This window comes from Micromonospora sp. NPDC092111 (assembly GCF_044755745.1).
Lineage (GTDB): Bacteria > Actinomycetota > Actinomycetes > Mycobacteriales > Micromonosporaceae > Micromonospora.
Genome location: NZ_JBIVRQ010000001.1, coordinates 114,326 through 343,585 on the forward strand (window position 1 = coordinate 114,326; position 229,260 = coordinate 343,585).

The 229,260-nt window shown below is 74.6% G+C and carries 200 protein-coding genes, 3 pseudogenes and 1 riboswitch (2 of these 204 only partly in view); of the genes and pseudogenes, 80 read left to right on the top strand and 123 right to left on the bottom strand.

Going from position 1 to position 229,260, the window contains the following annotated elements; translation table 11 throughout:
* Positions 1-442: the 3' portion of an SGNH/GDSL hydrolase family protein gene (locus tag ACIQG9_RS00495; protein WP_400396634.1), read on the top strand. The gene continues 242 nt to the left of window position 1, outside the view; only the last 442 of its 684 coding nucleotides appear in the window; the start codon falls outside the window, past its left edge; its stop codon occupies positions 440-442.
* A 90-nt stretch (positions 443-532) separates the two neighbouring features.
* On the opposite strand, the gene ACIQG9_RS00500 is transcribed toward ACIQG9_RS00495, so the two are convergent.
* The 19 genes from ACIQG9_RS00500 to accA all read right to left on the bottom strand — a co-directional run bounded on the left by ACIQG9_RS00500 (position 533) and on the right by accA (position 19,382).
* Entirely contained in the window at positions 533-1,891 is a 1,359-nt protein-coding gene (locus tag ACIQG9_RS00500) for a hypothetical protein (RefSeq protein ID WP_400396636.1), read from the bottom strand.
* Positions 1,888-2,862 carry an alpha-ketoacid dehydrogenase subunit beta gene (locus tag ACIQG9_RS00505; RefSeq protein WP_400396639.1) on the bottom strand — a complete coding sequence of 325 codons (975 nt, stop codon included), beginning with the start codon at positions 2,860-2,862 and terminating at the stop codon, positions 1,888-1,890. The genes ACIQG9_RS00500 and ACIQG9_RS00505 overlap by 4 nt, the downstream gene beginning before the upstream one ends.
* Positions 2,862-3,830, bottom strand: a complete 969-nt coding sequence (locus ACIQG9_RS00510; RefSeq protein ID WP_400396642.1) for a thiamine pyrophosphate-dependent dehydrogenase E1 component subunit alpha — start codon at positions 3,828-3,830, stop codon at positions 2,862-2,864. The genes ACIQG9_RS00505 and ACIQG9_RS00510 overlap by 1 nt, the downstream gene beginning before the upstream one ends.
* Positions 3,827-4,624 carry a DUF3050 domain-containing protein gene (locus tag ACIQG9_RS00515; protein ID WP_400396645.1) on the bottom strand — a complete coding sequence of 266 codons (798 nt, stop codon included), beginning with the start codon at positions 4,622-4,624 and terminating at the stop codon, positions 3,827-3,829. The genes ACIQG9_RS00510 and ACIQG9_RS00515 overlap by 4 nt, the downstream gene beginning before the upstream one ends.
* A 2-nt stretch (positions 4,625-4,626) precedes the next feature.
* A complete protein-coding gene (locus ACIQG9_RS00520) occupies positions 4,627-5,550 on the bottom strand; it encodes a phytanoyl-CoA dioxygenase family protein (RefSeq protein ID WP_400396647.1) in 924 nt (307 codons plus the stop codon).
* Positions 5,547-6,656, bottom strand: a complete 1,110-nt coding sequence (hppD, locus tag ACIQG9_RS00525; RefSeq protein ID WP_400396650.1) for a 4-hydroxyphenylpyruvate dioxygenase — start codon at positions 6,654-6,656, stop codon at positions 5,547-5,549. Before hppD ends, ACIQG9_RS00520 begins: the two co-directional genes overlap by 4 nt.
* Positions 6,657-6,726: 70 nt before the next feature.
* The gene (locus ACIQG9_RS00530) at positions 6,727-7,986 is read right to left on the bottom strand and encodes a beta-ketoacyl-[acyl-carrier-protein] synthase family protein (protein ID WP_400396652.1); all 1,260 of its coding nucleotides are present in this window, start codon (positions 7,984-7,986) and stop codon (positions 6,727-6,729) included.
* The gene (locus tag ACIQG9_RS00535) at positions 7,983-9,599 is read right to left on the bottom strand and encodes a class I adenylate-forming enzyme family protein (RefSeq protein ID WP_400396655.1); all 1,617 of its coding nucleotides are present in this window, start codon (positions 9,597-9,599) and stop codon (positions 7,983-7,985) included. The genes ACIQG9_RS00530 and ACIQG9_RS00535 overlap by 4 nt, the downstream gene beginning before the upstream one ends.
* On the bottom strand, positions 9,596-10,120 hold the full coding sequence (locus ACIQG9_RS00540) for a beta-ketoacyl synthase chain length factor (RefSeq protein ID WP_400398744.1): 525 nt from the start codon (positions 10,118-10,120) through the stop codon (positions 9,596-9,598). The genes ACIQG9_RS00535 and ACIQG9_RS00540 overlap by 4 nt, the downstream gene beginning before the upstream one ends.
* A gap of 26 nt (positions 10,121-10,146) precedes the next feature.
* Positions 10,147-11,349, bottom strand: coding sequence for a beta-ketoacyl-[acyl-carrier-protein] synthase family protein (locus ACIQG9_RS00545; RefSeq protein ID WP_400396658.1), 1,203 nt, complete (start codon positions 11,347-11,349; stop codon positions 10,147-10,149).
* Positions 11,342-11,587 carry an acyl carrier protein gene (locus ACIQG9_RS00550; RefSeq protein ID WP_400396661.1) on the bottom strand — a complete coding sequence of 82 codons (246 nt, stop codon included), beginning with the start codon at positions 11,585-11,587 and terminating at the stop codon, positions 11,342-11,344. Before ACIQG9_RS00550 ends, ACIQG9_RS00545 begins: the two co-directional genes overlap by 8 nt.
* Positions 11,587-11,853, bottom strand: a complete 267-nt coding sequence (locus ACIQG9_RS00555; RefSeq protein WP_400396664.1) for an acyl carrier protein — start codon at positions 11,851-11,853, stop codon at positions 11,587-11,589. Before ACIQG9_RS00555 ends, ACIQG9_RS00550 begins: the two co-directional genes overlap by 1 nt.
* 199 nt (positions 11,854-12,052) lie before the next feature.
* Positions 12,053-13,450, bottom strand: a complete 1,398-nt coding sequence (locus ACIQG9_RS00560) for a class I adenylate-forming enzyme family protein (RefSeq protein WP_400396667.1) — start codon at positions 13,448-13,450, stop codon at positions 12,053-12,055.
* Positions 13,451-13,721: 271 nt separating this feature from the next.
* Positions 13,722-13,868, bottom strand: coding sequence for a hypothetical protein (locus ACIQG9_RS00565; protein WP_400396670.1), 147 nt, complete (start codon positions 13,866-13,868; stop codon positions 13,722-13,724).
* An 82-nt stretch (positions 13,869-13,950) separates the two neighbouring features.
* A complete protein-coding gene (locus tag ACIQG9_RS00570) occupies positions 13,951-15,252 on the bottom strand; it encodes a beta-ketoacyl synthase N-terminal-like domain-containing protein (protein ID WP_400396672.1) in 1,302 nt (433 codons plus the stop codon).
* Positions 15,249-16,517, bottom strand: a complete 1,269-nt coding sequence (locus ACIQG9_RS00575; RefSeq protein ID WP_400396674.1) for a beta-ketoacyl-[acyl-carrier-protein] synthase family protein — start codon at positions 16,515-16,517, stop codon at positions 15,249-15,251. The genes ACIQG9_RS00570 and ACIQG9_RS00575 overlap by 4 nt, the downstream gene beginning before the upstream one ends.
* Positions 16,514-16,918, bottom strand: coding sequence for a cupin domain-containing protein (locus ACIQG9_RS00580; RefSeq protein WP_400396676.1), 405 nt, complete (start codon positions 16,916-16,918; stop codon positions 16,514-16,516). The genes ACIQG9_RS00575 and ACIQG9_RS00580 overlap by 4 nt, the downstream gene beginning before the upstream one ends.
* A complete protein-coding gene (locus tag ACIQG9_RS00585) occupies positions 16,911-17,621 on the bottom strand; it encodes an SRPBCC family protein (protein WP_400396679.1) in 711 nt (236 codons plus the stop codon). Before ACIQG9_RS00585 ends, ACIQG9_RS00580 begins: the two co-directional genes overlap by 8 nt.
* Positions 17,622-17,642: 21 nt before the next feature.
* Complete coding sequence (gene accA, locus ACIQG9_RS00590) at positions 17,643-19,382, bottom strand: acetyl-CoA carboxylase carboxyl transferase subunit alpha (protein ID WP_400396681.1); 1,740 nt, start codon at positions 19,380-19,382, stop codon at positions 17,643-17,645.
* A gap of 466 nt (positions 19,383-19,848) precedes the next feature.
* On the opposite strand from accA, the gene ACIQG9_RS00595 reads away from it, so the two are divergent.
* The 3 genes from ACIQG9_RS00595 (at position 19,849) to ACIQG9_RS00605 (ending at position 22,297) form a co-directional block, all read left to right on the top strand.
* Positions 19,849-20,769, top strand: a complete 921-nt coding sequence (locus tag ACIQG9_RS00595; protein ID WP_400396683.1) for a BTAD domain-containing putative transcriptional regulator — start codon at positions 19,849-19,851, stop codon at positions 20,767-20,769.
* An 88-nt stretch (positions 20,770-20,857) separates the two neighbouring features.
* The gene (locus ACIQG9_RS00600; RefSeq protein ID WP_400396686.1) at positions 20,858-21,205 is read left to right on the top strand and encodes a TcmI family type II polyketide cyclase; all 348 of its coding nucleotides are present in this window, start codon (positions 20,858-20,860) and stop codon (positions 21,203-21,205) included.
* 189 nt (positions 21,206-21,394) lie between these two features.
* Positions 21,395-22,297, top strand: coding sequence for a hypothetical protein (locus tag ACIQG9_RS00605; RefSeq protein WP_400396691.1), 903 nt, complete (start codon positions 21,395-21,397; stop codon positions 22,295-22,297).
* A gap of 309 nt (positions 22,298-22,606) precedes the next feature.
* Here ACIQG9_RS00605 and ACIQG9_RS00610 read toward each other — a convergent pair whose 3' ends face one another.
* Both ACIQG9_RS00610 and ACIQG9_RS00615 read right to left on the bottom strand, forming a co-directional pair.
* A complete protein-coding gene (locus tag ACIQG9_RS00610) occupies positions 22,607-23,284 on the bottom strand; it encodes a M23 family metallopeptidase (protein WP_400396693.1) in 678 nt (225 codons plus the stop codon).
* A gap of 43 nt (positions 23,285-23,327) precedes the next feature.
* A complete protein-coding gene (locus tag ACIQG9_RS00615; protein ID WP_400396697.1) occupies positions 23,328-24,347 on the bottom strand; it encodes an aminoglycoside phosphotransferase family protein in 1,020 nt (339 codons plus the stop codon).
* A 170-nt stretch (positions 24,348-24,517) separates the two neighbouring features.
* Here ACIQG9_RS00615 and ACIQG9_RS00620 point away from each other — a divergent pair, with 170 nt between their 5' ends.
* A complete protein-coding gene (locus tag ACIQG9_RS00620) occupies positions 24,518-24,724 on the top strand; it encodes a hypothetical protein (RefSeq protein WP_400396700.1) in 207 nt (68 codons plus the stop codon).
* A 215-nt stretch (positions 24,725-24,939) separates the two neighbouring features.
* Here ACIQG9_RS00620 and ACIQG9_RS00625 read toward each other — a convergent pair whose 3' ends face one another.
* The 4 genes from ACIQG9_RS00625 to ACIQG9_RS00640 all read right to left on the bottom strand — a co-directional run bounded on the left by ACIQG9_RS00625 (position 24,940) and on the right by ACIQG9_RS00640 (position 31,535).
* On the bottom strand, positions 24,940-27,048 hold the full coding sequence (locus ACIQG9_RS00625; RefSeq protein WP_400396703.1) for an amino acid transporter: 2,109 nt from the start codon (positions 27,046-27,048) through the stop codon (positions 24,940-24,942).
* A 117-nt stretch (positions 27,049-27,165) separates the two neighbouring features.
* Positions 27,166-27,573, bottom strand: coding sequence for a hypothetical protein (locus tag ACIQG9_RS00630; protein WP_400396706.1), 408 nt, complete (start codon positions 27,571-27,573; stop codon positions 27,166-27,168).
* Positions 27,574-27,721: 148 nt separating this feature from the next.
* Positions 27,722-28,492, bottom strand: a complete 771-nt coding sequence (locus ACIQG9_RS00635; RefSeq protein ID WP_400396709.1) for a DUF5995 family protein — start codon at positions 28,490-28,492, stop codon at positions 27,722-27,724.
* A 118-nt stretch (positions 28,493-28,610) separates the two neighbouring features.
* Entirely contained in the window at positions 28,611-31,535 is a 2,925-nt protein-coding gene (locus ACIQG9_RS00640; RefSeq protein ID WP_400396712.1) for a helix-turn-helix transcriptional regulator, read from the bottom strand.
* Positions 31,536-31,724: 189 nt separating this feature from the next.
* On the opposite strand from ACIQG9_RS00640, the gene ACIQG9_RS00645 reads away from it, so the two are divergent.
* Positions 31,725-34,145, top strand: a complete 2,421-nt coding sequence (locus ACIQG9_RS00645; RefSeq protein WP_400396715.1) for an adenylate/guanylate cyclase domain-containing protein — start codon at positions 31,725-31,727, stop codon at positions 34,143-34,145.
* Positions 34,146-34,301: 156 nt separating this feature from the next.
* Here ACIQG9_RS00645 and ACIQG9_RS00650 read toward each other — a convergent pair whose 3' ends face one another.
* On the bottom strand, positions 34,302-34,889 hold the full coding sequence (locus ACIQG9_RS00650) for a dienelactone hydrolase family protein (RefSeq protein WP_400396718.1): 588 nt from the start codon (positions 34,887-34,889) through the stop codon (positions 34,302-34,304).
* Between the two features lie 48 nt (positions 34,890-34,937).
* Positions 34,938-35,366 carry a hydroxyphenylacetyl-CoA thioesterase PaaI gene (gene paaI, locus ACIQG9_RS00655; protein ID WP_400396720.1) on the bottom strand — a complete coding sequence of 143 codons (429 nt, stop codon included), beginning with the start codon at positions 35,364-35,366 and terminating at the stop codon, positions 34,938-34,940.
* Positions 35,367-35,745: 379 nt separating this feature from the next.
* On the opposite strand from paaI, the gene ACIQG9_RS00660 reads away from it, so the two are divergent.
* Both ACIQG9_RS00660 and crcB read left to right on the top strand, forming a co-directional pair.
* Positions 35,746-36,219, top strand: coding sequence for a CrcB family protein (locus tag ACIQG9_RS00660; protein ID WP_400396723.1), 474 nt, complete (start codon positions 35,746-35,748; stop codon positions 36,217-36,219).
* Entirely contained in the window at positions 36,216-36,578 is a 363-nt protein-coding gene (crcB, locus tag ACIQG9_RS00665) for a fluoride efflux transporter CrcB (RefSeq protein ID WP_400396726.1), read from the top strand. Before ACIQG9_RS00660 ends, crcB begins: the two co-directional genes overlap by 4 nt.
* A gap of 79 nt (positions 36,579-36,657) precedes the next feature.
* Here crcB and ACIQG9_RS00670 read toward each other — a convergent pair whose 3' ends face one another.
* Positions 36,658-39,780 carry an AfsR/SARP family transcriptional regulator gene (locus ACIQG9_RS00670; protein WP_400396729.1) on the bottom strand — a complete coding sequence of 1,041 codons (3,123 nt, stop codon included), beginning with the start codon at positions 39,778-39,780 and terminating at the stop codon, positions 36,658-36,660.
* Positions 39,781-39,959: 179 nt separating this feature from the next.
* Between ACIQG9_RS00670 and ACIQG9_RS00675 the strand changes: the two genes are divergently transcribed.
* From ACIQG9_RS00675 to ACIQG9_RS00685, 3 genes are read left to right on the top strand one after another with little or no spacing between them, the layout of a single operon-like run.
* Positions 39,960-40,670, top strand: a complete 711-nt coding sequence (locus ACIQG9_RS00675) for a hypothetical protein (RefSeq protein WP_400396732.1) — start codon at positions 39,960-39,962, stop codon at positions 40,668-40,670.
* Positions 40,667-41,188, top strand: a complete 522-nt coding sequence (locus ACIQG9_RS00680) for a hypothetical protein (protein WP_400396735.1) — start codon at positions 40,667-40,669, stop codon at positions 41,186-41,188. Before ACIQG9_RS00675 ends, ACIQG9_RS00680 begins: the two co-directional genes overlap by 4 nt.
* A complete protein-coding gene (locus tag ACIQG9_RS00685) occupies positions 41,166-41,702 on the top strand; it encodes a hypothetical protein (protein ID WP_400396738.1) in 537 nt (178 codons plus the stop codon). The genes ACIQG9_RS00680 and ACIQG9_RS00685 overlap by 23 nt, the downstream gene beginning before the upstream one ends.
* Positions 41,703-41,797: 95 nt before the next feature.
* On the opposite strand, the gene cobA is transcribed toward ACIQG9_RS00685, so the two are convergent.
* From cobA to ACIQG9_RS00770, 17 genes and pseudogenes are all read right to left on the bottom strand, one after another.
* Entirely contained in the window at positions 41,798-43,498 is a 1,701-nt protein-coding gene (cobA, locus tag ACIQG9_RS00690; protein ID WP_400396741.1) for a uroporphyrinogen-III C-methyltransferase, read from the bottom strand.
* A complete protein-coding gene (locus ACIQG9_RS00695) occupies positions 43,495-44,088 on the bottom strand; it encodes a precorrin-8X methylmutase (RefSeq protein ID WP_400396744.1) in 594 nt (197 codons plus the stop codon). The genes cobA and ACIQG9_RS00695 overlap by 4 nt, the downstream gene beginning before the upstream one ends.
* Positions 44,085-45,179: a HoxN/HupN/NixA family nickel/cobalt transporter gene (locus ACIQG9_RS00700; protein WP_400396747.1), complete on the bottom strand. Its 1,095-nt coding sequence runs from the start codon at positions 45,177-45,179 to the stop codon at positions 44,085-44,087. The genes ACIQG9_RS00695 and ACIQG9_RS00700 overlap by 4 nt, the downstream gene beginning before the upstream one ends.
* On the bottom strand, positions 45,176-45,382 hold the full coding sequence (locus ACIQG9_RS00705) for a DUF362 domain-containing protein (RefSeq protein WP_400398745.1): 207 nt from the start codon (positions 45,380-45,382) through the stop codon (positions 45,176-45,178). The genes ACIQG9_RS00700 and ACIQG9_RS00705 overlap by 4 nt, the downstream gene beginning before the upstream one ends.
* Before the next feature lie 17 nt (positions 45,383-45,399).
* On the bottom strand, positions 45,400-47,118 hold the full coding sequence (gene cobJ / locus ACIQG9_RS00710; protein WP_400396750.1) for a precorrin-3B C(17)-methyltransferase: 1,719 nt from the start codon (positions 47,116-47,118) through the stop codon (positions 45,400-45,402).
* Positions 47,115-48,479: a precorrin-6y C5,15-methyltransferase (decarboxylating) subunit CbiE gene (gene cbiE / locus ACIQG9_RS00715; protein WP_400396752.1), complete on the bottom strand. Its 1,365-nt coding sequence runs from the start codon at positions 48,477-48,479 to the stop codon at positions 47,115-47,117. Before cbiE ends, cobJ begins: the two co-directional genes overlap by 4 nt.
* Positions 48,467-49,618, bottom strand: a complete 1,152-nt coding sequence (locus ACIQG9_RS00720) for a cobalt-precorrin-5B (C(1))-methyltransferase (RefSeq protein ID WP_400396755.1) — start codon at positions 49,616-49,618, stop codon at positions 48,467-48,469. The genes cbiE and ACIQG9_RS00720 overlap by 13 nt, the downstream gene beginning before the upstream one ends.
* A complete protein-coding gene (cobM, locus tag ACIQG9_RS00725) occupies positions 49,615-50,442 on the bottom strand; it encodes a precorrin-4 C(11)-methyltransferase (protein WP_400396758.1) in 828 nt (275 codons plus the stop codon). The genes ACIQG9_RS00720 and cobM overlap by 4 nt, the downstream gene beginning before the upstream one ends.
* Entirely contained in the window at positions 50,439-51,191 is a 753-nt protein-coding gene (gene cobI / locus ACIQG9_RS00730) for a precorrin-2 C(20)-methyltransferase (RefSeq protein ID WP_400396761.1), read from the bottom strand. Before cobI ends, cobM begins: the two co-directional genes overlap by 4 nt.
* Positions 51,188-52,525, bottom strand: a complete 1,338-nt coding sequence (locus ACIQG9_RS00735; RefSeq protein ID WP_400398746.1) for a cobyrinate a,c-diamide synthase — start codon at positions 52,523-52,525, stop codon at positions 51,188-51,190. Before ACIQG9_RS00735 ends, cobI begins: the two co-directional genes overlap by 4 nt.
* 119 nt (positions 52,526-52,644) lie before the next feature.
* Positions 52,645-53,256, bottom strand: coding sequence for a cob(I)yrinic acid a,c-diamide adenosyltransferase (cobO, locus tag ACIQG9_RS00740; RefSeq protein ID WP_400396764.1), 612 nt, complete (start codon positions 53,254-53,256; stop codon positions 52,645-52,647).
* Positions 53,257-53,387: 131 nt separating this feature from the next.
* Positions 53,388-55,777 (bottom strand): annotated as a pseudogene (locus tag ACIQG9_RS00745) (VWA domain-containing protein); the annotation flags it as partial.
* Between the two features lie 56 nt (positions 55,778-55,833).
* Positions 55,834-59,517: a cobaltochelatase subunit CobN gene (gene cobN / locus ACIQG9_RS00750; protein ID WP_400396766.1), complete on the bottom strand. Its 3,684-nt coding sequence runs from the start codon at positions 59,515-59,517 to the stop codon at positions 55,834-55,836.
* Positions 59,518-59,922: 405 nt separating this feature from the next.
* Positions 59,923-60,053, bottom strand: a riboswitch (cobalamin riboswitch).
* Between the two features lie 629 nt (positions 60,054-60,682).
* Entirely contained in the window at positions 60,683-61,018 is a 336-nt protein-coding gene (locus tag ACIQG9_RS00755; protein ID WP_400396768.1) for a hypothetical protein, read from the bottom strand.
* Between the two features lie 185 nt (positions 61,019-61,203).
* On the bottom strand, positions 61,204-62,100 hold the full coding sequence (locus ACIQG9_RS00760) for an aldo/keto reductase (protein WP_400396771.1): 897 nt from the start codon (positions 62,098-62,100) through the stop codon (positions 61,204-61,206).
* A 73-nt stretch (positions 62,101-62,173) separates the two neighbouring features.
* Entirely contained in the window at positions 62,174-63,412 is a 1,239-nt protein-coding gene (locus ACIQG9_RS00765) for an MFS transporter (protein ID WP_400396774.1), read from the bottom strand.
* Between the two features lie 97 nt (positions 63,413-63,509).
* Positions 63,510-64,628: an aromatic acid exporter family protein gene (locus ACIQG9_RS00770; RefSeq protein WP_400396776.1), complete on the bottom strand. Its 1,119-nt coding sequence runs from the start codon at positions 64,626-64,628 to the stop codon at positions 63,510-63,512.
* A 249-nt stretch (positions 64,629-64,877) separates the two neighbouring features.
* Here ACIQG9_RS00770 and ACIQG9_RS00775 point away from each other — a divergent pair, with 249 nt between their 5' ends.
* From ACIQG9_RS00775 to ACIQG9_RS00850, 16 genes are all read left to right on the top strand, one after another.
* Complete coding sequence (locus tag ACIQG9_RS00775) at positions 64,878-65,681, top strand: LppM family (lipo)protein (RefSeq protein ID WP_400396779.1); 804 nt, start codon at positions 64,878-64,880, stop codon at positions 65,679-65,681.
* Positions 65,682-65,797: 116 nt separating this feature from the next.
* Positions 65,798-66,142: a hypothetical protein gene (locus ACIQG9_RS00780; protein ID WP_400396782.1), complete on the top strand. Its 345-nt coding sequence runs from the start codon at positions 65,798-65,800 to the stop codon at positions 66,140-66,142.
* 14 nt (positions 66,143-66,156) lie between these two features.
* Positions 66,157-66,765: a glycine zipper family protein gene (locus ACIQG9_RS00785; RefSeq protein WP_400396785.1), complete on the top strand. Its 609-nt coding sequence runs from the start codon at positions 66,157-66,159 to the stop codon at positions 66,763-66,765.
* Positions 66,762-67,454 carry a carboxypeptidase-like regulatory domain-containing protein gene (locus ACIQG9_RS00790; protein WP_400396788.1) on the top strand — a complete coding sequence of 231 codons (693 nt, stop codon included), beginning with the start codon at positions 66,762-66,764 and terminating at the stop codon, positions 67,452-67,454. Before ACIQG9_RS00785 ends, ACIQG9_RS00790 begins: the two co-directional genes overlap by 4 nt.
* Before the next feature lie 28 nt (positions 67,455-67,482).
* Complete coding sequence (locus ACIQG9_RS00795) at positions 67,483-68,751, top strand: phage tail sheath family protein (RefSeq protein ID WP_400396791.1); 1,269 nt, start codon at positions 67,483-67,485, stop codon at positions 68,749-68,751.
* A gap of 1 nt (position 68,752) precedes the next feature.
* Positions 68,753-69,235, top strand: coding sequence for a phage tail protein (locus ACIQG9_RS00800; RefSeq protein ID WP_400396794.1), 483 nt, complete (start codon positions 68,753-68,755; stop codon positions 69,233-69,235).
* Positions 69,210-70,874 (top strand): hypothetical protein, encoded by a 1,665-nt coding sequence (locus ACIQG9_RS00805; RefSeq protein WP_400396797.1) that lies wholly within the window; start codon positions 69,210-69,212, stop codon positions 70,872-70,874. The genes ACIQG9_RS00800 and ACIQG9_RS00805 overlap by 26 nt, the downstream gene beginning before the upstream one ends.
* Positions 70,874-71,611: a hypothetical protein gene (locus ACIQG9_RS00810; protein WP_400396799.1), complete on the top strand. Its 738-nt coding sequence runs from the start codon at positions 70,874-70,876 to the stop codon at positions 71,609-71,611. The genes ACIQG9_RS00805 and ACIQG9_RS00810 overlap by 1 nt, the downstream gene beginning before the upstream one ends.
* Entirely contained in the window at positions 71,608-73,194 is a 1,587-nt protein-coding gene (locus tag ACIQG9_RS00815) for a phage baseplate assembly protein V (protein ID WP_400396802.1), read from the top strand. Before ACIQG9_RS00810 ends, ACIQG9_RS00815 begins: the two co-directional genes overlap by 4 nt.
* Entirely contained in the window at positions 73,194-73,532 is a 339-nt protein-coding gene (locus ACIQG9_RS00820; protein WP_400396805.1) for a hypothetical protein, read from the top strand. Before ACIQG9_RS00815 ends, ACIQG9_RS00820 begins: the two co-directional genes overlap by 1 nt.
* Complete coding sequence (locus ACIQG9_RS00825) at positions 73,529-74,005, top strand: GPW/gp25 family protein (protein WP_400396808.1); 477 nt, start codon at positions 73,529-73,531, stop codon at positions 74,003-74,005. The genes ACIQG9_RS00820 and ACIQG9_RS00825 overlap by 4 nt, the downstream gene beginning before the upstream one ends.
* Complete coding sequence (locus tag ACIQG9_RS00830; protein ID WP_400396811.1) at positions 74,002-76,638, top strand: putative baseplate assembly protein; 2,637 nt, start codon at positions 74,002-74,004, stop codon at positions 76,636-76,638. The genes ACIQG9_RS00825 and ACIQG9_RS00830 overlap by 4 nt, the downstream gene beginning before the upstream one ends.
* Positions 76,619-77,281 (top strand): phage tail protein, encoded by a 663-nt coding sequence (locus tag ACIQG9_RS00835; protein WP_400396814.1) that lies wholly within the window; start codon positions 76,619-76,621, stop codon positions 77,279-77,281. The genes ACIQG9_RS00830 and ACIQG9_RS00835 overlap by 20 nt, the downstream gene beginning before the upstream one ends.
* Positions 77,278-78,210 carry a hypothetical protein gene (locus tag ACIQG9_RS00840; RefSeq protein WP_400396817.1) on the top strand — a complete coding sequence of 311 codons (933 nt, stop codon included), beginning with the start codon at positions 77,278-77,280 and terminating at the stop codon, positions 78,208-78,210. The genes ACIQG9_RS00835 and ACIQG9_RS00840 overlap by 4 nt, the downstream gene beginning before the upstream one ends.
* The gene (locus ACIQG9_RS00845) at positions 78,207-78,662 is read left to right on the top strand and encodes a hypothetical protein (RefSeq protein ID WP_400396819.1); all 456 of its coding nucleotides are present in this window, start codon (positions 78,207-78,209) and stop codon (positions 78,660-78,662) included. The genes ACIQG9_RS00840 and ACIQG9_RS00845 overlap by 4 nt, the downstream gene beginning before the upstream one ends.
* Before the next feature lie 162 nt (positions 78,663-78,824).
* Positions 78,825-79,580, top strand: coding sequence for a hypothetical protein (locus ACIQG9_RS00850; RefSeq protein ID WP_400396821.1), 756 nt, complete (start codon positions 78,825-78,827; stop codon positions 79,578-79,580).
* Positions 79,581-79,777: 197 nt separating this feature from the next.
* Here the strand turns inward: ACIQG9_RS00850 and ACIQG9_RS00855 are convergent, their stop codons facing one another.
* From ACIQG9_RS00855 to ACIQG9_RS00865, 3 genes are all read right to left on the bottom strand, one after another.
* Positions 79,778-80,575 (bottom strand): sugar phosphate isomerase/epimerase family protein, encoded by a 798-nt coding sequence (locus ACIQG9_RS00855; protein ID WP_400398747.1) that lies wholly within the window; start codon positions 80,573-80,575, stop codon positions 79,778-79,780.
* A 62-nt stretch (positions 80,576-80,637) separates the two neighbouring features.
* Positions 80,638-81,789 (bottom strand): dihydrodipicolinate synthase family protein, encoded by a 1,152-nt coding sequence (locus ACIQG9_RS00860; RefSeq protein WP_400396824.1) that lies wholly within the window; start codon positions 81,787-81,789, stop codon positions 80,638-80,640.
* Positions 81,786-82,937 carry a Gfo/Idh/MocA family protein gene (locus tag ACIQG9_RS00865; RefSeq protein WP_400396827.1) on the bottom strand — a complete coding sequence of 384 codons (1,152 nt, stop codon included), beginning with the start codon at positions 82,935-82,937 and terminating at the stop codon, positions 81,786-81,788. Before ACIQG9_RS00865 ends, ACIQG9_RS00860 begins: the two co-directional genes overlap by 4 nt.
* Positions 82,938-83,092: 155 nt before the next feature.
* Between ACIQG9_RS00865 and ACIQG9_RS00870 the strand changes: the two genes are divergently transcribed.
* On the top strand, positions 83,093-84,109 hold the full coding sequence (locus ACIQG9_RS00870) for a LacI family DNA-binding transcriptional regulator (protein ID WP_400398748.1): 1,017 nt from the start codon (positions 83,093-83,095) through the stop codon (positions 84,107-84,109).
* 17 nt (positions 84,110-84,126) lie between these two features.
* Here ACIQG9_RS00870 and ACIQG9_RS00875 read toward each other — a convergent pair whose 3' ends face one another.
* The 8 genes from ACIQG9_RS00875 to ACIQG9_RS00910 are packed head-to-tail and all read right to left on the bottom strand — an operon-like array spanning position 84,127 to position 91,626.
* Complete coding sequence (locus ACIQG9_RS00875) at positions 84,127-84,735, bottom strand: bifunctional 4-hydroxy-2-oxoglutarate aldolase/2-dehydro-3-deoxy-phosphogluconate aldolase (RefSeq protein WP_400396830.1); 609 nt, start codon at positions 84,733-84,735, stop codon at positions 84,127-84,129.
* Complete coding sequence (locus ACIQG9_RS00880; protein ID WP_400396832.1) at positions 84,732-85,766, bottom strand: sugar kinase; 1,035 nt, start codon at positions 85,764-85,766, stop codon at positions 84,732-84,734. The genes ACIQG9_RS00875 and ACIQG9_RS00880 overlap by 4 nt, the downstream gene beginning before the upstream one ends.
* Positions 85,763-86,650, bottom strand: coding sequence for a PmoA family protein (locus ACIQG9_RS00885; protein WP_400396835.1), 888 nt, complete (start codon positions 86,648-86,650; stop codon positions 85,763-85,765). The genes ACIQG9_RS00880 and ACIQG9_RS00885 overlap by 4 nt, the downstream gene beginning before the upstream one ends.
* Positions 86,647-87,255: a hypothetical protein gene (locus ACIQG9_RS00890; protein WP_400396838.1), complete on the bottom strand. Its 609-nt coding sequence runs from the start codon at positions 87,253-87,255 to the stop codon at positions 86,647-86,649. The genes ACIQG9_RS00885 and ACIQG9_RS00890 overlap by 4 nt, the downstream gene beginning before the upstream one ends.
* Positions 87,252-88,133, bottom strand: a complete 882-nt coding sequence (locus ACIQG9_RS00895) for a carbohydrate ABC transporter permease (RefSeq protein ID WP_400396841.1) — start codon at positions 88,131-88,133, stop codon at positions 87,252-87,254. Before ACIQG9_RS00895 ends, ACIQG9_RS00890 begins: the two co-directional genes overlap by 4 nt.
* On the bottom strand, positions 88,133-89,110 hold the full coding sequence (locus ACIQG9_RS00900; protein WP_400396844.1) for a carbohydrate ABC transporter permease: 978 nt from the start codon (positions 89,108-89,110) through the stop codon (positions 88,133-88,135). Before ACIQG9_RS00900 ends, ACIQG9_RS00895 begins: the two co-directional genes overlap by 1 nt.
* A 34-nt stretch (positions 89,111-89,144) precedes the next feature.
* A complete protein-coding gene (locus ACIQG9_RS00905) occupies positions 89,145-90,488 on the bottom strand; it encodes an ABC transporter substrate-binding protein (protein WP_400396846.1) in 1,344 nt (447 codons plus the stop codon).
* Positions 90,489-90,507: 19 nt separating this feature from the next.
* Positions 90,508-91,626: a LacI family DNA-binding transcriptional regulator gene (locus ACIQG9_RS00910; protein ID WP_400396849.1), complete on the bottom strand. Its 1,119-nt coding sequence runs from the start codon at positions 91,624-91,626 to the stop codon at positions 90,508-90,510.
* A 241-nt stretch (positions 91,627-91,867) separates the two neighbouring features.
* Between ACIQG9_RS00910 and ACIQG9_RS00915 the strand changes: the two genes are divergently transcribed.
* The 6 genes from ACIQG9_RS00915 to ACIQG9_RS00940 all read left to right on the top strand — a co-directional run bounded on the left by ACIQG9_RS00915 (position 91,868) and on the right by ACIQG9_RS00940 (position 100,152).
* Positions 91,868-93,196 (top strand): Gfo/Idh/MocA family protein, encoded by a 1,329-nt coding sequence (locus tag ACIQG9_RS00915; protein ID WP_400396851.1) that lies wholly within the window; start codon positions 91,868-91,870, stop codon positions 93,194-93,196.
* A 38-nt stretch (positions 93,197-93,234) separates the two neighbouring features.
* On the top strand, positions 93,235-94,662 hold the full coding sequence (uxaC, locus tag ACIQG9_RS00920; RefSeq protein WP_400396854.1) for a glucuronate isomerase: 1,428 nt from the start codon (positions 93,235-93,237) through the stop codon (positions 94,660-94,662).
* 55 nt (positions 94,663-94,717) lie between these two features.
* A complete protein-coding gene (locus ACIQG9_RS00925) occupies positions 94,718-96,022 on the top strand; it encodes an enolase C-terminal domain-like protein (RefSeq protein WP_400396857.1) in 1,305 nt (434 codons plus the stop codon).
* Positions 96,013-97,503 (top strand): mannitol dehydrogenase family protein, encoded by a 1,491-nt coding sequence (locus tag ACIQG9_RS00930; protein ID WP_400396859.1) that lies wholly within the window; start codon positions 96,013-96,015, stop codon positions 97,501-97,503. Before ACIQG9_RS00925 ends, ACIQG9_RS00930 begins: the two co-directional genes overlap by 10 nt.
* Entirely contained in the window at positions 97,500-98,690 is a 1,191-nt protein-coding gene (locus ACIQG9_RS00935; protein WP_400396862.1) for a Gfo/Idh/MocA family protein, read from the top strand. The genes ACIQG9_RS00930 and ACIQG9_RS00935 overlap by 4 nt, the downstream gene beginning before the upstream one ends.
* Before the next feature lie 103 nt (positions 98,691-98,793).
* On the top strand, positions 98,794-100,152 hold the full coding sequence (locus ACIQG9_RS00940) for a polysaccharide lyase family 1 protein (protein ID WP_400396864.1): 1,359 nt from the start codon (positions 98,794-98,796) through the stop codon (positions 100,150-100,152).
* Positions 100,153-100,266: 114 nt separating this feature from the next.
* Here the strand turns inward: ACIQG9_RS00940 and ACIQG9_RS00945 are convergent, their stop codons facing one another.
* Complete coding sequence (locus ACIQG9_RS00945) at positions 100,267-100,887, bottom strand: DedA family protein (protein WP_400396867.1); 621 nt, start codon at positions 100,885-100,887, stop codon at positions 100,267-100,269.
* Positions 100,888-101,112: 225 nt separating this feature from the next.
* Here ACIQG9_RS00945 and ACIQG9_RS00950 point away from each other — a divergent pair, with 225 nt between their 5' ends.
* Positions 101,113-101,829: an HD domain-containing protein gene (locus ACIQG9_RS00950; RefSeq protein ID WP_400396870.1), complete on the top strand. Its 717-nt coding sequence runs from the start codon at positions 101,113-101,115 to the stop codon at positions 101,827-101,829.
* Between the two features lie 139 nt (positions 101,830-101,968).
* Here the strand turns inward: ACIQG9_RS00950 and ACIQG9_RS00955 are convergent, their stop codons facing one another.
* The 6 genes from ACIQG9_RS00955 to ACIQG9_RS00980 all read right to left on the bottom strand — a co-directional run bounded on the left by ACIQG9_RS00955 (position 101,969) and on the right by ACIQG9_RS00980 (position 108,228).
* Positions 101,969-102,409: a barstar family protein gene (locus ACIQG9_RS00955; protein ID WP_400396872.1), complete on the bottom strand. Its 441-nt coding sequence runs from the start codon at positions 102,407-102,409 to the stop codon at positions 101,969-101,971.
* A gap of 61 nt (positions 102,410-102,470) precedes the next feature.
* Positions 102,471-102,920: a ribonuclease domain-containing protein gene (locus ACIQG9_RS00960; RefSeq protein ID WP_400396875.1), complete on the bottom strand. Its 450-nt coding sequence runs from the start codon at positions 102,918-102,920 to the stop codon at positions 102,471-102,473.
* A gap of 257 nt (positions 102,921-103,177) precedes the next feature.
* Positions 103,178-104,419 carry a cellulose-binding domain-containing protein gene (locus tag ACIQG9_RS00965; protein WP_400396878.1) on the bottom strand — a complete coding sequence of 414 codons (1,242 nt, stop codon included), beginning with the start codon at positions 104,417-104,419 and terminating at the stop codon, positions 103,178-103,180.
* A gap of 249 nt (positions 104,420-104,668) precedes the next feature.
* Positions 104,669-105,523, bottom strand: coding sequence for a hypothetical protein (locus tag ACIQG9_RS00970; protein WP_400396881.1), 855 nt, complete (start codon positions 105,521-105,523; stop codon positions 104,669-104,671).
* 138 nt (positions 105,524-105,661) lie between these two features.
* A complete protein-coding gene (locus ACIQG9_RS00975) occupies positions 105,662-106,348 on the bottom strand; it encodes a VOC family protein (protein ID WP_400396884.1) in 687 nt (228 codons plus the stop codon).
* 77 nt (positions 106,349-106,425) lie between these two features.
* The gene (locus ACIQG9_RS00980; RefSeq protein WP_400396887.1) at positions 106,426-108,228 is read right to left on the bottom strand and encodes an ABC transporter ATP-binding protein; all 1,803 of its coding nucleotides are present in this window, start codon (positions 108,226-108,228) and stop codon (positions 106,426-106,428) included.
* An 89-nt stretch (positions 108,229-108,317) separates the two neighbouring features.
* Between ACIQG9_RS00980 and ACIQG9_RS00985 the strand changes: the two genes are divergently transcribed.
* Positions 108,318-108,764, top strand: a complete 447-nt coding sequence (locus ACIQG9_RS00985) for a MarR family winged helix-turn-helix transcriptional regulator (RefSeq protein WP_400396890.1) — start codon at positions 108,318-108,320, stop codon at positions 108,762-108,764.
* Positions 108,765-109,091: 327 nt separating this feature from the next.
* On the opposite strand, the gene ACIQG9_RS00990 is transcribed toward ACIQG9_RS00985, so the two are convergent.
* Complete coding sequence (locus tag ACIQG9_RS00990) at positions 109,092-109,859, bottom strand: DUF559 domain-containing protein (protein ID WP_400396893.1); 768 nt, start codon at positions 109,857-109,859, stop codon at positions 109,092-109,094.
* 887 nt (positions 109,860-110,746) lie between these two features.
* Between ACIQG9_RS00990 and ACIQG9_RS00995 the strand changes: the two genes are divergently transcribed.
* From ACIQG9_RS00995 to ACIQG9_RS01025, 7 genes are all read left to right on the top strand, one after another.
* Positions 110,747-111,997 (top strand): flavin monoamine oxidase family protein, encoded by a 1,251-nt coding sequence (locus ACIQG9_RS00995; protein ID WP_400396896.1) that lies wholly within the window; start codon positions 110,747-110,749, stop codon positions 111,995-111,997.
* A 253-nt stretch (positions 111,998-112,250) separates the two neighbouring features.
* A complete protein-coding gene (locus ACIQG9_RS01000) occupies positions 112,251-112,982 on the top strand; it encodes a lysozyme (RefSeq protein WP_400396898.1) in 732 nt (243 codons plus the stop codon).
* A 68-nt stretch (positions 112,983-113,050) separates the two neighbouring features.
* Complete coding sequence (locus ACIQG9_RS01005; protein ID WP_400396901.1) at positions 113,051-113,719, top strand: peptidoglycan recognition family protein; 669 nt, start codon at positions 113,051-113,053, stop codon at positions 113,717-113,719.
* A 35-nt stretch (positions 113,720-113,754) separates the two neighbouring features.
* Positions 113,755-114,126 carry an ArsR/SmtB family transcription factor gene (locus tag ACIQG9_RS01010; protein ID WP_400396903.1) on the top strand — a complete coding sequence of 124 codons (372 nt, stop codon included), beginning with the start codon at positions 113,755-113,757 and terminating at the stop codon, positions 114,124-114,126.
* Positions 114,123-114,764 carry an SRPBCC family protein gene (locus tag ACIQG9_RS01015; protein WP_400396906.1) on the top strand — a complete coding sequence of 214 codons (642 nt, stop codon included), beginning with the start codon at positions 114,123-114,125 and terminating at the stop codon, positions 114,762-114,764. Before ACIQG9_RS01010 ends, ACIQG9_RS01015 begins: the two co-directional genes overlap by 4 nt.
* Positions 114,765-115,022: 258 nt before the next feature.
* On the top strand, positions 115,023-115,532 hold the full coding sequence (locus ACIQG9_RS01020; RefSeq protein WP_400396908.1) for an NUDIX domain-containing protein: 510 nt from the start codon (positions 115,023-115,025) through the stop codon (positions 115,530-115,532).
* A 147-nt stretch (positions 115,533-115,679) separates the two neighbouring features.
* Positions 115,680-116,957 (top strand): sulfite oxidase, encoded by a 1,278-nt coding sequence (locus tag ACIQG9_RS01025; protein ID WP_400396911.1) that lies wholly within the window; start codon positions 115,680-115,682, stop codon positions 116,955-116,957.
* 181 nt (positions 116,958-117,138) lie between these two features.
* Here the strand turns inward: ACIQG9_RS01025 and ACIQG9_RS01030 are convergent, their stop codons facing one another.
* Positions 117,139-118,587 (bottom strand): endo-1,4-beta-xylanase, encoded by a 1,449-nt coding sequence (locus tag ACIQG9_RS01030; protein WP_400396914.1) that lies wholly within the window; start codon positions 118,585-118,587, stop codon positions 117,139-117,141.
* 456 nt (positions 118,588-119,043) lie between these two features.
* A complete protein-coding gene (locus ACIQG9_RS01035; RefSeq protein ID WP_400396917.1) occupies positions 119,044-121,005 on the bottom strand; it encodes an ABC transporter ATP-binding protein in 1,962 nt (653 codons plus the stop codon).
* A 236-nt stretch (positions 121,006-121,241) separates the two neighbouring features.
* Here ACIQG9_RS01035 and pgi point away from each other — a divergent pair, with 236 nt between their 5' ends.
* Complete coding sequence (pgi, locus tag ACIQG9_RS01040; RefSeq protein ID WP_400396920.1) at positions 121,242-122,879, top strand: glucose-6-phosphate isomerase; 1,638 nt, start codon at positions 121,242-121,244, stop codon at positions 122,877-122,879.
* Positions 122,880-122,914: 35 nt separating this feature from the next.
* On the opposite strand, the gene ACIQG9_RS01045 is transcribed toward pgi, so the two are convergent.
* On the bottom strand, positions 122,915-123,754 hold the full coding sequence (locus ACIQG9_RS01045; RefSeq protein ID WP_400396922.1) for an ATP-grasp domain-containing protein: 840 nt from the start codon (positions 123,752-123,754) through the stop codon (positions 122,915-122,917).
* A gap of 108 nt (positions 123,755-123,862) precedes the next feature.
* On the opposite strand from ACIQG9_RS01045, the gene ACIQG9_RS01050 reads away from it, so the two are divergent.
* Positions 123,863-124,171 carry a hypothetical protein gene (locus ACIQG9_RS01050; RefSeq protein WP_400396925.1) on the top strand — a complete coding sequence of 103 codons (309 nt, stop codon included), beginning with the start codon at positions 123,863-123,865 and terminating at the stop codon, positions 124,169-124,171.
* A gap of 240 nt (positions 124,172-124,411) precedes the next feature.
* Here the strand turns inward: ACIQG9_RS01050 and ACIQG9_RS01055 are convergent, their stop codons facing one another.
* Positions 124,412-125,446, bottom strand: coding sequence for an ABC transporter substrate-binding protein (locus ACIQG9_RS01055; RefSeq protein WP_400396928.1), 1,035 nt, complete (start codon positions 125,444-125,446; stop codon positions 124,412-124,414).
* A 72-nt stretch (positions 125,447-125,518) separates the two neighbouring features.
* Between ACIQG9_RS01055 and ACIQG9_RS01060 the strand changes: the two genes are divergently transcribed.
* From ACIQG9_RS01060 to ACIQG9_RS01070, 3 genes are read left to right on the top strand one after another with little or no spacing between them, the layout of a single operon-like run.
* A complete protein-coding gene (locus ACIQG9_RS01060) occupies positions 125,519-126,592 on the top strand; it encodes a FecCD family ABC transporter permease (RefSeq protein ID WP_400398749.1) in 1,074 nt (357 codons plus the stop codon).
* Positions 126,589-127,611 (top strand): FecCD family ABC transporter permease, encoded by a 1,023-nt coding sequence (locus ACIQG9_RS01065; protein ID WP_400396931.1) that lies wholly within the window; start codon positions 126,589-126,591, stop codon positions 127,609-127,611. The genes ACIQG9_RS01060 and ACIQG9_RS01065 overlap by 4 nt, the downstream gene beginning before the upstream one ends.
* Before the next feature lie 42 nt (positions 127,612-127,653).
* Positions 127,654-128,442, top strand: a complete 789-nt coding sequence (locus tag ACIQG9_RS01070) for an ABC transporter ATP-binding protein (protein ID WP_400398750.1) — start codon at positions 127,654-127,656, stop codon at positions 128,440-128,442.
* On the opposite strand, the gene ACIQG9_RS01075 is transcribed toward ACIQG9_RS01070, so the two are convergent.
* From ACIQG9_RS01075 to ACIQG9_RS01085, 3 genes are read right to left on the bottom strand one after another with little or no spacing between them, the layout of a single operon-like run.
* Complete coding sequence (locus tag ACIQG9_RS01075; RefSeq protein WP_400398751.1) at positions 128,415-128,984, bottom strand: GerMN domain-containing protein; 570 nt, start codon at positions 128,982-128,984, stop codon at positions 128,415-128,417. The genes ACIQG9_RS01070 and ACIQG9_RS01075 overlap by 28 nt on opposite strands.
* 23 nt (positions 128,985-129,007) lie before the next feature.
* Complete coding sequence (locus ACIQG9_RS01080) at positions 129,008-130,363, bottom strand: sensor histidine kinase (RefSeq protein ID WP_400396934.1); 1,356 nt, start codon at positions 130,361-130,363, stop codon at positions 129,008-129,010.
* Positions 130,360-131,034 (bottom strand): response regulator transcription factor, encoded by a 675-nt coding sequence (locus ACIQG9_RS01085; RefSeq protein WP_400396936.1) that lies wholly within the window; start codon positions 131,032-131,034, stop codon positions 130,360-130,362. Before ACIQG9_RS01085 ends, ACIQG9_RS01080 begins: the two co-directional genes overlap by 4 nt.
* Before the next feature lie 149 nt (positions 131,035-131,183).
* Between ACIQG9_RS01085 and ACIQG9_RS01090 the strand changes: the two genes are divergently transcribed.
* From ACIQG9_RS01090 to ACIQG9_RS01105, 4 genes are all read left to right on the top strand, one after another.
* Complete coding sequence (locus ACIQG9_RS01090) at positions 131,184-131,582, top strand: STAS domain-containing protein (RefSeq protein WP_400396939.1); 399 nt, start codon at positions 131,184-131,186, stop codon at positions 131,580-131,582.
* Positions 131,579-131,848, top strand: coding sequence for a GlsB/YeaQ/YmgE family stress response membrane protein (locus tag ACIQG9_RS01095; RefSeq protein ID WP_400396942.1), 270 nt, complete (start codon positions 131,579-131,581; stop codon positions 131,846-131,848). Before ACIQG9_RS01090 ends, ACIQG9_RS01095 begins: the two co-directional genes overlap by 4 nt.
* A 100-nt stretch (positions 131,849-131,948) precedes the next feature.
* Positions 131,949-132,557: an STAS domain-containing protein gene (locus ACIQG9_RS01100; protein ID WP_400396945.1), complete on the top strand. Its 609-nt coding sequence runs from the start codon at positions 131,949-131,951 to the stop codon at positions 132,555-132,557.
* The gene (locus ACIQG9_RS01105; protein ID WP_400398752.1) at positions 132,557-132,838 is read left to right on the top strand and encodes a BON domain-containing protein; all 282 of its coding nucleotides are present in this window, start codon (positions 132,557-132,559) and stop codon (positions 132,836-132,838) included. The genes ACIQG9_RS01100 and ACIQG9_RS01105 overlap by 1 nt, the downstream gene beginning before the upstream one ends.
* Before the next feature lie 56 nt (positions 132,839-132,894).
* On the opposite strand, the pseudogene ACIQG9_RS01110 reads toward ACIQG9_RS01105, so the two are convergent.
* Positions 132,895-134,652, bottom strand: a pseudogene (locus ACIQG9_RS01110) (sulfatase-like hydrolase/transferase); the annotation flags it as partial.
* 109 nt (positions 134,653-134,761) lie between these two features.
* On the bottom strand, positions 134,762-135,550 hold the full coding sequence (locus tag ACIQG9_RS01115) for a CDP-alcohol phosphatidyltransferase family protein (RefSeq protein WP_400396948.1): 789 nt from the start codon (positions 135,548-135,550) through the stop codon (positions 134,762-134,764).
* 93 nt (positions 135,551-135,643) lie between these two features.
* Here ACIQG9_RS01115 and ACIQG9_RS01120 point away from each other — a divergent pair, with 93 nt between their 5' ends.
* The 9 genes from ACIQG9_RS01120 to ACIQG9_RS01160 all read left to right on the top strand — a co-directional run bounded on the left by ACIQG9_RS01120 (position 135,644) and on the right by ACIQG9_RS01160 (position 142,805).
* Entirely contained in the window at positions 135,644-136,624 is a 981-nt protein-coding gene (locus tag ACIQG9_RS01120) for a zinc-binding alcohol dehydrogenase (protein ID WP_400396950.1), read from the top strand.
* Positions 136,625-136,628: 4 nt separating this feature from the next.
* Positions 136,629-137,027, top strand: a complete 399-nt coding sequence (locus ACIQG9_RS01125; protein ID WP_400396953.1) for a 6-pyruvoyl trahydropterin synthase family protein — start codon at positions 136,629-136,631, stop codon at positions 137,025-137,027.
* A gap of 3 nt (positions 137,028-137,030) precedes the next feature.
* On the top strand, positions 137,031-138,065 hold the full coding sequence (locus tag ACIQG9_RS01130; RefSeq protein WP_400396956.1) for a glycosyltransferase family 4 protein: 1,035 nt from the start codon (positions 137,031-137,033) through the stop codon (positions 138,063-138,065).
* Positions 138,062-138,883 carry a class I SAM-dependent methyltransferase gene (locus ACIQG9_RS01135; RefSeq protein WP_400396959.1) on the top strand — a complete coding sequence of 274 codons (822 nt, stop codon included), beginning with the start codon at positions 138,062-138,064 and terminating at the stop codon, positions 138,881-138,883. The genes ACIQG9_RS01130 and ACIQG9_RS01135 overlap by 4 nt, the downstream gene beginning before the upstream one ends.
* Before the next feature lie 56 nt (positions 138,884-138,939).
* A complete protein-coding gene (locus tag ACIQG9_RS01140; RefSeq protein WP_400396962.1) occupies positions 138,940-139,959 on the top strand; it encodes a lysylphosphatidylglycerol synthase domain-containing protein in 1,020 nt (339 codons plus the stop codon).
* A 12-nt stretch (positions 139,960-139,971) separates the two neighbouring features.
* Complete coding sequence (ribA, locus tag ACIQG9_RS01145) at positions 139,972-140,628, top strand: GTP cyclohydrolase II (protein ID WP_400396964.1); 657 nt, start codon at positions 139,972-139,974, stop codon at positions 140,626-140,628.
* A gap of 1 nt (position 140,629) precedes the next feature.
* Complete coding sequence (locus tag ACIQG9_RS01150; protein ID WP_400396967.1) at positions 140,630-141,367, top strand: RibD family protein; 738 nt, start codon at positions 140,630-140,632, stop codon at positions 141,365-141,367.
* A 107-nt stretch (positions 141,368-141,474) separates the two neighbouring features.
* Complete coding sequence (locus ACIQG9_RS01155; RefSeq protein ID WP_400396970.1) at positions 141,475-142,053, top strand: sigma-70 family RNA polymerase sigma factor; 579 nt, start codon at positions 141,475-141,477, stop codon at positions 142,051-142,053.
* The gene (locus tag ACIQG9_RS01160; protein WP_400396972.1) at positions 142,050-142,805 is read left to right on the top strand and encodes a zf-HC2 domain-containing protein; all 756 of its coding nucleotides are present in this window, start codon (positions 142,050-142,052) and stop codon (positions 142,803-142,805) included. The genes ACIQG9_RS01155 and ACIQG9_RS01160 overlap by 4 nt, the downstream gene beginning before the upstream one ends.
* 30 nt (positions 142,806-142,835) lie before the next feature.
* Here the strand turns inward: ACIQG9_RS01160 and ACIQG9_RS01165 are convergent, their stop codons facing one another.
* The 3 genes from ACIQG9_RS01165 to ACIQG9_RS01175 are packed head-to-tail and all read right to left on the bottom strand — an operon-like array spanning position 142,836 to position 144,822.
* On the bottom strand, positions 142,836-143,474 hold the full coding sequence (locus ACIQG9_RS01165; protein ID WP_400396975.1) for a class I SAM-dependent methyltransferase: 639 nt from the start codon (positions 143,472-143,474) through the stop codon (positions 142,836-142,838).
* Positions 143,471-144,151, bottom strand: coding sequence for a DUF2064 domain-containing protein (locus tag ACIQG9_RS01170; protein ID WP_400396977.1), 681 nt, complete (start codon positions 144,149-144,151; stop codon positions 143,471-143,473). Before ACIQG9_RS01170 ends, ACIQG9_RS01165 begins: the two co-directional genes overlap by 4 nt.
* Positions 144,148-144,822 carry a glycosyltransferase family 2 protein gene (locus ACIQG9_RS01175; protein ID WP_400396980.1) on the bottom strand — a complete coding sequence of 225 codons (675 nt, stop codon included), beginning with the start codon at positions 144,820-144,822 and terminating at the stop codon, positions 144,148-144,150. The genes ACIQG9_RS01170 and ACIQG9_RS01175 overlap by 4 nt, the downstream gene beginning before the upstream one ends.
* A gap of 144 nt (positions 144,823-144,966) precedes the next feature.
* Between ACIQG9_RS01175 and ACIQG9_RS01180 the strand changes: the two genes are divergently transcribed.
* Positions 144,967-146,376, top strand: coding sequence for a hypothetical protein (locus tag ACIQG9_RS01180; RefSeq protein WP_400396983.1), 1,410 nt, complete (start codon positions 144,967-144,969; stop codon positions 146,374-146,376).
* Between the two features lie 34 nt (positions 146,377-146,410).
* Here ACIQG9_RS01180 and ACIQG9_RS01185 read toward each other — a convergent pair whose 3' ends face one another.
* Positions 146,411-147,472, bottom strand: a complete 1,062-nt coding sequence (locus tag ACIQG9_RS01185; protein WP_400396986.1) for an NAD-dependent epimerase/dehydratase family protein — start codon at positions 147,470-147,472, stop codon at positions 146,411-146,413.
* A gap of 316 nt (positions 147,473-147,788) precedes the next feature.
* Here ACIQG9_RS01185 and ACIQG9_RS01190 point away from each other — a divergent pair, with 316 nt between their 5' ends.
* Together ACIQG9_RS01190 and ACIQG9_RS01195 are read left to right on the top strand one after the other, a co-directional pair.
* Complete coding sequence (locus ACIQG9_RS01190; protein WP_400398753.1) at positions 147,789-149,054, top strand: molybdopterin-dependent oxidoreductase; 1,266 nt, start codon at positions 147,789-147,791, stop codon at positions 149,052-149,054.
* A complete protein-coding gene (locus ACIQG9_RS01195) occupies positions 149,047-149,547 on the top strand; it encodes a hypothetical protein (protein ID WP_400396989.1) in 501 nt (166 codons plus the stop codon). Before ACIQG9_RS01190 ends, ACIQG9_RS01195 begins: the two co-directional genes overlap by 8 nt.
* Before the next feature lie 45 nt (positions 149,548-149,592).
* Here the strand turns inward: ACIQG9_RS01195 and ACIQG9_RS01200 are convergent, their stop codons facing one another.
* On the bottom strand, positions 149,593-151,005 hold the full coding sequence (locus ACIQG9_RS01200; protein ID WP_400396992.1) for a cation:dicarboxylate symporter family transporter: 1,413 nt from the start codon (positions 151,003-151,005) through the stop codon (positions 149,593-149,595).
* A gap of 100 nt (positions 151,006-151,105) precedes the next feature.
* Between ACIQG9_RS01200 and ACIQG9_RS01205 the strand changes: the two genes are divergently transcribed.
* Both ACIQG9_RS01205 and ACIQG9_RS01210 read left to right on the top strand, forming a co-directional pair.
* Positions 151,106-152,695 carry an ATP-binding protein gene (locus tag ACIQG9_RS01205; protein WP_400396995.1) on the top strand — a complete coding sequence of 530 codons (1,590 nt, stop codon included), beginning with the start codon at positions 151,106-151,108 and terminating at the stop codon, positions 152,693-152,695.
* On the top strand, positions 152,692-153,417 hold the full coding sequence (locus ACIQG9_RS01210; RefSeq protein ID WP_400396998.1) for a response regulator: 726 nt from the start codon (positions 152,692-152,694) through the stop codon (positions 153,415-153,417). Before ACIQG9_RS01205 ends, ACIQG9_RS01210 begins: the two co-directional genes overlap by 4 nt.
* Positions 153,418-153,432: 15 nt before the next feature.
* Here ACIQG9_RS01210 and ACIQG9_RS01215 read toward each other — a convergent pair whose 3' ends face one another.
* Positions 153,433-154,434 (bottom strand): LacI family DNA-binding transcriptional regulator, encoded by a 1,002-nt coding sequence (locus ACIQG9_RS01215; RefSeq protein WP_400397001.1) that lies wholly within the window; start codon positions 154,432-154,434, stop codon positions 153,433-153,435.
* A gap of 47 nt (positions 154,435-154,481) precedes the next feature.
* Positions 154,482-154,733: a hypothetical protein gene (locus ACIQG9_RS01220; protein WP_400397003.1), complete on the bottom strand. Its 252-nt coding sequence runs from the start codon at positions 154,731-154,733 to the stop codon at positions 154,482-154,484.
* Between the two features lie 210 nt (positions 154,734-154,943).
* Here ACIQG9_RS01220 and ACIQG9_RS01225 point away from each other — a divergent pair, with 210 nt between their 5' ends.
* Entirely contained in the window at positions 154,944-155,633 is a 690-nt protein-coding gene (locus ACIQG9_RS01225; RefSeq protein ID WP_400397006.1) for a GntR family transcriptional regulator, read from the top strand.
* Positions 155,634-155,703: 70 nt separating this feature from the next.
* Here ACIQG9_RS01225 and ACIQG9_RS01230 read toward each other — a convergent pair whose 3' ends face one another.
* Complete coding sequence (locus ACIQG9_RS01230) at positions 155,704-156,630, bottom strand: DMT family transporter (protein WP_400397009.1); 927 nt, start codon at positions 156,628-156,630, stop codon at positions 155,704-155,706.
* Between the two features lie 317 nt (positions 156,631-156,947).
* Here ACIQG9_RS01230 and ACIQG9_RS01235 point away from each other — a divergent pair, with 317 nt between their 5' ends.
* The 3 genes from ACIQG9_RS01235 to ACIQG9_RS01245 all read left to right on the top strand — a co-directional run bounded on the left by ACIQG9_RS01235 (position 156,948) and on the right by ACIQG9_RS01245 (position 162,283).
* Positions 156,948-158,297, top strand: a complete 1,350-nt coding sequence (locus ACIQG9_RS01235) for a PHB depolymerase family esterase (protein WP_400397011.1) — start codon at positions 156,948-156,950, stop codon at positions 158,295-158,297.
* 543 nt (positions 158,298-158,840) lie between these two features.
* Positions 158,841-159,824, top strand: a complete 984-nt coding sequence (locus tag ACIQG9_RS01240) for a hypothetical protein (RefSeq protein ID WP_400397014.1) — start codon at positions 158,841-158,843, stop codon at positions 159,822-159,824.
* Positions 159,825-160,183: 359 nt separating this feature from the next.
* A complete protein-coding gene (locus ACIQG9_RS01245; protein WP_400397016.1) occupies positions 160,184-162,283 on the top strand; it encodes a cellulose binding domain-containing protein in 2,100 nt (699 codons plus the stop codon).
* Positions 162,284-162,359: 76 nt separating this feature from the next.
* On the opposite strand, the gene ACIQG9_RS01250 is transcribed toward ACIQG9_RS01245, so the two are convergent.
* From ACIQG9_RS01250 to ACIQG9_RS01265, 4 genes are all read right to left on the bottom strand, one after another.
* Positions 162,360-164,255, bottom strand: coding sequence for a CocE/NonD family hydrolase (locus ACIQG9_RS01250; protein ID WP_400397019.1), 1,896 nt, complete (start codon positions 164,253-164,255; stop codon positions 162,360-162,362).
* Positions 164,256-164,374: 119 nt separating this feature from the next.
* Entirely contained in the window at positions 164,375-165,286 is a 912-nt protein-coding gene (locus ACIQG9_RS01255) for a sulfotransferase family protein (RefSeq protein ID WP_400397022.1), read from the bottom strand.
* A gap of 3 nt (positions 165,287-165,289) precedes the next feature.
* Positions 165,290-166,264, bottom strand: coding sequence for a sulfotransferase family protein (locus tag ACIQG9_RS01260; protein ID WP_400397028.1), 975 nt, complete (start codon positions 166,262-166,264; stop codon positions 165,290-165,292).
* Positions 166,261-167,505: a glycosyltransferase gene (locus ACIQG9_RS01265; protein ID WP_400397036.1), complete on the bottom strand. Its 1,245-nt coding sequence runs from the start codon at positions 167,503-167,505 to the stop codon at positions 166,261-166,263. The genes ACIQG9_RS01260 and ACIQG9_RS01265 overlap by 4 nt, the downstream gene beginning before the upstream one ends.
* A gap of 242 nt (positions 167,506-167,747) precedes the next feature.
* Here ACIQG9_RS01265 and ACIQG9_RS01270 point away from each other — a divergent pair, with 242 nt between their 5' ends.
* The 3 genes from ACIQG9_RS01270 to ACIQG9_RS01280 are packed head-to-tail and all read left to right on the top strand — an operon-like array spanning position 167,748 to position 171,065.
* The gene (locus ACIQG9_RS01270) at positions 167,748-168,683 is read left to right on the top strand and encodes a hypothetical protein (RefSeq protein WP_400397039.1); all 936 of its coding nucleotides are present in this window, start codon (positions 167,748-167,750) and stop codon (positions 168,681-168,683) included.
* Positions 168,676-169,608, top strand: coding sequence for a sulfotransferase (locus ACIQG9_RS01275; protein WP_400397042.1), 933 nt, complete (start codon positions 168,676-168,678; stop codon positions 169,606-169,608). Before ACIQG9_RS01270 ends, ACIQG9_RS01275 begins: the two co-directional genes overlap by 8 nt.
* Positions 169,605-171,065, top strand: a complete 1,461-nt coding sequence (locus tag ACIQG9_RS01280) for a hypothetical protein (RefSeq protein ID WP_400397044.1) — start codon at positions 169,605-169,607, stop codon at positions 171,063-171,065. Before ACIQG9_RS01275 ends, ACIQG9_RS01280 begins: the two co-directional genes overlap by 4 nt.
* Before the next feature lie 16 nt (positions 171,066-171,081).
* On the opposite strand, the gene ACIQG9_RS01285 is transcribed toward ACIQG9_RS01280, so the two are convergent.
* The 11 genes from ACIQG9_RS01285 to ACIQG9_RS01335 form a co-directional block, all read right to left on the bottom strand.
* Positions 171,082-171,927, bottom strand: coding sequence for a sulfotransferase family protein (locus ACIQG9_RS01285; RefSeq protein WP_400397046.1), 846 nt, complete (start codon positions 171,925-171,927; stop codon positions 171,082-171,084).
* The gene (locus tag ACIQG9_RS01290) at positions 171,924-173,504 is read right to left on the bottom strand and encodes an oligosaccharide flippase family protein (protein WP_400397049.1); all 1,581 of its coding nucleotides are present in this window, start codon (positions 173,502-173,504) and stop codon (positions 171,924-171,926) included. The genes ACIQG9_RS01285 and ACIQG9_RS01290 overlap by 4 nt, the downstream gene beginning before the upstream one ends.
* Before the next feature lie 6 nt (positions 173,505-173,510).
* Positions 173,511-174,647 carry a Wzz/FepE/Etk N-terminal domain-containing protein gene (locus ACIQG9_RS01295; protein WP_400397051.1) on the bottom strand — a complete coding sequence of 379 codons (1,137 nt, stop codon included), beginning with the start codon at positions 174,645-174,647 and terminating at the stop codon, positions 173,511-173,513.
* Entirely contained in the window at positions 174,644-176,119 is a 1,476-nt protein-coding gene (locus ACIQG9_RS01300; protein ID WP_400397054.1) for an O-antigen ligase family protein, read from the bottom strand. Before ACIQG9_RS01300 ends, ACIQG9_RS01295 begins: the two co-directional genes overlap by 4 nt.
* 88 nt (positions 176,120-176,207) lie before the next feature.
* Positions 176,208-177,503, bottom strand: coding sequence for a glycosyltransferase family 4 protein (locus ACIQG9_RS01305; protein WP_400397057.1), 1,296 nt, complete (start codon positions 177,501-177,503; stop codon positions 176,208-176,210).
* 188 nt (positions 177,504-177,691) lie between these two features.
* Complete coding sequence (locus ACIQG9_RS01310) at positions 177,692-180,910, bottom strand: ThuA domain-containing protein (protein ID WP_400397060.1); 3,219 nt, start codon at positions 180,908-180,910, stop codon at positions 177,692-177,694.
* A gap of 479 nt (positions 180,911-181,389) precedes the next feature.
* Positions 181,390-182,502 carry a sugar phosphate isomerase/epimerase family protein gene (locus tag ACIQG9_RS01315; RefSeq protein ID WP_400397062.1) on the bottom strand — a complete coding sequence of 371 codons (1,113 nt, stop codon included), beginning with the start codon at positions 182,500-182,502 and terminating at the stop codon, positions 181,390-181,392.
* A gap of 454 nt (positions 182,503-182,956) precedes the next feature.
* Positions 182,957-183,529 carry a TlpA family protein disulfide reductase gene (locus ACIQG9_RS01320; protein WP_400398754.1) on the bottom strand — a complete coding sequence of 191 codons (573 nt, stop codon included), beginning with the start codon at positions 183,527-183,529 and terminating at the stop codon, positions 182,957-182,959.
* A gap of 5 nt (positions 183,530-183,534) precedes the next feature.
* A complete protein-coding gene (locus ACIQG9_RS01325; RefSeq protein ID WP_400397065.1) occupies positions 183,535-183,987 on the bottom strand; it encodes a hypothetical protein in 453 nt (150 codons plus the stop codon).
* Between the two features lie 85 nt (positions 183,988-184,072).
* The gene (locus tag ACIQG9_RS01330) at positions 184,073-186,076 is read right to left on the bottom strand and encodes a M6 family metalloprotease domain-containing protein (protein WP_400397068.1); all 2,004 of its coding nucleotides are present in this window, start codon (positions 186,074-186,076) and stop codon (positions 184,073-184,075) included.
* A gap of 230 nt (positions 186,077-186,306) precedes the next feature.
* Complete coding sequence (locus ACIQG9_RS01335; RefSeq protein ID WP_400397071.1) at positions 186,307-187,224, bottom strand: dihydrodipicolinate synthase family protein; 918 nt, start codon at positions 187,222-187,224, stop codon at positions 186,307-186,309.
* A 244-nt stretch (positions 187,225-187,468) separates the two neighbouring features.
* On the opposite strand from ACIQG9_RS01335, the gene ACIQG9_RS01340 reads away from it, so the two are divergent.
* Both ACIQG9_RS01340 and ACIQG9_RS01345 read left to right on the top strand, forming a co-directional pair.
* Complete coding sequence (locus ACIQG9_RS01340; protein ID WP_400397074.1) at positions 187,469-188,701, top strand: PucR family transcriptional regulator; 1,233 nt, start codon at positions 187,469-187,471, stop codon at positions 188,699-188,701.
* Positions 188,702-189,103: 402 nt separating this feature from the next.
* Positions 189,104-191,542, top strand: a complete 2,439-nt coding sequence (locus ACIQG9_RS01345) for a M14 family metallopeptidase (RefSeq protein ID WP_400397077.1) — start codon at positions 189,104-189,106, stop codon at positions 191,540-191,542.
* Positions 191,543-191,594: 52 nt separating this feature from the next.
* On the opposite strand, the gene ACIQG9_RS01350 is transcribed toward ACIQG9_RS01345, so the two are convergent.
* The 22 genes from ACIQG9_RS01350 to ACIQG9_RS01455 all read right to left on the bottom strand — a co-directional run bounded on the left by ACIQG9_RS01350 (position 191,595) and on the right by ACIQG9_RS01455 (position 220,165).
* On the bottom strand, positions 191,595-192,275 hold the full coding sequence (locus ACIQG9_RS01350; protein ID WP_400397080.1) for a TcmI family type II polyketide cyclase: 681 nt from the start codon (positions 192,273-192,275) through the stop codon (positions 191,595-191,597).
* A gap of 101 nt (positions 192,276-192,376) precedes the next feature.
* The gene (locus tag ACIQG9_RS01355) at positions 192,377-193,603 is read right to left on the bottom strand and encodes a cytochrome P450 (RefSeq protein WP_400397083.1); all 1,227 of its coding nucleotides are present in this window, start codon (positions 193,601-193,603) and stop codon (positions 192,377-192,379) included.
* Entirely contained in the window at positions 193,600-193,920 is a 321-nt protein-coding gene (locus tag ACIQG9_RS01360; RefSeq protein WP_400397086.1) for a putative quinol monooxygenase, read from the bottom strand. The genes ACIQG9_RS01355 and ACIQG9_RS01360 overlap by 4 nt, the downstream gene beginning before the upstream one ends.
* Positions 193,917-196,193, bottom strand: coding sequence for an FAD-dependent oxidoreductase (locus ACIQG9_RS01365; protein WP_400397089.1), 2,277 nt, complete (start codon positions 196,191-196,193; stop codon positions 193,917-193,919). Before ACIQG9_RS01365 ends, ACIQG9_RS01360 begins: the two co-directional genes overlap by 4 nt.
* A gap of 151 nt (positions 196,194-196,344) precedes the next feature.
* Entirely contained in the window at positions 196,345-197,334 is a 990-nt protein-coding gene (locus ACIQG9_RS01370; protein WP_400397091.1) for a LacI family DNA-binding transcriptional regulator, read from the bottom strand.
* Between the two features lie 239 nt (positions 197,335-197,573).
* Positions 197,574-199,079, bottom strand: a complete 1,506-nt coding sequence (araA, locus tag ACIQG9_RS01375) for an L-arabinose isomerase (RefSeq protein ID WP_400397094.1) — start codon at positions 199,077-199,079, stop codon at positions 197,574-197,576.
* Positions 199,080-199,114: 35 nt separating this feature from the next.
* Positions 199,115-200,107 (bottom strand): galactofuranose ABC transporter, permease protein YjfF, encoded by a 993-nt coding sequence (gene yjfF, locus ACIQG9_RS01380; protein ID WP_400397096.1) that lies wholly within the window; start codon positions 200,105-200,107, stop codon positions 199,115-199,117.
* Positions 200,104-201,159: an ABC transporter permease gene (locus ACIQG9_RS01385; RefSeq protein ID WP_400397099.1), complete on the bottom strand. Its 1,056-nt coding sequence runs from the start codon at positions 201,157-201,159 to the stop codon at positions 200,104-200,106. Before ACIQG9_RS01385 ends, yjfF begins: the two co-directional genes overlap by 4 nt.
* Positions 201,156-202,700 carry a sugar ABC transporter ATP-binding protein gene (locus ACIQG9_RS01390; RefSeq protein ID WP_400397102.1) on the bottom strand — a complete coding sequence of 515 codons (1,545 nt, stop codon included), beginning with the start codon at positions 202,698-202,700 and terminating at the stop codon, positions 201,156-201,158. The genes ACIQG9_RS01385 and ACIQG9_RS01390 overlap by 4 nt, the downstream gene beginning before the upstream one ends.
* A 64-nt stretch (positions 202,701-202,764) precedes the next feature.
* Entirely contained in the window at positions 202,765-203,763 is a 999-nt protein-coding gene (locus ACIQG9_RS01395) for an ABC transporter substrate-binding protein (RefSeq protein WP_400397105.1), read from the bottom strand.
* A gap of 157 nt (positions 203,764-203,920) precedes the next feature.
* Positions 203,921-204,598, bottom strand: coding sequence for an L-ribulose-5-phosphate 4-epimerase (locus ACIQG9_RS01400; protein WP_400397108.1), 678 nt, complete (start codon positions 204,596-204,598; stop codon positions 203,921-203,923).
* Positions 204,595-206,292: a ribulokinase gene (gene araB / locus ACIQG9_RS01405; RefSeq protein WP_400397110.1), complete on the bottom strand. Its 1,698-nt coding sequence runs from the start codon at positions 206,290-206,292 to the stop codon at positions 204,595-204,597. The genes ACIQG9_RS01400 and araB overlap by 4 nt, the downstream gene beginning before the upstream one ends.
* 269 nt (positions 206,293-206,561) lie before the next feature.
* Positions 206,562-206,786: a hypothetical protein gene (locus ACIQG9_RS01410; RefSeq protein WP_400397113.1), complete on the bottom strand. Its 225-nt coding sequence runs from the start codon at positions 206,784-206,786 to the stop codon at positions 206,562-206,564.
* A 208-nt stretch (positions 206,787-206,994) separates the two neighbouring features.
* Positions 206,995-207,405 carry a VOC family protein gene (locus tag ACIQG9_RS01415; protein WP_400397116.1) on the bottom strand — a complete coding sequence of 137 codons (411 nt, stop codon included), beginning with the start codon at positions 207,403-207,405 and terminating at the stop codon, positions 206,995-206,997.
* 141 nt (positions 207,406-207,546) lie between these two features.
* Positions 207,547-209,679, bottom strand: coding sequence for an alpha-glucuronidase (locus ACIQG9_RS01420; protein ID WP_400397119.1), 2,133 nt, complete (start codon positions 209,677-209,679; stop codon positions 207,547-207,549).
* On the bottom strand, positions 209,676-211,709 hold the full coding sequence (locus tag ACIQG9_RS01425; protein WP_400397122.1) for a beta-galactosidase: 2,034 nt from the start codon (positions 211,707-211,709) through the stop codon (positions 209,676-209,678). The genes ACIQG9_RS01420 and ACIQG9_RS01425 overlap by 4 nt, the downstream gene beginning before the upstream one ends.
* Entirely contained in the window at positions 211,706-212,389 is a 684-nt protein-coding gene (locus tag ACIQG9_RS01430) for a hypothetical protein (protein WP_400397125.1), read from the bottom strand. The genes ACIQG9_RS01425 and ACIQG9_RS01430 overlap by 4 nt, the downstream gene beginning before the upstream one ends.
* The gene (locus tag ACIQG9_RS01435) at positions 212,386-214,080 is read right to left on the bottom strand and encodes a xylan 1,4-beta-xylosidase (protein WP_400397128.1); all 1,695 of its coding nucleotides are present in this window, start codon (positions 214,078-214,080) and stop codon (positions 212,386-212,388) included. The genes ACIQG9_RS01430 and ACIQG9_RS01435 overlap by 4 nt, the downstream gene beginning before the upstream one ends.
* An 88-nt stretch (positions 214,081-214,168) precedes the next feature.
* Positions 214,169-215,782: an extracellular solute-binding protein gene (locus ACIQG9_RS01440; protein WP_400397130.1), complete on the bottom strand. Its 1,614-nt coding sequence runs from the start codon at positions 215,780-215,782 to the stop codon at positions 214,169-214,171.
* 78 nt (positions 215,783-215,860) lie between these two features.
* Positions 215,861-216,784: a carbohydrate ABC transporter permease gene (locus tag ACIQG9_RS01445; protein WP_400397133.1), complete on the bottom strand. Its 924-nt coding sequence runs from the start codon at positions 216,782-216,784 to the stop codon at positions 215,861-215,863.
* Positions 216,781-217,755 (bottom strand): ABC transporter permease, encoded by a 975-nt coding sequence (locus ACIQG9_RS01450; RefSeq protein WP_400397136.1) that lies wholly within the window; start codon positions 217,753-217,755, stop codon positions 216,781-216,783. The genes ACIQG9_RS01445 and ACIQG9_RS01450 overlap by 4 nt, the downstream gene beginning before the upstream one ends.
* Before the next feature lie 10 nt (positions 217,756-217,765).
* Positions 217,766-220,165: a beta-glucosidase gene (locus ACIQG9_RS01455; RefSeq protein WP_400397138.1), complete on the bottom strand. Its 2,400-nt coding sequence runs from the start codon at positions 220,163-220,165 to the stop codon at positions 217,766-217,768.
* A 274-nt stretch (positions 220,166-220,439) separates the two neighbouring features.
* Between ACIQG9_RS01455 and ACIQG9_RS01460 the strand changes: the two genes are divergently transcribed.
* The 5 genes from ACIQG9_RS01460 (at position 220,440) to ACIQG9_RS01480 (ending at position 226,357) form a co-directional block, all read left to right on the top strand.
* Positions 220,440-221,477, top strand: a complete 1,038-nt coding sequence (locus ACIQG9_RS01460) for a LacI family DNA-binding transcriptional regulator (RefSeq protein ID WP_400397141.1) — start codon at positions 220,440-220,442, stop codon at positions 221,475-221,477.
* Between the two features lie 19 nt (positions 221,478-221,496).
* Entirely contained in the window at positions 221,497-222,492 is a 996-nt protein-coding gene (locus tag ACIQG9_RS01465) for an acetylxylan esterase (RefSeq protein WP_400397144.1), read from the top strand.
* Positions 222,493-223,057: 565 nt separating this feature from the next.
* Complete coding sequence (locus tag ACIQG9_RS01470; protein ID WP_400397152.1) at positions 223,058-224,533, top strand: non-reducing end alpha-L-arabinofuranosidase family hydrolase; 1,476 nt, start codon at positions 223,058-223,060, stop codon at positions 224,531-224,533.
* Positions 224,534-224,794: 261 nt separating this feature from the next.
* Positions 224,795-225,628 (top strand): family 43 glycosylhydrolase, encoded by an 834-nt coding sequence (locus ACIQG9_RS01475; protein WP_400398755.1) that lies wholly within the window; start codon positions 224,795-224,797, stop codon positions 225,626-225,628.
* A 126-nt stretch (positions 225,629-225,754) separates the two neighbouring features.
* Positions 225,755-226,357 (top strand): DUF1349 domain-containing protein, encoded by a 603-nt coding sequence (locus ACIQG9_RS01480; protein WP_400397158.1) that lies wholly within the window; start codon positions 225,755-225,757, stop codon positions 226,355-226,357.
* 244 nt (positions 226,358-226,601) lie between these two features.
* On the opposite strand, the gene ACIQG9_RS01485 is transcribed toward ACIQG9_RS01480, so the two are convergent.
* From ACIQG9_RS01485 to ACIQG9_RS01505, 5 genes and pseudogenes are all read right to left on the bottom strand, one after another.
* Positions 226,602-227,690 (bottom strand): branched-chain amino acid aminotransferase, encoded by a 1,089-nt coding sequence (locus tag ACIQG9_RS01485; RefSeq protein WP_400397165.1) that lies wholly within the window; start codon positions 227,688-227,690, stop codon positions 226,602-226,604.
* Complete coding sequence (locus tag ACIQG9_RS01490) at positions 227,687-228,154, bottom strand: hypothetical protein (protein ID WP_400398806.1); 468 nt, start codon at positions 228,152-228,154, stop codon at positions 227,687-227,689. The genes ACIQG9_RS01485 and ACIQG9_RS01490 overlap by 4 nt, the downstream gene beginning before the upstream one ends.
* Positions 228,155-228,240: 86 nt before the next feature.
* Positions 228,241-228,312 (bottom strand): annotated as a pseudogene (locus ACIQG9_RS01495) (hypothetical protein); the annotation flags it as partial.
* A 253-nt stretch (positions 228,313-228,565) separates the two neighbouring features.
* Complete coding sequence (locus ACIQG9_RS01500; protein ID WP_400397167.1) at positions 228,566-228,817, bottom strand: hypothetical protein; 252 nt, start codon at positions 228,815-228,817, stop codon at positions 228,566-228,568.
* On the bottom strand, positions 228,814-229,260 hold the final stretch of the coding sequence (locus ACIQG9_RS01505; protein WP_400397170.1) for an acyl-CoA dehydrogenase family protein. Its footprint extends 726 nt past the window's final position; the window shows 447 of its 1,173 coding nt (coding positions 727-1,173); its start codon lies beyond the right edge, outside the window — the gene reads right to left on this strand; it ends in the stop codon at positions 228,814-228,816. The genes ACIQG9_RS01500 and ACIQG9_RS01505 overlap by 4 nt, the downstream gene beginning before the upstream one ends.

The window sequence follows — 229,260 nt, forward strand, 5'->3', positions numbered from 1 at the left end:
CCAGCAGGTCCGCGCGGGGCAACTGGACCGGGCGCTGGCCTTCTCCCCCGACCTGGCGCTGGTGGTCTGCGGCGGCAACGACGCCTTCCGGACGGCGTTCGACCCGGACGCGGTGGACGCCGAGCTGACCGCGATCGTCACCGCGCTACGCGACGCCGGCGCGGACGTGATCACGGTCGGCATGTTCGACGTCTCGCACAGCCCGGCGGTGCCGGCGTCGCTGCGTCCGGGGCTCGGTGCGCGGATGCGACTGCTCTCCTCCCGTACCGGCCGGCTGGCCGACCGGTACGGGACGCTGCACGTGCACCTCACCGACCATCCGGCCGGCACTGACCCGTCGCTCTACAGCAGCGACGGCCGGCACGGCAGCGCGCGCAGTGACGCCATCGCCGCGGCGGAGACGATCCGCCGGCTCGGCGCGCACCTGGCCGCCCGCCGGTGACCGGACGCCGCCCGGGGAGGTCGGGACGGTGCGCTATGGACGGTCCCAGCGGCGGGCCGGTGCCGCCGGGACACGGGCGGACGCGGCCGGTCAGTCGGTGAGCAGGATGCCGGTGAGCAGGACGCCCCGGGCGAGGTTGAGGACCTCGTCGCAGCCGGGGTAGCCGACCCGGGCCAGGGCACCCGAGCCGGTCCGCCCGAACAGGTACGGGGCGATGCTGTACGGCACCTCGGCGGTGACCGTCTCGCCGGTCTCCATCCGCACGAAGTCCATCGCCACCCGGTCGGCGGGCATGTACTGCTGGAGGATGTCGCCGCCCCGGTCGATGGCGGCGCGCAGCCCGGCGGCCCACTCCTCGGCGCTCAGGGCCGGGCCGATCAGCACCCCGTGGCCCGCCGAGCCGTCGGCCGGCTTGGCGACCAGGTTGGCCTGGTCGGCGAGGGCCCGGTCCAGCTCGGCGGCGGTCAGCGCCACGGTGTGCGGCACGTACCGACGGACCAGGGCCTGGTCGGCGGCGGCGAGCTGGTCCAGGTCCTCGTAGAGCCAGGCGTAGTTGAGCTTGTTGCCGAGCAGCCAGGCGGCGGCGCTGACGAACATCGGCAGGGTGCCGGCGTCGAGGGCCCCGGCGACCGCCTCCAGGCCGGCGCTCGGGGTGACCCGGTTGGGCACGAAGAGCCGGAACAGCGCGTCCACCGGTGCGCCACCGATCACCAGCCGCCGCTGGGCGTCCAGGGTGGCGGTGCCGACCGGGGCGATGACCAGGTCGATGCCGAAGTTCCGGGCCTGGTCGACGAGCGGAGAGAGGATCTTGATGAAGTCGTCCGGCGTCTCCAGGCCCGGGTAGTCGGCGTCGAAGTCCAGCAGCAGCGCCACCCGGGCCCCGTCGGCCAGGGACAGCCCGTCCCGGATCGCCACGAACCGCTGGTCCAGCAGGGACGGGGCGGGCCGCACCGGCAGCCCGTCGAGGATGCCCTGCTCCTGGTAGAGCGTCGCGTACCGGCGGACCACCGTGTCGGCGTCGAAGCCGCCACCCAGGCTGCTGTCGATGTTGTACTCGACGATCTTCGGCACCCCGCCGGAGATCAGCACGTCGGGCCGGTACGCGGCGAGCAGCGCCTCGGACAGCTCCTCGGACTCGTCGAGCAGCCTCGTCCCGCCCTCGGGCACCCCGAGCAGCCGGCGCAGCTCCCCGGCGGTGCGGGCCCGCCGCTGGCAGGCATCCAGGATGAGCTGGGCGAGCCGGTCGCAGACCTCGTTCAACTCGCGGAACGCGTCCGCCGGCATGACCGGGGGCCGGGCCAGCCGCCACGTCGTGTTGTACGTCGCGCAGCCGTAGAAGATCTCCTTCCAGGCGGCGGCCCCGGCGGCCACCATCGCCGTACGGGCCGGCTCCGGCAGGTCGCGCCAGGCCTGGCTGGCCTCGGGCCAGGGGTAGTTCGGGTCGATCATCGTCCGTCCTTCATGGTGAGTTGGATGGCGGCGGTGAGTTGCTCGCGGCCCGGCTGCACGGCCCGGTCCAGCGCCGGGGCGAAGGGCAGCACCGCGCCGTCCGGGCGGGTGACCCGGCGCGGCGGCGCGGCCAGCGGCACCCGCTCCACGACGCTGGCGATGATCTCGGCGGCGATGCCACAGGACCGGTTGGAGTCGTCGACCACCACCAGCCGGCCGGTACGGGACACCGAGTCGACCAACCCGTCCAGGTCGAACGGGTAGAGCGTGCGCGGATCGAACACCTCCACCGACACCTGGTCGGCCAGCGCGTCGGCGACGGCCAGCGCGTCGTGCACCAGATGCCCGACGGCGACCACGGTGACGTCGTCCCCGGCCCGGCGGACCAGCCCCCGGCCCAGCGGCACCGGGGCGAGGGTGGCGAAGTCGACGTCCGCCCGGACGTCCAGCGCGCCGGCCGGGGCGAACACCACCACCGGATCGTCGTGCCGGATCGCCGAGACCAGCAGCCCGTACGCGTCGGCCGGGGTGGCCGGCACCGCGGTGACGATGCCGACATGGGCGAAGAGCGAGTACGGATGGTCGGAGTGCTGCCCCGCCCAGCCGGTCCGGGAGCCGGAGCCGGGCACCAGGTAGGTGACCGGGACCGCGCACTGCCCACCGGTCATCAGCGGGAACTTGTGGGCGTGGTTGACGATCTGCTCGAAGACCAGGAACAGCAGGGACGGGATCTGGAACTCCACCACCGGCCGCAGCCCGGCCAGGGCCGCCCCGGTGGCGAAGCTGGTGAACGCCTGCTCCGACAGCGGGGTGTCCAGGACCCGTTCCGGCCCGAACCGCTTCAGCAGGCCGGCGGTGACGTTCGACGCGCCCACCCGGATGTCCTCGCCGAGCAGGAACACCGACTCGTCGCGGGCCAGTTCGTCGGCGAGCGCCCGGGTCAGCGCCTTGCGGTACGAAAGCCGTGGCATCACGAACCTCCCCGGGCGGTCAGCCCGCTGGCGTACAGGTGGTCCTGCGCGCCGGCCGGGTCCGGCTCGGCGCTGGCCAGGGCGAACTCCACCGCCGCGGTGAGCGTGCGCTCGACCTCGGCGTCGACCGCCGCCCGGTCGGCCGGGGACAGCCGGGTGCCCTGGATCAGCACCGGGTCCCGGGCCCGACCGGCGGCCACCTCCTCCGGCGGGCGGTAGTCGAGGCGTACCGAATGTTCGAAGGTGTGGTGGGCGTCGAACCGGTAGGTGCGGGCCTCGACCAGCTCCGGCCCGCCGCCGTCGCGCATCCGCGCGACGGCGGCGGCGGTCGCCGCGCGCACCTGCTCCGGGTCCTGGCCGTCGACGACGACGGCCGGGATGCCGAACGCCTCGGCCCGGCCGGTGATGGTGCCGGCGACCGCGCCGGCCACCGGCATGGTGGTGGCGTAGCCGTTGTTCTCGCAGACCAGCAGCACCGGCACCCGCCAGAGCGCGGCCAGGTTGAACGCCTCCAGCAGCATCCCCTCGTTGACCGCGCCGTCGCCGAAGAAGCTCGCCCCCACCACGTCGTCGCCGCGCTGCCGGCGGGCCCAGACCGCGCCGGCGAGGATCGCCGGCGCGGCCCCGACGATGGCGTTCGCGCCGAGCACTCCGATCGAGAGGTCGGCGGCGTGCATCGAGCCGCCCCGGCCCCGGTTCAGCCCGGTCTCCCGGCCGCACAGCTCGGCCATCATCCGGGCCGGGTCGGCACCCTTCGCGAGCACGTGCCCGTGCCCGCGATGGGTGCCGGTGACCAGGTCCCCGTCGCGCAGTGCGGCGCACACGCCGGCGGCGATCCCCTCCTGACCGAGGTAGGGGTGGATGCCGCCGACGACGTGCCCGGAGCGGACCAGCTCGATGGCCCGCTCCTCGAACCGGCGGATCAGCCGCACCGTGCGGTACAACCGGACCGGGTCGGCGTCGGTCACCTGTCGCGACCCTCCTTGACGGCGGCGAGGATGTCGTCCCAGAGCTGGGCGCGGGCGGCCAGCGCCAGGTTGACCGTGTCGGCGCACTCCTGCCACTTGACGTCGTCGTCGCCGCACAGGTCGGCGAGCATCTGCATCGCCATCGGGGTGTGCTGCTCCCCGTCGACCTCGATGTGCCGCTCCAGGTAGTCGACGAAGGTGTGCAGCCGGTTGCTGCGCTCGTTGACGGCGACGACCTGGGTGAACATGTCGGGGATCAGGTCCTCCCGGCCGAACGCGAACGCGGCGGCCTGGCAGTGCACCGGGGTCGACTCGATGATCTTCCAGGTGGTGGCGGCGAAGGCCCGCGACGCCTCGGGCACGCCGGCCGCGACCAGCGCGTCGGTGACCGACGAACCGGCCCGCAACAACTCGATCAGCCGGTCGACGGCGGCGGTGTCCGCCCCGGCCTCGCCCATCCCCCGCACGTAGAGCTCGAAGTGGCTGATGTAGCCCTCGCCCAGCTCGTCGCTCTCCTCCACCATCACGATGTCGTTGATCAGCCGCCGGCTGCCCGTCGGGCCGGTCGGGATCCACGGCACGTTCACGCAGGTGAGCTGCCGCTGCAACGACTTCAACAGGGACATGAAGTCCCAGACCGCGAAGACGTGGTGCTCCATGAAGGTGACCAGCGCCTCGTGGGTGTCCAGGTTGGCGTACAGCGGGTGCTTGACCACCACGTCCCGGCGGTCGGTCACCGCCTTCTCCAGCCGCTCGATGCCCGGGTGCGTCTTACCCCAGTCGTACCGTGACATGTTCAGCCTCCCTGTTGGGCGCGATCGCGCCAGATGACCGGGCAGTAGTCCGGGTCCGCGTAGTCCGGCCGGCCCTCGTGGGTGCGGCGGACCAGCACGTCGTGGTTGTACGCGGCGAGGGTGCCGTCCGACAGCGGGAACTCCCGCCAGGCGTTCTCGCCGTCCTGCAGGTGCAGCGAGATCGCCCGGCGCGGGCGTCCGCTGACATTGGCGCCGCTGCCGTGGTAGGTGCGGCAGTGGTGGAAACTCAGGTGGCCCTTGGGGATCACCATCGGGATCTTGCGGATCTGCGCGCCGTTGTGCGCCGCGTTCTCGGCCAGCATCTCCTCGAGCTGGCTGCGGTCCCGCTCGGCGAAGTGCCGGACCACGGTGTCGTCCGCCCCGATCTCGGACCACCGGTGCGAGCCGTCGACCATGGTGATGGTGCCCATCTCCTCCCCGCAGTCGTGGAAGGGGATGAACGCGGTGAGCATCTTCTCCGACGACGAGGACGCCCAGTAGTGCTTGTCGAAGTGCCAGGGCACGATGTTGGACGGCTCACCGGAGATCGGCGGCTTGTAGATCAGCGTGGACTGGAAGATCCGGATCTCGTCGGCCTGCGCCAGCCGGGCGGCCACCGCGCCGATCAGCGGCTTGCGCAGGATCGCGGCGATCCCGTCGTGCTCGTGGTGGACGTAGTCGTTGTGCCGCTGCACCGGCCCCTTGGACGGGTCCCAGTAGGCCAGCTTCGGCGGACGCGCCGGCAGGGTGCGGTCCCGCTCACCGTCGTAGTAGCGGTCGGTGGCCGCGGTGAGGGCGTCCACCTCGTCGTCGGTGAACAGCTTCTTCGACAGGTACCAGCCGTGCTCGGCGTAGTGGCGCACGTCCTCGTCGGACGGGAGCAGCGCCTCCTCCTCCGCGGTCAGCGCCGGATGTGTGGTGGTCATGCCCCAACCCCTCGTGCCGTGCCGGCCACGGCGCCGGGGGTCGCCCCCGCCGCGGCCAGCTCCCGTTCCTTGGCCTCGTAGAGCGCCTTGATGTTGCCGCTGCCGAAGGTGCGCGCACCGCGCCGCTCGATCAGTTCGAGGAAGAGGGTGCGGCGCACGTGCATCGACTCGGTGAAGATCTGCAGGAGCTGGCCGCCGTGGTCGGAGTCGACCAGGATGCTCAGGTCCCGCAGCCGGTCCAGCGGCGCGTCGATCTTGCCGACCCGCTGCTCCAGGTTGTCGTAGTAGGCGGCCGGGGTGCCGGCGAAGCGCACCCCGCGCTCGCCGAGCGCGCCGACCGCGGTGACGATGTCGTCGGTGCGCAGCCCCAGGTGCTGCACCCCGGCGCCGTGGTGCTCGGTGAGGAACGCGTCGATCTGGCCGGGCCGCCGGCCGGCGTCCGGTTCCAGCAGCACCAGGGTGACCCGCCCGGAGCGGTCCTGCACCACCTTGGAGTTCATCGCCTGGCCGGCGACCTCGACGTGCTCCTCGAAGATCTGGGTGAAGCCGAAGACCCGCTCGTAGTGCGCGACGGTCTCGTCGAGCTGGCCGGTCGGCACGCAGACCGCCAGGTGGTCGATCTCGGCGAGCAGCTTCTGGTCGGCCCCGCCGGGCGGGGTCATCTCGATCGCGCCGGGCAGGAACTCGCCCCGGTCGCCGCGCCGCTCGACGAGCCGGTGCAGCACGTCGCCGAAGCCGCCCACCTCGGCGGTCACCACCTCGGCGTCCGCGCCGGTCCAGGTGCGCGGCGGCGTCACCGGCGTCGCACCCCGGGCCACCAGCTCCGCGTACGCCCCGGCGGCGTCGCCGACCTCCAGCGCCACCACCGCGATCCCGTCGCCGTGCCGCTGCACGTACGTCGAGGCCGGATGCTCGGCGCTGAGCCCGGAGGTCAGCACCATCCGGATGTCGGCCTGGCCGAGCAGCAGGGAACGCTGCCCCGCCAGCCCGGTCTCCGGTCCGCCGTGCCCGCGCAGCGCGAAGCCGACCGCGGTGTCGAAGTAGAAGGCAGCCTGTCTGGCGTCTCCCACGTACAGTTCGATGTGGTCTATCCCACGGATGTCCATCTCTCCAGCCCTTCCCCATGTCCTCCCGTGACTGCCGTCCGGGCGTGTGCCGCCCGGGTCGGAGCGCCGATCACCTCCCCGGCCCGGCGGCCCGGGAGTCGGTCCCGGTGGTACGCCGCAGCAGCAGGCTCACGTTCTGCCCGCCGAATCCGAAGGAGTTCGTGAGCGCGAACTCGGTCCCGGTGGCCCGGGGCTCGCCCCGGACGTGGTCCGCCGGGCAGTCCGGGTCCGGGTCGTCCAGGTGGTACGTCGGCGGCAGCCGGCCGGCGCGCAGCGCCAGCGCGCAGGCCGCCGCCTCCACCACCCCGGACGCGCCGAGCAAATGCCCGGTGAGCGCCTTGGTGGAGCTGACCGGCACCCCGCCGGTGCCGAAGACCGCCGCCAGCGCGGTGGTCTCGGCGATGTCGCCGAGCTTGGTGCCGGTGCCGTGCGCGTTGACGTAGCCCACGTCGCCGGGGGCCACTCCCCCACCGGCCAGCGCCCGGCGCATGCAGTCGGCGGCCCCCGCGCCGTCGGGGCGGGGCGCGGTCGGGTGGTACGCGTCGGTGGTCGTCCCGTAACCGGCCAGCTCCGCGTACGTCCGGGCACCCCGGGCGGCGGCGTGCTCGGCGCGCTCCAGCACCAGCAGCGCGGCCCCCTCGGCGAGGACGAAGCCGTTGCGCCGCCGGTCGAACGGCCGGCTGGCCTCGGTCGGGTCGGCCCAGCCCCGGGCGAGGGCGCGGGCGTTGCCGAAGGTGTCGGCGAAGGTCGGGAAGAGCGGCGCCTCGCTGGCCCCGCAGAGCACCACGTCGGCCTCCCCGGCCCGGATCAGCCGGGCCGCGTCGGCGACCGACTGGGCGCCGGAGGCGCACGCCGTGCCGACGGCGGAGCTGTAACCGCGGATGCCGTGGCTGATGGCGATCCGCGCCGAGGCCATGTTCGGCAGGATCCCGGTCAGCAGGTACGGGCTGACCGCGGCCCGGCCCCGGGCGGCGCGGGCGATCACCTGGCTCTCCAGGGTGGACATCCCGCCCACCCCGCCGACGATCACGCCGATCCGCGTCGGGTCGACGTCCCGACCCACCTCGATCCCCGCGTCGGCGAGCGCGTCGGCGGCGGTGAGCAGGGCCAGCACCACGATCCGGTCGAGCACCTTCGTCTCCGGGCCGGTGGCGACGGTGCGCGGGTCGATCGGCGGCAGCACCCCGGCGGCCTCCAGCGAATCCCGGGCAGGGTGCCCCTCGGGCGGCCGGGTCAACCCGGACTTCCCGCCGGTCAACGCGTCGAAGGTGGCCTCCACCCCCCGCCCGACGGGGCTGAACAGCCCCATCCCGGTGATCACGACGGTCATGACGAGGACTCGGTGAGATAACGCTCGCGCAGCGCCACCTTGCGGACCTTGCCGGTCACGGTGACCGGGATGTCGTCGGAGCGCACCGGCACCACCCGGCGCAGGGTCGCGCCGACGTCCGGCCCGAGCGCGGCGCGGATCGCCCCGGTGCGGTCGGCCGCCGAGTCGGCCCCGGCGGCCAACTCCAGCAGCACGTCGGTGGTGACCTGGTCGCCGTCGGCGACGATCACCACGGTGCAGTCGGTGACGTCGGGGCAGGCGGCCAGGATCCGCTCCTCGGACAGGGCGGTGAAGAAGCGCCGGCCGTCGGGCAGCGCGACCGAGTCCACCGCCCGGTCCAGGTGGTAGTAGCGGCCCTCGTCGTCGGCGTACACCAGGTCGCCGGTGAGGTACCAGCCGCGCAGCCGGAACCGGTAGCTGGTGACCGAGTCGTTCCAGTAGCCCCGGAACAGCGACGGCGAGTCGATGCCGAGGAAGCCGACCTGGCCCGGCGGCAGTTCGTGGCCCTCGGCGTCGAGCACCGCCACGGTGGCGAACCGGTACGGGCGACCGACGCAGCGGCCGTACCGGTCGGTGTCGACGGTGTGCGTGATGTGGAACATCGAGTGTCCCATCTCGCTGGAGCCGAGCCCGTCGATGAAGACCGAGCCGGCGACCCGGGTGATCCCCTGCCGGGTCACCACGTCCCGGGAGCCGACCGCGACGAGGCGGCGTACGTGCGGCTCGTGCGAGCAGTCCCCGGTGTTGAACCACAGCCGCACCGACTCCAGGTCGTACCCGGTCAGGTCGAACCGGGCCAGCTCCGCCCAGGTCACCGAGAACCCGAAGACGCCGTCCGGCCGCCACCGCTGGATGGCGTCGAGCACCCGCTCGCCGCCCTGCTCGGACAGGAGGAACATCGCCGCCCGGTTGCCCAGCGCCTGGTTGACCATGAGCACGGTCGCGGTGTGCGGGGCGGGCAGCGCGTTGAGGATCCGCCTGGTGCCCTGCGCCTGCGGCATGGACAGCAGGTGCCGGGTGGCGGCGAAGAGGCTGGCGTGCGAGTGCAGCACCGCCTTCGGCACCCCGGTGGTGCCGGAGGTGTGGGTGATCACGATCGGGTCTTCCGGATGGTGCCGGTAGTGGGCGGGGGCGTCGGCCGGGTCGCCCGCGCCGGCCTGCTCGGGGGTGCCCAGCAGCGGCGCGCCCAGGTCGTGGCCGGCCAGCAGCTCGGTGTGCGCGGCGTCGGCGAGCACCCCGGCGCCGCGCAGCCGGCGGATGTACTCGGCGGCGATCTCCGGACGCAGCTTGCCGTTCATCAGCGCGGGGATCGCGCCGAGCCGGGTCAACGCCAGGAAGCTGAGCACCATGTCGGCGGCGGCGGTGGCCCAGACGGCGACCGGGTCGCGGGGCTTGACGCCGCGTGCGTGCAGCCAGGCCGCCCGGGCGGCGACCCGCTCGTCGAGCTGCCCCAGGGTGAGCGGGTGCTCGGCCGGGTGCCCGTCGACCGGGGTGTCGAAGGTCAGGCCCGGTCCCTGCGGGTCCGCCCCGTGCGCCAGCACCCGGGCGAGCACGTTCCCGGCACCGAGGTCCGGGTCGGCGGCCAGCGCGCCCCGCAGTCCCTTCGTCCTCATTGACTGTCTCCTCCCCCCAGCAGCACCGCGACCGCCCCGGTGGGCGTACCGTCGGGTGCCTCTTCGATCAGGACCAGCAACGCCTCGTCGGCGTCGCCGTCGTGCAGCAGCAGTTCCGCCTCGGCGGTGGCGTCGGCGCGCGGGTCGCCGGTCGGGCTCAGGCACACCACCGGGCCGTCCAGCCCCCAGCGCGCGGCGACGTGCCCGGCGACGCTGTTCGGCACCGACTGGAAGAAGAACAGCGGCCCGATCCGGCCACCGGCGGCGACGGCGGCCCGGACGTGGTCGGCGCTGGGCCGGTCACCGGCGGCGCTGACCAGCAGCACCGCGCACCGGGTGCCGGCCGGGGCCGGCCGCTCCCGCCGCTCCAGGCAGCGCCCGGCGACCGCCGCCACCAGGGGTGCGAACGGCGAGTGCACGAACCCGGGCAGCGGCGGCGGCGCCGAGTCCCCGGTCTCCGGCCAGCGCGCCTGCGCCAGCACCCGGATCGCGCCGTGGCCGGCCGGGCGGCCCGGGACGATCCCGTGCCCCGGGCCGCGCGTGCCGGTCACGGCGCACCCACCAGCAGTGCGGTGTTCGCGCCGCCGAAGGCGGCGTTGAGGCTGAGCGCGTACCGGCCGGACACCGGCCGGGGCGCGTCGGTCACCACGTCCAGCGGGCAGGCCGCGTCGGGGCCGAGCCAGCCGGCGTTGACCGGCAGTTTCCCGTGCCGCAGGGCCGCCACGGTGAGCACCAGTTCGAGCAGCCCGGAGGCTTCCAGCGCGTGCCCGTGCAGCGCCTTGGTGGAGCTGACCGGCACCTGCCCGGCCCGCTCGCCGAGGGCCAGCCGCAACGCCGCCGCCTCGGAGGCGTCGCTGAACCCGGTGCCGGTGGCGTTGGCGTTGACGTAGCCGACCGCCCCGGCGGGCAGCCCGGCCCGGCGTAGCGCGGCACCGACCGCGCGGGCCAGCCCCCGGCCCTGCGGGTCGGGCTGGCACGGGTGGTACGCGTCGCCCGCCCGGCCCCAGCCGGGCAGGGTCGCCACCGGCGTGCCGCCCCGGCGGCGGAGCGCCCCGGCGGACTCCAGCACCACCGCGGCCACCCCGTCGCCGAGCAGCAGGCCCTGCCGCCCGGTGCTGAACGGGCGGACCGCACCGTCGGCGGCGAGCGCCCGGCCGGCGTCGAAGAGCGCGAACTGGTCCGGCTCCACCAGGTATCCGGCGGCCACCACGACCCGTTCCCGGTCGCCGCGCAGGATCGTCGCGGCGGCGTCGGCCACCGCGCTGCTCGCCGAGACGCAGGCGGTGGTGTAGACCCGGGTCGGGCCGTCGAGGCCGCACCGTCGGGCCAGCCGCCCAGCCAACGCCGGCAGCTCCGGCCAGGCCGGGCCGCCGTCGGCCCCGGCCCGCTCGCCGGCGGCCCACCACGGGTCGTCGACACCGGGTGCCGGCCGGTCGTCGGTGAACCGGCCGGGCAGCGTGGCCGGACCGCCGTGGGTGGCGAGGAACAGGGCGGACTCCGCCCGCCCGGCCCGGTCCAGCCCGGCCGCCCGGCAGGCGGCGTCGACGGCGTCGGCCAGCTCGTCCGGCAGGGTCGCCACGTCGGGCAGGGTCGCCGCGACGGTCACCCGGCGGCCGGCGGTGTCGAAGCGGCGGACCGGCCGGAACGCCGGGACGCCGGCCAGGACCCCGGCCAGCAGCGCGTCCGCGCCCCTGCCGAAGGCGCTGACCGCGTACGTGCCGGAGATCGCTACGGGTTCCCGCTCAACCATCGGCGGAGGAGGTCAGGGAGGTCTGGAACACCGTCAGGGCGTCGTCGACGGTGCGGATGCCGGCGAGCTGGTCGTCGGTGAGGTCCATCCGGGCGCCGAAGCGTTGTTCGACGAGGTGCACCAGCCAGGCGAGTTCCATCGAGCCGACCCGGTGCGGCACCTGGTCGACGGGTTTCGCGGTCAGTTCGGCGAGCATGCTCACCAGGTCAGCTCGCCCCAGGTCGGGCTGACCGGACATCAGCGGTGGTCGCTGGTCGCCCCGGCGACCCGGTCGGCGACCATGGTGGTGAACTCCCCCACCGTCATCAGCGCCAGCTTCTCCGACTCGTCGTCGGCGAACCTCAGGCCGTACCGGTCCTCCACGCGGACGGACAGGTCGGACAGGGCGAGGGACTCCAGGTCCACCCCGGAGGGGCCGAGGGTGGTCTCGTCGTCGATCCCCTCGACGTCGTAGTTCATGTCCTGGAGTTGCTCGATGACGAAGGTGCGGACCTCGTCTCGCATGGCGGTAACCTCTCTCGGTGGGCGAGCTAGCGGTGCCCGGTCGGGACACCGTGCACGTGCGGTTCGGGCGGACCACCGGCGGTCGGCCGGCGGTGACGCGAGGGCTGCGGCGGGTGGGGAGCACGCTGCTCGGCCGGCCGGAGCGGGAGGTCGGGGTGGTCGTCGCGGACCGACCGGGGGGCGGGGCCGAGCGGACCGGTCACGGCGCCGCCGTCCGCAACGCGGCCACCGAACGGACCAGCTTGCCGGTGGTGGTGCGGGGCAACTGCGCGACCAGGTGCAGGACGCGGGGGCGCTTGAAGCCGGCCAGCCGTTCGGCGAGCAGCTTGTCCAGCAGCTCCTCGGACAGCGGGCCGTCGGGCTGCACGTACGCGGTGATGCCGTCGTCGTAGACCACCACCGCCGCACCCACCCCGGGCAGCGCGGCGAGGGTGGCCTCGACCTCGGTGAGGTCGACCTTCAGGCCGCCGACGGAGACCTGGGAGTCGAGCCGGCCCCGGATGGTGACCAGGCCCGTGGCCGGATCGACGAGGCCGGCGTCGCGGGTGTGCAGCCAGCCGTCCGACCACCGGGTGGGGTCGCTGAGCCCGACGTACGGGGAGGCCGGGCAGCCGATCAGGAGTTCGCCGGCGGACTCGCGGACCTCGATGCCGGGGGCCGGCGTGATGGACGGTCGGTGCCGGCCGTGCAGGTCGGTGCCGATCACCCCGACCTCGGTCATCCCGTACATGTTGCCCAGCGGGACGCCGAACCGGTCGGCGAACGCCTGGGCGACGGCCGGCGGGACCAGCTCCCCGCCGGTGGTCATCCGCCTGAACTGGGGCAGTGGGCCGTCGGACCGGGTGGAGGCGAGCAGTCCGATGTGGAAGGGCACGCCGAGCACGGTGGCCGGGGTGTCCTGGGCGGCGATCGCGGCCAGCACCGCGTCGCCACCGAGGCGCTCCGGCGGGACCAGCTCGACTCCGGCGTGCAGGCCGTAGAGCAGCCCGCCGACCAGGCCGAGCACGTGCACCATGGACGGCAGCAGGATGAGCCGCTCGCCGGGCAGCGCCACCCCGTCGATCCGGGTGTAGCGGTGCACCTCGGCGACCAGGTCGGCGGCGGTGCGTCCGATCACCTTGGACGGTCCGGTGGAGCCCGAGCTGAGCTGGATCACGGCGTGCCCGCTGACCGCCGGGCGGTCGGCGTACGGGGTGATGCCCTCGGTGACGTCGACGAAGACCCGCAGCGCGCCGCCGCCGGTGCGGACCGGGGCGACGACCACCTGTGGGGTGAGCCGTTCCAGTGCCCGGTCGACCTCGTGGTCGGTGAGCCGGTGGTCGAGCAGGATCGCCTGGGCGCCGCTGCGCCAGGTGGCGAGCAGGTTCACCACGTACGCCAGCGAGGGTGGCAGCCGGAGCGCGGCAGCCCCGCCGGGGCGCAGCCCGGCAGCCGTCAGCCGGGTCTGCGCCTCGGTGACCAGCCGGTGCAGGGTGTCCCGTCGCACCGGCTCGGGCAGCCGGAGACACACGTCGGTCGGGTGGCCGGCGAACAACACGTCGTCCACCCAACCAGGGTCTTGCGCCACAGGATCTTCCGTCGGACGATTCAAGGTCATCGCCGTCCACCGTCCAGCATCAAATAGGGCGGAAACCGCCCATAAGTCGCGTCTTTTGGGGTGCTGACGGAACCCTACGACGCCCGGAAGACCATAGCTAGATGCAAATGGCTAGATCATAAAGAGCGGCTGGCCGGATTGCCGCCGCTCGATCGGCCGGGCAGGATCGGGCGCGTACGCCGGCTCCGCGACATCGCCGGCCGTTCCACTGTGCCCTGACGTCCGATATGGATCACCCCATCTGGGGGCCGGGTCGGAACGGACCGGCTGGTCAGGTCAGGTGGCCGGGCAGGTGCCTCCGGGCGACGTCGGGGTCGCCGGGCGACACGTCGGCGGCGCCGTCGCCGGGCGACACGTCGTCGGCGGCGCCGCCGCCGGTGAGCGGCCACCGGTCCCGCTCCGGCGGGGTCGGCCGCACCGGGACCCCGGCGACCGGGCGCAGGCCCGCCGGGGTGGGGATCAGGTTGCCGGGATGTGGCTCGTCGTGGGGGCGGTGCCGCTCAGTCCGCCGCGCCCCGCGGCGCCGGTGGCGCCCCGCGCAGCACCAGCGCGCTGTTGAACCCGTCGAAGCCGCGCGCGCAGACCAGCGCCACCCGACTGCGCGGCTGCCGGGGAGCACGCAGGAAATCCAGCTCACAGCCGGGGGCCGGGTCCGCCGGACCGGCCGAGGCGGGCAGCGTGTCGTGGTGGAAGGCGAGCAGCGCGGTGGCCACGTCCAGCGCCGACCCGCCCTGGTGGGCCCGGCCGGTCAGCGACTTGTGGGTGCTCACCGGCGGCGGCCGGTCGCCGAAGACCGTCCGCAGCGCCGCCGCCTCGCTGCGGTCGTAGCGGGGCACACCGAGCGCGTCGGGGACCACCAGGTCCACCTCGTCGGAGGTGACCCCGGACCGCCGCAGCGCCAGCCGCATCGCCCGGGCGTACGTCACCGGGTCGCCGGCGGTGTCCGGGCCGGTGTGCACGGCGTCGTGGGTGGCCCCCCAACCGGTCACCTCCCCGTAGACCCGGGCACCCCGGGCCAGCGCGTGGCCCAACTCCTCCACCACGAAGACCGCGCCGCCCTCGGCCGGCACGTACCCCCCGGCGGCCCGGTCGAACGGCCGGTACGCCGCCGCCGGGTCGGCGACGTCGCTGAGCAGCCCGGAGCGGAGCTGGCAGGCCAGCGCGTACGGGCTCAGCGGGCACTCGGTCGCCCCGGCGATCACCACCGGCGTGCCCCGGCGTACGGTGCGCACCGCGTGCGCCAGGCTGTCCAGCCCACCGGCGGCCTCGGCGACCAGCACCCCGGACGGCCCCTTGAACTGGTGGTGGATGGAGAGCTGCCCGACGCTGGCCGCGTAGAACCAGGCGATCGACTGGTACGCCCCGACGCTGCGGGTCGGCCCGCCCCAGAGCCGTTGCAGCTCCCGCTGCCCGAACAGGTTCCCCCCGGACGAACTGGCCAGGGTGACCGCCCAGCCGTACGGGTCGGGGGCCCGTTCGGGCAGCCCGGCGTCGGCCAGCGCCAGCCGGGTGGCGGCGAAGCCGAGGTGGGTCCACCGGTCGGTCTGTACGAGTTGCCGGGCGTCGGCGTACCCGGTCGGGTCGAAGCCGGTGACCTCACCGGCGACCCGGGTGGGGTAGCCGGCCGGGTCGAACAGGGTGATCGGCCCGGTGCGCCGGGTGCCGTCGGCGACGGTGCGCCAGTGCGCGTCGACACCGATGCCGCTGGGGGCGACCACCCCGATCCCGGTGACCACCGCCCGCACGGTCGGCGGTTCACCGGCCGGGTCGCCGGCCCCGGAAGCCCCGTCCCGGGCGGTCACCCGGCCACCGCCAGCCGGCGGAACAGCATCGCGGACTGGAAGCCGCCGAAGCCGCTGCCCACCGAGAGCGCCACGTCCACCGGGGTGTCCCGGGCGGTGTTCGGCACGTAGTCCAGGTCGCACTCCGGGTCCCGGGTGGTCCAGTTGGCCGTCGGCGGGACCACCCCGTACTCGATGGCCAGGGCGCAGGCGGCCATCTCGATCGAGCCGATCGCGCCCAGCGAGTGCCCGACCATCGACTTGATCGAGCTGACCGGCACCCGGTACGCCGCCTCGCCCAGCGCCCGCTTGAACGCCGCCGTCTCGTGCCGGTCGTTCTGCCGGGTGCCGGAGCCGTGCGCGCTGATGTAGGAGACGTCCGAGGCGTTGAGCCGGGCCTGCCGCAGGGCGGCGCCGATGGCCAGCCCCATCTCCACCCCGTCGGGCCGCAGCCCGGTCATGTGGAAGCCGTTGCTGCGGCTGGCGTACCCGGCCACCTCGCAGTAGACGTGCGCGCCGCGCCGCCGGGCGTGCTCCCACTCCTCCAGCACCAGCACCGCGGCCCCCTCGGCGAGCACGAAGCCCTGCCGGTCGGCGTCGAAGGGCCGGGAGGCGTGCGCCGGGTCGTCGTTGTCCGGGCTGGTCGCCCGGATCGCGTCGAAGGAGGCGACGGTGACCGGGGAGATCGGCGAGTCGGCGGCGCCGGCCAGCACGACGTCGGCCTCACCGTCGGCGACGAGCTGGTGGGCGTACCCGATGGCGTCGATGCCGGAGGTGCAACCGGTGGAGATCACCTGCGCCGGGCCACGCAGCCCGTGCCGGCAGGCCACGTCGGCGGCGAGGCTGCTCGGCACCAGGGCCTGGTAGAGGTACGGCCCGCCGAGGGAGTGGTCCACCAGCCAGTGCCGGCCGGAGTCGCTGACCCGGACGTACTCCTGCTCCAGCGCCATCGTGCCGCCGACCGCGGTGCCCAGCACCACGCCGGTGACGTCGCGGTCGGCGTCGGTCAGGTCGAGCCCGCTGTCGGCGAGCGCCTCGGCGGCGCAGGCCAGGGCGAACTGCACGTACCGGTCGGAGCGCTGCCGGTCGGCCGGGGTGAGGCCGGCGGCGTCCGGGTCGAAGTCGCACTCGGCGGCGATCTGCGAACGGAACGGGGACGGGTCGAAGAAGCTGATCCGCCGGGTGGCCGTCCGCCCCTCGGTGATGGTCTTCCAGAACCGGTCCCGGGTGGCGCCGCCCGGAGCGACCACCCCGACCCCGGTCACCACCGTGCGGCGCCCGGTCACGACGCGCCCCGCTGCTCGACCAGTTCGGTGTCGACGTGGCCGAGTTCCGGGCGGGGGGCGAGCGGGCCCAGGTGGAAGACCACCTCGGCGGCGGCGTCGCCGGTGTTGCGCAGCCGGTGCCGGACGTTGCGGGGCACGAAGAGCGCCTCCCCGGCGGCCAGCGGCACCGGCTCGTCGTCCAGGTCGACGGTGATGGTGCCCCGGGCGAGGTAGAGGAACTCCTCACTGTACGGGTGGTAGTGCTCGGCGATCCGCTCGCCGGGGGCCAGCGTCACGACGCCCATGAACCCGGACGTGCTGCCGACCGTACGCGGGCCCAGCAGCACCCGCAGCTCCCCGCCGCGCCGCCGGTCGGCCGGTACGTCCCGGGCGGCCACCAGGCCGGTGGTGAACTCACTCATCGCGGCCTCCCTCGTACGCCCGCTCGATCCGTTCCTTGATGACGGCGAGCTGCACCCTGCTGTTGGCGTTGATCCGCTCGGTCATGCCGGCGTTGTCCACCGGGGCGGTGGGCTTCATCGCGAAGTCCTGCACCCAGGTCATCCGGGTGCCCTCCGGTTCGGTGTCGTAGTACCAGTGGATCCGCATGTACTCGAACGGGCCGGTCTCCACCCGCCGGGCCCGCACCTGCCGGGTCTGCGGGTCGACGGTGCGTTCGCTGACCCAGCTCCACGAGGTCCCGTTCTCGTCGGGGTGCATGGTGAGCCGGAAGCGCACCGTGTCGCCGTCGCGGTGCAGGATCTCCACCACGGCGTACTCGGTGAACAGGTCGGTCCACCGGGCCACGTCGTTGGTCGTCGACCAGACCAGCGGCAGCGGCGCGGCGATGACGATGCTGTTCTCGGTGTGTCCGGGCGGGTCGGCGCGGCGGGCCACCAGGTCGGCGACGTCGGCGATGCTGAGCTGCCCGGCCTGTTCGGGGAGGCGGACCTGCCAGCGGTCGGCCACCACGGCGGAGAGTTCCAGCAGGGCCAACGAGTCCATGCCCAACTCCTCCAGGGTGGCGGCGGGCGCGCGGGCCGCGGCGGCGGCGTCCAGGCCGCAGTGCGTCACCAGGATGTCGGTGATCTCGGTGGTGAGCGGCTGGCCGTGGGTGACGGTCATCTCGGGTCTCCTCGGTTGCGGTCAGGACGGGTCGGTGCCGTCGGCGCGGCGGTGGTGGGGCGCGGCGGGCCCGGAGCCGGTACGGGCCGCGCCGAAGCGGCGGAACCGGGCCCGACGCCGGCGGACCAGGGTGACCGGCGGCACGTCCAGCAGCGGGGTCAGGTTCGCCACCAGCGCCCGGCGCAGCAGCAGCGCCTGCGCCGGCGGGTCGGCCTGCGCGCCGCCGGACGGTTCGTCGACGATCTCGTCGGCCACGCCGAGGCGGCACAGGTCCGGCGCGGTCAGCCGCAACGCGCGGGCGGCCCGTGGCGCGGACGCGCTGTCCGGCCAGAGGAAGGCGGCGCAGCCCTCCGGGCTGATCACCGAGTAGACCGCCTGGCGCAGCATCAGCACCCGGTCGGCGACGGCCAGCGCCAGCGCCCCGCCACTGCCGCCCTCGCCGGTGACCACCGCGACCACCGGGGTGGGCAGCACGCTGAACGCGAGGATGTTCTCCGCGATGGCCGCCGCCTGCCCCTGTTCCTCCGCACCGACGCCGGGGTCGGCGCCCGGGGTGTCCACCAGGGTCACCACCGGCAGGCCGAGCCGGGCGGCCAGCCGGACCAGCCGCAGCGCCTTGCGGTGACCGGCCGGGCTGGCCATGCCGAAGTTGCGGGCGACCAGCTCGGCGGTGGTGTGTCCCTTCTGGTGACCGACCACCATCACCGGCCGGCCGTCCAGCCGGGCCAGCCCACCGACCACCGCCGGGCAGTCCGCGCCGAGCCGGTCGCCGTGCAGCTCGACGAAGCCGTCGAAGGCGCCGTCGAGATAGTCCAGGGTGGTGGGCCGGCCGGGGTGCCGGGCGGCCCGCACGGTGTCCCACGGGTCGGCGGCCAGCGCCGCCGGTTCCGGCCCGGCCGCCGGTCGGGGCCCGGCCCGCACCGGCTCCCGCCGGGCCACCCGGGTCCGGGCGAGCCGGGCCCGCCCGCCGGCCGCCGCGGCGAGCAGCGCCGCCAGCCGGCCGCGCAGCGCCCGCCGGGGCACCACCATGTCCACCTGCCCGTGGCGGAGCAGGAACTCCGCGGTCTGGAAGCCCTCGGGCAGGTGCCGGCCGGTGACCTGCCGGATCACCCGGGGGCCGGCGAAGCCCATCCGGGCCCCGCTCTCGGCGAGCACCAGGTCGGTGTTGGTGGCGAAGGAGGCGGCCACCCCGCCGTACGTGGGGTCGGTGACGACGCTGACCGTGAGCAGACCCGCCTCGCGCAGCCCGGCGACGGCCTGGCTGACCGTGGCGAGCTGCATCAGCGACAGCGTCCCCTCCGGTATCCGGGCGCCGCCGGAGGCGGTGACCACCAGCAGCGGGGTCCCGTCGGCGAGGGCCCGTTCCGCGGTCCGGGTGACCAGCTCGCCGACCACACAGCCCAGGCTGCCGCCGAGGAACCGGAAGTCCATCACCGCCAGCGCCAGCCGGTGGCCGCCGATCCGGCCGGTGCCGCAGAGCACCGCCTCGTCGAGGCCGCTGCCGGTCCGGGCGGCGCTGAGCCGGTGCGGGTACGGCAGGGTGTCCACGAAACCGATCGGATCCACCTCCGCCACCCCGCCGGGCAGTGCGGTGAAGCTGTCCGGGTCGACCAGTTGGCGCAGCCGTTCCGGGGCGGTGAGCCGGGAGTGCGTCCCGCACTCCGGGCAGACGTCCAGGTTGCGGCGCAGCCGCTTGCGGTAGAGCAGCGAGGCGCAGCCGGGGCAGCGGAACCAGAGCTGCTCGTCGGCGGCGGTGGTCATGCCACCCGCCGCCCGACGGTCGGGACGACCCTCGCGACGATGAGCGAACGGTCCATGTGTGCGGCCTCCCCACGGCGTGTCCCCGCCGGGCGGCTCACCCCGGTCGGTTGCCGCCACCATCCGGCCGGACACGTCACCGGGGCGTCACTCACAGCCGCCCACAGCCCCCGGCAGGCGGTGACGGTGCGTTGACGCAGGCTGTGTATCAGCTATGTACCGGCTGTCCGTTGCGATGACTGTTCGCAGTTCAGGGTCGATGTGCTCAAAGCACAGGCCGATCACGATACCCACACATCCGTTGACCGAGAGTAATCACGTTGGTAGTGTTCGTGCCGGCCAGTCCGACGGGGCGCGGCGATCAGACGCCGACGCCGTGGCGGGAGCGACTCCGACAGTGGCGTCCCGGGGCGACCGCGCCGGGACACCGGCGGATCTGGACCAGGTTTCCCGTGCAGGGGGTACGCCCGTGACCGGTCATGCCAGCACGCCGACCAGCGACGCGCCGGACGGCCCCCCGGTCCGCCTGCACCTGCTCGGCGGCTTCCGGCTGCTGCACGGCGACCGGCCGGTGGTGGTCCCGCGCGGGCTGCAACGGGTGATCGCCCTGATCGGGCTGCGCCCCGGCGCCACCCGCAGCAACCTGGCCGGGCTGCTCTGGCCGGACGTCCCCGAGGAACGGGCGCTGTCCTCGCTGCGCACCGCCCTGTGGCGGCTGCGCCAGGACCCCTGCTGCCCGCTGCTGGCCAGCGGCGACACCGTACGGCTCGACCCGACGGTCCGGCTCGACGTGGACGACCTGGTCGCCACCGCCGGACGGGTCCGCGACGGCGGCGACCCGCGCACTGCCGCCGAGGCGCTCGCCGCCGGCAGCCGGGACCTGCTCCCCGGCTGGTACGACGACTGGGTGCTGCTGGACCGGGAACGGCTGCGCCAACTCCGGCTGCACATGCTGGAACAGCTCGCCGTCGACCACCTCGACGCCGGCCGGCACGGCGAGGCGTTGCAGGCCGCCCTGGAGGCGATGGCCGCCGAGCCGCTGCGCGAGACGCCGCACCGGCTGGTGGTACGCATCCACCTCGCCGAGGGCAACGCCTTCGAGGCGGTGCACGCCTTCTACGTCTACCGCGACCTGCTCATGCGGGAACTGCGGCTGGAGCCGTCCCCGGCGATGTGCGCCCTGGTCGCCGAGACCCTCGGCCCGATCCGCCGGGCCACCCGGCGACCGGCCCCGCCACCGCGCAACGGCGGCCCGCCGGTGCCCGCCCGGGGCGACGGAGCGCCCGCGCCCACCCGCGACCGGCAGCCCCGGACCGCACCCCGGCCGGCGGCCCGACCCGATCCGGGTCCGACGGGCGGGTCGCCGTCACGGCCCGGGTGGACCGCGTGACGGTGAGGTGACAGCGCCGCCGCCAGGGTGGACACACACGGTGGCCCCTCGACCGGATCGGGGAGCACCACCCGGCGAGAGGGGTCCGATGAGCCGTCTAGTGATCGTCAGCAGGATCATGCCCGGCGCGGAGGGGCGGGTCGCCCAGATCTTCGCCGAGTCCGACGCGACCGAACTACCCGGCCTGACCGGGCTCCGCCACCGGTCCCTGTACCGCCTGCACGACCTGTGCGTCCACCTGATGGAGACCACCGACGTGGACGCCGACGCCCTGGCCGACGCCCGCAACCACCCGCAGTACCGCCAGGTCAACGAGCGGCTGTCGGCGCACACCACGCCGTACCTGCCGACCTGGCGATCGCCGCGCGACGCGATAACCGGCTGCTTCTACAGCTGGGACGCCTCCGACGCGCCGGCACCGGGGGCGCTGCGCTGACCTGGCCGGGCCGGTCGCGCTGGCGGTGCGGTGCGGCGTACCGTCGGTCATCCCGCCACCACCGCCCGACACCGGGCATTCCACCTGCGCAACGAGGGGCGGTCCTCCCTGTCGCCCGACAATCGCGTGTGCGAAGCTGCGGCGGGTTTTCTTCGCGACTTCAACGACGTACGCATGAGGGAGGTTGCCATGCCGTCGACATTCGGGCAATGGCTGATCGTGATCCTGGCGCTGCTGGTGGGCCTGGCCGGAGGCTGGCTGCTGCGCGGGCGGCGGACGCCGGACGCCGCGCCGTCCATCGTGGCGGGCGACCCGGTCGTCGGGCTCTCCACCGAGGAGCAGGCCGCCGCCACCGTCGACACCCCGCGACCGGCCGCCACCGTCGACGCCACCCCGGTCCCCGTCGCCGTCGTGGACGAGCCGACCGCGCACGACCTGGAGACCCCGCCGGCCGCCGCGTCGCTGGCCGCCAGCCACACCGCCCTGCCCACCGGGGACGCCCCGGCCGACGGCCCCACCACGCCGGACGACGCCGACCGGTCCACGCCGGCCGACGAGGCCACCGTGGCCCCGGTCGCCGAGCCGGTCGCCGCCGACGAGCTCACCTCCCCGGTCCCCGCCCCCCGCCCGGCCGTCGAGGAGGACACCCCCACGGTCGACGCGGAACTGCCGCCGACCGAGGCCGTCCCGACCGAGGCCACCCCCGACGCCGCTCCGGCCGAAGTCGCTCCGACCGAGGCCGCCCCCGCCGAGGCCGCTCCGGCCGCCGCCGCCCCGGTGGTCCCGACGCAGCGCGCCTCGGTCGAGGACGCCGCGCCCACGGCCGGACCGGACGAGACGGCGGACGACTTCCGCCGGATCCAGGGCGTCGGCCCGAAGATGGCCGCCGCGCTCCAGGCCGCCGGCATCCGCACCTACCGGCAGCTCGCCGACCTGGACGAGGCGGGCCTGCGGGAGACCATCCGGGCCGCCGGGCTGCGCGCCACCCCGAGCCTGGCCACCTGGCCGCAGCAGGCGAAGGTGCTGGCCGGCGCGGGTGCCGAGGCCGAGCAGGTGCTGCCGACGTCGACCGGCAGCGACAGCCAGGGCTGACCCGGCCACGAGGGCCGGTGGGCGTGCCAGCAGGCGCACCCACCGGCCCTCGCGCATGTCGTGGCGGTACCGGACGACGGCACGGCCGCCTGCCCGTGGACAACATTGCCCGGCACCGGTATGCCACTGCGGCATAAACATGACACCGTGGCATACCGCTTCGCAGGTGGCCGCCGCCCGCGTGGGCTGACGCCGACGCCAGGATCCACCGACGGCGGCCACGGCATCCCGCCAGCCGCTGCCACCCGCCCGACCGGCCAGCGGCATCAGACCGTCTGGAACGGCCCGACGCTTCGCCCGTCGCTGGCGTCACGCCGGTTCCACGACCTCCGACTCGCCCGGGACGCCCCGCGCGACCGCGACCGGCGGCCCGCCGGATCGAGGCCACACCCGGTAGTCCCGGAAGGACATCGGTACGCCCCGCGCGGTGAACGGGTCCGCGGCATCCATGACCTGGAGGTGCAGGTGCGGCTGGGTGGAGTTGCCCGAGTTGCCGCAGGCGGCCAACTCCCGGCCGGCCGGCACCGACTCGCCCACGTCCACCCGGATCGAACCGGCGCGCAGGTGGGCGAGCACGACGAACCCGCCACGATCCGCCAGTTCGAGGATCACGTGGTTGCCCGCGATGGCGCCCGCGCCCCGGCGGACCCGGGCCGCCTGGGTCAGCGCGTAGGGCAGCAGCGCGAGCGGCGACCGCCGCGCCAGGTGGTCCACCTCGCCGTCGTGGACCGACAGGACCCGGCCGGCGGCGGGCGCGAGGATCGGCTGACCGAACGCGAAGAACCGCTCCGCCGGCTCGGTGGACACCAGCGTGCGCCAGTCCCGCGTGGTCGCCGTACGTCGCCCCCGGACGGCGACGAAGTCCATCGCGTACGTCGTGGCGAACAGGTGGGTGCCGTGACTCGGCACCCGCCGCGCGGGGCTGTTGCGCGCCCGCCAGGTGCCACGGAACGGCAGGTCGAGTACGACGTGGTCGAGGGTGGACATCGCGCGCCTCCCCGGGTTGCCCGCTCGTGGCCCGCCCCGAACTCTACCGCCGGGAACCGGATGGCCCGGACCATCCTTTCTCCAGCGACCGGCCCGTGCGGTCCCGGCGGCCGAGGTGGTTCGGTGCCGGGTCAACCGGGCACGGTGGCGGCCCGGGGGCGGTCGTCGTACTCGGCCAGGATCGCGGTGAGGGTGTGGTGGCTTCCGCCGCACGCGCCGGGTCGGGGTTGTCGAGGGTGATCAGCGCCTTCCACAGCGCCCAGCCCCGCGCCCGGGCCCACGTCCCGGCGTCGACGCCGAGCGCGGCCCGGAACGCCGTCCGGGCCGGGGTGTCGAGCAGCGTCCAGGCGATCGTCAGGTCGCAGGCCGGGTCGCCCACCCCGCAGACGCCGAAGTCGATCACGGCGGCCAGCCGGCCGTCCCGGACCAGCAGGTTGCCGAAGGCGACGTCCCCGTGGAACCAGACCGGTGGACCGGACCAGGTGCTGGTCAGCGCCGCCGCCCAGATCCGGGTGACCGGGTCGACCGGAAACCGGCCGGCCGACCGGGCGATCACCGCCCGGATCTCCCCGTCGTACGTCCGCAGCGGCCCGCCCCGCCAGCAGGTGTGCGGCCCGGCGGCCGGACCACCGGCGGGGTCGACCCGGTGCAGGGCGGTCAGGAACCCGGCCAGGTCGGTGGCGAAGACGGTGAGGTCGGCGATCCGCTCCGGGGTGGCCTGCCGGCCGTCGATCCAGCGGTAGACCGACCACTCGAACGGGTAGCCCTCGGCCGGCCGGCCCCAACCCAGCGGGACGGGCACCGGCAGCGGCAGCCGGGGCGCCAGGTACGGCAGCCACCGCTGCTCCTTCGCGACCTGGGCGGCGTAGCCGGGCGCGCTGGGCAGCCGGACGGTCATCGCGTCGCCGAGGTGGAAGGTGCGGTTGTCCCAGCCGCCGGCGGCCAGCGGACGGACCGGGAGATCGGCCCAGGCGGGAAACTGGCCGGCGACCAGGCGGCGTACCAGCGTGCTGTCGAGGTGCGGCCGGTCGTCCGGCTCCGGGGTGTCGGGGTGTGCGTTCATCGGCTCCACCGTGGCGGGCCGACGGTGGTCGGGACAAGGCATTTTCGGCGGCGGTACGCCGGCCGGGTCCCGGTCGCCGTACTGACCGTTCCGGGACACTGTTTATCCGCTCCGGGCGGCTGGGTACATGGGCGTCACCTCGAACACACCACAAGCCGGGAGGCACCCCCATGCGCGGCACCTCGATACTCGGAGTCATCGTCGTCATCTGGTTGGTCATCGGCGCCATCGCCGCTGGTCAGCGCGGCTACTACGGGAACGATGAGACCAACTGCGCCGAGGCCGGCACCATCCTGGTGACCATCGTCGCCGGCCCGCTGAACTACCTCGGCGCCAACCCGAAGGTGGACTGCAAGCTCCCCGAGCCGTCGAAGTAGACCGCACCGCCCCGGCCCGCGCCCACCCTCGGGGCGCGGGCCGCGTCGTGTCCGCCTCCGATCACCACGGTCACCACCCGTAGAGCGTCCTAGGAGACTGGGCAACGGTGGTGGTTCGTCGCGGCCCGGTCCCGCCAGCGACGGGCGCGGCCCGCCGGGCGGCCCGGTGCGCGTACCCCCGGACCGGCCGGACCGGCGCGGCGCCGACGGCCGGGTCAGCCGCCGACGTGGATGCCGGGGCGGCGGGACGGGTCCGGCTCGCTCTTGCGGATGATCTCCCGGACCACCGGCGGGGTGTCGCCCCGGCCGAGGATCAGGTAGCGCAGCAGGTGCGCGATCGGGTTCCCCTCGGACCACTCGAAGTGGGCGTGCGGGCGGACCCCGGTGGCGTCCCGCAGCGCCAGCAGGATCGCGGCGATGGCGTTCGGCACGGCCGGGCTGCCGGCCCGCAGCACCCGGTAGCCGCCCACCTCGACCCCGTGCACCCGCAGCACCTGGCTGAACTCCGACGGATCCACCACCTCGATCTCCAGGAAGAGCACGTCGGCGGCGCCCGGCACCGGGTTCATGCCGCGCTGCGCCCGCTCCTTGACCCGGTACTCCTTCAGCGAGCCGCTGTCGCGCTTGTTGGCGATCAGGTGCAGCCGCCCGTCGTGGGCCAACGACTCGGCGACGAACCGCCGGGCCGGCTCGTCGAACTCGATCCGCTCGGCCCGCAGCTCGGTGGTGCGGGTGACCCGGGAGATCAGCGAGACGGCGACGATGCCGGCGATGAACAGGCCGGAGATGGCGATCCCGTCCGGCTTCTCGACCACGTTCGCCACCAGGGCGTAGAGCAGCACCGCGGTGAGCACCGCGAAGCCGGTCGCGGCGAACCGGTGGTGGGCCCGGACCGTCGCGATGGTCACCGCCACCGCCCCGGAGACCATCATCGCCAGGATCCCGGTGGCGTACGCGCCGGCCTGGGCGTTGACGTCGGCCCCGAAGGCGACCGTGATCGCGATGCTGATCAGCGTGTAGACCAGCACCACCGGGCGGACCGCCCGACCCCACTCCGGCGCCATCCCGTACGAGGGCAGGTAGCGCGGCACGATGTTGATCAGGCCGGCCATGGCGGACGCCCCGGCGAACCAGAGGATCAGCACGCTGCTGATGTCGTAGACCGTGCCGAACCCCTCGCCGAGGTGCTCGTGGGCCAGCCAGGCCAGCGCCCGGCCGTTGGCCTGCCCACCCGGCTGGAACTCCCGAGGCGGGATCAGCACGGTGGTGACGAAGGTGGTGGCGATCAGGTACACCGACATGATCAGCGCGGCGGCGGTGAGCAGCCGGCGGGTGTTGCGGATCCGGGCGGCCAGCCGCTGCTCCCGGTCCGCGCCCCCGCCGCGCACCAGCGGCATCATGCTCACCCCCGTCTCGAACCCGGAGAGGCCGAGGACCAGCAGCGGGAAGGCCAGCACCGCCGGGCCGAGCAGGTCGCCGACGCCGGAGCCACGGGCGGTCAACGCGGCCCGCCAGTCCCCCACCGCGCCCGGGTCGGCGGCGATCCCGGCCAGCGCCGCCAGCACGATCACCGCGTTCAACGCGAGGAAGACCGCGACCAGCGGGACGGCCACGCTCACCGCCTCGCTGAACCCCATCAGGAACACCCCGCCGAGGACGAGCAGCAGCAGCACCGTCACCACCACCGCGGCGCCCGTGCCGTGCGGGAACGACGACGGCAGGTACGGGTTCTCCAGCAGGTGCACCGTGGCGTCGGCCGCCGACAGGGTGATCGTGATGATCCACGAGGTGGCGACGAAGCCGAGCAGCACCAGCACGAACAGCTTGCCCCGCCAGAACGGCAACAGCCGCTCCAGCATGGCCACCGACCCCTGCCCGTGCGGGCTCTCCTCGGCCACCCGCCGGTACATCGGCAGCATCCCGAACAGGGTGAGCGCCACGATCAGCAGGGTGGCCAGCGGAGAGAGCGCGCCGGCGGCCAGCGCCGCGATGCCCGGCAGGTAGGACAGGGTGGAGAAGTAGTCGACCCCGGTCAGGCACATCACCTGCCACCAGGGGTGCCGCTGCTGGCTGCCCTCCTCGGCCTCCGGACCGGGCGGTGACACCCGGTGCGCGAACAGCCACCGGCGCAGCGCGCCGCCGGGCGGGGCGGCCGGGCCGGGGGTCTCCACGCAGTCCGGCAGCGCCACCGGCCCCCGCCGGGTCCGCTCGCCCTGGGACGCGTCGCGGGCCTCCCGCAACGCGCGCCCGTGACCGGGGGGCGGGGTGCTGCCCCGCCGCTCCCTGGTACGCCGTGGTCGTGCCCCGTCCCGCCCGTCCGACATCCCCGTCCCGCCCTCGTAGCCCCTGCACCCGACGGTAGGCGGTCGCCACGGCACCGCCCCCCGGAACCGGGAAGCCGACCGCCCCGCGCTTGGTCGGCCGGGTCGCGCGGCCGGCGGTCAGGCCGGCGGTCGACCGGACGGCGGGCCACGCAGCGCCGCCAGCAGGGCCTCCGGGTCGGCCACGGTCACCGTGGCCGCCGGATGGCGCAGCCACCGGCCGGGGGCCAGCCCCGGCACCGCCGTGGCGAACCGGATGCAGACCCCGGCCGTGGTGCCGGTGCCGAAGGTCACCCCCCGATCGGCCAGCGACAGGTGCGGCCCGACCGCGCGCCACCAGCGGTACGGCCCACCCCGCCGCGCCCCGGCCACGTTCGCCCGCGCGGTGCGCAGCCGCCACGGGCCGTACCGGATCGCCACCGTCTCGTCGTCGACCACCACCACGCAGGTCTCCGGCCGGACGCCGAGCAGCGCCAACGGCACCCGGAACGCCGGGTCGAAACGGAACGCGGAACGGTGCACGGGCATGACCGGCGGGTACCCGGTCCGCAGCGTCCGACACCCGGCCGGGCGGCCCTCACTCCAGTGCCCGGGTCCAGTCGTCGCCCCATCCTGGTCCCCCGGGTGCGTCCCCGCGCACCGGTCTTCTCCGGCGCGCGGGGACCCCCCGTCCCGGCTACTGTAGGAACGCCCCGAGGGGCGAGAGCAGCAACCGGCCGAGCGCCGCGGCGTTGTCGTCCAGCCGGGTGCGCTCGCAGTCGCGGGCCTGCGGGTCGTGCCGGCAGCGCCAGATCTTCTGCGCGTTGCGCCAGGCCACGTCCCGGGTGTACTCGACCAGTTCGCCCTGGTACCAGTCGTCGATGTCACCGTTGAGCATGTCGATGAGGAGCTGCCACCGCTCCAGGTAGCCGCGCCGCAACGACGGGATTTTGTCGGCGAAGATGTCGTTGATCTTCAGGTAGTCGCGGTGCTGGTCGGTGCCGTCCACCGGCTCCGACTCCAGGTGGTCGAACGTGGTCACCAGCGCGAACGGCAGGTCGAAGTTGATGTGCGCGTTGACCCCCGCCGCCGCCGACGGCAACGGCCGGGCGTCCGGACCCCGCATCCGCTTGAACAGGCAGGACCAGGCGCGCGGGGTGGTCGGGCTCGACTCGGTCCACAGCCGCATCGCGTCGAAGTAGCGGGCGGCGAACTCCACGTCCAGCCGGGACAGGAAGACCGGGTCGGCGAAGTAGTCGTCGTAGAGCCCTTCCAGCACGCTGCTGGTGATGGTGAGGTAGAGCCGGTTGAAGTCGGCCAGCGGGCAGCTCTGCTCCAGCGGCGGGAGCCGGACCAGCAGGTCCTGGAGCTTGGTGAGGTGGTCGACCACCGCCGGCACGTCCTCCGGGTGGTCGGCGAGCAGGCCGACGATGTCCGCGTGGACGGGGCCCCAGACCGGTTCCGTCATGTCTCCTCCACAGTGGTCGGGGCAGCGTCGCGCCGGCTGCGTTCCGGTGGACAGCCTGTCACCGTCCGTCAACGCCGCCATCAGTAGATCGACGTATTCGGCCGTGACGTACGTATGGTCACTCGCCCCGGTTGCGCAGGTGGATCGCGCTGGCCTGCACCCGGGTCCGCACCTGCAACTTGTCGAAGATGTGCGAGACGTGGACGCCGATGGTCCGCTCGCTGATGAACAGCCGCTGCCCGATCTCCTTGTTGGTCAGCCCCTCGGCGACCGCGGCGAGCACCTCGAGTTCCCGGGCGGTCAGCCCCGACAACTCGTCGCTGGCCGGCTCCGCCGGGACCGCCCGCCGGGACCGCGCCGGCTGGGCGCGCTCGGCCAGCGCCACCCGGGCCCGGCCGGCCAGCATCCTGATCTCGCTGGTCAGCGGCACGGCACCCAGCCCCAACGCCATCTCGTGGGCCTCACGCAGCAGCTTTCCGGCGGCCGCGCTGCGGCTGCGCCGGACCAGCAGCGCCTCGGCCTGCCGCAGCCGCGAGTAGGCCGCCGGGTAGGGATGGTGGCGGCGGTCCCACTCGGCCGCCGACCGGGCCCAGGCGTCCGGGTCGCCCCGACCGTCGAGCCGGGTCAGCTCGGCGGTGCACAACGCCAGGAAGCCGTCGGCGTTGAGCCGGACCGGACCGGCCGCCGTCACGCTCTTGCGGGCCACCCGGTCGACCGCGTCGCGCAGCCGCCGCACCGCCGTGTGGTCCACCGCGACGGTACGGCTGGCGTGCGCCTCCGCCTCCGCGCGCAGCCCGTGCCAGGCCAGGGTGCCCAGCAACACCACGTCGTCGGAGCGGGTCTCGGTCAGGCCGCGCTGCACCGCCTGCCGGGCCACGTCGTGCCGGCCCTGCCACATCGCCAACCCGGCGCGCAGGATCAGCATCGGCAGCACGTGCCGGGGCGCACCGCCACCGGCCAGCATGGTGGCCACCGCCTCCAGGTCCCGGTCGGACGCCTCGACATCGCCGTACCCGACCGACAGCCGGCACCGGGCCAGCAGCAGCTCGACCGCGTCGGCGCCGGACGGGCGGTGCCGCAGCGCCGCCGCGACCACCTTCTCCGCCTCCGCCCACTGTCCCACCCGGAACAACCCGTTGGTGGCGATGGCCAGCAGCCGGGTCTCGAAGGTGCGGCCCAGGCCCAGCTCGGCGACCCGCTCGGCGCCCCGGCGGGCCACCACCACCCCCTCCTCCAGGATGTTCAGCGGCCCGGTCAGCAACTCCGCCAGGTGCAGGTACGCGCAGGCCACGTCCTCCGGGCCGCCGGCGCGCTCGGCGGTCCGCAGGGCCTGCCGGACCACCGCCAGCCCGGCGTCCGGGTCCTCCAGGAACGCCTCGCTGAAGCCCAGCGCGGAGCTGGCCAGCACCACCTCGCTGGTGCTGCCGTCGACCGCCGCCGCCAACTCCAGCGCCTCCCGGGCGCGCTGCCCGGCGTCGGCGTACCGACCCAGGTGCAGCAGCAGCTCGGCCAGCCGGGCGGCGGCGGTGGCCCGCTCCTGGGCGGTGCAGTCGGCCGACTCCAGCACCCCCCGGTACTCCGCCTCGGCCGGGGCGGAGCGGCCGGCGGCGGCGAGGTAGCGGGCCCGGCGGATGCGCAGCCCGCAGGACTGGCCCGGCTCCTCGCCCCCGGTCAGCTCGGCCAGCAGGGAGAGCGCGCGGGCGTGCTCACCGCTCTGGTGGGCCGTCTCGGCGGCCTGCTCCAGCAGCACCGCCCGGTCGACCTGCGGCGGGGCGTCCACCGGCCCGGTGACCGGGGTCGAGGCGAGCTGCAACGCCGCCGACCAGTGCCGGTGCGCCTCGGCGAAGCCGTGCAGCCGTTCCGCCTCCCGGGCGGCGGCGATCGCCGCCGGCAGGGCCCGGCCCGGCTCGCCGGCCAGCCGCCAGTGGTGCGCCAGCCGGGCCTGGTGCAGCTCCGCCGGGGCCCGGGTGAGCGCCTCGGCGTAGCGGCGGTGCAGGCCGGCGCGCTCCGCCGGGAGCAGTTCGTGGGCCAGCACCTCGGCGACGAGCCGGTGCCGCAACCGGTAGCCGTCGTCCGCGCCGACGAGCAGCCGGTGGGCGACCGCCGCCCGCAGCGCCTCGATCAGCGCCGGCTCCGGCAGGCCCAGCACCTCGGCCAGCAGCCAGTGCTCCACCGGCTCGACACCGGCGGCCACCGCGTGCACCGCCGCGTGCGCGTGCCGGGGCAGCACGTCCACCCGGGACAGGAAGATCTCACGCAGCGTGTCGGACAGCCCGTCGCGGCCGTCGCGCAGGTCCCGGGCGAGTTCCTCGACCACGAACGGGTTGCCGCCGCTGCGCTGCCAGACCTGGTCGGCGGCCTCGGGGGCCAGCGGCGCGCCGACGATCTCGGCGGCCAGCCGGTCGGTGTCGGCCCGGTCGAGCGGGGCCAGGTCGAGGACCCGCACCGACCGCAGCCGGCGCAGCTCGGTGAGCACCCGGCGCAGCGGGTGGGCGCCCTGCAACGACTCGGCCCGCACCGCCGCCAGCACCGACAACTGGAGCTCGCCCAGCCCGGCGAGGAGGTAGAGCAGCAACTGCCGGGTGGTGCGGTCCACCCACTGCAGGTCGTCCAGGACGAGCACCAGTGGGCGTCCCTCGGCGATCAGGCTCAGCCCACGGGAGACCCGTTCCAGCAGCGCGCCGGCGCTGTCCGCGTCACCGGTCTCCTCGACGAACGTGCGCAGCAGGCCGCGTACCGCCGAGGAGGTGCGGGCCTGGCCGGCGTCGAGGTCGGCGTCGAAGCGGCGCAGCGCCTGCAACACCGGGTGCAGCGGGGAGGCGTCGCCGATGTCCAGGCAGGAACCGGTGAGCACCACCGCTCCCGCGTCCCGCAGCCGCGCCGCCGCCTCGGCGAGCAGCCGGGTCTTGCCCACCCCGCTCTCCCCGTTGACGAAGACGGCGGCGGTCTGCCCGGGGCCGATCTGGTCGAGGAGCGCGGCGCGCAGCGCCGCCAGCTGGTCGGCTCGGCCGACGAGCGGTGCGGTGTCCACATCGCTGGCCATGACCGCAGCCTAGTCACAGGCCCCCGCGCCCTTCTACGGGCCAGATCCCTCTGTGGTACCTCTCGCGTCGACATTGCGACTAAAGGTTGCGAGTCGCCGACATACGTCGTTCGGCAGATCCCCCGTCAGCCCGGTGGTGACAGTCTCCGGAGGTCGTCAGGCACCACTGCAGGCGGAAGGGTGGGTGGGATGCCACTGTCCACGGTCGGTACCGGTCGGGAAGACGTCACCACGACGCCCTGGCCGGTGCCCGAGGAACGGCGCACGGTGACCGTGCTCTTCGCCGACATCGTCGGCTCGACCGGGCTGACCGAACGGCTCGACCCGGAGGACGTCCGGGCGGTGCAGCGCGCCTACTTCGACACCGTCGCCGGGGTGCTGCACCGCTGGCAGGGCGCGGTGGAGAAGTACGTCGGCGACGCGGTGATGGCGCTGTTCGGGGCGCGTACCTCCGACGGGCTCGACGCGTACCGGGCGGTCCGGGCCGGGCTGGAGATCCAGGCCGCGCTGGACCGGCGGGCGTTGCCGGGTGGCGTCGCGCTGCGGGTCCGGGTCGGCGTCGCCACCGGCGAGGCGGTGGTCGACCTGGCCGCCGCCCGCGACGGCGGTCACGGCATGGCCAGCGGAGCGGTACTCACCACCGCCGCCCGCATCCAGGAGTACGCCCCGCCCGGCGGCGTGGTCGTCTGCTCCGCCACCCACCGGGCCACCGCCGGCCTGGTCGACCAGCACGCCCTCGCCCCGGCCTCGCTCACCGGCAAGGCGCTGCCGGTCGACGTGTGGCGGGTCACCGGGGCGACCCGGCCGCGGCCGGCCCGGCACCACGGTCCGCTGGTCGGCCGGCGTCGGGAGACGGCCACCGCGCGGGAGCAGCTCACCCGGGCGGCCCGCGAGCACCGTCCACGGTGGGTGGCCCTGGTCGGCCCGGACGGCATCGGCCGCAGCCGGCTGCTGCACGAACTGCGCCACGGCCTGCCGGACGTCGACGGGACACCGGTGCGCTGGGCGGTGGCACACTGCCCGCCGTACCCGGAGGCGGCCCTCGGTCCGGTGGCCGAACTGCTGCGTGACCTGGCGGGGCTACCCGTCGACGGCCCGGCGACGGCCGTCCGGCCCCGACTGACCGCCCTGGTCGACGGCCTGGTCCCGGCGGGCCGGACGGCGGCGACGGTGGACGCGCTGGCCGCGCTGCTGGCCGCCCCGGCCCGCACGACGGCCGGCACGGTGGCGGCCGGCGAAGTGATGGCCGACGGGGCAGCGGCCGGCGCGATGGCCGCCGGGGCGGTGGCGGTACGCCAGGTGCTGCTGGGCATGGCCGGCCGCCAGCCGGTGGTGGTGGCGGTGGACGACCTGGACCGGGCGGCACCGGAGTTGAGCCGCTTCCTGCACACCCTGTTCGCCGCCGCGACCGCCCGAGGGCTGCCGCTCGCGGTGCTCGCCACCCACCGGCCACACCGCGCCGACCCGCTGCCCCTGCCGTCCGACCGGCAGCACCGGGTGGAGTTGGCACCGCTGGCGGCCGTCGACGCCGGTCGGCTGCTGCGCCGGCTGCTCTCCCGCGCCGGCCACCCGGCCGCGCTGGCCACCCGGCTGGTCCCGCTGGTCGCCGGCCGTCCCGGCTACGCCGTCGCCTACGTCGACGCGCTGGACCAGGCCACCGGTCCGGCGACGACCACCGCGCCCGGCGCACCGGCGCACCCGGTGACCGGCCGACCGGGCGAGAATCACCCGGTCAGCGGCCGGGGCGAGGGACACCCGGTCAGCGGCCGGCCGGGCGAACCGGCGCTGCCCGAGTCGGTACGACGCAGCGCCGCCGCCCGACTGGACCGGTTCGACGGCACGCACCGTGCGGTGCTGATGGCCGCCGCGACGCTCGACGCCGAGTTCACCGGGCAGGCCGTCGACGAACTGCTCGGCTGGCCGCCCGGCCGGGCGACCGCCGCGCTGCGCCGGCTCGCCACCGAGGGGCTGCTGCGGTCCGGCCGGCGCGGCGGGTACGTCATCGCCGACCCGGCCCTGCGGCGCTGCGCGTACGACCGGTTGCCCCGAGCGGTGCGGGCCGAGTTCGCCCGCCGGGCCAACCCACCCCGGCCGACGCCGAACACCGCCCCGCGCCGACACCCGCCACGCCAACACCTCCCACGACCGGCACGGCCGCAGCAGTCGCCCGCAACGACCACCGCCCACCCGACGACCGTCGCCGCCGATCGGTGCCTGCCAGGATCCTGGAGGGAAACGGCCCCTGGCGGGGCCATCCGCCACCAAGATCTCAGCAGTCCCGAAGGCGTCACCGGGATCTCCGAGCTGACCCGTACCCGGGTGCTGGCCAGGGGGCCAGGTGGGGGTTACCGGGGGGCGGGGTCGGCCGGCGGGGCGGACCGGGACCGGGCCGACGCCGGGCCGGGCGGTCGGCACCGGTGGGTGGCGACCGGACACGGTCCACCATCCGTCGACGCCGGACCCCACCACGCGGGATCCGCCGTCGTGGTGCCGCTGCTACCCCGCCGGGCCGGCGTACGACCCGGTCACGAGGCGGCGGACGACGGCCGACGACGACGCGGCGAAGGGATGCCACGCCCCGCCGTGCCGTTACGGACCCGGGCGGCCTGACCCACCAACAGCCGGGCCGACGAGCGGCCAGCCGGCAGCAGGGGGCGACAGGCCCGCCCAACCGGCGACCCGGTCAACGGGCCAGCCCGCCCCACCAACAGCCGGTTCTGCGAACCAGCCCGCCCGACCGGCGACCCGATCCACGAACCAGGCCGCTCAGCCGGCGGCCGGGTCGGCGGGCAGGTCGCGCAGGAACGTCAAGGACCGTTCCCAGGTCAGCGCGGCGGCGGCCGGGTCGTGGTCGGCCACGTCGGGGTCGGTGAAGAGGTGACCCGGCCCCGGATAGCGGAACACCTCCAACCGCGCCCCGGCCGCCGTCATCGCCGCCTGCCACTGGTCGACCTCGTCCGGTGGCTCGTACTCGTCGGGGTCGGCGAGGTGTAGCTGGACCGGCAGGCCCGGACGCACCGCCGCCGGGTCGCCGCCGGTGCCGTGCAGCAGGAGCAGCCCGGCGGCGGCGGGCCGCTCGCCGAGCAGCGCGCCGGCCACCCCGGCCCCCATCGACCAGCCGGCGAGCACCGTGGTCGGCGGCAGCGGGTCGAGGGCCACCCGGGCCCGGCGCAGCACCTCGTCCCGGCCGACCTTGTCGAGCAGGACGAAACCCGCCTCGACGGTGTCGGCCGGCGGCTCGCCGTACAGGTCGGGAACGACGACCCGGTGCCCGGCGGCGCGGAGCCGGGCGGCGGCGGCCGCCACGGCGGGCCGGAGCCCGTACACGGAGTGCAGCAGCGCGATGTGTGCCATCGGCCCATCGTGCGCCCGACTCCCGACGGCGCGGCGGCGGCGCGCGGGTCAGTCGACGGTCGGCCGCTCGACGGTACGGCTGCGCCCCCGGAACTCGGCGACCACCTCGTCGTCGCGCCGGACGGAGACGTCGTAGATGCCGCTGCGGCCGTAACGGGTGCGCTCGGTGGCGTACGCGGTCAGCACGTCCCCCTCCCGGACCGGGCGGAGGAAGCTGATCTCGCCGCCGGCCGCCACGGTCGCCGGGCCGTGACTGTTGCAGGCCAGCGCGAAGGCGGTGTCGGCGAGCAGGAAGACGAACCCGCCGTGCCCGATCCGGTGGCCGTTGAGCATCACGGCGGTCACCCGCATCCGGGCCACCGCCGCGCCGTCCCCGGCGCGGACCAGCTCGATGCCCAGCCCCCGGGACGCCACGTCGACGTCGAACATCTCGTGGGCCGCGGTCCGGCCCGGCGGGCTCCCGCCGTTCTCCGCCATCTCAGCCGGCCCGCCGCTGGTCGACGATCCGCCGCGTCCGGCCCATCGACCCGGGATGGGCGGCGACGGCGGCGACAGCGGCGCGGTGGTGCGGCACGGGTTCCTCCTGGCGGTCGGTGCGCGACGACCGGAACCCACGCCGGCCGCCGGGGGAGACCGTACGCCGCCGCGTCCCGGCCCACCACGCGGACGTCCGGGCCAGTGATCTTCCCGGGCCGGGCAGCGGATCGTCGTGCCGGGTGCGGCACGGTCCGCCGCCGGCCGGACTATGCTCGCGGACGTGTCGGCGGTGGGCCCGCCGTCCCGGCCCGACCGGGAGAACCGCGCCGGACGCGCCACCGGTCCCTGCCAGTGGTCCAGTTACTGGTAGGAGGGATGCGTGTCCGGACAGCAGCCCCGCCGCGTCGACCCCGACGTCGACCTGCACGTCCCCGCCGACCGGGGTGAGCTGGCCGGGCACCCGGTCACGGTGCTCGGCGCGATCGCCGCCGGCGGGGTGCTCGGGGCGCTCGCCCGGGCCGCGGTCCAGGCCGCCGTGCCGCACTCCCCGACCGGTTTCCCGTGGTCGACGTTCGCCGTGAACGTCGCCGGCTGCCTGCTGATCGGGGTGCTGATGGCGGTGATCGGCCGCCGCCGGGTCGCCCCGCTGGTCCGTCCGTTCCTCGGTGTCGGCGTGCTCGGCGGCTTCACCACCTTCTCCGCGTACGTGGTGGACGTGCACCGGGCGCTGGCCGCCGGGGCCGCCGGGACCGCGCTCGGCTACCTGGCCGCCACCCTGGTCGGCGGGCTGCTGGCGGTCGCCGCCGGTGACGCCGTGGCCGCCCGGCTGCTGGACCGGGAGGGCGCCCGGTGACCGTCCTGCTGATCGCGCTCGGCGCGGCGCTCGGCGCACCGCTGCGCTACCTCACCGACCGGGCCGTGCAGGCCCGGCACCACTCGCGCTTCCCGTGGGGGACGCTGACCGTCAACGTCACCGGCTCGCTGCTGCTGGGCGCGCTGGTCGGGGTGCCCGCCGGGCCGGCGGTGACCGCGCTGGTCGGCACCGGGTTCTGCGGCGCGCTGACCACGTGGTCCACCTTCGGCTACGAGACGGTGCGGCTGGTCCGCGACGGCGCGCGGCGGGCCGCCCTGGCCAACGCCGTGGTCAGTGTCGTCGCCGGGCTGGGCGCGGCGGCGCTCGGCTTCGCCGTGGCCCGGACGCTGGCCGGCTGACCCCCGCGCCGGCCAGGGTGCCGGCAGACCCGGGGCGATCGGGCCGGACCACCCCCGGGGCGGTGCCGGGGCAGCGCCGCTACCGGTGCGGTGCGGGCGGCGTGTGGTCCGGCAACGCGTACCCGGTCTCCCGGGCCAGCAGCGCCGCCCGGTCGGCCAGCCGGACCGCTTCGGCCGGGTCGCCGCCGCGCTCGGCGGCCCTGGCGAGGGTGCGCGACACCCGGATCTCGATCGGCCGGTAGCCGGCCCGCCCGGCCAGCGTCAACGCCGCCCGGCCGTGCTCCCCGGCGGCCACCGGGTCACCGGCGGCCAGCCGGGCCGCGGCGAGCCCGGCCAACCCGGTGGCCTCGCCCCAGCGGAACCCGGTACGCCGGGCCAGGTCCACCGCCCGGCCGTGCTGCTCGGCGGCCTCGTCGGGGCGGCCCAGCGCCAGCAGCACCCGCCCCAGCGCGTCCACCGCCCACGCCTCGGTGCCCTCGTCGCCGAGTTCCCGGGTCAGCGCCACCGCCCGCTCGGCGTCCGGCCGGGCCGGCTCCGCCCGGCCCGTCCCGCACCAGAGCACCGCCCGGCCGGCCAGGGCGGTCGCCTCGCCGTAGCGGTAGCCGAGGTCCCGGTTGGCGGTCAACGCCCGGGCGTACAGCTCCTCGGCGCCGGGGTGGTCGCCCCGGTCCCGGCGTACGCTCGCCAGGTCGACCAGGAGCACCGCCACGTTGTAGTGCGCCCCCGCCCGCTCGCCCCGTTCCAGCGCCGCCCGGAAGTGCGCGTCCGCCTCCGCCAGCGCGCCGAGCTGCCAGTGCGAGAACCCGAGGTTCGCCAGGGACATCGCCTCCCCGCCGTCGTTGCCCGACCGGCGGTTGAGCTCCAGCGAGAGCCGGGCGCAGGTGAGCGCCGCCTGCGGGTCACCGAGCCGCTGGTGCACCGCGCTGAGGTTGTTGAGGATCCCGGTCCGCCCGTCCGGCCAGCGGTCCGCCTCGGTGCACCGCAGCCCGTCGAGGAGGTGCCGGCGGGCCTCCTCGTACCGCCCGCTGTTGACCTGCACCAGCGCGATGCTCTGGTGCATCGCGGCCTGGGCCCGGGCGTCCCCCTCGGCCCGGGCCGCGGCCAGCGCGACCGTCGCCGCGGCCAGCCACTCCTCCCGCCGGCCCCGCTGGTGGAAGTACGCCCGCAGCGCGTCGGTGAGGTGCCAGGCGTAGCGGCGGGGACCCAGCCGGGCGGCCTGCTCCACCACCGCGGTGAGGTTCGCCGACTCCGCGTCCAGCCAGGCCAGGGCCGCGTCGGTGTCGGGGAAGGGGTCGGTGGCCACCGGACGGGGCAGCCGCACGAAGTGCGGGATGACCCGCCGGCCCGCGACGTCGGCGGTGTCCAGGTAGTGGTCGAACAGCCGTTGCCGGGCCTCCTCCCGGCCCGCCTCGTCCTCCTCCCCGGTGACCCGGTCCACCGCGTACCGGCGCAGCAGGTCGTGGAAGCGGTACCGGTCCCCGGCGTGCCGTTCCAGCAGGTGCGCCGCGGCCAGCGCCCGGAGCAGACGGTGGGCGGTGGCCGCCGGCACGCCCGCGACCGCGCCCGCCGGCCCGGCGGTGACGCTCTGCCCGGGTACCAGCCCGAGCCGGCGGAACAGCCGTCGCTGCGGCACCGGCAACGCCCGGTACGACAGGGCGAACGCCTTCGTCACCGCGCCCTCCTCGGCGCCGTCGACGGTGAGCCCGGCCAGCGGGTCCCCGGCGGCGAGTTCCCGGACCAGGCCGGCGATCTCCGGCTCCCCGGCCGCCTGGATGTTGGCCGCGGCGATGCGCAGCGCCAGCGGCAGGTGACCGCAGAGCCGGGCCAGTTCGGCCGCCGCCGTCGGCTCGGCCCGCACGGCCGCCTCACCCAGCAGGGTCGCCAGCAGGCGCACCGACTCCACCGGGGTGAGCACGTCCAGCGGGAGCGTCCGGGCGCCGGCCCGGACCACCAGCTCGCCGAGGCGGTGCCGGCTGGTGACCACCACGGTGCCCGAGGACGGGATCAGCGGCAGCACCTGGCCGGCGTCGCGGGCGTTGTCCAGCACCAGCAGGACGTCCTGGCCGGCCAGCAGGGAGCGGAACAGCGCCGCCCGGCCGTCCGGTTCGTCCGGCATGGCCCGGCAGTCGACTCCAAGCGCGGTCAGTAGCTGGGCGAGCGCGGCGCCCGGCGGCACCGGCTCCCGGTCGGGGTCGAAGCCGCGCAGGTCGAGATGGAGCTGCCCGTCCGGGAACGCCGCACGGACCCGGTGCGCCCAGTGCACCGCCAGGGCGGTCTTGCCGACCCCGGCGGTGCCGCTGACCACCCAGATTCGGGTGCCGGTGGCGGGTTCGGCCAACCCGGCGTCGAGCCGGGCCAGCTCGGCGTCCCGGCCGGCGAAGCCGGGGATGCCGTGCGGCAGCGCGGCCGGGCGGGCCGGCACGGTGACCGCCTCCCCGCCCGGGTCGACCTCGTCGGCGGGCCGGTCCAGGGCCGGGTCGGCGCGCAGGATGCCCTCCTCCAGCCGGCGCAGCGCCGGGGCCGGATCGAGGCCGAGCTCGTCGGCGAGGCGGTCGCGTACCTGCCGGTAGGTGGCCAGCGCCCGGTCGGCGCGGCCCTCCCGGTGCAGGGCGAGCATGAGCTGGCCGACGAGTCGCTGGCGGTCGGGGTGCCGGGCCACCGGGTCGGCCAGCTCGCCGGCCACCTGCCGGGACCGCCCCTGGCGCAGCAGCACGTCGGCCCGGTCCTCCACCGCCGCCCAGCGGGCCTCGCGCAGCCCCGCGCAGAGCCGGTGCCGCACCTGCTCGTCGGCCACGTCGGCGAGCGGCTCCCCCCGCCACAGGGCCAACGCCTGGTCGAACAGGTCCACGGCGGTGTCGTCGCCGGCCGCGCGGGCCTGCGCGGTCAGCGCGGTGAACCGGTGCGCGTCGACCGCCAGCGGGTCGACCCGCAGCAGGTAGCCGGGGTCCTGGCCGACCAGCTCCACCGGCAGGCCGGCCCGGCGCAACGCGGCGCGCAGCCGGGAGACCAGCGCCTGCACGGTGCCCCGGGCGCTGCGCGGGGGCGTCTGCCCCCAGACCAGGTCGATCAGCCGGTCCACCGGCACCACCCGGTCGGGCTCCAGCAGCAGCACCGCGAGGACGAGCCGGGGCTGGCGCCCACCCAGGTCCACCCGGACGCCCTGCGCCCACGCCTCGACCGCGCCCAGCACCCGGAACTCCATCGACCGACCTCCCCCGTCCCGGAGTATGCCGGTCGGTGGTGGACGGTCTGCAAGCCGGTTGCAAGGTGCCTGCATGCCGAGCTGTGGATCATCGTGCCGTCCGCACCGGTGGTCCTTCTGCCGCCGGTGGGACGCGCGGCCGGCACGGCCGCGCCCACCTCGGACTGGGGGAACGACGAGTGGAGAAACTCAGACGGCCCGGCGTACGCCGGCTGGGCCTGGCGGCGGCGGGCGCGGTCGCGGTGACCGCGCTCGTGGCGGCCGTGGGGGTCGGTCGGGCCGACTCCGGCGTGCGGTACGACTCGCGCCCCGAGGCGCTGGCCTTCGGCAAGGAGGTCTACCACTTCGACACCGTCGGGCAGATGACCGCCACGTCGCACCTGGTGGTCCTCGGCACGGTCAGCTCGGCGGTGCCCGGCCGGCTCGGCAGCGTCGACGAGGACCCGGCGGCGGTGGGCGGGGACATCCGGCTGCGCGCGGTGACCATCGACGTGAGCGACGTGCTGCACAACCCGAAGAATCTGATCATCCCGGCGAGGATCACCCTGGAGGAGGAGGGCTGGGACGAGGAGGGCCGCGGCTACGTCTCCAACAACGTGGCGTGGAGCGAGGTGGGCGACACCGGCTACTTCTTCCTGCGGCGCAGCGGCGGCGTCAGCGACCCGTACACCTACCAGCTCGCCAGCTCGGACGGGCGGGCGCTGGTGGTCGACGGCGCGTTGCGGCCCAGCAACGCCGACAACGACCTCGCCACGTCGATCACCACGATGGGGCCCACCTTCCTGAACAACACGGTCGTCGCGGCGAGCGGGCAGGTCGCCGCGGGCACGCTGACCGAGTCGATGCCGACCGCGGAGCTGCCGCAGCCGCCGGAGGGGGACGGGGAATGAAGCGTACGACGATGGTCCTGGGTGCCACGCTGACCGCCGTGGTGGCGTTCGCGCCACCGGCCGTGGCCGGGCACGGCGGCAAGGCCAACAGCGGCAAGCCGGACAACAAGGAACAGGCGGTGGAGTCGAACTCGTTGACCGCGAACGGCAAGGCGGCCGTCTCGTACGGCCGGGCGCAGCTCGACCGGTCGCAGATCACCACGTCGACCGGGGACTCGGACATCCACGTCTACGACAAGTCGTACTCCAGCTCCTGGTACGGGCAGACGAGCTGCACCGACACCAACTGGTGGAACGGCCTGTGCGACCACTACGACGTCAAGTTCAACACCCGGACGATGAGCGGGAAGTCCACCGGCTACTGGCAGAGCCTCGGCTGCCACGAACTGGGGCACACCGGCTCGCTGGGGCACCGGTCGCACGGCAGCGACTCCAACGACAACTCGTGCATGCGCAGCGACATCTGGCCGAAGAACCTCGACACCCACGACATCGATGCGATCAACGACAACGTCTGAGCGCCGGCTGCTGTTCGCCGGTGGGGCGGTCGCGGCGGTGGCCGCCGTCGCCCTGGGCGGCTGGTGGGCGTCCCGGCCGGACCTGCCGGCGGACTGGGCGGGCCGGGACCGGTTCTGCGCCGAGGCGCAGACCTTCGCGCTGACCAACCAGGCCGGGCTCACCGGTGAGCAGCGGGTCGCGGCGATGGCCGCGCTGATCCGCACCGCACCACGTGAGCTGACCCCGGACCTGGAGCGGCTCGCCGGCTCGCTGGCGGACTCCGCCGAGCCCACCGGCGCGCACGAGCACGGTACGACCGCACCGGGCGCGGCCGGAGCGGGTCCCGGCGGCGGCCCGGCCGCCGTCGAGCACGACCCGGCCGGGCACGCCCACGGGCCGGGCCCGGACGAGCACTCCGGCGCGGTGGACAAGGGCGCGCCGGAACCACCCGAGGCGGTACGGGCGAGCGGTCGTCGGGCGGGTGAGTTCATCGAACGCACCTGCGGGGTCAATCTGCCCAACGTCCGCACCTGACCGTCGGGCACCGCGGGTGGGTCGTCGCACCTCGACCCACCCGCGTCGGGGGCGGCCGGCCCGGACTACGGAAACCGGGCCGGCCGGCCCGTCGGTCAGCCGCGCAGCCCGACCACCGCTCCCACCACGAACAGCGCCGGCGGGCGGACCTCCTCCCGGACGGTCAGCGCCCCCACCTCGTCCAGCCGGGTGGGCAGCGCCCGCTGCCGCGGGTGCCCGGCGTCCTGTACCACCAGCACCGGGGTGTCCGGGGCCCGGCCGTGCCCGATCAGCGCCTTGGCGATCCGGTCGACGGTGTCCACCGCCATCAGCAGCACCAGGGTGCCCCGGGCGTGCCCCAGCGCCGCCCAGTCCACCAGGGAGTCCGGGTGGTCCGGCGGCAGGTGCCCGGAGACGATCGTGACGTCGTGCGCCACCCCCCGGTGGGTGACCGGGACGCCGGCCAGGGCGGGACCGGCGACGGCGCTGCTCACCCCGGGCACCAGGACCGTCTCGATCCCGGCGGCGGCGCAGGCCAGCACCTCCTCGTGGCCCCGACCGAAGAGGTACGGGTCGCCGCCCTTGAGCCGGACCACCCGCCGGCCGGCGCGGGCGTGGCCGACCAGGGCCTCGTTGATGGTGTCCTGTCCGACGGACGGGCCCCTCGGCACCTTGCCGGCGTCGACCACCAGCACCTCGGGACGCAGGCCGGCGAGCAGTCCGCGCGGGGCGAGCCGGTCGGCCACCACCACGTCCGCCGCGTCGAGCAGCGCCCGGCCCCGTACCGTGATCAGGTCGTCGGGGCCCGGTCCGCCACCGACGACGGCCACCTGCCCCGGCCCCAGCTCGACCCCCCGGCCATCGGGCCCACGACGGCCGTGCCCGTGCCCGCCGTGCCCCTGATGCCCGTGCCCGTGTCCGTGCCCGCCGTGCCCCTGATGGTCGTGGCCGTGGTGGTCGTGCCCGTCGACCGGGTCGTCGGGGTGGTCGTGCGGGGTCTGCGGCCGACCCACCTTGTCGGCGAAGCCCGGCAGCGACACCCGGTACGCGCAGGTGTCGCAGTTCATCCGGATGTCCCCGCGCAGCGCCTCGGCGTGCCGCTCCAGGACCAGGTCGGCCAGCGCGTCGCAGTCGCCGATCGGGTCGGCCACCCGGACGTCCAGCTCCGGGTGGGCGGCGGCGTACGCCCGCGCCTGGGCGACGATCCGGTCCGGCAGCACCCCGGCGAACAGGAAGTACGGGGCGACCACGATCCGCCGGCCGCCGAGCCGGCGCAGCCGCTCCAGCACCGCCGGCACGGACGGCTCGGCGAGGGAGACGAACCCCGGTTCGACCCCGGCGTAGCCGCGCCCCTCCCAGAGCAGCCGGGCCACCTTGGCCACCTCGGCGTTGCCGTCCGGGTCGGTGGAGCCCCGGCCGATCAGCGCCACCCAGGTGCCGGCCCGGTCGGCGCCGGCCAACGCGGTGTCGATCCGCTCCGCCAGGGCGGTGTGCAGCAGCGGGTGGGGGCCGAGCGGACGGCCGTACCGGTAGCTCAGGCCGGGATGCCGGTGCTGTTCGCGGGCCAGCGCGGCGGGGATGTCGCCCTTGCCGTGGCCGGCGGCGGTGAGCACCAGCGGCAACGCGACCAGCGCCCGGTGGCCGCGGCCGACCAGCGTGGCCACCGCGTCGGTCAGCGGCGGGCGGGACAGTTCGATGAAGCCGCCCTCGACCTCGCCGACGGCGTTCCGGCGGCGGACCCGGTCGACGAGCCCGGCGAACTGGTCGACCCCGGCCGCGCTGCGCGTACCGTGCCCGACGATGACCAGCGCGGTCATGTTTCCTCCTGGTAGAGCAGGGCGTTGAGGGCGGCGGCGGCGACCGCCGAGCCACCCTTCTCGCCGACGTTGGAGACGGCCGGCAGGCCGCTGGCCCGCAGCGCCGCCTTGGACTCGGCGGCGCCGACGAAGCCGACCGGCAGGCCGACCACCAGGGCCGGCGCCGCGTCCAGGGTGAGCAGTTCGCGCAGCGCGGTCGGCGCGCAGCCGACCACCCAGACCGCGCCCGGCCCGACCCGGTCCAGGGCGATCCGGACGGCCGCCGCCGAGCGGGTCAGCCCGCTGCGGCGGGCCAGGTCGCCGGCGACCGGTTCGGCGACCGGGCAGACGATCTCCCGTCCCGCGCGGGTGATCCCGGCGGCCACCATCCACACGTCGGTGACGATCGGCGCGCCGGTCCGCAGCGCGGCCAGCCCGCCGGCCAGCGCGGCCTCGTCGCAGACCAGGTCGGTGACGTAGTCGAGGTCGGCGCTGGCGTGCACCACCCGCTCGACGACCGCGCGGGTCAGGGCCGGCAGGTGCGCCAGGTCGGCCCGGTCCCGCAGGATGCGGTACGACTCCCGCTCGATCGGGTGGACGACCCGGGTCACCGCCCGCCCCCGGCGGCGGGCGCGCCCGACCCGTACCGGCGGTCGTGGCCGCGCAGCTTCCACAGCGCCATCGCACCCACCCAGGCCAGCACGAACAGCGCCACCACCAGGTAGCCGAGCTGTTCGAAGTGGTCGGCGAGGGCGGCGTACCCGGACAGCGCGGTCAGACCCAGGTGCGAGACCAGCAGGTCGGCCAGGTAGACGCTGGCGACCAGGCCGCCGACCAGCACGGTCATCGCGGTGGTGGCCAGGTTGTACCAGAGCCGCCGGGCCGGCTGCCGGTACGCCCACGAGTAGGCGCGGGCCATCAGCAGGCTGTCCGCGGTGTCCATCGCGGACATCCCGGCGGCGAACAGCAGCGGCAGGGTGAGCAGGGCGAGCACCGGCAGCCCACCGACGGCGGCGGTGCTGGCCGACAGCGACAGCAGGGTCACCTCGCTGGCGGTCTCCAGGCCGAGGCCGAAGAGGAAACCGACCGGGGCCATGTGCCACGACGAGCGGACCAGCGAGCGGGCCCGGGACCCGAGGATGCGCTGCACCAGCCCCCGGTTGAGCAGCAGCAGGTCCAGTTCGGCCTCGTCCAGCGTACCGGCCCGCAGGCCCCGCCAGAGCTTGGCCAGCCCCACCAGCACGGCCGCGTTGAGCGCCGCCACCAGGGCCAGGAACGCGGTGGCGGTGACCACCGCGACGGTGGCCCCGACCTCCCGCGCCCCGGCCAGCTCGGGTCCGGTCAGCCGGGCCGAGGCGAGCCCGACCACCAGGGCGAGCAGCAGCACCACCGCGCTGTGGCCGAGGGCGAAGAAGAAGCCGACGCCGACCGCGCGCCGACCGCGCAGCAGCATCAGCCGGGTGGTGTCGTCGATGGCGGCGATGTGGTCGGCGTCGAAGGCGTGCCGCACCCCGAGCAGGTACGCCAGGGTGCCCGCTCCGGCCAGCCCGCCGGCCGCCGCCGGTCGGCCGTTCCAGTACAGGTAGAGGCTCCAGCCGGCGACGTGCAGGGCGGCGACGGCGAGTACGACGCCGCCGAGGCGGAACCGCTCGGCGCGGCTCCACCGGCCCACCGGTGGGGCGTCGGTCGGGGTGGTGGTCATCGTTCTCCTCGGGGTTCGGCGGTGGTACGGATGGCGTCCACCGGGCAGATCTCCAGGCATTCCAGGCAGCCGGTGCAGCGGTCGGCGCGGACGGTCAACCCGCCGGGGACAGGCCGGATCGCGTGGCTGGGGCAGGTCCGCAGGCAGGCGCCGCAGCCCTGACAGGCGTCGATCACCACCGGCGCGACGACGTCGACGTCCACCGGCCCGGCGCAGGGGTTCACCGACGCCACCGGTAGCCCCGGGGGGTGACCATCCGGCCGCCGACCATCCGGGTCCGCGAGCTGCCGACCACCACCAGGCCGTACATGTCGACCACGGTCGGGTCGACGGTGGCCAGGGTGGCCAGGTGCACCCACTCGTCGGGCCGGCTGGCGTTGCGCACCACGCCGACCGGGGTGTCCGGCGGCCGGTGCGCGGCGAAGGTCCCCAGGGCCGCGCCGAGCTGCCAGTCGCGGGCCCGGCTGCGCGGGTTGTAGAGCAGCGCCACCAGGTCCGCCTCGGCGGCGGCGGCGACCCGCCGGGCGATCACCCCCCACGGGGTGTGCAGGTCGGACAGGCTCAGGTAGACGTGGTCGTGCCCGAGCGGCGCGCCGAGCAGGGCGGACGCGGCCAGCCCGGCGGTCACCCCGGGCACCCCGACCACGTCGATCCGCTCGTCGGCGTACTCCAGGGCGGGGCTGGCCATCGCGTACACCCCGGCGTCGCCGGAACCGACCAGCGCGACGGCGTACCCGGCGGTGGCCTCGGCGACGGCGGCGCGGGCCCGCTCCTCCTCCGCGCCGAGCCCGCTGACCAGCAGCCGGGTGCCCGGCCGGAGCACGTCGCGGACCTGGTCGACGTACTGGTCGAGGCCGACGACCACGGCGGCCCGGCGCAGCTCGGCGACCGCGCGCGGGGTGCGCAGGTCGGCCGCGCCGGGACCCAGGCCGACGACGGCCAGCCGGCCGCGCGGGGCGTGCCGGGCGACCGCGACGGTGGCCATCGCCGACGCGGTCTTCGGCACCAGCAGGGTCCCGCCACCGCGCAGCGCGGCGGCCTCCGCCACGCTGGGCGTGCCGACGGCGGCGCGGACCACCTCGCTGGGGTGCGGCACGTCGACCGCCGCCAGCTCCGCCGCCGGCCAGGTCGCCAGGGGTACGCCGAGCGCGTCGGCGGTCGCCCGGATGCCCGCCTCGTCGGCCTTGACGTCGACGCTGGCCAGGCAGCGCAGGCTGGCCGGGCTCAGGCCGGCGTCGGCGAGCGCCCGGCGCAGCAGCGCGGCGACCTCGGCGGCGGGCACCCCCCGGCTGGACCCGACGCCGGCGACCAGGGACGGCGGCCGGAGCACCGCGGTCCGGTCGTCCGAGGCGACGATCCGGTCGGTGACCAGCAGCCGGTACCCGTCGTCCGGCTCCCGACCGGCACCGGCCGGCGGTCCGGGGTGGACGTTCGGGGGCAGCGCGGGCAGCGGCCAGACCGCGTCGGCGACCAGCCGGACCGGCTCGCCGTCGAGGATCGCCCGGGACACCGCCGCCACCGCCCCCTCCACCGGCCAGCCGAGGGTGTCCAGCCCGGGCAGGCCGGCGGCGTCGGTGGCGGTGGTGACCACCGGCCGGGCGTCGAGCAGCGCGGCCACCTCGACGGCGAGCCGGTTCGCGCCCCCGGCGTGGCCACCGAGCAGGGCGACGGCGTGCCGGGCGGCCTCGTCGACCACCACCACCGCCGGGTCGGTGCGCTTGTCACCGAGCAGCGGGGCGAGGATCCGGACCACCGCCCCGGTGGCCAGGAACGCCACCACCGCGTCGCACTCCGCCCAGGCGGTACGCAGCGCGTCGGCGACGCCGCCGGCCTCGACGAGCCGGGCGTGCGGCCAGGCGGCGGCGAGGACATGGGCATGCCGCCGACCGGCGGCGGTGGCCGCGACGAGTCCGACGCGGTGCGGTGCGGGGCTGGTCACGGGCGCTCCCCGGTGAGGACGACCACCGGGTTGGTGGCCGCGAGTCGGATGGAACCGCCGGGCAGGTCGGCGAGGCGGGCGGCGGCGAGCTGGCTGCCCGCCACCCGGTAGCCGGCGTCGCGCAGCAGGTGGACGGCCGGGGCGACCCGGTCCAGGGCGGCCAGGGTGACCACCACCCGCTCGGGGTGGCGGCCGGCCACGGCGGCGAGCACGTCCGTCCCGCCGCCGCCGACGAAGACGGCGTCCGGGTCGGGCAGCCCGCGCAGCGCGGCCGGCGCGACGCCGGTCACCACCCGGACGTCGACCCGGTGCCGGGCGGCGTTGCCGGCGATCGGGGCCGCCGGGTCCCGGTCCACCGCGATCACGGCCGCGCCGAGCAGCGCGCACTCGATGCCCACCGAGCCGCTGCCCGCGCCGACGTCCCAGACCAGGCGACCGAGCCGGGGCCGGAGCCGGGCGACGGCGAGGGCGCGCACCTCCGCCTTGGTGATCATCGAGTCCCGGTGCCGGTACGCGGACTCGGGCAGCGCCCAGCCGGTCGCGGGCGCGGCGGCCGGCTGGTTGTCGGCCCGTACCGGACCGACCTCGCCGGGGCGGCCCGGCAGTCCGGCACCGGGGCCGGCGGGGGCGGCCGGTGCCCCGGGCGCGGTGCCGACGGCCGGGGGGAGGCTGAGCACCACGTGCGGGTCGTCCCACCGGCGGGCGGCGGCCCCTTCCGGGGTGGTCCAGGTGACCCGTTCGGTGGCGGTGCCGAGGTGCTCGGCGACCACCAGGCGGCGGGACCAGCCGGCCAGCCCGGCGCCGATCTCGGCGGCTCCGGCGCCCGGCGCGGTGAGCACGGCGACGGTGGGCAGCGCCCGGCAGGCGTTCAGCGCGGGGCGCAGGTCCCGCCCGTGCGCGGTGACCACGGCCGCGCCGTCCCAGTCCACCCCGGCGCGGGCGAACGCGGCGGCCACGCTGGACACCGCCGGCAGCACCCGCACCGGCAGCCCCGCCGCCCGCAGCCGCCGTACGACGCCGAAGAGCCCGGGGTCGCCGCTGGCCAGCACGACGGCCGGGGCACCGGCGCGGTGCGCGGCGGCGAGCCGGTCCAGCGCCGGGGCGAGCGGGCCGAGCACGACGGTCTCCGCACCGTCCGGCACCGGCGCGGCGGCCAGGTGCCGGGCCGCCCCGACGACCAGCCGGGCCGCGGCGAGGGCGGCCCGCGCCTCGGCCGGCTCCGGCCGGCCGGCCGCGTCCACCCCCACCACGGTCACCACCGCCGCGTCCGCCCGCCGGCCCGGTGCGCAGGCCGGCGCTCCGGATGGACCCGGCGGGTGGCCGGCCGGGCCGGGCTGCCCCGGGCCGGTCACGCCGGCCACCGCCCCGAGGAGGCGACCAGCCGGGACCCGGCGAAGTCCACCATGGCCACGTCGACGGTGGGCACCGGCCCGGCGAAGCGGCGCAGCACCCGGCGGACCCGGCCGCAGAGCAGGTCACCGGCCGGGCCGAGCAGCCCGGCGGCCTCCCACAGCTCGTACGCGTGCCGTCCGGTGTTCGCCGCCGTCACCGCCGCGACCAGGTCGGCGTCCCCGCCGGCCTCGGCGGTGACCGTGCCGAGCAGCGACAGGTCCACCCGGGACCGGGTGTAGTGGGTCATCAGGATCCCGGCGGCGAGCTTGGCCAGCTTGCCGGCCATCCCGACGAACACCACCCCGGTCATCCCGTCGCCGACGGCGGCGGTGACCGCCGCGCCGGTGAAGTCGCCGACCTCGACGAAACACACCTCGGGCAGCTCCGGCAGCAGCTCCCGGGCGGCCCGCTCGGTACGCCCGCCGGTGCACAGCACCACGGTCCGCTCCCCCTGGGCGGCCATCACGTGCACCGCCTGCACCACGCTGGCCCGCCAGGAGGCGGTGGAGAACGGCCGGACGATGCCGGTGGTGCCGAGGATGGAGATGCCGCCGAGGATGCCGAGCCGCCGGTTGGTGGTCCGGCGGGCCATCACCTCGCCGCCCGGCACGCTGATCACCACCCGGACGCCCACCTCGGTCAGGTCGACCACCTCGGCGACGGCCTGGCCGATCATCCGCCGGGGGGTGTCGTTGATGGCCGGGCCGCCGACGGCGAGGCCGAGCCCGGGTCGGGTGACGGTGCCGACGCCGGGGCCGCCGGCGAGGTCGAGGCCGGGCCGGGTACGCCAGCCGACGGTGGCGGTGAGGTGCGCGCCGTGGGTGACGTCCGGGTCGTCCCCGGCGTCCTTGACCACGACCGCCGCCACCTGCGGCTCGGGCAGCGGGGTGAGGTCGCAACGCTCGACCGGGAAGGTCACCCGTTGCCCGGCGGGCAGCCCGATCTCCACCGCCCGCTGGGGCACACCGGTGACCAGGGCGGTCACCGCCGCCTTCGCCGCCGCCGTCGCGCAGGCGCCGGTGGTCCAGCCGGTACGCAGCGCGACCGGCCGGACCTTCGCGGTCCGTGGCAGGTCCGGCTCACGCAACGGCGGCTCGGCGTACGTCACCTCGGCCCGTCCCCCGGTGTGGCACGGGACCGGCGCAGTTCGGCGCGGGCGGTCGGCTCGGCCCGGCGGAAGGTGTGGAAGTGCCCGGGGTGGTAGAGATGCGAGCGGGTGCCGGCGGCGGCCAGCGCCGGGCCGACCAGGAACAGGGTGTGCTTCCACAACCTGTGCTCCTTGACGGTGGCCGCCAGGTCGCCGAGGGCGCAGCGCACCACCAGCTCGTCGGGCCAGGTCGCCTGGTAGGCCACCACGACGGGGGTGTCCGCCGGGTAGCCGCCGGCGAGCAGTTCCGCCTGCGCCTGCCCGGAGCGGGCGGCGGAGAGGAACAGCGCCATGGTGGTGCCGTGCCGGGCGAAGTCGCGGACCCGCTCCCCCGCCGGCATCGGCGTCCGGCCGCCCTCCAGGCGGGTGAGGATCACCGACTGGGCCACCTCGGGGACGGTCAGTTCCCGGCCGACGATGGCGGCCACGGCGGTGAACGAGGAGACTCCGGGGACGATCTCCACGGCCAGGTCGAGGGCCCGGCACAGGTCGAGCTGTTCCTGCACGGCACCCCAGAGCGCCGGGTCGCCGGAGTGGATCCGGGCCACGGTGAGCCCGTCGGCGGCGGCCCGCCGGTACAGCGGCAGCACGCCCTCGATGGGCAGCCGTGACGAGTCGACGATCTCGGCGTCGGGCCGGGCGTGGGCCAGCACGTCGGCGTGGACCAGGCTGGCCGCCCAGACCACCACGTCGGCCGCGCCGATCACCCGGGCGGCCCGCAGGGTCAGCAGGTCGGCGGCGCCGGGCCCGGCCCCCACGAACCAGACCTTTCCGGTGGTGGTCACAGTTTTCCTCCCCGGCGGTCCCGGCGGGCCGGGACCAGCAGCGTCGACAGATACGGCGGGTCGTCGGCGGCGGCCCCGACCGGCCCGATCCGCTCGTCGGGCAGGCCGAGGCCCCGACCGAGCACGGCGTCGGCCAGCCGGTCCTGCCGGCGCAGTTCGTCGACCAGTTCCCGGTGGCGACGCCAGCCCTTGTAGACCACGACGGTGCCGGGGCCGGCCAGGGCGTCGGCGACCAGCGCCAGGCCGGCGGTGGCCGGCAGCAGGGTCAGCGGTTCCCGCCCCTCGCAGAGCGGGACGCCGCTGCGGGCGGCCAGCTCCTGCATCGCGGTGACGCCGGGGACCGTGCGCACCCGCACCGCCGGCCGCAGCGCCCGCACGCCGTGGGCGAGGTAGCCGAAGGTGGAGTAGACGTTCGGGTCGCCGATGGTGGCGAAGGCGATCGACCGGGCACCCCGGTCGACGGCGTCGACCACGGCCCGGGCGGCGGCGTCCCAGGCCCGCTCCCGCCGGGCGGTCACCCCGCCCCGGTCGTCCAGGGCGAACGGCAGCCGGCGCAGCCGGTCCGCCGGCACGTGCGCGCGTACCGTGGTCTCGGCCCGGCCGGCCGGCGCCGACGGGTCCGCGGCCAGCCGGTCCAGCACCGGTACGACCACCAGGTCGGCTTCCCGCAGCACCCGGACCGCCTTGAGGGTGAGCAGTTCCGGGTCCCCTGGTCCGACCCCGACCCCGGTCAACGTGGTGGCGGTCACCGGCTCGCCGCCTCGACCAGGCGACGGGCGGCCAGCGGCTGACCGGCCCAGTGGGTGTGCAGGTAGGAGGCGTGCACCCGGTCGGTGACGAAGCCGTGGGCGGTGCCGTCCCAGCGCCAGGCGGGCCGGTCGCCGTGCCCGGGGTCGGTGCCGGTGCGGTGGAACTCGTGGCCGCGTACCGGGTCGCCGGCGGCGTGGACCGGCGAGTCGGTGACGGCGACCGCGTCGCGGTAGCCGAGGGTCAGCCGGTCGGTCATCCGGGCGGTGTGGTCGAGCCGCCCGCACATCGGCACCCCGTCGAGTGCCCGGCCGAGGTAGAGCAGCCCGGCGCACTCGGCGACCACCGGCCCGTCGAAGCCGGCCAGTTCGTCGCGGAGCGCGGCGTTGGCGCCCAACGCCTCGACGTGCACCTCGGGGAAGCCGCCGCCGATCAGCACGGCGCGGGCACCGGCGGGCAGTGCGGGATCGCGCAGCGGGTCGAACGGGGCCACGGTCGCGCCGGCCGCCGCGAGCAGTTCGGCCGTCTCGGCGTACGAGAAGGTGAAGGCGGCCCCGGCGGCGACCGCGACGACCGGGTTGCCCCCGCCGGCCGGGCCGCCGACGGCGGCGGCCGGGTCCCAGGCTCCAACGGTCAGCGGCGGCGCGCTGCGGGCCAGGTCGAGCACGGCGGCCAGGTCGACGGTGGACTCGACGAGCCCGGCGAGGGCGTCGACCACCGCCAGCGACTCCGGTGCGCGTTCGGCGACCGGCACCAGCCCCAGGTGGCGCGCCGGCGCGGCCACCTCGACGGCCCGGGTGACCGCCCCGAGCACCGGTACGCCCACCTCGGCGAGCGCGGCGCGGAGCAGGCTCTCGTGCCGGGGCGAGCCGACCCGGTTCAGGATCACCCCGCCGATCCGTACCGCCGGGTCGAAGGCGCGCATGCCGAGCACCAGCGCGGCGGCCGAGCGGCCCTGGGCGGTGGTGTCGAGGACCAGCAGCACGGGTGCGCCGATCAGCCGGGCGACGTGCGCGGTGGAGGCGTAGCCGGCCCGGCCGACCGCCCCGTCGTGCAGCCCCATCACCCCCTCCACCACGGCGACGTCGGCCGGGGTGGGGACGCTCGCGCCGTGCCGCAGCAGCGGGGCGATCAGGTCCTCGCCGACCAGCCAGGGGTCGAGGTTGCGGCCGGGCCGGCCGGCGGCGAGCGCGTGGTAGCCGGGGTCGATGTAGTCGGGGCCGACCTTGTGCGGGCTGACGGTCAGGCCCCGGCGGCGCAGCGCGGCGAGCAGCCCGGTGGCCACGGTGGTCTTGCCGTGCCCGCTGGCCGGGGCGGCGACCACCAGCCGGGGCAGCGCCCAGGGCCCGACCGGTACGGCCGGCGGTCGCTCCGCCGCCGGCCCGTCGGCGCTCGGGTGGCCCGCCGGCGTGCTGCCGTACGGGCGGCGCTGGTCGGTACGACGCGTCGGTCCGGTCACCACTCGATGCCCCTCTGGCCCTTCTGGCCGACGTCCATCGGGTGCTTGACCTTGGTCAGCTCGGCGACCAGATCGGCCGCCGCCACCAGGCGGGGGTCGGCGTCCCGGCCGGTGATCACCACGTGCTGGAAGCCGGGCCGGCGGGCCAGCGTGTCGACCACCTCGTCGACGTCCACCCAGCCCCACCTCATCGGGTAGGTGAACTCGTCGAGCACGTAGAGGCCGTACCGTTCGGCGGCCAGGTCGCGCTGGATCTGCCGCCAGCCCTCCAGGGCGTCGGCGGCGTGGTCGGCCTCGCCGCCACGCTGGATCCAGGACCAGCCCTCACCCATCTTGTGCCAGGCGACCGGTGCGCCCTGGCCGGTGTCGGCGTGCACCCGGCCCAGGGCGCGGAAGGCGTTCTCCTCCCCCACCCGCCACTTGGCGCTCTTGACGAACTGGAACACCCCGATCGGCAGCCCGGCGGTCCAGGCCCGCAGCGCCAGCCCGAACGCGGCCGTCGACTTCCCCTTCATCTGCCCGGTGTGGACGATGGTCAGCGGTCGGTGCCGCCGCTGCCGGGTGGTCAACCCGTCAGCGGGCACGTGGTCCGGCTTGCCCTGCGGCATCAGCGCACGCTCCTGTTCGACTCGACGGCGACCGCGATCGTGGAGTGCGCCGGCCCCCGCGGGGGACGTCTCCCGTCACGTTCCGCGGTGGACCGCGCCGTCGCCCCGGTGCCGGGGGACGGGGTGGGGCGCGACGCGGCGAGGCCGACCAACGGGTCGACGGCCACCGTGTCGAGGCGGTGGTGGGCCGCGCCGAGCTGGCCGGCCAGCCGGCGGGCCAGGCCGAGGCGGACCGGGCCGGACTCGCAGTCGACCACGACGCACGGCGCGCCGGTTCCGGCGAGGACGGCCGCCGCCCGGGCCGCCCGGGCCAGCGGGCGCGGGCCGGCGGTGGCCCGGCCGTCGGTGACGACCAGGACCAGCGGACGCCGCTTCGGATCGCGCAGCCGCTGCACCCGCAGCAGGTCGGCGGCGGCGAGCAGCCCCTCGGCCAGCGGGGTACGTCCGCCGGTGGGCAGCTCGGTCAGCCGCGCCGAGGCGGCCAGCACGGAGGAGGTGGCCGGCAGCAGGACCTGCCCGCCGGTGCCCCGGAAGGCGACCACCGCGACCCGGTCCCGCCGCTGGTAGGCGTCGGTGAGCAGGGCGAGCACCGCACCCTTGACGGCGGACATCCGTTGCCGGGCGCCCATCGACCCGCTGGCGTCGACCACGAACAGCACCAGGTTGCCCTCGCGTCCCTCCCGGACCGCCTCGCGCAGGTCGTCGCCGCGCAGCAGCAGCGGACCGCCGCGCCGGCCCCGGCCGACCTGGTGCGGGGCGGCGGCCCGCAGGGTGGCCGGCAGGTGCAGCGCGTCGGGCCGGCCGGCGGGCATCCGCGCGCCGGTGGTCCGGCCCCGCCCGGTCCGGGCCCGGGACCGCCGGCCGGGCACCCCGTCGCCGACCCCGGGCGCGGTGAACAACCGGGCCGTCAACCCACTGCCGGGTACGGCCACCGACGGCGTCCCGGCCGCCGGGTCCCCGCCCGGCCCGCCGGGGCGTCCGGTGCTGCCGGGCCGACCGCCGGGTCCCCCCGGGCCGTCCCCCGGTCGGCCGGCCGACCCGTCGTCGGGACGGTCCGACCCCCCGTCGGCCCGGTGGTCGTCGGGCCGGTGGTCGCCGGGCCAGCGGTCGTCGGGCCGGTCCGGCCAACGGTCGTCGGGCTGGTGGGCGGAGGTCGGGCCGGTGCGGGGGGCGCGGCCGTCGGCGCGGTTCGTCGGCCCGCCGGCGCGGTGGCCGGCGGCGTCCGGGCCGGTGGCGTCGTGGTGCGGCCGGTCGGCGGCGTCGGGGCCGCCCGGGTCGGGACCGCCGTCGGCACGGCCGGCCGGCCCACCGCCCGAGGGCCCACCGGGCCCACCGGGGCCACCGGGGCCACCGGGGCCACCGGGGCCACCGGGGCCACCGGGGCCACCGTCCGGGCCACCGTCGGGGCCGCCGTCCGGGCCGGTTTCGGGCGGGTCGTCGTCGGGGTGCTCGTCGCGGGCCCGCCGCAGCGCCTCGTCGAGGCGCTGCTCGTCCAGCCCGGGGGTGTCGAACGGGTCGCGGCGACGCCGGTGCGGCAGGGCGAGCCGGGCGGCCACCCGGACGTCGTCGGCGGTGACCCGGTCCCGGCCCTGCCAGGCGGCGTGCGCCACGGCGGTACGGGCGGTGACGATGTCGGCGCGCATGCCGTCCACGTCGAACGCGGCGCAGACCTCGGCGATCTGCCGCAGCGCGGCGTCGGGCAGTCGTACCCGGTCGAGCCGGTCCCGGGCGGCGGCGACCCGGCCGGCCACCGCCGTGTCGGCGGCGGCCCAGCGGGTGGCGAAGCCGGCCGGGTCGGCGTCGGCGGCGAGCCGGCGGCGCACCACCTCCACCCGGACGGCCGGGTCCCGGCTGGCGGCCACCTCGACGGTGAGCCCGAACCGGTCGAGTAGCTGCGGACGCAGCTCCCCCTCCTCCGGGTTCATCGTGCCGACCAGCAGGAACCGGGCGGCGTGGCTGACCGAGACGCCCTCCCGTTCGACGTGACAGCGGCCCATCGCGGCGGCGTCCAGCAGCAGGTCGACCAGGTGGTCGTGGAGCAGGTTCACCTCGTCGACGTAGAGCACGCCACGGTGGGCGGCGGCGAGCAGGCCCGGCTCGAAGGCGCGGACCCCCTCGGCGAGGGCCTTCTCCAGGTCGAGCGAGCCGACCACCCGATCCTCGGCAGCGCCGACCGGCAGCTCCACCAGCCGGGCCGGACGACGCTCGGCCGTTGCCCCGGCCGGATGCGGCCCGTCCGGACAGGCCAGGTCGGGGTCGGCCGGGCCACAGCCGAACCGGCAGCCGGCGACCCGGTCCACCGGCGGCAGCAGGCCGGCGAGAGCCCGGACGGCGGTGGACTTGGCGGTGCCCTTCTCGCCCCGCACGAGCACCCCGCCGATGGCCGGGCTGACCGCGTTGAGCAGCAGGGCGAGACGCATGTCGTCCATGCCGAGGACGGCGGAGAACGGGTAGCCGGTCACTGGACCTCCCCCGTTCGCGACTGCGGGGCTCGCAAACCCGGCTCACTCCTCGCGCTCACCGAGCCACCACCTGCTCGCGACTGCGGGGCTCGCAAACCCGGCTCACTCCTCGCGCTCACTGTCGGTCCTCCAGATCGCCCTCGCTGGCCAGGTACGTCTCGCGGAGCCGGTCCAGGGTGGCCGGCTCGGGGGCGGCCCAGAGCCCCCGGTCGGCGGCCTCCAGGAGCCGTTCGGTGATGCCGCGCAGCGCCCACGGGTTGGACCGCTCCAGGAACTCCCGGGTCTGCGGGTCGAACAGGTACGCCTCGGCCAGGTGCTCGTACATCCAGTCGTCGACGACCCCGGCGGTGGCGTCGTAGCCGAACAGGTAGTCCACGGTGGCGGCCAACTCGAACGCGCCCTTGTAGCCGTGCCGGCGCATCGCGGCGATCCACTTCGGATTCACCACCCGGGCCCGGAACACCCGCCGGGTCTCCTCGCCGAGGGTGCGGGTGCGCACGTCGTGCGGCATCGCCGAGTCGCCCACGTAGGCGGCCGGGGCGGTGCCGGTCAGGTGGCGGACCATCGCCACCATCCCGCCGTGGTACTGGAAGTAGTCGTCGGAGTCGACGATGTCGTGCTCGCGGGTGTCCTGGTTCTTCGCCGCCACGGCGATCCGGGCGAAGGAGCGTTCCATGTCGGCCCGCGCCTCCCGGCCGTCCAGCCCCCGGCCGTAGGCGTAGCCGCCCCAGACGGCGTACACCTCGGCGAGGTCGGCGTCGGTGCGCCAGTTCCGGGCGTCGATCAGCGGCAGCAGCCCCGCCCCGTACGCCCCGGGCTTGGAGCCGAAGATCCGGGCGGTGGCCCGGCGCTCGTCGCCGTGCGTGGCGACGTCGGCCGTGACGTGCGCCCGCACGTAGTTGTCGGCGTCCGGCTCGGCGAGGGCGGCGACCTGCCGGACGGCGTCGTCGAGGAGGGCGACGACGTGCGGGAAGGCGTCCCGGAAGAAGCCGGAGATGCGGACGGTGACGTCGATCCGGGGCCGGCCCAGCTCGGCCGGCGGCACCACCTCGACGCCGGTGACCCGGCGGGACCGGTCGTCCCAGACCGGCCGGCAGCCGAGCAGCGCCAGCACCTCGGCGATGTCGTCGCCCTGGGTCCGCATCGCGCTGGTGCCCCAGACGGTCAACCCGACCGAACGCGGGTACGCCCCGGTGTCGGCGAGGTGCCGGGCCAGCAGCGAGTCGGCCAGGGCCACCCCGACGTCCCAGGCGTTGCGCGACGGGATCGCCTTCGGGTCGACGGAGTAGAAGTTGCGACCGGTGGGGAGCACGTTGACCAGCCCCCGGGTGGGCGAGCCGGACGGCCCGGGCGGCACGAACCGGCCGTCGAGCGCGCCGAGGGTGTGGGTCAGCTCGTCGGTGGTGCGGGCCAGCCGGGGCACCACCTCGGCGGCGGCGAAGCGCAGCACCTCGGCGGCGGCGACGACGGGCCGGCCGACCACCTCCTCGACCACCGCGTCGACCTTCGCGCCGTCCCAACCCAGGGTCTCCATCCCGACGACGAGCCGGCGGGCCAGCCCCTCCACCAGGTCGACGGCGTCGGCGGCGGTGGCGGCGGGGCCGTCCACCAGGTCGGTGAGGGCGGCCGGGACGGCGAGGCGTCGCCCCGGCGCGGCCAGCAGTTCCTGCTCGTCCAGGCCGACGCTGGCGGCGATCGCCTGGCGCAGGCCGGGCAGGGCGCGGGCGTTGCCCCAGACCTGCGGGGCGCGCAGCACGGCGAGCACGAGGTTGACCCGGGCCTCACCGGTGGGCGCCTCGGCGAGGACGTGCAGCCCGTCCCGGATCTGCACGTCCTTGACCTCGCAGAGGTAGCCGTCGAGGTGCAGCACGAAGTCGTCGAAGTCGTCGGCGGCCGGCATCGCCTCGGTGTGCAGGTCGTGGTGCAGTTCGGCGGCGCGCACCAGGTCCCAGATCTGGTTCCGGACGGTGGGCACCTTGGTCGGGTCGAGGGCCTGCACGGTGGCGTACTCGTCGAGGAGCTGTTCCAGTCTCGCCAGGTCGCCATAGGTCTCGGCGCGGGCCATCGGCGGCACCAGGTGGTCGACGACCACGGCGTGTGCCCGGCGTTTGGCCTGGGTGCCCTCACCGGGGTCGTTGACGATGAACGGGTAGACCAGCGGCAGGTCGCCGAGGACGGCGTCGGGGGCGCAGTCGGCGGCGAGGCCGAGCCCCTTGCCGGGCAGCCACTCCAGGGTGCCGTGCTTGCCCAGGTGCACCACCGCGTCGGCGCCGAAGCCGCCGTCGGCGACCGACGCCGCCAGCCACCGGTACGCGGCCAGGTAGTGGTGGCTCGGCGGCAGGTCGGGATCGTGGTAGATGGCGATCGGGTTCTCGCCGAAGCCGCGCGGCGGCTGGATCAGCAGCGTCACGTTGCCGAGCCGCAGCCCGGCCAGGACGAGGTCGCCGTCGTCGGTGTAGAGCCGGCCGGGCGGGTCACCCCAGTGCTCGCGGATCCGGTCCCGCAGCCCGGCCGGCACGGCGTCGAACCAGCGCCGGTAGGTCGCCCCGGGCACCCGCGCCTCGGCGGCGGCGAGTTGTTCCGGGGTGAGCCACTCGACGTCGTGCCCGCCGGCGGCGATCAGGGCGTGGATCAGCGCGTCCCCGTCGGTGGGCGGCGGCGCGTCGCCGAGGTGGTAGCCGGCGTCGGCGAGGGCGGCGAGCAGCCGGACCGCCGAGGCCGGGGTGTCCAGCCCGACGGCGTTGCCAACCCGGGAGTGTTTCGTCGGGTACGAGCTGAGCACGATCGCCAGCCGCTTGTCGGCGTTGTCCAGGTGCCGCAGCCGGGCCTGCCGGACGGCGATGCCGGCCACCCGGGCGGCCCGTTCCGGGTCGGCGACGTAGACCGACAGGCCGTCGGCGTCGATCCGCTTGAAGGAGAACGGCACGGTGACGATCCGGCCGTCGAACTCGGGGATGGCGACCTGCATCGCCGCGTCCAGCGGGGAGAGCCCGGCGTCGCTGCCGGCCCACTGGTCCCGGGTGCTGGTCAGGCAGAGCGCCTGGATCACCGGCACGTCCAGGGCGGCGAGCGCGCCGACATCCCAGGCGTCCTCGTCGCCCCCGCCGGAGGCGTCGGCGGCGACCGTCCCGCCGGCCGCGAGGACGGTGACGACGAGGGCGTCGCAGCGGGCGAACAGGTCGAGCAGCCCGTCGCCGGGGGCCAGGCCGCGCAGCGAGCCGCAGAAGATCGGCAGCGGGTGTCCACCGGCCGCGCCGACCGCGCCGGCCAGGGTCTCGACGAAGCCGGTGTTCCCGACCAGCGCGTGCGCCCGGTAGAAGACGATCCCGACCGTCGGCCGCCCCCCGTCGTCCCCCACGCCGGCCACCGGCGGGTCGCCGAGGATCCCGTACGCCGGGGTGGGCTCGGGCGGGTCGAAGCCCTCGCCGGTGAGCAGCACCGTGTCGGAGAGGAACCGGGCTAGCTGGGCCAGGTTTCGCGGACCGCCTTCGACCAGGTAGGACAGCGCCTCGGTGGCCACTCCGGCGGCCACCGTGGAGGCCGCCGTCAGCTCCGCGTCGGGCACCGACTCGCCGCCGAGGACGACCGTCGGCACCCCGGAGTCGAGCACCGCCGCCAAGCCGTCCGGCCACGCCTGCCGGCCACCGAGCAGGCGTACGACGGCAAGGTCGACGCCGTCGAGCAGCGCCGGCACGGCGTCCACGCCGACCCGGGCGGGGTTGGCCAGTCGGTAGCCGGCGGCACTGGCGCGGGCGGCGAGCAGGTCGGTGTCGGCGGTGGACAACAACAGGATGCGCACGGACAGCTCCGGAGAGTGACACCCGAGCCGCCGCGAGGGTGGTCGGGTGAGGCGAGGGTGGGCACCGGTCAGCGGTGGCGGCAGGAGTACCGGCTCATCCGCGTCGACCGACGCGGAGGGTCGGCGCGGTCGTCAGCGGTGCGCGGTGGGGCGACCGGCGCAGCGGCCACCGGCCGACGCGGCCGTACCGCTGAACCCCGGGGCGGCGGTGCCGCTGAACCCCAAGACGGCGGCACGACTGAAGTCCGGGGCGGCGGCACGACTGAGCGCCGGAGCGGCGGTGCGGCCGATCGCGGCCCCGGCGGCACGCCGGAGCGGGAGACGACGGTCGTCGTCGACAATGGGGACGCTGCGCGTCATCGGGTCCTCCTCGGGTGTCCACGCCCTGGGGCTCTCCGACGGCCGAAGTATCCTGGCTTCCCGGATCGACGCTCACCCCCGGCCTTCCAACCGCAGACACACGGCCGTGACTCACGAGGGGGGATCGCTCCCCGGTGACAGTGGCGGGACCGCGCCGGAATCACACCGGCTTCCTTCACTGCCGTCAGGCCGCGAATGCTGCCACACCCGTCGCCCCGAGGTCAACGGCCATCGCCCGGCCACCCCGGAGCAGACAGCCAATCGACGCACGGCGATCGTTCACCCTTTCCACCATTCACCAGCGACGATGTGTCACCGACGCGGGGAAGGCACGGTCGCCATTGCGGCCGGCGGGACCCTCGCCGGCACGGGGCAGCCCAGGGCCGGTGCCAGGGCGACACCAAGGCGACACCGAGGCGGCCAGAGCGATCCGGCCGGACGGGTTCCCGACCCGTTCCCCGACCATTCCGCAGACTCCGTACGCTCCCCGCACCCGGCCCACCCAGCCGGGTGGACGGCGGGCCGCCCGCCGCCCGCCCCAGCGGACACCGGTCGGCCCGACGTGGCGGTGATCACTGGACGGGCGGGTTCTCCGGTGCGCGAGGCAGGGAGAACACACCGGCCGCACCCACACCCTCTCAGGCCACAGCCGCGCGGCCTTCCCACCGGCACACCCCGGCCGTCGAGGTCGCCCGACCGGGAACGGGCCATCGCCCGGCAGGGCCAGACGCAGCGTAGGGCCGCCGTCGACGGGGCGGACGGGAGCGGCGACCGACGGGGCCAGCAGACCGGTGAGAACGGAAAGTCAGCGGATCCGACGCTCCGGGTGGGCCCGGTTCCAGGCCCGCATCCGCTCCGGGTAGCCGGTCCTGGCCGCCTCGTAGAGCGGCACGGCATGCCGGTGCGCCAGCTTGGCCGCCGTCCGTGGCGAGCCGGTCCGGCGGCGGATCCACTCGCCGTCGTGGGCGATCGCCACCACGGTGGTGTCGGTCGCGGTGGTCTCGGGTTCGAGGTAGAACTCCACCCCCCGGTGACCGGCGACGAACTCCTCCAGCGCGGCCAGGTCCTCCCGGGTGGCCTCCCGGTCGAGCTTCGTCGGGGTTCCCTCGGCGATCCGGGGCCGCCGGCTGAACCAGCCCATCTGCCCGCTCCTCTCCTCGGCGTCCCTTCAGTGGACCACCCCTACCTGGCAGGCGGCTGCGAGCCGGGTGACAGCCGGCTGAGCAGGTGACACCCGGCCGTCGGCCAGCGGCACCCCCACCCGGCCGACGCCGGCCAACCGTCACCCGCCAGCACCCCGCCGGCACCCGCCGGGCCGGCGCGGGCTCAGCCGAGGGCGGCCAGTTCGTCGGCGGAGAGCCGGAGCGCGCCGGCCGCCACGTTCTCCGCCACGTGGTCCGGGTCGCCGGTGCCGGGGATGGCCAGCACGTGCGCGCCCTGGTGCAGGGTCCAGGCGAGGCGTACCTGTTGGGCGGTGGCACCGTGGGCGCGGGCGACGGCGTGCACGGCCGCGCCGTGGTCGGTACGCGCCCCGCCCTCCCGGTTGGCGCCGGCGAGGGCGAAGAAGGGCACGTAGGCGATCCCACGCGCGCCGCACTCGCGCAGCAGGGCGTCCTGGTCGCCACGGTTGTCCAGGGCGTAGCTGTTCTGCACGCAGACCACCGGGGCGACGGTCTGGGCCTCGTCGAGGTGGTCGAGGCGGACGTTGGAGAGGCCGAGGTGCCGGATCAGCCCGGCCTCGCGCATCGCGGCGAGCGCGCCGAAGCGCTCCGCCACGGAGTCCGGCGCGGGCCGCTTGACGATCCGCAGGTTGACCAGGTCGAGGTGGTCACGGCCGAGTCGGCGCAGATTCTCCTCCACCTGGGTACGCAGCGCGGCCGGGCCGGCGTCCTCGCCGAGCCCGGTCGCCGGGTCGTACCGGAAGCCGACCTTGGTGGCGATCACCAGGTCGTCCGGATACGGCGCGAGTGCGGCGCGGATCAGGTCGGTGGCGTACCGGGTGGGGCCGGTGCCGACGTTCAGCGTGCCGCCCGGCGAGACGTAGAAGGCGGCGGTGTCGACGTGGTCGACCCCCAGCTCGACGGCCCGGCGCAGGACGCGGACCGCGCGGTCCCGGTCGGGGTGGGCGGTGATCCGCATCGAGCCGAAGCCCATCCGGCGTACGGTGCGGTCGCCCAGGGTCCAGTCACCCGCGGCCCCCGCGGTGATCTTCTCAGTAGGCATCCGGCGACCCTAGCCAGCGCCGGTGGCCGGCGCAGTCAGCCGCGCACCCGATACCGGCGACGCCCGGTGACTGCTAGTTTTTCGGTACTGGAGCGATGGGTCCGGGGGCGATCGGCGGACGGGTCACCGGCACCAGGGCCAGCGCCGGGACCAGCAGCAGGGGCACCACCAGCAGGGCGTGCAGCGTGCCGACGTGGTCGCCGAGCAGGCCCAGCAACGGTGGGCCGGCCAGGAACGACGTGTAGCCGATCATCGCGACCACGCTGACCCGGGCCGGCGCCCGGTCCTCGTCGTCGGCGGCGGCGCTCATCCCGACCGGGAAGCCGAGCGACGCGCCGAGCCCCCAGAGCACCACCCCGGCGACGGCGAGTGGGCCGGACCCGGCGAGCACCGCCAGGAGGGCGCCCGCGGCGGCCAGCCCGATCGTGCCGAGCAGCACGGGGACCCGGCCCCAGCGGTCGATGGCGACGGTGCCCCCGGTCCGGCCGATCGTCATGCCGACGACGAACACCCCGAAGACGGCGGCCCCGGCGGCCTCGCTCATCCCGTAGCCGTCGACGAACGCGACGGCCAGCCAGTCGTTCGCGCTGCCCTCGGTGAACGCCATGATCAGCACCAACGCGCCGATCAGCAGGGTGCGCGGCTCCCGCCAGGCCGCCAGCAGGCCACTCCGGCCGGTCGACGCGGCCCCGTCGACGGTCGACGCGGCCGGCGCGGACAGGAACCGCCGGGCACCGAGCAGGGTGCCGCCGAGCACCACCACGGCCAGCACCGCCAGGTGGACGGCGATCGGCACGCCGACCCGGGCGGCCCCGGCGCCGAGACCCGCGCCGGCCACCGAGCCCAGGCTCCACGCCGCGTGGAAGCGGGGCAGGATGGTCCGGCCCAGCCGTTTCTCCACCGTCACGCCCTCGACGTTCATCGCGACGTCGCAGGTGCTGGAGCCGTAGCCGACGGCGAACAGGCCGACCGCGACGCCGGGCAGCGAGCCGACCGCCCCGGTGGCGACTCCCACCCCGGCCAGCCCGACCGCCACCAGCACGGTGGAGAGGGCCACGGTGCGGGCCGGGCCGAGGCGCTGGGTCACCAGGCCGGCGGAGGACAGCGCCAGCAGCGCACCACCGGACATGGCCAGCAGCAGCAGGCCGAGCCGGCCGGCGCTGAGCCCGAGCGCCTCGCGCACCGCGGGGACCCGGGAGAACCAGGTGGCCACGGCGAGGCCGTTGAGGGCGAAGACCACCGCGACGCCGGTGCGGGCGGCCAGCACCGTCCGGAGTACGGCGCTGCGGGGCGGGGTGGCGGTGGCGCTCACGGCACGGCGGTCCTTCCGGGGGTACGGCGTCCTCGCCGTCGATCTCACACCCGATCCGTCACGACCACAAGCAGTATGCGCCCCTTACCACATAAGGTCAGAGCGCGGGCAGCCCGAGCGCCTCGTCCACCCGGGCCAGCACGGCGGCGTCGTCGTCGGTGCGTACCCCGCGCAGCAGGTCGATGGCGGTGGCCCGGATCTGGCCGACGATCATGGCCAGCGGCAGGGTCTGGCCGGGGGTGAAGAGCTGCCCGGCGATCCGGACCGCCGCCAGGGCGGCCCGGTCGGCGTCCTCGGCGTGCCGGTCGCCGGCCTGCTCCGCCCCGTCGAGGTCGGCGGCGAGCGCCCGGCCGGCGGCCTCGACGGCGTCGGCGAGGAAGCGCAGCGCCCCACCCAGGTCGGGCGGGACGGGGCTGGCCAGCCGGCTGAGGGTGACCCCGGCCCGGGCCAGCACCCGGACGTTGCGCACCGCGTAGTCGAGTTGGCCGATCGAGGCGTCCACCGTGCGGAGCCGGCCGAGGTGCCGACGTCGGCGGACGTGCAGCCGGACCGCCTCCCCGGCGGCGAGGACGGCGTCGCGCAGCCGCTCGACGTCGAGCCGCCGGGCCCGTTCCAGGGCGGCCACGGCGGCCGGCTCGTCGTGCCGGTCGAGCCCGGCGGCCACCTCCCGCAGCACGTCGGCGAGGTCGTCGAAGGTACGCCGGAACTCGGCGACCAGCGGGGCGAGCGGCCGACGGGCGTCGATGAGCTGGCTGGCCACCACCGCCACCCCGCCGCCGATCAGCGCGTCGACGAACCGGAACGGCACCAGCGACTCGGTCGGCGGGGCGACCACCACCAGGTAGAGGGCGGAGACCGCGGCCTGCACCACGGAGACGGTGCTCGCGCCGATCGCCACGGCGAGGGCGACGGTCAGCAGGATGACGGTGAAGACGGTCCAGGTGGTGCGCGGTCCGAGGGCCTGGACCACCAGGTCGGCGAGGAGCACCCCGGCGGCCACCCCGAGCACCACCTCGACCGCCCGGCGCACCCGCTGACCCCGGGCCTGACCGAGGACGATCAGCGCGGCGGCGGGGGCGAAGAAGGGCTGCGGGTGGCCGACCAGCCGGGTGGCGAGCATCCAGGCCACGGTCGCCGCCAGAGTGGTCTCGACGACCGGCAGCCAGCCCTGCCGCAGCCGGCCGGCGGCCCCCCGGAACCAGCTCCACCGGACCATGCCGCCTCCTCCACCCGCTCGGGTCGGCCCTCACGGTAGTCCCGGCCGCCGGGCCGGGCCGCCGCGCCCCGGGCGGGCACAGCGCGGGCTCCGCCGCGCCGCCGAGCGGGCGGGAATAACCCTCCAGAATATCGGCCCCGCCCATTTCCCGGACTCGGCCGAATGGGAGCGACGCTCAGTAAGATCGGGGACACGGTTGTGACTGATCGCTGACTGCTGATAGTGAAGTCGATCACACACACTGTGGCCATGAATACGGGACTCATGCGCGGCAGGGCATTGCGGGTCGCGGTGTGTCTCGCGCTGGTGACGCTGCTCGCCGGCTGCATGCAGCTCAACCTCGGCCTGACCGTCAACGCCGACGACACCATCGACGGGCAACTGCTCCTCACCGCCGAGAAATCCCTGCTCAGCTCCAGGAACACGAATGTCGCGGCGGCCTTCGCCGAGCTGCGGGAGAACATCCCCACCCTGCCACCGGGTGAGGAGACCAGCTACGAGGACGCGCGTTACTACGGCGCCCAGATCACCTACCACCACACTCCGCTGAAGGATTTCACCAGCGAGAGTGTGAATCTTGTCCGAGACGGTGATCTCTACCGGTTCAGCCTGCCGCTCGACCCCGAGAAATACGGCGGAAAAGTAGCCCAACAGAATCCGCAGAACCAGCAGTACTTCATGCGGTTGATGTCGTTCGAGATTTCCGTGACCTTTCCCGGCCGGGTGATCGACACCAACGGCACGGTCAGCGGACGCTCGGTCACCTGGAAGGTCGTCGCCAACCAGGCCAAGCCGACCGAGTTGCGGGCGATCGCCGAAGCCCCGCCGAAGCCCACCTCGCCGGCCACCTCGGCCGCCGCCGCCGGCAGCGACCAGGGCTCCTTCCCCTGGCTGCTGGTGGCCGGCGCCGTGCTGGTCCTGCTGCTGGCCGGCGTGGTCGTCGCCGTCCTGGTCCGCCGCCGGGGCCGCACCGCCGGCCCGCCGGCCGCCCCGGGAGGCCCGCCCGGCGGCACCGGACCCACGCCACCGGCCGACCATCCGGGGCCGGCCTGACCCGCGAGCGCACCACCGACACCCGGGCGGCCCGCCCGGCGGAACTCCCGCCCCGCCCGGCCGTCGCACCTCACCACCACCACACCCCCTTCCGCACCATCCGAAGGGAGATCGCCGTGAACGATCTCTTCACCTGGGCCGCCCTCGGCAGCGTGGCCGGGGCCAGCGCCGCCACCCTGCTCACCGCCAACGTCATCGGCGGCCTGCTCGGACCGGACAGCGACAAGGCACGCAAATGGATCGCGCTGGGCGTCGCCCTGGCCCTGTCGTACGCCACCGCGGCGTTCGCCACCGAAGCCGGCGCCCAAAAGTGGATCATCGCGTTCTTCAACGGGCTGGTCATCTTCTCCGCCGCGCTCGGCATCAACCAGCTACCGCCCGGCAACCGGCAGCCGACCCAGGCGTCGCCGTCCCGGCTCGCGCAGGGGCGTGAGCCCCGCTTCGTCCGCTCCTGGGTCTGAGAGAGGTGACCGTCATGGTCTACGGCATCATCAGCGCCGCCGTGCACGTCCTCTTCGGCGCGGCGCTCGGCGGGCAGGCCGGCGGGTCCGTCGGGCTGCTGGTCGGCGCGGTCGTCGGGCTGCTGGTCGGCGCCCCGTTCGGCTGGGCGGTCAGCTCCGCCCAGGTGTACGGCCCGGACGTCCGGGGCGTCCTGCTCTTCATCGTGGACCACACCTGGAGCCTGCCGAACACCGCCGCCGGGGCGCTCTACCTGGCCGCGCACCTGGTCTTCGGCCACTCGCTGGACCGGCCCACCGCACAGCACCACTGCCGGGTCAACGTGGTCGAGGGGGTCTCCCCGCGCTACGCCACCACCATCGGCACGGTCTGCGCCGGCGCCAACTCCGGCATCCAACGACACGAGGACGTGCACATCTTCCAGGCCCGGCTGCTCGGGCCGCTCTACCTGCCGCTGGTCGCCCTGAACTACGTCCTGTTCACCATCGCCCCGGTCTGGCTGCTCTGGCACGACCACACCAACGCGCCGATCAACCGGTTCACCCGGTACTTCGAGATCGGCGTCTACCCGCACGTGTGGAACGAGGCCATCGCGTACCGGATCCAGGGGACGCCGCCGCGATGACCGACGCCGGGCGGGGACCGATCGAGGCGGCCACCGCCGACCTGGCGGCCTGGCTGGCCGGGGCGGCCGGCGAGGACGTCCCGGTCGGCCCGCCCACCGACGGCGACGCCGGGCTGACCATGTGGCCGCTGGCCCTGCGGCCGGCCCGGCAGACCCGGGGCACCGGGGCCCGCGAGCCGTACCGCTTCACGATCCGTTACCTGGTCAGCGCCGCCGGACCGGCGGCGCTGGCCGGGCTGGACCGGGTCCTCGCCGCCGCCGCCGAGGCGGGCGAGCCGGAGCTGGTGCTGGAGGCCGGCGACCCGGCGTTGTGGGTGACGCTGGGGGCGACCCCCCGCCCCGCGCTGCTGGTCGACGTGCCGGCCCAGCTCGCCCGCCCGCTGCCGGCGGCCCCACCGGTGCTGCACCCGCTGCGGCTGCGCCAGCTCGGCATCCGGGACCTGACCGGTCGGGTCGTCGGCCCGCAGGAGCAGCCGCTGGCCGCGATGCGGGTGGAGCTGGTCGGCACCCCGTACGCCACGCACACCGACACCGCCGGCCGGTTCCGGATCACCGGCGTCCCGCACGACCCGGAGCAGCCCGGCCAGCCGGTCCGGCTACGCCTGGTCGGCCGGGGCGGCACCCTCACCGCCGAGGTCGACCCGGCCGACGCGGACATCGTCATCGTCTGCGAACCGCCGGCCCGCTGACCCGGACCGCCCGCGTACAGGAGGACCGATGCCCCACTACTTCTCCCCCGGCATCTACGTCGAGGAGGTGCCCAGCGGCGCCCGGCCGATCGGACCGGTCGGCCTGAGCACCGCCGCCTTCGTCGGGGTCGCCCCGGACCGCACCGCGCACGTCGACCGGGCGCTGGCGGTGAACAGCTGGTCGGAGTTCCTGCGGCTCTACGCCGACGGGGAGCACCTGGAGAGCACCCCGCTGGCCCGGGCGGTCTTCGGCTTCCTGGACAACGGCGGCACCCGCTGCTGGGTGGTCAACGTCGGCGAGGGCGGCCAGATCACCGGCTCCGGCCAGCGCCGTACCGGCCTGCAACTGCTGGAGGCGGTGGACGAGGTGGCCATCCTCGCCGCCCCCGGCTTCCACGACCCGGTGTCGCACGAGGCGCTGCTGAGCATGGCCGAGCGGCTGCGCACCATGGTGGCGATCTGCGACCCGGCGCCCGGCATCGAGGACGTGTCGACGCTGACCCGGGTGGCCACCCCGGGCCCCGCCCGCCCCACCGGCGGCAGGCCGGCCGACGGCGGACCGAAGCCGGCCGACGGCAAGCCGGCCGACCCGGCGGCGAGACCGGCCGACGACGACGGTGCCACGGCCACCGCGTACCGGCCCCGGCAGTCGGACTTCGGCGCCTTCTACTTCCCCTGGCTGCGGGTACGCGACCCGCTCAGCGGCGAGCTGGTGCTCACCCCGCCGAGCGGGCACATGGCCGGCATCTGGGCCCGCACGGACGCGCTGCGCGGCGTGCACAAGGCCCCCGCCAACGAGCCGGTACGCGGCGCCGTCGACCTGGAGTACCTGGTCACCCGGCCGGAACACGACGTGCTGAACCCCAAGGGGGTCAACGTGATCCGGTACTTCGCTGGCGAGGGCATCCGGGTCTGGGGCGCCCGCACCCTGGCCGCCGAGGCCAGCGAGTGGCGCTACCTCAACGTACGGCGGCTGTCGATCTCCATCGAGCAGGCGATCGCCAACGGCACCCGGTGGATGGTGTTCGAGCCGAACGACTACTCGCTGTGGCGGTCGATCCGTCGGGACATCGGCGCCTTCCTGACCCGGGTGTGGCGCGACGGGGCGCTGCTGGGGCGCACGCCCGAGGAGGCGTTCTTCGTCAAGTGCGACGAGGAGACCAACCCGGCCGACGTCCGCGACGCCGGGATGGTGGTCGCGCACATCGGCATAGCCGTGGTGAAGCCCGCGGAGTTCGTGGTGTTCAAGCTGAGCCAGTGGGCCGGCGGCACCGAGACCGAGACGATTGGAGGCTGACATGCCGACCACGGCCACGCCGCAGCCGGGCGCCCCGGTCGACCCGTACCGGGCGTACAACTTCAAGCTGCTCATCAACGGCATCACCAACGGACACTTCACCGAGGTCAGCGGCCTGGAGATGACCATCGCCCGGCTGGCGTACCGGGAGGCCGGCAACGACCGGGTCCGGGCGGTGCCGGGGCAGGTCGACTACGCGCCGGTGACCCTGCACTTCGGGCTGACCCCGTCCCGGGAGCTGTGGGACTGGGTGCACACCGCCGCGACGGGGACGGTGAGCCGGCGCAACGTGTCGGTGGTGCTGCTGGACGCCGCCGGCACCACCGAGGTACTGCGCTGGAACCTGATCAACGCGTGGCCGATGCGGTGGCACGGCGCGCACCTGCACACCCTCTCCCAGGAGATCGCCATCGTGGCGCTGACGCTGGCGTACGAGGGGCTGGAGCTGGAGGCCGGCAGTGCCGCAGCACCCACGACCGCGTAGCTGGCTGGCCGCGCGGCTGCGGGCCGCCGCCGACGCGGTGGCCCGGACCGATCCGGAGCCCCCGGACGCCACCCCGGCCGGTCCGACGCGCCGGGCGGGGCAGCCGCCGGAGCACTGGCTGCGGCTGGTCGCCGCGCACGCCCCCGGCCTGCTACGCGACCTGGACCCCGCCCCCGACGACCCGGACCGCCCGGCCGCCGCCGACGGGTGGGCCGCGACCACCGAGGGGGTACCCGGACAGTCCTCCCCCGCGCCCGCCGGCTTCCCGGCGGAGCCGACCCGCTCCGGGCAGCCGGCCACCGACCGGTCCCCGGGTGACCGGGCGGCCGCCGCGTGGCCCGCCTCCCCCGGGTACCCGCCGCAGGTGGCCCGGCCCGGCCGGCCGGCCCAGGCGCGGCCCGGATCCCCGACGGAGCCGGCGTGGCCCGGACACCCCCGGCCGGCGGACCGCACCGCAGCTCCGTGGCCGGACCCGGCCACGGCCGCCTGGCCGGAAGCGCCCACCGGGGCGGCCCGGCCGGTCCACCCGACCGGGGCGGCCCGGCCGGCGGGCGCGGACTGGCCGGCGCACCCCGCCGGGACGGCCTGGTCGGCCGGCCCGGCCGGTCCCGGTCGGCCGGCCGGCCCACTCGGGGCGGCGGGGCCACTCGGGGCGGCGGGGCCGGTCGGGGCAGCGGGGCCGGAGGACCTCGACCGCCGGCCGGGCGGACGGGACGACGCCGGTCCACGCCGGACCGGGTCCGGCGACGGCGGGCGGCTCGGCGACCCACCACCCGGGCCGCCGGGCACCCGGGCCGCCGGCCGGACACCGGCCGGCGTCGGGGATCACCCGGCCCGGTGGAGGATCCGCCCGGCGGTGCCGGGCGGCGTCGGCCGCGCCGACGGCGACGGGCGGGACGGCGACCGGTCGGACACCGGACGCGACACCGGCCGACAGCCGTCCTCCCACGGCCCGGTCCATCCCGAGGGCCGGCCCGGGGACGGCTGGGCACCCCCTCGACAGCGGGCGGGGGTCGACGGTCGACGGACCGGATGGCCGGTCGCCGGACCGGACCCGGAGGCCGCAGCCACCTCCCGGTCGGCCGGCGCACCCGGGCCAGCCGGGGGCCCGGCGACCCGGCGGCGCGACCCGGCCGGCACCGGCCGCCCGACCTTCCCCGCCAGCCAGCCCTTCCCCGCCAGCCCCGCCTTCCACACCGGCCTGGCCGTCCCCGCCGGCCCGACCGCACCCGCCGGCCACACCCCACGAGCCGGGTTGGCCCGCCTCGGGAACGGCGCCACCGGACGGATCGCCGGCTGGCCCGGCACCGGCCCGCCGGGCGACGGCGGGGCGGGCCCGGGGACGTCCACCCCGGTCGACCCCGACCCCGACGGCCGCCGGCCCCGCCACCTGGGCACCGCCGGGTGGGCCCGTTCCGGGTCCGGGTGGACGGTCGACGCGCCCGTGCCGGCCGGTGACCCGTGGCCGGCGTTGCCCGACGAGCCGGCCGCCCGGGTGGGCGTACCGGAGACGACCGCAGGCCCGGCCGGTGACCGGTGGCCGGCGTTGCCGGACGACCCGGCCGGACGGCTGCCGACGGCGGCGGCGCTCGACGGGGCCCCGCTCAGCCGGCTCGACGCCGAACAGCGGGGGTCCTGATGGAACGGGTGGCCTTCCTCGTCGACGAGTCCGGAGCCCGGGTCGACTGCCTGCTCAACCCGGAGACCGTGCGGGTCACCCGGGTCGCCGGGGTACGACCCCGGGGCGTCGGCGACGGACAGCTCACCGGGGCCGGCCTGGCCGACGACCCGCTGGTGTTCACCGGCGGCGGACGCACCGAACTGGTGCTGGACCTGCTCTTCGACACCGACCTGGTGGAGGCGCAGACCCGGCCGGAGGACGTCCGGACGCTGACCCGACCACTGTGGATGCTGGCGGAGAACTCGGCCGTCGCGCACGGCTGGCAGCGTCCGCCGCTGGTCCGGCTGGTCTGGGGCAAGACCTGGAACGTGCCCGGGGTGGTGGTCGCCATCGCCGAACGGTTCGACGCGTTCACCCTCACCGGCTCACCCCGCCGATCCTGGCTGCGGCTGAAGCTGCTGCGGGTGACCGAGTCGGCCGACGAGGCGCAGGACGGCTTCGAGGAGGAACTGGCCGCCGCGGCGACCCCCGCCGCGACCCCCGGTTCGGCGGTGGTGGCCGCCGGGGACGGCTCCGCCACGCCCGGCTACTCCGGGGTCCGCTTCGACCTGCTCAGCCACGACGCGCTCGGTTCGCCGCTGCGCTGGCGGCTGCTCGCCGAACACAACCGGATCACCGACCCGTTCACGGTGCCGGTCGGCACCGCCCTGGCCGTGCCCCCGGTGACCAGCACGACCGGAGGTGACGTCCGGTGACCGCCCGACCGTCCGTGCTCCTCGACGGGGCGCCGCTCGACGGGGCGCCCGCCGGCCGGCTCCGGTCGGTGCGGGTGGCCGCCCGGCTGGACCAGCCCACCCAGTGCGAGGTGGTCTACGCGGCCGGGCCGGGACCGGCCGCGCTGGACCTCGGCCCCGGCCCCGCGGTGCCGACCGGCGCGACCCTGGACGTCCGGCTCGACGATCGACCGCTGTTCACCGGCGAGGTCACCTGCGTCGAGGTGGAGTACGCCGCCGACAGCGCGGCCCTGCTCCGGCTGCGCGGGTACGACCTGCTGCACCGGCTGCGCAAGCGGCAGCGGCTGCGGGTCTTCGAGTCGGTCACCGCCGTCGAGCTGGCCCGCGACCTGTGTGCCGAGGTGGGCCTCGACGTCGACGCCGACGCCGACGGGCCTCGGCTGGAACGGCTGCTCCAGCACCGGCACAGCGACCTTGAGCTGCTGCTGGAGGTGGCCGGCCGGGCCGGGCTGCACCTGGCCGGCGACGGCGACCGGCTGCGGCTGGTCACCCTCGACGGCCACGGCGAGCCGGTGCCGCTGGCCCTGGGCCGCACGCTGCACTCGCTGCGGGTGGCGGCCAACCTGGACCGGGCCGCCGGGGGCAGCGCCGCCCTGGGTTGGCACCCGCAGCGGGCCGAGCCGCTCGGCCAGCGGGTCGACACCGCCCGTACCGGCCGGCGGGTCCCGCTCGACCCGGACCCGGCGGCGGTCGGCGCGGACGGCGTCCGCACCGCCGTGGACCAGCCCGGCCGCAGCGACGACGAGCTGGCCGCGCTCGCCCAGGCCGGCCTGGACACCCGGGTGGCCGCGCTGGTCACCGCCGAGGGGGTCGCCGAGGGCGACCCGGCGCTGCGGCCCGGCCGCCGGATCGACGTGTCCGGGGTGGCCGACGACCTGGCCGGGGTCTACGTGCTCACCGAGGTGGTGCACACGATCGACGGCAACGGTCACCTGACCCGGTTCTCCACCGTCCCGCCGGCCGCCCCGACCGGCGGGACGACCGGCGGGGCGGTGGTCACCCTCGGCACCGTCACCGGGGTGGACGACCCGGACCGGCTCGGCCGGGTCCGGGTGACCCTGCCAGCGTACGGGGACCTGGACGCCGGCTGGCTCGCCGTGCTCTGCCCCGGCGCGGGGCGGGACAAGGGCATCGTGGCGCTGCCCGACCCGGACGACACCGTGCTGGTGGCGCTCCCCGGCGGGGAGCCCGCCTCCGGCGTGGTGCTCGGCTCGCTGTTCGGCACCGTCCCGCCGTACGACGCGGGGATCGCCGACGGCCGCTCCGGCCGGTGGTCGGTGCGCACCGGCAGCGGCCAGACCATCGTGGTGGACGACGCCGCGCGGACGGTGCGGCTGGCCACCGACGGCGGCAGCTTCCTGGAGCTGTCCCCCGAGCTGACCACCCTGCACGCCGCGACCGACCTGGTGCTCTCCGCGCCGGGCAGGGCCATGGTGGTGCGGGCCCGCAGCGTCGACTTCCTGCACGCCGACGCGACCGAGGACGCGGCGACCGCCCGGCAACAGGCCGGCGCGCTCGCCCGCGCCCACTCCGGAGGTGGCTGATGCGCTGGATCCACCTGAACTCCGTGCTCGCCTGCGACCACGACGGCCGGGTCACCAACCGGGCGGCGCAGCGCTGGCTGACCGTCACCGGCGTGCCGGTGCTGGTCGACAGCGACCCCGAGGGACGGGACATCGTGGCCTGCCCCAACTACGGGCCGACGATCAAACCGTGCGCGAAGACCCTGCCGGTCCGGGTCGGCTACAGCGACTGGCTGCGGGTCGACGGGCACCGGATCGTGCTGTCGCACCTGGACGGGCTCACCGACGGCACCCCGCCGGGCCTGGTCCACCACCGGGTCCGCGACCCCCGGCAGCACCTGGTGGAGGCCGACCGATGAGGGCGTTCCGGTTCGTCGGGGCCGGCTTCGACGCCGGCCGCGCCGGTGGCCTGGCGTTGACCGCCGCCGGCGGCCTGGCCATGACCGACGGCGACGAGACGGTACGCCAGGCGCTCTACCTGCTGCTGTCCACCACGCCGGGCGAGCGGCTGATGCGCCCGGGGTACGGGTCACGGCTGCACCGGCTGGTGTTCGCCCCCACCGACGACACCACCGCCGGGCTGGCCATCCACTACGTGCGGCAGGCGATCCGGCGCTGGGAACCCCGGGTCGAGGTGATCGACGTGGACGCCGGCCCGGACCCGGACGACCCGTGGCGACTGGTGATCCGGCTGGACTACCGGGTGCGGGCCAGCCTCTCCCCCGGGCAACTGGTCTTCTCCGTCGACCTGCTCCCCGACGACGCCGACCCGGTCGCCGGGGACCCGGCCGCCGCCGGGCACCGTGACCACGCCGAGGGGGACCCGTCATGACGCTGCCCGTGCCGCACCTCGACGACCGTGCCTTCCTCGACCTGGTCAGCGAGGCCCGGGAACGGATCCGGCAGTCCTGCCCCGGCTGGACCGACCTGTCCGCGCACGACCCGGGCATCGCCCTGGTGGAGGCGTTCGCCCACCTCACCGAGGTGATGATCTTCCGGCTGAACCAGTTGCCGGAGAAGGCGTACGTGCAGTTCCTCAACCTGCTCGGGGTCACCCGGCACGCCCCCACGGCGGCCTGGGCGGACGTCCGCCTCACCCGGACCGGCGGGGACCGGGGCGCGGTGCGCATCCCGGCCGGCACCCGGATCGCGGCGGCCCGGGGCGCCGACCCGAAGCCGGTCGTCTTCGTCACCACCGAGCCGGCGCTGCTGCCGGCCGGCGCGGACGAGGTGACCGTCCGCACGCACCACTGCGAGCCGGTCGAGGCCGAGCTGCTGGGCACCGGCACCGGCCAGCCGGGACAGGTGCTACGGGCCGCGCGGGCGCCGCTGGCGCGCACCGCCGAACCGCTGGACCTGCTGCTCGGGGTGGAGGTGCCGGCCGGCTCGGTGGAACTGGGCGCGGCGGCCCGCGAGCACGACGGACGCACCTACGAGATCTGGCGGCCGGTGGACAGCTTCGCCGGCGTCGGCGCGCAGGCCAAGGTCTACCTGGTGGACCGCTGCTCCGGGGTGGTCACCTTCGCCCCGGCGCTGGACCTGCGGCCGGCCGACGGCGACCCGCACGCCGCCGCGCCGGCCGGCGACCCGGCCCGGGTCCCGACCTCCGGCGGGCTGGTCACCGTGGCGGCGGTGCCGCCGGCCGGGGCCCGGGTCCGGCTCTGGTACCGGGCCGGCGGCGGGCGGGCCGGCAACGTCGCCGCCGGAACGCTGACCAGCCTGCGCGACCCGCTGCCCGGGGTACGCGCGGAGAACCCGGAGCCGGCCGGCGGCGGGCGGGACATGGAGACGCTGGACTCGGCGCTGGTCCGTGGGCCGTACGAGTTCTTCGCCCAGCAGCGCGCGGTCACCGCCCGGGACTTCGAGATCCTGGCGGCCGGTTCCGGCGGGGTCTCCCGGGCCCGGGCGTTCACCCGCTCGGCGGTGTACAGCTTCGCCCGGCCCGGCGAGGTCGAGGTGGTGCTGGTGCCGTACGTGCCGGCCGAGGCCCGGCCGGGCGGCCGGCTGCCGGTGTCGGTGCTGCGCGCGCACGAGGTGGAGGAGGCCCGCCGCCGGGTCGAGGCGGACCTGGACCGGCGGCGGGCGCTGGGCACCTGCTGCCGGGCCGGCTGGGCCCGCTACAAGGCGGTCTCGATCCGGGCCCGGGTGGTGGTGCGCCGGGAGGAGGACGTCGAGGCGGTACGGCGGCGCATCCACGACCGGCTGCACCAGACGCTCAGCCCGCTGCCCACCGGGCTGAACCCGGCCGGCTGGGCGTTCGGCGAGCCGCTGCGCGCCTCCAACGTGTACCGGATGCTGGAGCACGCCGAGCCGGGGGTGCGCTACGTCGAGTCGGTCCGGTTCGTGGTGGACGAGGCGCCCGACGCGCAGGTCCGGGCCCTCGCCGTCGACCAGTACCAGGCCCGCACCTGGTACGCCGGGCGCGGCCCGGTGCTGTTCCGCTCCACCGACGCCGGGGCGGGCTGGGAACCCGCCGGCCGGTTCGACGACGAGACGGTGGTCCGGGTCGCCCCGGCCCCCGCCCCGGTACGCCCCGGCGTCGTGCCCCGGCCCGGCTCGGTGGCGGTGGTGACCAGCAGGGCCGCCGGCGGCTCCGGGGTGTACCTGAGCACCGACCTCGGGGAGACCTGGTCGCCGCTGACCGGGTTGGACTCGCGGATCACCGATCTGGCCTGGATCGACCGGGACGGCGCGGGCGCGCTGCTGCTGACCACCGACACCGGCCTGTACGAGGTCTCGCTGCTGCCCGGGTCGGTGCCGTTGCAGATCCTGGTCGACCCGGCCGACGCCGACCGGGGCTTCTACGCCGTCCGGTCGTTCGTCTCCGAGCGGGGCGCGCCGGGGGTGGCGGTCGCCGCGCAGGCGAGCTTCGGGGTGTACCTGTCCACCGCCGGGGGCCGCCCCGGCAGCTTCGCCCACGTCGGCCTGGCCAACGTGGACAACCGGGTCCTGGCCGTGCAGTACGACGGCCCGGCCACCCTGCTCTGGGCCGGTGCCGGCGAACCGGACCCGAAGAAGCCGGGGCAGGGCTGCCACCGCACCCGGCTGTTCGAGTCCGACGTGAAGTGGCAGCAGGTGCAGGCCGGCTGGATCGGCGGCACCTGCCGGGACCTCGCCTTCGTCGGCACCCAGGCGGTGGCCGCCACGCAGAGCGGCGGGGTGGTCCGGCTGGACACCCTGGCCGCCCAGCCGCAGTGGCAGCCGGTGATGGTCAACTGCGGCCTGCCGCTGCGCGACCGGACCCGGTTCGTGCCGGTGGACGCGATCGCCGGCACCGGCGGCGCCGACCGGCTGATCCTCGCCGGCGGCGAGCGCGGGGTGTACCGCAGCGGCGACGCCGCCGACTGGACGGCCAGCGCCAACCAGGCCACCGCCGACGTGGTGACCGTTCCCGACACCTGGCTGCTCTGCTCCGGCGAGCACGACATCGAGGTGGTGCGGCAGGATGCGCCGAACGGCGATTGAGCGGCTGCTGCCCGCGGCGTACCAACGGGCCGCCGGCCCGGGCAGCGTGCTGGGCGCGCTGCTGGACGTGATGGAGGCGCTGCACGCGCCGGACGAGGCGCTGCTCGCCGACGTGGACGCGCTGTTCGCCGCGTACCGCACGCCCGACGGGTTCGCCGGCTACCTGACCCGCTGGGTGGCGATGGACCACGTGCTCGGCCCGCCCCGGCCGGACGCCCCGCCGCCGCTGCCGGTCGGCCGGTTGCGGGACCTGGTCGCGCACGGCGCGCTGCTGGCCCGCTGGCGGGGCACCCCGTACGGGATGCGTACCGCGCTGGAGCTGGCCACCGGGATCACCGGTTTCGTCCTGGACGAACCGGCCGATTGCCCGTTCCACCTGGTGGTCCGGGTGCCGCCGGCCGCCGCCGGCCTGCTCACCGTCATCCGGCGGATCGTCGAGGCGGAGAAGCCGGCCGCGGTGACCGCCGAGGTGGTCCTCGCCGACCCCCCACCCCCGGACACCACGACCGGCCCCCCGCCGCCGGCCGACCCGCCCGGCCCGGACGCCGGTGCCGTGCCGTACGGGCCGGCGATCGGCCGGGCCCACGTGCCAGACCCGGGATCCGTCCACCCGCCCGGGCCGTCGCCAGAGGAGCTGCCATGACCACCGAATGGGCCGTCGTCGCCGCCGCCGAACAGTTCACCCTCGACCCGGCGAACCGGGGCGAGCTCACCTTCACCGTCTCCAACCCCGGTGCGGCCCCGGACACCGTGGTCTTCGACGTGGCCCCCGGGGAGGGCAGCCAGCGCGCGTGGTTCACGGTGGCCGAGCCGCAGCGGGTGGTGCCGGGGCAGAACTCGGTGTCGTTCCTGGTCCGCCTCGCCGTACCGGCCGGCACCGCGCCCCGCCGCTACGACATGACCGGCTTCGCGTACTCGGCGAACACCGCGCCGGAGGAGAGTTCCCGGTCCAGCGGCCGGGTGACGTACGAGGTGCGGGCCGTCGCCCCGCCCAAGCCGGCGCCGTGGCCGTGGATCGCCGCGGCGGTGGTGCTGGTGGTACTGGTCGGCGCGGTGGTCGGCTACCTGGTGACCCGCCCGGACGGCGCGACGCCGCCGGCCGCCCCACGGGTCGTCACGCTGGAGGCGGAGAGCCTGGTCTCCGGGGCGAAGGTGGAATCCCCGGCGGGCGCCGCCGCGAAGGTGGTGGAGCAGCCGAACTGCTGCGGGTTCCCCTGGTCCGGCGACAAGCAGCTCTTCTTCCAGGGCCTGGCGGTCGGCGACCGGGTGAGCCTCACCGTCGACCTGCCGGTCGACGCCACCTGGCGGTTCGCCGTGTCCCGCACCACCTCGTTCGACTACGCCAACACCATCTGGCAGGTCGACGGGGCCCAGGTGGGCGGGACCTTCCTCGGCTTCTCCCGGGCGCCGCTGCTGCGCGACGTCGAGGACGTCGGCACGGTGCGGCTCGGTCGGGGGCCGCACACCCTCACCCTGGTCGCGGTGGGCAAGACCCAGGGCACCGACCGGTACTTCGCCGGGGTGGACCGGATCCGGTTCACCGAGCTGCCCGAGGCGACGGACCGGCCGTGAGCGGCCGACGCAAGCTGCTGCTGGCGGCGGTCGCGGTGCTGCTGGTGGTCTTCTTCGTGGTCGCGGTCGGGGTGGGGCGTGCCGACCGGGGCGACCCGGCCGACGGCGGCGCGGTGCGCTGGTTGGGCCGGCTGGCCGGCGGCAGCGGCACGGTGGACCCGGCGACGGTGCGGGCCGACTGCGACCGTACCGGTGACGTGCTGACCGTCGTCGGCGGCTGCGTGCTGCGGGTGGACGACCCCGGCTCGCTGCGCACCCTGGTGCTGCGCAGCCCGGCCGCCTTCACGGTGGCGGCCCCCGCGCCGGGGGACGCCGAGCTGACCGTCCGCGACGAGGTCACGCCCGCCGACGGGGACGGGGCCGTCGCGCGGATCACCGTCGACCGGGCCGCCGAGGTCGGCCTGGGCTGCCCGGGAGGTGTCACGTGCACGGTCACCATCGCCACCAACTGAGCCGCCCGCCAGCCCGCCGGCCCCCGCCAGCCCACCGGCCCCCGCCGACCCGCCAGCCCCCGCCAGCCCGCCACCCGACCCGGCCCCCCATCCGACCCGGGCCCACCGCCGGGCACGGGGTCACCGGCCCGACGGCCACGCTGGATCGGAAGGAGGCCCGTCGTGGGTGAGCTGCGCAAACCGTTCCTGCTGCTGGCGTTGCTCGCGGTGGCGCTGGTGGTCGGCCTGGAGCTGGGGTCGTCGCTGCTCACCGGGGGCGGCGACGCGGGCGGGGCGCTGCTGACCAGCGCCCAGGACCTGGGCGTGGACGTCGGCGACGTCGGCCGGATCAGCGAGCCCTCCGGCCGGGGCACCGGCTACCTGGCGCTGGTCGACGTGGTGGCGCTCTGGACCACCGGCCTGTTCTGCCTGAGCCTGGTGCTGCCGGACCGGGTGCAGGGACGGGTGCAGGGGGTGGCCACGCTGATCTTCTCGATCCTGCTGATCCTGGGCTCGCTGGTGCTGCTGGTGATCGCCTTCGTGGAGCTGTCGGTGATGGTCTCGCTCTTCCTGGCCGTGCCCTTCGGCACGCTGGCGTACCTGGCGCTGTGGGGGTTCTTCCCGGTTGGCGAGGCCAGCCTGCTGCTCGGCCTGGTGCTGCTGCTGAAGCTGCTCTGGGGCGGGCTGCTGCTGCTCGCCCAGCCCCGCTTCCTACAGAACAAGGGCCTGGTCCTGTTGGTGCTGACCACCCTGCTCTGCACGGTCGTGCTGGAGTTCCTGCACCGGCTGGTGCCGGTCATCGTGGTCAGCATCCTCGACGACGTGGGCGCGCTGGTCTTCGCCGTCGTGGCCATCATCTGGGGCCTGGTCCTGCTGATCGGCTCCATCCCCGCCATCGTCAAGGCCCTCCGCGTCACCACCACCCTGTCCACCCACTGACGCCACCGACCACGAGCTGGTTCCGCACCGGCCCGACCGGCCTGACCCGGCCCGACCCGGCCCGACCGGCTTGACCCGGCCCGACCGGCCTGGCCACCGGACCAGGCCGGCCACCGGACCACCAGCCCCAGACACCGGGCCAGACCGGCCACACCGGGCCAGGCCGGGTCGGTGGGTCAGCGGCGGGGCCGGGTGGGTCAGGGGACGTGGGCCAGGTAGGAGGCGATGGTGGCGGCGAGGACGTCGGGGCCGGGGCGGGACCACAGGTCGGCCTGGAAGACCTCGACCTCGACGGGGCCGGTGTAGCCGGCGGCGTCGACCGCCTCGCGCAGTCGGCGTACCTCCACGCAACCCTCGCCGGGCAGCGCCCGGCCGAGCAGCACCCCCTCGGGCAGCGGCGTCACCCAGTCCGCCACCTGGAACGCGGCGATCCGGTCACCGGCCCGGGCGATCTGGGCGTACACCGTGTCGTCCCACCAGACGTGGTACGTGTCGACCACCACCCCGACCACCGCCGGGTCGAACTGTTCGGCGATGTCGAGCGCCTGGCCGAGGGTGGTGACCACGCACCGGTCGGCGCAGAACATCGGGTGCAGCGGCTCGATGGCCAGCCGTACCCCGGCCGCCCGCGCCTCCGGAGCGAGCGCGGCGATGGCGTCGGCGACCTGCCGGCGGGCCCCGTCGACGTCCCGGCTGCCGGGCGGCAGCCCGCCGGAGACCAGCACCAGTTCCCGGGTGCCGAGGGTGGCGGCCTCCTCGATCGCCCGCCGGTTCTCGTCCCGCCAGCCGGGTGCGGTGAAGAAACCGCCCCGGCAGAGCGAGGTGACGGCGAGTCCGGCGTCGCGCACCAGCCGGGCGGCCCGGTCCAGGCCGTACTCCTGGACCGGCTCCCGCCACAGGCCGATGCCGGGCACCCCGGCCGCCGCGCAGCCGGCCACCACGTCGGCCAGCGGCCAGTGCTTCGCGGTGGCCTGGTTGAACGAGAACCGGGCCAGCCCGTCGGCCGGCACGACCCGGCCGGCCGCCCCGCCTCCGCCGGTCGGCACCGCGGGGGCGGTCACTGGGTCACCCCCGCCACGGTCAGGTACGCGCGGGCCCGCCCGGCGGCCAACTCGGCGTCCGGCAGCAAGCCGGCCTGGTCGGCCAGCACCAGCAGCCGGGCCAGGTGGGCCGGGGAGCGGCCGGACTGCTGCCCGGCCAGCATGGTGAAGTGCTCCTGGTGCCCGGCCAGCCAGGCCAGGAACACGATGCCGGTCTTGTAGAACCAGGTGGGCGCGGCGAACAGGTGCCGGGCCAGCGGCAGGGTCGGGGCGAACACCGCGTCGTAGCGGGCCAGGTCACCGGCGTCGAGGGCGGCGAGCGCGGTGGCGGCGGCCGGCGCGATGGCCGCGAAGACGCCGAGCAGCGCGTCGGAGTGGCCCTGTTCGTCGCCCCGGATCAGCTCCGGGTAGTGGAAGTCGTCGCCGGTGTAGAGGCGTACCCCGGCGGGCAGCCGGCGGCGCAGCGCGACCTCCCGCCCGGCGTCGAGCAGGGACACCTTGATCCCGTCGATGCTCCGCTGGTGGTCCTTGATCAGGTGCAGCACCGTCTCGGTGGCCTCGTCCAGGTCGGTCGAGCCCCAGTAGCCGGCCAACGCCGGGTCGAACATGTCGCCGAGCCAGTGCAGCACCACCGGCTGGTCGGCGGCGGTGAGCAGCTCGTCGTAGACCCGCAGGTAGTCGTCGGGGCCGGTGGCGGCGGCGGCCAGGTGTCGGCTGCACATCAGCACCGGCCGGGCGCCGGCGGCGGCGACGTCGGCGAGTTGCTCGTCGTACGCCCGGGTCACCTCGGCCAGCGTCGCCGGGCCGGGCGGGAGCTGGTCGGTGGCGACCCCGGCGACGATCCGTCCGCCCGCCGTGCGGGCCTCGGCGGCGCTGCGCCGGATCAGCTCCCGGGTGGCCGGGTAGTCCAGGCCCGCGCCGCGCTGCGCGGTGTCCATCGCCTCGGCCACCCCCAGCCCGTACGACCAGAGGTGACGCCGGAAGGCCAGGGTGCGCTCCCAGTCGACGGCCGCCGGGGCGCCCGGGGTGTTCTCCGCCCCGGGGTCGGCCACCACGTGCGCGGCGGCGTACGCCACCCGGCTGGTCGGCGGGGTGGCGGGACGGTCGAGGCCGCCGTCCCCGCGCAGCCGGTGCACCGCGCCCCCGGGCAGCCGGACGGTGGCGGTCACCGGGACAGCTCCGGCACCTCGACGCGGCGGCCTTCCCGCGCGGAGCGCAGCCCCAGCTCGGCGAGCTGCACGCCGCGCGCGCCGGCCAGGAAGTCCCAGGCGAACGGCGCGCCGGTGACGACGTGCCGCAAAAACGCCTCCCACTGCACCTTGAAGCCGTTGTCGAACTCCTCGTTGTCGGGCACCTCGGTCCACTGTGCCCGGAAGTCCTCGGTGGCCGGCAGGTCCGGGTTCCAGACCGGCTTCGGGGTGACCGCCCGGTGCTGCGCCCGGCAGCGACGCAGCCCGGCGACGGCGCTGCCCTCGGTGCCGTCGACGTGGAACTCGACCAGTTCGTCGCGGTGCACCCGGGTGCACCAGGAGGAGTTGAGCGCGGCGACGACCCCGCCGTCGAGTTCGAAGATGCCGTACGCGGCGTCGTCGGCGGTGGCCGGGTACGGCCGGCCGGCCTCGTCGACCCGCTGCGGGACGTGGGTGGCGGCGACGCAGGTGACCGCCCGCACCGGGGCGAACAGCTCCTCCAGCACGTACTGCCAGTGCGGGAACATGTCCATCACGATGCCGCCGCCGTCCTCGGACCGGTAGTTCCAGGACGGACGTTGGGCGGGCTGCCAGTCGCCCTCGAAGACCCAGTAGCCGAACTCGCCGCGTACGGAGAGGATCCGGCCGAAGAAGCCGCCGTCGATCAGCCGCTTGAGCTTGCGCAGCCCGGGCAGGAAGAGCTTGTCCTGTACCACGCCGGTGCGGATGCCGGCGGCGTCGGCGGCCCGGGCCAGTTCCAGCGCGGCGGCACTGGACTCGGCGAGCGGCTTCTCGGTGTAGATGTGCTTGCCGGCCTCGATCGCCTGCCGGATCGCCTTCTCCCGCTGCTGGGTCACCTGGGCGTCGAAGTAGATCTCCGCGTCGTCGCGGGCCAGCGCGGCGGTGAGGTCGGTGGTCCAGTCGGTGAGCCCGTGCCGCTCGGCGACCGCCCGTAGCCGGGTCTCGTCCCGACCGACCAGGATCGGCTCGGGCCAGATCCGGGTGCCGTCGGGCAGCGCGAGACCGCCCTGCTCGCGGAGCGCGAGCAGGGACCGGACCAGGTGCTGGCGGTACCCCATCCGACCGGTGACGCCGTTGACGATGATGCCGATCGACCTTCGGGTCATGGTCGTCCTTCCGTTCCTGACACTATAGGTAAGCGCTTTCCTGGCAGCCTAGGCGGCGGCTCGACCGCACGGCAAGAGGGCTGCGCCCGACCGTTGCGGTAACCTGTCCGCTACCGCGCGGCCCGCACCGGGCCGGACACTTTTCGGGGGTGCCCATGGCGACGCTGGCCGATGTCGCCCGCCGCGCCGGGGTCTCCCCCGCCACCGCGTCCCGGGTGATCAACGGCAGCAGCAAGCCGGTCGCCGACGAGCTGCGCGAACGGGTGCTGCGGGCGGTCGCCGACCTGCGCTACGTACCGAACGCGCACGCCCAGCTCCTGGCCCGGCCGCAGCGCAGCGTGGTCGGCGTGGTGGTGCACGACGTCTCCGACCCGTACTTCGCCGAGCTGACCCGGGGGCTGCAACGGGTGGCCACCGACCACGGCCGGCTGGTCATCATCTGCAACAGCTACCGCGACCCGGAGCGTGAGCTGGAGTACGTGGAACTGCTCCGCGCCCAGCAGGTCGCCGCGATCGTGCTGGCCGGCTCCGGCTACCACGACGCCACCTTCACCGGCCGCCTCGCCGAGAAGCTGGCCGCCTACGAGGCGACCGGCGGCCGGGTGGCGGTGGTCGGCCGGCACGAGCACCCCGGCGACGCGGTGATGCCGGCCAACGCCGACGGCGCCCGGCTGCTCGGCGAGGAGTTGCTGCGCCAGGGCCACACCCGGATCGGGGTGGTCGCCGGCCCACGGGTGCTGACCACCATCACCGACCGGCTCGACGGGCTGCGCGCCGCCCTCGCCGCCGGCGGCCACCCGCTGCCCGAGGAGCGGATCCGGTACGCCGACTTCGACCGCGACGGCGGCGCGCGGGCAGCCGGCGAGCTGCTGGACACCGCGCCGGGGCTGACCGCGCTGGTGGCCCTGAACGACTCGATGGCCGTCGGCGCGCTCACCCTGCTGCGGGCCCGCGACGTCCGGGTCCCCGAGCAGGTCTCCGTAGTGGGCTTCGACGACATGCCGGTCGCCGCCGACGTCACCCCGGCGCTGACCACCGTCCGGCTGCCCCTGGTGGAGTTGGGCGCCCGGGCGATGACCCTGGCCCTCGGCCCGGCCGCCGACCTTCCCCGGGTCGAGGTGCTGCCGGCCACCCTGGTCGTCCGGGACAGCCTCGGGCCCGCCCCGGCCTGACCGCCCGGACATCCGGTTCAGGCCGGCGTCGTGGCCAGTTCGGCGAGCCGGTCGATCTGCCGGGGGTCGGACAGCGCCGAACCCACCGCCACCACCCGCACCCCGGCGGCGAGGAAGTCACCGGCGTTGCCCGCGTCGATCCCGCCGGTCGCCACGAAGCGCAGCTCCGGCAGCGGACCGGCCACCGCCCTGAACCACTGCGGACCGAGGCTGACCGCCGGGAACGCCTTCAGCCAGACCAGCCCGTGGTCGAGGGCGTGCTGCGCCTCGGTGGGGGTGGCCACCCCGGGCAGGTGCGGGATGCCGTAGCTGACCGCCGCGTCGGCCACCGCCAGATCCAGCCCGGGGGCGACGGTGAAGGCCGCCCCGGCGCTGGCGGCCTGTCGTACCTGGGCCGGGGTGCGGACCGTGCCGGCGCCGACCAGCCGGCCCCGCTCCGCGCCGGCCTGCACCGTGGCCCGCAGGGCGAGCACGGCGTCCGGGGTGCGGATCGGCACCTCGACCACGTCGATGCCGAGGTCCCAGGCCCGTTCGGCCAGCCGGACGGTCTCCGCCGGGGGCAGGTCGCGCAGGATCACCATCACCCGCGCGGTGTCGAAGATCGGTGCGAAGTCGTGCGCGGTCATCGATCGTTCCTTCCGGGGAGGGGGCCGGCGAGCAGGCCGGCGTCGGCGAGATCCAGGCGGGCCCACTCGTCGCCGGGCAGCGCTGCCAGCCGGTCGGCGAGCGCCCGTCCCGGCGGCGGGGCGGTGTCCCCGGGCACGGTCAGGGTGGGCGCCGCGCAGAGGTGGCCGAGCCGCAGGCAGCGCTGCGGGTCGAGCCCGCGCAGCAGCCCCGACAGGTACCCGGCGGCGAAGGCGTCGCCCGCCCCGACCGGCTCGCGCACCGGCACCCGCAGCGCGGGCACGAAGACGGCCGGGCCGGTCCGGGGCAACGCGGTGGCGCCGACCTCGGCGTCCTTGACCACCACGAGTTCCGGTCCGGGCAGCAGGTCGCGGACCGCGCCCGGGTCGGCGACGCCCCACAGGGCGCGTGCCTCGTCCAACCCGACCAGGACCACGTCGGCCCGGTCGGCGAGCCGGCGCAGCACCGGCGCGGCGACGTCGGCCGGCCAGAGCCGGGCCCGGTGGTTGACGTCGAAGCTGACCCGGGCGGCGGGCAGCGGCCGGTCGGTGACCGCCCGTCGCACCAGCGCCGCGCAGGACGGCGAGAGCGCGGCGGTCACCCCGGACAGGTGCAGCAGCCGGACCCCGGCCAACCCCGGGTCGTCCAGCACCTGCGGGCCGAGCCGGGAGGCCGCCGATCCGGCCCGGTAGTAGTGCACGGCGGTGCCCCCCGGGGACGGGTCCTTCAGGTAGACGCCCGTCGGCGCGTCCGGGTCGACGCTGACCAGGGAGGTGTCCACCCCGGCGGCGGCGACGTGCCGCAGCACCCGCCGCCCGAACGGGTCGTCGCCGACCCGGCTCACCCAGCCGGCCCGGTGGCCGAGCCCGGCGAGCCCGGTGGCCACGTTGGACTCGGCGCCGCCGACCGAGACGCCGAGCCGGTCGGCCCGCTCCAGCGACCCCGCCGGGTCCGGGCTCAGCACCACCATCGACTCACCGACGGTGACCACCTCCGGACCGGCGGGCGTGGCGGCCGGCCGGTCGCCGGTCACGCCGGCTCCACGGCGGCGAGCAGGGCGGTCACGCCGGCCCGGTCCCGTACCCCGTCGGCCACCAGCACCCGGTGCCGGCCGACCCGCTGCCCGCCGGCCGGCACCACGGCCGGCCGGTCGAAGGCGAAGGCCACACAGACGCCCGGGTACATCGCGGTCCGCACGAACCACCGGTCGTCGGGGCCGAGCCCGGTGAAGACCAGGGTGTACGCCCCACCGCCCGGCGCGACGGCGGTCAGCGCGACCCACCGGCCGGCGCTGCCGTTGGCCGCCTCCTCGCCGTCGCCGTCGGCGGTGAACGTCGCCGGCTCACCGTCGGCCACCGCCCGCCAGAAGAACCCGCCGTAGCCGGCCCCGCCGGGGCGGCCGTTGGTGGCCGGGCTGCCCAGGTGGACGTCCCGCCCCGCCGGGGCGGTGAGGGTGTAGTCGACGGCCAAACTCCAGGCGTCCGGTGTCACCGGGGTCGCGGCGAGCCGGCGGCGCTCGGTGAGCAGCACCCGGGCGTCGCGGTCCCGCCACTGCAGCGCGTGTTCCAGCCGGTCCGGGGCCCGGTCGAGCCAGTCGGTGTGGGCGATCACGCCGTGGTCGTCGCGCCAGGTGTAGCCGGTGCCCCGGACGTACGTCCGGCCACCCCAGAGGTTGGTGCCGTCGACGTCCTGCACGGCCAGGGACGCCCCGAGGTGCCAGACGTGGTCGGCGGGCAGGGCGTCGGTGACCGGGGTGCCGGCCAGGGTGCGCACCGGGTGCAGGTAGGGCCGGGGCCCGTGCCGGGGTGCCAGTTCGGGACGCAGCACGTACCGGGCGACCTCGACGTCGCCGACGGTCAGCCGAGGGTCGTCCCCGCCGGCGTCGACCACTCCGGGCCGGGCCGGGTCGCCGGTCACGACAGCTCCGCCCGGACGACGGGCCGGCGGGCGGTCACCGCGTGCAGGGCGGCCACCGTGTAGCCGGCGAGGATCGGCACCGCCACGGGGGTGACCAGCACCCCGAGCAGGCCGGCGACGGCGCACACCCCGCTGGCCGCCGCCCAGGTGCCCGGCCGGTCCAGGCCGGTGCGGGCGGCGGCGCGGGCCGCGTCCCGCCAGCCCCGCCCACCGGTGGCGCCGACCGCGACCACGGTCAGCCCGGCGTACCCGAGCAGGGCGGCGGTGACCGCGACGGTGCCGGCCAGCGCGGCACCGCCGCCGGGCACCCGCCCGGTGGCCAGCGCGACCAGGTCGACGCTGAGCGCGACCGCGACGGCCAACGCGACGGCGCTGACCGCCAGGCCGGCAGGCAGTGCCCGGCCGAACCGGGCCAGCGAGGTACGCAGGTCCGGCCAGCCGCCGAGGGTGGTCCGGTCGTGCAGGGCGGCGCTGGCGGTGGCCAGGGCCGGGGCGACGGTGAGCACCGGCAGCGCGGCCAGCGCCACCACGAAACCGAGCAGCGCCAGGTCGGTGGCGTCGCGCAGGGTGTCCCGCCAGTCCCGGCGGGGGCGCTCGGCGGTCATCCCTTCAACCCGCTGGTGTTGATGCCCTCGACCAGCATCCGCTGGAAGGCCAGGAAGAACAGGAACACCGGCAGCAGCGACAGCACCGACATGGCGAACATCGGGCCGACCGCGCTCTGGCTGGTCGAGTCGATGAACAGGGTCAGCGCCACCGGCACCGTGTAGTCGTCCAGGCTGGACAGGAAGACCAGTTGGCGGAAGAAGTCGTTCCAGGTCCAGATGAACGAGAAGATCGCGGTGGTGACCAGCGCCGGGCGGCTCAGCGGCAGGATGACGTGCCGGAAGATGCCGTACGGGCTGGCCCCGTCGATCTTGGCGGCCTCGTCCAGCTCGCGCGGGATGCCCCGCATGAACTGCACCATGAGGAACACGAAGAACGCCTCGGTGGCCAGGAACTGCGGGATGAGCAGCGGCAGGTAGGGCCAGTCCCCGCCGACCAGGCCCAGGCTGCGGAACAGGATGTACTGCGGCACGATCAGCACGTGGCCGGGCAGCAGCAGGGTGCCGATCATGACGGCGAACCAGACCCCGCGCAGCCGGAACCGCAGCCGGGCGAGGGCGTACGCGGCGAGCAGGCAGGAGACCGCGTTGCCGACCACGGTCAGCAGGCTGACCATCGCGCTGTTGAGGAAGAACGTGCCGAAGCTGATGTCGAAGTTGCGCCAGCCGTCGGTGAAGTTGCCCGGGGTGAACGTGTCGGGCAGCAGGCCGATGTTGTTGACGATCTCTTCCTGCGACTTGACCGAGGTGCCCAGCATCCACAGCAGCGGATACAGCACCACCGCCACGATCACGATCAGGACGAGCAGGCGCAGCGCCTGCCGGCCGCCCGGCCGGCGGGCTCCGGCTCGACGCGCCGTCGAGGTCACCGCCACCATCACTTCTCCCCGTCGGAGTAGTGCACCCAGAACCGCCCGGTGCTGAAGAAGACCGCGGTGATCAGACCGATCGCGATCAGGAACACCCAGGCCATCGCGGAGGCGTAGCCCATCTCCAGGTCGGTGAAGCCGGAGATGTACAGCTTCAGCGTGTACATCAGGGTGGAGTCGACCGGGCCGCCGGTGCCGTTGCTGAGCACGAAGGCCGCGGTGAAGCCCTGGAAACCGTTGATGGTCTCCAGCACCAGGTTGAAGAAGATGACCGGGGAGAGCATCGGCAGGGTGACGTGCCAGAACTGGGACCAGCGGCTGGCCCCGTCGACGGAGGCGGCCTCGTACAGCTCGGTGGGTACCTGCTTCAGCCCGGCCAGGAAGATCACCATCGGGGCGCCGAACTGCCAGATGGCCAGCACCATCAGGGTCTGCAGGGCCCAGTCCGGGTCGCTGACCCAGGGCAGCCCCTCGATGCCGAACAGCGCCAGGAACGAGTTGAACGCGCCGTCCCGGTTGAACATGTTGACCCAGACGATGGCCAGCGCGACGCTGCCGCCGAGCAGCGACGGCAGGTAGAACAGCGCCCGGAACAGGCCCACGCCCCGCCACGCCTTGTTGAGCAGCAGCGCCACGCCGAGCGCGGCGGCCAGCTTCAGCGGCACCGCCACCAGGGCGAAGGTCAGCGTCACCCGGACCGCGTGCCAGTACGACGGGTCGGCGGTGAACATCCGCTCGTAGTTGGCCAGCCCGACCCACTCCACCTCGGACAGCGGGGTGAGGATGTCGTAGTTGGTGAAGCTCAGCCAGAGCGAGAGCAGCATGGGGATCGCCGTGACGCCCATCAGTCCGATGAGCCAGGGCGACAGGAATACGTAACCCGCCAGACCTTCGGCGTGCCGGTCCCGCCCGGCCCGACGCCGGTTGGCGTGGGGCCGGGCGGAACCGGTGCGTCCGGTCTGGCCGGGCGCCGTGGTGAGGGCCACGGGGCCGGCTCCTTTCGTCGACCGCGAGGGTCGGTCAGGCGATCGCGGACTTGCAGGCCGCGACGAACTGTTCGGCCGCCGCAGCCGGCGTGGCCCGCTTGTACTGGACGTTCTCGGCGGCCTTGACCAGCTCGGACTTGACCTTGCTGTGTCCCTTGATCGGCACCTGCGGCGACTGGCCGAACTTCTGCGCCAGCTCGGACTCGACCTGGATGGACTGCTTCATCGCCGGGTCGGTCACCGTCTCGCTGACCTTGGCCCGCAGGTCCATGTTGGACGGCAGGCCCCGGTCGGTGCCGAGCAGCGCCACCGCCTCCGGGTCGTTGAGCAGGAAGTTGATCACGTCGACCGCCGTGTCGCGGTGCTTGCTGCTCTTGAACACCGACCAGTACATCGAGGCCCGGGCCCACTGGGCGCTCGGGTCACCCGGGTAGGCCACCACACCCAGCTCGTCCTTGGTGTTCTTCTTCAGGTCCGGCATCTGGTTGACCCAGACCCAGGAGGTGGCGGCCTTGCCGGTGACCACGAGCTGCTTGGTGATGTCGGTGGCGTTGCCCTCGTGGATCACGTCGGCGGTGGGGGTGGCGCCCCGGTCCCGGGCGCCCTTCCACAGCTCGAACCACTTCGTCACGTCCTCGACGGTGAAGCCGAGTTCGTTGCCCTTGTAGAGGTCCTTGCCCTGCTGCCGCAGCCACACCCAGAAGGCCTTGTCCACGGCGCTGGCGTCCATGGTGCCCGGGACCTTGGTCTTCCTGGTCACCTGCTCGGCCCAGGCGATGTGCTCCTCCCAGCTCTGGCCGGTGGTCGGCTCGGGCAGGCCGTTCTTGGTCAGCAGGGTCTTGTTGTAGACCAGGCCCTGGGTGTTCTCCCCGGCGGCCACCCCGGCGAGCTTGCCGTCGACGACGCCGTACTCCAGCAGGCTCTTCGGGAACTTCGACACGTCGAGCTTGCCGGAGTCCTGGTAGCTCTTGAGGTCGAGCACGGTGCTGCGGCCGGCGTACTCGGACAGGTAGTTGTCGTCGATCTGGAACAGGTCCGGCGGGTTGCCGCCGGCGGTGAGGGTGGCCAGCTTGTCGAAGTAGCCCTGGTTGGCCTGCCAGGTCTTCTCGAACGTCACGTTCGGGTGCTTCTTGGTGTAGAGGGCGAGGGCGTCCTCGGTGAGCTTGGCCCGCGCCTCACCGCCCCACCAGAAGACGGAGAGCTTGACCTTGCCGTCGGCACCGGCGGAGTCGTCGTCACCGCAGGCCGCCGCGCCGAAGATCAGCGGTACGGCGACGGCGGCGGCGACCAGGCCGCGCAGGAATCGACGGCGGGGGGCGGGGGTACGGTGGTGCGGTTCGGCCGGCGTGCCGGCGGTGGGGGACGTAGCGGGGTGCATCTGCGCTCACTCCTCGGCGTTAGGAGGCGACGACGCCACCGGTGGTCGCGGTCGGGCCGCCCGGGTCCGCAAGGCGATGCGGGCCCGGGCCATCCGTTGCGGAGCCGGGACGGGGTCGACCGGGCACGGGTCCGGTCGAGTCGCGAATGACCAGTTCGGTCTGGAGCATTACCTGTGCGGTGGTACGACGGTCGCCGACGGCCGCTGCCCGTCCCCCGCCGCGCGGGCGGGGTTCGGAGTCGTACTGCAGCAGCATGTCGACGGCCGTCCGGCCGGCGGCCGCGGTCGGCGTGGCCACCGTCGTCAACTTGGGGCGGGTGAGCCGGCTCAGCGAGATGTCGTCGACCCCGACGACGCTGACGTCCTGCGGCACCCGGATGCCGAGCTGGTCGAGCCCCTCGATCAGCCCGATCGCCATCAGGTCGTTGTAGGCGAGCACGGCGGTGACGCCGCTGCGGCGCACCTGCTCGGCCAGCGCGCTGCCGCCGGTCTCGGTGGGCGGGTTCGGCCCGAGCACGGTCAGCTCGGCCCCGCCGGCCCGGGCGGCGGCCCCGGCCACCCGGCGCATCTCACGATTGGTCCAGGAGCCGCGTGGTCCGCCGAGCAGGGCGAGCTGCCGGTGACCGAGACCGAGCAGGTGCTCGATCGCGGCCCGGGCTCCCTGGCCGACGTCCATCATCACGCAGGGCAGGCCGGTCACCTGGCGGTTTATCACCACCACCGGGACCTCCCGGCTGACCTGCTCGATCAGGCTGTTGCTCATCCGGGGGCTGCACAGCAGCACCCCGTCCACCTGCTTGGCCAGCGCGTGGACCAGCTCCTCCTCGGCGGCCGGGTCCTCGTTGGTGTCGGCCACGAAGACGTGGTAGTCGCGGTGCCGGGCCTGCCCCTCGGCCGCCTTGATCAGCGGCGGGAAGAACGGGTTGGCGATGTCGGCGATGATCAGGCCGATGTTGTGCGTCCGCCCGGTGATCAGGGCGCGGGCGGCCCGGTTGGGCCGGTAGCCGAGGTCCTCGGCGCAGGCCAGCACCCGGACCCGGGTCTCCGGGTTGACCAGGTGCGGTGCCGAGAAGGTGCGGGACACCGTGGAGATGTGCACGCCCGAGGCCCGCGCGACGTCGCGGATGGTGGCTGGCACGAGCGGGCCCCCTCGTCGATGGTGTGGTTGAGGTCACGTGGGTGCCGCCAATTAATGCAAACGGTTGCTCCACTGTCAACGGGAGTCTGTTACGGCTCTATTGCGGGTGCGCTCCCATCATGCCCTCGTAAGCGCACGGAACGGGATCTATGCCACGGGATTGCCATCGATCGTTGACGTCTTCTTCATCGACATGGTTTCTTCACTGCAAACCTTTGCAGCGAGCGGGAGGTCCACCGCCATGTCACCACCAGCCGGCCGCCGCCGGCGGCACGCCCTGGTCGGCACCGGGGCCCGGGCCGAGATGTTCGTCCGGTCCCTGGTCACCGAGCACGCCGACACCGCCGAGCTGGTCGCCTTCGCCGACGTCAACCAGGCCCGGATGGACGCGCACAACCGGTGGCTGGCCGAGCTGGGCCACCCGGCCGTGCCGACGTACCGGGCCGGCGACTTCGCCGCCATGCTCGACAAGGAACGGGTCGACGTGGTGCTGGTGACCAGCGTGGACGTCACCCACGACGAGTACATCGTGGCCGCCCTGCGGGCCGGCTGCGACGTGGTCACCGAGAAGCCGATGACCGTCGACGCGGCCCGGTGCCAGCGCATCCTGGACGCGGTCACCGAGACCGGCCGGCAGGTCACCGTCGCCTTCAACTACCGCTACAACCCGTTGCACGAGCAGGTCCGACGGCTGCTCGCCGACGGCGCGGTCGGCGAGATCGGCTCGGTGCACTTCGAGTGGCTGCTCGACGTGCGGCACGGGGCCGACTACTTCCGCCGCTGGCACCGGGACAAGTCCTCCTCCGGCGGGCTGATGGTGCACAAGGCCAGCCACCACTTCGACCTGGTCAACTGGTGGCTCGACGCCACCCCGGTCGAGGTGTACGCGGCCGGCCGGCTCTTCTTCTACGGCGCCGACGGCCGCCGGCACGGGTACGCCCGCGACTACGACCGGGCGCACGACGCCCCGGCCGCCGCCGACGACCCGTTCGCCCTGCGGATGGCCGAGCACCCCCGGCTGCGCGAGCTGTACCTCGACGCCGAGGGCGAGGACGGCTACCACCGGGACCGCAACGTCTTCGCCCCCGGGGTGACCATCGAGGACGACATGGCCGTGCTGGCCCGCTACTCCACCGGCGCGACGATGAGCTACCACCTCACCGCGTACGCGCCCTGGGAGGGCTACCGGGTGATGGTCAACGGCAGCCGGGGCCGGCTCGAACTGGAGGTCACCGAGAGCGACTTCGTCAGCCCGGCCGCCGCCGGGGCGCTCAAGGGCGCCGCCCTGCACGGCGACGAGGCCGCCGCCGAGCAGGGCGAGGCCACCCTCACCCTGCGCCCGTTCTGGGAACCGCCCCGCCGGATCCCGGTCGAGGGCTACACCCGGCAGGGCCACGGCGGCGCGGACGCCCGGATGACCCGGGTGCTCTTCGGCGGCGAGCCGGACCCGCTGGGCCGGGCCGCCACCGCCCGCGACGGCGCGCTCGCCCTGCTCACCGGCCTGGCCGCCAACCGTTCCTTCGACACCGGCGAGCCGGTCCGCGTCGCCGACCTGCTCACCCTGCCCTGACCCGCCGACCGTCGCCCGCACCCGAGGAGTCCCCCGACGTGCCGACCACTCCTGACCTGCTCCTACCGACCGACCCGGGCGTCCGGGCCCTGGCCCGCGGGCTGTACGCCCTGGCCGGGCCGCAGCCGATCATCTCGCCGCACGGCCACGTCGACCCGGCGCTGCTGGCCGAGGACCGACCGTTCCCCGACCCGGCCCGGCTGCTCATCGTGCCCGACCACTACCTCACCCGGATGCTGCTCAGCCAGGGCGTCCCCCCGGCCGACCTGGGCGTACCCAGCGTGGACGGCAGCCCGGTGGAGACCGACGGGCGGACGATCTGGCGCCGCTTCGCCGACCACTGGTACCTGTTCCGGGGCACCCCGTCCCGGCTGTGGCTGGAGCGCACCTTCAGCGAGGTGTTCGGGGTGACCACCCCGCTCTCCCCGGCCACCGCCGACGCCGTCTACGACGAGCTGGCCGCCCGGCTGGCCGAGCCGGAGTTCCGGCCCCGGGCGCTGTTCGAGCGGTTCCACATCGAGGTGCTGGCCACCACCGAGTCGCCCCTGGACGACCTGGGCCAGCACGCCAAGCTCGCCGCCGACGGGTGGGGCGGCCCGGGCGGTCGGGTGGTCACCACCTTCCGGCCGGACAACGTGGTCGACATGGAGTTCGACGGCTGGCGGGACAACGTCGACCGGCTCGCCGAGGTGGCCGGCGAGGACACCGGGACGTACGCCGGTTACCTGGCGGCGCTGCGGCGGCGGCGGGCGGCGTTCATCGCGGCCGGCGCGACCTCCTCCGACCACGGCCACCCCACCGCGCGGACCCTGGTGCTGCCCCCCGGGGAGGCGGCGGCGCTCTACGACAGGGGCCGGCGCGGGCTGGCCGACGCGACCGACGCCGAGGCGTTCCGGGCGCACATGCTGGTCGAGTTCGCCCGGATGTCGCTCGACGACGGCCTGGTGCTGCAACTGCACCCCGGCGCGGTGCGCAACCACAACCGCCGGCTGTACGCCAGCCACGGCCGCGACGTCGGCGGGGACGTCCCGCAGGCCACCGAGTACGTGCACGCGCTGGCCCCGCTGCTCGACGCGCACGGCAACGACCCCCGGCTGCGGGTGGTGCTCTACACCCTCGACGAGTACACCTTCACCCGGGAGCTGGCCCCGCTCGCCGGCGGTTACGCCGCGCTCTACCTCGGCGCGCCCTGGTGGTTCCTGGACTCCCCCGAGGTGCTGCGCCGGTTCCGGGAGGCGGTCACCGAGTCCGCCGGCTTCTACAACACCGCCGGGTTCGTCGACGACACCCGCGCGTTCTGCTCCATCCCGGTACGCCACGACGTGGCCCGCCGGATCGACGCCGGTTTCCTGGCCCGCCTGGTCGCCGAGCACCGGCTGACCGAGGACGAGGCCGCCGAGACGGTGGTCGACCTGGCGTACCGGCTGCCGAAGAAGGTCTTCCGATTCGGTGCGGTCTCCCGGTGAGCGGGCGCAGCGCAGCGCAGCGGAACACCGCGGTCGCGAACGAAGGGACAGCGCAGTGAGCGTCACCATCACCGACGTCGAGGTGCACGACGTCCGGTTCCCCACCGCGGCGGCCGGCGACGGCTCCGACGCGATCAACCGGGGCGACTACTCGGCTACCTACGTGGAGCTGCGCACCGACGCCGGTCCGACCGGCGCCGGGTTCACCTTCACCAACGGCCGGGGCAACGAGCTGACCTGCGCGGCGGTCCGCGCGCTGGAGCACCACGTCCGGGGCCGGACGGTGGCCGGGATCGCCGCCGAACCGGTGGCGTTCTGGCGCTCACTGGTGGCCGACGTGCAGCTCCGCTGGCTGGGCCCGGAGAAGGGGGTCATCCACATGGCCACCGGGGCGCTGGTCAACGCGGTCTGGGACCTGCGGGCCAAGCTCGCCGGCAAGCCGATGTGGCGGTTCCTCGCCGAGCTGCCCACCGACGAACTGGTCGCCAGCGTCGACTTCCACCACATCACCGACGCGATCACCCCGGACGAGGCGGCCACCATCCTCGACAAGGGACTGGTCGGCGGGGCGGAACGGCTCGCGGAGCTTGAGCAGAGTGGCTTTCCGTCGTACACCACGTCGGTCGGGTGGTTGGGGTATCCGGACGAGAAGGTCCGGGCGCTGACCCGCGAGGCGTACGCCCAGGGGTGGCGGGCGATGAAGATGAAGGTCGGCGGCCCGCCCGCCGACGACCTGCGCCGGGCCCGGATCATCCGGGCCGAGATCGGCCCGGACGCGCTGCTGATGATGGACGCCAACCAGGTCTGGGACGTCGACGAGGCGATCACCAACATGGCCGCGCTGGCCGAGGTGGACCCGTACTGGATCGAGGAGCCGACGCACGCCGACGACATCCTCGGCCACGCCCGGATCGCCCGCGCGGTGACCGCGCAGACCGGCGGCCGGTGCCGGGTCGCCACCGGTGAGGTGGCCGCCAACCGGGTGATCTTCAAGCAGCTCCTCCAGGCCGAGGCGATCGGCGTGATGCAGATCGACGCCTGCCGGGTCGGCGGGGTCAACGAGGTGCTGGCGGAGATCCTGCTGGCGGCGAAGTTCGGGGTGCCGATCTGCCCGCACGCCGGGGGCGTGGGCCTCTGCGAGTACGTGCAGCACCTGGCGGTCTTCGACTTCCTGCGGGTCGGCACCAGCCTGGACGGGCGGATGGTCGAGTACGTTGACCACCTGCACGAGCACTTCGTCGATCCGGTCCGTACCCGGGGTGGCCGCTACCTGCTGCCCACCGCCGCCGGCTACAGCGCCACCATGCGGCCGGAGTCCATCGCGCGGTTCCGCTTCCCGGACGGCCCGGCGTGGCGGTGAGCGTGGGCACCGACCGGCTGGGCCTGGCCACCCTGCGCCGGCTGCCCGAGCAGTGCCGGCCGCTGGTCCGCCCGGGAACGGTGCCGGCCGGCATCGTCCACCTGGGGCTGGGCGCGTTCCACCGGGCCCACCAGGCGGTCTACACCGAGGTGGCGATGGGCGCGGCCGGCGGCGACTGGGGCATCGTCGGGGTCGCCCCGCGCAGCACCACGCTGGTCGAGGCCCTCGCGGCGCAGGACGGGCTGTTCAGCGTCACCACGCTGGCCGCCGACCGGTCCGAGACCCGGGTGGTCGGGTCGCTGGCCGGGGTGCGGCACGCGGCCAGCGATCCGGCGGCGGTGGTCGGGCTGCTCGCCGACCCGGCGATCCGGGTGGTGACGCTGACGGTCACCGAGAAGGCGTACCAGCTCGACCCGGTCAGCGGTGTGCTGCGGGCCGAGGAGGAGCTGACCCTCGACCTGACCACCGACCGGCCCCCGGTGACCGTGCCCGGCCTGCTGGTCCGCGGGCTGCTCGCCCGGGCCGCCGCGCAGGCCGGGCCGATCGCCCTGGTGAGCTGCGACAACCTGCCCGCCAACGGACGCCGGCTGCGCGGGCTGGTGCAGCAGTCGCTGGCCCTGGCCGGGGCGTCGGACAGCACCCTGGGCCGGCTGGCCGCCGAGGTGAGCTACCCGGGGACGATGGTGGACCGGATCGTCCCGGCCAGCACCGCCGAGACGCTGGCCACCGCCCGCACCGCGCTGGGCGTGGACGACCTGGCGGCGGTGGCCGCCGAGCCGTACCGCCAGTGGGTGGTGGAGGACGACTTCCCCGCCGGACGGCCGCAGTGGGAGCGGGCGGGCGCGGTGCTCACCGCCGACGCCGGCCCGTGGGAGCGGCTGAAGCTGCGCGGCCTCAACGGCGTGCACTCGGCGGTGGCGTACCTGGGGGCGGTGGCCGGCCGGGAGACGATCGCGGACGCGCTGGCGCTGCCCGGCCTGGCCGGGGTGCTGCGCCGGTTCGTCGCCGACGACGTGGCGGCCAGCTTCACCCCGCCGGACGGCGTCCGGGTCACCGACTACGGTGACCAGGTGCTGACCCGGTTCGCCAACCCGGCGATCCGGCACCGGACCCTCCAGGTGGCGATGGACGGCTCGCAGAAACTGCCGCAGCGGGTCCTGCACACCGCCGCCGACCTGCGCGCGCAGGGCCGGTCGGCGCACTGGACGGCGCTGGTCGTGGCGGCCTGGCTGCGGTTCCTCGACGGGCGGGCCGACGACGGCGGGTCACTGCCGCTGGACGACCCGCTGGCCGAACGGATCGGGGCCGCGCTCGCCGTCGCCCCGGGCACCCCGGCCGGGACGGTGCAGGCGCTGTTCGCCCTGCCCGAGGTGTTCCCGGCCGCGCTGGCCGCCGACGAGGAGTTCCGCGACGAGGTCGCCGGCTGGCTCGGCGCGCTACGTACGCACGGGGTGGCGGCGACCCTGGCGGGTGCGGCGTGACCGGCCGGGTCGCCGCGCCCCGGGTGGCGATCGTCGGCGCGAACGGGCACGGCCGCTGGCACCGCCGGACGGTCGCCCCGCTGCACGCGGCGGGGCGACTGCGGCTGGTGGCGCTGGTCGACGTCCGGCCGATCGAGGACGAGCCGGCCGCGCCGGTCCCGCCCGGGGTCGGCGTGTACACCGATCACCGGGAGATGCTGGCCGTCGCCCGGCCGGACGTGGTGATCGTGTGCACCCCGCCGCACACCCACCTGCCGATCGCGCTGGACGCCCTCGCCGCCGGCGCGGATCTGCTGCTGGAGAAGCCGCCGGTGCTCTCGATGGCCGAGCACCGGACGCTGGCCGGGGCACTGGCCGCCGGCGGCCGGGCCTGCCAGGTGGGCTTCCAGGCGCTCGGCTCGGCGGCGCTGGCCGAGCTGTCGGCCGCCGTCGGGCAGGGCCGGCTCGGCACGGTCACCGGCATCGCCACGGTCGCCGCCTGGCAGCGGCCGGACGGCTACTACGCCCGGTCGCCCTGGGCCGGCCGGCGCACCCTGGACGGTCGCCCGGTGCTGGACGGCGCGCTGGCCAACCCGCTCGCCCACGCGGTGATGCAGTGCCTGGCGGTGGCCGAGACGGTGGCCGGCGCGCCGGTCCGCCCGACCGGGATCGAGCTGGAGCGGTACCGGGTCCGGCCGATCGAGGTCGACGACACCGCCACCGTGCGGATCGTCACCCCCGGTGGGCCGCCGATCGTGGCGGCGGTGACCCTGGCCGGCGAGGACTTCGTCGCCGGTGAGGTGATCGTGACCGGCACCGCCGGCCGGGCGGTGCTGGAGTACCCGACCGACCGGCTGTCGCTGCCGGGGGACCCGGAGCCCCGGGTGGTGCCGGGGCGGCGCGGCCTGCTGGAGAACCTGCTGGCGCACCGGGCCGACCCGGCCGGGGTGCCGCTGATCGCCCCGCTGGCCCGGACCGCGCCGTTCACCGCCGTGCTGGAGGCGGTGCGGCGGGCGCCCGAGCCGACCCTGCTCGACGGTGACCTGGTGTCGATGACCGGCAACGGCCCGGAGCGGGTGGTCAGCGTACCCGGGGTGAACGCGGCCCTGCGTCGGGCGGCCGAGCAGGGGGCGGTGCTGTCGGAGTTGGCGGTGCCGTGGGCGGTGCCGCCGGTACGCGCGGAGCTGGCGACGGAGGAGGACGGCTGACCCGGGCGAGCCGGCCACGGGCCACGGAAAACCCACTGCACACGACGGGCGACCGTACTGGTCACCGAGTCCGCCGTACCGACGGAACACTTCGGAGAGTCATATGCGTCCACGAGTTCTCGGGGCGGCCCTGGCCGCCCTCCCCCTCCTGCTGGTGCCGGGCGCGGGGGCGGCGTCCGCCGCGCCCGGCGCCGCCGGCGACGGGCTCACCCGGGCCGCCGCGTCGCTGGCCCGGGAGACCCTGCCCGCCGGTGACGGCTGGGCCGCCGAGGGGACCGGCACCACCGGCGGGGCGACGGCCACCGACGACCAGGTCCACCTGGTCCGCAGCCGGGCCGACCTGGTCCGCGCACTGGGTGGCGACAACGCCACCAACCGGGGCAACGCCACCCCCAAGGTGATCGTCGTCGACGGCACCGTCGACGGCTTCGAGGCCGCCGACGGCAGCCTGCGGGCCTGCACCGACCTGGCCGACCCGGAGTACTCGCTGCCGGCCTACCTGGCCGGGTACGACCCGGCGGTGTGGGGCATGGTGCCGCCGACCGGGCCGCTGGAGGCCGCCCGGGTCCGCTCGGTGGCCAACCAGACGAAGCAGACCCAGATCAACGTCGGCCCCAACACCACCATCGTCGGCCTGCGCGGGGCCACCCTCACCGGGCTGACCCTGATGCTCGACGGAGCCAGCAACGTCATCGTCCGGAACCTCACCTTCGACGACGCCCGGGACTGCTTCCCGGCCTGGTCGCCCACCGACGGCGCGACCGGCAACTGGAACTCCCAGTACGACCAGCTCTCGGTACGCCGCAGCGAGCACGTCTGGGTCGACCACAACACCTTCACCGACGGCGACAACCCGGACAGCGGGCAGCCGGTGTACTTCGGCCGGCCGTACCAGGTGCACGACGGGTCGCTGGACGTCACCCACACCGCCAGCCTGGTCACCGCCTCGTACAACCGGTTCGTCGGGCGGGACAAGCTGATGCTGATCGGCTCGTCCAACACCGTCGGGCCGGACGTCGACCGGCTCAAGGTCACGCTGCACCACAACCTCTTCGACAGGGTGCTCCAGCGGCTGCCCCGGGTCCGCTTCGGCCAGGTCGACGTCTACAACAACTGGTACCGGCTGGCCGGCGACGACTTCGAGTACGCGATCGGCGTCGGGGTGCAGTCCGCCGCGTACGTGGAGAACAACTACTTCACCCTCGGCGCCGGGATCACCGCCGACGACCTGCTGTACGACTGGGGCGGCACCGCCCTCACCGCTCGCGGCAACTGGGTGCGTGCCGACGGCGACCGGCCCCGCCCGGTGGACCTGGTGGCCGCCTACAACACGACCCACGATCCCGACCTGGGCGCCGACGCCGGCTGGACGCCGACGTGGCGCGCCCACCGGGCGCTGCCCGCGCCGCTGGTCCCGATCGTGGTCGGGGCGCTCGCCGGCGCCAACCGGCTGCCGCTGTAGAGCCCCGGGCGGGCCGGGCCGTCCCCCGGCCCGCCCGGGAGGTGGGTCGTCGCGTCCGCGCTCCGCGCGGCGGCCCACCCACCCCGTTCTCCACCCCAAAAGGTCCCGCGCCGCTCAACCGGCCCGGTCCCGGCGGGTGGCCTGCCGGCCCCGCCACACCCGTACCAGCACGACCACGACCACCACCGCCAGCACCACCTCGCCACCCAGGCCGAGCCGGTGCTCCAGCACCCGGTACGACGCGCCGGCCAGGTAGCCCAGCAGGCTGACGGCCACCGCCCAGAACGACCCGCCGGTCAGGTTCGCCACCGTGAAGGTGCGGTGCGGGACGCCGGTCATCCCGGCCAGGCCGGGCACCAGCACCCGCAGCGCCGTCACCCAGCGGCCGAACACCACCACCGCCGCGCCCCGGCGGCGGAGCAGGTCCAGCGCCCGCCGTACCTCCCCGGCGCGGACGAACCGGCGCGGTGCCCGGGCCAGCAGCCGGCGGCCGAACCGGCGACCCACCAGGTACCCGGTCTGGTCGCCCAGCACCGCCCCGGCCAGCGCGGCGACCATGACCGCCCAGAGCGGCAGCCGCCCCTCCTGCGCCAGCACCCCGCCCACCAGCACGGCCAGCTCGCCCGGGAAGAGCAGCCCGAGGAAGGTCGACGCCTCCAGCGCGGGCAGCACGAAGACCAGGGTCAGCACCAGGACGGGCGGCAGCGCCACCAGCACCCCGAGCACCCGGTCCACCCGCTGATTGTCACCCGCGACGCCCCCGGCCACCCGCCAACCGGCCCGGCCGGCACCCCGCCGCCGGGCCGGCATTCCGCGGCGGATGGTGGCCGAGGCCAACTCGTCGGCACCCCGCCGCGGACGACGGTTCGGCTGGTCAACGGCCTCTCCGGCACGAGCCGACCCGGTCGCATGCCCGACGGCGGGGCCCGGACGCAGTGAAGATCCGCTATAAGGTAAGCCATGGAGTTCCCGCCGTACCTCGCCTCCATGCCGATGCACGCGATCACCGAGATCCACGGTGAGCCCGGCCTGCTGGCCCGGTTCCGGCTGGAGCTGCGGGCTTTCGCGCCGGCCGACCGGGACCGGCTCACCGCCGCCCTCGACCTGGCCGCCGAGCTGCACCGCGACGACCGCCGGTCGCGCGAGCCGTACCTCAACCACCTGCTCCGGGTGGCGATCCGGATGATGCACCACTATCAGGTGCGCGACGTCGACGTGGTCGTCGCCGGCCTGCTGCACGACGCGGTGGAGGACCATCCGGGCGAGCTGGCCGACGCCGGGGCCGCCGACCCCACGGCGGCGGCGCTGGCCACCCTGGCCACCCGGTTCGGGCCGCGGGTCGCCCGCCTGGTCGCCGCGGTCACCAACCCGGTGTACGCCCCGGACCGGGACCCGCACGTGCAGTACCGCGAGCACGTGGCCGCCAGCCTGGACCGGGAGCCGTGGGCCCGGGTCATCAAGATTTCCGACTTCACCGACAACGGGGTCGGGGTGGTCTACGCCGTCGGCCCGAAGGTGGCCCGGTCGGCCGCCAAGTACCGCCCGCTGGTGCCGATCTTCCGCGACCTGATCGCCCGGCCGGACACCCCGCTGTCGGCACCGGTGAAGCGGCACATCTTCGCCCAACTCGACCTGGCCGAGGAGCGGTTCAGCGCCATCCTCGACCAGCCCAACTGAGCCGCCGGGCGAGACGTCCGGCCAGCCACCGGCTGACCGTGGGTGCCCGGCGCCCACCGGGCACGGCTCACCCGACGAGCCGACGCGAGACGCGAGACGGCGCGGGCCGCGCCCCGAGGCCGGCGGCCCGCGCCGCCGGTCAGCGGGCCGCGCCGCCGGGTGGGACGGCCACGCCGCCACCGCCGAGCACGGCGGCGAGCCGGTGCCGCAGGGCGGGCAGCCGCTCCGGGGTGTCCCGCAGCACCAGGCGCACCGGCTCCCGGGCACCGGCGGCCACCCCGCCGACCACGTCGAGCAGGGTGCCGAGCTGTCCCGGCGGCTCGTCGGCCAGCAGCAGCCCGGCGTCGGTCACCTCCAGGGTGAGCGGGCCGGCGTCGAGCCGGTCGGCCAACACGTCGGCGAGCGCGTCCCAGTTGCGGCCGAAGTGACCGGGCAGGTCGAGGGCGTCGCCGAGCGTGTCGAACAACGCGGGACGGGTCCGGGCCGCCGCCCCGGCGACGGTGACCGGCGGCGTCGGGGGCCCCGACGGCTCCGCCTCGTCGGTCACCCGCAGCCACGCCGGTTGACGCTGTCCGGTCATCGTCCATCCTCCTGGTCGGGTGGGGCGGGCCGGTGGACCGGCCCGCCCCGGTATGCCTCGGTCAGATCCGGTAGAAGTTCGCGTAGTGGTCGGGCGAGAACCAGGTCGCCCCGGTGCTCTTGTTCACCACGATGCGGTACGCGTCCCGCGCCGCCCCGGAGACCCGAGGGTAGACGTCGTACTCGTAGTAGGTGGCGTTGGTGGGAAGCTGGCCCTCGTAGTTGTAGAACCGGCCGCCGGCGAAGTTCGACAGCCCGCCGCTCCAGCTGTACCAGCCGCGGCTGGTCGGGAAGCTCTTGGCGGACCAGCCGGAACGGGCGCTGCGGGCGTCCGCGCAGCGGGTCATCGTGCAGGAGCTGTAGACCGCCGCGGAGGCGGAGTCGGTCAGCTTCGGGGTCACCACGGACGGCCCGACCAGCGCTGCGGCGACCATGGCGGTCAGCAGCGCGAACGTGCCGAGCAGGCGGCGCAGTCGGTGGGCGGGGGTGGCGGGGGGCGCGAGAGTGCTCAACGAGTCCTCCGGGTCGCGGGGGCCAACATGACATCGATCCGGATCGTTTCCGGATCAGCCACATTCTGGCGGGAACGGGACCCGCCGACCAGAGCCCAGCCTGGCAACCGTGGATGAACGCGCCATGATCGGGACGCCACCGCCACCTGAATGGTCAGGTGGCGCGGCTGTCCCGCCGGCACCGATCCGCCCCGCCGTCGGGGCCGGCCCGGCGTCCCGGGACCGGGCGACCCGCGGGCCACCCGGTCCCGGGGTGATCAGCAGCCGATCCGGCTGGTGCCCAGTGCGACGTCGTCGAACCACAGGGTGTCCGCGCCGTCGCCGTAGCTCTCCCAGCCCAGCTTCAGGTCGGTCAGCCGGGGACGCCAGGTGCGGTTGTACCACTGTCCGTCGATGTCGTGGGTGGCCACGCCGTCGGCGGTCAGTCCGGTGACGGCGGCACCGTCGAGCCAGGTGCGCAACTGCCCCTGCGCGCCGTCGACCATGAACTCCAGGCACGACCAGCGACCGGTGGGCAGCGGCACGCTCAGCGCCACCCCGGCCGGGCTCTGCTCGGGCAGCGTCGCGTCGTCGGAGGCGCGGTTCCACTGCAACGCGCCGTTCTGGCCGCCCATCCGCAGGTCACGGTTGCCGTCGGCGGTGTCGGTCATGGCCAGTAGGGTGACGTGCGCCGCCGGCAGGGCGGTGGTGTGACGTACCCAGAGCCGGCCGTACCGGAGGGTGCCCACGCCGCTGAGGTCCCGGTTGGACCGGACGAACACGTGGTTGCAGTACCCGGCCGCGCCGTCGATCCGGATCGACCGGCTCCCGCCGTGCGTGGTCGCCGTGTCCACCGCCGCGCGGCCCGCGCCGGAGCAGTCCGGGTTGACCACGCTCCAGTCGCCGGCCGGGGCTCCGCCGGCCTGGTTCTCGAACCCGTCGCAGAGCACCGCGCCCGCACACCCGGCCGGCGGGTTCGTCGTGGGCGGCGGCGTGGTGGGCGGTGGGGTCGTCGGCGGTGGGGTGGTCGGCGGCGCCGTGGTGGGTGGAGGCGTCGTCGGCGGGGGCGTCGTCGGCGGGGCGGTGGTCGGGGGTGGCGTGACGCCGTTGCACGGTACGCCGTTGAGGGCGAAGCCGGTCGGGGCGGCGGCACCGGAGGTGCTGGTGCCCTGGACGCCGAACTCGGTGGAGCCACCGGCCGGCACGCTGCCGTTCCAGGCGGCGTTGCGGGCGGTGACGGCGGTGCCGGCCTGGCTGACCTGGGCGTTCCAGCCGCCCGTGATCCGCTGGCCGCCCGGGTAGGACCAGGTGACGGTCCAGCTCGTGAGCGCGGTGTCGCCCGGGGAGACCCGGACGTTGGCGGTGAAGCCGCCGGACCACTCGTTGGGCAGGTAGTCGATCCGGCAGCCCTGGGCAGCCGAGGCGGTGCCGGCGGCCAGGGTCGCGCCGACCACCGTCACGGCGGCGACCAGGGTCGCCGCCGCCACGACGGCAGCGGTGGGACGGGTACGGAGAAGCATGGTGTGCGGGTCCTTCCGGCGAGCCGCCGAACGCCGTCGGCGGCGCGGACATGCGCTGACGCCCGCGGGTCGTCACGCGCGACGACGCGGACGACGACCACAGCCCGGCTCGGGCGGACCTACCGCCGCCGACGGCGACCTTGTGGGATCGCGGCACGACGGCACCCGGCACCAATGTAGTGATGTACGCCGATGTCTACAAGCCTCGACGGACCCCCGTCATTCGGCCCTGAAGCCTCGCCGTCCGGCTCAGCGACCGACCGCGAGGTTCGCGCAGTCGGTCTCGTCGGGCAGCAGCGGCCGCAGGGTGACCACCCAGCGCTTCCCGCCGGAGGTCCACGGGGTTGCCGCGTTGGCCTTGGCGGCGGCGGCCATCACCTGCGGCACGGCGGCACCGGTGACCGTCACACAGCCCAGGTCGAGGTTCTGGCCGAGGCTGGTGCCGGGCAGCGCGGGGCCGGGCCAGGCCGCCTCGGGCTGCTTCGCAGCATCGCCGGTGGCGACCCAGGGCCGGGCCACCGCCGCGATGACGGTCGGCTGGTAGGGCTGCGTCTCGGCGTTCGCCGGGTCGGTCAGCTTCTCGGCGAAGGCGCGCAGCTTGTCGCGGGCCGCGCGCTGCTGGTCGGTCAGCCCGGCCTCGGGGCCGGTCGCCTCGGCGAGGGCGTAGACCTCCAACTCCTCGGTGCCGACCGGGCCGCGAACGGTGAACCGGGTGGTGGTCACGTCCGTGATCGACGGGGTGCCCACGTCGACCGTGCTGCCCACCCCGGCGGCGCGGGCCTGCTCGACCAGCTTCGCCACCTCGTCGGCACCGATGGTCCTGACCTGGATGTTGGGCAGGGCGGGGCCGGGATAGCTGAGTGGGACCGGCCCCTGGGTGATCACCCGGCCGTCACCGTAGACACTGACGCCGGGGAGCCGGGTGGCCACCGTCTCCGGCGTCACGAAACCGCCGGTGTAGTCGATCCGCAGCACCGCCACGTCGTCAGGATAGGAAGGTGCGGCGGCATCGGGCGCACCGGTCGGGTCACCCTGCTGGGCGCAGGCAGCCGTGAGCAGGAGCAGCGGTACGACCGCCACCCACATCCCTCGGAGATTCGTCATACCGTTCTGACGCAGCCGGAAACCGGACGGCTCCCACCAATTTCCACCCCCACCACGCCACCCTGAGTAAAAAACGCCGACACGTTGATCAAGAGGTTTACGTCAGGACCACGCCTTCGGATGACCCGAATCTCTTGATCACCGGGCAGCCGCCGCGCTGGAACCTCCCTGCCGGGCCCGCAGGAACTGTCCCAACCCCATGCCGTCCTCGTTGGCCAGGAACGCCCCGCGCGCATTGAGCAGCGTCTCGTCGGCGTGCGCCATGCAGCCCCACACCGTGTCGCCCCACGAGTCGGCGAGCTTGACCTCGGCCGGCTCGGGGCAGGACTCGCCGCGCGGGCCGCCGATCTGGCAGCGGGTGGGCGCGCCACCGCGCCGCCCGACCGCCTCGGCCGCCTCCCGGATCAGCGAGAACCGGGCCTCGCTGCCGGACTCCGGCACCCGCGCCTGCTCCGGTACGGCCCGGCGCTGCCCGAAGAGCACCACGTTGCCGTCGGGGTCGGTGACCCGGCACTCGCCGCCGGGGGCGTGCTCGGGGTAGCCGGCCCGCTCGACGGCGTGCCCGGCGGCGGTGAGCCGCTCGGTCGTCGCCGCCAGGTCCTCCACGTACAGGTAGATCAGCAGGGGTAGTTCGACGGTGACCAGGCGCGGGGTGACCGCGGCGAGCAGCAGGGTCAACTCCCCGCACTGCAGGTACGACCAGCGCGACCCGTGGTCACCCCCGCCGCGCGTCTCGGTGTAGCCGAAGGTCTCGTAGAACCGTCGCGCGGTGTCGGCGTCCGCGACGTACAGCACCGGCACCTGGGCCTGCACTCCACTCTGCACGGGGCCACTCTAGCCACGAATGATCAGCGACTCACGTTTTCCAGATCAGGTTTTTCCGTCCACCTCGTCGACCCTGGTCAGGCCGCCAGCGTGGCGTACCGGCCGGCGCGGGCCAGCAGGGTCTCGTGGGTGCCGTACTCGACGATCCGGCCGTGGTCGACCACCGCGATCTGGTCGGCGTGGCGGACCGTGGAGAGCCGGTGCGCGATGGTGATCACCGTACGGCCCTCGGCGAGCGCGTCGAAGGCCCGCTGGACGGCCCGCTCGGTCTCGGTGTCCAACGCGCTGGTGGCCTCGTCGAGCACCAGGATGCGCGGGTCGCGCAGCAGCGTACGGGCGATGGCCAGGCGCTGCTTCTCGCCGCCGGAGAAGCGGTGGCCCCGGGAGCCGACCACGGTGTCGTACCCGTCGGGGAGGGCGGCGATGAGGTCGTGGATCCGGGCGGCCCGGGCCGCGTCCTCGAGCTGGGCGTCGGTGGCGTCGGGGCGGGCGTACCGGAGGTTCTCCCGCACGGTGGTGTGCAGCAGGTAGGTCTCCTGGCTGACCACGCCCACGACGGCGGCCAGGTCGGTCAGCCGCAGGTCACGCAGGTCGACGCCGTCCACGGTGAGCCGTCCGCTGTCCGGGTCGTGCAGCCGGCTGACCAGGGCGGCGAGGGTGCTCTTGCCGGAGCCGGTCTCCCCGACCAGGGCGAGACTGGTGCCGGCCGGGACGTCCAGGGTGACGCCGGCGACGGCGGCGGTGTCGCTGCCCGGGTAGCTGAAGGTGACATCCTCGACGCGCAGGTGGCCGCGGACCCGGGTCGGGTCGATCACGACCGGCCGGGCCGGGTCGTCCACCTCCACCGGGAGGTCCAGGTACTCGAAGATGCGGGCGAACAGCGCCAGCGAGGCGGTCAGCGTGACGCCGACGTTGAGCAGCCCCATCAGCGGCCGGAACAGCCCGCCCTGGAGGGCGGTGAAGGCGACCAGGGTGCCGATGCTGAGCGTGCCGGCGGTGCCGGGCAGGCCGGCGCCGAGGTAGATGACGGCCGGGATGGCGGCGAAGATGACGGTCATCGTGGCCATCCGCCAACGACCGGCCAGCTCGGAGCGCAGCTCCAGGTCGACCAGCCGGGCCGACGAGGCGGTGAACCGGTCGGTGAGCGCGCCGCCCGCGCCGAGGGTCTTGCTGAGCTGTACGCCGCTGATCGACAGCCCCTCCTCGATGGTGACGTTGAGGTCGGCCAGCTCGCGTTGGCGCTGGGCGGTGATCTCGCGGCGCATGGCGGCGACCCGGCGGGTGAGCCAGATGGCCGGGGGCAGCACCACCAGCGAGACCAGGGTGAGCCGCCAGGAGAGCGCCACCATGGCGACCAGGGTGGCCACCACCGTGGTCAGGTTGGACGCGATCGAGGTGGCGGTGGAGGTGACGACGGTCTGCATGCCGCCGATGTCGTTGGTGATCCTCGACTGCACCTCGCCGGTGCGGGTCCGGGTGAAGAACGCGATCGACTGCCGGTGCAGGTGGGCGAAGACGTCGGTGCGCAGCCGGTGCATGACCAACTGCCCGACCCGGGTGGAGATCCAGGTCTGCACCACGCCGAGCACGGCGGTCACGGCGGCCACCGCGACCATGCCGACGACCAGCCAGACCAGCAGGGTCAGGTCGCGCTCCGGCAGGGCGCGGTCGATCACGGCGCGGAGCAGGAACGGCGAGGCCATCGCGAGCACCGAGGAGACCACGATGATCGCGGTGACCGCGGTGAGCTGCCCACGGTACGCGGTGAAGAGCCGGCCGATGCGGCGCAGCGAGACCTCCCGGGCCTGGGCCTTCTCGGCGGCACTGGCACGCCGGGGGGCGCCGCCGCGGCCCTCCCGGTGGGTGGGGGTGGTGTCCAAGGGGTTCCTCTTCCGTCGGGGGACGATGGACCATTGCTGAGGTTACCTCATCGTGAGGTAGCAACAGGGAGTTCTGCTACCGTATTCCCGTGACCGGCGAGATTCCCGTGCCCGGCGAGGAACCCGGCGCGTCCGAGGAGAGCCTGGCGGAGCTGTTCTGGGCGGTGGCCCGCCGGCTGCGCCACCAGTCCCGGCGCACCCTCGAACCGTGGGAGGTCAACCCCGGACACGCCCGCGCCCTCGCGGTGCTCACCCGGCACGGCCCGATGCGGCTCAGCGCGCTCGCCGACCACCTGCACATCGCGCCCCGCTCCACCACCGAGGTGGTTGACGGCCTGGAGGAACGCGGGCTCGTCGCGCGCCGGCCCGACCCGGCCGACCGGCGCGCGACCCTGGTCGGGCCGACCGACGAGGGCACCCGGGTCGGCGAGGCCATCCGGGCGGCCCGCAACGCCGAGGCGATTCGCTTCTTCGGACACCTCTCCCCCACCGACCACGCCGACCTCACCCGCATCCTGCGTACCCTGCGCGACTGACCCACCGCCGCCCAGCCGAACTCACCGCATCGTGCGTAGCCTGCGCGACTGACCCCCTCCGCTCAGCCGACCTCACCCGCACCTTGAGTACCCTGCGCGGCTGACCCCGCCACTCAGCCGACCTCCAGCCCGACGCACCGCCCCGACGTCCGACCCCACACGCCACTGAGCCCGACGAACCCCTCACTCAGCCCGACGAACCGCCCTCACTCAGCACGGCACACCGCTCGCTCCTCAGCCCGTTGCACCGCCCGCCCCTCAGCCCGTTGCACCGCCCGCCCCTCAGCCCGTTGCACCGCTTATCGGGCCCGGCGCGGGCTCCCCCGCTCAGCCTGGCGCGCGGCGGCTGGCCAGGATCGCCCGGACCTCGTGCCGGACCGCGTCGGTCTCGTACACCAGCCGGTGGTGGGCGAAGCGGACCACGAGGATGCCGGCGGTGGCGAGCAACGCGTCCCGGCGCAGATCGATCTCGCGCTGGCGGCGGTCGCCGTGGCTCGTCGTACCGTCCAGCTCGAAGTCGACCCGCTCCCGCTCGGCGTACACGTCGAGATACATGGTGCGACGGCCGACGACGATCCGGACCTGTCGGTGGAACGGAGGCAGACCCGGGCCGGTGAAGACGTGATCGTGTCCCCAGATCTCCAGCGGGCTCCGGCAGCCGTCGGCGAGCCGGTCGAGCAGGGTACGCAGTTGCGCCCGGCCGCCGAGCTTCGGCGCGGCGGCGAGGGCGGCCTCGACCCGCCCCGGTGTGGTGAACCGGTCGTTGACGGCCCTGATCACGGGCGCGGAACGGTCGGCGGGCGGCAGCAGCGGCCAGGCGTCGACCAACGCCCGCTCCAACCGCACCACGGGCACACCCGACCGGACGACCGCCTCCGGCGGCCCCGCCGTGAAGCCGTGGCGGTGGTGCACGACAAGGTACGGCCGGGAGCGGAGCGCCGAGTCGCGCGGCACGTCCAGGTGCACGGGCTCGTTGTCGGGCTGCCGGCGCAGCCCCCACACGTCGAGCGCGCTGACGCTGCCCAGCGCCGCCCTCCCGTCGGCCCAGGCCAGCGCGGCGCGCCGACGCACCCCCAACCCGAGCCGCCCCAACACCCCCGCCCCCACCCCGAAAGCTGAACCCGCCCCCAATGCCCCTGCTGAACCCGCCTCCGAAGCCACCTCCAAAGCCACTCCCGAAGCCACCCCCGAAGCCACCTCCAAAGCCACTCCCGAAGCCGAACCCAGACCCGGACCCACCCCCGAAACCGGACCCGCTCCCACCCCCGAACCCGCCCCGACGCCTCCCGATGCTTCCCGCTCCGCGCCGCCCCTGAGCAGCGCGACGTCGACGTAGACCCCGGGCAACACCCGACGCAGCTCTCCCGCCCGGCACGCGTCCCACCACACCCACCTCGGCACGACCTGAGCCGCCACCGCACGGGTCACCAACCCGCCACCCCGACTCACCAGTTCCCCCAACACCGCATGCACACCCGCCACCCAACCTCCCACCCCGCCCCGCCGCCCATCCCCTGTGGACAACCCCACCCCCTGTGGACAACCCACCCATCCCCACCTCGTCTGCTATGGCGGCAGCCATGATCGAGTGGGCAATCCCGAGTCAACACGCCGGGAACAGGCCCAGGAAATCGTCACCCGATCACTGGAGGACGGCGGCTCAAAATAAGCGCAGAGCAGAGCGGAGCAGCGCAGCACAGCACGGAGCAGCGCAGCACAGCACGGAGCAGCGCAGCGCGGAGCAGGACGGAGCAGCAGGGCGCAGCACGGAGCAGCGCGGCTGGTGGCCACCTTCGAGTCCAGGTCATCGGTGGCGGCCCACTCGTCGTAACGGCGGTGGAGATCGGCACGCCGCCGGGGCGGGTCCCGTCGGCAGAGGCAGGGTTGGGGGTGGCGGGGTCGGCAGAGGCGGGTCGGGGGTGGCGGGGTCGGGCGCGGCCGGCCCGCGCGAGGGTGGACGCGTAGCCGGACCGGGTCGGGGTATGCGCGGCGGCGTGCGGGTGGTGGTGGTCGGCGGCGGGTTCTCCGGGCTCGCCGCCGCGTCGGCGCTGCACCGGGACGGGGCCCGGGTGCGGGTGCTGGAGGCGCGGGGCCGGGTCGGCGGGCGGGTGCTCACCCGACGGTTGGCCGACGGCACCCCGCTGGACCTGGGCGCGCAGTGGATCGGCCCGACCCAGGACCGGATGGCCGCGCTGGTGGCCGCGCACGGCCTGGCGACCTTCCCGTCGGCCGCGTACGGCGCACCGGTGGTGCGCTGGGACGGCCGGCTGCGGGACGCCCCGCCGGAGTCGGCGCAACGCCTGGTCGCCCTGCTGGACGCGTTCGCCGTCGAGGTGGATCCGGCGGCCCCGTGGCGGGCGGCGCGGGCGGCCGAGTGGGACCGGCTCACCCTCGGCGGGTGGCTGGCCACCGCCGCGCCCGACCCGGTGACCGCCCGGTACGTCGGGCGGCTGCTCGCCGGTGGGCTGCTCGCGGCGGACCCGGACGGGGTGTCGCTGTTGCAGATGCTGTTCTACCTGCGCAGCGGCGGTGGCAGCGGGTTGCTGCTGGGGATGGCCGGCGGGGCGCAGCAGGACCGGATCGTCGGCGGCCCGGCCGCGTTGGCCGACCGGATGGCGGCGGCGCTGCCACCGGGGACGGTGGTGTGCGGGGCGCCGGTGCGGTCGATCCACCAGGACGGCCTCGGTGCGGTGGCGTACACCGATGGCGGCGGGTACCGGGCCGTGGTGGTGGCGGTGGCGCCGGCGCTGGCCGGCCGGATCGGGTACGCCCCGGCGCTGCCCCCGCTGCGCGACGGGTTGACCCAGCGGATGCCGATGGGGTCGGCGCTGAAGCTGCACGCGGTCTACCCGGAGCCGTTCTGGCGGGCCGGCGGCCGGTCCGGGGTGACCACCGCGGCCGAGGGGCCGGTCACCGAGACGGTGGACAACTCCACGCCGGACTCGCCGCGCGGGGTGCTCACCGCGTTCAGCTACGGCGGGCCGGCCCGCGAGCTGCGCCGGCTGTCCCCGGAGGCGCGCCGTGCGACGGTGCTGGCCGCGCTGGCGGACCTGGTCGGCCCGGCCGCCGCCGAGCCCGACGACCTGGTCGAGTACGACTGGTCGGCCGACGAGTGGACCAGGGGTTGCTTCTGCGGGATGCTGATCCCGGGTTCGTGGGTGGACCACGGGCCGGAGCTGCGCCGCCCGGTGGGGCGGGTGCACTGGGCCGGGACCGAGACGGCGACCCGGTGAGCCGGCTACCTGGAGGGTGCGGTGCTGGCCGGCGAACGGGCGGCAGCCGAGGTGCTGGCCGGCGAGCGGAGGGCAGCCGAGGTGCTGGCCGGGCCGGCCGGCTGAGCAGTCGAGTCGACCCGCACCGCACCCACCTGGTTCTATAGATAATTTTGCCTGTATCTATTGAAAAGTTTCTCCACCCGTGACCTAATACCTGACAGTTCCTTTCGCCGCTCCCGCCGCCCCCGCGGCAACCCCTCAGGGAGGAAAGATGAACCGTCTCCGCGCGGCAGCAGCCGCACTGCTGGCGACCGCCACACTGGTCGCCAGCGCCACCCTCGGCGCGGCTCCGGCCGCCGCCGCCCCGGCCGGCCTGGCCGGCATGGACGTCTCCAGCTACCAGGGCAACGTCAACTGGTCCGCCGCCTGGAACAACGGCGCCCGGTTCGCCTACGTCAAGGCCACCGAGGGCACGTACTACACCAACGCGTACTTCGCCCAGCAGTACAACGGCTCCTACAACGTCGGGATGATCCGGGGCGCGTACCACTTCGCCCGCCCGGACACCACGACCGGCGCCACCCAGGCCAACTACTTCGTCGACCACGGCGGCGGCTGGTCCAAGGACGGCAAGACCCTGCCCGGCGCGCTGGACATCGAGTACAACCCGTACGGCGCGACCTGTTACGGGCTGAGCCAGAGCGCGATGCGTAGCTGGATCGCGTCGTTCGTCAACCAGTACCACGCCCGCACCGGGCGCTGGGCGACGATCTACACCACCACCGACTGGTGGACCACCTGCACCGGCAACTACAGCGGGTTCGCCGCGAACAACCCGCTCTGGATCGCCCGGTACGCCGGCACGGTGGGCACCCTGCCGGCCGGCTGGTCGACGTACTCGTTCTGGCAGTGGGCGTCGTCGGGCACCTTCCCGGGTGACCAGAACGTCTGGAACGGCACCCTCGACCGACTGAAGGTGCTGGCCTGTAACGGCACCTGCTGACCGTCCCGACCGGCGGCGGGCCGCTCCCGGCCCGCCGCCGGCACGTCCCCTCCCCCGAGGAGTCCGCCATGTCCGTACCCGTGTCCCGCCGGAGCGTGCTGCGCGGCGCGGTCCTGCTCGGCGCCGCCGCCGGCGCCACCGCCCTCGCCCCGGGCGGCGACCTCCCGGCCCGGGCCGTCGCCGCCCAGATCGACCAGCCGGTCATCGCCAACTGCGCCACCTGGGGCGCGCGGCCACCCTCGTCGCCGGTCAGCCTGGTGCAGAGCCGCCCCAACAAAATCATCATTCACCACACGGCGTTCCCGAACTCGACCGACTACAGCCTGGCCCAGGCATACGCCAACTCCCGGGAGATCCAGGACCTGCACATGGACGGCAACGGCTGGCTGGACTCCGGGCAGCACTTCACCAACAGCCGGGGCGGGTACCTCACCGAGGGCCGGCACGGCAGCCTCTACGCGCTGCTGCACGGGCAGACCATGGTGCAGGGCGCGCACTGCGTGGGGCAGAACAGCCAGGCGATCGGCATCGAGAACGACGGCATCTACCTCGACGTACAGCCGCCGCAGGCGCTCTGGAACAGCCTGATCACCTTCTGCGCGTTCACCTGCCAGCAGTACGGCATCCCGGCCACCCAGATCTACGGCCACAAGGACTTCAACGACACCCAGTGCCCCGGCCTGCTGCACGACCGACTGCCCGAGCTGCGCTCCGCCGTCGCCGCCCGCCTGGGCTGATTGCTTATATAAGCCCGTCCTGATACAAAGGGTCCGTGCACGCCTTCGACGTCCTCGGCGACCCGGTGCGCCGGCGCATCCTCGAACTGCTCGCGCAGGGCGAGCGGAGCGCCGGCGGGGTCTGCGCGGTCATCCAGGACGAGTTCGGCATCTCCCAGCCCGCCGTCTCCCAGCACCTCAGGGTGCTGCGGGACAGCGGCTTCGCCACCGTGCGCCCGCAGGGCTCCCGGCGGCTCTACACGGTCGACCCGGCCCCGCTGCGGGAGGTCGACCAGTGGCTGGAGGGGTTCCGCCGGTTCTGGACACCGGCGCTGGACGCCCTCGCCACCGAACTGGCCCGAGGTCGGCGCGAACGGCGGACGCACCGCACGACGGACGACCCGACCCAGGACAGGAGCACACCATGATCGAGACCACCCACCAGATCAACGCCGTACGACGGACCATCGGCACCCGCATTCTGGAGGCCGGCGAGGCACGCGTACTGACCATCAGCCAGACGTACGACACGACGCTGGACGACCTCTGGGACGCCTGCACCAGTGCCGAACGCATCCCGCGCTGGTTCCTGCCCGTCTCCGGCGACCTGCGACTGCACGGCCGATACCAGTTCGAGGGCAACGCGGGCGGCACGGTCGAGCGCTGCGATCCGCCGAAGAGCTTCGCCGCCACCTGGGAGATGGGCGACGAGATCAGCTGGGTCGAGGTGCGGCTGAGCCCCGAGGACGACGGGCGGACCCGGTTCACCCTGGAACACATCGCGCACGTCGACGACGCGCGCTGGACCGAGTACGGGCCGGGCGCCGTCGGCGTCGGCTGGGACATGGGGCTGGTCGGCCTCGCCATCCACCTGTCCACCGGTGGCGCTCCCGTCGACCGGGCGGCGGCCGCCGAGTGGATGGGCTCCGACGAGGGCCGGCGCTTCGTGACGCTGAGCGGCCAGCACTGGGCCGAGGCCGACATCGCCAGCGGCACCGACCCGGAGGTCGCGCGGGCCGCCGCCGGCCGGACCATCGCCGCCTACACCGGCGCACCGGCCGACTGACCCAGGTGCCCGCTCGCCGCGCACCGGAAGGCCGCCCGGCTGCTCACCACCGCCGAGTACGACGTCGCCCCGACCAGGTGGCCGGCTTCCCGCGCCGGGCCGACCGGGCGGAGCCACGCGCGGACGAACCGGGGCTGCTCGCCGCGCGTGCGGGCGGTCCGGAGTTCACCGCCAGCCCGTACCTCACCCCGGACGGCACGCGCCGCCGGCCGGCCTGCCCGGAGCGCACCGCCACCCGGGGCGGTAACGTGCGGCGGCATGACCGGCTCTCCGTACTCGCACTGCTCCTCCTGCGGCGCGGCCTACCCGGCGGGCGCCGGCTGGCCCCGGGTCTGCGCGGTCTGCGGGGAGCTGGTGTGGCGCAACCCGACGCCGGTCGCGGTGGCGCTGCTGCCGGTACGCACCGACGCCGGCCTCGGCCTGGTGGTGGTCCGCCGGAACATCGAGCCGGCGCGGGGGCTGCTCGCGCTCCCCGGCGGCTTCGTCGAGTACGGCGAGGAGTGGTCCGAGGCACTGGTACGGGAGCTGCGCGAGGAGACCGGGCTGGTCGACGAGGCGGAGCGGGCGCGGCTGTTCGCGGTGCACGGGTCCCCGCACGGCGGCACCATGATGATCTTCGGTGAGCTGCCGGAGCGGCCGGCGGCGGGGCTGCCGCCGTCGGCGCCCACCGAGGAGGCCACCGAGTGGCTGGTCCTCACCGAGCCGGTCGAGCTGGCCTTCTCCACCCACACCCGGGCGATGGCCGACTTCTTCGCCCGCCACCCCTGACCAGCAGCCGGGCCTGGTCGCCGCCGGGGTGGTGACGCAGGCCACCGCTATCTGACCGAACGGCCGGCCCGTCCCGACCGGCGGCTCTGCCCGGCGACAACTCCTACTGATTCAATAGGAGTTACCCGCCGAGCCGAAGGAGTCCCGGTGCCCTCCACCCTCTCGTACGACGAGGCCGACCACGACGCCCGCCGGGCCCGGCAGTGGCTGTCCGGCCGGGCCCGGGGCACCGGGGTGTCCCGTACCGACCTGGTCGAGTTGGGCGCGGCGATGAGCGCCCTCGCCGCCGCCGCCGACGAACGCGGGCCGGTCGCGCTCGCCGCCGACCCGGTCGGGGTCGACCCGGGCATCGTCAAGCCGCTCGCCGCCGAGATGCTCACCCCACTCGACGGCAACGCCGAGATGCGCTGGGAGTCGATGGCCGGGCAGGGGTACGTGGTGCCCACCGACCGCTTCTTCGTCCGCAACCACACCCGCACGCCCCGGCTCGACGCCGCCACCTGGCGGCTGCGCCTGCACGGCGACGGGCTGCGCGGCGCGCCGACCCGGGACGCGCCGGTCGAGTTCGGCTACGACGACCTGCGGGCGCTGCCCGCCGTGGAGATCCCCGCGCTGGTCGAGTGCGCCGGCAACGGGCGGCACTTCTTCGCCGCCCAGCAGGGTACGCCGACCCCGGGGGTCGACTGGCGGCTCGGCGGGGTCGGGGTGGCCCGCTGGCGCGGTGTCCGGCTGGCCACCGTGCTGCGGCAGGCCGGGCTGACCGCCGACGTGGTGGACGTGATGCCGGAGGGCCTGGACCCGGAGTACGTCACCGGCGGCGTGAACCTCGGCCGGGTACGCCGGCCGCTGCCGATCCGCAAGGCCCTCGACGACGTGCTGCTGGCGTACGAGATGAACGGCGCACCGCTGCCGCCGGACCACGGCTTCCCGGTGCGGGTGGTGGTGCCCGGCTGGATCGGGATCTCCTCGGTCAAGTGGGTCGGTGCGGTGGAGGTCTCCACCACCCCGCTGTTCTCGCCGTGGAACACCCGCTTCTACCGGATGTTCGGCCCCGGTCGACCGGTCGGTGGCGGCCCGGTCGAGGCCCAGCCGGTCAAGAGCGCGTTCGAGCTGCCCTGGGCCGCCCGGCTGCCGTCCGGGACCGAGGTCACCCTGACCGGTCGGTCCTGGTCCGGTGCCGGCCCGATCGACCGGGTCGAGGTCTGCACCGGCGACGGCTGGCGCCCCGCCGAACTGGTCGAGGCGGACCGGGGCGGGCCGTGGCAGCGCTGGCGGGCGCGTTGGCGTCCACCGACGCCGGGCCGGTGGACGCTGCGCGCCCGGGCGGTGGACGTCACCGGCGCGGGCCAGCCCGAGCGGGCCCGGCACAACGACCTCGGCTACCTCTTCGACGGTGTGGTCCGGCACCCGGTGACGGCGGTCTGACCCCGTCCGGCTGGCGGGCCGGCTCCCGGCGCGGAGGGGTCGCCGGGAGCCGGCCCGCCAGCCGTCACCCGCCGCCCTCCTGATTCCCGGAGCACACCGGCCCGGCATTCAGGCGGCGGAGCGGTCGGCCGGTGGGGCCCCGGCGCGGCGGTCGGACCGCCGCGCCGGGGGTCGGACAGGGTCAGGCCGGGGAGCAGGTCGGCGTGCCGGTGGGACCGTTGCCGGTGCCCTGGAAGCCGAACTCGGTGCTGCCGCCCGCACCGACGGTGCCGTTGTAGCTGACGTTACGGAAGGTGACGCTGCCGGACGTCCCGCTGCTCTGCGCGCTCCAGGTGTTGGTGATCAGGGTGCCCGAGGGCAGCGTCAGGCCGACGACCCAGCCGCTGAGCCCGGCGGACCCGGCGGTGATCCGCACCGTGGCCACGAAACCGCCGGTCCAGGAGTTGAGCGAGACCGACGCCGTGCAGCCGCCGTTGCCGGGCGGCGGGGTCGTCGGCGGGGCGGTCGTCGGCGGCGGGGTGGTGGGCGGGGTGGTGGTGGGCGGGGTGGTGGTCGGCGGCGTCGTGGTCGGCGGGGTGGTGGTGCCGCCCTCGTTGAGGGCGCTCAGGGTCGAGGTGTACGCCGCCTTCTTGTTGCCGCTATTGTCGAAGAGCAGCGGCGTGCCGCTGGCCCGCCACGAGTCGGAGTCCCGGATGCCCCAGACGGTGATGCCGGTGCAGCGGGCGATGGCCAGGCAGGCCCGCACCACGCGGGAGTAGTTGTCGGCCTGGGTGGAGCCGGAGCCCTCGATGTCCAGCTCGGTGATCTGCACGTCGAGGCCGAGGTTGACGAAGCGCTGGAGGTTGGCCTGGTAGTCCGACGGCACCGGCGAGGCGCTGTTGAAGTGCGACTGGAAGCCGACGCAGTCGATCGGCACGCCACGGGACTTGAAGTCCTGCACCATGGCGTACACCGCGTTGCTCTTGGCGTTCTGCCCGTCGGTGTTGTAGTCGTTGTAGCAGAGCTTCGCGCCCGGGTCGGCGGCCCGCGCGGCACGGAACGCCGCCTCGATCCAGTCGTTGCCGGTGCGCTGGAGGTTGGAGTCACGCCGGGCGCCGGTGCCGCCGTCGGCGAACGCCTCGTTCACCACGTCCCAGGCGTAGATCTTGCCCTTGTAGTGGGTCGCCACCTGGGTGACGTGGTTGAGCATCGCGGAGCGCAGGGTGCTGCCGCTGAGGTTCTGCGCCCAGCCGGGCTGCTGGGAGTGCCAGGCCAGGGCGTGCCCCCGGACCCGCATGCCGTTGGCCTGGGCGTGGCTGACCAGCCGGTCGCCGTTGGTGTAGTTGAACTGGCCCTGGTTCGGTTCGGTGGCGTCCCACTTCATCTCGTTCTCGGCGGTCACCATGTTGAACTCGCGGTTCAGGATGCCCACGTAGACGGAGTCGGAGAGCTTGTTCACCGCCACGGCGGTGCCGAAGTAGCGTCCCTTCTCGGCGGCCGAGGCCCCGAGTGTCGTCCCGGCGCTGGCGCTGGAGGCGATGGCGACGGTGGTGCCGACGGCGACGACGCCCGCGGCGATCGAGACCAGTGCGGCGCGCAGCCGCGGTGCTGTCGTCCGACGCCCGCTGCCGCGGGCGGACACGTGGTTCATGGCAGACGCCTTTCGAAGAACGGGTGGATGGGTGCCCCGCCCCGACCGTCGCCCGATGCGGTGGCCGGCCCGGGGAGGCGGCGTGGTCGCCCGGAGGCCACGCCGCCCTGTGCCGTCGCTCGGCCGCCACCGCAGAGGTCGAGGGGTTACGGGCGTGACGCTATCGAAACATCTCCGAAAGTTCAACGAATGTCGATGCCCGGAGTTCGCCGGGAAGCGGACGCCGGACGGCGGCGACCGTCCGACCCACCGCCGGAAGCTCGACGGAAGCCTGCTGGGCAGTACGGATTCCGGGCCGATCCCACCGGTGGGCGGGAATGCCGCCGTCTCATCCTGCGGGAGGCGCGGCCGACCCGTCGGCACCCCGGCCGCCGTCGGCCGCCCCAGCCCGGGGCCGGGCGGGGCAGCACCGTCGAAAGTTTCGAGAGCGCTCCGGGAAGCAGCCCGCCGGCGCGGTCACCCCCGGGCCACCCCGCCCGCCCCGTCCGCCGGCTGCGCCAGGTAGCCGCTGGCCTGGAGTTCGAACAGCTCCCGGTACGGCCCGTCGGCCACCATCAACTCGTCGTGGTTGCCCTGCTGCACCAGCCGGCCGTGGTCCATCACGAAGATCTGGTCGGCGTGCCGGACGTTGGCCAGCCGGTGGGTGATCAGCACGACCGTCCGGTCGGGACGGCGGCGCAAGTGCTGGAAGAGCGCGTGCTCGGCGCGGGCGTCCAGGGCGGCCGACGGCTCGTCGCAGATCAGCAGCCGGGCGTCCCGGTAGAGGCCCCGGGCGGCGACGAGCCGCTGCCACTGCCCGCCGGAGAGGTCGTGGCCGTTCTTGAACTCCCGGTCGAGCAGGGTGTCGTAGCCGAACGGCAGCCCGTCGATCATGTCGTGCGCGGCGGCGGCCCGGGCGGCGTCCTCGACGGTCGGCCCGGCCGCGCCCGGGGGTCGGTCGTGCCGGCCGATCCGGATGTTCTGCCCGGCGGTGAAGGGGAACTTCCACCAGTCCTGGGTCATCACCGCCACCTGGGCGGCGGTCTGCGCCGGGTCCAACTCGGCGACGTCGACGTCGTCCCAGCGGATCACCCCGCCGGTGGGCCGGTAGAGGCCGGCGATCAGCTTGGCCAGGGTGGTCTTGCCGGAGCCGTTCTCGCCGACCAGCGCGACCACCTCGCCCCGGCGGACGGTGAGGCTGACCTCGTCCACGGCCGGGGTGTCGGTGTCCGGGTAGCGGAGGGTGACCCGGTCCAGCTCGATGGTCTCGAACCCGGCGGCGGTCCGCCCCCGGCCGGCGGTGATGCGGTCCCGGGCCCGGTCGAGAAAGTCCTGGTAGTCCTGGTAGTAGAGGGCGTCCTCATAGAGGTTGTTGGTGGCGTAGACGGCGACGCCGAGGCTGGACCGGGCCGACTGGAGGGCGAGCAGGGCGGTCGCGGCGGCGGCCAGCGCGACCACGCCGGTGAGCAGCAACCCGCCGAGCACCGCGTAGACCGCGAAGGCGGCGACCCCGCCGACGGACATGCCGACCGCCCGGGTGGTGCTCTGCGCGCGGGCCAACCGGAGCAGGGCGGCGGTCTCGACGGTCATCATCCGGCGGAACTCGGCGAGCAGGAAGTCCCGCATCTGGTACGCCCGGACCTCGGCGGCGGTGTGCCGGTTGGCCATCAGATGGGCCAGCATCCACATCCGGCGACGGCGGGTGATCCGGGCCAGCATGGCGAGGTACTGCCGGCGGGCCATCTTCACTGCGGTGACCGCCTCGGGCACGGCGGCGAGCAGCAGGCAGGGCAGCAGCACCGGCTGGATGACGGTCACCGCCGCGGCGGTGGCCAGCACGCCGACCACGCCGGTGAGCAGGGTGACGGTGTGGTCGACGATGGACGCCGCCTCGGCCATCCCCCGGTCGCGTACCCGGTCCATCTCCTCGGCGAAACCGGCGTCGTCGAAGGCGGCCAACTCGACCGCCGTGGTGGTCTCGAACAGGCGCAGCTCCACCGCGTAGTTGATCTGCGGGAGCAGCCGGGCCTGCGCCCACCCGGCGGTGACGGTCAGCGCGCCCTTCGCGGTCACCGCCGCCGCGGCCAGGCCCAGCGCGGGCAGCGCGGCGCGCACCCGGTCCGGCGTCGGACCGGCGGCGAACAACTCGCGCAGCACACCGGTGGTGGCGAGCAGCCCGAGGGTGGTCATCACCCCGGCGGCGAGGTTGAGGCCGATCGCGGCGAGGGTGTCGCGGCGGTTGGTCGCCCAGGCCAGGGCGACCGCCTCGCGCACCAGGTGGGGCAGTCGGCGGGCCACCGCGCGGAAGCTGGTGTGCGCGAACTCGGTGGCATGGTGCATCCAGCCGCCGTCCTCCAGCTCCGGCAGGTCCAGCTCGTCGGCGTCGGCGGGCGCGCCGTCCGCCGGGGCCGAGCGGCGCGGGCCGATCACCGTCGCCATGGGGCCTCCCGGGTCCAGGGGCAGGGCACGGGCGAGCCTACTGTCGGCGACGATGCCGTGTCTCCCCGTGACGGGCGTGTCGTACGCCTGTCGCAACGGCGTGTCGCCGACCACCCTGCGGGACGGCTCCGCCGCGTCGCGTCGCACGGCCGGGCGCCGGGTGGCAGGCTGGACGCGAGCCGCCGGCGCGCCGCGCGGGGCGCCGACGAACCGTCGTGAAGGAGAAGATCGACCCGATGGCTGCGAGTGTGACCACCACCGACGAATGGCAGGCGCTGTGCAAGCACGCCGAGACGATGCGCGGCACCCACCTGCGGGACCTGTTCGCGGCCGACCGGCAACGGGGTGAGCGGCTCACCGGCGACCTCGCCGACCTGCACGTCGACTACAGCAAGAACCTCGTCACCGACGAGACGCTGGGCCTGCTCACCGCGCTCGCCGAGCGGGTCGGCCTGACCGGCCGGATCGCCGCCATGTTCGCCGGGGAGCACATCAACTCCACCGAGGACCGGGCGGTGCTGCACACCGCGCTGCGGCTGCCCCGCGACGCCACGCTGACCGTGGACGGCCAGGACGTGGTGGCCGACGTGCACCGGGTGCTGGACCGGATGGCCGGGTTCAGCCAACGGGTCCGCTCCGGGCAGTGGCGCGGGCACACCGGCGAGCGGATCACCACCGTGGTCAACATCGGCATCGGCGGCTCGGACCTCGGGCCGGTGATGGCGTACGAGGCGCTCAAGGCGTACCGGGACGCCGGGATCACCTGCCGGTTCGTGTCCAACATCGACCCGACCGACGTCCACGACAAGACCCACGACCTGGACCCGGCGACCACGCTGTTCGTGGTGGTCTCGAAGACCTTTTCCACCCAGGAGACGCTGGCCAACGCCGAGCAGGCGAAGACCTGGCTGCTGTCGGGGCTGGACGCCGACGACGACGCGGCGATCGCGAAGCACTTCGTCGCGGTGAGCACCAACGCCCACCGGGTCGCCGACTTCGGCATCGACCCGGAGAACATGTTCGGCTTCTGGGACTGGGTGGGCGGCCGGTACTCGCTGCCGTCGGCGGTCGGGCTGTCGGTGATGCTGGCGATCGGGCCGGACCGGTTCCGGGAGCTGCTGGCCGGCTACCACGCCGTCGACGAGCACTTCCGCACCACGCCGGTGGCGCGCAACGTGCCGGCGCTGCTGGGGTTGCTCAACGTCTGGTACACCGACTTCCTCGGCGCGCAGACCCACGCCGTGCTGCCGTACTCGCAGTACCTGCACCGGTTCCCGGCCTACCTGCAGCAGCTCACCATGGAGAGCAACGGCAAGTCGGTGACGCTGGACGGCACCCCGGTCGACTACCAGACCGGTGAGATCTTCTGGGGCGAGCCGGGCACCAACGGCCAGCACGCCTTCTACCAGCTCATCCACCAGGGCACCCGGCTGGTCCCGGCGGACTTCATCGGGTTCAGCCAGCCCAACCACGACCTGGGCCAGATGCACGACCTGTTCATGTCGAACTTCTTCGCGCAGACCGCCGCGCTGGCGTTCGGCCGGACGAGGGAGCAGGTCGAGGCGGAGGGCACGAAGGCCGACGTGGTGGCGCACCGGGTGATGCCGGGCAACCACCCGACCACCTCGATCATCGCGCCGAAGCTGACCCCGTCCACGCTGGGCCAGTTGATCGCCCTGTACGAGCACGTCGTCTTCACCGAGGGCGCGGTCTGGGACATCAACTCGTTCGACCAGTGGGGCGTGGAGCTGGGCAAGGTGATGGCGAACCAGCTCGCGCCGAAGCTCACCGGCGACGCGCCGGACCTGTCCGACGTGGACTCGTCCACCTCCGCGCTGATCCGCCGCTACCGGCAGGAGCGCGGCCGGGCCTGAGGGATCCGCGCGGCCGGCCGCCGGGCCCGGCCGGCTCAGGCGAGAGCGGTGACCAGGGCCGAGGCGTCCAGGGTGGACGGACGGTCACTGACCTGCCCGTCGCCGATCTCGACCAGCCGCCACACCCCGTCGGCCCGGCGGGCCAGGTCGGCGGTGACGAAGGGTAGGCCCAGCGCCGCGACCACGGCCGCGGGCAGGTCGGCGTCGACGGGGGCGGCGGGCAGCGCGTCCGGGGTGTCCGGGTGTGCACCGGTCAGCACGCACCGGCCGTCCACCCACCAGGTGCGTACCTCGGCGGCGTCGAGGCGTTCGAAGCGGCGCAGCACGAAGCCGCCGGTGAAGTCGTCGTCGCGCAGCTCCCGCAGCCGGGTCGCCACCCGCCAGGCGGCGTCGGCGTCGGCCAGGTCAGGCACGAAGCACGCCTCGGCCCAGTGGTGCTTGGCGGACTTCGTCCAGTCCCGCAGCACCGCCGGGCCGGTGCCCAGCTCCGCCCTGGCCCGGTCGAAGTCGGCGCGGGCGGCCCCGACCGTCCAGCGGGACTCGGGGGTGATCGCCGCCGCGGCGTCGTACCAGCCGGGCAGCTCGTGGGCGCGGCGGTACTGCGCGACGCCGGTACGCAGGACCACGTCCCGGGCGCGCAGCGCCTCGGCGAAGCCGGCGTACGCGGCGGCGGAGAGCATCCAGCCCCGGTAGACGGCGTCGGCGGCGGCCGGCACGGCGGCGACCGCCCGGGCGAGGTCCCCTGCGCCGGCGAGGGCATCGTGGTCGACGACGGCGACCGGGTGCCCGGCCTCCCGGGCGGCCCGCGCCTCCGGGGCGAAGTGCGGGTCCGGACGACGGGGCCGCAGCGGATCGGCCGGGACGATCAACAACATCCCCGCATCCTGCCCCACCGCCGTGACGTGGTGATCTGCACCTCGGCCCAGGGTTTCGCCGGGCCGACTGATGGAGACTTTCCCCTGGTACCGACAAAGGGGGAGACCGTGTCCGACACCGACCGCCCGCAGCAACGCACCCGGGCCGCCGTGCCCGCCGGGGTGACCGATCCGCTCCTGTGGCGGCTCGCCCTGGACGTCATCGAGGCGCACCACCCGGACCGGACCGGGCACTGCGACAGCCTGCTCTGCGACCGCCAGGAATGGCCGTGCGACGCCACGCGCAACGCCCACCGGGCACTGACCCTGGCCGGCGACGCGACGGAGCAGGACGGCGACGACCGACGGGCCGGGCCGGACGAGACGCTGCCGGGCCTGCCGCAACGCCGGTCCCGGACCGCCGCCGAGGCGGCCTGACCCCGCCCCCGCGCCGACCCGCACGCCGGGCGGCCGACGCATCATGCCGACGGGCCGACGCGGCCACGCGGGACACAACCACACCGAGACCCGCACGCCCGGCGGCCGACGCACCGGGCCGACGCGGCGATACGGCCACCCCGACCCGCACGCCCGGCGGCCGACGCGCCGGGGCGGCCGGGGGGCATGTCACGAGGAACCGACGCGGGTCCCCCGCGACATGCGCGGCCGTCACATCGGTCAGCCCAGCCGCTTGGCGGAGCGGATGGCGGCGGCCAGGTTCTCCAGCAGCGGGGCCGCGCCGGCGTACGAGAAGCGCGGCACCGCGTCCCACGGGGTGACCTGGTTGGCCTTCACCGCCGGCAACTGCGCCCAGGTGGGCTTGGCCGCGAGGTCCTTGGGCTGCAACGCGGTGGAGCGGTTGTCCAGCAGGATCAGGTCGGCCGGGAACTTGCCGGCGTTCTCCCAGCTCAGCGCCTCGAAGTAGTCGCCCGCTTCGAGCTTGGTCGGCACCACGATGTCGACGCCGAGCTCGGCGAAGTACATCAGGTCGGTGCTGACCTTCGGGTTGGAGACGTAGAACAGGTCGGGGCTGCCGGAGGAGGCCATCACCCGGATGCCCGGGTTCGCCCTGACCGCCGCCCGGACCTGCTCGGCGGCGGCCTCGAAGCGGGCCTTGGCGTCGGTGACCCGCTTCGCGGTCAGGTCCGCGCCGAGGGAGCGGGCCAGTTCGGCGTAGCGCTCGATCGGGCGGGTCATCGGCACCCGGGCGGTGGTGACCGCGACGCTCGGCGCCAACTGGAGGATCTTGTCGCGGCTCTCGTCCGGGACGTACCAGAGGGCGTCGGGGTCGTACATGTGGGTGACCAGCAGCTCGGGGCGCAACGCGGCGTACTTCTCCACGTTGAACTCGCCCCACACGTTGCCGAGCACGGTCACCCGGTCGACGTCGAGGTCACCGGCCTGCGGGTCGCGGGAGCCGTCGGCGCGGGTGGTCTCCCCGAAGACGCCGACGATCTGCGAGTCGAGTCCGAAATCGATCAGGGCGGCGGCCACCCCGGTGAAGGCGACCACCCGGGTCGGCGGGGTGGCCGCGTCGATCTTTCGGGGGCGGTCGTCGGTGAAGCTCCAGGGGCCGGAGGAGCCCTTGCCGGTGGGCTTCGACGGGTCGTCCCCGCCACCGCAGGCGGCGAGGAGGGCGGTCAGGGCGGCACCGCCACCGGCGGCGAGCAGGCCCCGGCGGGAGAGTCGGGGTGAGGACGAGGAAGGCAGCATGTGACGTCTTTCGATCAGGCCCGGACCGCGATGATCCGCGACGGCTGGGTTAGGTTAACCTAACCTAATTACCTGTCAACAGGCCGTGCGCCGTTTCTCGCCATCCTGGAGCCGACACTGTCCGTCACCATCTCCCCACCCGCCGCCCGGTCGGTCGCGACGGCGTCCCGCCGCCGCAACGGCGTCCGGGCCGCCGGGCTCGGCACCGGCCTGCTGCTGCTCGCCGGGGTCGCGGTGCTCAGCATCGCGGTGGGCGCGAAGCAGCTCTCCCCCGTCGAGGTCTGGCAGGGCCTGGTCTCCGCCGCCTCCCCCGACCACGCCGTGGTACGGCAGATGCGGCTGCCCCGTACCCTGCTCGGCCTGCTCGCCGGTGCCGCCCTCGGCCTGGCCGGGGCGCTCATGCAGGCGCTCACCCGCAACCCGCTGGCCGACCCGGGCCTACTCGGCATCAACGCCGGCGCGTCCGCCGCCGTCGCCACCGCCACCGCGCTGCTCGGCGTCGCCACCGTCCAGGGCTGGATCTGGTTCGCCCTGCTCGGGGCGGTCGTCGTCACCGTGGCGGTGCACGCCGTCGGCGGCGGTCGGCAGGCCACCCCGGAACGGCTCGCCCTGGCCGGGGCCGCGCTCAACGCGGTGCTCTACTCGTACGTCAGCGCGATGATGCTGCTCGACGCCGCCTCGCTGGACCGGCTGCGGTTCTGGACCGTCGGCTCACTGGCCACCGCCGACTTCGGCACCGTCCGTACCGTCGCGCCGTTCATCCTGGCCGGCCTGCTGGTCGGCCTGGCCACCGCCCGCCCACTCAACGCGCTGGGCCTCGGCGACGACGCGGCGCGGGCACTCGGCGCCCGGCCCGCCCTGATCCGTGCCGCCACCGTCACCGGGATCACCCTGCTCTGCGGCGCGGCCACCGCCGCCTGCGGCCCGATCGTCTTCGTCGGCCTGCTGGTGCCGCACCTAGTCCGCGCCCTCACCGGACCGGACCTGCGCTGGCTGCTGCCGTACTCGGCGGTGCTCGCGCCGGTGCTGCTGCTCGGTGCCGACGTGCTCGGCCGGGTGCTGGGCCGACCCGGCGAACTCCAGGTCGGACTGGTCACCGCGGTGCTCGGCGGCCCGCTCTTCCTGCGTCTGGTGGCCCGGCGATGAGCGTCCTGCGGCTGGGTGGCCGTTCGCTGCGCTGGCGGGGCCGATCGCTGGCGGTCGGCGGGCTGGTCACCGCCGTCGGGCTCGCCCTGGGCGTGCTCGCGATCGGCGGCGGCGACTACCCGATGAGCCCCGCCGACGTGCTGCGCACCCTCACCGGCGGCGGCAGCCCCGCCGAGGATTTCATCGTCGGCGAGCTACGCCTGCCCCGGCTGGTCACCGCGCTCGGCGTGGGGGCCGCCCTGGCGCTGTCCGGCGCGGTCCTGCAGTCGCTGCTCCGCAACCCGTTGGGCAGCCCGGACGTGCTCGGCATCACCCAGGGCGCGGCCACCGGCGCGCTGGTCGTGGTGGTGGTCGGCGGCGGCAGCCTGCTGCTGTCCGGCGCGGCGCTGGCCGGCGGGCTCGCCACCGGCCTGCTGCTGTGGGCGGTGGCCGGACGGCACGGCCTGCACGGGTACCGGCTGGTGCTGGTCGGCATCGGCACCACCGCGATCCTCACCGGCGTCAACGGCTGGCTGCTCACCCGGGCACCCCTGATGGACGCCGCCCGGGCCGTGCTCTGGCTCACCGGCAGCCTGGACGGACGCGGCTGGGCGCAGGCCGTTCCGCTGCTCGCCGTGCTGGCGGTGCTGGCCCCGGTGGTGCTCGGCTGCGGCCGGGCGCTGGCGATGGTCGAACTGGGCGACGACACCGCCACCGCGCTCGGCGTGCCGGTGAGCCGGGTCCGGCAGGTGCTGCTCGGCGCGACGGTGCTGCTCGCCGCCGTCGGCGCGGCCGCCGCCGGGCCGGTCTCCTTCGTCGCCCTGGTCGCCCCGCACCTGGCCCGCCGGCTCACCCGGGCACCCGGCCCGAACCTGGCCGCCGCCACCGTCGTCGGGGCGGTGCTGCTGCTCGCCGCCGACCTGGTGGCGCAGCGGGCGGTCACCGGCCACCAACTGCCGGTCGGCGTGGTCACCGGGCTGATCGGCGGGGCGTACCTGGTGTGGCTGCTCACCGCGCGGCGACGTGCGGGACGGATCTGAGGAGGACGCGTGACGGAGGAAAGTCGGCTGGGCGGGGTCGGGCTGACCCTGGCCTACGAGCGGCGGATCGTGGCACAGCAACTGACGGTCGCGGTGCCGGACCGGTCGTTCACCGTGGTCATCGGCCCGAACGCCTGCGGCAAGTCGACCCTGCTGCGGGCCCTGGCCCGGACCCTGCGTCCGGCGGCCGGCACGGTGCTGCTGGACGGCCGGGACATCCACGCCCTGCCGTCCCGGGCGGTGGCCCGCACCCTCGGCCTGCTGCCGCAGTCGTCGGTCGCGCCGGACGGCATCACCGTGTCCGACCTGGTCGCCCGGGGCCGCTACCCGCACCAGGGACTGCTGCGCCAGTGGTCGCCCGAGGACGAACGGGTGGTGGCGGAGTCGATGGCCGCCACCGGCGTCGGCGAGCTGGCCGACCGGGCGGTCGACGAACTCTCCGGCGGGCAGCGGCAGCGGGTCTGGATCGCGATGGCGCTGGCCCAGCAGACGTCCCTGCTGTTGCTCGACGAGCCCACCACCTATCTGGACATCGCCCACCAGATCGAGGTCCTCGACCTGTGCGCCCGGCTGCACGAGGAGCAGGGCCGCACCCTGGTCGCGGTGCTGCACGACCTGCACCACGCGGCCCGCTACGCCACCCACCTGATCGCCATGCGCGACGGCCGGGTGGTGGCCGAGGGCGACCCGCGCGAGGTGGTCACCGCCGCGCTCGTCGAGGAGGTCTTCGGGCTGCCCTGCCGGATCGTGGCGGACCCGGAGACCGGCACCCCGCTGGTCGTCCCCCGGTCCCGCCGCGGCCGTCAGTTCGGGGAGGTGAGCGCGGTGTAGTCGGCCGCGGTCAACGGGCCGGACGACAGCGAGCCGTCGGCCCGGGGCACGCCCAGCGGCCGGCCGCGCAGCAGGAACGACACCCCGGCCACGTCGGAACGGCCGTCCAGGGTGCAGACGATCTGCCCGTACGCCAGCACCTCGTCGCTGCGGCCGGAGTCCACCTCCGACGGGGCCACGTCCACCTCGGCCCGCCCGTCGACCAGCCGGGCCCCGGTCGCGCTCAGCGCCCCCGGCAGGGCGGTGCCGAGGCCGGCGTGCCGTTCCGCCGCCGTGGGACCCGCCAGCAGCCGGCGGAGCTGCACGTCCACCCCGCCGGGATCGTCGACCTGCCGGACCACCCGGACCAGCCGGTCGCCACGGACCAGGCAGAACTCCTGCGCCACCCGGCCCGCCGGGGTGCTCACCGTCGGAGCGGCGGGCGGGCCGAACGGCGGCTCGACGGCCCGGGGCTGCTCGTCGACGGGCACCCCGCACCCGGCGAGCAGCAGCACCGCCAGCAGGACCGCCCGCGTCCCGCCCCCGGTGCGCGGCCGGCGGATCCCGTCCCCCCGGCGGGGCCGGGTCACGGCCGGCTCCCCGGCAGCTCCACCCGGAACCGGGCGCCGCCGCCGGGCCGGTCGCCGACCGAGGCCCGGCCACCGTGCGCGGCGGCGTGCTGGGCGACCAGCGCCAGCCCCAACCCGGTGCCGTCGCCGGCGGCCCGGTCGTGCGCGGCCCGCCCCCGGACGAACCGGTCGAAGACCACCTCACGGTCGGCCACCGGCACCCCGGGGCCCGCGTCGTCGACCTCCACCACCCCGACACCGTCCGACACCCACAGGCGTACCTCGACCGGTCCGCCGCCGTAGCGCACCGCGTTGTCCAACAGGTTGACCAGCAGTTGCTCGAAGCGGCGGGGATCCACCGACCAGCCGCCCGGCGCGGGCGGCCCGGACCGTACCAGCGACTCGGGCAGCTCCCGCCCCCGACACACCCCACGGGCCGCCGCCGCCACGTCGACCTCCTGCCGCTGCGCGGGCCGGTCGCTGCGGGCCAGCTCGATCAGGTCGTTGACCAACTGCTGGAACCGGATGATCTCCTCGCTGACCAGGCCGGCGGCGGTCGCGGTCCGGTCGTCCAGCCGGTCCCGGCGGCGGGTCAGCACGCTCGCCGCCGCGGCAAGGGTCTGCAACGGCGAGCGCAGCTCGTGGGCGACGTCGGCGGCGAACCGGCGATCCCGCTCGATCCGCTCCGCCACCTGGTCGACCATCCGGTTGAAGGAGGTGGAGAGGCGGGCCAAGTCCGGGTCGGTGCCCGGGGCCAGCCGGGCGGTGACGTCCCCCGCCGCGATCTTCTCGGCCGCGTCGGCCACCGCCGTCAACGGGCGCAGCCCGTGCCGGGTGGCGTACCAGCCCAGGGCCGCCCCGGAGCCGGCCACGGTGACCGCCACCACGGTCAGCGCGAGCGCCAGCACCTGGAAGGTCTGTTCCAGCTCCCGCAGCGAGGTGATCTCGTAGTAGCCGGTCGATGCCGACAGCGGCACCCCCACCAGCAGCACCGGCTGCCCGTCGAGCCGGACCCGCTGCACCCCCGGGTCACCGGCGGCCACCATCGCCATCAGCCCGGCCGGCACCCCGCCGGTCGGCCCCTCGTCGGCGGTCCGCGCGTACCACCTCCCGTCGCGGTGGACCAGCGCCCGGCGACTGCCGCCGGTGTCCAGCGTGCGCAGCACCTCGTAGACGTCCGGGACCTCGGTGTCCAGGCCGGTCCGCACCACCGCCGCGTCGAAGTACGCCGCCCGCAGCGCGGTCCGTTCCCGCTCGTCCAGCAGCGACCGGCGCACCAGCTCGTACGAGATCAGCGCCATCAGGGCCGACAGCAGCAGCGCCCCGACCGCGAACGCGGCGGTGACCCGGGCCCGCAGGCCGAGCCGCCTCATCGCTGGAGCTTGTAGCCGAGGCCGCGCAGGGTGACCAGGTGCCGGGGGCTGGCCGGGTCGGCCTCGATCTTCTGCCGCAGCCGTCCCACGTGCACGTCGACCAGCCGTTCGTCGCCGGTCTGGTAGCCCCACACCCGGCTGAGCAACTGCTGCCGGGACAGCACCCGGCCGGCGTGCTCGGCCAGCTCGCACAGCAGCCGGAACTCGGTCCGGGTCACCGGCACCCGCCGGCCGTCCCGGCGGACCTCGCCGGCCTCCGGACTGATCTCCAGGCCGCCGAAGGTCAGCACCGGCACCGGCACGGACGCCGTCCGACCCCGGCGGCGCAGGGCCCGCAGCCGGGCCGAGAGTTCCTTGATGGCGACCGGCTTCACCAGGTAGTCGTCCGCCCCGGCCTCCAGGGCGGCGACGATATCGTGGGTGTCGTCGCGGGCGCTGACCACCACGATCGGCACGTCGTCGTCGCGGCGCAACTGCCGGATGCACTCGAACCCGTCGAGGCCGGGCAGCATCAGGTCCACCAGGACGTAGTCCGCGCAGTCCTGCCGCTGCGCCCGCAACCCCTCCTCCGCGGTGGCCGCCCCGCGCGCCAGGTAGCCCTCGTCCTCCAGGGCCAGCAGCAGCGCCAGACGGATCCGGTCGTCGTCCTCGATCACCAGTACGCCGGCCATCGGCAAATCGTGCCCGGCGCAGGGCGCGCCTGACCAACCACCTCCGCCGTACGCGGGATTTGTCACGCAACTGTCATCCGTCCGCACGACGGCCGCCAACCGGGCCTCGCAGGCTGGGGACCGGCCAGCGAACCGGAAGGAGGCCGATCGTGGGAGCGTCCCGCCCGCAGTGCACCGTTCCGCTGGTGGAGGTGTGCATCACCGACGACCTGCACCTGGCCTCGCTGCCCCGGTCCCGGCAGGTCTTCGAGCAGCTCCTCGGCCTGCGCCCGGCGCACGTGGTGGTGGACCTCTCCGACTGCCGGCACCTCGACGCCGCCGCCGTGGGGCTGCTGCTCGACGTGCACCGGCAACTGGTCCGCCACGGTGGCGTGCTGACCCTGCGCGACCCCAGCGTCCCGGCCCTGCGGGTGCTGCGCGCCGCCCGGGTGTCCCGGGTGCTGCCCATGGTCACCACACCCCGCGCCCTGCCGGCGGGCGGCGGGCAGGTCCCGTCCGCCGCCCGCCGGTGGGCCGCCCCCACGGAGATCAGGGAGCACGTCCGGTGAGCGCCACCGGCATCGCCGCCGCCGTCGTCGTCGGGCTGGTCGTCGGCACGCTGGGCCGGCTCGCCGGTCCCGGCCGGCAGCGGGTGCCGGTCTGGCTCACCCTGGCCGTCGGCCTGACGGCCGCGCTGCTCGGCGCCATCGTCAGCCGGCTGGTCGGCATCGACAGCGACGGCTACACCCTGCGCCAGTTGATCGTGCAGGTCGGTCTCGCCGGCGTCGGCGTGGCCCTGGTGGTCGGCACCGCCGGCCACCGTTCCGAGCCCTGACCACCCGATCGTCGTGGTTCGGCGCGCGGTGTGTCCGGTCAACCACCGCGCGCCGGGCCGCGACCCGGACCCGGCCCGCCGCGCCACGAGGAGGAGAGCGATGACCGTCGTACCGGACGATCCGCTGATGACGCTGATCTGCGACTGCTGCGGCACGGTGACCAGCGGCCCGGCCTGCGTGCTGCCCGACGCCGAGGTGGTCTGGACGTTCGTCGCCGAGCAGGGCTGGACCGGCTCCCCCTTCGCCACCGGCCCGCATCGCTGCCCACGCTGCGAACTGGCCCCCGAGCCGCCACCGGTGACCGGCCGCGCGCCGCGCCGCACCGACACCCTCGGCGTGCTCGGGGTCGAGCACCTCGACGAGGTGGTGGTCGTCACCGCCACCGGTGACCTGGACATCGCCACCGGGGGCGACCTGCACGGCGCGCTGACCCGGGCGGTGCACGCCGACCGGCACGTGGTGGTCGACCTGGCCCGGGTGCACCTGATCGACTCCACCGCGCTCGGGGTGCTGGTCCGGGCCCGGCAGGAGGCCCGACAGCGCGGCCGGCGGCTCAGCCTCGCCGGACCGTCCCGGTTCGTCCGCACCGTGCTGCACACCATGCGGCTGGACCGGGTCTTCCCGGTCTTCGACAACCGCCGGGACGCGGTGAGCTGGTCCCGGTCCACCGCCGTCGAGCGGCCCCGAGAGAGGAGCACGGCACCGTGATGCACTGGCCGATGCCCGACGACAACTGGTTCCGCCCGGAGCCCGACCCGCCCGCGCCGCCCGGCGACGACGTCGGCCTCGCCGCCGAGGTGGCGTACCGGATCGTCGGGGGCGTCGGGCCCCGGGCCCGGCAGATCTCGGTCCGGGTGCAGAACCGGGTGGTCATCCTCGGCGGCACCGTGCCCGACGTGGACACCCGCAAGCTGGCCGGGAGGGTCGCCTGGGAGGTGCCCGGCGTGGCCGACGTCTGCAACGCGCTGCGACTGTCCGCACCGCGCTGAACCCTGGCCGGGTCCCGCCCGAGCGGGGCGGCGGCGCGGCCCGACCGGGCGGCGGCTCAGCCGTGACCGGGCGGCGGGACGGCGGCCTGGGCGGGCGGCTGCGGACCGAACGCGGTGAGGAACCGGTCCCGGAAGGTGTCCATCCGCCACACCGGCGCGTCCGGTCCGGGGCGCAGCCCCTCCTGCCAGCCCCAGCCGGCGGTCCGGGCCAGCACCGCCGGGTCGCGGGCGACGACGGTGACCGGCACGTCCCGGCTGGCGTCCTCCCCGGTGACCACCGGCGAGGGCTGGTGGTCACCGAGGAAGACCAGCACCAGATCGTCGTCGCCGTACCTCTCCAGGTAGGAGATCAGGCTGTTCAGCGAGTACTCGACGGCCCGGCGGTAGCCGGTGCGCACCTCGGTGGTGCTCCGCCCCACCACGTCCTTCGGGTTGGCCGCCACCGAGGTGGGCCGGCGGTAGATCGAGCCGTCACCGACGTGGTCCCAGTCGAGCATCCGGGGAATCGCCGCCCACGGGGAGTGGCTGGAGATCAGCGGGATCTCCGCCATGATCGGGGCGTGGCCGGGGGTGGCCCGTTCCCGGCGCTGGAAGGTGGACAGGGTGTACTGGTCGGGCATCGGGGCGTAGCTGAACCGCGGGCCACGGTAGTCCAGCCCCGCCGCGTCGTGGTAACGGTCGTAGCCGAAGAACGCCCCCTCCGGCCAGGGCGCGGTGGCCGCCGGCATCACCCCGACCGTCTGCCAGCCGGCCCGGCGGAACGCCCCGTTGAGGGTGAGCCGGTCGCTGGCCAGCAGGCTGTCGTGCCGCTGCTGGTTGTCGATCCAGACCCCGGAGAGCAGGGTGTCGTGGGCCAGCCAGCTCCCGCCGCCGGCGGTGGGCGAGGTGAGGAAGCCGCTGCGGGCGGTGAACCCGGCGGCGGCCAGCCGTCGGGTGCCCCCGTCCAGCACCGCGCCGACCTGGGGGGCGAACTCCGGATCCTCGACCGCGTCCCGGCCGTAGCTCTCCACGAAGGCCAGCACCACGTCCTTGCCGCGCAGCGCGGTGAGCAACTGGTCGCCGGGGGTGTCCCGGAAGGCGTCCTCGGCGACCTCGGCGGCGAACGTGGCCCGGTCCCGCAGCCCCGCACCGACCTGGCCCACGTGCCGCCCGACCAGGGCGGACGTCCCCGAGTCGGCGGCCGGCACGCCGATCGACGCGGCGGCGACCCAGAGCGCGGTGAGCCCCGCGACCACCCGGACGGCGACCCGCTCCCGCCGGGCCGCCACCCGGGTCAGCCGCAGCACCGCCCGGGTGGTCAGCACCAGCAGCGCGACCACCAGGGCGACCAGCGCCACGGCGGCGGCCACCGCGCCGGCCCGGCCCACCGCGTCGGTGACGAAGGCGTACCCGTCGTCCAGCAGCACCCAGTCGAGCACCAGGTCGAACGGGCGGGCCAGGCTGGCGGACATGCCCATGTCGAGCACCTTGACGATGGCGACCAGCCCCAGCGCCACCCCGACGGTCACCGCCGCCAGCCGCCGTACCCGGCCACGCAGGGCCAGCAGCACCGCGGCGGCCACCAGCCCCTCGACCGGGACCCGCAGGAACGCGGCGGGGGTGAGCCGGTCGAGCCGGTCCGGCGCGGTCAGCGCCGCCAGGACCACCAGCCCGGCCAGCACGGTGGCCACCCGGGCCGGAACGGCGCGTGGCCGCCGCCCGTTCGCCAGCCAGGAGATGCCGGCCCACCTGGCCCGGGGGGCGGACCCGGGGGCGGCGGCACCGGCCGGATCGGGCCCGCCGGGCGGCGGGGTCACCGGAGGCGGGGCGGTCCGGTCTCCGGCCGCCGTGGCCCGGCGGCGCAGGCGCGACAGCAACGACACTCCGAGGTCCCTTCCTGGAAGGTTCCCGGGCGGCAGCACCGCCCGGCGTGGACGGTACGACTCAGACCGGCTGGTGCACGGCGAACGGCCGCTCGGCGACCACCTCGGCCCGGGGCCGGGCCGGCGGGACGGGCACCGGGACCGGGGGCTGGGCGGCCCGGGTCGGCCGGTGCCACCAGAGCCAGCCCACGTCGTGGCCGAACGACTCGACCAGCAGCGCCAGCGACACCGCCGCCACGACGGCCGCCACCGGGCGGGGCAGCGCCTCGGCGGCGGCCGTCAGCAGCAGCACACCCTGCGCGGCGGCGACCACCTTGCGCCAGTAGCGCGGCGGCAGCGTCCCCCGCATCCAGGGCAGCAGCCAGCCCGCCGCGACGAAGGCGTACCGCAGGCCGCCGATGGCCAGCACCCACGGCCCGACGGCCGGTGCCACGTGGACGCTGAGCACCAGGATGAGGAAGGCGTCCACCTCCATGTCGAAGCGGGCGCCGAGGGTGCTGACCGTGCCGGTGCGCCGGGCCACCCAGCCGTCCACCGCGTCCAGGGCCAGCGCCACCGCGGTTAGCGGGACCAGCACGGCCAGCGGGGCCGCCCCGCCGAGACCGGCCACCACCAGCGCGGTCACCCCACCGACCAGCACCGCCCGGGCCAGGGTCACCCGGTCCGCCGGCCCCAGCCGGGTGGCGCCGCGCCGACGCAGGCCGCGGTCGAGCGCGGCGCAGGTGACGATTCCGTACCCGATGCCGGCCAGCAGGCCGGCGACGTCGAGCCCGACGGTCGCGGCCAGCCCGGCCAGCAGCACGGTCTGGGCGGTCAGGCCGACCACCGGACCGGTTCGAACCCTGGACACCCTGCCTCCGTGATTATGATCGATGACCTCGGCAGTGGTTACGCAGCGCGCGGCCGTTCGGTTCGGTCCGCCGGCAGATGAGGAGAAAACCGCGTGATCCGCGACGCCCGCGCCTTCTGGCTTCGCTCCCCCGGAGTCGGCGAGCTACGGTCAGTGACCGTACCCGCGCCCGGCCCCGACGAGGTGCTGGTACGCAGCGTGTTCTCCGGGGTGAGCCGGGGCACCGAGACGCTGGTCTTCACCGGCAACGTGCCGCAGAGCCAGTTCGCGGCGATGCGCGCCCCGTTCCAGGAGGGCGACTTCCCCGCCCCGGTCAAGTACGGCTACCTCAACGTCGGCGTGGTCGAGGCCGGTCCGCCGGCCCTGCGCGGACGGACGGTGTTCTGCCTCTATCCACACCAGAGCGCGTACGTCGTGCCGGCGGCGGCGGTGACCCCGGTGCCGGACGGCGTGCCGGCGGCCCGCGCGGTGCTGGCTGGCACGGTGGAGACGGCGGTCAACGCGCTCTGGGACGCCGCGCCGCTGGTCGGTGACCGGGTCAGCGTGGTCGGCGGCGGCATGGTCGGGTGCAGCGTCGCGGCGCTGCTGGCCCGCTTCCCCGGCGTCCGGGTCGAACTGGTCGACGCCGATCCGGCTCGGGCGGTGGTCGCCGCCGCGCTCGGCGTCGACTTCGCCGTGCCGGCGGCGGCGACCGGCGGGCGGGACCTGGTGGTGCACGCCAGCGCCACCGGCGCCGGGTTGCAGCGCAGCCTGGACCTGCTCGCCCCGGAGGGCACCGTAGTGGAGCTGAGCTGGTACGGCGACCGGCCGGTCCAGGTGAGTCTGGGCGGGGCGTTCCACTCGGGCCGGCTGACCGTGCGCAGCAGCCAGGTCGGCACGGTCTCCCCGGCGCGGGCCTCCCGGCGGAGCTTCGCCGACCGGCTGGCGCTGGCCCTGGAACTGCTCGCCGACCCGGCGTTCGACGCGCTGCTGACCGGGCGTTCGCGCTTCGCGGAGCTGCCCGACGTGTTCGACCGACTGGCCGCGGGGAGCCTCCCCGCGCTGTGCCATCTGATCACCTACGACGGGGAGTGACGCCGTGTTCAGCGTGACGGTACGGGACCACATCATGATCGCCCACAGCTTCCGGGGGGAGGTCTTCGGCCCGGCGCAGAAGCTGCACGGGGCGACCTTCGTCGTCGACGCCACCTTCCGCCGTCCCGACCTGGACGCCGACGGCATCGTGGTGGACATCGGCCGGGCCACCGAGGAGCTGAAGGCGGTGCTGGCCGACCTGACCTACCGGAACCTGGACGACGAGCCGGCGTTCGCCGGGCAGAACACCACCACCGAGGTGCTGTGCCGGGCGATCGCCGACCGGCTCGCCGAGCGGGCGCACGCCGGCGGGCTGGGCGCGGGGGCCCGGGAGTTGACCGGGATCACGGTGACCCTGCACGAGTCACACATCGCCTGGGCCAGCTACGAGCGGTCACTGTAGACCGTGCGGGCGGTGCACGTCGTCCTGCCGGGCGACATCGACGACCCGGCCGCCCCGAGCGGCGGCAACACGTACGACCGGCGGGTCTGCGCCGGGCTCACGGCGGCCGGCTGGACGGTGCGCGAGCACGGCGTACCCGGACAGTGGCCGCACCCCGACGAGCCGGCGCGGGCCCACCTGGCCGGGGTGCTCGCGGCCCTGCCGGACGGCGCGGTGGTGCTGCTCGACGGGCTGGTCGCCTCAGCCGTGCCGGAGCTGCTGGCCGGGCAGGCCGGCCGGCTGCGGCAGGTGGTGCTGGTGCACATGCCGCTCGACGACGACGCCGAGGCGGCTGCCCTGGCCCACGCCGACGCGGTCGTCACCACCAGCGGCTGGACCCGGGACCGGCTGCTGGCCCGGTACCGGCTCGACCCGGCCCGGGTCCGGGTGGCCACCCCCGGTGTCGACCCGGCCGACCCGGCCCCGGGCACGGCGGCCGGCACCGGGCTGCTCTGCGTCGCGGCGGCCACCCCGCCCAAGGGGCACGACGTGCTGCTCGACGCCCTCACCGGGCTCGCCGACCGGCCCTGGACGCTGGACTTCGTGGGGTCACTCGACCGGGACCCGGCGTTCGTGGCCGGGCTGCGCCGGCGGGTCGAACGGAACGGGCTGGCCGGGCGGGTGCGCTGGCACGGGCCGCTGACCGGGCCGGCGCTGGACGCCGCGTACGCGGGGGCGGACCTGCTGGTGCTGGCCTCCCACGCCGAGACCTACGGGATGGTGGTCACCGAGGCCCTGGCCCGGGGCGTCCCGGTGCTGGCCAGCACGGTCGGCGGACTGCCCGAGGCGCTGGGCCGGTGCGCCGACGGCACGGCCCCCGGCGTGCTGGTGCCGCCGGGTGACCCGGTGGCCCTGGCCGGCGCGCTGCGCCGCTGGCTGCACTCGGCCGACCTGCGCGACCGGCTGCGCCGGGCGGCCCGGGACCGGCGCGCCGACCTGGCCGGCTGGCCGGAAACCACGACCGTGATCTCCCAGGTGCTGGACGGAGTGCGCCCATGACCAGGTACCCGACCGGTCCGTTCGCCGACTGGCTGCGGCTGCGGGAACCCGCCGACGCCGACGCCCGCTGCGGCGAACTGGTCGACCGGCTGCGCGACCGGCTCACCGGCGACCGGCCGCTGGTCGTGCACGACCTGGGCAGCGGCACCGGCTCGATGCTGCGCTGGCTGGCCCCACGGTTGCCCGGCCCGCAGCGCTGGGTGCTGCACGACCGGGACCCGGGCCTGCTGGCCCGGGCCGGCGCGGCGGTGCCGGTCGCCGCCGACGGCAGCCCGGTGGAGGTGACCACCCGGGAGGGCGACATCACCCGGCTGACCGCCGCCGACCTGGCCGGTGCCGGACTGGTCACCGCGTCGGCGCTGCTGGACATGCTCGGCGCCGCCGAGATCGCGCGGATCGTGGCCGCCTGCGCGGGCGCCGGCTGCCCGAGCCTGTTCGTGCTCTCGGTGGTCGGCCGGGTGACGCTCACGCCGGCCGACCCGCTCGACGCCGAGGTCGCCGCCGCCTTCGACGACCACCAGCGGCGGACCGTCGACGGCCGCCGGCTGCTCGGCCCGGACGCCGCCGGGGCGGCCGTCGCCGAGTTCCGCCGGCACGGGAGGCCGGTCACCGTCCGGCCGAGCCCGTGGCGGCTCGGGCCGGACCGGGCGGCGCTGACCGTCGAGTGGTTCGACGGCTGGCTCGACGCGGCCGTCGCGCAGCGCCCCGACCTGGCCGACCGGACGGCCGGGTACGCCCGGCGCCGGCGGGCCGACGCGGCGGCCGGTCAGCTCACCGTCACCGTCGGCCACGAGGACCTGCTGGCCGGGGCGGAATGAACCGTGCCGCCGGCCGGTACGTGGAGTAGGGGGGAGATCTTCCGAGGAGGAACCACGTGCCACAGGATGCCGGCGACACCCGCGCCCGGTCGGCCTGGCCCTGGGTGCGCAACCTGGGCGGGGTGGCCCTGGTCGCGGTCCTGCTGTGGTGGCTGGGCACCGGCCCGGCCCTGGACGGGCTGCGCCGCATCGACACCCCGGCGGTGCTGGCCGCGCTGGCGCTGGGCGCGCTGGCCACGGTCTGCTGCGCGTGGCGGTGGCGGCTGGTCGCCGAGGGGCTCGGCGTCCGGCTGCCGCTGGGCCCGGCGGTGGCGCACTGCTACCGGGCGGTCTTCCTCAACGCGACCCTGCCCGGTGGGGTGGTCGGCGACGTGCACCGGGCGGTACGGCACGGGCGGGACGCCGGTGACCTGGGCCGGGCCGTCCGGGCGGTGGTCTGGGAGCGGACCGCCGGCCAGCTCGTCCAGGTGGCGCTCGCGGCGGTGCTGCTGCTGGCCCTGCCGTCGCCGGTGCGGCCGTACCTGCCGGTGGCGACGGCGGTGACCGTGGCGGTGGTGGTCGCGGCGCTGGTGGCGGTGCGGACGCTGCCCCGGTCGGGGCCGTCCCGGCGGGCCCGGGCGCTGCGCGCCGCCGCCGCCGACCTGCGGGCCGGGCTGCTGGGCCGGCGCACCGGGCCGGGCGTGCTGGTGGCCTCGGTGGTGGTGGTCGGCTGCCACCTGGCCACCTTCGTGGTGGCGGCCCGGGTCGCCGGGGCCACCGCGCCGCTGACCGTGCTGGTGCCGCTGACCCTGCTGGCGTTGCTGGCGATGGGGCTGCCCGCCAACGTGGCGGGTTTCGGCCCGCGCGAGGGGGCCGCCGCGTGGGCGTTCGGGGCCGCCGGCCTGGGCGCCGCCCAGGGGGTGTCCACCGCCCTGGTGTACGGGGCCCTGGTGCTGGTCGCCGCCCTACCGGGCGCGGCCGTGCTGGTCGTGCGGGGTCGCCCGGCCCCGCTGCGGGCGCGACCCGGGAACCGTACGGTGAGGAACCAGGGGGGTTCCTCACCGACACCCGCTGCCGGGCTGGCCGGCAGCGCCTGACGGAGGAGACACATGTACGAGGCACTGCCGGTCGCGACGGTCCGCACGCAGGTCACGGTCCCGCTCCAGTTCCCCGACGGGTACGCCACGACAGCCCGAGTCTTCTCGTTCGACGGGCTGGTGGACGGCCGGGAGCACCTGGCGTTCGGGCTGGGCGACTGGACGGGCGCGCTGCGCCGGCACGCGGCGGGCGGGGAGGCCCCGCTGGTCCGCCCGCACAGCGAGTGCCTGACCGGGGACGTCTTCGGCAGCCAGCGCTGCGACTGCGGCCCGCAACTGCGGGAGGCGGTCCAGCGGATCACCGAGGCGGGCGGGTTCCTGCTCTACCTGCGGCAGGAGGGACGCGGTATCGGCCTCTACCCGAAGCTGGACGCGTACGCGCTGCAGGACGCCGGGCTGGACACCTACCAGGCGAACGTGGCCCTCGGGCACGGTGAGGACGAGCGGGACTACCGGGCCGCCGCGCAGATGCTGGCGGTGCTGGGCGTGCCGGCGCTGGTGCTGCTCAGCAGCAACCCGGACAAGGCCGAGCAGTTGGGCCGGCTCGGCGTGACGGTGGCCGAGGTGGTGCCGACCGGGGTGTTCCTGTCCCCCGCCAACGCCGACTACCTGGCGGCGAAGGCGAGCCGGGCCGCGGTCCGGGCCGTCGACCTGCCGTCGCTGAACTGAGATGGCTGTCGTACCGGCCGGGACGGCCGGCACCTCGGTCCCGACGCCGACCGGGCGGCCGTACGTGCTGCTGAGCTGTGCCACGTCCATCGACGGGTACATCGACGACGCGACCGAGCAGCGGCTGCTGCTGTCCAACGCCGAGGACATGGACCGGATCGACGCGGTCCGGGCCGGCTGCGACGCGATCCTGGTCGGCGCGGGCACCATCCGGGCGGACGACCCACGGCTGGTGGTCCGCTCGGAGCGGCTTCGGGCCGCCCGGCAGGCCGCCGGGTTGCCGCCGTCGCCGGTGAAGGTGACGCTGACCGCCCGGGGGCTGCTGGACCCGGCGTCCCGGTTCTTCACCGTCGGCGACGCCGAGAAGATCGTCTACTGCGCCGGCCCGGCGGTGGCGAAGACCGCCGAACTGCTCGCCGGGGTGGCCACCGTGGTCGACGCGGGCGACCCGCTGGACCCGGCCCGCGCCCTGGCCGACCTCGCCGGCCGGGGGGTGCGGCGGCTGATGGTGGAGGGCGGCGCGACGGTGCACGCCCAGTTCCTCACCGCCGGGCACGCCGACGAGCTGCACCTGGTGGTCGCCCCGTTCTTCGTCGGTGACCGGCGGGCTCCCCGGTTCGTCGGCGACGGCGCGTTCCCGTGGCATCCGGGCCGGCGCGCCCGGGTGGCCGAGGTACGCCAGATCGGCGACGTGGTGCTGGTGCGCTACGCCCTCTCGGAGCGCTGCGTCGACGGCTGAGGGTGCACCGGCCGGCGGGTCCGTGCGTACCATCCGACCGAGACGCCGGCCCGGTTCACTACGCTGTGTCGTAGCGGGCCGGACGGCACGGACGAGGGGTGGGCGTGGTGGATTCGGACGACGCACAGGTCACCCGGTGGGCGCTGGCCGCCGGCCGGGGCGATCCGCAGGCGCTGGCCGCGTTCGTCCGGGGCACCCAGGAGCAGACCTGGCGGTTCCTGCACCACCTGCTCGCCGACGCGGAGACCGACGACCTGGTGCAGGAGACCTACCTGCGGGCGATGCGGGCGATGCCCCGGTTCGCCGGCCGCTCCTCGGCCCGCACCTGGCTGTTCAGCATCGCCCGGCGGGTCGCCGCCGACCACCTGCGGGCCCGCCGGGCCCGCCCGACGGCCACGGTGCCGCCGGGCTGGGACCCGCCGGCCGCCGGACGGTTCGAGAACGGGGTGGCACTGGACCTGCTGCTGCGGGACCTGCCCGCCGAGCGTCGGGAGGCGTTCGTCGCCACCCAGGTGCTCGGCCTGTCGTACGCCGAGGCGGCCGAGGTCTGCGACTGCCCGGTCGGCACCATCCGCTCCCGGGTGGCCCGGGCCAGGGACGAGCTGGTGGCCGCGCTGGCGGACCGGCCCGACGGGCCGGCCGAGGTGCCCGGCCGACCGGCGGCGGGCATCGGGCCGGGCCGATGAGCGACCATCCGGCCGGCCGGTGCGAACGGTGGCGCGAGGTCCTGTCCGCCCAGCTCGACGGCGAGGAGACCGGCGCGGAACGGCTCGCGGTCCAGGCCCATCTCGACCGCTGCGGCGAGTGCCGCGCCTGGCAGGACGCCGCCGCCGTGGTGACCCGGCGGGCCCGTACCCGGGTGGTGTCGGCGCTGCCCGACCTGACCGAGTCGATCCTCGCCGCCGTGCCGTCGCCGCGGCCACGGCACGTCGACCGGTGGCGGGGCCGGCTGACCGCCGGCCTGCGGGTGGCGCTGGGCCTGCTCGGCGCGGTCCAGCTCGCCCTCGGGCTGGCCCAGGTCGGCCGGGGCGTCGGCGCGGAGCACCTGCACCAGGCCGGGCAGCACCTGTGGCACGAGTCGGCGGCGTGGAACGTGGCGGTGGGCGCCGGTTTCCTGTTCGTGGCGGTCCGCCGCACGCCGCCCGCCGGGCTGCTGCCGATGCTCAGCGCCTTCGTCGCCACCCTGCTGCTGCTGTCGGTCAACGACCTGGTCACCGCGCAGGTGGCGGTGCCCCGGCTGGTCAGCCACGGGTTCCTGGTCGGCGGTTGGCTGATCACCGTGCTGCTCTCCCGGCTCGGCCCGCGCCCGGACGGCCCCGGGCAGGGGCGGCACACCGGCCGGTCCCGCTGGCGGCTGCGCCTCGACGAGGTCGACGAACCCCGCCGGGCACCGGCGCAGCCGTACGGCGCGCACGCCCACGACCGCCGGGCGGCCTGAGCCGACGGCCGTCGCGCCGAACGGGTCAGGTCAGCGCCGGCCCAGTTCGGCGAACCAGCGCCGGCCCACCCGGAACACCTCCCGGACGGCACACCCGGCCGCCTCGGCGACGCCGTACGCCGCCCGGGTGTCCAGCCGCGCCCAGCGGAAGCCGGGCCCCCGCCGCCGCCCGGAGACCACGTACGCCTGCCCCTGCCAGGCACCGGTGCCGGGCGGGTCCAGCTCGACCAGCGCGCTGCCGGCCGGGTGCAGCAGGGCCCGGCACCGGCGCAGCAGGGCGACCGGGTCACCGCCGATGCCGATGTTGCCGTCGAGCAGCACCACGTGCGCCCAGCGGCCCTCGGCCGGCAGCGGGTCGAACAGGTCGGCCCGGACGGCGACCGCGCCGCGCGCGCGGGTCAGCGCGACCGCCCGCGCGCAGACGTCGACGCCGAGGGCGGTCGTCCCGGCCCGGGTGAGCGCCAGGGTGAACCGGCCCGGCCCGCAGCCCAGGTCGAGGGTGGGGCCGGCACACCGGCCGACCACCGTGGTGGTGGCCGGCTCCGCCGGCCCGTGCCACCGCCCCACCGGCAGCCGGCTGCGGGTCCCGTCGGCGTATACCAGCCAGTGCGGCCCGGCCTCGCGGTCCGCCAGCGCCGCCGCGAAGGCATCCACCGCGGGCACGGTCACCGCCGCACCCCGGCGAGCAAGGTACGCCGCACCGCGGCCACCTCCCGGGCGAACCGGCCGCCCGGCACGGTCTCCGCCACGGCGAGCGCGTCGGCCCAGCCGTCCACGTCCCGCAGCACCGGCAGCGGCGCGGCGCGCAGCCCCCGCCCGGCCAGCGCCGCCCAGGTCAGCCGGGCGGTGTCCGGGGTGGACATGGGCACCGCGCGCAGGACGTCCGCGTGCCGGGGGTCACGCAGCCCCAGCGCCCACCAGCCGCCGTCGGCGGCCCACCCCAGCACCGCGTCGACGGCGCCCGTCCGGCGGGCGGCGGCGGCGAGCCGGGTCGGGGTGAGCTGCGGGGTGTCCATGCCGATCTGGAGCACCGGCCGGCCGGGATACCTGTCAGCCACGTCGGCGTGCGCGTGCGCGAGCCGTTCGGCGAGGCCGGTGCCGCGCTGCGGCAGGACGGGCCAGCCGGCGGTGGCGGCGGCCAGGGCGACGCCGTCCTCGGCGTCGGCGAACCGCCCGGCCAGCGCCAGCACCGGGGTGACGTCCGGGGTGGCCCGGACGGCGTCGAGGGTGTCCCGCAGCGCGGCGGCGGCGATCCGGGCGGCCTGCGCGGGCGTGGCGGGCGGGCAGAGCCGGGTCTTCACCGCGCCGGGCACCGGCGCCTTGGCCACCACCAGCAGCACGGTCACCGCCGGCCGTCCACGGTACGCAGCACGGTGGCGAAGTCCCGGGTGGCGCGCAGCGTGCCGCGTACCGAGCCGGAGACCTTGGACCGGGTGCCGGCGGTGCGCGGGGCGTACGCGACGTCCCGTTCGTGAATCCGCCAGCCGGCGGCGGCGGCACGGATCAGCAGCTCCAGCGGGTAGCCGAAGGCCCGGTCGGTGACGCCCAGGCCGAGCAGCGCCTCCCGGCGGGCCACCCGGATCGGGCTGAGGTCCCACAGCGGCACGCCCCGCTGGCGCAGCAGCGCGGCGACCAGCGCGGTACCGGCCCGGGCGTGCCACGGCCACACCCCGGCGGCGACCGGCCGGCGGCGACCCACCGCCAGGTCGGCCCGGCCGGCGGCCACCGGGGCGACCAGGGCGGGCAGGTCCCGGGGGTCGAACGAGCCGTCGGCGTCGAGCACGCAGACCAGCTCCGCCTCGGCGGCCTCCAGCCCGGTGTGCACGGCCGCGCCGTACCCCCGGCGGGGTTCGTGGATCACCCGGGCGCCGTGCCGGGCGGCAACCTCCGGCGAACCGTCCCGGGACCCGTTGTCCACCACGACGGCCCGGTAACCGGCCGGCAGCGCGGCCAGCACACCGGGCAGGGCGGCGGCCTCGTCCAGGCAGGGCAGCACCACGTCGATCTGTGTCGGCATACCACCGACGCTAGGTCCGGCGGTCGGCCGGCAGGCCCCGATCGGCCCTACGGAAGCCCTACCGACCAGGTGATTCTTACCGTCCGGTGACGGATCGGCGAACCGGCTGACGGCGGGGGCGGGCAGGCGTACCGTCCGGTCGTCATGAGACCCGCCGGCACCCTGCCCCGTTCCCCCGCCTCCTCGGCGGGCGCCACCCACGACCGGGGTTACCTGGTCGTGCTCGCCGTCGAGGGGGTGCTGCTCGGGCTGGCGGTGGCGGTCGGGGCGGTGCTCAACGCCCGGGGCGCCGGGCTGCACGCGGACGCCGCGCCGGTCTACGCGACCTGGGGACCGCACGCCGGCTGGGGCACCCCGCTGGCGCTGCTGGTCGCGGCCCTGGTGGTCGGGGTGGGTCCGGGCTGGGCGCGGACCGCCCGGTGGGGCGTGCTGCTGACCGTCGGCTGGCTGGCGGCGGTCGCCTGGACGCTGGCCCTGGCCCTGGTGGACGGCTGGTCGGCGGGGCTGACCCGGCGGCTCACCGTGCAGGCGGAGTACCTGCACGAGGTGCCCGGGGTGACCGACATCCCCCGGATGCTGGCCGGCTTCACCGACCGGATCCTCGACTTCGGGCCGGACTCGTGGTCCACCCACACCGCCGGGCACCCACCGGGCGCGCTGCTGGTCTTCGTCGGGCTGGACCGGGTCGGCCTGGGTGGCGGCACCGCCGCGGCGCTGGCCTGCGTACTGGTCGGCGCGACGGTGGCGGTCACCGTGCCGGCGACGCTGCGGGCGCTGGGGTCCGCCGACGCGGCCCGCGCGGTGCTGCCGTTCCTGGTGCTGCTGCCCGGCGCGGTGTGGGTGGGCGCCTCCGGCGACGGGCTCTTCGCCGGGGTGGTCGCCGCCGGCCTGGCCCTGCTCGCCCGGCGCGGGCCGGTGGTCGCCTTCGCCGGTGGCCTGTTGCTCGGCTTCGCGCTGTACCTGTCGTACGGCTTCGTGCTGGTCGCGCCGCTGGCACTGGTGGTGCTGGCGCTGCGGCCGGGCCGCCGGCGGGCCGCCCTGCTGGCCGGGGCGGTCGGGGCGGTGGCGGTGACCGTCGTCTTCGTCGCGGTGGGGTTCCACTGGTGGGTGGGGTACGACCGGGTCGTCGCGCGGTACCACCAGGGCTGGGCGGCGGACCGCCCGTACGGCTACTGGGTCTGGGCGAACCTGGCCGCGCTGCTGCTGTGCGCCGGGCCGGTGCTCGGTCCGGCGCTGCGCCGCGGTCTGCTGGCGGCCCGCGCCGGCCGGCGGGCGGACGCCCGACCCGTCGGCCGGTCGTGGGCGGGCGCGCTGCCGGACCGGGTCCGGGTCGCCGGTCCGACGGTGCTGCTGCCGGCGGCGGCGATGCTGGCAGTGGCCGCCGCCGACCTGTCCGGCATGAGCAAGGCCGAGGTGGAGCGGATCTGGCTGCCGTTCGCGGTGTGGGCGCTGGTCGCCACGGCGCACCTGCCCGCGCCGGCCCACCGCTGGTGGCTGGCCGGTCAGGCGCTCACCGCCCTGGCCGTCAACCACCTGCTCCGCACGGTCTCCTGACCACCGGACGGCGGGGCGGAACGGCGCGGGCCGTTCACACGGGCAGGGCGGCGGGCTCGCGGAGGGGGTCGGTGGCGAACGCGGTCACCCCGTCGAGGAAGCCGACCCGGGCGGTGTAGCCGAGCAGGTCCCGGGCCCGGCGGGGGTCGGCGGTGACGTGCCGGACGTCGGCGGCGCGGGCCCCGCCGAGCACCTCGGGGGTGGGGCCACCCATCGCGGTGGCCAGCGCGCCGGCCAGCTCACCCACGGTGTGCGGCTCCCCGGAACAGACGTTGACCGGGACCAGCCCGTCCGGGGCGGGCGCGGTGAGCGCCAGCAGGTTCGCCCGCGCCACGTCGGTGACGTGCACGAAGTCGCGGCGCTGCCGGCCGTCCTCGTAGACCCGGGGCGACCGCCCGTCGGCCAGCGCGGACCGGAAGATCGAGGCCACCCCGGCGTACGGGGTGTCGCGGGGCATCCGGGGGCCGTAGACGTTGTGGTAACGCAGCGCCCACCCCCCGCCGCCGGTCTGCCGGGCCCACGCGGCGGCCAGGTGCTCCTGGGCGAGCTTGCTGGCCGCGTACGTGCTGCGCGGCTCCACCGGGGCGTCCTCGGGGACGAGGGCGGCGGCCAGCGGGCCGGCGCAGTCCGGGCAGGTGGGATCGTACCGGCCGGCGGCCAGGTCGGCGGGGCGGCGCGGGGCCGGACGGACCACGCCGTGCCGGGCGCACTCGTAGCGGCCCTCACCGTAAACCACCATCGAGCTGGCCAGCACCAGTCGGGACACCCCGGCCCGGTGCATCGCGGCGAGCAGCACCGCGGTGCCGTAGTCGTTGTGGCTGGCGTAGTCGGGGGCGTCCGACGGGTCGAGCCCGTGCCCCACCATGGCGGCCTGGTGGCAGACCGCGTCCACCCCGGACAGCAGCCGGTCGAGCAGCGCCGGGTCGCGGACGTCCCCGATCACCGGCTGGTGCCGGCGGGACCAGTGCGGCAGCCCGCCGCCGTGCGCCTGGGGCAGCAGCGCGTCCAGGCAGACGACCTGGTGCCCCTCGGCGACCAGCAGGTCGGCGACCTGCGATCCGATGAAACCGGCCGCGCCGGTGACCAGTACCCGCATCCCGTCACGCTAGGACACCGGTGGCGGCCAGCGGGCCGGTTCCGGGCGGACGTCAGCACTCGGTAGGGGCGGGTCCGGTAATCCGCAAAGGCCGCCGACCGGCCAGGTGACCGGCTAGCGTCGCTGGACGGGGGCCCACGCGTCCGGGGGCGTCGGGCCACCACGACCGTCAGGAGGACGCGTGCCCGCCAGCCCGCACCCGGCCGGTCCGGCCGACCCGCCGGACCGGTCCGGCGACCACGTCGACCGGCCCGGTCGCGCCGGCCGGCCACCCGCCGCCACCACGGACGGTCCGGCGTACCCGTTCCCGGCGGCGCTGTGGCGCGGCCTGGACCGGCACCGGCCACCGGGCGTGGACGCGGCGGCGGGGGCCTGGCGCAGCCCGGTGCGTGGCCCGTGGCTGACCTCGGTGCTGGGTGCGGTGCTGCTGGTGACGCTGCCGCTGGTGATGGTGACCGGGCTGCTCGACTGGATCGCCTACGGCCCCCGCCTCGGCCAGGCGTTGCCCCGGGACGTGGGCTGGCTGCACCCGCCGGTGTTCGACTGGCCGACCCACCCGGCCTGGCTGTTCCGGCTCACCCAGGGGTTGCACGTCACGCTGGGGATCGTGCTGGTCCCGGTGGTGCTGGCCAAGCTCTGGTCGGTGGTGCCGAAGCTGTTCGCCTGGCCACCGGCCCGGTCCGTGGCCCAGGTGCTGGAGCGGCTGTCGCTGCTGCTGCTGGTCGGCGGGATCCTCTTCCAGTTCGCGACCGGCCTGCTCGACATCCAGTACAGCTACCTGTTCGGCTTCGACTTCTACACCGCGCACTGGTACGGCGCGTGGGTCTTCACCGCCGCGCTGGTGACCCACGTGGCGGTGAAACTGCCCCGGCTGGTCTCCGCGCTGCGCGGGCCGGGCTTCACGGGGACGTCGGTGGCCCGGACTCGACCGGAGCCGCCCGACCCGGACGGCCTGGTGCCGCCGCGACCGGGTGCGGCCACCATGAGCCGGCGCGGGGTGCTCGCGCTGACCGGGGGCGGGGCGCTGCTGCTGGCGGCGCTGACCGTCGGGCAGAGCGTCGACCCGCTGCGGGGCACCGCGCTGCTGCTGCCCCGGGGCCGGCGGCCGGGCGACGGGCCGACCGGTTTCCCGGTCAACCGCACCGTCGCCGCGGCCGGCATCACCCCCGCCGAGACGGGGTCCGGCTGGCGGCTGACCGTACGCGGCGCCGGCCGCACCGCCGACCTGGACCGGGCGGCGCTGCTGGCGATGCCGCAGCACACCGCCCGGCTGCCGATCGCCTGCGTGGAGGGCTGGTCCACCACGCAGACCTGGACCGGGGTGCGCCTGCGCGACCTGGCCGCCCTGGTCGGGGCGGCGCGGCCGGCGTCGGCGCGGGTCCGGTCGCTGGAGCGGTCCGGCCTGTTCAACCAGGCCCGCCTCGCGGCCCACCAGGTGGCCGACTCCGACGCGCTGCTGGCCCTGCGGGTCAACGGCGTCGACCTCACCCCGGACCACGGCTGGCCGGCCCGGGTGATCGTGCCGGCCCTGCCCGGGGTGCACTGCACCAAGTGGGTTCGGGAGATCACCTTCGATGGCTGAGTTCCGCCGCCGCTACGGGGCCGCCCCCTGGCACCTGCTGCTCCTGCTCGGCTGTTTCGCGGTCGTCGGGTGGATCGCGCTGCGGCTGGCCGACGCACCGGCCGCCGGCCGGATGCTGCTCTGGTTCCTGGGCGCGGTGATCGCCCACGACCTGGTGCTCTTCCCGGTGTACGCCTCGGTCGACCGGGCGCTGCGCGCCGCCCTGCCGGCCGGCCGTACGCCGTCGGCGCTGAACCACGTCCGGGTGCCGGCGCTCGCCTCGGGCCTGCTTTTGCTGGTGTACCTCCCCGGCGTCCTGGGGCTGGGCGACGGTACGTACACCGCCGCGAGCGGGTTGACGCCCCGGCCGTTGCTGGGTCGCTGGCTGGCGGTGACCGGGGTGCTTTTCGCGGCCAGCGCGCTGGGGTACGCGCTGCGCCGGCTCCGGGCCGGGACCGCCGCTCCCGCACCGGCGGGTGGCGGGCGGCGACCCGGTCCGGATCGTCGCGGGTGACGGTGGTGAGGCAGCGGCGGCCGCCGTCGCGGCCGCCGCTGCGGGTCAGGAGCCGACCCGGGCCGGGGCCGCGCCGACCGGCACCTCGGCAGCACGGGACCCGCGCTCGTCGGCGGTCGGGGCGTCGTCCGGGTCGTGGTCCTCGTCGACCATGGTGGTCTCGTCGAAGGGGCGCTCACCGGCGAGCACCGCGCGGGCCTGCTCCCGGTCGAACTCCCCGGTCCAGGTACCGACCAGGACGGTGGCGACGGCGTTGCCGGCGAAGTTGGTCAGCGCCCGCGCCTCGGACATGAACCGGTCGATGCCCACGATCAGCCCGACCCCGTCGACCAGGTCCGGCCGGTGCGACTGGAGGCCCCCGGCGAGCGTCGCCAGGCCCGCGCCGGTGATCCCGGCGGCCCCCTTGGACGCGATGACCATGAAGACCAGCAGCGACACCTGCTCGCCCACCGACAGCGGGTCGCCCATCGCGGAGGCGATGAAGAGCGAGGCCATGGTCAGGTAGATCGCCGTGCCGTCCAGGTTGAACGAGTACCCGGTCGGCACCGTGATCCCGACCACCGGCCGGCTCACCCCGACGTGCTCCATCTTGGCGATCAGCCTCGGCAGCGCCGACTCCGACGACGAGGTCGAGACGATCAGCAGGAACTCCCGGCCCAGGTAACGCAGCAGGGCGAAGATCGAGATCTTGGCGACCAGCCGGAGCAGCAGGCCGAGCACGACCACCACGAAGATCAGGCAGGTGGCGTAGAAGCCGAGCATGATCTGGGCCAGGCTCTTCAGCGCGTCCACGCCGGTCGCGCCGACCACCGCCGCCATCGCGCCGAACGCGCCGACCGGGGCCAGCCACATGATCATCGAGAGGACCTTGAAGACCAGCCGCTGGATCACGCCGACCGCCCGCAGCACCGGTTCGCCCCGGCGGCCCATGCCCTGCACCGCGAAGCCGACCAGCAGGGCGACCAGCAGGGTCTGGAGCACCTCGCCGCCGGTGAGCGCGGAGAGCAGCGAGGTCGGGATGACGCCGAGCAGGAAGTCGACGGTGCCCTCACTCCCGCCGCCGGCCGCCTGCTGCCCCGCGCCGGCCAGTTCGGCGTCGAGCTGGAGCCCGGAGCCGGGGTGGATCAGGTTGCCGACGACCAGGCCGATGGCCAGCGCGACGGTGGACATCACCAGGAAGTAGCCGAGCGCCAGGCCGCCGACCTTGCCGACCTTGGCCGCCTGCCGCACCGAGCCCACGCCGAGCACGATGGTGCAGAAGATGATCGGGCTGATCATCATCTTGATCAGCGCGACGAATCCGGTACCGAGGGGCTTGAGCTCCTTCGCCGCCTCCGGGGCGGCCAGGCCGAGGGCGATGCCCGCGACGACGGCGACGATCACCGCGAGGTACAGGTAGTGGGTGCGGTCCCGGCGGGTCCGCACGGCAGGTGTGCTGCTGGTGGTGGGGGTCTCCATGGGTGAGACTGTGGTCCAGGTCTCAACCGGAAGCAGCCTTGCGTTCATTCTGTTCACCAGCGTGACGTGCCGACGTAACGACGACCTGATCCGAGGGGACATGACCGCACGGAAGTGGAGCATTGCCGGGCAGCTCTTCGCGCTCCAGGCGCTGGTGGTCACCCTGCTCGTCACCGCCGGCGCGGTGGGCGCCGCGCTGCTCGCCCGGGCCGACGCCCGGGAGGCCGCCACCGACGAGGTGCTCGCCGTGGCCGAGGCGGTGGCCCGCGCACCGCAGGTCGCCGCCGCGTTGCGCACCCCCGACCCGTCGGCCGCGCTCCAGCCGTACGCCGAATCGGTGCGGATCGGGACGGAAACGGACTTCGTGGTGGTGATGGCCCCGGACCGGACCCGGTACACCCACCCCGACCCGACCCGGATCGGCCAGCCGTTCATCGGCGAGATCGGCCCGGCGCTCGCCGGCCACCCGTGGACCGTGGTCAACACCGGCACCCTGGGCGAGTCGGTCCGCGCCGTGGTCCCGGTACGCGGCCCGGACGGCACGGTGACCGGGCTGGTGTCGGTCGGCATCACCACCAACTCGATCAACCGGAAGCTGCTCTCCCGTGCCCCCGTCCTGCTTGCCGTCACCGGCGCGGTGCTGGCCCTGGCCGGGCTGGGCTCGTGGCTGCTCAGCCGCCGGCTGCGGCGGCAGACCCACGGGCTCGGGCCGGCCCAGATGACCCGGATGTACGAGTACTACGACGCCGTCCTGCACTCCGTCGGCGAGGGCCTGGTGGTGGTGGACGCCGGGCGGCGGATCGCCCTGATCAACGACGAGGGACGCCGGCTGCTCGGGCTGCCCCCCGACGCCCCGCTGGTGGACCGCCCGGTGACCGGGCTGAGCCTGCCCCCGGCCCTGGTCGAGCTGGTCACCGCCGGCCGCGCCGCGCACGACGAGCTGATCCTGACCGCCGACCGGTCGCTGGTGGCCAACCAGCGCCCCACCGCCCTCGACGGCCGGGCCCACGGCAGCGTGCTGACCCTGCGCGACCACACCGAACTGCGGGCGCTCAGCAGCGAGCTGGACTCGGTGCGCGGCCTCACCGAGGCGCTGCGGTCCCAGGCACACGAGGCCGCCAACCGGCTGCACACCGTGCTCACCCTGGTCGAGTTGGGCCGCGCCGACGAGGCGGTCCGGCTGGCCACCGAGGAGTTGGCGCTGGCCCAGCAGCTCACCGACCAGGTGGTGGGGGCGATCGCCGAACCGGCGCTGGCCGCCCTGCTGCTCGGCAAGTCGGCCCAGGCGGCCGAGCGGGGTGTCGAGCTGACCGTCGACCCGGACTCCCGCCTCGACGTGGGTACGCTGCCCCCGGCCGACCTGCTGACCGTGCTGGGCAACCTGGTCGACAACGCCCTGGAGGCGGTGGCCACCGCGCCTCCACCCCGGCGGGTGCGGGTCCGGGTGACCGAGGGGGCCGGTGAGGTGGTGGTCGAGGTGACCGACAGCGGGCCCGGCCTGCCGCCGGAACAGGTGGCCGACGCGTTCCGCCGGGGCTGGTCCACCAAGCGGGACGGCCGGGGCATCGGGCTGGCCCTGGTCGGTCAGGTGGTCACCCGGCACGGCGGCCGGTACGAGGTGGGCGCCGCCCCGCAGGGCGGAACCACCTTCCGGATCCGGCTGCCGGTCGGCGCGGGCAGCCCCACGTGAGCGACGACTTCCGGCTGCCGGTCGGCACGGAAGGGCCGGGCGTGAGCGACGACATCCGGGTGCTGGTGGTCGAGGACGAGGAGCTGATCGCCGAGGCGCACCGGGCGTACACCGAGCGGGTGCCCGGCTTCCGGGTGGTCGGGGTGGCGCGGACCGCGCGGGCGGCGCTGGGGGCGCTGCGCTCCGGCGGCGCGGTGGACCTGGTGCTGCTGGACTTCAACCTGCCTGACCTGCACGGCCTGGAGGTGTGCCGGGCGCTGCGGGCGGCGGGCAGCTCCGCCGACGTGCTGGCGGTCACCTCCGCCCGGGACCTGGCGATGGTACGCGCGGCGGTCGCCCTCGGGGTGACCCACTACCTGCTCAAGCCGTTCACCTTCGCCGCGTTCCGCGACAAGCTGGAACGCTACGCCGCGTACCGGGCACAGGCGTCGGCCGGCGGCGCGGTGGCCGCGCAGCACGAGGTGGACCGGATGTTCGCCACCCTGCGCGGCACCGCGGCGGACACCCTGCCCAAGGGGCTCGGCGCGGAGACCCTGGACGGGGTGCTGGAGGCGCTGCGCAGCCGCCCCGGCCAGTCCGCCTCGGAGGTCGCCGAGCGCACCGGGACGTCCCGGGTGACCGCCCGGCGCTACCTGGAGCACCTGGCCGACACCGGGCGGGTCACCCGCAGCCCCCGCTACGGCACCCCCGGCCGGCCCGAGGTCGAGTACCGCCCGATCTGACCGGGCCGGCGCGGGTCAGGTCGGTGGCGCGGCCACGCTCGCGCGGCATACCAGGGTCGGTGCGATGGTGTGCCGCTCCACCGCCCCCGGCCCGGCTCCGATCTGTCGCAGCAGCAGGTCCAGGCTGGCCCGGGCCACCGCGTCGAAGTCCGGCCGGACGGTGGTCAGCGGCGGGATGAAGTAGGCCGCCTCCGGCACGTCGTCGAAGCCGACCACGCTGATCTCCTCCGGCACCCGGCGACCCCGCTCGCTCAACGCCCGCAGCACCCCGAGCGCGAGGTGGTCGTTCGCGGCGAAGACGGCGGTGACCTCCGGCATCCGGGCCAGCATCTGACCGCAGCGGTAGCCCGAGGCGGCGCTCCAGTCGGCGGAGAGCACCGGCGGGACCTCCGCGCCGGCCGCGCGCAGCGCCGCCCGCCAGCCCTCGATCCGCCCCGCGCTGTCGAACCAGTCGGATGGGCCCGAGACGTGCCAGACGGTGCGGTGGCCGGCGTCCAGGAGGTGTCGGGTGGCCAGCCCCGCGCCCACCGCCTGGTCGACGGTGACCAGCGCCGCCTCCCGGGCCGGGTCGCCGTCCACGGTGACCAGCGGCACCCCGTGCGGCAGGTGGTCGAGCGCCTCGTCGGCGGAGGCCACCGGGGCGATCACCACGATGCCGGCCACCCGGTGGTCGAGGTGACGCTCCACGGCGGCGGAGATCGACCGGCGGTCGAGCGTGCTGACGCTGCCCACGCTGACCGCGAAGCCGGCCGACGCGGCGGCCTGCTCCAGGGCCGCCAGCAACGACGCCGGCCCGTACAGGGTGCTGTTCTGGGCGACCACCCCGATCAACTGGGAGCGGCCGGTCACCAGGGCCCGCGCCGCCCGGTTCGGCCGGTAGCCGAGTTCGGCGATCGCCGCGCGGACCCGTACCCGGGTCTGCTCGCGGACGTTCGGGTGGTCGTTGAGCACCCGGGAGACCGTCTGGTGGGAGACTCCCGCCAGGCGGGCGACGTCCGTCATTGCGGGACCACGCATGCGGCCATTATCCACCGGGCCACCCACGCCGGTCGTCGCCGGCCCGGTCAACCGGTGGGTCGACCGACCGGGTAGGGCGTCGCCCGGCGCGGCCGGCACGGCCGGCGTCCGGCGCGGGCTGCCCGGCCCCTCCCGGGCTGCCCGGCCGCGGCGCGGGCGGCGGCGGGCAACTGGTCGGCCCGGACGACCAGGTCGAAGACGAGGCCGGCGTCGGCCACGGCGGCCAGGCCACGGCGTACCTCCGGACGGTCCAGGTAGTCCGGGTCGGCCTCCCCCTGCACCTGGGAGCGGACGCCCACCAGCAACTCCCCGCCGCGCAGCCGCCGGTAGCCGGCCGGGCGGGTCAGGACGGCAGCGGCGCGTCCGCCCGGAGCCTTTCGGAGGTCAGGACCGGTGCCGGTGCGGCGGCCGGCAAGGTGTGCGCCGGCCCGCCGGGACGGCGATCGTGGATCATATATGATCCTGGCCAGCGGAGCCGGTCCGAAACCGACGAACCAGGGGGGTGCGCGATGGCCACACCGCCACTGCCCGCCGGGATCCGACCGGCGCGGCGGCTCACCCTGACCGACGACGTCTACGAGTCGGTGAAGGCCCTGATCATGGAGCACGCCCTCGCCCCCGGCGACCGGATCAGCATCGACGGGCTGGCCCGCTCCCTCCAGGTCTCCCCCACCCCGGTCCGCGAGGCGTTGGCCCGGCTGGAGTCCGACGGCCTGGTACGCAAGCGGGCGATGTCCGGCTACACCACCACCGCGCTGCTCACCCGGGCGGAGTTCGAGGAACTGTTCGAACTGCGGCTGCTGCTCGAACCGGCGGCGGCCCGGCGGGCGGCGACCCACGCCGGGCCCGAGGCACGTCGGCGACTCACCGGCCAGGCCGCCGCCACGGTCCCCGACCCGCGCCACGAGTCCCACCGGCACCACGTCACCGCGCTCGACGCCCGCTTCCACGACCTGGTCGCCGAGGTGTCCGGCAGCACGCTGTTACGCGAGTCGATCACCCGCCTGCACGCCCACCTGCACCTGCACCGCCGCTACTTCCCGGCCACCGACCCGGGGGTGACGGTGGCCGAGCACGGCCGGATCGCCGCCGCCGTCGCCGCCGGAGACCCGGACGCCGCCGCCAGGGCGATGCGCCGGCACCTCGTCTCGGCGCAGGCGCGGCACCTGCCCGCCTTCGCCGGGGACCGCACCGGCTGAGCCGACCGGCCCAGGGCCTCGCCGCCCGTCGCGGGGGATGCGCCCGGTCCCGGCGGCGAGGCCGGGCCGGTCACGTCGCGGTGGCCGCGGCGTCCGGGCGTCGGGGCACCGGCCGGGACAGCAGGGTGACCGCCGTGAGCAGCAGGGCCGCGCCGGCCGCGACGTACCCGGTCGGCCGCTCGCCGAACAGCACCACCGCCAGCACCGCCGCGGTGACCGGTTCCAGCAGGACCAGCACCGCGGCGGTCGCGGCCGGGACGGTGGCCAGCCCGGCGAAGTACCACCGGTAGGCCAGCAGGGTCGGCACCACACCGAGGAAGAGCAGCCAGCCGAGCACCGGCAGCGGATCGCCGGTGCGCGGCCAGACCCCCTCGGCGACGGCGAGGGGCAGCAGCGCGACGGTGCCGGCCACGAACGAGACCATGGTCGCTCCTCCCCCGCCGGCGGACCGGCCGTACAGGGTGACCGCGCTGTAGCCGAGCGCGGAGAGCAGCGCCGCGCCGACCCCCGAGGCCACCCCCGGCCCCGCCGACACGCTGCCGCCGACGAGCAGGACCAGGCCGACGAGGGCGACGGCGAGGGCGGCCACGCCCCGCCGGCCGGGCCGCTCGCCGAGCAGCAGCCGGCCGCCCAACGCGACCAGGAGCGGGCCGGCGCCGAGGGTGACCAGGGTGCCGAGGGCCAGGCCGGCCCGGTCGACCGAGGCGAAGTACGCGCTCTGGTAGCCGGCCAGGCCGACACCGAGCAGCACGGCGGTGCGTACCGGGGTCCCGGGCCGGGGACGGTCGTCCCGGCCGACCAGGGCGACCGCGAGGGCGAGGGCGAGGGCGAGCACGAGCGTGGCGACGGCCGTCCGCCAGAACGAGACGGCCAGCGGGCCCAGGCCGCTGAGCCGGAACAGCACGGCCGCGGCGGCGCCACCGGCGCCCCAGGCGACGGCGGCACCGGAGATGAGCAGGAGGTCGCGCCGGCGCGGCGCGAGACGTGCGGGGTCCATGGAGTACTCCGTGACGGAAGCCGGGATGGGAGGTCCGCGGGGTCGCGGGCGGCATCCGTCGACCGGTCCGGCGCTGCCGGACCGGGAGGGCGTGGGGTACGCGCCGCCCGCTAGCGGACGGGCGGCGGCAGGATCACGGACCACATGTCGCGCCACCCTAGCCGCCGACGGGGACGGACGGGGGGACGCCCACGGCTTGCCAGCGACCCGCCGATTATCCATACTCATGGATGTTCCTGAGCCGGAATTGATCGAGCGCCGGGCAGCCTCGATCGGAGCACCCGCAGCACACGCGATCCTCCGGAGGAACCTGTCCCATGAGAGCGAGAATCAGACTGCTCGGCACCGCCCTGGTGGCCGCCGCGCTCACCGCGCTGGCCGCGGTCGTCGTGCCCACCCCGGCCTCGGCGGCGGCACTGACCGAGGTGACCGGCTTCGGCAACAACCCGAGCAACCTGCAGATGTACCTGTACGTGCCGAACAACGTCGCGCCGCGACCGGGCCTGCTGGTGGCGGTGCACTACTGCACCGGCAGCGGTCCCGCGTTCTACTCCGGCACCCAGTACGCCGCCCTGGCCGACCGGTACGGCTACATCGTCGTCTACCCCTCGGTGACCCGCAGCAGCAAGTGCTTCGACGTCGCCTCGCCCCAGGCCCTGCGCCGCGACGGCGGCAGCGACCCGGTGGGCATCAAGTCGATGGTCGACTACGTCCGGCAGCGCTACGCCGTCGACCCGGACCGGATCTTCGCCACCGGCGTCTCGTCCGGGGCGATGATGACCAACGTGCTGCTCGGGGACTACCCGGACGTGTTCAGCGCGGGCGCGGCCTTCGCCGGCGTACCGTTCGGCTGCTTCGCCACCACCGACGGGTCGGAGTGGAACAGCCAGTGCGCCAACGGACAGCTCACCAAGACCCCGCAGCAGTGGGGCGACCTGGTCCGCAACGCCTACCCCGGGTACACCGGCCGGCGGCCCCGGATGCAGCTCTGGCACGGCACCAACGACGAGACCCTGCGCTACCCGAACTTCGGCGAAGAGGTCAAGCAGTGGACCAACGTGCACGGGCTGAGCCAGACGCCGACCTACACCGACACCCCGCAGTCCGGCTACACCCGCACCCGGTACGGCGGTAGCGGCGGCACGGCGCAGGTCGAGGCGATCAGCATGCAGGGCGTGTCGCACAACCTGCCGGTCGACGCGGCCCAGGCGATCCGCTTCTTCGGTCTCGACACCCCGCCCACCACGACCCCGCCCACGACGCCGCCGCCCACCACGGCCCCGCCCACGACGCCGCCGCCCACCACGGCCCCGCCGACGACGCCGCCGCCGACCAGCCCGCCGCCGGGGACCGGCTGCCGGGTCGAGTACACCGTGAGCGCCTGGAACACCGGCCTGACCACCGCCGTCACCATCACCAACACCGGCGGTACGACGGTCAACGGCTGGGCGCTGGCGTTCACCCTGCCGGCCGGCCAGACCATCACCAGCGGCTGGAACGCGACGTACTCGCCGACCAGCGGTGCGGTGACCGCCCGCAACCTCTCCTACAACGCGACCATCGCGCCCGGCACGTCGGTCGGCATCGGCTTCCAGGCCACCCACACCGGCAACACCGGCCGCCCGGCCACCTTCACCCTCAACGGCGCACCCTGCACCATCTCCTGACCCGCGGCGCGGGCACCGGCCCACCCCCGGTGCTCGCCCCCGCACACACCACCAGCCGGCGTAACCGCCGGCGCCCCTTCACCTCCGGCAGTGATCAAGAGCTTTACGTCACCCGCCCCGTCCCCCATGACACAAACCTCTTGATCACCCGCAAAAAACCGCCCCGACCCCAGCCCAGCCCCACGCACCCACGCACCCACGTCGCGCGCCGCCGAGGGTGCGGTGCCGGCGGTGATCAAGAGGTTTGTGTCATGGGAACTGTCCACGGTGACAGAAAGCTCTTGATCACCGCTCGGGAACTCGGGGTGGCGCGGCGGGTGGGTGGGCGGATCGGCGGGTGGGTCGGTTTCGCTGAGTGGCTTCGGCCTCTTCGGTGGGTGTGTCCGGTAGGGGCCGATCGATACCCTTGGCCGTAACGGGGTTCACCAGGGCCGTGCGCCCGCCATCGCCGGCCGCCCAGGACGGGTGGGGTGGTACGGCTGTCGGACCGATCACGAGCTGGCCCGAACCGCGCCGCCACCGAGCGTCCACGAGGGAGCCGCCATGCAGCCAGACCGACCGACGAGATCACTGAAACGCCGCCTGCTCGCACTCACGCTCGCCCTGGGCACCGTCGCGTTCGTCGCGGCCCCGGCCGCCGCCGCCCCGGGGAGCACCGGCCGGCCGTCGGCTGCGCGGTCCACCGTCTGGACGCCCGTGCCGGGTGAGGCGCAGGCCCGGTCCGCGCCGGGGACCGCCACCTACGGCGGGGACCTGCACGTGTTCGTCCGGGGCGCCGGCGGACAGGTCCGGGTGAGCCGGTACACCCTGACGACGGACACCTGGTCCGGCTGGGCCACCGTTCCGGGCGACGCGGCGGCGACGTCGGCGCCGGTGGCGGCCGTCTACGGCGGCGAGTTGCAGCTGTTCGTCCAGAGTGCCGCCAAGGTGCGCACCAGCCGGTACTCGCTGGCCACCGGCACCTGGTCGAGCTGGGCCACGGTCCCCGGCACCACCGGCGCCACGTCGGCCCCGGCCACCGCCGTCTACGGCGGTGAGCTACACCTGTTCGTACGCGGTGCGAACGGCAAGGTACGGGTCAACCGGTACTCGCTGAACACCGGCACCTGGTCGGGCTGGGCGACGATCGCCGGCCCGACCGGCGCCAACTCGGCCCCGACGACCGGTATCTACGGCGGCGACCTGCACGTCTTCGTCCGGGGCACCAACGGCAACCTGCGGACCAACCGGTACTCACTGCCCGGCACCTGGTCGGGTTGGAGCACCGTGCCCGGCAGTGCGGGCGCGACCTCGACCCCGGCGACCGTCGTCGACGGCGGTGACCTGCACGTGTTCGTCCGAGGCGGCAACGGCGACCTGCGGACCAACCGGTACTCGCAGACCACCGGCGGCTGGTCGGGTTGGGCCACGGTCGACGGCCCCGGCGGCGCGGTCTCCGCACCGGCGGCGACCGGCTACGGCGGGCCGTTGCGGCTCTTCGTCCGAGGTGCCGGTGACGAGGTCTACCAGGCGCAACCCGCCCAGTAGCCCCGGCTCTCCCGCACACTGCCCCGTCCGCCGGGTCGACTCGGCGGACGGGGCAGTGCCGCGTACCGGCAGGATGCTGGCGACGTGGTCGACCGGCTCGGGGCGGCGACGGAACCGCCTTGAGTACGACAGGGTCGCCATGAGATTCTTGTACGTCGATGACTTGCCGCGCGCGGGGCTGACAGTCGTCCACAGGGCAACCGGGAGCCGGTACGGACTTCCGGGGGACGGCGACAAGTGCGACGGAACGATGCCAGCAGTCCGTCCATCACTCCCGCCCGCCGTCTGGACGCCCCCGTGGCGCGACCCCACCCCGACCGGCCGGGCGGTTCACTGTGGTGACCAACGAAGGAACCCGCATGAACAGAGATTCCGCCCCACCGTCACGTCCCGCCCGGACCGGCCGGGGGCGCTGGACGGCGCTCACGGCGAGCCTGCTGCTCGCCACGGGGGTGCTCACCGCCACCGGTCCGTCGAGCGCCGGCGCGGCGACCGACACGGTGGCGGTGACCGTCAACGCCCGCGCCGGGCTGGCCACCGTGCCCGACACCGCGCTCGGCGTCAACCACGCCATCTGGGACTCCCAGCTCGGCACCGCCGGGACGTCGGACCTGCTGAAGGCGGCCGGCGTCCGGATGATGCGCTACCCGGGCGGCTCGTACGCCGACATCTACCACTGGCGCGACCACACCGCCCCCGGCGGGTACGTCGCCCCGAACACCGACTTCGACACCTTCATGGCGGCGGCCCGGCGGGTCGGCGCCCAGCCGATGATCATCGCGAACTACGGCACCGGCACCCCGGCCGAGGCCGCCGACTGGGTGCGGTACGCCAACGTCACCAAGGGCTACGGCGCGAAGTACTGGACGGTCGGCAACGAGAACTACGGCAACGGCCTGTACGGGTCGGCCTGGGAGGCCGACGACCACCCCGACAAGAGCGCCAGCCAGTACGCGCGGCTGGTCGTCGAGTACGCCGACGCGATGAAGGCGGTCGACCCGACCGTCAAGGTCGGCGCGGTGCTGACCATGCCGGGGAACTGGCCGGACGGGATCACCGCCGGCACCGACCCGGGGCCGTGGAACCGGACCGTGCTCTCGCTGGCCGGTCCGAAGATCGACTTCGTGGACGTGCACTGGTACCCGGGCGGCACCGCCGCCGAGTCGCTGGAGCGGACCAGCCACATCGACGACGCGGCCTACCTGCTGCGCCAGCAGCTCACCCGGTACGCCGGGCCGAACGCCGCCCGCATCGGCATCAGCTTCACCGAGCTGAACGTCGGGACCGGCCAGAACACCCAGCCCGGCGCGCTGTTCCTCGCCGACGCCTACAGCGACCTGCTGGAGAACGGGGTGTTCACGGTCCAGTGGTGGAACGTGCACAACGGCATCGGCACGGTGTCCGAGGTGGCCGGTCAGACCGACTACGGCGACTTCGGGCTGCTCTCCAGCGGCGGCTGCACCGCCGACGGGTCGGTCTGCGAACCGCCACTGAACACGCCGTTCGCGCCGTACCACGGGCTGTCCCTGATGAACCTGTTCGTCCGGCCGGGTGACCAGTTCGTCCGCGCCGGCACCGACCAGCCGCTGGTCACCGCGCACGCCGCCCGACGGCCCAACGGGGACCTCGCGCTGCTGCTGGTGAACAAGGACCCGGACGCCGCGCACCCGGTCACCGTCGACTACGCCGGCTTCACTCCGTCGGGTGCCGCGCCGACGACGCACACCCTGACCAACGGGGCCACCGGCATCGCCACCAGCCAGGCCGGCAGCGCGACCAGCCGCACCCTGCCGCCGTACTCGCTGACCACGCTGGTGCTGCGGCCCTCCGCTCCGGTCACCGCCCACCCCGCGCCGCCGGGACAGCCCACCGCGAGCGGGGTCACCGACCGGGCCGCGACCATCTCCTGGCCGCCGGCCCCGCCGAAGGGCGCCCCGATCGCCAAGTACGAGGTCTACCGGCAGAACGGGACGATCAGCGAGCAGCTCGGCGAGACGAGCGGCACCACGTTCACCGTCGGCAACCTCAACCCGGGCACCCGGTACACCGTCAACGTGCTGACCCGGGACACCGCCGGCAAGGTCTCCTGGGCCTCGCCGCCGCTGACCTTCACCACCGGCGGGCCGGCCGACAGCACCTGCGTCGTACGGCTGAGCAGCACCACCGACTGGGGCAACGGCTGGGTCGGCAACGTCGAGATCGTCAACAACGGGGCGAACCCCGTCGACGGCTGGACGCTGACCTGGAGCTGGCCCACCACCTGGCAGCGGGTGAGCAGCGGCTGGAGCGGCAACTGGACGCAGACCGGCAGCACCGTGACGGTCACCAGCACCGACGACAACCGGCGGATCGCCGGCGGCGGTGGCAGCACCACCGCCGGATTCGTCGGCGCCTACAGCGGCCCCAACGTCCCGCCCACCATGTTCACCCTCAACGGCACCCCCTGCGCCACCGGCTGAAACGCCGACCGGTACGACGGTGGCCGCCGGCGGAGGAGCACTCCGCCGGCGGCCACGCCGGGTGGTACGGGATAGATCAGAGGCCGGCCGCGTGCGCGGCGGTGGTGCCGCCGACCACGGGCAGGACCACCTTGCTGCTCTTCAGCGCGACCTGGATGTTCGCCGCGGTGGTGTCCGCCTGACTGGAGTACTGCGGGTAGCTGGCCACGATGATCACGCCGATCCGGTGGCCCGGCTTGAACACGTAGTCCTCCGGCAGCAGCGGGAAGGAGAAGTTGTACGACTCCCCCGGCACCAGCGGCACGGCGACCCGGATCGACTGCCGGTTCTGGGCGTCCATGATGCCCTTGGTGACCAGCTCGTAGTCGGCCGTGGCCAACCGCTTGGCGGTCTGCTTGTAGCAACCGTCGTCGGTCGGGCTGCTCTCCCCCCAGCAGTCCTCCGTGGTCAGCGTGATGATGCCCTCGCCGGAGGCGCGGTGCGCCACCCGCTCGTCGGTGCCGTAGTCGACCAGGATCGCCCCGAAGTTGGTGTCGGTCTGGTCGGCCGACGCCCGGAGCTGCACGGTCGGGGTGCCCGAGATGTGCAGCGGCGCGGTGAGCGGCGCGGACAGGAACGCCAGCCGGTTGGGCTGCACCACGTCCGGGTTGAGGACCATGGTGTTCTGGCTCTGGGTACGGCTGTCCTGGAACGCGCCGGTCGCCGGCTTCGCGGTCGGCACCAGCTTGAGGCCGCCCGCGCCCGTGGTGCCGGGCTGGAGGAACACCTCGGTGTCGGCCTTACCGGGAACCGGCCAGTCGGCTTGGGTCTCCCACACGTCGGCGGACCGCTCCAGGTCCACCCTCGGCTCGTCCATGATGCCGTTGGCGACGCCGTGCAGCCAGAAGTCGAACCACCGGTGCAGGGTGGACACCCACACCGCGCGACGCGAGTCGAACGGGTCGACGTGTCCCTCCTGGGAGAGCCACAGCTTGCGCGGGACGTTGTTCTCGGCCAGCGCGTACCAGAACTTGCTGAAGTGGTCCGGACGCACGTTGTCGTCGTTGAGACCGTGGTACAGCAGCACGCTGGCGGTCATGTTGGGGACCTTCTTGACGTAGCTGCGCTCGTTCCAGAAGGCGGTGTAGTCGCCGTGCTCGTCGCCGTCGGCGGCGCCCATCGCGTCCCGCACCGGCTTGCAGTAGTCCCGCCGGTTCGGGTTGGTGACCGTGTTGGCCAGCGACGCCACGTAGCTGTTGCCCCGGGTGACCACGCCGTTGCTGCGTACGTAGTCGTAGTACTCGGTGGGGCCGCTGATCGGCACCACGGTGGTCAGGCCCTTCACGCCGGTCACCGCGGTGGCCATCGCCAGCGAGCCGTCGTACGACTTGCCGATCATGCCGGTCTTGCCGTTGTGCCAGCCCGCCGTGACCACCTGGCCGGCGGCGTTGCGGGCGGTGGCCCGGCCGTTGAGCCAGTTGATCGCCTGCTTGGCGCTGAGGTTGTCCTGGTTGGCGTTGGTGGTGGGGCAGCCGGTGGAGTTGTTGGTGCCCACCATGTCCAGCAGGATCACCGCGTAACCGCGCGGCACGAAGTAGTTGTCGTAGAACAGCGGCCACTTGTCGAGCAGGCCGTCGCCGTCCAGGTCGGCCTTGCACTCGGACTCGTTGCCCCGGCAGACCGTCGAGTAGTACGGGCTGGCGTCCATCACGACCGGGACCTTGAGCCCGTTCGCGGTGGCCGCCGGCCGCATCAGGTCGAACGCGATGATGTCGCGCAGACCGTCGTTGTCACTGTCGAAGGTGGAGTCGATGAAGAGGCGTTCCCGAATGGCGTCGGCGTAGCCGAACACCGGCTGGGTGACGCCGTCCTGGACGACGATCGCCGGTGCGTCCTGCGCCGCCAGCGCCTGCGGTGCCGCGCCCAGGGCGGCGAGCACCACCGCGGACAGTACGGCCACACCTCTGCGCCAGGACGTTCCCAATCCAGCCATGCAGTCTCCTTCAGGTTCCGAGGCTGCGAACGCTATGGCTCCCCGGCCCGACGCCACCACCTGCACCTGTAGGAACTTTGCCCGCGCCGGGTCCGACGGGCCGGGCGCGGGGCCGCCGGTCAGCCCCGGTAGCCCCACTCCCGCAACGGCTTGTCCAGCACCCGCTCGACGGCCGCGAGCTGGTCGGCGCTCAACTCGTCGTGGTACGCGGCCCGCCGCCCGGCGTGGAACCGGTACCGCCCGAAGCCCTTCTCGAACGCCGGCGACCAGTCCAGGTCGAGGAAGCCGAGCATCCGGGCCACCTCACCGCGTGGGTCGGCGAGCAGGTCCTCGTAGCGCACGTCCAGCCACCGCCCCTCGGGGTGCTCGGCCCGGGCCTCGGCGAACCGGTCCATCAGCATCTTCCAGCCCAGGGCGGCGAGCACCGGGAACGACCGGTCGTACTCCTCCCACTCCTGGCGCAGGTCGGTCGGCAGCGGCCCGAGGAACCAGTTCTCCGGGCCACGCCAGCCGTCCCACCAGCCCATCTGGAGCCAGGAGTTGGTCACCGCCCGCCCGTCGCGCACCACGTTGACCACCCGTAGCCCCGGATAGCCGGCCCGGAGGAAACCGGTGCGCGGCCAGCCGGTCACGTGGTGCAGCAGCAGCCGGCAGCGCTGCCGTTCGATCCGGGCGTCGAAGAACGCGCGCAGCCGCCGCCCCACGTACGGGGTGAGGTCGTCGGCGGTCAGGTCCCGGCACGGGCGGGAGAAACCGGCCAGCACGTGCCGGTCCAGCAGGTGGTACGCCTCCGACGGGGCGACCCGCAGCCGGCCCCGTTCCAGCAGCCGGCGGCTGTGCCGCAGCGAGGTCATGCCGGCCGGGCGGGGCGCCGACCGCCGGTAGAGCGACCCGTTGAGCCCGCCGGCCAGGTTGAGCCGGGACAGCTTGTCGTCGACGCCGGAGACGAACCCCACGCCGGGGTGCCGGGACAACAGCTCCTGCACCAGGGTCGATCCGCACCGCCCGGTGCCCACCACCACCGCCAACATCCCTCAGCCCTCCTCTTGCCCGGACACCGCCGGTTGTCTGGACACCGCCGGCCCGCCCCGGCGCCACCGGTAGCCGAACCGGCGCAGCCCCGGCCCGGTCAGCCCGGTGACCACCGCGTACGACCACCCGGACAGCCCCCGCCGCCACTCGACGTCGGCGGTGATCGGCACTGGGCCGGTCCGGTGCCGGGACGGGTTGCCGGCCACCGAGTGGGTCGGCGCCAGCCGTACCGTCGCCGGACCGGTGAACGGGGTGGTCCCGGCGTCGACGCCGGCGAACACGGCGATCCGGCGCAGCGTCGCCTCCGGGTCGGCGGTCAACTCCTCGTACCGGACCCGCAGGTAGCCGCCCGGCGTACCGCCCCACAGCCGGACGGTCACGGCGTTCCAGACCAGCCACAGCAGGGCCGCCTTCCACACCGGCGGCCGGCTCATCAACCGGGAGTCGGTGTCACCGTCGAGGCCCCGGCGGCGACGCCAGGAGAAGGCGGTGGCCCGGGGGTCCCGCACCACGTGCAGCACCCGCAGGTCGATCCCGGGCAGCGCGCCGAGCAACGCGCCGTAGGGCGGCAGCTTCGACGAGTCGACCACCACCCGTGCCCCGGTGTGCCGGGCCACGGCGGCGTACAGGTCGGCCAGCGCGGCGTCGTCCGGGTGGGCGGGCACCGGCCGGCGGCCCCGCCGGTGCCGGCGCAGCAGCCCGGGCAGCCCGCGCAGCCGCAGCCGGCCACGCAGGCCGGCGGCGATCCCGGCGGCCCGCTCCACCGGCAGCTCCCGGCGCACCTCGCGCCACAGCGGGCAGTCGCGGAACGGCAGGCCGCAGCCGCACGGCCGGTTCTCCACCTCGCCGCGCTGCCACAGGTAGCGCAGTTCACCGGCGGCGAACACCCCGTCGTACTGGCCGAGGACGGTGGTCACCAGGGTGCTGCCGCTGCGTCCGCTGCCGGCCAGGTAGAGCACCCGCACCGGCCGGTTCACGCCGGCTCCCGCAGCGCCCGCGCGGCGGTCGCGTAGACCTCCCGCAGCCGGGCCAGGTGCGCCTGCGGGGAGAAGTCCCGCGCCACCCGCTCCCGCCCGGCCAGCCCCATCCGGTACGCCCGCGCCGGGTCGGCCAGCACCCGGCGCAGCCCGGCCGCCAGCGCGGCCGGATCGTCGGCGGCGACCACCTCGCCGTCCCGCCCGGTGGTGACCAGCTCGGGCAGCCCACCCAGATCGGAGGCGACCACGGGCACCCCGCAGGCGAACGCCTCCAGCACGGCCATCGGCTGGTTCTCGTTCCACCGCGACGGGACGGCCACCACCGCCGCCGACCGGACCAGCGCGTGCAGCGCCGCCTTGTCCAGCCGCCCGTGGAACCGGACCCGGCCGGGTGCCCGCCGGTGCGCCAGCTCGGTCAGCCCGTCCCGGGCCGGACCGTCGCCGGCCACCTCCAGGACGACCTCGGACGGCAGCTCGGCGAGCGCCTCGATCAGCACGTCGACGCCCTTCTCCGGGGCCAGCCGGCCGGCGAAGACCACCGCCCCGCCCGGGGTCTGCTTCACGGTGGTCGCCGCGAGGTCGACGAAGTGCGGCACCACGTGCATCCGGTCCGGGAAGACGCCGGCCCGGCGCATCACCTCCGCCAGGAACCGGCTGGGGCTGACGAACGCCTGCACCGGCGCGTACGCCCGGGTGGAGCGGTGCAGCCAGGACTCGACGGCGAGCAGCGAACTGGCCCCGAGCGAGCCGTCCTTGCACCGGCGCCGGGCCGCCCGCAGCGGACCGCCGGTCACGCAGGCGTCGCACACCGTCCCCCGGTCCAGCATCTGGTAGCTGGGGCAGGCCAGTTTGTAGTCGTGCAGCGTCATCACCGCCGGCACCCCGGCCGCCCGCACCGCGGCCAGCACCGACGGGGAGAGCTGGTGGTAGATGTTGTGCAGGTGGACCACGTCGGGCCGGAAGTCGTCGAGCACCCGGGCCAGGCCCCGCCGGCTGGCCGGCGACCAGATCATCCGGGCCGCCGCGGCCGCCCGCGGACCGGCCCCCCGGGGCGCCGGGTCCAGCTCCACCAGGGGCGGGAAGTGCCGGGCGTACGGCGTCGGGGCGTCGTTGTCGGGGTGGGTCATGCCGAAGTACGCCACCTCGTCGCCGGCACCCCGTTGCAGCTCGGCGACGTCGAGCAGGTAGCCCTCGGCGCCGCCGCGCCGGTAGAGGAACTTGTTGACATGGAGGACACGCATCGGCCTGCTCCGGGTGGTGGCCTGCTGAGGCCCGCTGGGGGTGGGGTGAGGGCGAGGGGTGCACCGGGCAGCAGCGGTGACCAGGGGCCCCACGGTATGCAAACCGGACGGAGGAGTCCAGATCATGATCCTCAAGTAGCCACACGGCCGATCATCGGCTGACCACACGGCCACGTGGTCAGCCGTGCTGATCTGCCGGTACCGTGTCCCCCACCCCGCCCGACGTGCCCGAGGAGGCTCCGGTGACCCACCAGGACGAACCCTCGGCGCTGGCGTACACCGCCCGACGGGTCCGGCGGCACCTGCGCTGGGCCCGTACCGAGGGGGTGCGGCGGCTGGTCGAGGAAGACCGGCTCGACCCGGTCGAGCGGGTCGGCACCGCGCTGGCCAAGTGGCGCTGGCGTCGGGCCCACCCGGGGCCGCCCGGCCGGGCCGTCCCGGTGTACCTGGTCGGCCTGCAACGCTCCGGCACCAACATGCTGACCCGGGGCCTGGACGCGGACCCGTCGGTCGAGGTGCGCAACGAGAACGACCGGCGGGTGTTCCACCGCTTCCGGTTACGCCCCGACCCGGTGCTCACCGCCGTCGTCCGGCACAGCCGGCACCGGTACGTCCTGGTCAAGCCGCTGTGCGACACGCACCGGGTGGACGAGCTGCTCGGCCTGGCCGGGGTCGCGCCGGGCCGGGCGTTGTGGGCCTACCGGGACGTCGACGACCGGGCCCGTTCCGAGGTGGCGAAGTTCGGCGACGCCAACCTGCGGGCGTTGCGGGCGATCGCCGACGGCACGATCGGCGACCGGTGGCAGGGCCAGCGGCTGGACCCACCGACCCGCGAGCTGGTCGCCGGCTTCGACTACGACCGGATGACCCCGCACACCGCCGCCGCCCTGTTCTGGTACGTCCGGAACTCGTTGTACTTCTCCCTCGGCCTGGCCGACCGCGCGGACACCCTGCTCTGCTCGTACGACGCGCTGGTCGCCGACCCGCCCGGGTACACCCGGCGGCTGTGCGCGTTCCTCGACCTGCCGTACGACCCGGCGCTGCACGCCCATGTCGGCGCGCGCACGCCGGCGCGACCCCGGCTGGAGATCGACGCCCGGGTCCGGGCGCTCTGCACCGAGCTGGCCGGCCGGCTGGACGCGGTGGCCGGACGGAACGCGGTGGTGGACCATGGCTGACCCGCACGCCCCGACGCCGCCGACCCCGACCGGCTCGGCGGTGCCGCCGACCCCGACCGGTTCGGCGGTGCCGACGGCTCCGGCCGGCTCGGCGGTGCCGACGGCCCCGGCCGGCTCGGACGCCCGGCCGGTCCCGGCGGCTCCGGAGGCCCGGCCCGGTGGGACTCCCGGGCCGATCTTCCTGGTCGGCTGCCAGCGGTCCGGGACGACGATGCTGCGTCTGGTGCTCGACTCGCACTCCCGGGTCAGTTGCGGCCCGGAGACCCGGTTCCTGACCGACATGCAGCGCATCGTCGGGCGGGACTGGGAGCGGCTGGCCCGGTTCGGGTTCCCCCGCGAGTTCTGGCTGGGTCGCATCGCCGACTTCTTCGGCGGCGTCCAGGCCGACTACGCCCGGTCCCGGGGCAAGACCCGCTGGGCGGACAAGACGCCGCTGTACGCGCTCTCCATCGACTTCCTGGCCGAGGTCTTCCCGGACGCGCAGTTCGTGCACGTCATCCGGGACGGCCGGGACGTGGTCGTCTCGCACCGCAAGCGGTTCGGCTACTGGTCGGCGGTCAAGTGCGTGGTGAAGTGGCCGCGCTACATCCGGATCGCCCGCGCGTCCGGCGCCCGGTTGCCGGCCGACCGCTACCACGAGCTGCGCTACGAGGACACGGTCACCGACCCGGAGAAGGCCATGCGGGGCCTGTTCGAGTTCCTCGGCGAACCCTGGGAGGCCGGCGTGCTCGACTACGACGGCAAGCAGCACGACGTGGCGGGTAAGTACACCGTCGAGGCGGACCGCCGGCGGGCCGCCGCGGGCACCGACGCCCCGATCTACGGCTCGCGGGTCGGCACGTACCGCCGCGAGCTGGACCCCTTCCTGCGGGTGCTGGTCCGGGTCTGCTCCGGCGCCACGCTGCGCGAGCTGGGTTACCGGTGAGGAGCCGGCCCGCGCTGCTGACCGGCGCGCTGGTGCTCACGCTGCTCGCCGGCTCGGCCTGCTCGGACGACCCCGCGCCCGGCCCCCGGCCGGCGCAGTCGGCGACCTCCGCGCCGGCCCCGTCGGGTCCGCCGGCCGGGCCGGTGGCCGGCAACCCGTTCGGCGCGCACTGGGACTGGTCCCGCTACGAGCAGTTCGTGCCCTACCTGGAGAAGCTCTCCGGCTCGGCGACCTACCACGAGCTGAGCTGGTGCGACATCGAGAAGACCCAGGGCAGCCCGGACTTCTCGGCGGTGGACCAGATCGCCGAGCACAGTCGGCAGCTCGGCATCACCCTGCATCTGAAGATCCGCACCGGGGTCTGCTGGGCGACCGGCGGCACCGCGAGGTTCACCCGGGGTCAGGCCAACAAGACCGAGTCGGCGATGCCGGTGGACCTGGCCGCCTACCAGGGGTTCGTCCGGGACCTGGTGAAGCGGTACGCGCCCTACGGGGTGCGCGAGTACGCGATCGAGAACGAGGTCAACGCACCGCAGTACTGGGCCGGCAGCCCGGCCGACTACAAGCGGCTGGTCACCGCCGCCGCCGAGGCGATCCGGTCGGCCGACCCGCAGGCGAAGGTGGTCGACTCCGGGATCAGCAGCGTGGCGTACGGGATGGGGGTCGCCGACCGGCTGCTGCGGGCCGGCCAGCCGGACCCGGCCGTCGCCGCGTACCAGGCGTACTTCCAGCGCCGGATCGGCACCCGGGGCCGGCTGATCCCGGCGGTGGCCGACCCGGCGGGCCTGCGTACCGCGCTCGGCAACGAACCGAACAGCCGTAACCTGGCCTTCCTCGCGGTCACCGAGGAACTGCTCGACGAACGGCTGGTCGACGTCCGGCAACTGCACTTCTACGAGCACTTCTCCGCCGTGCCCGCGCTGCTGGACTACCTGCGGGCGCAGACCCCGGCCGGCGTCCCCGTGCAGGCGTGGGAGGTCGGCCAGTTCTGGAAGGACGGCGACGGCGACGCCGCCGCCCGGGGCGACGAGATGGTCAAGGTGGTCAGCCAGCTCGTGGCCGGCGGCATCGGCGAGGTGCTCTGGCTGCCGCTGGCGTACAACCCGAACAACCGGGCGGGCGCCGAGGTCCGCTACGGTCTGCTCGACCCGGACGGCACGCAGCGGCAGGCCGGCGCGATGATGGCCGCGCTGGCGACCGCGGCCCGGGACTCGACCGTCGAACCGGTGACCGGCAAGGGGTTGACCGGGGTGGCCTTCCGGCGCGGTGAGCAGACCACCCTGGTGGTCTGGTCGACCTCCGGCGACACCGTGTCCCTGCCGGCCGTACCCGGCCTGACCAGTGGCGCGGTCGGCACCGAACCGGCCGCCCGCAGCGGCGCGGTGCCGATCGGGGCCAGCCCGGTGCTGCTGCGGACGACCGGCGATCCGGCCGCCCTCCTGGCCCCGGTCCGCTGACCGGAACCGCGCCCGCTCACCAGGTACGGGACCAACCGAGCAGGTCGGCCAGGCGGGCGTTGTGCGGGGCGAACCCGGCCGCCAGCTCGGCCCGCAGCTCGGCGGTGAGCTGGGAGGGGCCGGTGTCCGCCCGGCGGGTGTGCCGGGCGAACGCGTCCGGGGTGAACGGTGCCAGCCCGAGGAACCGCAGCACCCCGGCGTACACGGTCGCCGGGTCGGCGTACAGGTCCTCGCTGCGTACCACGTGCAGCCGCTCCCGGGGCAGCGCGGCGAACCAGCGGTCGAGCTGTTCGGCGTAGCGGCCCCGGGCGGTGTAGGAGAAGTTGCGCAGCGCGTGGTGGGCCGCCGGGGTGTCCGGTCCGTCCCGCAGCGCGTCGGCCAGCCGCTGCGGTTCGGCGGTGAGCGCCGCGGCGAAGCCGAGCGGCTCCACCCCGTACGAGCGGGTGTGCAGGTAGTGCGAGTAGGCCCGCTCGACGGGGTCGCGCAGCAGCGCCACGAAGCGGGCCTCGGGCAGCAGCCCGGCCACTCGCGCCGGCACGCTGGGATGGAACAGGTAGTAGGGGCTGGCCTCGAAGCTGCGCCGGCCGGCGGCCGCCGGCGGGAAGTGGGCCCGGTACCACCGCTGCCCGCGCCCGAAGTGCAGGCTGAAGAACTGGAGCTCCTTGCCGGTGGCGGCACGCACGTCCGGGTGCGCGGCGAGGTAGTGGTGCAGCGAGGTGGTGCCGCAGCGCTGCCCGCCGATGACCAGGAAGTCGGGCAGCGCGCCGACCCGGCCGGGCCACGCCGCCCGGCCCCAGGCGCGGGTGCCGCGTACCGCCCGGCGCAGCCGGTCCACCGCGACCCGGCGCGGTCCGGCGCTCACCGACCCACCGCCGTGCCGGCCGTGGGCCGGCCGTCGCCCGCGCCCGGAGCCGGACCGTCGGACGACGGCGGCGGGCCGCCGCGTCCGCGCCGACGCAGCAGTGTCCGCAGCACCATGAGATCCTCCCGGCTGAGCCCCAGCGCCAGCACGGCCGCCAGGTAGGTCGCCACGATCGCCGTCAGGCCGACGCCCAGCCGCCACGGCCAGCCCGGCACCAGCCACCGCACCAGCAGGCCGGCGAGCAGCGCGACCGCACCGGCGGCGATCCCCTTGAACATGCCCACGGTGAACGGCACCGCGCCCACCAGGAAGCGGACCTGCACCACCCGGGCGACGTTGACCACGATCAGCGAGACGCTCCACGCCGCCGCCGCGCCGACGATCCCGTACGCCGGGATGAGCCACAGGTTGAGCAGCACGTTGAGCACCAGCGCGGCGACATTGTCGGCCATGTTGACCGCCACCCGGCCGGACATGTTGAGCACCGTGCCGCACGGGCCGGTCGCCGCGTTGACGAGCTGGCCGAGGGCGAGCACCACGGTCACCGCCGCCCCGGTGGCGACCTCGCCGCCGAAGAGCCGCAGCAGGTCGCCGGGGAGCACCAGCAACGCCACGAACGCGGGCAGCGACAGCCGGACCACCCAGCCGGTGGCCACCGCGTACACCCGGCGGACGTCGTCGAGTTCCGCCCGGTGGTAGAGGTGCGCGATGTACGGGCCGAACGCGGCGTTCACCGGCGCGAGCACGAAGATGGCGACGGTGACCAGCCGGGTGGCGACGTTGTAGACGCCGATCTCCGGGTTGGCGAAGAACCCGAGCAGCAGGGTGTCGACCCAGATCAGCCCGGTCGACGACAGCGAGGACACCCAGCTCACCGTGGAGAAGCCGAACAACTGCCGGGGGTGGTACACCGGGCGGGCCGGCGGCACCCGGCGGACCAGCCGGACCAGGGCGACCAGGGCGAGCAGCGCGGCGGACCAGCCGGCGGCCACCAGCGCCCAGAAGGCTCCGGTCAGGCCCGCGCCGGTGGCCAGCGCGAGCCCGGTCAGCAGCAGCCGGGTGCCCGGTTCGTAGAGCTGGCCGATGAAGGTGTACGGCCGCTGGGTGCGCCAGCCCCGGGTCGCCGCCAACGCGGCCTCGCAGATCGTCGAGGCGGGCAGGGTCAGCGCGACCAGCCGCAGGCCGGTGACGAGCCCGGGGTCGTGCAACCGGGCGGCGAGCCACGGCGCGCCCCACGCCAGCCCGACGGCGAGGACGCCCGACGAGACGGCGGAGACGGCCAGCCCCAACCGGACGGTGCCGCGCAGCGCGGGCGCGTCGGAGTCGGCCAGGTGCACCGCCACGAACCGGGTCAGCCCGGCCCGGAACCCGGAGAGCGAGAGCAGCCCGGCCAGCGACAGCACGGCGTAGCACTGGGCGTACCGGCCGACCTCGCGGATGCCCAGCACCCGGGCCAGCGCCAGCATGATGAGGAAGACCGCCGCCTGGCTGAGCAGGGCACCGACCAGGTTGAGACCGCCGCCCCGGGCCATTCCCCGGATGTGCTGGTCGCCCCGCTCGGCGGGTTCGCCGGGCACCCCGGCCTACCGGCGCCGGGAGTTCTGCTCGGGTACCGTCGCCGGGACGGCCGGCAGCACCACGGTGTCGTCATTGGCCGCGCCCCCGGCCCGGCGACCGGCGATCGCCCCGGCCGGGACGGCTGCCGCCCGCCCGGTCGCCACCACCCGCCCGGTCATGCCGGCCCGCCCGGTCACTGCCGTCCGATGCCGCGCGAGCCACTCCAGGACGGCCACCAGCAGCACGGCCAGCAGCAGGCCGGCGCCGACCACCGGAAGCACGAGACCGACCAGCGCCCGCCCCCGGGAGACCGGCTGCACCTCGCCGAGGCTGGTCACCTTCTCCGGATCGGCCGCCTGGGACTGGGCCCGGGCCTGTTGCAGGCCCTGCCGGGCGGAGGCCAGCGCGCTGGTGGCGCTGTCCCGCTGCGCGAGCAACGCCTGGTAGCCGGGCAGCTTCGGGCCGAGCTCGTCCAGCCGCTTCTGACCGGCGTCGATCGACTCCGCGGCGGCGGCGGCACCCCGGCCGTTGCCGACCGCCTGCATCTGTAGCTGCTGCTGCCGCAGGCTGGCGATCTCCTGCAGGGTCGACTGGTAGAGCTTGTCCGGCTGGCTGACCTTGTTGGCCTTCTCCCAGTCGTTGATCGCCCGGGTGGCGGTGGTCAGCTCGTCGGTGGCCGCCTTCACCTCGTCGGTGGCGATGTTGACCTGACTGGTGAACAGGAACGCCAGGGCGCGTTTCCCGGTGGCCGCCAGCACCGGGGCCACCGTGGCCCGGCTGGTCGCCGTGTAGGTCACCGTCAGCTGGCTGCTCGCGCCGACCTGCTTGACCGCCAGCCCGCCGCGCAGCTCGTCGGCGGGGACCCCGGTGTCGGCCGCCACCTGGTCGACCACCTGGGGGGAGGTCACCGCCGCGGCGAACGCCGCCGCGAACTGGTTGGCCGCCTGGGTGCCGGTGTACTGCTGGGCCGCGTTGCCGCCGACCAGCGCGGGCGCCGCGACGTACGAGGTGGCCGCGTACTGCTGCGGACCGAGCAGGACGACCAGCCCGGCCGCCGCCCCGGCGACCAGCGGAATGCCCACCAGAACCCAGAGTCGACGCCGCGCGGCCCGCAGATAGTCGACGATCTCCACCCTTGTGCTCCCCACTGTCCGGTAGTTCATCCGATGCTCCGCCCGGCCGGCGCGGGCACGGCAGGTGCCGGCGCCCCGGGCGGGCCTGCCGGCAGCCCCCGGGCGACCGCGCTGGCCGCGGCGGCGAAGGCCGCGAAGTACCACAAGGTGACCACGTTCGAGATCACGTTGGAGGCCGCGCTGACCCCGACGAAGGCGACCGCGCAGCCGAGGAAACCCACCGCGATGCCCCGGCCGAGCGTGCCCGGCGGGGCCCGCCGCAACGCGGTCAGCCCGGTGTGCAGGCACAGCGCCATCATCGCCAGGTACGCGAGCAGCCCGAGCAGGCCGGTCTCGACGTACGCGCGCAGGAAGTCGTTGTGCGGCTTCTTCGCCTCGTCGGCCTCGAACTTCGTCATGTTGGGACCGATCCCGGTGACCGGGTTACGGTTGGCCAGGGACACGATCTCCGACCAGTAGCCGACCCGCCAGGCGAGCGTGTTGCCGGTCGGGCCGCCACCGACGGCGGTGCTGTCGGCGAGCTGCCCGAACCGCTGCGCCACGCTCGGCAGCAGGGCCACCCCGGCCACCGCGACCAGGCAGAGCGCCACCAGCATCCGCCGGCTGCGGTGCAGCACCGCGACCACGACCAGGCCGAGGGCCGCCCCGAGGATGGCGCTGCGGGTGTTGGTGAGCAGCAGGAACAGCAGCGACGCGGCGAGCAGCGCGCCGAGACCGACCCGGAACCGGCGGTCCAGGTAGCGGTACACCCCGAACCCGAAGATCACCATGAACATCAGGTAGCGGCCGAACGTGGTGGACTGGCTGAACGGCCCGCTGATCCGGGTGAAATCCCCCTTGACCTCGGCCGGCGGGTGGCCGAACAGCGAGAGCACCACGGTGTAGCCGATCGCCAGCACCAGCGAGGCGTACGCGGCGAGCAGGATCCGGCGGACCGCCGGCAGATCCGGCATCAACTGCTCCAGGACGACGAACATCACCACCACGGTGCCGATCCGCAGCGCCTCCAGGGCGCTGGGCGCGGGCTGGGCGGCACCCAGCGCGCTGACCAGCGAGGTGGCACCGACCAGCAGCAGGGCCACGCCGAGCGGGGAGCCGCGCAGCCGGCCCCGCTGCCGGAGCTGGGCGGCCAGCCAGAGGCCGGCGGCGAGCAGGAACAGCACGGCGAGGATCGTCGACGGGTCCATCGTCCGGGTGGCCGCCGCGCCGTCGGCCCGACCGGCGGTCGGGCCGCTGAGCTTGAACAGGTCGACGCAGGAGCGCACCGCCAGCATCAGCATCACGTACGCCGAGAAGCGGGTCAGCGCGAGCAGCCCGACGAGCAGCCCGGCCACCACCACCAGGGGCAGCACCATGCCGACCCGGCCGCCACCGCTCGCGGCCAGCCCGGCGCCGACCGCCACCACGGCGCAGAGCAGGGCCGCGGCACCGGTCAGCAGGCGTCCGGGCGCGTCGCCGGTGGACCGCCGCCGCCCTCCGCCGGGCAGGGTGGGATCACCCACCGTGCCGTGTCGCTGTCCGTCCACTCGCTCGCCGACCGCTCGTTTCCACAGGTTGGTGCCGGACGCCAGCGACGGCCGGGTGAACGGCCTAATCTAACGGCCGGCGAGGGGTCGGGACATGGGCCGTTACGCCGACCGTGGGCGACGTAACGTCCTGTTCCCGGCGGCGACGGGGCGACCGGACGGCCAGCTCGAAGTACAGCCGTTCCAGGTCGCGGGCCGCCGCGTCCCAGCTGTACTCGGCGAGCACCCGGTCGCGCAGCAGCACCGCGCCGGCCCGTTCGGCCGGCACGTCGGCGGTCACCGTGGTCAGCGCGCGGAGCAGGTCGTCGCCGTCGCCGTCGCGGAACAGCCGCCGGCCGGGGCCGTCGTGCTCCAGCACCTCGACGTGCGGTTCGATGTCGCTGGCCACCACGGGCAGCCCGTACGAGGCGGCCTCCAGCAGGGTCAGCGGCAGCCCCTCCAGCCGGGACGGCTGCACGAAGGCCGCCGCGTGCGAGTACAGCTCGGCGAGCAGGTCGCCGTAGACGAAGCCGGTGAACACGACGCGCGGGTCGTCGCCGGCCGCCCGCCGGAGCCGGGCGACGTACTCGTCGGTGAAGGCCGAGCCGCCGACGACGGCCAGCCGCAGGTCGGTCGGCAGCCGGCGGAACGCCTTGATCAGCAGGTCGGCGGCCTTCTCCGGTACGAGCCGGCCGACCAGCAGCAGGTAGCCCCCGGGCCGGAGGCCGAACCGGGGCAGTTCCCGGGGCGGCAGGTGGGTCGGCACGGCCACCCCGTTGGGGATGTAGCGGGCGGGCCGCCCGAACCGGCTGGCGTAGTGTGCCGCCAGGCCCTGCGACACGGTCACCCGGGCGTCCGGCAGGTGCCCGCTGAGCCGGTACGCGGTGCCGAGCACCGTACGCGCCGCCCGGCCCCACTTGCCCCGCTGGTTGTCCAGCCCGTGCACGGTCAGCACCACCTTCGCCCGGGAGGCGTAGCGCGCCAGCGGCGCCGTCAGCACCGGACCGAGGCCGTGGTAGTGCACGATGTCGGGCCGTTCGGCCAGCGCCGCCACCGTGGAGGTGGCCGAGTGCACGATCGCGTCGAGGTGTTTGCTGCCGACGGTGCGGGCCCGGCGCAGGCGGATGCCGCGGTGCCGGTCGGTGACCACGCCGCCGTAGCTGTCCCGGCAGTAGACGGTCACCTCGTGCCCGAGCGCGGCGAGCCGGCTGGCCATCTCCTCCACGTGCCGCTCGATCCCCCCGTAGGTGGCCGGCACGCCCTTCTGGCCGATCATCGCCACCCGCAACGGGCGCCACCCCGGCACCCGGGCCAGGGCCGGGCCCGGCCCGTCGGGGCGGAACTGGTCGGTCAGCTCGACGGCATCATCACGGAACGGCACTGTCCCCCCTAGGTTTCGCGGCGCCGGACGGTGAAGCAGGCACCCGGCGCACCGGACGCTAGATCATCGACGTTCTCCTGGCCAGAGGCCGGACAGCCAGACCTGACCAGGCATTTTGCGGCCACCCCCGAGCCGGTACGGCGCCGGGAGGACGGAGTCTCCGTCCTCCCGGCGACCGGTGGGTTACGTCAGGCGGTCGGGCCGCCGAACTCCACCCAGTTGAGGTTGAACAGGCTGGTCGTCGGCCCGCCGCTGACGGGCTTGAAGACCAGGTAGAGCTTGTGCGTGCCGGCCGCCTGGCTGACCGGGAAGGTCTGGCTCGCCCAGACGCTGGTGCCGCTGGTCGCGTTGACCGTCGCGCTGGTCACCAGCTCCCCGGTCGGCGAGTCGAGCCGCAGCTCGACGATGCCGCGCGGGGTCCCGGCGGTGGCCGTGGAGCCACCGGCGTACCGGAAGGTGACCTTGTCGATCCCGCCGAGGTTCACCGGGTCGAACGCGATGTGGTCACCGTTGTCGATGCCGGCCACGTGCTGGCCGCCACCGACGTCGGTGGTGTTGGCCAGCGTGACGCCCTGCTGCACCTGCGCGAACTCGGCCTGCTGCCGGCGGGTCTGCAGGACCACCTGGTCGAGGGCGGACAGCGCCGGCTGGCCGTTGGCCCCCTTGTCGGTGTAGGTGGCGCTGATCGCGCCGTACAGGTAGCCACCGGCGTGGTCGGCGCCGTCCTCCGGGCTCTCGAAGGAGCCGGAGCAGCCGTTGGCGTCGCTCATGCCGTGCCCGTGCGTGTCGTGGCCGAGGACGAAGGAGACCGTCACCCGGCCGCAGTCGATCGGGCCGTCCTCGGGGTCGGTCACGGTGACCGTCCACGGCACGGTGTCACCCCAGTTGAAGAAGGTGCCGGAGAGCGGCGAGGTGACCTCCACCGTGGGCGCGGTGTTGCCCACGGTGATCTCCCGGGTGAGCACCGCCGTCTTGCCGCTGGAGTCGGTGACCGTCAGCTTGGCGGTGTAGACCCCGTTAACGGTGTACGTGTACGACGCGTCGAGCTGGGTCGAGTCGGTCGTGCCGTCGCCGTTGAAGTCCCAGGCGTACGAGATGGTCTCGCCCGGGTCGGCGTCGTAGGAGCCCTCGGCGGAGAACTGCACGGTCAGCGGCGCCTGGCCCGAGGTCGGGCTGGCCTCCAGCTTCGCCACCGGGGCGCGGGTGCCCTTGGCGTACCGGATCACCGACAGCGCGGCGTCCGGGTTGGCCCGGAAGAACCCGTCACCGTACTCCAGCAGGTAGAGGTTGCCGTTCGGGCCGAACTCCATGTCCATCGGGTTGTCGAAGACGAAGCCCGGCAGGAGCTGTTCGACGCCGAGCAGGTTCCCGCTGCCGTTGGTGCGCATCATGTAGATCTTGTCCCGGGTGAACTCCCCGAAGACCACCGCGTCGTGGTAGTACTCCGGGAACTTGGTCTCGGAGTTCAGCGCGGCGTCGTACTTGTAGATCGGGCCGCCCATCGGGCCGACGCCGCCGGTGCCGAGCACCGGCCACTTGAACTCGCAGGTGCCGGGCGGCGTGCTGAGGTACGCCTCGGCGCAGGTGGTGGTGGCCCGGAAGGTGTAGTTGAGCTGCGGCTCCTGCACCGGCGGGAGGACCCGACGGCCGGTGTTGCGCGGCGAGTCGTTCACCGGCGCGGCGCAGTTGAAGGCGCCCTTCGACTGCTTGGTGACGAAGTCGTAGTCGATGTAGGGCAGGCTCGGCGAGTAGCAGTACGGCCAGCCGTAGTTGCCGGCCTTGTTGGTGGCGATCCAGCGGCCGGTGCCCTCCGGCCCCCGGGCCGGGTTCGGCGTCTGCGAGTCCGGCGAGTAGTCGCCGATGTAGACGAAGCCACGGGAGTCGACGTCGAAGCGGAACGGGTTGCGCAGACCCATCAGGAAGATTTCCGGGCGGGTCTTGTCGTCGCGGTCCTCCGACTCGGGGAACAGGTTGCCGGCCGGGATGCTGTACGACCCGTCCGCCTTCACCTTGATCCGCAGCAGCTTGCCCCGCAGGTCGTTGGTGTTGGCCGCGGAGCGCTGGGCGTCGTAGCCCGGACCCTGGGTCGGCGACTCGTTGATCGGGGTGAAGCCGTCCGAGCCACCGGCGTTGGTGTCGTCGCCGGTGACCAGGTAGAGCAGCCCCTTGCCGTCGAACTTGACCTCACCGGCGACGTGGCAGCAGATGCCCCGGTCGGTGTCGACCTTCATGATCTTCTGCTCGCTGGCCAGGTCCAGGTGCGGGGTCGGCTCCTCGACGAACTTGAACCGGGAGAGCTGGTTGTGGCCCTTGTAGACGTCCCACGCGCTCGGGTCGGTGCTGGTCGCCGGCGCGTCCGTGATCGGGGTGTCCAGCTTGGGCGCGTAGTAGGCGTAGACCCACTTGTCGGTCGCGAAGTCCGGGCCGACGGTGATCGACTGGAGGCCGTCCTCGTCGTGCTGGTAGACCGGGATGGTGGTGATGACCGGGCTGGCCCCGGTCTCCGGGTCGTACAGCCGGATCTCGCCGCTGCGGGTGTTGTGCAGCACCCGGCCGTCCGGCAGCACCGACAGGGTCATCGGCTCGCCGGGCTCGTCGTTGAGGATGACCTTCTCGTAGTTGGCCTTGACCGTCGCGCCGCAGTCCCCCTCGACCAGGCCGGCCGACCACTGGATCGCGCCGAGCAGGTGCTTGCGGAACGCGCCGTTGGCGTACGAGTCGGCGGAGTGGCCGAGGCCGGTGTAGAACGACCGGCCGCCCTGGAAGTCCTTGCACCAGGAGATCGGGTGGTCGTAGCCCATCGTGCCGCCGGTGAACGACTTCTCGTCCACGGTGGCCAGCACGTGCGCGGTGCCCCGGACGTTGGTGGTGTAGTTGTACCACTCCTCGTTCAGGCTGAGCTGCCGGGCGAGCGGCTTGCTGGCCGGGTGCGCCCGGTCGGCCACGTCGATGGTCGCGGCGCCGGTCGACGCCTTACCGGCCACGGTGGTGCCGACGATGTCGCGGTAGAAGGTCCAGGACGGCTCGGTCTCGGCCGCGGCGTGCACGCCGAGGTAGCCGCCGCCCTTGCGGATGTACCGCTCGAAGGCCGCCTCCTGACCACCGTCGAGCACGTCACCGGTGGTGTTCAGGAAGATCACCGCGCCGTAGCTGGCGAGGTTGTCGTCGGAGAAGGCGGTGGAGTTCTGGGTGACGTCGACGGTGAACCCGTTCGTGCTGCCCAGGGTGCGGATCGCGTTGACGCCCTTGTCGATGGACGCGCGCCGCTCACCGTCGGTCTTGGTGAAGACCAGGACGCTCTTGTGGTCGTGGCCCGGATGGGCTGCCGCCGGGGCGATCGCGGCGAGCGGGGTGACGATCCCGATCCCTGCGACCACGGCGAGCCATCGGTGTACCGATCTTGGCATCTGATTCCTCCGGTGGGGGGACGATGTGCTGCCTGCTCCGGGCGGGTGCCGGGGCCACCCGAAGTGGTTCTGGTGCGCCGCGTTCTCGGGGTGCCCGGGACGACGCCGTCCCGGCCCCGCCACGGTCCCCGGCCCGGGGACCGCCCGTACGGCCGGCGGGCCGGACGGCCACCCGGCCCCGTCGTCCGGGCACGCTGCGGCGGCGGCCCGGGTACGGGTCGAGGAGGTGGTGCGGTGGGCGCGGGCCGATGGCCCGCCGAGAGGGGGTCCGCCTGCTCACGACCCGCTGACGGGCGGGTCGGCCGGCGGTAACCGGCCGCCGGCAATCCGGCGGGTGTGACCGGTGCGGCGGCGGCGCGACGCCCCGGGGGTGGGCGTGGTCGGGTCTCGCGACGCGACCACGCCCCCCGATCGGGTGCCGCCGGCGGTGGTGCGACCGCCGGTCGGCGCCCTGCGACCGGAGTCCGGTCGCCGGTAGGTCAGTCCTTGTTGTAGACGGTCAGCTCGGCCATGTTGGCGTAGCTGAGCCGGGCGAAGTCCAGCGACTGGCCGGGCGCGGTGGAGCCGCCGGGGGCGGTGTCCATCTCCCAGTTGGCGTGGTGGAAGTCGGACTCGCCGATGGTCTGGAAGAACTGCTGGAAGTTGATGTCGCCCTCGCCGAGCGGGATCATCTCGTAGCCGTTGGGCAGCGTGGTGTTCCGGTTGCCGTCCTTGGCGTGGAAGAGCGGGAACCGCTTGGTGCGCCGCGCCACGTTCAGGATCGGGTCGAACAGCGAGGTCTTCTCCTTGCCGGCCGAGTTGATGTATTTGGTGTGCTTGTAGCGCGCCACGTACGCCCAGTAGATGTCCAGCTCGAAGAAGACGTACTTCGGGTCGGTCTTGGCGAAGAAGTACTCCAGCCGCCGCACTCCGGAGGAGCGGGTCGGCTTGTTGTTGGCGTCCAGCGGGCCGCTGTCCAGCAGGAACGAGTAGGCCACGTCGTGGTTGTGGGTGTAGAGCCGCATGCCGCGTTCCTTGGCCTGCCGGCCCAGCTCGTTCCAGGTGTCCGCCGCGGCGTCCCAGTCGGACTGGTAGGCGCTGTTGGTCGGGTCGCTGCCGGTGCCGATGTTCTTCATGCCGAGTTCCTCGGCGATGTCGAGCTGCTGCTGGAAGGTCGCCGCGTTGATCGACGTGTGGGTGCCGTTGGCGACCAGGCCGTTGTCGTCCAGGATCTTGCGGATCTCGGTCGGGGTGATCTGCCGGCCCAGGATCGAGGTGTGCTGGTTGTAACCGGCGAACTCGATCTCCTTGTAGCCCATCTCGGCCAGGCTGGCGAGCACCCGCTCGAAGCCGTAGGGCACGCCGCTGGTGTCGGGGGCCGCGGAGATCCGGTCCCGGACGCTGTAGAGGATGATGCCGCGGTTGCGCTCGGGGATGAGCGGGTCGACCCGCCACTTGCCGTCCGCGCGGACCGGGGTGTCGGTCTGGAGCACCGGCAGTCCGGCCGCGCCGAGGGCGGCGGCGGCACCGGCCGACGCGGCGAGCAGCCGGCGACGGGTGAGCTGGGCACGTTGCTGGGGGTCGGCGGCCGTACGGCGCTGCGCCTCGTTCACAATTTCCACCTTTCGAGGGCGGCCCTGAGGGCCACGAAGTCGAACGAATCCTGCTTGGAGGGTCTGAAGGACCTGCGCCGCCGATACGCGTTGGCCCGGATGGTGACTGGCCGATCAAGGGGGGATGTCAACCGTGTTACGTCCGTGAACCGGACACTAACGCTGGCTGACGGTGAAAGATAGACCTCAAACGGAGAAACTTTTGTTCGTACGAACAAAAGTTCCCGCCGGCTGGAACGAATGCTCCGACGGCTGCCCGCGCCGGCCTCCCGCCGCCGACCAACCGCCCGCCACCAGGCCGGATGTCGACGCCGACCGGAGCCGGGACCGGGCGCGCGTGGGCACCCCGGCCCGGTCCCGACCCCACCGACGGGTCGACTTTGGGCCGAGGTGCCGGCAACGGCGGGCCTCGGCCGGGCCCGCCGGTCGTTTCGGGCCGGGCCGCCGGGCGGGGCTACGCGGGGCCGGCCAACACCAGTTCCCCGAGCCGCTGGTCCAGCGCGGCGGCGTCCAGGCCGCCCGGCCAACCGCGCAGCAGCGCGCCGCCCTTGGCGACCACCACGACGGCCGGTGGCTCCCGCACCGCGTACGACCGCCAGATCGTCTGCTGCTCGTCGACGACCACGGGGTACTCCACCCGATGGGCGCGCAGGTAGTCCTGTAGCTCGTCGGCCTGGTCCGCGCCGGCCACCCCGACGAAGACCACCCGGTCCCGGTAGCGGCGGGCGAGATCGCTCAGCGCGTCCTGCCGGGCGACGCAGGTCGTACACCAGGAACTGAAGAAGGTGAACACGACCGGACGGTCCGTCCACAGGTCGGCGGCGGCGAGCGGGGTCCCGTCGGTGAGCGTCCCGGTGAACGCCGGGGCCCCCGGGGCCGCGCCGGGCGCCGGGCGCAACGCCAGGTCGGCGGGGACCGGTCCGGGCAGCGCCGAGGCGCCCCCGGCGAGCGCCGGTGCGGGCGGCCCGGCCGGTGCCGTGGTGCAGCCGGCCAGCAACGCCACCACCAGCAGCAGCGGCGCGAGCATCCGTCTCACGAGGGCACCACCGCCACCAGGGCCGGGCCCTCGCTGCTGTCCGGGGTCAGGTCGAGCGCCGGCCGACCGGCCACCTCCAGCCGGTACCCGGCGCGCTGCGGCACCTGGACCGGGACGGCGAACTCGCAGTAGGTCGGCACCCGGTCGACCTCCAGGTCCTCGGCGAAGGCGGCCACCGCGGTACCCGCCGGCAGCGTCCCGGTGGCCAGCGCCGCGCCGTCCGGGTCGAGCACCCGGAACGGCGCCCGGTGGTGGAAGTACAGGTACGGTCCGGTGCCGGCGCAGTCCACGCCCTCGGCCCGGATGTTGATGTCGCGGACCAGCACCCGGACGGTCGTCGGGGAGACCGCCTCCTGCGCGGCGCCGGTGGCGCCGCACCCGGTCGCACCGGCCAGCAGCAGGGTCAGCAGCGCCCCGGTGCCGTACCGGGTACTCGTGGGTAGCCGCACGTCGTCCTCCTCTCGCCGGCCTTCCGGGTCCGTGGCGACACCCGCCGCCACGGACCCGGAAGGAACGGTCAACCCCGGGTACCGGTCAGGACTTCTCCACCCGGCACTGCTTGGTCACCGTCTTCGTCGGGTCGCTCTCCGAGGTCGCGGTGAGCTTCACGAAGCCGGTGTCCGCGGCGGCGGCGGTGGCACCCACCGACACCCGGACCGTGGTGGACTTCCCGAACTGTGCGGTGGCGAGCTGGTTGGGCAGCCAGGTCCGCCAGCCCTTGCCGGCCACCTCCGCCGAGAGGCGGTACACGTCGGACTTCAGGTACGCGGTGGCGTTCTCCGGGTGCTGCTGGCCGCCGGCCGAGTAGGCACCGGTGTTGGTCAGCTCGAACGAGCAGGTCACGCCCCGGTTCGTCGGCTTACCGGTGCTGGTCACCTCACCCTTGGCCAGCGCCACGCCGTGGCTGCTCGGCCCGCCGGTGCCGTCCAGCGACCGCACCGCCACGGTGTACGACAGCGACCCGGCGGAGTCCCGCTTGAGGTCGATGATGTAGAAGTGCAGCCGGTTGGCCTCGTCGACGTACTCGTACTGGCTGCCGGTGTCCGCGCCGGCGTGGAACAGCGCGTCCGAGAGCTGCCGGTAGTCACCCATGGTGATCTTCTGCGGGCTGCCGTCCGGCCGGTAGAAGTCGATCATGTCGATGTCCTGCGGGTTGGCGTCCACCACCCACTGGAACGGCGCGCTGTCGGCGTTCTTCGTCTTGCTCACCAGCACGCCGCTGTCCGGGGTGAACGAGTCCGCGCCCATCCGGTCGACGACCTCGACGGTGTAGTTGTTGAAGCTCCCACCGTCGCACAACGGGTCGGCGCTGACCGTGCAGGCCGGCGACAGGTCCTTGTTCAGCGCGATGTTCACGCCGGTCAGACCCTTCGGGCCGGCGTCGACCGCGCGGGCGGTCACCTGGGCGACGACCAGGCCCGAGGAGGCCAGCGACTCCCGGGACAGCCGCAGCACGTGCTCCTCGCCGAGCAGGCCGATCTTGAGCTTGTCCCGCACGGTGTGCAGCGAGCCCATCGAGCCGCCGTTGGTCGGCGGGATCTGCCAGCGGGTGTGCGGTCCGCCCGGGCCGTTGAACGACCCGCGCGACATCATGCTCCAGATACCGGTGTACGCCCGGCGCAGCGGCTCGCCGTACGGGTTGTTGTAGTTGTCGCCGATGCCCAGCAGGTGGGTCAGCTCGTGGGCGTAGACGCCCATCCCGGAGCTCTCACCCTGGGTGGACGAGCCACCACCGGCGTTCGGCCAGAGCGTCGCCGCCGCCTTCCACGACGTCCACTCCACGTACCGGGTCTTCGCCCAGTTCGGCAGGTTGGGGTCCGGCGGGCCCCAGGCGTCCGGCACGTCCTCCTTGTTCTGGAAGATCATCTGCCCGAACTCCTGCCAGGTCGACGACTCGTCCTGGCCGGCGCTGAGGATGAAGACCAGCTCGTACTGGTTGGCGACCTCGTCACCGACCGCCGCCCGCCAGGCGCCCAGCCCGTCGGTGCGGATGTTCTTGTTGCAGACGTCCCCGCTCGGGCAGGCCCCGGGGTTGAAGCTGTTGTCCAGCCCGTACTGGTGGGACTTCGACGGCATCTGGTACGGCCCGAACCCGGCGAGGTCGACGCCGTACCGCCCGTTGGAGTCCTGCATCCAGTACTCGTGCAGGGTGTGCCCCTTGTTCAGGGTGTTCGGGGTGTTGAGGAAGTCCTGGTAGAACTTCGGCACGTCGGCGCGCGGGATGTTGGCCGCGACCGACTGGGGGTTGCCGAAGACCGTCGAACGCGCCCGCTGGGAAACCGCGAACGTCTGGTCCGGGTAGTCGAGCGCGACCAGGGCGATCTTGAAGTTGCGGATCGCACCGCGCACGCTCGGGTCGGCCCAGTTCTTGCCGGGCACAGCCTTGAAATCGTTCCAGGTCATCGTGTCCGGGTTCTGCCAGGCCTGCGGGTCGAGCACCTGGAAGGGCGCGGTGCCGCCGGCCGGGTTGGCCGGGGCCGCCGCGGCTTGCGCCGCGCCGGTCACCACGAGCGTGGTCGCCACGACCGCGGCCAGCACGGAACGCCTCAGTCTTGATCGGTTACGGGTAGCACGGTGCACAAAATCACCTCTCGTCGGGAGGGACGCGGCGCCAGGTGTCCGGGGGTTGGCTGGATGAAACACCTGTTACCAGGCCGCGCAGCGAATCTAGGAGGGCGGGCCGGGGCCGGTCACCGTGCAGATGTCGGCAGGTGAACCGGCGGCTTCCGACACCTGAAGGACCGCCCCCGGGCGCGGACGAGCGCAGGTCAGCCGAGGGAGCCGTCCACGGACGGGTCGACGGTGGCCGCCAAGGCCCGCACCATGTCCCGGCGGACCTGCGCCGCGGCGGGCCCGGACAGCGGCCCGCGCGGCGGACGGCACCGCCCGCCGAACCGCCCGGCGCAGTCCATCGCGAGCTTGATGGCCTGCACCGACTCGGGCCGGGAGTGCCAGCCGAAGACCGGGTGCAGCTCGGCGTAGAGCGACAGCGCCCGGCCCAGGTCGCGGGCGGCACACAGGTCGTACAGCCGCAGCGCCTGGCGCGGCAGCGCGTTGGACAGCCCGGCGACCCAGCCGGTGGCGCCGCTCAGCACGAGTTCCAGCAGCACGTCGTCCGCACCGGCCAGCACGTCGACGTGCGGGCAGAGGTCCCTGATCCGGTGCAGCCGCCGGACGTCCCCGGAGAACTCCTTGACCGCGACGATCCCGTCGATCTCGGCGATCGTGGCGAGCAGGTCCGGGGTGAGGTCCACCCGGGTGCCGAACGGGTCGTTGTGCGCGACCACCGGCAGGCCGACGGCGGCCACCTCCCGGTAGTGGGCCACCACGTCGGCGTCCCGGGCGGCGTAGTCGTCGGGTGGCAGCGCGAGTACCCCGTCGGCCCCGGCCGCGGCGGCCTGCTCCGCCCAGCGGCGGGACTGCCGGCTGCCGTAGCCGCCGACCCCGGGCAGCACCGCGCAGCCGGGCGGCGCGGCCTGCACCGTCGCCCGCACCACGTCGGCCCGTTCGTCGTCGGACAGCGCCCGGTACTCCCCCACCGACCCACACGGGGCCACGCCGTGACAGCCCGCCGCGGCGAGCCACCGGACGTGTTCCTGCAACCGGTCGAGGTCGACCGAGAGATCGTCGCGGAACGGCGTGGTGAGGGCGACCAGCACACCCCGCCAGGGCCTACCAGGTGTCACTCGGCGGTCCTTCCTCAGCGCCACCGGCCCCGCGCCCACGGTACGACTACCGGCGCACTGCCGTACCGGACCCTACGATCGTCGATCGCCACCGGTCTTCAAACAATTGCCGGAACAGTTGCGGTGGGGGCCGTCCTTTTGTCGGGAGATCGCCGGTGGACCTTGCGCGGAGGCCCACCGGCCCCACAGGGTAAGGACTGGCGGTCGCGCGCCCCCTGTCGAGCGGCGCAACCAGGGGAGATCCATGCACGGTGAGCTTCAGCGAATAGTCGACGCCGTCGCCGCTCGGGTGGGACGCCCCGCCCTCATCGAGGACCGGCGCCAACGGGTCGTCGTCTACAGCGAGCACGACGGCCCGATGGACGACGTCCGGCGGATGTCCATCCTGCGCCGGCAGACCACCCCGGAGGTGATCGCCTGGTTCCGCCGGATGGGCGTGCTCACCGCGCGTGAGCCGGTGCGTACTCCGGCGGACGCCGACCTCGACCTGCTGCCCCGGGTCTGCGTACCGATCTGGCACGACGACCTGCTGCTCGGGTTCGTCTGGTTCATCGACGCCGACGGGGCGATGACCGACGCCGACATCGCCACCGCGACCAGCGCCTTCACCGATCTGTCGTTGGCGCTCTACCGGGAGAACCTGCTCGGTGAGCTGGCCTCGCAGCGGGAGGCCGAGGCCACCCGGACGCTGCTCGTGGAGAGCCGCGAGGCGCGCGACCACGCGGCGCGGGCCCTGCTGGAGGAGGGCACCGTCGCCGGTGACGGGGCCACCACCGCGGTGGTGGCCCAGCTCGTCCCCGCCACCGGGCAGCATCCCGACGGGGTGGCCCGGATCGCGCTGGAGCAGGCGCTGGTGGCGACCCGCCGGTGGATCGGCGTCCGGGAGTCGCTGCACATGGTGTGGCACGACCACGGTGTGTTGCTGATCTGCGGCGGCCGGATCGCGGGGCGTCCCTCACCGGAGACCGCCGCCCGGCACCTGGACGAGGCGCTGTGCAACGCCACCCGGGGGCTGTCCTCGGTGGACCGGGCGGTGACCGGGATCGGCCAGTCCCGCCCGGAGCTGGCCGACGCGGTGCAGTCATACCAGGAGGCCGTGCAGGCGGCCCGGGTCGGGGTGCAGCTACCCGCGCTCGGTCGGGTGGTCTCCTGGGCCGGCCTGGGCATCTACCGGGTGCTGTCCCAGTTGGACAGCCGGCACCTCGACGTCGCCGGGGTGCACCCCGGGCTGGAACGGCTCCTGCACGACGACGCGTACCAGGTGCTGCTGGAGACCCTGGAGGCGTACCTCGACCTGGCCGGGAACGCGCACGCCACCGCCGAGAAGCTGCGGCTGCACCGGACCACCCTCTACTACCGGCTGCAACGGGTGGAGCAGCTCGCCGGCACCGACCTCAAGGACGGCAACGAGCGGTTGTGCCTGCACCTGGCCATGAAGTTGGGTCGGCTCACCGGCCACTACCGGACCCCGCCGTGACGGCCGCCCGGCCCGCTCGGCGGAGCGGCCGGCGCGGGGTACCGCCCGGCTGACCACGCCGGGACCGGGCCGATGTGACAGGTGGACGGTCGGCCGGACAGATCATTGACAGATCCGAGCGGGTGCCGCCAGGATGGGCCAACCGATCGGCAACGCCCCCCGACCGACCCTCACCCTCACCCACGGCTTTCGCCTCGTCACCGGACCGGATCGGCGCCGGTTCACCGCCCGCGTACGGGGAGACACCCAGTGTCCCCGTCGCCCGGCAGGCCAATGTCGCGATCGGACGTCCCCGTCTGAACGGCTGTCGGTGACCCGTACCCATATCTGCACGCCGGTCGACGGCGCGCGCTTCCGCGCGCCGCCGGCCCGACCCGCCCCCGTCAGGAAAGGTGGCCCGAGATGTCCCGTTCCACACTCCCCCGCAGGTGGCGGCGGTTACCCGCCGCGACCGCCGCGGGCATCGCCCTGATTCTGCTCGCCGGCCCGGCGACCGCCGTCACCGCCGCCCCGCCCACCGAGGAGTCGGGCGCGGCGCCCGCCGTCCTCGAACGGTCCGCCGACGAGCAGGCCGACGTCGTGGAGGTGGTGGTCGACGGCACCGCCCGGCTGGACGAACTGGTCGCCACCGGCGTCGACCTGGACCACGACGTCACCCACACCGAGCAGGGCATCGTGGTGCACGCCGTGGTCACCCCCACCGAGGTCGCCGCGCTCAAGCGGATGGGCTTCCGGATCGGCGCCGTCGTGCACGACTCGGCGGACTCCGCCGACCGGGTCGCCGAGCGGGCGGCGACCATCGCCGCGCACCAGGCCGAGAACCGGGCGTTCACCGCGACGCTGGAGCGCAGCACCACCACCTCCGACGTGAAGATCATCCGGGCCGACTACTACACCTCCGGCACCAACCAGGTGCTGTCGGTCGAGGCGAAGTGGGCCGAGGGGCAGACCTCCACCAGCACCCTCACGGTGGCCCGGGACAGCGGCCCCGGCACCGAGATCGGCTCCGGCGGCACCCAGACCATCTCCCGGTTCGTCGACGCGGGCGTCTACCTGTACCACCGGGGGGCCTCCGCCGTCACCGCCCGGCCGCAGCGGATCCAGATCACCAGCCCGAGCGGTGACGTCGCGGTCGCCGAGGTCAAGGAGTGGCTGCCGATCCCGGCCGACGACCCGGAGGGCCCCGGCTACCAGAAGGACTTCGTCACCAGCTACCTCACCCCGACCGACCTGTACGACCGGATCAAGCGGCTCGCCGCCGAGTACCCGCAGCTCGCCGAGGTGGTCGAGCTGCCGTACAAGACCAACGGCTACCGCCGCAAGGCCCAGGTGGTGCTCGGCACCGCCAACGGCAACCGGGTCGCGGTCGACTCGCTCGCCTGGGGACACGAGGGTGGCAACGACATCTCCGTCGAGCTGGCCAACCCGGGTGCCCCCGGTCAGCCGCTGTCGGTCGCGGTGACCGGCAAGGCCATCCGGGTCGGCCTGGCCACCGACGCCGCCGGCGCGGTCACCAGCACCGCCGCCCAGGTCGCCGCGGCATTGACCGCCGAGGCGGGCACGCTGGTCAAGGCGTACACCTACCGGGGTGACGCCGGTGCCGGCGTGGTCGCGCCGGTCGCGTCGACCCCGCTGACGGACAACCTCAAGGCTCCGGCCGGCGTCTCCCGCGACCCGCACCCGGTGTACGCCATCCGGATCGGCAAGTACCGGGACGGTTCCCGCACCGGGGTGCTCGCCTACGCCCAGGAGCACGCCCGGGAGTGGGTCCCGCCGCTGGTGACCATCGAGACCGCCGAGCGGCTGCTGCGCAACCACGCCACCGACGAGAACACCAAGCAGCTCCTGCGCACCCTGGACATCTGGATCGTGCCGTCGATCAACCCGGACGGCGGGCACTACTCGTTCTACGACTACGCCTCGCAGCGCCGCAACATGACCAACCACTGTGCGCCGGGGGGTGCCACCGACGCGCTGGCCCGCAACTCGTGGGGCGTGGACAACAACCGCAACTACAGCGAGTACAGCCTGTTCGACGGGTACTCGGGGGCGTCGGCGAGCTGCACCAGCGACACCTACGCCGGGCCGAGTGAGCTGTCCGAGCCGGAGAACAAGAACGTCGACTGGCTGGCCCAGCGGGGCAACATCAAGTTCTCGATGAACCTGCACTCCTCCGGCAACTACTTCATGTGGTCGCCGGGCGCCTACGCCACCCCCGGGCGCATCTCCGCGCCGCGGCCGTCGCTGGCCCAGGAGGCGTACTTCTGGGGCGCGTCGTCGCGGATCCTCACCGCCATCAAGCGGCACCGCAACATGGCCGTCACCCCGGCCCGGACCGGCCCGATCTCCGACGTGCTGTACTCGGCGGCCGGCAACTCCGGTGACCTGCTCTGGTACAAGTACGGCATCTACGCCTGGAACTTCGAGGTCGGCACCAGCTTCCAGCCCACCTGGGACGAGGCGCACCAGGAGACCATGGAGTTCAGCAACGGCCTGGTGGAGCTGATGCGGGTGGCCCGGGACTTCGACAAGGACAAGAAGCGGCCGACGAGCACCCTGTCGGTCGAGCCGAGCACGACCGAGGGCATGGTGAGCGTCCGGTTCGACGTCAGCGAGCCGGCGGCGGTGTTCTACACCCTCGACGGTGGCCGGCCGACCTTCGCCTCCACCCTGTACGCCTCGGCGGGCATCCGGGAGGGGGCGGAGACGCTGACCATCCCGGTGGGCACCAAGATCCACTGGTTCTCGGTGGACACGGCCGGCAACATCGAGCGGAACTACCAGCCGGACGACACCAACAAGACCTTCAACCGGGGCTTTGCGGTGCTGCCCACCGGCTGAGGCCGCACCACACCGGGGGCCCGTCGGCATCCGCCGACGGGCCCCCGGCCGTTCAGTCCTCGGCCCGCCAGCGGTAGAACTCCTTGGCCACCGCGTCCAGCGGGCTTTCCCAGGTCTCCGGGTCGTACGCGCTGATGTACGGGCTGAGATCGTTCATGATCTTGGCGAACGCCGGCTGGTCGTGGCCCTCCTCCACCGCACCGGCGAACGACTCGTCGGTGCGCTCCAGCACGTGCAGGTAGACGTCGTCGATCGAGTACAGCCACCGTCCGGTGACCCCCATCCGGGCCGGCAGTGGGCCGGCGTCCGACTCGCCGAAGATCTGCGCCACGGTGGGCTCGGCACCCGGTTTGATCCGGGCGACGATGACGGTCCGGTTCGGGCTGCCCGGGTCGGCCGCCGGCTCCTCCCCCGCCGCCGGCGCCCAGTGGTAGAACTCCTTGGCCACCGAGTCGGACGGGTTCTTCCAGTACCTCGGGTAGGGCGTCACGTACGGGCCGATCGCCTCGGCGATCTTCTGGAAGGCGGGCAGGCCCCGGGTCTGGCCCGTCACCTTCGGGTCCGCGTCCCGCTCGATCACGTGGATGTAGAGGTCGTGGAAGGACAGCAGGGTCCGCCCGACCACGCCGAGGTCCTGCGGTCGGGTGGTCCGGTCGTAGTACCCGAACACGTCGGCGACGGTGCGCTCACTGCCCGGCACCATGCGGCAGACGATCACGTTCCGGAAGGTCATGGCTGCTCCTCAGCTCTCTGGGGTATCTGCGGGGCCCGCATCGGGACGGGAAGGACGGCCGGCCACGGGTGCCCGGCCGGCGGCGGGAACGCCGGTGCCGCTCAGGCGGCGAACCGGACCGGAAGCTCCAGCAGGCCACGGAACGGCGACGCCGCCGGCAGCCGGCGCAGCTCGGCGACCGGCACCCCGAGCCGCAGCCCCGGCAGCCGGCGCAGCAACGCCCCGAGGCCGATCTGCGCCTCCATCCGGGCCAGCGAGACCCCGAGGCAGTAGTGCACGCCGTGGCCGAAGCCGAGGTGCGGGCCGCGCGCCCGGCGCAGGTCCAGCCGGTCCGGGTCGACGAAGTGCGCCGGGTCGTGGTTCGCCGCGTTGAGCACCACCCCGACGATCGACCCGCACGGGATCCGGACGCCCTGGTACTCGACGTCCTCGGTGGCGATCCGCGGGCTGGCCACCGGCAGCGGGCCGTCGAACCGCAGCAGCTCCTCGATCGCCGAGGGCAGCAGCTCCGGCCTGGCGCGCAGCAGGTCGAGCTGGTCGGGGTGGGTCAGCAGGGCCGCCGTCGCGTTGCCGAGGAAGTCCGCCGTGGTCTGGTGCCCGGCGAACAGCAACAGGAACGTGGTGGTGACGAGTTCCGGTTCGGACAGCCCGCCGTCGTGGTCGCAGGCGGCGATCAGCGCGCTGACCATGTCGTCGGCCGGCCGGGCGCGCTTGGCCCGCACCAGGTCCGCGAGATAGTGGTGCAGCCGCACCTGGGCCTGCGCCACGGCGGCCCGTTCCTCCTGCGGGCTGCGCCGGGACGACCCGGACGTCCGGATCACCTGGGTCCAGTCGAGCACCTGGTCCTGGTCGGCCCTCGGAACCCCGAGCAGCTCGCAGATCACCACCATCGGCAGCGGGATCGCGAAGTCGTGCATCAGCTCGGCCTGACCCTGCGGGACGACCTTGTCCAGCAGGTCGTCGACGATCTGCGCCACCCGGGGTCGCAGCGCCTCGATCCGGCGTGGCGCGAACGCCTGCGACACCATCCGGCGCAGCCTGGTGTGCTCCGGCGGATCCGAGTTGAGCATGTTCTTGTTCAACGCCTCCGAGTTCGGGCCGAAGATCTGGAGGTAGTGCCGGCCGGGCCCGTAGAGGTCCTTGGACAGCCGGGGATCGGTCAACGCCGCCCGGGCGTCGTCGAACCGGGTGATCAGGTACGAGTCGAACCGGGGCGAGCTGACCGGGCACACCGGCGCGTCCGTACGCAGCCGGGCGAACGCGGGATAGGGATCGGCGGCGAACTGGTCGGTGTAGAGCTGGGACGCGGGTAGGGCGTGCTCGGTCATCGCGACTCCTCGGGCTCGCTGCGCATGCTGTGCAGGACCTGGTAGGTGTGCCGTTGGGCGGACTCGCGCAGCTCACGGACCACCCGCAGCAGCCGGTCACGGTGTTCGCTGCGGCCGAAGGCGTCCAGCCGTTCGCGGTCCGCCCAGTCGCTGATGATCAGATAGCTGCGCGGGTCGTCGGCGTCGCGGACCAGGTCCTGGCGCAGGCACCCGTCCAGCCTGCGGATCTTCTCCGCCGCCGAGAGCCACTCCGCCTCGAACCGGTCCTCGCAGCCCTCCCGGGTACGCATCGCCAGCACGGTGCGCACCTTCGTCATCGCGCACCGCCGAACACCAGGTGCAGGTTCTTGCGCAGCGCGTCGGCGTCGACCGGCTGGCTGCGGAACCCGACGTGCCCGTCCGGGCGGACCAGGTACAGGGCGCTGCCGGTGACCCCGTACCCGGCACGGAACTCGCCCGCGGCGTCCCGCACCACCGGCGGGGCGAGCTGCCGTGGCGCGGGCGCGTCCGGGCTGAGCAGCAGGTACGCGTCGACCTCGCCGGACGCCTGCCGGCGGACGTCGGCGCAGAGTCCCGCCACCGCGGCCACCGTCGCCGCACCGGCCGAGGCGTCGGCGTAGACCAGCAGGGTGTGCCGGGTGCCCCGGGTCAGGTCCCGCAACCGCAGCGGGTGCCCGACACCCGGCCGGCGCAGCCCACCGACGTCCGGGGCGCGGTCGCCCGGTCGCGGGCCGGCGCGCAGCGCGTCGGGATCGGCGACGCACTCGCCGACCAGCGGGCTGTCCGAGTAGCTGAGCAGCAGGGACATCTCCTGCAGGAACTGCCGCTTCAGGTCCTCGTGGTCCAGTTCGTCGGTGAACGCCATCCGCACCGCGCGGCCGACGATCTCCTCGCCCTCCGGGCGCCGCTCGCTCTCGTAGCTGTCCAGCAGGCCGGGCGCGGCGACACCCCGCACCGCAAGCGCCACCTTCCAGGCCAGGTTCCAGGCGTCCTGGATCCCGGTGTTCATGCCCTGGCCGCCGGCGGGCGGGTGCAGGTGCGCCGCGTCGCCGGCCACGAAGACCCGCCGGTCGCGGTACCGGTCGACGATCCCGTGGCTGATCCGGAACACCGACGACCAGCGCAGGTTCGACGCGCGGGTGCCGGGCGGGGCCAGGTGGTCCAGCGCGGCCTGGACGTCGTCGAGGGTCGGCTCGGCGAGTTCCTCGCTGAACCCGGGCGGGGCGTCCCGGCCGCCGGTCTGGGCGAAGAACCGGGGCGGCGCCAGCGTGGCGATCCGGTAGCGGGACTCGCCGCGCAGCGGGACGCAGACCAGCATGCCGTCCATCTGCCCGTCGGTGGTGTGCAGGAACCGCAGCAGGTGGCCCGCCGGCATGTCCCAGTCCACGTCGACGTCGACGAGCATGAAGAGCTGCGGGAACCGCCCCAGCCCGCCGGTGAACGTCAACCCGAGCAGTTCCCGGACCCGGCTGTGCGCGCCGTCGCAGCCGATCAGGTACCTGGCCCGTACCGCCTCCTCGCCCCCGTCGGCGCGGGCGAGGGTGGCGAGCACGCCGTCGTCGTCCTGGGTGAACCCGGTCAGCTCGACCCCGCGCCGCGGCCGTACGCCGAGGGTGGCCAGCCGGTCGGTGAGGATGCGCTCGGTCTCGTACTGGGGCAGACCGAGGTGCGCGTACGGCAACTCCGGCAGCTCCCAGCTCATCCGGTGGGTCTGCGTGCCGTTGACGAACACCACGTTGCCGGTGAGCCAGATCCCGGCGTCCATCGCCTCCCGCACGACGCCCTGCTCCGCCCAGATCTCCATCGTGCGGCAGTGCACGCCGATCGCCTTGTCGGCCTGGCCGGGCGGGGTGGCCCGCTTCTCGACCACCTGGCAGCCGATGCCCCGCCGGGCCAGCTCGACGGCGGCGGTCAGCCCGGTGGGCCCCGCCCCGACGATGAGTACGTCCGTTGTCTGCACGTCGATCTCCTTGCCCGTCCTGGGTTCCCGGTCGGTCCCGGGGTGAGCCGCGAGGTGGAAGAGGCGGCGCCGGAAGTCGAGAAGGAACGGCGCGATGGGCCCGGCCTCCTCCACCGCGTGCGCCGGGTTGGCGATCCAGCGGTGGAACTCCGCCGTTCCGCGCCACTCGGCGAAGATGTGGAAGACGTCGGAGTCGGGCTCGCGCAGCAGGTCCTCCCGCAGGTACCCCGGCACCCCGGCCATCCGGGCGGTGACCTCGGCGTACCCGCGTTCGAACTCGGCGAGCCGGGCGACCGGGACGGTCACCTCGACGTCCACGAAGATCGTCGACCGGTCGCCCGCGCGGTCGCGCATCACCCGCCGGCTGCCCATCCCGGGCGGCTCGCAGTGCGCACCGACCAGCGCGGCCACGCTGGCGGCCACCGGCCCGTTCTCGTAGCCGAGCAGCGCGTCGTCGTCGGCCCACTCGGTGGCGACGACGAACGTACGCGGGTCGTTGGCGTCGAGGAACAGGTCCCGCCGGAGGTTGCCGGCCAGCGCGCCGATCTGCCCGGCGACCTGCCGCCAGGCGGACCGGACGGCCGCCTCGGACCCCGGACGCGCACGTATCCGGAGCATTGTCCTGATCATGGAGTCTCCCTTGACGGCCAGCGCGTGGCGAGAGTCCGACCGCCGGCACCGCACCCGGCACGTCGCCGTTCGACCCTGTCGCAGCGCGCGTCACGCCGCCGTCACCGACGGCCCGCGCCGGATCGCCGTCCGTTGACGCCGTGGGGACGGGTCAGCCCCGCCGACCGCCGCTGCTCGCGCGGACGACGAGCGCCGGCTCGACCTGCGGACCCGGCACACCCGCGCCGGCCCCGTCGAACAGCTCCAGCAGGGCGGCCACGCAGCGGCGGCCCACCTCGTCGAAGTCCTGCCGGACGGTGGTCAGCGGCGGCGAGAAGTACTCGGCCTCCGGGATGTCGTCGAAGCCGACCACGCTGACGTCCCCGGGGACCCGCACGCCGCGCTGGTGCAGGGCGCGCAGCAGGCCGAGCGCCTGGTGGTCGTTGGCGCAGAACACCGCCGTGACGTCGGGCCGCTCGGCCAGCGACTGGCCCAGCTCGTAGCCGGCCCGGGGGCTCCAGTCGCCGACGATGACCGGGGGGACCGGGCGGCCCGCCCGCTCCAGGGTCTGCCGCCACCCGTCGACCCGGTCGCGGGCCTCCAGCCAGTCCCGTGGGCCGGCGAGGTGCCACACCGTGTCGTGCCCGAGGTCGAGCAGGTGCCGGACGGCCAGCCGGGCGCCGGTCACCTGGTCGACGGAGATGCTGGGCAGTTCGCCGCCCGCCCCGCTGGCCTCGACGGCCACCGCGGGCACGCCGGTGGGCAGGCCGTGCACGGCGAGGGCCGCCGTCATCATCGGGGCGATCACCACCACGCCGGCCACCGACTGCGCGGTCAGCGCGTCGATGGCGGACGTCATCCCGCCGCGGTCCAGCCGTTCCAGGGTGACGATGCTGATGCCGTACCCGGCGGCGCGGGCGGCCCGCTCGATGCCCAGCAGGGTGGCCGCCGGCCCGTACAGGATGGTGTCGAAGCTGACCACGCCGAGCACCCGGGAGCGCCGGCCGGCCAGCCCCCGGGCCAGGGCGTTGGGCCGGTAGTTGAGCTGGCGCACGGCGCGCAGCACCCGTTCGCGGGTTTCCGGACGGACGCTCGGGTGGTTGTTGAGCACCCGGGACACGGTCTGGTGCGAGACCCCGGCGAGCCGCGCGACGTCGCTCATCACCGCGGCACGTTCGGCCCGCTGCCGGCCCATGGCAAGCCCCCTCGTGGCCGTCGTGGTCATCCGGATGGCGGCGCCCCGGCACGCGGCGGAACCGGCCGGCGCGGCACCGGTCCCGCCCGGGTGTGCCGACCGTACGGCCGGACCGACGCGGTTCGACGGCCCGGCCCGGCGCGGCACGGCAGCCCCGGCGCGGCACGGCAGCCCCGCGCGGCACGGCGGCCCCCGGGCCGGCGGGCTCAGAAGCCCCGGGCCAGCCGATAGTAGGCCTGGTTCCAGCGCAGCTCGTGGGCCAGCCGGCGGGGGGTCGTCCCGGCGTCGATGACGACCAGTTCGGTGCCGACCATCTCGGCCAGGTCGTGCAGCTCCTCGACCCCCACGGCCTGGGACAGCACCGTGTGGTGCGGTGCGCCCGCGGTGAGCCAGGCCTCCGCCGAGGCGGGCAGGTCCGGGCGGGGTCGCCACACCGCCCGGGCCACCGGCAGCTTCGGCAACGGCTGCGGCGGGGCGACCACGTCGATCTCGTTGGCCACCAGCCGGAACCGCTCCCCCAGGTCGGCCAGGCCGAGCACCACCGCCGGACCGGGACGGGCGTCGAAGACCATCCGCACCGGGTCCTCCCGCCCGCCGATGCCGAGCGGGTGGATCTCCACGCTCGGGGTCGCCGCCGCGATGCTGGGGCAGACCTCCAGCATGTGCGCGCCGAGCACCAACTCCCGGCCCGGGGTGAGGTCGTAGGTGTAGTCCTCCATGAACGAGGTGCCGCCGGTGGTGCCGACGGACATCTCCTTGACCGTGTGGACCAGCACGGAGGTCTTCCAGTCGCCCTCGCCGCCGAAGCCGTAGCCGTCGGCCATCAGCCGCTGCACCGCCAGGCCGGGTAGCTGCCGCAGGCCGCCCAGGTCCTCGAAGTTGGTGGTGAAGGCGCGGAAGCCGCCGGCGTCGAGGAAGTCCCGCAGGCCCGCCTCGATCCGGGCGGCGTAGCGCAGCGAGGAGTGGCGTTCCCCGCCGGGCCGCAGCCCGGCGACCAGCCGGTAGCTGTCGTCGTACTCCTTGACCAGGTCGTCGATCCGGGCGTCGGCGACGGCGTCCACGGCCTGCACGAGGTCGTTGACCCCGTAGGTGTTCACCGAGACGCCGAAGCGCAGCTCCGCCTCGACCTTGTCCCCCTCGGTGACCGCCACGTCGCGCATGTTGTCGCCGAAGCGGGCCAGCCGCAGCGACCGCATGGCGGCGTGCCCCACCGCGGCCCGGGCCCAGGCCGCGATCCGGGCGGTGACCCGGGGGTCGCTGACGTGCCCGGCGACCGTCTTGCGGGCGACCCCCAGGCGCGTCTGCACGTACCCGAACTCCCGGTCGCCGTGGGCGGCCTGGTTGAGGTTCATGAAGTCCATGTCGATCTCGGACCAGGGCAGCTCCACGTTGGCCTGGGTGTGCAGGTGCAGCAGCGGGGTGCGCAGCGCGTCCAACCCGGAGATCCACATCTTCGCGGGGGAGAAGGTGTGCATCCAGGCGATCACCCCGACCGCGCCCTGCACGGCCGCGTCCCGGCAGACGGCCAGGATCTCGGAGCTGGAGGTGAGCACCGGCCGCCAGACCACCCGGGCCGGCACGGCCGGGTCGGCGTCGAGCTGCGCGGCGATCCGCCGGGACTGCTCGGCCACCTGACGCAGGGTCTCCGGGCCGTACAGGCCCTGGCTGCCGGTGAGGAACCAGACCTCGGCGACCGGGGATGGGTTGGTCATGGCGTTGCCTTCCGGTGTGCTGGTGCTGGTGGAGGTCACCTCGTGCGGATGCCGACGAGACGCTGGAGCAGGATGAACACGAACAGCAGCCCACCGATGACGATCTTGGTCCACCAGGAGCTGAGAGTGCCGTCGAACGTGATCAGCGTCTGGATGACGCCGAGCACCAGCACCCCCAGCACGGTGCCCAACACGTAGCCGGAGCCACCGGTGAGCAGGGTGCCGCCGATGACGACCGCGGCGATGGTGTCCAGCTCCATGCCCACCGCGATCAGCGGGGCCCCGGAGAGGGTGTAGAAGGAGAGCAGGATGCCGCCGATCGCCGAGCAGAGCCCGCTGATCGTGTAGACCGTGATCTTCGTACGGCCCACCGGCAGGCCCATCAGCAGCGCCGACTGCTGGTTGCCGCCGATGGCGTACACGTTGCGGCCCAGCCGGGTGTACGCCAGCACGCCCGCCGCCACCGCCACCACGGCGAGCGCGATCAGGACGCTGATCGAGACGAAGTTCTCGCCGAGGTGGATGCGGTGCTGGGCGGCGGAGGTCCAGAAGCCGTCGGTGATCGGGACCGAGGTCGCACTGATCCAGGTGCACATGCCCCGGGCGAAGAACATCCCGGCCAGGGTGACGATGAAGGGCTGGATGTCGAAGAAGTGGATGACGCAGCCCATCGCGAAGCCGAGGATCGGGCCGATCAGCAGCGCGATCAGCAGCACCAGGGCCGGCGGCAGGCCGTCGCGCAGCAGCGACGCCGACACCATCGCGGTCATCGCCACCACCGAGCCGACCGACAGGTCGATGCCGCCGGTGAGGATCACGAAGGTCATCCCCACCGCGACGACCAGCAGGAACCCGTTGTCGATGAAGACGTTGAAGACCACCTGGACGTTGGAGAAGGCGCGATATTGGGAGACGCCGACGGCGTACATGACCAGCAGCAGGACGAGGGTGGCCAGCACCGGCACCTGCCGTTGCGGCACCCGCCACCAGGGGCGTCCCGCGCGGGTGGCCAGGGAGGTCGTGGTCATGCCGACACCTGCTCCTTCTGCTGCCCGGCGGGCGTCGGGGCCGGCGGCGCGGCCCGCCGGCGGCGGAACCGGGCCCGGAACGCCGGGGCCTGGATGAGGCAGACCGCGATCACCACGACCGCCTTGAACAGCAGGGACGTCTGCGGGTCGATGTTCATGGCGTACACCGAGGTGGTCAGGGTCTGGATGATCAACGCACCGACGACGGTGCCGCCGAGGTGGAACCGGCCGCCGGTCAGCGCGGTGCCCCCGATGACCACCGCCAGGATGGCGTCCAGCTCGACCCAGAGCCCGGCGGCGTTGCCGTCGGCGCTGGAGACGTTCGCGGTCATCATGAATCCGGCGACGGCGGCGCAGGCGGCGCTGACGACGTACACCAGCAGGGTGATCCGCCGGGACCGGACGCCGGCCAGCCGGCTCGCCTCGGCGTTGCCGCCGACCGCCTCGATCATCATGCCGAGCGCGGTACGCCGGGTCAGCAACGCCACGACCAGGGTCACCGCGAGCGCGACGACGATCGCGAACGGCAGGGTGAGCAGGTGCCCGACCCCGATCGTCCGGTAGGGCCCGCTGTTGACGGTGATGATCTGACCGGAGGTGACGAGCTGGGCCAGCCCCCGCCCGGCGACCATCAGGATCAGCGTGGCGATGATGGGTTGGATGCCGACGACGGCGACCAGTACGCCGTTCCACGCGCCGAGCAGCAGGGCGACGCCGAAGGCGAGGGCCAACGCGGTGCCCACCGCGCCCAGCGCGTTCTGGTCGGGTTGTTCGCTGAGGTAGAGGCAGGCCACCGCGCCGCTGACGGCGACGACGGAGCCCACCGAGAGGTCGATCCCGCCGGTGGCGATCACCAGGGACATGCCGAGGGCGACCAGGATCAGCGGGGCGCTGAGCCGGACGATGTCGACCAGGCTGCCGTAGAGGTGGCCGTCCTTCAGCTCGACGGCGAGGAAACCGGGCCGGTAGACCACGTTGGCCGCCAGCAGCGCCAGCAGCACGACCAGCGGCCAGAACAGTCGGTGGCCGGTCAGGCTCCGCGCGGCGCTCATGCCGCCACCGGCCCGTCCGGCGCGACGCCGCCGGCGATGACCCGCATGACCCGCTCGGCGTCCAGGGAGTCGTCGTTGGGCAGCTCGGCGACCAGGCGCCGGTCACGCATCACGGCGACCCGGTGGCTGAGCCGCAGCACCTCCTCCAGCTCGGCGGAGATGAACAGCACTGCCATCCCGCCGTCGGAGAGCTGCGCCACCAGGCGCTGGATCTCGGTCTTCGCACCGATGTCGATGCCCCGGGTCGGCTCGTCGAGGATCAGCAGCCGGGGCTCGGTGATCAGCCACCGGGCCAGCAGCACCTTCTGCTGGTTGCCGCCGGAGAGGTTGCGCACCGGCACCTCCGGGTCGGCCGGCCGGACACTGAGCGCCTCGATCCAGCGCCGCACCAGCTCGTCCTGCCGGCGTCGGGGCACCGGTCGCAGCCAGCCCCGGGCGGCCTGCATGGCCAGGACGATGTTCTCCCGCACCGACAGCTCGCCGACCAGGCCCTCGGTGCGGCGGTTCTCGGAGCAGAACGCGATGTCCCGGGCGATGGCGGCCACCGGGTTGCGGATCGCCACCGACGCGCCGTCCACGGTGAGCCGGCCCCGGTCGGCCCGGTCCGCGCCGAAGAACAACCGGGCCACCTCGGTACGTCCGGACCCGAGCAGCCCGGCCAGGCCGACGACCTCACCTTCGTGGATGGTGAGGTCGAACGGCACCACCGAGCCGGTGCGACCGAGCCCGTCGGCGGCCACCACCGGGGTGCCCGCCGCGACCGCGCCCCGATCGCCGCCGGCCTCCTCGTCGAGGCGTTCCAGCGCGTCCAGCTCCTTGCCGATCATCTTCTCCACCAGGGCGATCTGCGGCAGCTCGACGGTGGGGTACTCGCCGACGAGTCGGCCGTTGCGCAGCACGGTGATCCGGTCGGCGATGCCGTACACCTGGTCGAGGAAGTGGGTGACGAAGAGGATCGCGATGCCGTCGTCGCGGAGCTGGCGCATGATCCGCATGAGCTGGGCCACCTCGTCGGCGTCCAGGCTGGAGGTCGGCTCGTCGAGGATCAGCACCCGGGCCCGGACGTCCACCGCGCGGGCGATGGCCACCATCTGCTGCACCGCCAGCGAGTAGCTGCCCAGCAGGGCGCTGACGTCGATGTGCAGGTCGAGGCGGGCCAGCAGGGCCTGCGCCCGGCGGCGGCTCTCGCGCCAGTTCACGACGCCGAGCCGGCGGGGTTCCCGACCGATGAAGATGTTCTCCGCCACCGACAGGTTGGGCAGGAGGTTGACCTCCTGGTAGACGGTGCTCACCCCGGCCGCGGTGGCCTGCATCGGCCCGGTGAAGGCCACCGGGACGCCGTCGAGGGTGACGGTGCCGGCGTCCGTGCCGTAGACGCCGGTGAGCACCTTGATCAGGGTGGACTTGCCGGCCCCGTTCTCGCCCATCAGGGCGTGCACCTCGCCGGGGAACAGCCGGAAGTCGACGCCGTCGAGGGCGCGGACTCCGGGGAAGAACTTGCTGATCGCGGTCATCGTCAGGACCGCATGCGGCGCTGCCATCCCAGCAGACCTTTCGTGGTCGGAAGCGGGGCCGCCGCGCCGATCGCGACGGCCCCCCGGGCGGTCAGTACTTCCGGTTCGGCAGGGCGGCCTTGGCCTGTTCCTGGGTGAAGGTGGTCTCCTCGGTCTCGACGCGGGCCGGCACCGACTCTCCGGCGGCCACCTTCTTCGCCAGGTCCATGAGCTGGGGGCCGAGCAGCGGGCTGCACTCGGCGATGAAGTTGAACTTCCCGTCGGCCAGCGCCTGCATGCCGTCCTTGACCGCGTCGACGGTGATGATGGTGATGTCCTTGCCGGGCGTCTTACCGGCGGCCGTGATCGCCTCCAGCGCGCCCAGCCCCATGTCGTCGTTGTGCGCGAACAGCACGTCGATCTTCGGGTTGGCCTTGAGGAACTGCTCCATCACCTGCTTGCCGCCGGCCCGGGTGAAGTCACCGCTCTGCGACGCGACGACCTTCAGGTGGGGGTTGGTGGCGATCGCCTCGGCGAAGCCCTTCTTGCGGTCGTTGGCGGGCGCCGATCCGGTGGTGCCCTGCAACTCGACGATGTTCACCGGGCCGGTCGCGGCCTTCTGCTGCGCGATCAGCCACTCGCCGGCGAGCCGGCCCTCCTTGACGAAGTCGGAGCCGATGAAGGTCCGGTAGAGGCTCTTGTCGGCCGAGTCGACGCTGCGGTCGGTGAGGATGACCGGGATCCCGGCGTCCTTGGCCTCCTTGAGCACGGTGTCCCAACCCGACTCCACCACCGGCGAGAAGGCGATCACGTCCACCTTCTGCTGGATAAAGTTGCGGATCGCCTTGATCTGGTTCTCCTGCTTCTGCTGGGCGTCGTCGAACTTCAGCTCGACGCCGGCCGAGGCGGCGGACTCCTTGATCGAGTTGGTGTTCGCCGTCCGCCAGCCGCTCTCCGCGCCGACCTGCGAGAAGCCGAGGACGAGCGTGCCGTTGCCGGCGCCGTCCCCGGTGTCGCTGTTGCCGCAGCCGGCCAGCCCGCTGGCGAGCAGGCCGGCGGCGAGGAGCGTGCCGAGCCCGCGGCGGGTGATGGTGGTGCCGGTCTTCGCCATCTGAAGACTCCTTGACGGGGTGAGGTGGGGGAGGTGGCTGGCGGGGAGGCCGGCCGTCACGCACGTCGGACGGACCGGACCCCGCCGGTGGTGCGACGGGATGCGGTGGATCGGCCGGGCCACGGGGAACGGGCCGGGCGGCGGGGACGGGCGGGGGCTACGGCCCCGGCTGCCCGTAGACGTTCTGGTAGCGGTCGTAGAGCGCGTCGATGTCCGCGCGGGCCATCGGCACGGGCGCGCCGAGCGCCCGGGTCAGGTGTGCGGTACGGGCCACGTCCTCGCACATCACCGCGGCCTTGACCGCCGCGCGCGCGTCGCGGCCGATGGTGAAGACGCCGTGGTTGCGCATCAGCACCGCCGGTGAGCGGTGCCCGGCGAGGGTCGCCACGATGCCCTTGCCGATGTCGTCGCCCCCGATGAGCGCGAACGGACCGACCGGAATCTCGCCGCCGAACTCGTCGGCCTGGGCGGTGAGGTGGCACGGGATCGGCTCACCGCGGGCGGCCCAGGCGGTGGCGTAGCCGCTGTGGGTGTGCACCACGCCGCCGACGTCGGGCATCGCCCGGTAGACGTACGCGTGCGCGGCGGTGTCGCTCGACGGCGACAGGTCACCGGCGACCACGGTCCCGTCGAGGTCGCAGACGATCATGTTGTCGGCGCGCAGGTCGTCGTAGGACACCCCGCTCGGCTTGATGACCATCAGCTCCCGGCCCGGTACCCGCGCCGAGACGTTGCCGGCCGTCCAGGCCACCAGCCCGTAGCGGACCAGTTCGCCGTGCAGGGTCGCCACCCGTGCCCGCAGCCGCGCCACCTCGGCGCCCAGGTCGGGGCTCATGCCAGCACCTCCAGGGGGTCGGCGCCCGGGTGGGCCGGGTGGTGGCCGGCCGGCCGCCGGGCGGCGTTGCGGATGGACCGCAGGCGCAGCAGCACGTCGTCGCCGCCCCGACCGAAGTGGTCGTGCAGCCGCCGGTACTCGGCGTACAGCGCGTCGTAGGCGCGGGCCCGGTCCGGGTCGGGCCGGTACACCTCACGGTCGACCCGGCCCATCGCCGCCGAGGCGGCCGGCACGTCGGGGTACGCGCCGGCGGCGACCGCCGCGTGGATCGCCGAGCCCAGGGCCGGGCCCTGCGCCGAGCCGATGATGCCCAGCGGACGCTGGGTGACGTCGGCGTAGATCTGCATCAGCAGCCGGTTGCCGGTGAGCCCACCGGCCACGATCAGCTCGTCCACCGGGACCCCGGCCGCGGCGAACGCCTCGATGATCATGCGGGTGCCGTACGCGGTGGACTCCAGCAGCGCGCGGTAGACGTCCGGTGGCCGGGTGGCCAGGGTGAGCCCGACCAGCACCCCGCTGAGGTCGTGGTTGACCAGCAGCGACCGGTTGCCGTTCCACCAGTCCAGCGCCACCAGGCCGTGCGCGCCGACGGGCTGCGCGGCGGCGGCCTCGGTCAGCGCCTGGTGCGAGGCGTACCCGGCGGGCGCGGCGTGGTCGACGTACCAGCCGAAGATGTCGCCGACGCCGCTCTGGCCCGCCTCGTAGCCCCAGGACCCGGCGCTGATCCCGCCGTCGACCACCCCGCACATGCCGGCCACCTCGGCCCGCTCGGTGCCGTTGACCACGTGGCAGGTGGAGGTGCCCATGATGGCGACCAGCCGGCCGGGGGTGAGGGCCTGTGCGGCGGCGGCGGTGACGTGGGCGTCGACGTTGCCGACGGCCACCGCGATGCCTTCGGGCAGGCCGGTCCAGGACGCCGCCGGGGCGGTCAACCCGCCGGCCCGGGTGCCCAACGGCGCCAGCGGACCGTCGATCTTGGCGACGAGGTCGGCGAAGTCGGGGTTCAGCGCGGCCAGGTACTCCCGGGAGGGGTACCGGCCGTCCTGGCGGAGTCCCTTGTAGCCGGCGGTGCAGACGTTGCGCGTCTCGACGCCGCAGAGCTGCCAGACGATCCAGTCGGCGGCCTCGACCCACCGCTCGGCCCGGTGGTAGACCTCCGGGTCCTCCTCCAGCAGTTGCAGCGCCTTGGCGTACTGCCACTCGGCGGAGACCTTGCCGCCGTACCGGCCGATCCAGGGCTCATCCCGGGAGTGGGCCAGCGCGTTGATCCGGTCCGCCTGCGGCTGGGCGGCGTGGTGCTTCCAGAGCTTCACCCAGGCGTGCGGGCGGGTCCGCAGGTCGGGCAGTTCGCACAGCGGGGTGCCGTCGGCCAGGGTGGGCAGCACGGTGCAGGCGGTGAAGTCGATGCCGATCCCGACGACCTGTGCCGGGTCGACCCCGCTGGCGGCCAGCGCGGCCGGCACCGCGTGCCGCAGCACGTCGCGGTAGTCCTCCGGGTCCTGCAGGGCCCAGTCCGCCGGCAGCGGCCGGCCGTCCACGGCGAGCACCGCGTCCATCACGCCGTGGGGGTACTCGTGCACCGCCGTGCCCACCTCGGCGCCGTCGCCGACCCGGACCACCAGCGCCCGGCCGGACAGGGTGCCGAAGTCGACGCCGACGACGTACCGGTCCCGGAGCCCTGCGGCTGCGTCCATACCGTCCCTCCGTTCGTCCACTGAGGGCAAGTGTTAGCGCTCACATGGAATCCGTCAAGACGCGTCCGCGAAACACCTCAGAAACCCGACCGGGCCGGCTTGGCACCCGCCTCCTTCACCACCACGCCGACCAGGCCATCGATGAGCCCCCATGCGCTACCCGGGTGAGCGGTCACATTCGCGGACCGGCCGGCGCGGGCGGCCCGGCGGACCGGGCCGCCCGCGCGCACCGGCCCCCGACCGGTCACCCACCGGCGGGCGCCTCCGGGTCACGCCTTGAGGGCGGCGCGTCGGCCGCGCCGCCACCTGCTGGTGTACGGCAGCACGAACAGGTACAGCCCGGTGAACAGCAGCAGGGCCAGTGGGGGCAGCGGCAGGTAGAACACCCAGGCGGGCAGGCCCACTCCCAGGGCGACGAAACAGATGATCACGGTCACCGTGAAGACGATGGACAGCCAGCGGTGTACCTGGCGAAGCCAGGTGTTCCAGTTCAAATGAGACCTCCTCGAAGACGAGCGACCCCGGCGACCCGCCGGGTGGGACGTTCAGCCGGTGGTGGACGTCGGTATGCCGCTCCGGCATGAACATGACGCAGCGGCATACCGCTCACGCGGATGGTCGCCACCCGCGTGAGCGTGACCCAGCGCGAGGATCCACCGGGAGCACCCGCGACAACCCGGTAGCCGCTGCGGGTCACCGCAGCTAGCGCAGCTCCTGGATGCGGATCATGTTGCCCGCGGGATCGCGGAAGGCGCAGTCGCGCATCCCGTACGGCTGCTCGATCGGCTCCTGGACGACCTCGGCGTCGCTGGCCTGCAACTTCTCGAAGGTGCTGTCGAGGTCGTGGGTGGCCAGCATGATCCAGCCGTAGGTGCCCTTGGCCATCATCTCGGCGATGGTGCGGCGCTCGTCGTCGGTGACGCCGGGGTCGGCGGCCGGCGGGGCCAGGAGGATGGACGTGTCGGGCTGGCCGGCGGGGCCGACCGTGATCCAGCGCATGCGGCCCTTCCCCACGTCGTTGCGGACCTCGAAGCCGAGGGTGTCGCGGTAGAAGGCCAGCGAGGCGTCCGGGTCGGTGTGCGGAAGGAAGCTGGTGTGAATGGTGATGTCCATGGCAGTCACGCTAGGTGCGGCTCGGGGCCGGCGCTTCTTGATTCCTGATCAGCCCGGTCACCTGTTCGCCGACCCGACCGGACAGCCGGCCAGGAAACAGACCCCGGTGACGCCGGGGCCGCTACCGCCCGACGCCGGCCGTCAGTGGATCCGGCGGCCCCGGGCGTCCGGCACCCCGGACTTGCGGAAGAAGTACGTGTTGAGCTGGTCCCGCCACTCGGTGGCGCTGCGCACCTGCTCGTCGAGGCGTTCGCCGACCCGCTCGTACACGGCCGGGTCGATCGTCCCGGCGAGCCGCCGCCACCGCTCCCGCATCGCCACCACCTGCTCCACCCCGGCGAAGTGCGTGTCGTAGATGTGCTGCACGACGGTCGACCCGCTGTGCAGGACGTGGGAGTACGGGACGTGGTGGAAGAAGAGGAGCAGCTCGTCGGGGCAGTGCTCGCGCGACTCGTACACCTGTGACCAGGGCGGCGGGTACTGGCCGGTGAAGCCGGTGCCGGTCGCCCGGCTCCGGTCCACGCCGACACCGTCCCGGTCGGCGAAGTGGTACGTGCCCCACGGGGTGTACTCGTAGCCGTCCACGTCCGGGCCGTAGTGGTGCCCGGGACGGACCATGAAGCCGACGCCCAGCGGCGTGGTGTACCGCTCGTAGGTGCGCCAGGAACCGTCCATGACCGCGTGCAGCGTCGCCCGCACCAGTGCCGGGTCACCGCTGGTGGACGGCGGGAAGGTCAGGTCGATCCACTCGTCGAGGACCGCCCCCGGGTCCAGCCGAGGATCCCAGGCCAGCCGGCCGAAGGCGTACAGGTTGGCCTGGGCCAGCGGATGCCCACACCAGTACGGGTCGTCGCCCACGTTGGCGACCGCGACCAGGTCCCCGCCCCGGGCCGGTCCCGGGCCCGGCACGTCCGCCAGCACGTCGGCGACGGTCCGCTCGCCCGGCCCCCACGGCCGGAAGCCCAACACCTCGCTCCACCAGGGGCCGAGGTAGCAGACGTGCCGCTGCTGGCCGGTGTACTCCTGGGTCACCTGGAGCTCCACGGCCAGCCGGGTGGCCGGCATGGCCGCGATGACCGGCGAGACCGGCTCACGGACCTGGAAGTCCAGCGGACCGAACTTCACCTGGAGGACCACGTTGTCGTGGAACCTCCCGTCCAGCGGGGCGAAATGGTCGTACGCGGCCCGGGCCCGGTCGGTGAACCGGTCCCGCCAGTCCTGACGGTGGTCGTAGACGAACGCCCGCCAGTGCACCACTCCCCCGTACGGGGCGAGCGCCTCGGCGAGCAGGTTCGCCCCGTCGGCGTGGTCCCGCCCGTAGCTGAACGGGCCGGGCTGCCCCTCCGAGTCGGCCTTGACCAGGTAACCGCCGAAGTCCGGGATCCGCGCGTACACCTGGGCGCTGGTGGTGGCCCACCAGTCCCGCACCTTCTCGTCCAGCGGGTCGGCGGTGGGCAGGTCGCCGAGCACCACGGGGGCGGCGAAGGTGACCGACAGGTGCACCCGGACGCCGTACAGGCGCAGGGCGTCCGCGATCCAGGCCACCTCGTCGAGCCGGTCAGTCAGCAGCCGCGCCTCGGTGGCGTGCACGTTGACGTTGTTCACCGAGATCGCGTTGACCCCGCAGCCGGCCAGCAGCCGACCGTACGCCCGGATCCGCGGCGCGTCACGGCGGGCCGCGCCGTCCCGCCAGAAGATCGAGCCGCCCGCGTAGCCCCGCTCCACCTGCCCCATCACCGGGTGCACGGCCACGTTGTCCCAGTGGTCGAGCATCCGCCGGCGCAACGCGGGCCGGTGCCGCCGCACCGGCAACTCGGCGTCGAAGGCCGCCTCGCCGAGCCGGACCAGGTGGAACAGCCCGTACAGCAGGCCGGCCGGCGCGTCGGCCAGCACCACCGTCACGTCGTCGGCGCGGGCCAGCAGGAACCCCTCGTCGCCGAGCGGTCCGTCGTCCCCGGTCGTCGTCCCGGCCCGCGCCACCACCGCCGGCAGCGGTCCCGGGCCGCGCAGGGCGAGCACCAGGTCGACGGCGCCGACCGCCGACCCGCCCGCCACCGGCCGGACGGCACCGGCCGTCGGTGCGTCGCCGGACTCCGCACCGACGCCGGTCCGCCACACCTGCCCGCCGTGCCCGGCGCAGGCCCCCGCCACCTCGTCGAAGACCGTGTCGACGAGCAGGCCCTCGCCGTGCACCAGGACCCGGCGCGCACCGAGCGCCCCGAACGCCTCCGCCGGCAGCCAGGCCGCGTGCGCCATCGGTTCCTCGCCGTTCATCGGTCCTCCCGCAACACCACGACTCCCCGTTCCGGCAACCGCAGCGGCCCGCCGGGCGGCACCCGGTCACCGGTCAGCAGGTCCACCCCGCCGGTACGGGCGGTCACCTCGACCGGCTCGGCGCGGTGGTTGAGCAGGAACAGCAGCCGCGTCCCGTCCGGGGCGACCCGGACGGCGGACTCCAGATCGGGCACGTCCGGATACGGCCCGAGCAGATCGTGCCGGGCCAGCACCCGGCGGACCACCCAGCGGACCCCGGCCTGGTCCAGCCCGGCCGCGACGTACCAGCCGTGCCCGGCGCCGAAGGCGTTGCGGGTCACCGCCGGGGTGCCGGCGTAGAAGTCGGCCCGGTAGGTGCCGACCACCTCCGCGCCCTGCGCGACGACCAGCTCGAACAGCAGCCGCGACCCGACCTCCACCTGGTCGGGGCCGGCGCCGAGGCGGACCGGGTTGACCACCGCCGGCTCCCGGGCGTCCCACTCGTCGACCCGCACCCCCATGAGCTGCCCGAGCGGGCCGGGCACGTCCATCAGGAACGCGTTGTCGTTCTCGTCCACCCGCCCCGACAGGTACGTGGTCAGCACCGAGCCGCCCCGGGCGGCCACCGCCTCCAGGCGCTGCGGCAGGTCCCCCTTGAGCATGTGCAGGGCCGGCGCGACCACCACGTCGTACCGGGACAGGTCGGCGGTCACCGCGACCACGTCCAGGTCGACCCCGGCGTCCCACAGCGCCCGGTGGTACGCCAGCACGACCTGCTGGTAGCGGACCAGCCGGGACGGGCCGTCGGAGATCTCCAGCGCCCACCAGCTGTCCCAGTCGAACAGCAGCGCCACCCGGGCCGGGGTACGCGCGCCCAGCGACGCGTCGCCGAGCCGGTCCAGCTCCGCGCCCAGCTCCGCGACCTCGCGGAACACCCGGGTGTCGGAGCGGCCGGCGTGCCCGATCACCGCGCCGTGGTACTTCTCGCAGGCTCCCCGGGACGCCCGGAGCTGGAAGAAGAGCACCGCGTCCGCGCCGTGCGCCACCGCCTGCCAGCTCCACAGCCGCATCAGCCCGGGGCGCTTCACCGGGTTCACGTCCCGGCAGGCGGTGACGCTGGGGGTCTGCTCCATCAGCCAGAACGGCTGGCCGTCCTTCAGCCCGCGCATCAGGTCGTGGGTCAACGCCATCCGGGCCGCCGAGGAGTCGTCCGGCGGATAGTTGTCCCAGGAGGCGAAGTCCAGGTGTTCGGCCCAGCGGTGGTAGTCGACCGGCCGGTACATGCCCATGAAGTTCGTGGTCACCGGCAGGTCCGGGCTGGCCTCCCGGATGGCGGCCTTCTCGTCGCGAAAGTTGGTCAGCATGGCGTCCGAGGTGAACCGCAGGTAGTCCAGGGTGATGCCCGGGAAGGCGGTGTGGTCCGGGCCGCGCCAGTGCTCGGTCAGCGCCGACGGCGGCTCGATCTGGTCCCAGTCGGTGAAGGTGTGCGACCAGAAGGTGGTGTACCAGGCGGCGTTGAGCTGGTCGAGGGTGCCGTAGCGGCGGCGCAGCCAGGCGCGGAAGCCGGCCGCGCAGAGGTCGCAGTAGCAGGCGCCGCCGTACTCGTTGCCGACGTGCCAGGCGACGACCGCCGGGTGGCCGGCGTACCGGCGGGCGACCCGGCGGGCCAGCTCGGTGGAGAGCCGGCGGAACACCGGGGAGCTGGGGCAGGAGTTGTGCCGCTGCCCGTACCGGTGCCGACGGCCCTCGAAGTCGGTCCGGGTCACCTCCGGATGCGCCTTGGCCAGCCACGGCGGGTGCGCGCCCGTCCCGGTCGCCAGGCAGATGCCACGCCGCTGCGCGCCGGCCAGCTCGACGATCCGGTCCAGCAGCGCGAAGTCGTAGACGTCCTCGGCGGGCTGGGTGAGCGCCCAGTCGAACACCCCGAGGGTCACCGTGTCGATCCGGGCCAGGTCGAAGAGCCGGTGGTCCTCCTTCCACACGTCCTCGGGCCACTGCTCCGGGTTGTAGTCGCCGCCGAAGGGCACCTTCGAGGTGGCGGGCAGGCTCATGCGGTGAACTCCGTCCGAATCGTGTCGATCATCGGTGCGCCGATCCGCAGGAACGCCAGGACGAACAACGCGGCCAGCAGCGCGAGCACCGCCTCGGAGAAGACCGCGGTCACCCCCGCCGCGGCGGCCAGCAGGGCGGCGTTGCCGACCGTGACGCCGGGAGCGCGTACCAGGAAGTGCAGGGCCAGCCGCAGCGCGTCGCGGGTCCGGAAGGTGAACAGCGAGGCGATCAGCAGGGCGTTCGCGCCGACCAGGGACACCCCCAGCCCGACCAGCACCAGCGGCACCGCCCACCAGATCGGGACGGCCGCGGCGGGCAGGTGGGCGAGGTTCACCGCGATGACGGTCAGCCACAGCAGCATCGGCGCCCAGACCCGCAGCACGGCGGGCAGGTTGGCCCGGTAGCCGCGCCGGAACGCGGCGGCGGGCCGCAGGTCCGTCAGGTCGGGGCGCTGGTGGCGCAGCGCGTACAGGGCGGCGGAGACCGCCGGGCCGACCGGGAGCAGGCAGGCCGCGACCAGCGGCAGGTTGCGGGGATCGGGGCCGAGCAGGACGAGTGGGACGAGGCCCGGCAGGGTGGTGAGCACGAGCAGCAGTTCGACGACGAGCAGGATGTGGACGGACGCGGCGGCCCGCGACAACGGGCCGTCACCGAACTGCCGCCAGGGCTGCGCGCTCACGCCGGCTCCGGCGGCGCGGACCCGGAACCGTCCGGCTCCGGCGGCGCGGACCCGGCATCGGGACCAGCCGGCTCCGGCGGGTCGACCCCCGGTCGGGGCGCGCCGGGCGGCTGCTCCTGCGGTGCGCTCCCGGGGCGGGACGCGACGGATGCGGTCGGCACGGCCGGCGCGGGCCGGCCGGCCGCGCCGAGCAGCCGGTCGTCGTCCCACCACGGTGGGGTCTCGTCCCGCACCGGGGTCAGCTCGACGAGGGTGACCTCGTGCCGGGCGAGGGTGAGATCGAGGGCGACCCGGCCGGCGGTGACCGGCAGGGCCCGGTGGGAGCGGGCCGGTTCGGCGGCCTCCCGCAGGGCGTCGAGCTGACCGGGGCGGGGGGACCGGGGGCGGCCCATCTCGCCCCAGGCCGCCCAGGCGTTACCGGCCTCCTCGCTGACCGAGGAGCGCAGCAGGAACGCCGCCGTCGCGCCCGGCGGGCCGAGCGGGACCGACAGGGCCAGCGAATGCCGGTCGGCCACCGGCGTCCGGCCGGTGACGTCCACCGGGGCCCAGGCGAGCACGGCGATCCGGCCGTCGGCGTGCCGGGTGACCAGGTGGTCGGTCCCGCGCGCCAGCACCTCGTCACCGAGGCGGGCCATGAACGCGTACAGGTGGTAGGTGGGCTTCTTGATCTGACGGTGGGTGAGCAGGCCGAACCCGCCGTGGAACAGCGCGGTCGGCACCCCCTCCTCCTCGAACATGTCGCTGAACGTCCAGTACGAGAAGGAGTCGACCAGGTCACCCCCGGCGGCCAGCACCGGGGCGAGGTACGCGGCGTGCAGCGCGGTGTCGTGGATCGGGTTGTCCGGCCGGTAGGACGAGTTGAACTCGGTGATGTGCACCGGCAGGTCGGCCAGGGCGGTGCCGTACAGGTGCCGGCGTGGGGCGGCGAACTGTTCCAGCAGCTCCGACGCCGGGGCCAGGGTCTGGTACGTGCCGAACGGCACGTGCTGGGCCGGGCCGGAGGTGTAGGCGTGCCGGCTGACGAAGTCGACCGGCACCTCGTGGTCGGTGACGAAGTCGGCGAAGGGGGCCAGCCAGTCGTCCGACCCGGGCGACAGGGCCGGGCCACCGACCTGGAGGTCGGCGTCGACCTCCTTGACCGCGCACGCGGACACCTCGTACAGGCGGTGGTAGGCGTCCTGGTCGGCGGCCTGCCAGAAGTTGGTCAGGTTGGGTTCGTTCCACACCTCGATCGGCCAGCCGCGCACCTCGTCGAGCCCGTACCGGTCGACCAGGTGGGCCACCGTGTCCCGGACCAGGTCCGCCCACTCCGACCAGGAGCGGGGCGGGGTGACGTTGCCCCGCCACCAGAAGACCGTCTGGTCGCCGGAGGCGAGGGCCGAGGGCATGAAGCCCAGCTCCACGAAGGGCCGGATGCCCAGGTCGAGGTAGGCGTCGACCACCTGGTCGACGTACGTGAAGGCGTGGTGTATCCGGCGTTCGCCCTGGTGGTCGTAGGGGCGGTGGACGCCCACGCCGTCGCTGAGCAGGCCGTGTCCACGGATGTGCCGGAAGCCGATGTCCCGCTGGATCAGGGCCAGCGAGTCCTGGTAGTCGCGTCGCAGAGCCAGCTCGAACCGCCCGGTGCCGACGCAGGTACGCCAGGCGTCGGTGAGCCGCCCCACGGGTTGGGCGGGAACGGTGATCCGCATCGTCGTCCGTCCTCTGGTCGTCGCGGTGCCGGCCGCCGGCCGCCGGTCCGGCCGGGCCCGCAGGACGGGGCCGGCCGGACCGGGCGGGTCAGCCGTTGTCCTTCTGGAAGCGCTCGTACGCCTTGTTGACCAGCTCGACGTACTGCTCCGAGTTCTTGGCCTTCAGCTCACCCAGGTAGGCGTCCCACTCGGTGAAGGGCCGCTGGCCGAGGATGAACTTCAACGAGTTCTGGGTGACGTGGTCCTTCAACGGCGTCTCCCACAGCGACGCCTGCTCGCGTTCGGCGTCGGTGAGCGGGTACGGCGGCGACACCTCGATCGGCTTGCGCGCGTTCATCACCTTCTGGAACTCCAGCTCCTCCGGGGAGAAGAAGGACTGCACCAGGTCGAGCTTGCCGCCGTAGGCGAACACCCCGTTGTAGAAGCCGAAGTCTTTCTGGAGGTGCTTGGTCGCGGTGGGGTTGAGCCCGATCACGTTGACGTCGGAGGCGAGGGTGCGCTTGCCGGAGGCGTCCTTGGTGTACGTGGTCCCCTCGACGCCCCACTTGGCGAACTCCTGGCCGGCGTCGGAGTACCAGAGCCAGTCGACGAACTGCATCATCGCGACGAAGTTCTTGCTGTCCCGGGCCTTCTTGGAGATCACGATGCCGTTCTCCAGCCGGCTGGCGGGGTTGATCTCCCCGGCCGGTCCGACCGGCAGCGGGATCTTCACCAGGGTGGCGTTCGGCTGGGTCTTGGCCAGGTCCGGCCGGTAGTCGTTGACCAGGGTCTGGGCGTTGCTGCTGATGACGAAGGACCTGCCGTTGGCAAGCTTCTGCCGCGCCGCGTCGTCGGTCTGGGTGAAGCTCTCCGGGTCCATCAGACCCTCGGCGACGAGCTTGTTGAGGTACTGGAGCATCTGCTTGTACTGCTCGGTCGCGCCGGTGTAGCCGAACTTCTTCGCCGCCGGGTCCCAGGTGGCGTGCTGGTAGTTCCAGCCGGCCTGGGTGCCGTAGGAGGCGCCGAGGATGTTCAGCAGGGCGCCGCCCGGGGTGGGCTTGCCCCACCGGTCGGAGAACGGGTACGTGTCCGGGTACTTCGCCTTCATCGCCTTGAGCACCGTGTACAGCTCGTCCCAGGTCTTCGGGACCGCCAGGTTGAGCTGCTGGAGGATGTCGGTGCGCACCGCCAGCGAGTAGTCGTGCCAGGGCTTCTCGTGTACCCCGGGCAGCAGGTAGAACTTGCCGTCGGACTGCCGCAACGTGTCCAGCTCCGGCTGGAGCCGCCACTTGTCGATCTTGTCCTTGAGGTTGGGCATCAGGTCGAGGTAGTCGCTGACCGGGAGGATCGCGCCGGAGGAGACGAAGGCGTTCTCCGCCGGGTGGTAGGTCTTCGGGATGATCAACGGCGCGTCGCCCGCGCCGAGCAGCAGGCTGCGCTTCTGCTCGTAGTCGCTCAGCGGCACCGCGACCGGTTCGAGCTTGACGTTGGTCCGCTTGGTGATCTCCGACCAGAACGGCCAGTCGTCCTTCAGCGGATAGTTCGGGTGGTTGTTGTAGAGGATCGGGAAGGACAGCGACTCGGTGGCCTTGAACTGGTCGCCGACGCCGAAGTCGGCCATCGCGCCGGCCCGGTTCCCGGAGAGGTCCTTGGCCTCCGGGGAGTCCTCGGAGCAGGCGCCGACCAGGGCGACGGTGAGCAGCCCGGCCGTGGCTGTCGCCACGCGGCGCCACGTTCTGTGGAACACGGCTCGTCCTTTCAATGGGTGGTGGGGTGGTGGGGTGCGGAGCCGGCCGCCGGGCTACCCCTTGACCGCGCCGAGCATCACGCCGGACACGAAGTACCGCTGGACGAAGGGGTAGACCGCGAGGATCGGCAGGGTGGTGAGCACGATGGTCACGGACTGGATGGTGGCCGCGGCCTGGACCGCGTCGGCGTCCGCGACACCGCCGGCCGACTGCGCCCCGGTCGCACCGGCGATGAGATTGCGCAGGTAGACGGTGACCGGGAACATCTCCTGCTGGTCCAGGTAGAGGAAGGCGGTGAACCACGAGTTCCAGAAGGACACCGCGTAGAACAGCACCATGGTGGCGATGATGGCCTTCGACAGCGGCAGCACGATCCGCAGCAGGATGCCGTACGTGCTCAGGCCGTCGACGGCGGCGGCCTCCTCCAGCTCCACCGGCAGGCTCTCGAAGAACGCCTTCATCACCAGCAGGTTGAACACGTTGATGGCGTTGGGCACGACGACCGCCCAGATGCTGTTCTTCATGCCCAGGCTGGTGATGAGCACGTAGTTGGGGATCAGCCCGCCGGAGAAGAACATGGTGAACACCGCGATGCCGACCAGCAGGCCCCGCCCCCTGAGCTGGTGCTTCGACAGGACGTACGCGTAGCAGGTGGTCAGCACGATCGAGATGGCCGTGGCGACGACGGTGTACACCACGGTGTTGCGGTAGTTCGTCCAGAACATCGGGTCGGCCATCACCAGCCGGTAGGCGGTGAGGTTGAAGCCCTGCGGGACGAGGTTGACCTTCCCGGCGATGATCGGCGCCTCGTCGCTGAGCGACCGGGCCACGATGTTGACGAAGGGGTAGAGCGTCACGATCACGACGAGCGTCAGGACGACCCCGTTGACCGCCTGGAACACCCGGTAGCCCCGGGTCGGCCGGATCCCCCGCCGGCGGCGGGGCCCCGGGGCGGCCCCGCCGGCCACCTCGGTCACCACAGGCTCGTCCCCACCGTACGACGGGAGATCGTGTTGGCCGTCAGGACCAGGACCAGCCCGATCACCGCCTCGAACAGGCCGATGGCGGCGGCGTAGCTGAAGTTGCTGGACTCGAAGCCCATCCGGTAGAGGTACGTGGAGATCACGTCCGCGGTCGGGTAGGTCAGCGGGTTGTACAGCAGCAGGATCTTCTCGAACCCGACCGCCATGAACGTGCCGATGTTGAGGATCAGCAGCGTCACCATCGTCGGCCGGATGCCGGGCAGGGTCACGTGCCAGGTCTGCCGCCAGCGGTTGGCCCCGTCGATCCGGGCCGCCTCGTACAGGTTCTCGTCGATGGTGGTGAGCGCGGCCAGGTAGAGGATCGTCCCCCAGCCGACGGTCTGCCAGACCTCGGAGGAGACGTAGACGGCGCGGAACCAGCCCGGCTGTTGCAGGAACGGCACGCCGTCCCCGCCGAGGACCCGGACGACCTGGTTGACCGAGCCGTCCATGGACAGCAACTGCATCACCATCGCCGCCACGATCACGATGGACAGGAAGTGCGGCAGGTAGGACACCGACTGGACGAACCGCTTGAGCTTGCCGGTGCGGACCTCGTTGAGCAGCAGCGCCAGCACGACCGGCAGCGGGAAGCAGAACAGCAGGGTCAGCGTCCCCAGCAGCAGGGTGTTGGTGAACACCTGCCAGAAGGTCGGATCGGCGAGGAACATCCGGAAGTACCGCAGGCCGACCCAGTATTCGCCGAGGATGCTGCCGCCGGGTGCGAAGCGGCGGAACGCGATCACGTTGCCGATCATCGGCAGGTACCGGAAGACCAGGAAGAACAGCAGTGGCAGCACCGCCAGCGAGTAGAGCTGCCAGTCCCGGCGCAGGGCCCGCCGCCAGCCATGACGACCACGCCGTCGGGGTGCGGGGACGGACTCCGCCGGGGCCCGCTGCGGCGGCCGTAGGGTCTCAGATGTCATCCTCGGCCTCCTATCCGGGGTGCGGGACGGCCACGGCGGGGTCGACCCGCACCGAGGTGAGCAGCTCCCGCCGGTTGCCGACCGGGCGCTCGGCGCCGGTCAGCCGCAGCGACAGGGTCGCCGCCGGCTCGCCGCTCGACCGGCCGAACCGCAGTTCGACCTCGCCGGGTTCGACGATGCGCCGGCCGCCCAGCCCGGTGAACGACGCGACGTCGGCCGGGACCCCGAACGTCACCCGCGCCGCCGCGCCGGGTTCCAGCGGCACCCGGGCGTAGCCGACCAGCCGGACCACCGGCCTGGTGGTCTGCGCGACCGGGTCGTGCAGGTAGAGCTGGACCACCTCGGTGCCGGCGCGGGACCCGGTGTTGCGGACGGTGATCCCCACCGTCACCGCCCCGTCGACCGGCCAGCGGGCCGCCGGGGCGGGGTCGACGGCCGGCTCGCCCGCCGGCCCGCACACCCCGGCGTCGGACCAGTCGAAGGTGGTGTAGCTCAACCCGTGACCGAACGGGTACGCCGGGGTGGGGTCGACCGACGACACCTCCGAGCGGCGGCCCAGCTTCGGCGTCAGGTACGTGCCGGGCAGGCCGGCCGCGTCCCGGGGCACGCTGACCGGCAGCCGGCCGGACGGGTTCACCGCGCCGGTGAGCACCTCGGCCAGCGCCTGCCCGCCGCGCTGGCCGAGGAAGAACGCCTGCACGACGGCGGCCGCGGCGTCGAACTCCGGGCCGAGCGCGTAGGGCCGCCCGGTCAGCAGCACCAGGACGACCGGGGTGCCGGTGGCGAGGACGGCGCGTACCAGCTCGGCCTGGACGCCGGGCAGGCGCAGGTCACCGGCGTCGCAGCCCTCACCGGAGGTGCCCCGGCCGAACATCCCCGCGCGGTCGCCGACGGCGAGCACGCAGACGTCGGCGTCGGTGGCCGCCGCGACCGCCGCCGGGATGCCGGAGGTGTCGCCGCCGGTGACGGCGCAGCCCGGCTCGTAGCGGAGCCGCGGGACCCGCCGGGCGAGTTCGTCGCGCAGCGAGGCGATGTCCAGGCCGAGCCCGTGCTCGGGATGCCGGACGCCGACGTGGTTGGGGAACGAGTAGCAGCCGAGCATCGCCATCGGGTCGTCGGCGACCGGGCCCACCAGGGCGACCCGGCGGCCGGCGGGCAGCGGCAGCACATCGCTGTTGCGCAGCAGGACCACCGCCTCCCGGGCCAGGCGGACGGCGACGTCCCGGCCGGCCCCGTCGTCCAGCCGCAGGTCGGCCACGTCGTCGGGCAGTTCCTGCCAGTCCTCGTCGAGCAGGCCGAGTTCGATCTTCTGGGTCAGGACCCGGCGCAGCGCGCGGTCGACCAGCGCCTCGTCGACCGCGCCGGAGCGGACCGCGGCGACCAGCGGGGCGCCGTAGGCGTCCACGGTGGGCAGTTCGACGTCGATCCCGGCCCGCAGGGCGAGCCGGGCGGCGTCGGCGGCGTCGGCGGCGACCCCGTGCAGGGTCTGCAGGAAACGCACCGCGAAGTAGTCCGCGACCACCGTGCCGGTGAAGCCCCACTCGTCACGGAGCAGCCCGGTCAGCAGCCCCTCGTCGGCGGCGACGGGCAGGCCGTCGATCTCGGCGTACGAGTGCATCACCGAGCGCGCCCCGCCGAGGCGCAGGGCCATCTCGAAGGGCGGCAGGATGACGTCGGCCAACTCCCGGCGGCCCATCGACACCGGGCCGAGGTTGCGACCGCCCCGGGAGGCGGAGTAGCCGACGAAGTGCTTGAGGGTGGCGACCACACCGGCCCGTTCGAGGCCCCGCACGTACGCCGCGCCGGTCGTCCCGACCAGGTACGGGTCCTCGCCGATCGTCTCCTCGGTACGCCCCCAGCGGTAGTCGCGGGTCACGTCGAGCACCGGCGCCAGGCCCTGGTGCACGCCGGCGGCGCGCATCGACCGGCCGATCCGGCCGGCCATCTCCTCGACCAGCTCGGGGTCGAAGGAGGCGCCCCAGCCCAGCGGGGCCGGGTAGACGGTGGCCCGCCAGGCGGCGAAGCCGGTGAGGCACTCCTCGTGCACCTGCGCGGGGATCCCGAACCGGCTCGCCGCCACGATCTGCGCCTGGGAGGCGGCCAGCGAGCGGGCGCCCCGCACCGGGTCGACCGGCGCGGTGCCGAACGGCCTGGTGAGCTGGCCCAGCCCGTGCTGGATGATCGTGCTCCAGGTCGGCGCGCCGTCGATCATGTCGGCCTGGTGCGGGGCGACCCCGTCCCCGGACGCCTCGGCTCCGACCCAGACCCCGACGAGCTGGGCGACCTTCTCCTCCAGCGACATCAGCGGGACCAGCGCCTCGGCCCGCTGGGTGGGTGACAGCCGAGGATCCCGCCAGGGCACGCTGTCGCGGGGTGCCGGGTCGTGGTCGACGGGCACCTGACTTCTCATGCCACACCCCTCAGATCCGACCGGGTCCCCGCCCGGTCGGGCGGGACCACGGAAGCGCGACGCGGCCCGAAAATTTCGTAAACACCGCGAACCTTTTTCGGCAACTTAGGGGCCACAAGGGTGCGTGTCAAGGGTCTCAAAAGGAGCATTTGAGCGCGCCACCGCACTCATTGCATCCACACCCGTCGAACGGTTACCCTCAGCAGCCACCCCGAATCCCGATCGGACGGGCTAGAGCCCGTCGAAACTTTCGGAAGTCCATGGTGAGGCTTCGATGACAGAGTCACGCGCGCTCAGCCCGCCCGCCTCGGCCACCATCGCCATCATCGCCGAGGAGGTGGGCGTCTCCGTGGCGACCGTCTCGAAGGTCCTCAACGGCCGCTCGGACGTCGCCGCCGAGACCCGGGCCCGGGTGGAGGAGAGCCTCGAACGCCACCGCTACCGTCGCCGGAGCCGACGGCAGTCGGCCGGCCCCGGGCAGATCGACCTGGTCTTCCACGAGTTCGACCCGGAGTGGGCGATGGAGATCATGCGCGGGGTCGAGACCGTGACCTCCGCCGCCGGCCTCGGGATCGCCGTCTCCCAGCTCAACGGGGCGCACAGCCCCGCGCCGCGGCTGCTGAACGCCCTGGTCGCCCGGCGTCCGCTCGGCCTGCTCTTCGTGCTCTGCCACCCGACCGAACCGCAGCAGCGCCTGCTGGCGGGCAACGGCGTCCCGTTCGTGGTCGTCGACACCGACAGCGCGACCTCGGCCTCGGTGCCGACCGTCGGCTCGAACAACTGGAACGGCGGCCTCCTGGCCACCCGTCACCTGCTGGAGCTGGGGCACCGACGGATCGCCGTCATCTCCGGGCCGCAGGACGTGCTGTGCAGTCAGGCCCGGGCCGCCGGCTTCCGCTCCGCCCACGACGAGGTCGGGCTCAGCGTCGAGCCCGACCTGGTGCGCTACGGCAGCTTCTACGTCGACAGCGGACACGCGCACGGCCTGGAGCTGCTGGGCCGGCCCGACCGGCCCACCGCGATCTTCGCCGGGTCGGACCTGCAGGCCGTCGGGGTGCTGCGGGCCGCCCGGCAGCTCGGCCTGCGGGTGCCCGAGGACCTCTCGGTGATCGGGTACGACAACCTGCCGGTGGCCGGCTGGACCGACCCGCCACTCACCACGGTCAACCAGCCGCTGCGCGACATGGCCGGCACCGCCACCGGGATGCTGCTGGAGCTGTCCCGGGACGGCGAGCTGGCCACCAGCCGGATCGACCTGGTGACCGAACTGGTCGTCCGGGAGAGCACCACGTCCCCCGCCGACCCACGCTGACCGGACCTGCGAGGATGCCATGGCCCCGTTCGACCCCCCGACCGACCAGCTACGGCGGTACGCGCCGACCGTCGTCGAGCCCGCCGACTTCGACGAGTTCTGGCGCGGCACGCTCGCCGGGGCCGCCAGCCGTCCGGTGCTGGTCGACGTCCGCCCGGAGCGCACCGACCTGCGGCTGGTCGACACCTGGGACGTCACCTTCGCCGGCTTCGCCGGTGACCCCGTGCGGGCCTGGTACACCCGGCCGGCCGGGGTGGACGCGCCGCTGCCCACCGTGGTCGAGTACGCCGGCTACGGGCGCGGCCGAGGCCGGCCGCACGAGCGGCTGACCTGGCCGGTGGCCGGCTACGCGCACCTGCTGATGGACAACCGGGGCCAGGCCGGGCAGCACGGCCCCGGCGACACCCCGGACCCGCACGGCGCACCCGGTGGACCGTGGCCCGCCACCTGGGGGATCCTCGCCCCGCACGACTACCACTACCGCCGCCTGATCACCGACGCGGTCCGGGCGGTCGACGCCGCCCGCGCCCTGCCGGGGGTCGACCCGGCCCGGGTCGTCGCGGCCGGCAACAGCCAGGGCGGTGGCCTCGCCCTGGCGGTCGCCGGCCTGGTCGGCGACCTCGCCGCCCTGCTGACCACCGCCCCGTTCCTCTGCGACGTCCAGCGGGCGGTCGAGCTGAGCGACGCCGCCCCGTACGGCGAGATCGCCCGGTACCTGGCGGTGCACCGGGAGGCCGAGGAGGCGGTCCGGCGCACCCTGTCCTACGTCGACGGGGTGACCTTCGCGCGACGGGCGACCGCCCCGGCGCACTTCGGGATCGGGCTGCGCGACACCGTGTGCCCGGCCAGCACCGGCTTCGCCGCCCACAACCAGTACGGCGCGGCGAACGGCCGGGCCGAGCCGCCCGTCCGGGAACTGCACGCCTACCCGTTCAACGGCCACGAGGGCGGGGAGGCGCTGCACAGTGGACGACAGCTTCGCTGGCTCGACGCCCTGCTCCGGCCGTCCGCATGACCCGTGCCCCGCACGGCGGACCAGCACCGCGAGTCGCTGGCCCGCCGGCCCGCCCGGCGGCGAGTGCCGAACCATCGCCATGCGTCGATCTATTGCCGATGTTAGCGATAACACGTTATGGTGCATCCGGCGGGAGTGCAGGGCACACTCCGGCCCCGGCGCACCGGTCAGCCACCTGCGGGGCTCGCTGACGATCGGCACCGACCGCGTCGACCACCAGCGATGACGTCCGGGTTCCTGGTCGTTCCGCGCGGCTCACGCCTGGGCACCGCGAGCCGGTGACGACTGTCGGGGCGCCGCCATCGGTTCCGCCGCACCAGGCGACCACGACAGGTCCCCCGTCCCCGCCGGACGTCCCCGAGCCGCCGGGTCCGGTTGCGGGGGCACCGGCTCGACGTCGCCGGCGGGCACCGTTCGGGTGACCGCCTGAGCGGCAAGCGCGTGCTGCGCTGCCCGCGCGTGGTGTCGGGCAACGCCGACCCGTCCTCGGCACCGGGCAGCCGACGGCCGGGGCCGCCACCACCCCTCGAAGACCGGCTACCACCACACCCGACAGGAGTCCGGAATGCCACCCACCCGAAAGCTGCCGGTGCGGCTGTTCATGGCCGCCGCCGGCCTGATCGCCGCAGGGACGGCCGTCGTCCTGCCCGCCCAGGCGGCCGTACCCGGCTGTTCGGTCACCTACCGCGTCTCGTCCCAGTGGACCGGCGGCTTCGGCACCGACGTCGCCGTCACCAACCTCGGCGACCCGGTCAACGGCTGGACGCTGACCTGGTCCTACGGGGCGGGGCAGCAGGTCACCCAGGCGTGGAACGCCACCGTCACCCAGACCGGCAGCCAGGTCACCGCCCGCAACGTCAGCTACAACGCCACGATCGGGAGCAACGCCACCGTGTCCTTCGGCTTCAACGGATCCTGGGCCGGCAGCAACCCGGTGCCGACGAGCTTCACCCTCAACGGCACCGCCTGCACCGGCGACCCGACCACCCCGCCCCCCAGCACGACCCCACCCACCACCCCGCCGCCCACGACCGCGCCGCCCACGACCGCGCCGCCGACCACTCCCCCACCGACCACTCCCCCGCCGGGCGGGACCCTGCCCAGCAGCTTCCGATGGTCCTCCAGCGGGGCGCTGATCGGCCCGAAGAACGACGGTCGGGGCATCGCCGGGATCAAGGACCCCACGGTCGTCTACTACAACGGCCGGTACCACGTCTTCGCCAGCACCGCGAGATCAGCCGGGTACCACATGGTCTACCTGAACTTCACCGACTGGGCGCAGGCCGGCTCGGCGACCTTCCACTACCTCGACCAGACCCCCATCGGCGCCGGCTACCGGGCCGCGCCCCAGGTGTTCTACTTCGCGCCGCAGCGACTGTGGTACCTCGTCTACCAGACGGGCAACGCCTCGTACTCCACCAACCCGGACATCAGCAACCCCAACGGGTGGAGCGCGCCGAAGAACTTCTACAGCGGTATGCCCGAGATCATCCGGCAGAACATCGGCAACGGCTACTGGGTCGACATGTGGGTGATCTGTGACAGCACCACCTGCCACCTGTTCTCCTCCGACGACAACGGCCACCTGTACCGGTCGCAGACCTCGCTGGCGAACTTCCCCAACGGCTTCAACGAACCGGTCATCGCCCTGCAGGACGCCAATCGGAACCGACTCTTCGAGGCCGCCAACGTCTACCGCGTCGGCGACCGCTACCTGCTCCTGGTCGAGGCCATCGGCAGCGACGGCCGCCGCTGGTTCCGCTCCTGGACCGCGACCGGCATCGCCGGCCCGTGGCAGGCCCTCGCCGCCGAGGAGAACAACCCGTTCGCCCGGGCCAACAACGTGACCTTCAGCGGTACGGCCTGGACCCGCGACATCAGCCACGGCGAGATGATCCGCAGCGGCTACGACCAGACCCTCACCGTCAGCCCCTGCCAGTTGCAGTACCTCTACCAGGGCCTGGACCCCAACGCCAGCGGCGACTACAACAGCCTGCCCTGGCGGCTCGGCCTGCTCACCCAGACCAACTCCACCTGCTGACCGCCCCCACCCGACCCGGATGCCCCGGCGGCCGGAACCTCCGGCCGCCGGTCGGCCACTCCGACGGACCGTCCCGCCTCCGGCACCGCGAGCCGGTGCCGGCCGACCCGGGCGCACCACTGCCGCCTCGCGTGTCTCGAACGGAGGACCTGCTGGCCGCCACGCTGATCGGCGCACCGCCGGCCGGGGCGACCCCCGCCGTCCGCCACACCAACCCGGTGGCCGCCCAACGCGCCGACCTGGGCCCCCGAGATCCACTTCATCGACGGCCGCTGGTACGTCTACTTCGCCGCCGGCGCCACCGACAACGTCTGGGCGATCCGGATGTACGTCCTGGAGGGCACCGGGGCGAACCCGCTGACCGCGACCTGGACGGAGCGGGGCCAGATCCGTACCCCCTGGGAGACCTTCGCCCTCGACGCGTCGACGTTCGTCACGAACGGCGTCCGCTACCTGGTCTGGGCCCAGGCCGAACCCGGCATCGCCACGAACTCCAACCTGTACCTCGCCCGGATGTCGAACCCCTGGACCATCACCGGCACGCCCACCCGGATCGCCGTGCCGACCCTCGACTGGGAGATGCGCGGCGGGGTGAAGGTCAACGAGGGACCGGCCGTGCTGCAACGCGGCGGCCGGGTCTTCCTCACCTACTCGGCCAGCGCCACGGACGCCAACTACTGCCTCGGCCTGCTGACCGCCCCGGCCGGCGGCGACCTGCTCAACGCGTCGTCCTGGGTGAAGTCGCCCCAGCCGGTGTTCACCAGCAACGCCGCCACCGGCCAGTGGGGACCCGGGCACAACTCGTTCACCGTGTCCGAGGACGGGCGCAGCGACATCCTGGTCTACCACGACCGCAGCTACCGCGACATCACCGGCGACCCGCTGCGCGACCCCAACCGGCGGACCCGGCTCCAGAAGCTCTACTGGAACGCCGACGGCACCCCGAACTTCGGCATTCCCGTGCCCGACGGCGCGACCCCCGTCCGGCTCCGATCGGACAACCAGCCCGACCGGTTCGTCCGGCACTACGACTACCGGGCCCGTCCCGTCACGGACGCCACGGGCAACGCCGACGCCACCTTCGTCCTCGAATGACCGCCACCACGGACCGCCCCGGAGGCCGGCGCTGTGCGAGCATGGGCACCGGGCCGCGCACGCGCCTCCCGGTCGGACGCCGCCGGGCCCGAAGGGCCGTCGACCCCCGCTGAAAGGAGACGCAGGATGACGATCGAGGTCGCAGGACTGCCACCGCTGAGCTGGTTTCCCCAGCCGGGCGCCGGTGCCGTCGACGACGCCACCGGCGGGTTGACCCTCACCGCGGGGGCGGGCGTCGACTGGACGAACGACCCCCTGGGCAGCGGGCGGCAGCACCGGGCCGGCGCGCTGGGCTTCCCGGCGCCGGCCGAGTTCACGCTCTCCGCCCGGGTCCGGGTGGCGGGACCGCGAACGACGTACGACGCCGGTGCGCTGGCCGTCTGGGTGGACGAGGACCACTGGGCGAAGGTGTGCTTCGAGTGGTCACCGGCCGGCGAGGCGATGGTCGTCAGCGTGGTGACCAACGACTGGTCCGACGACTGCAACTCCACCATCGTCGAGGCCGGCGAGGTGCATCTGCGGGTCAGCCGGGTCGGCGAGGCCTGGGTGTTCCACGCCTCACCGGACGGGACGGTCTGGCATTTCGTCCGGGTCTTCCGGCTGGCCTCGGCGGCCACCGCCCGGGTCGGCTTCCTCGCCCAGGCCCCGTTCGGCGAGGTCTGCGAGGTCCGCTTCGACGACATCCGGTTCGGGCCGAAGGCACCCACCGACCTCCGGGACGGATCCTGACCCGCCGCGACGGGGCCGGTCGGCGCTGACAAGGCCCCGGTGCATGCCGTACGAGCTGGTCGACGCGCAGGCACCGAGCCGCACGTCCCAGGGCACCGGTACGACCGGGATGTCGATCCCGGTGCCGGAAAGGTCGATCCGGGGGGTCGGCGCCCGGTAGTTGGCCTACTGCGCGATGGTGCGCCGGTGCAGGCGAAGCACCGGCTTCACCAGCCCGAGCACGCCGGCGGCCGACTCGGTGTGGTCACTGGAGCACCCGGTGCATCCAGCCGTGGGTGTCGGCGGCCCGGCCGGACTGGATGTCGAGCAGCCGCTCGCGGAACTGCTGGGTGTACGGGCCCGGCTTCCCGTCACCGATGGTGATGGCGAACTCGTCGCTCTTGAGCCCGATGATCGGCGTGATCACCGCGGCCGTACCGGCGGCGAACGCCTCCGTCATCGACCCGGCGGCGAACCCGTCGCGGATCTCGTCCAGGTCGATCGCCCGCTCGACCGGCTCCAGCCCGTGGTCGGCGGCGAGGGTCAGCACGCTGTCCCGGGTCACGCCGTCGAGGATGGTGCCGAGACCGGGGGTGAGGAGCTGGTGGTCACGGGTCACGAAGAAGACGTTCATGGTGCCCGACTCGTCGATGCTGCGCCGCTGCTCGCCACCCAGGTAGAGCACCTGCTCGCAGCCGTGCTCCAGGGCCTCACGCTGGGCGGCCAGGCTGGCGGCGTAGTTGCCGCCGCACTTGGCCGCGCCGGTGCCGCCGATCGACGCCCGGCTGTACCGGGTGCTGATCCACAGCGTCACGCCGGTGACGCCGTTCGGGAAGTACGACCCCGCCGGGCAGGCCAGCACGCAGTAGGTGACCTGCTGGGCCGGGCGGACCCCGAGGAACGCCTCCGAGGCGAACATGAACGGGCGCAGGTAGAGGCTCTGCTCCCCGCCGTGCGGCGGCACCCACGCCTCGTCGGCGCGGACCAGCGCGGCCACGCTCTCGGTGAAGGTCTCCTCGTCCAGCTCGGGCAGGACCATCCGGCGGGCGGACGCGGCGAACCGGCGCGCGTTGAGCTGCGGCCGGAACAGCCAGACGCTGCCGTCGGCGTGCCGGAACGCCTTGAGTCCTTCGAGGATCTCCTGCGCGTAGTGCAGCACCGCCGCGCCGGGGTGCATGGTGAACGGCGTCAGCGCGCCCACCTGGTGGTCGTGCCACCCGGCGTCCGAGTCCCACCGGGCGGTGGCCATGTGATCGGTGAAGTACCGGCCGAACCCGGGGTCGGTGAGGATCCGCTCGCGCTCCTGCGGGGAGGTCGGGTGGTCGGTGGGGCGCAACGGGAACTGTGCGGTCATGCGGGCTCTCCTCGCGACGGCGTACCGGTGAACACAACGACGCAGTTCTGCCCGCCGAAGCCGAAGGCGTTGGTCAGGGCCGTCCGCACGGGGATCTCCCTGGCCTGGTGGGGTACGAAGTCCAGGTCGCAGGCCGGGTCCGGCTGGTGCAGGTTGACCGTCGGCGGCACCGCCCGCTCGCCGGCGCGCCCCGACGCCTGGCGGATGGCGGCGGTGGCGTACGCCCCACCCGGTCGGGGCGCGCTCACGTGGAAGGCGTCGCTGGTCAGCGCGCCACCGGCGACGGCGGCGTAGGCGGTGGGCCCCCGTCGGCGGGCGTGCGCGGCCGACTCCAGCACCAGGATCACCGCGCCCTCGCCGAAGACGAACCCGTCGCGGTCGGCGACCACGGCGAACTGGCTGAACCGCGCCATCCGCCGGAGCTGCTTGCCCGTGAAGTGCTCGGCCGGGTCGAAGCCGCGCACCTCGGCGGCGATCCGGGTGGGCAGGTCGGCCGCGTCGAACGCGGTGACCGCCCGACGCCCGACTTGCCGGCCAGCAGGCCCTGCCAGGTGCGGTCGCGGTCGGGGCCGAGCGGCGTGACGGCGCCGATCCCGGTGATGACGACGTCGCCCCCTACCATCCCGCGATGGCTCCGCTCTTCCGGCACCGACCGACCAATAGAACATTATCAGTCACCACGAGTGCCCGGCAGCGGTCCATGATGGCGGGTCCGGCCCCCGGTCCGCCACCCACGCCCGGTCCCCCGCGCCACGACGGCCACGCTCCGCCATGCCTCCGGCCCCGACTCGCAGATCACTACTCCGCCGGCGCGGCCACCCCGGGCACGGCGGGCAGCGGGCCCCAGCCACCGCTCGGCGTACGTCAGTCGGACGTCACCGTCCACCACCGCGACGGTGTCCGGGTGCCGGCGGGGTGGCCTCGGCCAGCACCATGGCCAGCGACAGGGCGGTCATCCGACCGGCCCGAGGTAGAGCCGGCTGACCGTCTCGGCGACGCAGACGGGCGTCGTCGGTGGCGTCGGCGAACCGGTCGACCCGGGCCTGCTCGATCCGCTGCCAGGGCCCCGGGCCGAGGGTCTGCCCGACGGCGGCGGCCAGTTCGTCGGTGTCGGCGAAGACCCTCATGCCAGGTGCCCGCCGATTGTGGTGTAGCCGCGCAGCAGGTCCCGGGAGATGATCAGACGCTGCATCTCGTCGGTCCCCTCGAAGATCCGGTACAGCCGGACCTGTCGGTACCAGCGTTCGATCGGCAACTCCCGGGTGTAGCCCATGCCACCGTGGATCTGCAGGACCCGGTCCACCACCCGGTTGACCATGCCGGCGCCGTAGAGCTTGCCCATCGAGGAGGCGTGCCGGGCGTCGAGACCCTGGTCGACCGTCCAGGCGGAGCGCAGCACCAGCCAACGGGCCGCCTCCAGCTCGGTCTCCGAGTCGGCGATCATCCACTGGATGGCCTGGTTGGCGCCGATCTTGGTGCCGAAGGTCTCCCGGGTGTTGGCCTGGTCGATCGCCATCTGCAACACCCGCTCGGCGATGCCGATGGCGTGCGAGGGGATGGTGTAGCGCCC

Bases quoted from the DNA above. Each gene is read 5' to 3' on its own strand.
- ACIQG9_RS00500 (WP_400396636.1), bottom strand. From the start codon at position 1,891: ATGATCGACCCGAACTACCCCTGGCCCGAGGCCAGCCAGGCCTGGCGC.
- ACIQG9_RS00505 (WP_400396639.1), bottom strand. From the start codon at position 2,862: ATGCCACGGCTTTCGTACCGCAAGGCGCTGACCCGGGCGCTCGCCGAC.
- ACIQG9_RS00515 (WP_400396645.1), bottom strand. From the start codon at position 4,624: ATGTCACGGTACGACTGGGGTAAGACGCACCCGGGCATCGAGCGGCTG.
- ACIQG9_RS00520 (WP_400396647.1), bottom strand. From the start codon at position 5,550: ATGACCACCACACATCCGGCGCTGACCGCGGAGGAGGAGGCGCTGCTC.
- hppD (WP_400396650.1), bottom strand. From the start codon at position 6,656: ATGGACATCCGTGGGATAGACCACATCGAACTGTACGTGGGAGACGCC.
- ACIQG9_RS00530 (WP_400396652.1), bottom strand. From the start codon at position 7,986: ATGACCGTCGTGATCACCGGGATGGGGCTGTTCAGCCCCGTCGGGCGG.
- ACIQG9_RS00535 (WP_400396655.1), bottom strand. From the start codon at position 9,599: ATGAGGACGAAGGGACTGCGGGGCGCGCTGGCCGCCGACCCGGACCTC.
- ACIQG9_RS00545 (WP_400396658.1), bottom strand. From the start codon at position 11,349: ATGGTTGAGCGGGAACCCGTAGCGATCTCCGGCACGTACGCGGTCAGC.
- ACIQG9_RS00550 (WP_400396661.1), bottom strand. From the start codon at position 11,587: ATGTCCGGTCAGCCCGACCTGGGGCGAGCTGACCTGGTGAGCATGCTC.
- ACIQG9_RS00555 (WP_400396664.1), bottom strand. From the start codon at position 11,853: ATGCGAGACGAGGTCCGCACCTTCGTCATCGAGCAACTCCAGGACATG.
- ACIQG9_RS00560 (WP_400396667.1), bottom strand. From the start codon at position 13,450: ATGACCTTGAATCGTCCGACGGAAGATCCTGTGGCGCAAGACCCTGGT.
- ACIQG9_RS00580 (WP_400396676.1), bottom strand. From the start codon at position 16,918: ATGAGTGAGTTCACCACCGGCCTGGTGGCCGCCCGGGACGTACCGGCC.
- ACIQG9_RS00585 (WP_400396679.1), bottom strand. From the start codon at position 17,621: ATGACCGTCACCCACGGCCAGCCGCTCACCACCGAGATCACCGACATC.
- accA (WP_400396681.1), bottom strand. From the start codon at position 19,382: ATGACCACCGCCGCCGACGAGCAGCTCTGGTTCCGCTGCCCCGGCTGC.
- ACIQG9_RS00600 (WP_400396686.1), top strand. From the start codon at position 20,858: ATGAGCCGTCTAGTGATCGTCAGCAGGATCATGCCCGGCGCGGAGGGG.
- ACIQG9_RS00605 (WP_400396691.1), top strand. From the start codon at position 21,395: ATGCCGTCGACATTCGGGCAATGGCTGATCGTGATCCTGGCGCTGCTG.
- ACIQG9_RS00610 (WP_400396693.1), bottom strand. From the start codon at position 23,284: ATGTCCACCCTCGACCACGTCGTACTCGACCTGCCGTTCCGTGGCACC.
- ACIQG9_RS00615 (WP_400396697.1), bottom strand. From the start codon at position 24,347: ATGAACGCACACCCCGACACCCCGGAGCCGGACGACCGGCCGCACCTC.
- ACIQG9_RS00620 (WP_400396700.1), top strand. From the start codon at position 24,518: ATGCGCGGCACCTCGATACTCGGAGTCATCGTCGTCATCTGGTTGGTC.
- ACIQG9_RS00625 (WP_400396703.1), bottom strand. From the start codon at position 27,048: ATGTCGGACGGGCGGGACGGGGCACGACCACGGCGTACCAGGGAGCGG.
- ACIQG9_RS00630 (WP_400396706.1), bottom strand. From the start codon at position 27,573: ATGCCCGTGCACCGTTCCGCGTTCCGTTTCGACCCGGCGTTCCGGGTG.
- ACIQG9_RS00635 (WP_400396709.1), bottom strand. From the start codon at position 28,492: ATGACGGAACCGGTCTGGGGCCCCGTCCACGCGGACATCGTCGGCCTG.
- ACIQG9_RS00640 (WP_400396712.1), bottom strand. From the start codon at position 31,535: ATGGCCAGCGATGTGGACACCGCACCGCTCGTCGGCCGAGCCGACCAG.
- ACIQG9_RS00645 (WP_400396715.1), top strand. From the start codon at position 31,725: ATGCCACTGTCCACGGTCGGTACCGGTCGGGAAGACGTCACCACGACG.
- ACIQG9_RS00650 (WP_400396718.1), bottom strand. From the start codon at position 34,889: ATGGCACACATCGCGCTGCTGCACTCCGTGTACGGGCTCCGGCCCGCC.
- paaI (WP_400396720.1), bottom strand. From the start codon at position 35,366: ATGGCGGAGAACGGCGGGAGCCCGCCGGGCCGGACCGCGGCCCACGAG.
- ACIQG9_RS00670 (WP_400396729.1), bottom strand. From the start codon at position 39,780: ATGGAGTTCCGGGTGCTGGGCGCGGTCGAGGCGTGGGCGCAGGGCGTC.
- ACIQG9_RS00680 (WP_400396735.1), top strand. From the start codon at position 40,667: ATGAAGCGTACGACGATGGTCCTGGGTGCCACGCTGACCGCCGTGGTG.
- ACIQG9_RS00685 (WP_400396738.1), top strand. From the start codon at position 41,166: ATGCGATCAACGACAACGTCTGAGCGCCGGCTGCTGTTCGCCGGTGGG.
- cobA (WP_400396741.1), bottom strand. From the start codon at position 43,498: ATGACCGCGCTGGTCATCGTCGGGCACGGTACGCGCAGCGCGGCCGGG.
- ACIQG9_RS00700 (WP_400396747.1), bottom strand. From the start codon at position 45,179: ATGACCACCACCCCGACCGACGCCCCACCGGTGGGCCGGTGGAGCCGC.
- cobO (WP_400396764.1), bottom strand. From the start codon at position 53,256: ATGCCGCAGGGCAAGCCGGACCACGTGCCCGCTGACGGGTTGACCACC.
- ACIQG9_RS00755 (WP_400396768.1), bottom strand. From the start codon at position 61,018: ATGGGCTGGTTCAGCCGGCGGCCCCGGATCGCCGAGGGAACCCCGACG.
- ACIQG9_RS00760 (WP_400396771.1), bottom strand. From the start codon at position 62,100: ATGCCTACTGAGAAGATCACCGCGGGGGCCGCGGGTGACTGGACCCTG.
- ACIQG9_RS00770 (WP_400396776.1), bottom strand. From the start codon at position 64,628: ATGGTCCGGTGGAGCTGGTTCCGGGGGGCCGCCGGCCGGCTGCGGCAG.
- ACIQG9_RS00775 (WP_400396779.1), top strand. From the start codon at position 64,878: ATGAATACGGGACTCATGCGCGGCAGGGCATTGCGGGTCGCGGTGTGT.
- ACIQG9_RS00785 (WP_400396785.1), top strand. From the start codon at position 66,157: ATGGTCTACGGCATCATCAGCGCCGCCGTGCACGTCCTCTTCGGCGCG.
- ACIQG9_RS00790 (WP_400396788.1), top strand. From the start codon at position 66,762: ATGACCGACGCCGGGCGGGGACCGATCGAGGCGGCCACCGCCGACCTG.
- ACIQG9_RS00795 (WP_400396791.1), top strand. From the start codon at position 67,483: ATGCCCCACTACTTCTCCCCCGGCATCTACGTCGAGGAGGTGCCCAGC.
- ACIQG9_RS00800 (WP_400396794.1), top strand. From the start codon at position 68,753: ATGCCGACCACGGCCACGCCGCAGCCGGGCGCCCCGGTCGACCCGTAC.
- ACIQG9_RS00810 (WP_400396799.1), top strand. From the start codon at position 70,874: ATGGAACGGGTGGCCTTCCTCGTCGACGAGTCCGGAGCCCGGGTCGAC.
- ACIQG9_RS00820 (WP_400396805.1), top strand. From the start codon at position 73,194: ATGCGCTGGATCCACCTGAACTCCGTGCTCGCCTGCGACCACGACGGC.
- ACIQG9_RS00825 (WP_400396808.1), top strand. From the start codon at position 73,529: ATGAGGGCGTTCCGGTTCGTCGGGGCCGGCTTCGACGCCGGCCGCGCC.
- ACIQG9_RS00830 (WP_400396811.1), top strand. From the start codon at position 74,002: ATGACGCTGCCCGTGCCGCACCTCGACGACCGTGCCTTCCTCGACCTG.
- ACIQG9_RS00835 (WP_400396814.1), top strand. From the start codon at position 76,619: ATGCGCCGAACGGCGATTGAGCGGCTGCTGCCCGCGGCGTACCAACGG.
- ACIQG9_RS00840 (WP_400396817.1), top strand. From the start codon at position 77,278: ATGACCACCGAATGGGCCGTCGTCGCCGCCGCCGAACAGTTCACCCTC.
- ACIQG9_RS00865 (WP_400396827.1), bottom strand. From the start codon at position 82,937: ATGACCCGAAGGTCGATCGGCATCATCGTCAACGGCGTCACCGGTCGG.
- ACIQG9_RS00870 (WP_400398748.1), top strand. From the start codon at position 83,093: ATGGCGACGCTGGCCGATGTCGCCCGCCGCGCCGGGGTCTCCCCCGCC.
- ACIQG9_RS00875 (WP_400396830.1), bottom strand. From the start codon at position 84,735: ATGACCGCGCACGACTTCGCACCGATCTTCGACACCGCGCGGGTGATG.
- ACIQG9_RS00890 (WP_400396838.1), bottom strand. From the start codon at position 87,255: ATGACCGCCGAGCGCCCCCGCCGGGACTGGCGGGACACCCTGCGCGAC.
- ACIQG9_RS00895 (WP_400396841.1), bottom strand. From the start codon at position 88,133: ATGGTGGCGGTGACCTCGACGGCGCGTCGAGCCGGAGCCCGCCGGCCG.
- ACIQG9_RS00905 (WP_400396846.1), bottom strand. From the start codon at position 90,488: ATGCACCCCGCTACGTCCCCCACCGCCGGCACGCCGGCCGAACCGCAC.
- ACIQG9_RS00915 (WP_400396851.1), top strand. From the start codon at position 91,868: ATGTCACCACCAGCCGGCCGCCGCCGGCGGCACGCCCTGGTCGGCACC.
- ACIQG9_RS00940 (WP_400396864.1), top strand. From the start codon at position 98,794: ATGCGTCCACGAGTTCTCGGGGCGGCCCTGGCCGCCCTCCCCCTCCTG.
- ACIQG9_RS00950 (WP_400396870.1), top strand. From the start codon at position 101,113: ATGGAGTTCCCGCCGTACCTCGCCTCCATGCCGATGCACGCGATCACC.
- ACIQG9_RS00955 (WP_400396872.1), bottom strand. From the start codon at position 102,409: ATGACCGGACAGCGTCAACCGGCGTGGCTGCGGGTGACCGACGAGGCG.
- ACIQG9_RS00965 (WP_400396878.1), bottom strand. From the start codon at position 104,419: ATGCTTCTCCGTACCCGTCCCACCGCTGCCGTCGTGGCGGCGGCGACC.
- ACIQG9_RS00970 (WP_400396881.1), bottom strand. From the start codon at position 105,523: ATGACGAATCTCCGAGGGATGTGGGTGGCGGTCGTACCGCTGCTCCTG.
- ACIQG9_RS00995 (WP_400396896.1), top strand. From the start codon at position 110,747: ATGCGCGGCGGCGTGCGGGTGGTGGTGGTCGGCGGCGGGTTCTCCGGG.
- ACIQG9_RS01000 (WP_400396898.1), top strand. From the start codon at position 112,251: ATGAACCGTCTCCGCGCGGCAGCAGCCGCACTGCTGGCGACCGCCACA.
- ACIQG9_RS01005 (WP_400396901.1), top strand. From the start codon at position 113,051: ATGTCCGTACCCGTGTCCCGCCGGAGCGTGCTGCGCGGCGCGGTCCTG.
- ACIQG9_RS01015 (WP_400396906.1), top strand. From the start codon at position 114,123: ATGATCGAGACCACCCACCAGATCAACGCCGTACGACGGACCATCGGC.
- ACIQG9_RS01020 (WP_400396908.1), top strand. From the start codon at position 115,023: ATGACCGGCTCTCCGTACTCGCACTGCTCCTCCTGCGGCGCGGCCTAC.
- ACIQG9_RS01030 (WP_400396914.1), bottom strand. From the start codon at position 118,587: ATGAACCACGTGTCCGCCCGCGGCAGCGGGCGTCGGACGACAGCACCG.
- ACIQG9_RS01035 (WP_400396917.1), bottom strand. From the start codon at position 121,005: ATGGCGACGGTGATCGGCCCGCGCCGCTCGGCCCCGGCGGACGGCGCG.
- pgi (WP_400396920.1), top strand. From the start codon at position 121,242: ATGGCTGCGAGTGTGACCACCACCGACGAATGGCAGGCGCTGTGCAAG.
- ACIQG9_RS01045 (WP_400396922.1), bottom strand. From the start codon at position 123,754: ATGTTGTTGATCGTCCCGGCCGATCCGCTGCGGCCCCGTCGTCCGGAC.
- ACIQG9_RS01055 (WP_400396928.1), bottom strand. From the start codon at position 125,446: ATGCTGCCTTCCTCGTCCTCACCCCGACTCTCCCGCCGGGGCCTGCTC.
- ACIQG9_RS01065 (WP_400396931.1), top strand. From the start codon at position 126,589: ATGAGCGTCCTGCGGCTGGGTGGCCGTTCGCTGCGCTGGCGGGGCCGA.
- ACIQG9_RS01080 (WP_400396934.1), bottom strand. From the start codon at position 130,363: ATGAGGCGGCTCGGCCTGCGGGCCCGGGTCACCGCCGCGTTCGCGGTC.
- ACIQG9_RS01085 (WP_400396936.1), bottom strand. From the start codon at position 131,034: ATGGCCGGCGTACTGGTGATCGAGGACGACGACCGGATCCGTCTGGCG.
- ACIQG9_RS01100 (WP_400396945.1), top strand. From the start codon at position 131,949: ATGACCGTCGTACCGGACGATCCGCTGATGACGCTGATCTGCGACTGC.
- ACIQG9_RS01105 (WP_400398752.1), top strand. From the start codon at position 132,557: ATGCACTGGCCGATGCCCGACGACAACTGGTTCCGCCCGGAGCCCGAC.
- ACIQG9_RS01135 (WP_400396959.1), top strand. From the start codon at position 138,062: ATGACCAGGTACCCGACCGGTCCGTTCGCCGACTGGCTGCGGCTGCGG.
- ribA (WP_400396964.1), top strand. From the start codon at position 139,972: ATGTACGAGGCACTGCCGGTCGCGACGGTCCGCACGCAGGTCACGGTC.
- ACIQG9_RS01150 (WP_400396967.1), top strand. From the start codon at position 140,630: ATGGCTGTCGTACCGGCCGGGACGGCCGGCACCTCGGTCCCGACGCCG.
- ACIQG9_RS01160 (WP_400396972.1), top strand. From the start codon at position 142,050: ATGAGCGACCATCCGGCCGGCCGGTGCGAACGGTGGCGCGAGGTCCTG.
- ACIQG9_RS01175 (WP_400396980.1), bottom strand. From the start codon at position 144,822: ATGCCGACACAGATCGACGTGGTGCTGCCCTGCCTGGACGAGGCCGCC.
- ACIQG9_RS01180 (WP_400396983.1), top strand. From the start codon at position 144,967: ATGAGACCCGCCGGCACCCTGCCCCGTTCCCCCGCCTCCTCGGCGGGC.
- ACIQG9_RS01185 (WP_400396986.1), bottom strand. From the start codon at position 147,472: ATGCGGGTACTGGTCACCGGCGCGGCCGGTTTCATCGGATCGCAGGTC.
- ACIQG9_RS01195 (WP_400396989.1), top strand. From the start codon at position 149,047: ATGGCTGAGTTCCGCCGCCGCTACGGGGCCGCCCCCTGGCACCTGCTG.
- ACIQG9_RS01200 (WP_400396992.1), bottom strand. From the start codon at position 151,005: ATGGAGACCCCCACCACCAGCAGCACACCTGCCGTGCGGACCCGCCGG.
- ACIQG9_RS01205 (WP_400396995.1), top strand. From the start codon at position 151,106: ATGACCGCACGGAAGTGGAGCATTGCCGGGCAGCTCTTCGCGCTCCAG.
- ACIQG9_RS01215 (WP_400397001.1), bottom strand. From the start codon at position 154,434: ATGCGTGGTCCCGCAATGACGGACGTCGCCCGCCTGGCGGGAGTCTCC.
- ACIQG9_RS01225 (WP_400397006.1), top strand. From the start codon at position 154,944: ATGGCCACACCGCCACTGCCCGCCGGGATCCGACCGGCGCGGCGGCTC.
- ACIQG9_RS01230 (WP_400397009.1), bottom strand. From the start codon at position 156,630: ATGGACCCCGCACGTCTCGCGCCGCGCCGGCGCGACCTCCTGCTCATC.
- ACIQG9_RS01235 (WP_400397011.1), top strand. From the start codon at position 156,948: ATGAGAGCGAGAATCAGACTGCTCGGCACCGCCCTGGTGGCCGCCGCG.
- ACIQG9_RS01240 (WP_400397014.1), top strand. From the start codon at position 158,841: ATGCAGCCAGACCGACCGACGAGATCACTGAAACGCCGCCTGCTCGCA.
- ACIQG9_RS01245 (WP_400397016.1), top strand. From the start codon at position 160,184: ATGAACAGAGATTCCGCCCCACCGTCACGTCCCGCCCGGACCGGCCGG.
- ACIQG9_RS01250 (WP_400397019.1), bottom strand. From the start codon at position 164,255: ATGGCTGGATTGGGAACGTCCTGGCGCAGAGGTGTGGCCGTACTGTCC.
- ACIQG9_RS01255 (WP_400397022.1), bottom strand. From the start codon at position 165,286: ATGTTGGCGGTGGTGGTGGGCACCGGGCGGTGCGGATCGACCCTGGTG.
- ACIQG9_RS01265 (WP_400397036.1), bottom strand. From the start codon at position 167,505: ATGCGTGTCCTCCATGTCAACAAGTTCCTCTACCGGCGCGGCGGCGCC.
- ACIQG9_RS01275 (WP_400397042.1), top strand. From the start codon at position 168,676: ATGGCTGACCCGCACGCCCCGACGCCGCCGACCCCGACCGGCTCGGCG.
- ACIQG9_RS01295 (WP_400397051.1), bottom strand. From the start codon at position 174,647: ATGAACTACCGGACAGTGGGGAGCACAAGGGTGGAGATCGTCGACTAT.
- ACIQG9_RS01310 (WP_400397060.1), bottom strand. From the start codon at position 180,910: ATGCCAAGATCGGTACACCGATGGCTCGCCGTGGTCGCAGGGATCGGG.
- ACIQG9_RS01320 (WP_400398754.1), bottom strand. From the start codon at position 183,529: ATGCTCGCGCCGCTGCTGCTGGTGGTGGCGTTGCTGGCCGGCTGCACC.
- ACIQG9_RS01340 (WP_400397074.1), top strand. From the start codon at position 187,469: ATGCACGGTGAGCTTCAGCGAATAGTCGACGCCGTCGCCGCTCGGGTG.
- ACIQG9_RS01345 (WP_400397077.1), top strand. From the start codon at position 189,104: ATGTCCCGTTCCACACTCCCCCGCAGGTGGCGGCGGTTACCCGCCGCG.
- ACIQG9_RS01350 (WP_400397080.1), bottom strand. From the start codon at position 192,275: ATGACCTTCCGGAACGTGATCGTCTGCCGCATGGTGCCGGGCAGTGAG.
- ACIQG9_RS01355 (WP_400397083.1), bottom strand. From the start codon at position 193,603: ATGACCGAGCACGCCCTACCCGCGTCCCAGCTCTACACCGACCAGTTC.
- ACIQG9_RS01360 (WP_400397086.1), bottom strand. From the start codon at position 193,920: ATGACGAAGGTGCGCACCGTGCTGGCGATGCGTACCCGGGAGGGCTGC.
- ACIQG9_RS01365 (WP_400397089.1), bottom strand. From the start codon at position 196,193: ATGATCAGGACAATGCTCCGGATACGTGCGCGTCCGGGGTCCGAGGCG.
- ACIQG9_RS01370 (WP_400397091.1), bottom strand. From the start codon at position 197,334: ATGAGCGACGTCGCGCGGCTCGCCGGGGTCTCGCACCAGACCGTGTCC.
- araA (WP_400397094.1), bottom strand. From the start codon at position 199,079: ATGACCAACCCATCCCCGGTCGCCGAGGTCTGGTTCCTCACCGGCAGC.
- yjfF (WP_400397096.1), bottom strand. From the start codon at position 200,107: ATGACCACGACCTCCCTGGCCACCCGCGCGGGACGCCCCTGGTGGCGG.
- ACIQG9_RS01385 (WP_400397099.1), bottom strand. From the start codon at position 201,159: ATGAGCGCCGCGCGGAGCCTGACCGGCCACCGACTGTTCTGGCCGCTG.
- ACIQG9_RS01390 (WP_400397102.1), bottom strand. From the start codon at position 202,700: ATGGCAGCGCCGCATGCGGTCCTGACGATGACCGCGATCAGCAAGTTC.
- ACIQG9_RS01395 (WP_400397105.1), bottom strand. From the start codon at position 203,763: ATGGCGAAGACCGGCACCACCATCACCCGCCGCGGGCTCGGCACGCTC.
- ACIQG9_RS01400 (WP_400397108.1), bottom strand. From the start codon at position 204,598: ATGAGCCCCGACCTGGGCGCCGAGGTGGCGCGGCTGCGGGCACGGGTG.
- araB (WP_400397110.1), bottom strand. From the start codon at position 206,292: ATGGACGCAGCCGCAGGGCTCCGGGACCGGTACGTCGTCGGCGTCGAC.
- ACIQG9_RS01415 (WP_400397116.1), bottom strand. From the start codon at position 207,405: ATGGACATCACCATTCACACCAGCTTCCTTCCGCACACCGACCCGGAC.
- ACIQG9_RS01420 (WP_400397119.1), bottom strand. From the start codon at position 209,679: ATGAACGGCGAGGAACCGATGGCGCACGCGGCCTGGCTGCCGGCGGAG.
- ACIQG9_RS01425 (WP_400397122.1), bottom strand. From the start codon at position 211,709: ATGAGCCTGCCCGCCACCTCGAAGGTGCCCTTCGGCGGCGACTACAAC.
- ACIQG9_RS01435 (WP_400397128.1), bottom strand. From the start codon at position 214,080: ATGCGGATCACCGTTCCCGCCCAACCCGTGGGGCGGCTCACCGACGCC.
- ACIQG9_RS01450 (WP_400397136.1), bottom strand. From the start codon at position 217,755: ATGACATCTGAGACCCTACGGCCGCCGCAGCGGGCCCCGGCGGAGTCC.
- ACIQG9_RS01455 (WP_400397138.1), bottom strand. From the start codon at position 220,165: ATGAGAAGTCAGGTGCCCGTCGACCACGACCCGGCACCCCGCGACAGC.
- ACIQG9_RS01460 (WP_400397141.1), top strand. From the start codon at position 220,440: ATGACAGAGTCACGCGCGCTCAGCCCGCCCGCCTCGGCCACCATCGCC.
- ACIQG9_RS01465 (WP_400397144.1), top strand. From the start codon at position 221,497: ATGGCCCCGTTCGACCCCCCGACCGACCAGCTACGGCGGTACGCGCCG.
- ACIQG9_RS01470 (WP_400397152.1), top strand. From the start codon at position 223,058: ATGCCACCCACCCGAAAGCTGCCGGTGCGGCTGTTCATGGCCGCCGCC.
- ACIQG9_RS01480 (WP_400397158.1), top strand. From the start codon at position 225,755: ATGACGATCGAGGTCGCAGGACTGCCACCGCTGAGCTGGTTTCCCCAG.
- ACIQG9_RS01485 (WP_400397165.1), bottom strand. From the start codon at position 227,690: ATGACCGCACAGTTCCCGTTGCGCCCCACCGACCACCCGACCTCCCCG.
- ACIQG9_RS01500 (WP_400397167.1), bottom strand. From the start codon at position 228,817: ATGAGGGTCTTCGCCGACACCGACGAACTGGCCGCCGCCGTCGGGCAG.